Origin of the sequence: Roseovarius aquimarinus, from assembly GCF_043661195.1 — a bacterium.
In the GTDB taxonomy this organism is placed as follows: Bacteria; Pseudomonadota; Alphaproteobacteria; order Rhodobacterales; family Rhodobacteraceae; genus Roseovarius; species Roseovarius aquimarinus.
The window spans coordinates 668,611-894,892 of the sequence record NZ_JBIHMM010000001.1; the positions used below are offsets into that span (position 1 = coordinate 668,611).

Annotated in this window: 201 protein-coding genes, 2 tRNA genes and 1 other RNA gene (2 of these 204 running past the window's edge); 71 read left to right on the forward strand and 133 right to left on the reverse strand. The window is 65.9% G+C overall.

Going from position 1 to position 226,282, the window contains the following annotated elements:
- A protein-coding gene (locus ACGRVM_RS03180) for a TetR/AcrR family transcriptional regulator (protein WP_377168774.1) crosses the window boundary here: on the forward strand, positions 1–310 show its 3' portion. The gene continues 317 nt to the left of window position 1, outside the view; 310 of the gene's 627 nt are visible here — the last part of the coding sequence; its start codon lies off the left edge, out of view; the stop codon is at positions 308–310.
- Here ACGRVM_RS03180 and ACGRVM_RS03185 read toward each other — a convergent pair.
- The 4 genes from ACGRVM_RS03185 to ACGRVM_RS03200 all read right to left on the reverse strand — a co-directional run bounded on the left by ACGRVM_RS03185 (position 295) and on the right by ACGRVM_RS03200 (position 3,967).
- The gene (locus tag ACGRVM_RS03185; RefSeq protein ID WP_377168772.1) at positions 295–2,295 is read right to left on the reverse strand and encodes an acyltransferase family protein; all 2,001 of its coding nucleotides are present in this window, start codon (positions 2,293–2,295) and stop codon (positions 295–297) included. The two genes, ACGRVM_RS03180 and ACGRVM_RS03185, sit on opposite strands and share 16 nt — an antisense overlap.
- Before the next feature lie 115 nt (positions 2,296–2,410).
- Positions 2,411–2,893: a 30S ribosomal protein S9 gene (rpsI, locus tag ACGRVM_RS03190; protein ID WP_377168770.1), complete on the reverse strand. Its 483-nt coding sequence runs from the start codon at positions 2,891–2,893 to the stop codon at positions 2,411–2,413.
- Complete coding sequence (rplM, locus tag ACGRVM_RS03195) at positions 2,893–3,357, reverse strand: 50S ribosomal protein L13 (RefSeq protein WP_377168768.1); 465 nt, start codon at positions 3,355–3,357, stop codon at positions 2,893–2,895. The genes rpsI and rplM overlap by 1 nt, the downstream gene beginning before the upstream one ends.
- Before the next feature lie 178 nt (positions 3,358–3,535).
- The gene (locus tag ACGRVM_RS03200) at positions 3,536–3,967 is read right to left on the reverse strand and encodes a PaaI family thioesterase (protein WP_377170009.1); all 432 of its coding nucleotides are present in this window, start codon (positions 3,965–3,967) and stop codon (positions 3,536–3,538) included.
- A gap of 371 nt (positions 3,968–4,338) precedes the next feature.
- On the opposite strand from ACGRVM_RS03200, the gene ACGRVM_RS03205 reads away from it, so the two are divergent.
- Genes ACGRVM_RS03205 through gluQRS form a run of 3 tightly spaced genes read left to right on the forward strand, consistent with a single transcriptional unit; the run spans position 4,339 to position 7,942 of the window.
- The gene (locus ACGRVM_RS03205) at positions 4,339–5,628 is read left to right on the forward strand and encodes a cytochrome-c peroxidase (protein ID WP_377168766.1); all 1,290 of its coding nucleotides are present in this window, start codon (positions 4,339–4,341) and stop codon (positions 5,626–5,628) included.
- Between the two features lie 60 nt (positions 5,629–5,688).
- Positions 5,689–7,035: a methylenetetrahydrofolate--tRNA-(uracil(54)-C(5))-methyltransferase (FADH(2)-oxidizing) TrmFO gene (trmFO, locus tag ACGRVM_RS03210; protein ID WP_377168764.1), complete on the forward strand. Its 1,347-nt coding sequence runs from the start codon at positions 5,689–5,691 to the stop codon at positions 7,033–7,035.
- 46 nt (positions 7,036–7,081) lie between these two features.
- A complete protein-coding gene (gene gluQRS / locus ACGRVM_RS03215) occupies positions 7,082–7,942 on the forward strand; it encodes a tRNA glutamyl-Q(34) synthetase GluQRS (RefSeq protein WP_377168762.1) in 861 nt (286 codons plus the stop codon).
- A gap of 30 nt (positions 7,943–7,972) precedes the next feature.
- Here the strand turns inward: gluQRS and hisI are convergent, their stop codons facing one another.
- Complete coding sequence (gene hisI / locus ACGRVM_RS03220; protein WP_377168760.1) at positions 7,973–8,335, reverse strand: phosphoribosyl-AMP cyclohydrolase; 363 nt, start codon at positions 8,333–8,335, stop codon at positions 7,973–7,975.
- Positions 8,336–8,402: 67 nt separating this feature from the next.
- On the opposite strand from hisI, the gene ACGRVM_RS03225 reads away from it, so the two are divergent.
- On the forward strand, positions 8,403–8,843 hold the full coding sequence (locus ACGRVM_RS03225) for an iron-sulfur cluster assembly scaffold protein (RefSeq protein ID WP_377168758.1): 441 nt from the start codon (positions 8,403–8,405) through the stop codon (positions 8,841–8,843).
- A gap of 215 nt (positions 8,844–9,058) precedes the next feature.
- Here the strand turns inward: ACGRVM_RS03225 and ACGRVM_RS03230 are convergent, their stop codons facing one another.
- The 5 genes from ACGRVM_RS03230 to sciP all read right to left on the reverse strand — a co-directional run bounded on the left by ACGRVM_RS03230 (position 9,059) and on the right by sciP (position 14,903).
- Positions 9,059–9,232, reverse strand: a complete 174-nt coding sequence (locus ACGRVM_RS03230; RefSeq protein WP_377168756.1) for a hypothetical protein — start codon at positions 9,230–9,232, stop codon at positions 9,059–9,061.
- A 61-nt stretch (positions 9,233–9,293) separates the two neighbouring features.
- Entirely contained in the window at positions 9,294–11,408 is a 2,115-nt protein-coding gene (gene recG, locus ACGRVM_RS03235) for an ATP-dependent DNA helicase RecG (protein WP_377168754.1), read from the reverse strand.
- Entirely contained in the window at positions 11,405–13,654 is a 2,250-nt protein-coding gene (gene ligA, locus ACGRVM_RS03240; RefSeq protein WP_377168752.1) for an NAD-dependent DNA ligase LigA, read from the reverse strand. Before ligA ends, recG begins: the two co-directional genes overlap by 4 nt.
- A gap of 161 nt (positions 13,655–13,815) precedes the next feature.
- Positions 13,816–14,532: a response regulator transcription factor CtrA gene (ctrA, locus tag ACGRVM_RS03245; RefSeq protein WP_377168750.1), complete on the reverse strand. Its 717-nt coding sequence runs from the start codon at positions 14,530–14,532 to the stop codon at positions 13,816–13,818.
- 92 nt (positions 14,533–14,624) lie between these two features.
- Positions 14,625–14,903: a CtrA inhibitor SciP gene (gene sciP, locus ACGRVM_RS03250; RefSeq protein ID WP_377168748.1), complete on the reverse strand. Its 279-nt coding sequence runs from the start codon at positions 14,901–14,903 to the stop codon at positions 14,625–14,627.
- Between the two features lie 200 nt (positions 14,904–15,103).
- Between sciP and mnmA the strand changes: the two genes are divergently transcribed.
- The gene (gene mnmA, locus ACGRVM_RS03255) at positions 15,104–16,249 is read left to right on the forward strand and encodes a tRNA 2-thiouridine(34) synthase MnmA (RefSeq protein WP_377168746.1); all 1,146 of its coding nucleotides are present in this window, start codon (positions 15,104–15,106) and stop codon (positions 16,247–16,249) included.
- Here mnmA and lpxB read toward each other — a convergent pair.
- From lpxB to pyrH, 13 genes are all read right to left on the reverse strand, one after another.
- Positions 16,243–17,400, reverse strand: a complete 1,158-nt coding sequence (gene lpxB, locus ACGRVM_RS03260) for a lipid-A-disaccharide synthase (RefSeq protein ID WP_377168744.1) — start codon at positions 17,398–17,400, stop codon at positions 16,243–16,245. The genes mnmA and lpxB overlap by 7 nt on opposite strands.
- Positions 17,397–18,206, reverse strand: coding sequence for an LpxI family protein (locus ACGRVM_RS03265; protein ID WP_377168742.1), 810 nt, complete (start codon positions 18,204–18,206; stop codon positions 17,397–17,399). The genes lpxB and ACGRVM_RS03265 overlap by 4 nt, the downstream gene beginning before the upstream one ends.
- A gap of 5 nt (positions 18,207–18,211) precedes the next feature.
- Positions 18,212–19,006, reverse strand: a complete 795-nt coding sequence (gene lpxA, locus ACGRVM_RS03270) for an acyl-ACP--UDP-N-acetylglucosamine O-acyltransferase (RefSeq protein WP_377168740.1) — start codon at positions 19,004–19,006, stop codon at positions 18,212–18,214.
- Positions 19,003–19,467: a 3-hydroxyacyl-ACP dehydratase FabZ gene (gene fabZ / locus ACGRVM_RS03275; protein ID WP_377168738.1), complete on the reverse strand. Its 465-nt coding sequence runs from the start codon at positions 19,465–19,467 to the stop codon at positions 19,003–19,005. Before fabZ ends, lpxA begins: the two co-directional genes overlap by 4 nt.
- Before the next feature lie 93 nt (positions 19,468–19,560).
- Positions 19,561–20,211: an OmpH family outer membrane protein gene (locus ACGRVM_RS03280; protein WP_394624017.1), complete on the reverse strand. Its 651-nt coding sequence runs from the start codon at positions 20,209–20,211 to the stop codon at positions 19,561–19,563.
- Positions 20,212–20,216: 5 nt separating this feature from the next.
- A complete protein-coding gene (gene bamA, locus ACGRVM_RS03285; RefSeq protein WP_377168734.1) occupies positions 20,217–22,484 on the reverse strand; it encodes an outer membrane protein assembly factor BamA in 2,268 nt (755 codons plus the stop codon).
- 212 nt (positions 22,485–22,696) lie between these two features.
- Complete coding sequence (locus tag ACGRVM_RS03290; protein ID WP_377168732.1) at positions 22,697–22,819, reverse strand: hypothetical protein; 123 nt, start codon at positions 22,817–22,819, stop codon at positions 22,697–22,699.
- Positions 22,820–22,973: 154 nt separating this feature from the next.
- A complete protein-coding gene (gene rseP, locus ACGRVM_RS03295) occupies positions 22,974–24,320 on the reverse strand; it encodes an RIP metalloprotease RseP (protein WP_377168730.1) in 1,347 nt (448 codons plus the stop codon).
- Between the two features lie 52 nt (positions 24,321–24,372).
- A complete protein-coding gene (gene dxr / locus ACGRVM_RS03300; RefSeq protein ID WP_377168728.1) occupies positions 24,373–25,530 on the reverse strand; it encodes a 1-deoxy-D-xylulose-5-phosphate reductoisomerase in 1,158 nt (385 codons plus the stop codon).
- Complete coding sequence (locus ACGRVM_RS03305) at positions 25,527–26,306, reverse strand: phosphatidate cytidylyltransferase (RefSeq protein ID WP_377168726.1); 780 nt, start codon at positions 26,304–26,306, stop codon at positions 25,527–25,529. The genes dxr and ACGRVM_RS03305 overlap by 4 nt, the downstream gene beginning before the upstream one ends.
- Positions 26,303–27,025 carry a polyprenyl diphosphate synthase gene (gene uppS, locus ACGRVM_RS03310; RefSeq protein WP_377170007.1) on the reverse strand — a complete coding sequence of 241 codons (723 nt, stop codon included), beginning with the start codon at positions 27,023–27,025 and terminating at the stop codon, positions 26,303–26,305. The genes ACGRVM_RS03305 and uppS overlap by 4 nt, the downstream gene beginning before the upstream one ends.
- A gap of 50 nt (positions 27,026–27,075) precedes the next feature.
- Positions 27,076–27,639, reverse strand: a complete 564-nt coding sequence (gene frr, locus ACGRVM_RS03315; protein ID WP_377168724.1) for a ribosome recycling factor — start codon at positions 27,637–27,639, stop codon at positions 27,076–27,078.
- Between the two features lie 58 nt (positions 27,640–27,697).
- Complete coding sequence (gene pyrH / locus ACGRVM_RS03320; RefSeq protein ID WP_377168722.1) at positions 27,698–28,429, reverse strand: UMP kinase; 732 nt, start codon at positions 28,427–28,429, stop codon at positions 27,698–27,700.
- A gap of 125 nt (positions 28,430–28,554) precedes the next feature.
- Here pyrH and miaA point away from each other — a divergent pair, with 125 nt between their 5' ends.
- Both miaA and ACGRVM_RS03330 read left to right on the forward strand, forming a co-directional pair.
- A complete protein-coding gene (gene miaA / locus ACGRVM_RS03325; RefSeq protein WP_377168720.1) occupies positions 28,555–29,433 on the forward strand; it encodes a tRNA (adenosine(37)-N6)-dimethylallyltransferase MiaA in 879 nt (292 codons plus the stop codon).
- Positions 29,434–29,532: 99 nt separating this feature from the next.
- A complete protein-coding gene (locus tag ACGRVM_RS03330) occupies positions 29,533–30,360 on the forward strand; it encodes an AraC family transcriptional regulator (protein WP_377168718.1) in 828 nt (275 codons plus the stop codon).
- Here the strand turns inward: ACGRVM_RS03330 and ACGRVM_RS03335 are convergent.
- The gene (locus ACGRVM_RS03335) at positions 30,333–30,929 is read right to left on the reverse strand and encodes a lytic transglycosylase domain-containing protein (RefSeq protein ID WP_449619162.1); all 597 of its coding nucleotides are present in this window, start codon (positions 30,927–30,929) and stop codon (positions 30,333–30,335) included. The genes ACGRVM_RS03330 and ACGRVM_RS03335 overlap by 28 nt on opposite strands.
- 192 nt (positions 30,930–31,121) lie before the next feature.
- On the opposite strand from ACGRVM_RS03335, the gene ssb reads away from it, so the two are divergent.
- Together ssb and typA are read left to right on the forward strand one after the other, a co-directional pair.
- Positions 31,122–31,634 (forward strand): single-stranded DNA-binding protein, encoded by a 513-nt coding sequence (gene ssb, locus ACGRVM_RS03340; protein WP_377168716.1) that lies wholly within the window; start codon positions 31,122–31,124, stop codon positions 31,632–31,634.
- Between the two features lie 238 nt (positions 31,635–31,872).
- Positions 31,873–33,693 carry a translational GTPase TypA gene (gene typA, locus ACGRVM_RS03345; RefSeq protein ID WP_377168714.1) on the forward strand — a complete coding sequence of 607 codons (1,821 nt, stop codon included), beginning with the start codon at positions 31,873–31,875 and terminating at the stop codon, positions 33,691–33,693.
- A gap of 10 nt (positions 33,694–33,703) precedes the next feature.
- Here typA and ACGRVM_RS03350 read toward each other — a convergent pair whose 3' ends face one another.
- From ACGRVM_RS03350 to recA, 4 genes are all read right to left on the reverse strand, one after another.
- On the reverse strand, positions 33,704–34,258 hold the full coding sequence (locus tag ACGRVM_RS03350) for a histidine phosphatase family protein (RefSeq protein ID WP_377168712.1): 555 nt from the start codon (positions 34,256–34,258) through the stop codon (positions 33,704–33,706).
- A gap of 64 nt (positions 34,259–34,322) precedes the next feature.
- A complete protein-coding gene (locus tag ACGRVM_RS03355) occupies positions 34,323–34,610 on the reverse strand; it encodes a DUF1330 domain-containing protein (protein ID WP_377168710.1) in 288 nt (95 codons plus the stop codon).
- Between the two features lie 3 nt (positions 34,611–34,613).
- Positions 34,614–37,277: an alanine--tRNA ligase gene (alaS, locus tag ACGRVM_RS03360; RefSeq protein WP_377168708.1), complete on the reverse strand. Its 2,664-nt coding sequence runs from the start codon at positions 37,275–37,277 to the stop codon at positions 34,614–34,616.
- Positions 37,278–37,418: 141 nt separating this feature from the next.
- Positions 37,419–38,501, reverse strand: a complete 1,083-nt coding sequence (recA, locus tag ACGRVM_RS03365; protein ID WP_377168706.1) for a recombinase RecA — start codon at positions 38,499–38,501, stop codon at positions 37,419–37,421.
- Between the two features lie 193 nt (positions 38,502–38,694).
- On the opposite strand from recA, the gene ACGRVM_RS03370 reads away from it, so the two are divergent.
- Positions 38,695–39,333 (forward strand): sulfotransferase family protein, encoded by a 639-nt coding sequence (locus ACGRVM_RS03370; protein ID WP_377168704.1) that lies wholly within the window; start codon positions 38,695–38,697, stop codon positions 39,331–39,333.
- On the opposite strand, the gene ACGRVM_RS03375 is transcribed toward ACGRVM_RS03370, so the two are convergent.
- The 3 genes from ACGRVM_RS03375 to guaB form a co-directional block, all read right to left on the reverse strand.
- Complete coding sequence (locus ACGRVM_RS03375; RefSeq protein WP_377170003.1) at positions 39,297–41,546, reverse strand: ATP-binding response regulator; 2,250 nt, start codon at positions 41,544–41,546, stop codon at positions 39,297–39,299. The two genes, ACGRVM_RS03370 and ACGRVM_RS03375, sit on opposite strands and share 37 nt — an antisense overlap.
- A 216-nt stretch (positions 41,547–41,762) precedes the next feature.
- Positions 41,763–42,929 (reverse strand): RsmB/NOP family class I SAM-dependent RNA methyltransferase, encoded by a 1,167-nt coding sequence (locus tag ACGRVM_RS03380; RefSeq protein ID WP_377168702.1) that lies wholly within the window; start codon positions 42,927–42,929, stop codon positions 41,763–41,765.
- 51 nt (positions 42,930–42,980) lie between these two features.
- Positions 42,981–44,429 (reverse strand): IMP dehydrogenase, encoded by a 1,449-nt coding sequence (gene guaB, locus ACGRVM_RS03385; protein WP_377168700.1) that lies wholly within the window; start codon positions 44,427–44,429, stop codon positions 42,981–42,983.
- A gap of 164 nt (positions 44,430–44,593) precedes the next feature.
- On the opposite strand from guaB, the gene speB reads away from it, so the two are divergent.
- The 3 genes from speB (at position 44,594) to ilvN (ending at position 48,281) form a co-directional block, all read left to right on the forward strand.
- Entirely contained in the window at positions 44,594–45,550 is a 957-nt protein-coding gene (speB, locus tag ACGRVM_RS03390) for an agmatinase (protein WP_377168698.1), read from the forward strand.
- 339 nt (positions 45,551–45,889) lie between these two features.
- A complete protein-coding gene (locus ACGRVM_RS03395) occupies positions 45,890–47,644 on the forward strand; it encodes an acetolactate synthase 3 large subunit (RefSeq protein ID WP_377168696.1) in 1,755 nt (584 codons plus the stop codon).
- Between the two features lie 76 nt (positions 47,645–47,720).
- A complete protein-coding gene (gene ilvN / locus ACGRVM_RS03400) occupies positions 47,721–48,281 on the forward strand; it encodes an acetolactate synthase small subunit (RefSeq protein ID WP_377168694.1) in 561 nt (186 codons plus the stop codon).
- Positions 48,282–48,360: 79 nt separating this feature from the next.
- Here ilvN and ACGRVM_RS03405 read toward each other — a convergent pair whose 3' ends face one another.
- Complete coding sequence (locus tag ACGRVM_RS03405) at positions 48,361–48,702, reverse strand: hypothetical protein (RefSeq protein ID WP_377168692.1); 342 nt, start codon at positions 48,700–48,702, stop codon at positions 48,361–48,363.
- Between the two features lie 351 nt (positions 48,703–49,053).
- Here ACGRVM_RS03405 and ACGRVM_RS03410 point away from each other — a divergent pair, with 351 nt between their 5' ends.
- From ACGRVM_RS03410 to ACGRVM_RS03425, 4 genes are all read left to right on the forward strand, one after another.
- Complete coding sequence (locus ACGRVM_RS03410) at positions 49,054–49,881, forward strand: helix-turn-helix domain-containing protein (protein WP_377168690.1); 828 nt, start codon at positions 49,054–49,056, stop codon at positions 49,879–49,881.
- A 115-nt stretch (positions 49,882–49,996) separates the two neighbouring features.
- Positions 49,997–51,151, forward strand: a complete 1,155-nt coding sequence (locus ACGRVM_RS03415) for an aromatic ring-hydroxylating oxygenase subunit alpha (RefSeq protein WP_377168688.1) — start codon at positions 49,997–49,999, stop codon at positions 51,149–51,151.
- Positions 51,148–51,363 carry a hypothetical protein gene (locus tag ACGRVM_RS03420; RefSeq protein ID WP_377168686.1) on the forward strand — a complete coding sequence of 72 codons (216 nt, stop codon included), beginning with the start codon at positions 51,148–51,150 and terminating at the stop codon, positions 51,361–51,363. Before ACGRVM_RS03415 ends, ACGRVM_RS03420 begins: the two co-directional genes overlap by 4 nt.
- Before the next feature lie 76 nt (positions 51,364–51,439).
- Positions 51,440–51,775 (forward strand): DUF3140 domain-containing protein, encoded by a 336-nt coding sequence (locus ACGRVM_RS03425; protein ID WP_377168684.1) that lies wholly within the window; start codon positions 51,440–51,442, stop codon positions 51,773–51,775.
- 63 nt (positions 51,776–51,838) lie between these two features.
- Here ACGRVM_RS03425 and prfB read toward each other — a convergent pair whose 3' ends face one another.
- The 3 genes from prfB to ACGRVM_RS03440 all read right to left on the reverse strand — a co-directional run bounded on the left by prfB (position 51,839) and on the right by ACGRVM_RS03440 (position 56,903).
- Complete coding sequence (gene prfB / locus ACGRVM_RS03430) at positions 51,839–52,963, reverse strand: peptide chain release factor 2 (protein ID WP_377168682.1); 1,125 nt, start codon at positions 52,961–52,963, stop codon at positions 51,839–51,841.
- Positions 52,964–53,052: 89 nt separating this feature from the next.
- Entirely contained in the window at positions 53,053–55,569 is a 2,517-nt protein-coding gene (locus ACGRVM_RS03435) for a penicillin-binding protein 1A (RefSeq protein WP_377168680.1), read from the reverse strand.
- Between the two features lie 113 nt (positions 55,570–55,682).
- Entirely contained in the window at positions 55,683–56,903 is a 1,221-nt protein-coding gene (locus ACGRVM_RS03440) for an N-acetylmuramoyl-L-alanine amidase (RefSeq protein ID WP_377168678.1), read from the reverse strand.
- A 220-nt stretch (positions 56,904–57,123) separates the two neighbouring features.
- On the opposite strand from ACGRVM_RS03440, the gene ACGRVM_RS03445 reads away from it, so the two are divergent.
- Together ACGRVM_RS03445 and ACGRVM_RS03450 are read left to right on the forward strand one after the other, a co-directional pair.
- Positions 57,124–58,428: a M48 family metalloprotease gene (locus ACGRVM_RS03445; RefSeq protein ID WP_377168676.1), complete on the forward strand. Its 1,305-nt coding sequence runs from the start codon at positions 57,124–57,126 to the stop codon at positions 58,426–58,428.
- A 39-nt stretch (positions 58,429–58,467) separates the two neighbouring features.
- The gene (locus ACGRVM_RS03450) at positions 58,468–59,271 is read left to right on the forward strand and encodes a DsbA family protein (protein ID WP_377168674.1); all 804 of its coding nucleotides are present in this window, start codon (positions 58,468–58,470) and stop codon (positions 59,269–59,271) included.
- A 73-nt stretch (positions 59,272–59,344) separates the two neighbouring features.
- Here ACGRVM_RS03450 and ispG read toward each other — a convergent pair whose 3' ends face one another.
- The 3 genes from ispG to hemA form a co-directional block, all read right to left on the reverse strand.
- Positions 59,345–60,475 carry a flavodoxin-dependent (E)-4-hydroxy-3-methylbut-2-enyl-diphosphate synthase gene (ispG, locus tag ACGRVM_RS03455; RefSeq protein WP_377168672.1) on the reverse strand — a complete coding sequence of 377 codons (1,131 nt, stop codon included), beginning with the start codon at positions 60,473–60,475 and terminating at the stop codon, positions 59,345–59,347.
- A gap of 125 nt (positions 60,476–60,600) precedes the next feature.
- Positions 60,601–61,866, reverse strand: coding sequence for a helix-turn-helix domain-containing protein (locus ACGRVM_RS03460; protein ID WP_377168670.1), 1,266 nt, complete (start codon positions 61,864–61,866; stop codon positions 60,601–60,603).
- A 112-nt stretch (positions 61,867–61,978) separates the two neighbouring features.
- The gene (hemA, locus tag ACGRVM_RS03465) at positions 61,979–63,202 is read right to left on the reverse strand and encodes a 5-aminolevulinate synthase (protein WP_377170001.1); all 1,224 of its coding nucleotides are present in this window, start codon (positions 63,200–63,202) and stop codon (positions 61,979–61,981) included.
- 255 nt (positions 63,203–63,457) lie between these two features.
- Between hemA and ACGRVM_RS03470 the strand changes: the two genes are divergently transcribed.
- Positions 63,458–64,852, forward strand: a complete 1,395-nt coding sequence (locus ACGRVM_RS03470) for a M20/M25/M40 family metallo-hydrolase (RefSeq protein ID WP_377168668.1) — start codon at positions 63,458–63,460, stop codon at positions 64,850–64,852.
- Positions 64,853–64,895: 43 nt separating this feature from the next.
- Here the strand turns inward: ACGRVM_RS03470 and ACGRVM_RS03475 are convergent.
- The 11 genes from ACGRVM_RS03475 to ACGRVM_RS03525 form a co-directional block, all read right to left on the reverse strand.
- Positions 64,896–64,972, reverse strand: a tRNA-Arg gene (locus ACGRVM_RS03475).
- A 54-nt stretch (positions 64,973–65,026) separates the two neighbouring features.
- Positions 65,027–66,247 carry a cysteine desulfurase gene (locus ACGRVM_RS03480; RefSeq protein ID WP_377168666.1) on the reverse strand — a complete coding sequence of 407 codons (1,221 nt, stop codon included), beginning with the start codon at positions 66,245–66,247 and terminating at the stop codon, positions 65,027–65,029.
- A complete protein-coding gene (locus ACGRVM_RS03485) occupies positions 66,247–66,834 on the reverse strand; it encodes a Yip1 family protein (protein WP_377168664.1) in 588 nt (195 codons plus the stop codon). The genes ACGRVM_RS03480 and ACGRVM_RS03485 overlap by 1 nt, the downstream gene beginning before the upstream one ends.
- Complete coding sequence (locus ACGRVM_RS03490; protein ID WP_377168662.1) at positions 66,831–67,316, reverse strand: YIP1 family protein; 486 nt, start codon at positions 67,314–67,316, stop codon at positions 66,831–66,833. Before ACGRVM_RS03490 ends, ACGRVM_RS03485 begins: the two co-directional genes overlap by 4 nt.
- On the reverse strand, positions 67,316–68,602 hold the full coding sequence (locus ACGRVM_RS03495; protein ID WP_377168660.1) for a SufB/SufD family protein: 1,287 nt from the start codon (positions 68,600–68,602) through the stop codon (positions 67,316–67,318). The genes ACGRVM_RS03490 and ACGRVM_RS03495 overlap by 1 nt, the downstream gene beginning before the upstream one ends.
- Positions 68,602–69,357, reverse strand: coding sequence for a Fe-S cluster assembly ATPase SufC (gene sufC / locus ACGRVM_RS03500; protein WP_377168658.1), 756 nt, complete (start codon positions 69,355–69,357; stop codon positions 68,602–68,604). The genes ACGRVM_RS03495 and sufC overlap by 1 nt, the downstream gene beginning before the upstream one ends.
- Before the next feature lie 37 nt (positions 69,358–69,394).
- A complete protein-coding gene (locus tag ACGRVM_RS03505) occupies positions 69,395–69,994 on the reverse strand; it encodes a hypothetical protein (protein ID WP_394624018.1) in 600 nt (199 codons plus the stop codon).
- Positions 69,991–70,776 carry an FkbM family methyltransferase gene (locus ACGRVM_RS03510; protein ID WP_394624019.1) on the reverse strand — a complete coding sequence of 262 codons (786 nt, stop codon included), beginning with the start codon at positions 70,774–70,776 and terminating at the stop codon, positions 69,991–69,993. The genes ACGRVM_RS03505 and ACGRVM_RS03510 overlap by 4 nt, the downstream gene beginning before the upstream one ends.
- Positions 70,777–70,821: 45 nt before the next feature.
- Positions 70,822–72,372: a Fe-S cluster assembly protein SufB gene (gene sufB, locus ACGRVM_RS03515; protein ID WP_377168652.1), complete on the reverse strand. Its 1,551-nt coding sequence runs from the start codon at positions 72,370–72,372 to the stop codon at positions 70,822–70,824.
- A gap of 18 nt (positions 72,373–72,390) precedes the next feature.
- Positions 72,391–73,443 (reverse strand): cysteine desulfurase family protein, encoded by a 1,053-nt coding sequence (locus ACGRVM_RS03520; RefSeq protein WP_377168650.1) that lies wholly within the window; start codon positions 73,441–73,443, stop codon positions 72,391–72,393.
- Between the two features lie 49 nt (positions 73,444–73,492).
- Positions 73,493–73,954 (reverse strand): Fe-S cluster assembly transcriptional regulator IscR, encoded by a 462-nt coding sequence (locus tag ACGRVM_RS03525; RefSeq protein ID WP_377168648.1) that lies wholly within the window; start codon positions 73,952–73,954, stop codon positions 73,493–73,495.
- A gap of 195 nt (positions 73,955–74,149) precedes the next feature.
- On the opposite strand from ACGRVM_RS03525, the gene ACGRVM_RS03530 reads away from it, so the two are divergent.
- The 3 genes from ACGRVM_RS03530 to ACGRVM_RS03540 are packed head-to-tail and all read left to right on the forward strand — an operon-like array spanning position 74,150 to position 75,542.
- Positions 74,150–74,803: an alpha/beta hydrolase gene (locus tag ACGRVM_RS03530; protein WP_377168646.1), complete on the forward strand. Its 654-nt coding sequence runs from the start codon at positions 74,150–74,152 to the stop codon at positions 74,801–74,803.
- 3 nt (positions 74,804–74,806) lie between these two features.
- Positions 74,807–75,049, forward strand: a complete 243-nt coding sequence (locus tag ACGRVM_RS03535) for a hypothetical protein (protein WP_377168644.1) — start codon at positions 74,807–74,809, stop codon at positions 75,047–75,049.
- Positions 75,033–75,542: a GNAT family N-acetyltransferase gene (locus tag ACGRVM_RS03540; protein WP_377168642.1), complete on the forward strand. Its 510-nt coding sequence runs from the start codon at positions 75,033–75,035 to the stop codon at positions 75,540–75,542. Before ACGRVM_RS03535 ends, ACGRVM_RS03540 begins: the two co-directional genes overlap by 17 nt.
- A 35-nt stretch (positions 75,543–75,577) precedes the next feature.
- Here the strand turns inward: ACGRVM_RS03540 and nhaC are convergent, their stop codons facing one another.
- From nhaC to ACGRVM_RS03555, 3 genes are all read right to left on the reverse strand, one after another.
- Positions 75,578–77,107: a Na+/H+ antiporter NhaC gene (gene nhaC / locus ACGRVM_RS03545; protein WP_377168641.1), complete on the reverse strand. Its 1,530-nt coding sequence runs from the start codon at positions 77,105–77,107 to the stop codon at positions 75,578–75,580.
- 156 nt (positions 77,108–77,263) lie between these two features.
- The gene (mfd, locus tag ACGRVM_RS03550) at positions 77,264–80,797 is read right to left on the reverse strand and encodes a transcription-repair coupling factor (protein WP_377168638.1); all 3,534 of its coding nucleotides are present in this window, start codon (positions 80,795–80,797) and stop codon (positions 77,264–77,266) included.
- Positions 80,798–80,904: 107 nt separating this feature from the next.
- Positions 80,905–81,432, reverse strand: coding sequence for a component of SufBCD complex (locus ACGRVM_RS03555; RefSeq protein ID WP_377168636.1), 528 nt, complete (start codon positions 81,430–81,432; stop codon positions 80,905–80,907).
- Between the two features lie 183 nt (positions 81,433–81,615).
- On the opposite strand from ACGRVM_RS03555, the gene hemB reads away from it, so the two are divergent.
- Together hemB and ACGRVM_RS03565 are read left to right on the forward strand one after the other, a co-directional pair.
- Positions 81,616–82,611, forward strand: coding sequence for a porphobilinogen synthase (gene hemB, locus ACGRVM_RS03560; protein WP_377168634.1), 996 nt, complete (start codon positions 81,616–81,618; stop codon positions 82,609–82,611).
- 134 nt (positions 82,612–82,745) lie between these two features.
- Entirely contained in the window at positions 82,746–83,309 is a 564-nt protein-coding gene (locus ACGRVM_RS03565) for a lipid-binding SYLF domain-containing protein (protein WP_377168632.1), read from the forward strand.
- Positions 83,310–83,348: 39 nt separating this feature from the next.
- Here the strand turns inward: ACGRVM_RS03565 and ACGRVM_RS03570 are convergent, their stop codons facing one another.
- A complete protein-coding gene (locus tag ACGRVM_RS03570) occupies positions 83,349–83,654 on the reverse strand; it encodes an usg protein (RefSeq protein WP_377168630.1) in 306 nt (101 codons plus the stop codon).
- Between the two features lie 221 nt (positions 83,655–83,875).
- Between ACGRVM_RS03570 and gyrA the strand changes: the two genes are divergently transcribed.
- Together gyrA and ACGRVM_RS03580 are read left to right on the forward strand one after the other, a co-directional pair.
- Complete coding sequence (gene gyrA / locus ACGRVM_RS03575; protein WP_377168628.1) at positions 83,876–86,638, forward strand: DNA gyrase subunit A; 2,763 nt, start codon at positions 83,876–83,878, stop codon at positions 86,636–86,638.
- A 2-nt stretch (positions 86,639–86,640) separates the two neighbouring features.
- Positions 86,641–87,237: a hypothetical protein gene (locus ACGRVM_RS03580; protein ID WP_377168626.1), complete on the forward strand. Its 597-nt coding sequence runs from the start codon at positions 86,641–86,643 to the stop codon at positions 87,235–87,237.
- 16 nt (positions 87,238–87,253) lie between these two features.
- On the opposite strand, the gene ACGRVM_RS03585 is transcribed toward ACGRVM_RS03580, so the two are convergent.
- The 3 genes from ACGRVM_RS03585 to ACGRVM_RS03595 are packed head-to-tail and all read right to left on the reverse strand — an operon-like array spanning position 87,254 to position 90,701.
- A complete protein-coding gene (locus ACGRVM_RS03585; protein WP_377168624.1) occupies positions 87,254–88,729 on the reverse strand; it encodes a carboxypeptidase M32 in 1,476 nt (491 codons plus the stop codon).
- A gap of 1 nt (position 88,730) precedes the next feature.
- Positions 88,731–89,885: a heme A synthase gene (gene ctaA, locus ACGRVM_RS03590; RefSeq protein WP_377168622.1), complete on the reverse strand. Its 1,155-nt coding sequence runs from the start codon at positions 89,883–89,885 to the stop codon at positions 88,731–88,733.
- 60 nt (positions 89,886–89,945) lie between these two features.
- Positions 89,946–90,701 carry an RNA methyltransferase gene (locus ACGRVM_RS03595; RefSeq protein ID WP_377168620.1) on the reverse strand — a complete coding sequence of 252 codons (756 nt, stop codon included), beginning with the start codon at positions 90,699–90,701 and terminating at the stop codon, positions 89,946–89,948.
- Between the two features lie 199 nt (positions 90,702–90,900).
- Here ACGRVM_RS03595 and ACGRVM_RS03600 point away from each other — a divergent pair, with 199 nt between their 5' ends.
- A complete protein-coding gene (locus ACGRVM_RS03600; RefSeq protein WP_377168618.1) occupies positions 90,901–91,521 on the forward strand; it encodes a thiamine phosphate synthase in 621 nt (206 codons plus the stop codon).
- Here the strand turns inward: ACGRVM_RS03600 and ACGRVM_RS03605 are convergent.
- The 3 genes from ACGRVM_RS03605 to ACGRVM_RS03615 all read right to left on the reverse strand — a co-directional run bounded on the left by ACGRVM_RS03605 (position 91,518) and on the right by ACGRVM_RS03615 (position 93,471).
- Positions 91,518–92,339, reverse strand: a complete 822-nt coding sequence (locus ACGRVM_RS03605; RefSeq protein WP_377168617.1) for a lysophospholipid acyltransferase family protein — start codon at positions 92,337–92,339, stop codon at positions 91,518–91,520. The genes ACGRVM_RS03600 and ACGRVM_RS03605 overlap by 4 nt on opposite strands.
- A complete protein-coding gene (locus tag ACGRVM_RS03610) occupies positions 92,336–93,148 on the reverse strand; it encodes a GNAT family N-acetyltransferase (protein WP_377168615.1) in 813 nt (270 codons plus the stop codon). The genes ACGRVM_RS03605 and ACGRVM_RS03610 overlap by 4 nt, the downstream gene beginning before the upstream one ends.
- Before the next feature lie 137 nt (positions 93,149–93,285).
- Positions 93,286–93,471 carry a DUF3553 domain-containing protein gene (locus ACGRVM_RS03615; protein WP_377168613.1) on the reverse strand — a complete coding sequence of 62 codons (186 nt, stop codon included), beginning with the start codon at positions 93,469–93,471 and terminating at the stop codon, positions 93,286–93,288.
- A 26-nt stretch (positions 93,472–93,497) separates the two neighbouring features.
- Here ACGRVM_RS03615 and ACGRVM_RS03620 point away from each other — a divergent pair, with 26 nt between their 5' ends.
- Entirely contained in the window at positions 93,498–94,100 is a 603-nt protein-coding gene (locus ACGRVM_RS03620; protein WP_377168611.1) for a histidine phosphotransferase family protein, read from the forward strand.
- Here the strand turns inward: ACGRVM_RS03620 and ACGRVM_RS03625 are convergent.
- From ACGRVM_RS03625 to ACGRVM_RS03650, 6 genes are all read right to left on the reverse strand, one after another.
- Positions 94,097–95,362 (reverse strand): glutamate-5-semialdehyde dehydrogenase, encoded by a 1,266-nt coding sequence (locus ACGRVM_RS03625; RefSeq protein ID WP_377168609.1) that lies wholly within the window; start codon positions 95,360–95,362, stop codon positions 94,097–94,099. The genes ACGRVM_RS03620 and ACGRVM_RS03625 overlap by 4 nt on opposite strands.
- Before the next feature lie 18 nt (positions 95,363–95,380).
- Positions 95,381–96,487 carry a glutamate 5-kinase gene (gene proB / locus ACGRVM_RS03630; protein ID WP_377168607.1) on the reverse strand — a complete coding sequence of 369 codons (1,107 nt, stop codon included), beginning with the start codon at positions 96,485–96,487 and terminating at the stop codon, positions 95,381–95,383.
- Positions 96,475–97,515 (reverse strand): GTPase ObgE, encoded by a 1,041-nt coding sequence (gene obgE, locus ACGRVM_RS03635; protein ID WP_377168605.1) that lies wholly within the window; start codon positions 97,513–97,515, stop codon positions 96,475–96,477. The genes proB and obgE overlap by 13 nt, the downstream gene beginning before the upstream one ends.
- Positions 97,516–97,606: 91 nt before the next feature.
- Positions 97,607–98,167, reverse strand: a complete 561-nt coding sequence (locus ACGRVM_RS03640) for a GNAT family N-acetyltransferase (RefSeq protein WP_377168603.1) — start codon at positions 98,165–98,167, stop codon at positions 97,607–97,609.
- Between the two features lie 235 nt (positions 98,168–98,402).
- A complete protein-coding gene (gene rpmA, locus ACGRVM_RS03645; RefSeq protein WP_377168601.1) occupies positions 98,403–98,672 on the reverse strand; it encodes a 50S ribosomal protein L27 in 270 nt (89 codons plus the stop codon).
- 11 nt (positions 98,673–98,683) lie between these two features.
- Complete coding sequence (locus tag ACGRVM_RS03650) at positions 98,684–99,385, reverse strand: 50S ribosomal protein L21 (RefSeq protein ID WP_377168599.1); 702 nt, start codon at positions 99,383–99,385, stop codon at positions 98,684–98,686.
- 354 nt (positions 99,386–99,739) lie between these two features.
- Between ACGRVM_RS03650 and ACGRVM_RS03655 the strand changes: the two genes are divergently transcribed.
- From ACGRVM_RS03655 to ACGRVM_RS03665, 3 genes are all read left to right on the forward strand, one after another.
- Positions 99,740–99,829 (forward strand) — tRNA-Ser (locus tag ACGRVM_RS03655).
- Positions 99,830–100,165: 336 nt separating this feature from the next.
- A complete protein-coding gene (locus ACGRVM_RS03660; protein ID WP_377168597.1) occupies positions 100,166–100,354 on the forward strand; it encodes a hypothetical protein in 189 nt (62 codons plus the stop codon).
- A 567-nt stretch (positions 100,355–100,921) separates the two neighbouring features.
- On the forward strand, positions 100,922–102,973 hold the full coding sequence (locus tag ACGRVM_RS03665; RefSeq protein ID WP_377168595.1) for a catalase: 2,052 nt from the start codon (positions 100,922–100,924) through the stop codon (positions 102,971–102,973).
- Between the two features lie 152 nt (positions 102,974–103,125).
- Here ACGRVM_RS03665 and ACGRVM_RS03670 read toward each other — a convergent pair whose 3' ends face one another.
- The 9 genes from ACGRVM_RS03670 to ACGRVM_RS03710 are packed head-to-tail and all read right to left on the reverse strand — an operon-like array spanning position 103,126 to position 112,667.
- Positions 103,126–104,343: an MFS transporter gene (locus ACGRVM_RS03670; RefSeq protein WP_377168593.1), complete on the reverse strand. Its 1,218-nt coding sequence runs from the start codon at positions 104,341–104,343 to the stop codon at positions 103,126–103,128.
- Between the two features lie 30 nt (positions 104,344–104,373).
- Positions 104,374–105,111, reverse strand: a complete 738-nt coding sequence (locus ACGRVM_RS03675) for a cytochrome c oxidase assembly protein (protein ID WP_377168591.1) — start codon at positions 105,109–105,111, stop codon at positions 104,374–104,376.
- A gap of 15 nt (positions 105,112–105,126) precedes the next feature.
- A complete protein-coding gene (locus tag ACGRVM_RS03680) occupies positions 105,127–105,447 on the reverse strand; it encodes a hypothetical protein (protein WP_377168589.1) in 321 nt (106 codons plus the stop codon).
- A complete protein-coding gene (ctaD, locus tag ACGRVM_RS03685) occupies positions 105,444–107,939 on the reverse strand; it encodes a cytochrome c oxidase subunit I (protein ID WP_377168587.1) in 2,496 nt (831 codons plus the stop codon). The genes ACGRVM_RS03680 and ctaD overlap by 4 nt, the downstream gene beginning before the upstream one ends.
- Positions 107,936–108,871 carry a cytochrome c oxidase subunit II gene (gene coxB / locus ACGRVM_RS03690; protein ID WP_377168585.1) on the reverse strand — a complete coding sequence of 312 codons (936 nt, stop codon included), beginning with the start codon at positions 108,869–108,871 and terminating at the stop codon, positions 107,936–107,938. The genes ctaD and coxB overlap by 4 nt, the downstream gene beginning before the upstream one ends.
- Complete coding sequence (locus tag ACGRVM_RS03695) at positions 108,868–109,377, reverse strand: c-type cytochrome (RefSeq protein ID WP_377168583.1); 510 nt, start codon at positions 109,375–109,377, stop codon at positions 108,868–108,870. Before ACGRVM_RS03695 ends, coxB begins: the two co-directional genes overlap by 4 nt.
- A gap of 5 nt (positions 109,378–109,382) precedes the next feature.
- A complete protein-coding gene (locus ACGRVM_RS03700; RefSeq protein ID WP_377168581.1) occupies positions 109,383–110,168 on the reverse strand; it encodes a c-type cytochrome in 786 nt (261 codons plus the stop codon).
- Between the two features lie 12 nt (positions 110,169–110,180).
- The gene (locus tag ACGRVM_RS03705; protein ID WP_377168579.1) at positions 110,181–111,965 is read right to left on the reverse strand and encodes a GMC family oxidoreductase; all 1,785 of its coding nucleotides are present in this window, start codon (positions 111,963–111,965) and stop codon (positions 110,181–110,183) included.
- A 3-nt stretch (positions 111,966–111,968) separates the two neighbouring features.
- Positions 111,969–112,667: a gluconate 2-dehydrogenase subunit 3 family protein gene (locus ACGRVM_RS03710; protein WP_377168577.1), complete on the reverse strand. Its 699-nt coding sequence runs from the start codon at positions 112,665–112,667 to the stop codon at positions 111,969–111,971.
- A gap of 191 nt (positions 112,668–112,858) precedes the next feature.
- On the opposite strand from ACGRVM_RS03710, the gene ACGRVM_RS03715 reads away from it, so the two are divergent.
- Positions 112,859–113,746 carry a formate/nitrite transporter family protein gene (locus tag ACGRVM_RS03715; protein ID WP_377168575.1) on the forward strand — a complete coding sequence of 296 codons (888 nt, stop codon included), beginning with the start codon at positions 112,859–112,861 and terminating at the stop codon, positions 113,744–113,746.
- A 9-nt stretch (positions 113,747–113,755) separates the two neighbouring features.
- On the opposite strand, the gene ACGRVM_RS03720 is transcribed toward ACGRVM_RS03715, so the two are convergent.
- From ACGRVM_RS03720 to ACGRVM_RS03730, 3 genes are all read right to left on the reverse strand, one after another.
- Positions 113,756–114,412 (reverse strand): potassium channel family protein, encoded by a 657-nt coding sequence (locus tag ACGRVM_RS03720; protein WP_377168573.1) that lies wholly within the window; start codon positions 114,410–114,412, stop codon positions 113,756–113,758.
- A gap of 3 nt (positions 114,413–114,415) precedes the next feature.
- Positions 114,416–115,816, reverse strand: a complete 1,401-nt coding sequence (locus ACGRVM_RS03725; RefSeq protein WP_377168571.1) for a TrkH family potassium uptake protein — start codon at positions 115,814–115,816, stop codon at positions 114,416–114,418.
- A gap of 102 nt (positions 115,817–115,918) precedes the next feature.
- Complete coding sequence (locus tag ACGRVM_RS03730) at positions 115,919–117,535, reverse strand: GMC family oxidoreductase (protein ID WP_377168569.1); 1,617 nt, start codon at positions 117,533–117,535, stop codon at positions 115,919–115,921.
- A 120-nt stretch (positions 117,536–117,655) separates the two neighbouring features.
- Between ACGRVM_RS03730 and ACGRVM_RS03735 the strand changes: the two genes are divergently transcribed.
- From ACGRVM_RS03735 to ACGRVM_RS03745, 3 genes are all read left to right on the forward strand, one after another.
- A complete protein-coding gene (locus ACGRVM_RS03735; protein WP_377168567.1) occupies positions 117,656–118,294 on the forward strand; it encodes a c-type cytochrome in 639 nt (212 codons plus the stop codon).
- Positions 118,291–118,722: a hypothetical protein gene (locus ACGRVM_RS03740; RefSeq protein WP_377168565.1), complete on the forward strand. Its 432-nt coding sequence runs from the start codon at positions 118,291–118,293 to the stop codon at positions 118,720–118,722. The genes ACGRVM_RS03735 and ACGRVM_RS03740 overlap by 4 nt, the downstream gene beginning before the upstream one ends.
- A 170-nt stretch (positions 118,723–118,892) precedes the next feature.
- Positions 118,893–120,500 (forward strand): sodium:solute symporter, encoded by a 1,608-nt coding sequence (locus ACGRVM_RS03745; RefSeq protein WP_377168563.1) that lies wholly within the window; start codon positions 118,893–118,895, stop codon positions 120,498–120,500.
- A 94-nt stretch (positions 120,501–120,594) separates the two neighbouring features.
- Here ACGRVM_RS03745 and ACGRVM_RS03750 read toward each other — a convergent pair whose 3' ends face one another.
- Positions 120,595–121,377, reverse strand: coding sequence for an SDR family NAD(P)-dependent oxidoreductase (locus tag ACGRVM_RS03750; protein WP_377168561.1), 783 nt, complete (start codon positions 121,375–121,377; stop codon positions 120,595–120,597).
- Positions 121,378–121,544: 167 nt separating this feature from the next.
- On the opposite strand from ACGRVM_RS03750, the gene ACGRVM_RS03755 reads away from it, so the two are divergent.
- Positions 121,545–122,399 carry an SDR family oxidoreductase gene (locus ACGRVM_RS03755; protein ID WP_377168559.1) on the forward strand — a complete coding sequence of 285 codons (855 nt, stop codon included), beginning with the start codon at positions 121,545–121,547 and terminating at the stop codon, positions 122,397–122,399.
- Positions 122,389–123,969, forward strand: coding sequence for an alpha-amylase family glycosyl hydrolase (locus ACGRVM_RS03760; RefSeq protein ID WP_377168557.1), 1,581 nt, complete (start codon positions 122,389–122,391; stop codon positions 123,967–123,969). The genes ACGRVM_RS03755 and ACGRVM_RS03760 overlap by 11 nt, the downstream gene beginning before the upstream one ends.
- Positions 123,970–123,985: 16 nt before the next feature.
- Here ACGRVM_RS03760 and ACGRVM_RS03765 read toward each other — a convergent pair whose 3' ends face one another.
- The 14 genes from ACGRVM_RS03765 to ACGRVM_RS03830 all read right to left on the reverse strand — a co-directional run bounded on the left by ACGRVM_RS03765 (position 123,986) and on the right by ACGRVM_RS03830 (position 141,425).
- Positions 123,986–125,134 (reverse strand): mechanosensitive ion channel family protein, encoded by a 1,149-nt coding sequence (locus tag ACGRVM_RS03765; protein WP_377168555.1) that lies wholly within the window; start codon positions 125,132–125,134, stop codon positions 123,986–123,988.
- A gap of 42 nt (positions 125,135–125,176) precedes the next feature.
- Positions 125,177–126,385 (reverse strand): carbohydrate porin, encoded by a 1,209-nt coding sequence (locus ACGRVM_RS03770; protein ID WP_377168553.1) that lies wholly within the window; start codon positions 126,383–126,385, stop codon positions 125,177–125,179.
- A 417-nt stretch (positions 126,386–126,802) separates the two neighbouring features.
- Entirely contained in the window at positions 126,803–126,940 is a 138-nt protein-coding gene (locus tag ACGRVM_RS03775) for a hypothetical protein (RefSeq protein WP_377168551.1), read from the reverse strand.
- Positions 126,941–127,015: 75 nt separating this feature from the next.
- Positions 127,016–127,840: an alkaline phosphatase family protein gene (locus ACGRVM_RS03780; RefSeq protein ID WP_377168549.1), complete on the reverse strand. Its 825-nt coding sequence runs from the start codon at positions 127,838–127,840 to the stop codon at positions 127,016–127,018.
- Positions 127,833–129,857 (reverse strand): dipeptide ABC transporter ATP-binding protein, encoded by a 2,025-nt coding sequence (locus ACGRVM_RS03785; RefSeq protein ID WP_377168547.1) that lies wholly within the window; start codon positions 129,855–129,857, stop codon positions 127,833–127,835. The genes ACGRVM_RS03780 and ACGRVM_RS03785 overlap by 8 nt, the downstream gene beginning before the upstream one ends.
- An 11-nt stretch (positions 129,858–129,868) precedes the next feature.
- Positions 129,869–130,711, reverse strand: a complete 843-nt coding sequence (locus tag ACGRVM_RS03790) for an ABC transporter permease (RefSeq protein WP_377168545.1) — start codon at positions 130,709–130,711, stop codon at positions 129,869–129,871.
- A gap of 1 nt (position 130,712) precedes the next feature.
- Entirely contained in the window at positions 130,713–131,663 is a 951-nt protein-coding gene (locus ACGRVM_RS03795) for an ABC transporter permease (protein ID WP_377168542.1), read from the reverse strand.
- Between the two features lie 76 nt (positions 131,664–131,739).
- On the reverse strand, positions 131,740–133,227 hold the full coding sequence (locus ACGRVM_RS03800; RefSeq protein ID WP_377168540.1) for an ABC transporter substrate-binding protein: 1,488 nt from the start codon (positions 133,225–133,227) through the stop codon (positions 131,740–131,742).
- A 669-nt stretch (positions 133,228–133,896) separates the two neighbouring features.
- Positions 133,897–134,874 carry an ABC transporter ATP-binding protein gene (locus ACGRVM_RS03805; protein ID WP_377168538.1) on the reverse strand — a complete coding sequence of 326 codons (978 nt, stop codon included), beginning with the start codon at positions 134,872–134,874 and terminating at the stop codon, positions 133,897–133,899.
- Positions 134,874–135,857: an ABC transporter ATP-binding protein gene (locus ACGRVM_RS03810; protein WP_377168536.1), complete on the reverse strand. Its 984-nt coding sequence runs from the start codon at positions 135,855–135,857 to the stop codon at positions 134,874–134,876. The genes ACGRVM_RS03805 and ACGRVM_RS03810 overlap by 1 nt, the downstream gene beginning before the upstream one ends.
- Positions 135,854–136,726: an ABC transporter permease gene (locus ACGRVM_RS03815; protein ID WP_377168534.1), complete on the reverse strand. Its 873-nt coding sequence runs from the start codon at positions 136,724–136,726 to the stop codon at positions 135,854–135,856. Before ACGRVM_RS03815 ends, ACGRVM_RS03810 begins: the two co-directional genes overlap by 4 nt.
- Position 136,727: 1 nt before the next feature.
- Positions 136,728–137,666: an ABC transporter permease gene (locus ACGRVM_RS03820; protein WP_377168532.1), complete on the reverse strand. Its 939-nt coding sequence runs from the start codon at positions 137,664–137,666 to the stop codon at positions 136,728–136,730.
- Positions 137,667–137,747: 81 nt separating this feature from the next.
- A complete protein-coding gene (locus ACGRVM_RS03825; protein WP_377168530.1) occupies positions 137,748–139,340 on the reverse strand; it encodes an ABC transporter substrate-binding protein in 1,593 nt (530 codons plus the stop codon).
- A gap of 75 nt (positions 139,341–139,415) precedes the next feature.
- On the reverse strand, positions 139,416–141,425 hold the full coding sequence (locus tag ACGRVM_RS03830) for a CocE/NonD family hydrolase (RefSeq protein WP_377168528.1): 2,010 nt from the start codon (positions 141,423–141,425) through the stop codon (positions 139,416–139,418).
- 117 nt (positions 141,426–141,542) lie between these two features.
- Here ACGRVM_RS03830 and ACGRVM_RS03835 point away from each other — a divergent pair, with 117 nt between their 5' ends.
- The gene (locus ACGRVM_RS03835; RefSeq protein WP_377168526.1) at positions 141,543–142,352 is read left to right on the forward strand and encodes a helix-turn-helix domain-containing protein; all 810 of its coding nucleotides are present in this window, start codon (positions 141,543–141,545) and stop codon (positions 142,350–142,352) included.
- 300 nt (positions 142,353–142,652) lie between these two features.
- Here the strand turns inward: ACGRVM_RS03835 and ACGRVM_RS03840 are convergent, their stop codons facing one another.
- The 15 genes from ACGRVM_RS03840 to ACGRVM_RS03910 form a co-directional block, all read right to left on the reverse strand.
- Positions 142,653–145,823: an efflux RND transporter permease subunit gene (locus ACGRVM_RS03840; RefSeq protein ID WP_377168524.1), complete on the reverse strand. Its 3,171-nt coding sequence runs from the start codon at positions 145,821–145,823 to the stop codon at positions 142,653–142,655.
- The gene (locus tag ACGRVM_RS03845; protein ID WP_377168522.1) at positions 145,823–147,040 is read right to left on the reverse strand and encodes an efflux RND transporter periplasmic adaptor subunit; all 1,218 of its coding nucleotides are present in this window, start codon (positions 147,038–147,040) and stop codon (positions 145,823–145,825) included. Before ACGRVM_RS03845 ends, ACGRVM_RS03840 begins: the two co-directional genes overlap by 1 nt.
- Positions 147,037–148,287 carry a fasciclin domain-containing protein gene (locus tag ACGRVM_RS03850; RefSeq protein WP_377168520.1) on the reverse strand — a complete coding sequence of 417 codons (1,251 nt, stop codon included), beginning with the start codon at positions 148,285–148,287 and terminating at the stop codon, positions 147,037–147,039. The genes ACGRVM_RS03845 and ACGRVM_RS03850 overlap by 4 nt, the downstream gene beginning before the upstream one ends.
- Positions 148,288–148,603: 316 nt before the next feature.
- Positions 148,604–150,154: a trimethylamine methyltransferase family protein gene (locus tag ACGRVM_RS03855; RefSeq protein WP_377168518.1), complete on the reverse strand. Its 1,551-nt coding sequence runs from the start codon at positions 150,152–150,154 to the stop codon at positions 148,604–148,606.
- Positions 150,151–151,572 (reverse strand): MmgE/PrpD family protein, encoded by a 1,422-nt coding sequence (locus tag ACGRVM_RS03860; protein ID WP_377168516.1) that lies wholly within the window; start codon positions 151,570–151,572, stop codon positions 150,151–150,153. Before ACGRVM_RS03860 ends, ACGRVM_RS03855 begins: the two co-directional genes overlap by 4 nt.
- Positions 151,573–151,621: 49 nt before the next feature.
- Positions 151,622–152,422, reverse strand: a complete 801-nt coding sequence (locus ACGRVM_RS03865) for a crotonase/enoyl-CoA hydratase family protein (RefSeq protein ID WP_377168514.1) — start codon at positions 152,420–152,422, stop codon at positions 151,622–151,624.
- 31 nt (positions 152,423–152,453) lie between these two features.
- The gene (locus ACGRVM_RS03870; RefSeq protein WP_377168512.1) at positions 152,454–154,013 is read right to left on the reverse strand and encodes a class I adenylate-forming enzyme family protein; all 1,560 of its coding nucleotides are present in this window, start codon (positions 154,011–154,013) and stop codon (positions 152,454–152,456) included.
- Between the two features lie 12 nt (positions 154,014–154,025).
- Positions 154,026–155,216: an acyl-CoA dehydrogenase family protein gene (locus ACGRVM_RS03875; RefSeq protein ID WP_377168510.1), complete on the reverse strand. Its 1,191-nt coding sequence runs from the start codon at positions 155,214–155,216 to the stop codon at positions 154,026–154,028.
- Positions 155,217–155,229: 13 nt separating this feature from the next.
- Positions 155,230–156,105 carry a nitrilase-related carbon-nitrogen hydrolase gene (locus ACGRVM_RS03880; protein ID WP_377168508.1) on the reverse strand — a complete coding sequence of 292 codons (876 nt, stop codon included), beginning with the start codon at positions 156,103–156,105 and terminating at the stop codon, positions 155,230–155,232.
- A gap of 63 nt (positions 156,106–156,168) precedes the next feature.
- Positions 156,169–157,050, reverse strand: coding sequence for a glycine betaine ABC transporter substrate-binding protein (locus tag ACGRVM_RS03885; RefSeq protein ID WP_377168506.1), 882 nt, complete (start codon positions 157,048–157,050; stop codon positions 156,169–156,171).
- Positions 157,051–157,085: 35 nt separating this feature from the next.
- The gene (locus ACGRVM_RS03890) at positions 157,086–157,814 is read right to left on the reverse strand and encodes an ABC transporter permease (protein WP_377168504.1); all 729 of its coding nucleotides are present in this window, start codon (positions 157,812–157,814) and stop codon (positions 157,086–157,088) included.
- 10 nt (positions 157,815–157,824) lie between these two features.
- Entirely contained in the window at positions 157,825–158,961 is a 1,137-nt protein-coding gene (locus tag ACGRVM_RS03895) for an ABC transporter ATP-binding protein (RefSeq protein ID WP_377168502.1), read from the reverse strand.
- Between the two features lie 18 nt (positions 158,962–158,979).
- Complete coding sequence (locus ACGRVM_RS03900) at positions 158,980–159,612, reverse strand: ABC transporter permease (protein WP_449619163.1); 633 nt, start codon at positions 159,610–159,612, stop codon at positions 158,980–158,982.
- Between the two features lie 137 nt (positions 159,613–159,749).
- The gene (locus tag ACGRVM_RS03905) at positions 159,750–160,754 is read right to left on the reverse strand and encodes a GlxA family transcriptional regulator (protein WP_377168498.1); all 1,005 of its coding nucleotides are present in this window, start codon (positions 160,752–160,754) and stop codon (positions 159,750–159,752) included.
- Positions 160,751–161,986, reverse strand: a complete 1,236-nt coding sequence (locus ACGRVM_RS03910; protein WP_377168496.1) for an MFS transporter — start codon at positions 161,984–161,986, stop codon at positions 160,751–160,753. Before ACGRVM_RS03910 ends, ACGRVM_RS03905 begins: the two co-directional genes overlap by 4 nt.
- A 131-nt stretch (positions 161,987–162,117) precedes the next feature.
- On the opposite strand from ACGRVM_RS03910, the gene ACGRVM_RS03915 reads away from it, so the two are divergent.
- Positions 162,118–163,167 carry a zinc-dependent alcohol dehydrogenase family protein gene (locus tag ACGRVM_RS03915; protein ID WP_377168494.1) on the forward strand — a complete coding sequence of 350 codons (1,050 nt, stop codon included), beginning with the start codon at positions 162,118–162,120 and terminating at the stop codon, positions 163,165–163,167.
- Positions 163,168–163,262: 95 nt separating this feature from the next.
- On the opposite strand, the gene ACGRVM_RS03920 is transcribed toward ACGRVM_RS03915, so the two are convergent.
- The 3 genes from ACGRVM_RS03920 to ACGRVM_RS03930 form a co-directional block, all read right to left on the reverse strand.
- A complete protein-coding gene (locus ACGRVM_RS03920; RefSeq protein ID WP_377168492.1) occupies positions 163,263–164,858 on the reverse strand; it encodes an ABC transporter substrate-binding protein in 1,596 nt (531 codons plus the stop codon).
- Between the two features lie 140 nt (positions 164,859–164,998).
- Positions 164,999–166,300, reverse strand: coding sequence for an aminotransferase (locus tag ACGRVM_RS03925; protein ID WP_377168490.1), 1,302 nt, complete (start codon positions 166,298–166,300; stop codon positions 164,999–165,001).
- 5 nt (positions 166,301–166,305) lie between these two features.
- Positions 166,306–167,166 (reverse strand): carbon-nitrogen hydrolase, encoded by an 861-nt coding sequence (locus ACGRVM_RS03930; RefSeq protein ID WP_449619164.1) that lies wholly within the window; start codon positions 167,164–167,166, stop codon positions 166,306–166,308.
- Between the two features lie 101 nt (positions 167,167–167,267).
- Between ACGRVM_RS03930 and ACGRVM_RS03935 the strand changes: the two genes are divergently transcribed.
- A complete protein-coding gene (locus ACGRVM_RS03935; protein WP_377168488.1) occupies positions 167,268–168,203 on the forward strand; it encodes a LysR substrate-binding domain-containing protein in 936 nt (311 codons plus the stop codon).
- Between the two features lie 71 nt (positions 168,204–168,274).
- Here ACGRVM_RS03935 and ACGRVM_RS03940 read toward each other — a convergent pair whose 3' ends face one another.
- The 4 genes from ACGRVM_RS03940 to ACGRVM_RS03955 all read right to left on the reverse strand — a co-directional run bounded on the left by ACGRVM_RS03940 (position 168,275) and on the right by ACGRVM_RS03955 (position 182,752).
- A complete protein-coding gene (locus tag ACGRVM_RS03940; RefSeq protein WP_377168483.1) occupies positions 168,275–169,600 on the reverse strand; it encodes an HlyD family type I secretion periplasmic adaptor subunit in 1,326 nt (441 codons plus the stop codon).
- Positions 169,601–169,628: 28 nt separating this feature from the next.
- On the reverse strand, positions 169,629–171,749 hold the full coding sequence (locus tag ACGRVM_RS03945) for a cadherin-like domain-containing protein (RefSeq protein ID WP_377168481.1): 2,121 nt from the start codon (positions 171,747–171,749) through the stop codon (positions 169,629–169,631).
- Complete coding sequence (locus tag ACGRVM_RS03950; protein WP_377168479.1) at positions 171,746–173,584, reverse strand: type I secretion system permease/ATPase; 1,839 nt, start codon at positions 173,582–173,584, stop codon at positions 171,746–171,748. Before ACGRVM_RS03950 ends, ACGRVM_RS03945 begins: the two co-directional genes overlap by 4 nt.
- 93 nt (positions 173,585–173,677) lie before the next feature.
- Positions 173,678–182,752: a peroxidase family protein gene (locus tag ACGRVM_RS03955; RefSeq protein WP_377168477.1), complete on the reverse strand. Its 9,075-nt coding sequence runs from the start codon at positions 182,750–182,752 to the stop codon at positions 173,678–173,680.
- A 513-nt stretch (positions 182,753–183,265) separates the two neighbouring features.
- On the opposite strand from ACGRVM_RS03955, the gene ACGRVM_RS03960 reads away from it, so the two are divergent.
- Positions 183,266–184,507, forward strand: a complete 1,242-nt coding sequence (locus tag ACGRVM_RS03960) for a sensor histidine kinase (protein ID WP_377168475.1) — start codon at positions 183,266–183,268, stop codon at positions 184,505–184,507.
- A gap of 29 nt (positions 184,508–184,536) precedes the next feature.
- Here ACGRVM_RS03960 and ACGRVM_RS03965 read toward each other — a convergent pair whose 3' ends face one another.
- Positions 184,537–185,193: a LuxR C-terminal-related transcriptional regulator gene (locus ACGRVM_RS03965; protein WP_394624020.1), complete on the reverse strand. Its 657-nt coding sequence runs from the start codon at positions 185,191–185,193 to the stop codon at positions 184,537–184,539.
- A 597-nt stretch (positions 185,194–185,790) separates the two neighbouring features.
- Between ACGRVM_RS03965 and ACGRVM_RS03970 the strand changes: the two genes are divergently transcribed.
- From ACGRVM_RS03970 to ACGRVM_RS04010, 9 genes are all read left to right on the forward strand, one after another.
- Positions 185,791–186,177 carry a Fur family transcriptional regulator gene (locus ACGRVM_RS03970; protein ID WP_377168471.1) on the forward strand — a complete coding sequence of 129 codons (387 nt, stop codon included), beginning with the start codon at positions 185,791–185,793 and terminating at the stop codon, positions 186,175–186,177.
- Between the two features lie 99 nt (positions 186,178–186,276).
- Entirely contained in the window at positions 186,277–187,485 is a 1,209-nt protein-coding gene (locus ACGRVM_RS03975) for a GTP-binding protein (protein ID WP_377168469.1), read from the forward strand.
- The gene (locus ACGRVM_RS03980; RefSeq protein ID WP_377168467.1) at positions 187,482–188,117 is read left to right on the forward strand and encodes a DUF1826 domain-containing protein; all 636 of its coding nucleotides are present in this window, start codon (positions 187,482–187,484) and stop codon (positions 188,115–188,117) included. Before ACGRVM_RS03975 ends, ACGRVM_RS03980 begins: the two co-directional genes overlap by 4 nt.
- Positions 188,114–188,428: a DUF6525 family protein gene (locus ACGRVM_RS03985; protein WP_377168465.1), complete on the forward strand. Its 315-nt coding sequence runs from the start codon at positions 188,114–188,116 to the stop codon at positions 188,426–188,428. The genes ACGRVM_RS03980 and ACGRVM_RS03985 overlap by 4 nt, the downstream gene beginning before the upstream one ends.
- A 39-nt stretch (positions 188,429–188,467) precedes the next feature.
- Positions 188,468–189,124, forward strand: a complete 657-nt coding sequence (gene zrgA / locus ACGRVM_RS03990; protein ID WP_377168463.1) for a zinc uptake protein ZrgA — start codon at positions 188,468–188,470, stop codon at positions 189,122–189,124.
- Positions 189,125–189,126: 2 nt separating this feature from the next.
- The gene (locus tag ACGRVM_RS03995) at positions 189,127–189,822 is read left to right on the forward strand and encodes an ATP-binding cassette domain-containing protein (RefSeq protein WP_377168461.1); all 696 of its coding nucleotides are present in this window, start codon (positions 189,127–189,129) and stop codon (positions 189,820–189,822) included.
- Entirely contained in the window at positions 189,819–191,069 is a 1,251-nt protein-coding gene (locus ACGRVM_RS04000; protein ID WP_377168459.1) for an ABC transporter permease, read from the forward strand. The genes ACGRVM_RS03995 and ACGRVM_RS04000 overlap by 4 nt, the downstream gene beginning before the upstream one ends.
- On the forward strand, positions 191,066–191,581 hold the full coding sequence (locus tag ACGRVM_RS04005) for a DUF3299 domain-containing protein (protein ID WP_377168457.1): 516 nt from the start codon (positions 191,066–191,068) through the stop codon (positions 191,579–191,581). The genes ACGRVM_RS04000 and ACGRVM_RS04005 overlap by 4 nt, the downstream gene beginning before the upstream one ends.
- A gap of 107 nt (positions 191,582–191,688) precedes the next feature.
- Positions 191,689–192,105, forward strand: a complete 417-nt coding sequence (locus ACGRVM_RS04010) for an META domain-containing protein (RefSeq protein WP_377168455.1) — start codon at positions 191,689–191,691, stop codon at positions 192,103–192,105.
- On the opposite strand, the gene ACGRVM_RS04015 is transcribed toward ACGRVM_RS04010, so the two are convergent.
- Entirely contained in the window at positions 192,102–192,476 is a 375-nt protein-coding gene (locus ACGRVM_RS04015; RefSeq protein ID WP_377168453.1) for a response regulator, read from the reverse strand. The two genes, ACGRVM_RS04010 and ACGRVM_RS04015, sit on opposite strands and share 4 nt — an antisense overlap.
- A gap of 247 nt (positions 192,477–192,723) precedes the next feature.
- Here ACGRVM_RS04015 and ACGRVM_RS04020 point away from each other — a divergent pair, with 247 nt between their 5' ends.
- Positions 192,724–194,877 (forward strand): PAS domain-containing protein, encoded by a 2,154-nt coding sequence (locus ACGRVM_RS04020; RefSeq protein WP_377168451.1) that lies wholly within the window; start codon positions 192,724–192,726, stop codon positions 194,875–194,877.
- Between the two features lie 6 nt (positions 194,878–194,883).
- Here ACGRVM_RS04020 and ACGRVM_RS04025 read toward each other — a convergent pair whose 3' ends face one another.
- Positions 194,884–195,282 (reverse strand): thiol-disulfide oxidoreductase DCC family protein, encoded by a 399-nt coding sequence (locus ACGRVM_RS04025; protein WP_377168449.1) that lies wholly within the window; start codon positions 195,280–195,282, stop codon positions 194,884–194,886.
- Positions 195,279–195,812, reverse strand: coding sequence for a glutathione peroxidase (locus ACGRVM_RS04030; protein ID WP_377168447.1), 534 nt, complete (start codon positions 195,810–195,812; stop codon positions 195,279–195,281). Before ACGRVM_RS04030 ends, ACGRVM_RS04025 begins: the two co-directional genes overlap by 4 nt.
- Positions 195,813–196,020: 208 nt before the next feature.
- Here ACGRVM_RS04030 and hisD point away from each other — a divergent pair, with 208 nt between their 5' ends.
- Together hisD and ACGRVM_RS04040 are read left to right on the forward strand one after the other, a co-directional pair.
- Entirely contained in the window at positions 196,021–197,343 is a 1,323-nt protein-coding gene (hisD, locus tag ACGRVM_RS04035) for a histidinol dehydrogenase (protein ID WP_377168445.1), read from the forward strand.
- Complete coding sequence (locus ACGRVM_RS04040) at positions 197,343–198,101, forward strand: SDR family NAD(P)-dependent oxidoreductase (RefSeq protein ID WP_377168443.1); 759 nt, start codon at positions 197,343–197,345, stop codon at positions 198,099–198,101. Before hisD ends, ACGRVM_RS04040 begins: the two co-directional genes overlap by 1 nt.
- Before the next feature lie 9 nt (positions 198,102–198,110).
- Here the strand turns inward: ACGRVM_RS04040 and ACGRVM_RS04045 are convergent, their stop codons facing one another.
- The 13 genes from ACGRVM_RS04045 to ACGRVM_RS04105 form a co-directional block, all read right to left on the reverse strand.
- Positions 198,111–199,007 carry an amidohydrolase family protein gene (locus ACGRVM_RS04045; protein WP_377168441.1) on the reverse strand — a complete coding sequence of 299 codons (897 nt, stop codon included), beginning with the start codon at positions 199,005–199,007 and terminating at the stop codon, positions 198,111–198,113.
- Complete coding sequence (locus ACGRVM_RS04050; RefSeq protein ID WP_377168439.1) at positions 198,994–199,881, reverse strand: ABC transporter permease; 888 nt, start codon at positions 199,879–199,881, stop codon at positions 198,994–198,996. Before ACGRVM_RS04050 ends, ACGRVM_RS04045 begins: the two co-directional genes overlap by 14 nt.
- Positions 199,878–200,843 carry an ABC transporter permease gene (locus ACGRVM_RS04055; RefSeq protein WP_377168437.1) on the reverse strand — a complete coding sequence of 322 codons (966 nt, stop codon included), beginning with the start codon at positions 200,841–200,843 and terminating at the stop codon, positions 199,878–199,880. The genes ACGRVM_RS04050 and ACGRVM_RS04055 overlap by 4 nt, the downstream gene beginning before the upstream one ends.
- Positions 200,844–200,862: 19 nt before the next feature.
- Entirely contained in the window at positions 200,863–202,425 is a 1,563-nt protein-coding gene (locus ACGRVM_RS04060) for an ABC transporter substrate-binding protein (RefSeq protein ID WP_377168435.1), read from the reverse strand.
- 26 nt (positions 202,426–202,451) lie between these two features.
- Positions 202,452–204,134, reverse strand: a complete 1,683-nt coding sequence (locus ACGRVM_RS04065; RefSeq protein ID WP_377168433.1) for a dipeptide ABC transporter ATP-binding protein — start codon at positions 204,132–204,134, stop codon at positions 202,452–202,454.
- Entirely contained in the window at positions 204,131–205,168 is a 1,038-nt protein-coding gene (locus tag ACGRVM_RS04070) for a dipeptidase (protein ID WP_377168431.1), read from the reverse strand. The genes ACGRVM_RS04065 and ACGRVM_RS04070 overlap by 4 nt, the downstream gene beginning before the upstream one ends.
- Positions 205,165–205,890 carry an RraA family protein gene (locus ACGRVM_RS04075; protein WP_377168429.1) on the reverse strand — a complete coding sequence of 242 codons (726 nt, stop codon included), beginning with the start codon at positions 205,888–205,890 and terminating at the stop codon, positions 205,165–205,167. Before ACGRVM_RS04075 ends, ACGRVM_RS04070 begins: the two co-directional genes overlap by 4 nt.
- Positions 205,887–206,858, reverse strand: a complete 972-nt coding sequence (locus tag ACGRVM_RS04080; RefSeq protein WP_377168427.1) for an NAD(P)-dependent oxidoreductase — start codon at positions 206,856–206,858, stop codon at positions 205,887–205,889. The genes ACGRVM_RS04075 and ACGRVM_RS04080 overlap by 4 nt, the downstream gene beginning before the upstream one ends.
- A complete protein-coding gene (locus ACGRVM_RS04085; RefSeq protein WP_377168425.1) occupies positions 206,858–207,817 on the reverse strand; it encodes a LysR family transcriptional regulator in 960 nt (319 codons plus the stop codon). The genes ACGRVM_RS04080 and ACGRVM_RS04085 overlap by 1 nt, the downstream gene beginning before the upstream one ends.
- Before the next feature lie 118 nt (positions 207,818–207,935).
- On the reverse strand, positions 207,936–208,100 hold the full coding sequence (locus tag ACGRVM_RS04090) for a hypothetical protein (protein WP_377168423.1): 165 nt from the start codon (positions 208,098–208,100) through the stop codon (positions 207,936–207,938).
- Entirely contained in the window at positions 208,097–209,233 is a 1,137-nt protein-coding gene (locus ACGRVM_RS04095; RefSeq protein ID WP_377168421.1) for a YeeE/YedE family protein, read from the reverse strand. The genes ACGRVM_RS04090 and ACGRVM_RS04095 overlap by 4 nt, the downstream gene beginning before the upstream one ends.
- The gene (locus tag ACGRVM_RS04100; protein ID WP_394624021.1) at positions 209,233–210,183 is read right to left on the reverse strand and encodes a sulfurtransferase; all 951 of its coding nucleotides are present in this window, start codon (positions 210,181–210,183) and stop codon (positions 209,233–209,235) included. The genes ACGRVM_RS04095 and ACGRVM_RS04100 overlap by 1 nt, the downstream gene beginning before the upstream one ends.
- A gap of 271 nt (positions 210,184–210,454) precedes the next feature.
- A complete protein-coding gene (locus tag ACGRVM_RS04105) occupies positions 210,455–211,069 on the reverse strand; it encodes a TetR/AcrR family transcriptional regulator (RefSeq protein ID WP_377168417.1) in 615 nt (204 codons plus the stop codon).
- Between the two features lie 121 nt (positions 211,070–211,190).
- On the opposite strand from ACGRVM_RS04105, the gene ACGRVM_RS04110 reads away from it, so the two are divergent.
- Genes ACGRVM_RS04110 through ACGRVM_RS04130 form a run of 5 tightly spaced genes read left to right on the forward strand, consistent with a single transcriptional unit; the run spans position 211,191 to position 215,638 of the window.
- Entirely contained in the window at positions 211,191–212,252 is a 1,062-nt protein-coding gene (locus ACGRVM_RS04110; RefSeq protein WP_377168415.1) for an ABC transporter substrate-binding protein, read from the forward strand.
- Positions 212,252–213,100, forward strand: coding sequence for an ABC transporter permease (locus tag ACGRVM_RS04115; protein WP_377168413.1), 849 nt, complete (start codon positions 212,252–212,254; stop codon positions 213,098–213,100). The genes ACGRVM_RS04110 and ACGRVM_RS04115 overlap by 1 nt, the downstream gene beginning before the upstream one ends.
- Entirely contained in the window at positions 213,097–213,870 is a 774-nt protein-coding gene (locus tag ACGRVM_RS04120) for an ABC transporter permease (protein WP_377168411.1), read from the forward strand. The genes ACGRVM_RS04115 and ACGRVM_RS04120 overlap by 4 nt, the downstream gene beginning before the upstream one ends.
- Positions 213,867–214,910, forward strand: a complete 1,044-nt coding sequence (locus ACGRVM_RS04125) for an ABC transporter ATP-binding protein (protein WP_377168409.1) — start codon at positions 213,867–213,869, stop codon at positions 214,908–214,910. Before ACGRVM_RS04120 ends, ACGRVM_RS04125 begins: the two co-directional genes overlap by 4 nt.
- The gene (locus ACGRVM_RS04130) at positions 214,907–215,638 is read left to right on the forward strand and encodes an MBL fold metallo-hydrolase (RefSeq protein ID WP_377168407.1); all 732 of its coding nucleotides are present in this window, start codon (positions 214,907–214,909) and stop codon (positions 215,636–215,638) included. Before ACGRVM_RS04125 ends, ACGRVM_RS04130 begins: the two co-directional genes overlap by 4 nt.
- Here the strand turns inward: ACGRVM_RS04130 and cobO are convergent, their stop codons facing one another.
- Positions 215,639–216,250 carry a cob(I)yrinic acid a,c-diamide adenosyltransferase gene (cobO, locus tag ACGRVM_RS04135; RefSeq protein ID WP_377168405.1) on the reverse strand — a complete coding sequence of 204 codons (612 nt, stop codon included), beginning with the start codon at positions 216,248–216,250 and terminating at the stop codon, positions 215,639–215,641.
- Positions 216,251–216,329: 79 nt separating this feature from the next.
- A complete protein-coding gene (locus tag ACGRVM_RS04140; protein WP_377168403.1) occupies positions 216,330–217,958 on the reverse strand; it encodes an ABC transporter substrate-binding protein in 1,629 nt (542 codons plus the stop codon).
- Between the two features lie 284 nt (positions 217,959–218,242).
- Between ACGRVM_RS04140 and ACGRVM_RS04145 the strand changes: the two genes are divergently transcribed.
- The 11 genes from ACGRVM_RS04145 to ACGRVM_RS04195 all read left to right on the forward strand — a co-directional run.
- Positions 218,243–218,581, forward strand: coding sequence for a P-II family nitrogen regulator (locus ACGRVM_RS04145; protein WP_377168401.1), 339 nt, complete (start codon positions 218,243–218,245; stop codon positions 218,579–218,581).
- A gap of 50 nt (positions 218,582–218,631) precedes the next feature.
- Complete coding sequence (locus tag ACGRVM_RS04150; RefSeq protein ID WP_377168399.1) at positions 218,632–219,954, forward strand: ammonium transporter; 1,323 nt, start codon at positions 218,632–218,634, stop codon at positions 219,952–219,954.
- Between the two features lie 243 nt (positions 219,955–220,197).
- A complete protein-coding gene (locus ACGRVM_RS04155) occupies positions 220,198–221,079 on the forward strand; it encodes a PhzF family phenazine biosynthesis protein (protein ID WP_377168397.1) in 882 nt (293 codons plus the stop codon).
- Between the two features lie 140 nt (positions 221,080–221,219).
- Positions 221,220–221,570, forward strand: a transfer-messenger RNA (tmRNA) gene (ssrA, locus tag ACGRVM_RS04160).
- A gap of 230 nt (positions 221,571–221,800) precedes the next feature.
- Positions 221,801–223,048, forward strand: a complete 1,248-nt coding sequence (gene chrA / locus ACGRVM_RS04165; RefSeq protein ID WP_377168395.1) for a chromate efflux transporter — start codon at positions 221,801–221,803, stop codon at positions 223,046–223,048.
- Positions 223,049–223,121: 73 nt separating this feature from the next.
- On the forward strand, positions 223,122–223,571 hold the full coding sequence (locus ACGRVM_RS04170) for an SspB family protein (RefSeq protein WP_377168393.1): 450 nt from the start codon (positions 223,122–223,124) through the stop codon (positions 223,569–223,571).
- Positions 223,572–223,660: 89 nt separating this feature from the next.
- The gene (gene fumC, locus ACGRVM_RS04175) at positions 223,661–225,064 is read left to right on the forward strand and encodes a class II fumarate hydratase (protein WP_377168391.1); all 1,404 of its coding nucleotides are present in this window, start codon (positions 223,661–223,663) and stop codon (positions 225,062–225,064) included.
- Entirely contained in the window at positions 225,061–225,240 is a 180-nt protein-coding gene (locus tag ACGRVM_RS04180) for a DUF4169 family protein (RefSeq protein WP_377168389.1), read from the forward strand. Before fumC ends, ACGRVM_RS04180 begins: the two co-directional genes overlap by 4 nt.
- Positions 225,237–225,473, forward strand: coding sequence for a ribbon-helix-helix domain-containing protein (locus tag ACGRVM_RS04185; RefSeq protein ID WP_377168387.1), 237 nt, complete (start codon positions 225,237–225,239; stop codon positions 225,471–225,473). Before ACGRVM_RS04180 ends, ACGRVM_RS04185 begins: the two co-directional genes overlap by 4 nt.
- 76 nt (positions 225,474–225,549) lie before the next feature.
- The gene (locus tag ACGRVM_RS04190; RefSeq protein ID WP_377168385.1) at positions 225,550–225,996 is read left to right on the forward strand and encodes a GNAT family N-acetyltransferase; all 447 of its coding nucleotides are present in this window, start codon (positions 225,550–225,552) and stop codon (positions 225,994–225,996) included.
- A gap of 133 nt (positions 225,997–226,129) precedes the next feature.
- Positions 226,130–226,282, forward strand: the 5' portion of a protein-coding gene (locus ACGRVM_RS04195; RefSeq protein ID WP_377168383.1) for a protein adenylyltransferase SelO. Its footprint extends 1,272 nt past the window's final position; only the first 153 of its 1,425 coding nucleotides appear in the window; the start codon lies at positions 226,130–226,132; its stop codon lies off the right edge, out of view.

Consider the following 226,282-nt stretch of genomic DNA (forward strand, 5'->3'; position numbering starts at 1 on the left):
CATCGCCATGTTCGAGAGCGGGATTTCGGTCAACCGCACGCCCGAACTCGCCGCCGCCGCGCGCGCCGCGCGCCGCGTGCTCGAGGAGGCGGCGGCGCGGCTCTGCCAGCACATTCCCGCCGCCAAGCGCCCGCCCGCGACGATGTTCTCGGCCCATATCTGGGCGATGAGCCACGGCGTGGTCGAGCTTTTCGCGCGCGGCGCCCCCGGCAGCGCCGGCCCCTACCCACCCGAGGATCTGCTGGAATCGGGCATCGGGATCTACCTGCGCGGCCTCGGCCTCATCCCGCCCGATCAGGGCGACGCGTAGCTGCGCGCCAGCATTTCCGAAAGGCCGAGCGCTCCGGCCGGGGACAGATGGTTCGTGTCGCGGTAGAGCGACGCGCCGTCGCGGATCCACACATAGCTGTCGCCCTCGGCGAAGGGCTCGGTCAGCATCAACAGCTCCGCGCCATGCCGCTCGGCCTGCCGGCGCAGAATATCCTCGCCCTCCGCGCTCAGCGCATCATAAGCGCCGCGCGACACGAAGGTCTGCCGAAAACTCACCGCGCTTTGCTCCGCATCGAGCCCCAGAAGCATCGCCTGCTCGATCGCCGTCTGCGCCATTGCCATCTGAAGCGGCACCTCGCCCACGATCACGACACGCACGCCCGCCGCGCGGAAATACTCCAACGTGCGCTCCAGCGCCGCCTCGAAATTGGCGAGCCGCGCGGCGCGGCGCACCGTCTGCGCGCCGAAACTCTCGGTGAGCGCGTAGGTCTGCTTTTCGTCCGAATATTCGCCGCTCGCGTAGAGGCTCCAGCGTCCGACGAGATAAACGGTGCCGATCCCCCGCGCGACGACCTCTCCGGCGGCCTCCTGCATGAAATCATGACAGTCACGCGCATAGCTGCCACCCTTGGCGAGGTAGACGCCGAGAAGCGGAGGGCAGGCCCCACGCGATGCGACCTGCACGTCGACGCCATGTGCTATCGACATCTGCGCAAAGCCCGGCGTCAGCGCCCCGGCATGACTGTCCCCCAAAAGCGCGACCTGCGGCGCCTGCGCGTCCGGGCTGCCGAACACGGTGCAGAGCGCGGCATCGCTGCCGATGCCCCCGTCGATGCAGCCCGTGCTCACCGCCTGCGTCGGCGTGAGAAGCTCGCGGCGCAGATCCGCGAGGTATCCGCCCGCGCTGGGATCGAGGCGTGACGGAAAACCCTTGGTCGCATCGCCGATGAAGCCGAGTGTCGCAAGGCCCGCGATTCCCGCCGCGCTCGCCCCCAGAAGGGCGCGGCGCCCGGGCAAGAGGCTGCGGCGGCGGAAGGGCGTTTCGACATAGCGCATCGTCGCCCAGGCCAGCAGCAGCGTGACCAGCGATAGAAGCCCCATGGCCCATAAAGGCGGCTCGGTGATGCTGCGGATGCGGGCGAAGGCGAAGAGCGGCTGATGCCACAGATACGCGCTGTAGCTGATGAGACCGACCCAGACCATCGGCTTGAGGCTGAGTGCGCGCGCCGCCCATGTCCCGGCATCCGCATAGAGGATCACGAGCGCGGTGCCGATGATCGGAACCAGAGTGTAGACCGAGGGAAAGGGCGTCGCCGCCGTGTAGGCCAGAATGCTGAACGCGATCATCGCGAGGCCCAGCAGCGCCAGCGCCTCGCTGCGCATCTGGGGCCGCGCGAAAAGGATCGCGGCGCAGATCGAACCGGCCAGAAGCTCCCACAGACGCGAGAAGGTGAAGTAGAAATTCTCGCCCGGATAGGTGCGCCAACCCCATTCGGCGAGGGCCAGAGAGAGCGCCGCCAGCACAAGAAAAACCGCGAGGAACCGGCCCCGCGCGAAGGCACCGAGCGGCAGAAGGACGAGCGGAAAGAGCAGATAGAATTGCTCCTCGACCGCGAGACTCCATGTGTGCAGCAACGGGCGCAGCGCCGAGCCGACATCGTAGTAGGACGACTTCTCGAGAAAATGAAAGTTCGACGCGAAAAGCGCGGCGAAGGCGCCGCTGCGCGCATAATCCTCGAACGGGTCAGGCGCCAGCCACATCCACGCGAAGGGGATGGTGCAGACCATGACCAGAAAGAGCGCGGGCAGGATCCGCCGCGCGCGGCGCTCGTAGAAGCCGAGCAGCGAGTAGGTGCCCGCCTCGCGCTCGCCGATCAGGATGGTGGTGATGAGGTAGCCGCTGATGACGAAGAAGACATCGACGCCGACATAGCCGCCCGCGAACCCGGCGAAGCCCGCGTGAAAGAGGATGACGGGAATGACCGCGACCGCGCGCAATCCGTCGATTTCGGGCCTGTAGCGCATGTTCCAGATCGGCTCGTGTCGGACGGCCACACGAAGGCCGGCCTCTTGATACGGAAAGGGCGCGGCGGATCTCCCGCCACGCCCCTGATGGTCGGACCCCTGCTTCCGTCGCGCCTCAACGCTTGGAGAACTGGAAGCTGCGGCGGGCCTTGCGGCGGCCGTATTTCTTGCGCTCGACGACGCGGCTGTCGCGGGTCAGGAAGCCTGCCGCCTTCAGCGCACCGCGCAGCGAGGGATCGTAAAGCTGAAGCGCCTTCGAGATGCCGTGCTTGACCGCACCGGCCTGGCCCGAAAGACCGCCGCCGACGACCGTGGCCATCACGTCGAACTGATCTTCGGTGCCCGAGATCGTGAAGGGCTGGCGCAGGATCATCTGAAGCACGGGACGGGCGAAATACGCCTTCATTTCCTTGCCGTTGACGGTGACCTTGCCCGAGCCGGGCTTGATCCAGACGCGGGCGACCGCGTCCTTGCGCTTGCCGGTGGCGTAGGAGCGGCCCAGCTCGTCGCGGACGGGCTCGCGCGGAGCGGCCTCGACCGGAGCGGTGCCGGATGCGACCGCCGACAGTTCTTCGAGGGAGTTGATTTCGTCAGCCATCAGTAAGCCACCCGCGTGTTCTTGGAGTTCATGTTCTTGACGTCCAGCACCTCGGGGCTCTGGGCCTCGTGGGGATGCTCGGCGCCGGCATAGACGCGCAGATTGGTCATCTGCGTGCGGCTCAGGCGGTTGCCCGGCAGCATGCGCTTGACCGCCTGCATCACGACGCGCTCGGGATACTTGCCCTCGAGGATCTCGCCCGTGGTGCGCGACTTGATGCCGCCCGGATGGCCGGTGTGCCAGTAATTCGGCTTGTCACGCTTCTTGCCGGTCAGCTGGACCTTCTCGGCATTGATGACGATGACGTTGTCGCCCATGTCCATATGGGGAGTGAAGCTTGCCTTGTGCTTGCCGCGCAGGCGCATGGCGATAACCGAGGCGAGACGGCCCAGAACGACGCCCTCGGCGTCGATCACGATCCATTTCTTGTCGATATCCGCCGGTGTCGCTGAGAATGTCTTCATGACCGCAGAATCCTTGATGTCGTCTTGTGGGACGCAGGCCGGGCCTGCCCCTTGGTGATGGGCGGGTTATATAGAAGGCGCGTGCCGGGTCAACCGCTCATTCTCTGGATAAATCTTGCAAAAACAACAGCCTGTAAAATAGGTACTCAAATACCCCATAATCTTGCGCAGTTTCGCGTCACCCCGCGACCGCTGCGGGCGGGATGGAATAGGTCAGGCTCGCCCGCGCGACGGGCGCTTCGGATCCGTCCGAGCGGATGAGCGCGTCGCCCACCGCCAGCACCCGCCCCAGCTTCAGCAGCCGGATCTCGGCCAGAAGATCGGCGCCCGCTGCGGGCTTGCGCATGAAATCGAGGCTGCAATTCGTGGTGACCGCCAGCGCCTCGGGGCCGATCATGCTCAGAACCGCGAGATACATGCCCACATCGGCGAGCGCGAAGATCGCCGGGCCGGAAACAGTGCCTCCGGGACGCAGATGCCGCTCGGCGACCTTGAGCCGGAGCGTGAGGCGCATCGGCCCCGCCTCCTCCACCGCGAAATCCTGCGCCACCTGCGGAAACTCGCGCGCGATGAAGGCTGTCAGATCGTCGGCGCTCATCTTCTGGTGCATGCTGTCCTCCGGGCTGGTGCAGGGCCAGAGATAGGCCATCGGCGGAGGGGGCGGCAAGACGGCGATGATCGCGCGCGAGGATACCGGCCGGTCCCAATCGCTCCGTGACGGCACCTGCTTCGGCGGGTCTGCCTTCGAATGGTCACATTCATGTCCGATTCGGGCGTCGCCTCCGGCCCAGAGAGCGATGCGCCCGCCCAATGTTGACAAAGCCCGATCAGTCACGGGCAGGACATCGCAATGTTTCCCGAACTCCACCAGTCTATTTCCACATTCGTCATTTTTCTGCCTCATTCTGGCAAGTTATCCTTCCACAGGCGGGGATTCAGGAGTATCTTTCAATGAGATTTGGGGTCACCGCAGCCGCAGTCATGTCCCTCCAGGCCAGCCTCTCTCTGGCCGCCGACGTGCCCGGCGCGGTGACCCGATCTGGCTTCCCCGAGACCGAGACGCATTCCGTCCTTCTGGGCCGCGATCTTTTCTTCGATCCGATCCTGTCGGGAAATCGCAACATTTCCTGCGCGACATGCCATCATCCCGCGCTCGCCGCTGGCGATGGCATGTCGCTGTCGCTCGGCGAAGGGGGCATCGGTCTCGGCACAGCGCGCCGGATCGACCCCGCCAACGCGCCGCGCGCCCGCATCGCGCGCAATGCCCCCGCGCTCTACAATCTGGGCGCCGCCGAGTTCCGCGCGCTCTTCCATGACGGGCGCGTCGCGGCGGACCCCGCCGCGCCTTTCGGCATACGCATGCCGCCCGGCTTCGCGCTCGAGCGGCCGGTGCCCTCGCCTCTCGCCGCGCAAGCGATCCTGCCGATGACGGCCAATGACGAGATGGCGGGCCAAGGAGCCGAGAACGAGGTCTCGGCGGCGATTGCGGCGGGGCGCATCCGCGGGCAGACCGGCGCGTGGCAGCTTCTGGCGGACCGAGTGAACGCGATCCCCGCCTACCGCACGCGCTTTGACTGGATCATCGGGCGTGGCACGCCGCTGCATGTCACCGATATCGGCGCCGCACTCGCCGCTTATATCGCCTTCGACTTCCGCTCGACCGACGCGCCCTTCGATGCGGCCCTGCGCGGCGACGGCACGGCCCTCGGCGCCGAGGCGCAGGCGGGCATGGCGCTCTTCTATGGCAAGGCCGGTTGCGGCACCTGCCATAGCGGGCCCTACCTCACCGATCACGCCTTTCACGCCATCGGCGTGCCGCCGCTCGGACCCGGAAAGGGGCATGGGGAGGGATATGCCGATCACGGGCGCGCCGGTGTCACGGGCGATCCGGCGGACGCCTACAGGTTCCGCACCCCCTCGCTGCGCAACGTGACGCTGACGGCACCTTACGGGCATAACGGCGCCTTCGCCCGGCTCGAGGATATGGTGCGCCATCATCTCGACCCGCTGACCAGCCTCGCGGAATACAGCGCGGACCGCGCCCTGCTGCATGATGTCGCGCTCGAGGTGGCCGACGACGCGGCACTCATGGATTTCGACGAGATGCTGCGCCTCGCCATGGCGGTCGAGATCGAGCCCATTTCGCTCGAGGACGCCGAAATCGCGGCGATCCTCGCCTTTCTCGCCGCGCTCGAGGATCCGGGCGCGCGGAGCGGGCGGCTCGGCCTGCCCGGCGCCGTTCCCTCGGGCCTGCCGGTCGAGACGCCCTGAGCGGGATGCGCGCCGCCCTGCCCCTTTCCAAGGCGGGCGCGATGGATTATCTGCCGCCCCATGACAGAGGTTCTCAACATCGTCGGCGGCGGCATGGCCGGATCCGAAGCCGCGTGGCAGGCCGCGAATATGGGCGTGCGCGTCGTGATTCACGAGATGCGCCCCAAGGTGGCCACCTTCGCGCACCGCACCGGCGATCTGGCCGAGATGGTCTGCTCCAACTCCTTCCGCTCGGACGATGACGAGCAGAACGCGGTGGGCCTCCTTCATTGGGAAATGCGCGCGGCGAACGGCCTCATCATGCAGACCGCCGACAAGCACCGCCTGCCCGCCGGCGGCGCGCTCGCCGTGGACCGCGATCCCTTTGCGGCCAGCGTCACCGCCGCCCTGCGCGCGCATCCGAACATTACCGTCGAGGATGCCGAGATCACGGAGATTCCGAAGGACGGCCATTGGATCATCGCGACCGGCCCGCTCACCTCCGCCGGTCTGGGCGAGGCGATCGCCGCCGAGACGGGCGCCGATGCGCTCGCCTTCTTCGACGCCATCGCGCCGATCGTTCACCATGACAGCATCGACATGTCCCGCGCCTGGATGCAGTCGCGCTATGACAAGGGCGAGACCGAAGAAGAGCGCACCGCCTATCTCAACTGTCCGATGGACCGCGAGACCTATGACGCCTTCATCGACGCGCTGCTGGCCGCCGACAAGACCGAGTTTCACGAGGGCGAGACGGCGGGCTATTTCGACGGCTGCCTGCCCATCGAGGTCATGGCCGAGCGTGGCCGCGAGACGCTGCGCCACGGGCCGATGAAGCCCGTCGGCCTGACGAACCCGCACCAGCCCGATGTGAAGCCTTGGGCGGTGGTTCAGCTTCGCCGCGATAACGCACTGGGAACGCTCTACAATATCGTCGGCTTTCAGACCAAGATGAAATACGGCGCACAGGCCGAGGTGCTGCGGATGATCCCCGGCCTCGAGAACGCCCGCTTCGCGCGTCTCGGGGGCATCCATCGCAACACGTTCCTCAACTCCCCCACGCTGCTGGACGACCAAATGCGCTGGCGCCGGCATCCGCATATCCGCTTCGCCGGGCAGATCACCGGCGTCGAGGGATATGTCGAATCCGCCGCGATGGGCCTTCTGGCGGGGCGTCTCGCCGCTTCGGAAATCCTCGGCCAGCCGATGGCCAGCCCGCCGCAGGACAGCGCCATGGGCGCGCTCATCCATCACATCACCGGCGGCGCGGAGGCCAAGACCTTCCAGCCGATGAACGTGAATTTCGGTCTCTTCCGCCCGGTCGAGGGCCTCAAGGGCGGGCGGCGCGGGCGCACCGACCGCTACAAGGCCTACACAGACCGCGCCAAAGCGGCATGGCAGGACTGGCTCGCCGCCTGCCCCGCGTGATGCTTATGCGGCGCATCAGCTTCACCCCGGAACAAGCTGATTTCAAATGAGTATCGTCACGCGCTTCGCCCCGTCTCCGACCGGCCCACTGCATCTTGGTCATGCCTATTCGGCGATCCTCGCGCATGACATGGCGCGCGAGGCGCAGGGCACTTTTCTCCTGCGCATCGAAGACATCGACCAGTCCCGCAGCCGCCCCGAATGGGAGGCGCAAATCGAAGACGATCTCACGTGGCTCGGTCTCGACTGGCCGCGCCCGGTCCTGCGCCAATCCGACCGCATGGGGGCTTATACCGAGGCGCTCGAGGCACTCTGGGCGCGCGGCCTTCTCTATCCCTGCACCTGCACCCGGCGCGACATCGCCGCCGCCGCGAGCGCGCCGCAGGAAGGCGCGCCGCTGCTCGGCCCGGACGGAATCGTCTATCCCGGCACCTGTTGCGCCGCGCCGCGCAGCGGTCCGATCCCCGAGACCGCCCTGCGCCTCGACATGCGCGCGGCCGAGGCCGCGCTCGGCGCACCGCCCGTCTTCACCGAAACCGGCACGGGGCCGGAGGGCGAGACGGGCCGTATCGAAACGGATTGGCGTCATGTAGGCGAGAGGGTCGGCGATATCGTCGTCGCCCGCCCCGCGATGGGCACCTCCTATCACCTCTCGGTCGTGCTGGACGACGCCGCGCAGGGCATCACGCATGTGACGCGCGGCGCCGACCTTTTCGAGGCGACGGCGATCCACGTCATTCTCCAGCGCCTCCTCGGCCTGCCGACACCGGTCTATCACCATCACCGCCTGATCCGGGACGAGGCGGGCAAGCGGCTGGCCAAGCGCGACGATGCGCGCGCGATCTCGAAATTCCGCGCCGAGGGCGCAAGCCCCGCCGATATCGGCCGAATGCTGCACCTCGGCTAAGCCGTCATTTCCGTGAACCCGTAAGTCGCCTCAGCCCACTTCGGGCGCCATCGTCACCCGTTCCGCGCCATCCTCGACCAGCGTGTAGAAGCAGCTCCGCCGATTCGTGTGGCAGGCCGGCCCGATCTGCTCGACCTTCAGCAGAAGGCAGTCGCGGTCGCAATCGACGCGGAACTCGACCAGGGTCTGAACATGGCCCGATGTCTCGCCCTTGATCCAGAACGCCTGGCGCGAGCGCGACCAATAGGTCACGCGCCCCGTCTCGAGCGTGCGCGCGACCGCCTCGGCGTTCATCCACGCCATCATCAGGACCTCGCCTGTGCCCGCATCCTGCGCGATGGCGGGGATCAGACCGCGTGCGTCGTAGCTGAGGCTGGCGGGATCGAAGGGCATGCGGCTTTTCCTTTTGCTTCCGGGCGCGGGCGTCTTATCTAAGGCGCAGAACGCCCGAGGACCAGCCATGAACGCCAAGACCGACATGATCAAGCTCTATTCCCAGCGCATCCTCGCGCTGGCGGCGGAGATCCCGAACCATCGCCGCCTCGAGGCCCCGGGCGCCACTGTCAAGCGGCGCGCGCCGCTCTGCGGCTCGGCGATCACGGTCGATCTGACATGCGAGAACGGCGCCGTCACCGCCTTCGGGCAGGACGTGAAGGCCTGCGCGTTGGGGCAGGCGGCGGCCAGCGTCGTGGGCGGCGCGATCGTCGGATGCAGCGCGGCGCAGGTGCGCGAGGCGCGCGACGCGCTCCAGCGGATGCTGACCGAGGACGGCCCGACACCGCCCGCGCCTTTCGACGGGCTCGAAGTGTTGCGCCCGGCGCAGGATTACAAGAACCGCCACGCCTCGATCATGCTCTCGCTCGAGGCCGCGGTCGAAGCGCTCGAGACCGCCTGCGTCTGACACCACCCCCTTCGGGCAAAAAAACCGCCGCGCATCCGAATGGGATGGCGGCGGAAGGATGCGTCTTCCCATGCGGGACCCCGAGCATTCGCGGCGGACAAGGCAGGATCCGGCGAAAGGGTGACAGGCAGTGTCATTCAGGCAAGCGCCCCGCATTGGGGACAGGGGCGCCGGCCGGCTCGGGCACAGGATATCGCAGGCAGAAACGGGTCGTGTCAGAAACCCTGCACGAGGCCGGGCAGATAGAGGCACCCCATCAGGAGCACGACCAGCGAGGCCATTCCGAGCGCGTCGCCGAGCAGCGTGTCTTGCGAGCGGGCGGCGGCTGTCTTGATCTGGGCAATCATCGTGGCGTCCTCCATCTGGATCTGTTGCCACTTTGTTCTCATTTAATCCGGCACAAGTAAAGAACTTTTTAAGAACATTTGAGAACAAATTGGAACGCTCGGCCTAACCCACTGAAATCAAACGGATCGCCTGATCGCGTTCCATGAGCCACAAAAGCACCCGCGCCGCCTGCCCTCGCGAACTGGTCAGATCGGGGTCATCCGCAAGGAGCTTGCGCGCATCGCTCTGCGCCACGGCCATGAGCGCCGCCTGCCCTTCGAGATCGGCGATCCGAAAGCGCGGCAATCCTGATTGCGCGGTCCCGATCATGTCCCCCGCGCCCCGCATCTCGAGATCGACCTCCGCGATGCGAAACCCGTCCTCGGTGTCCCGCATCGTGGCAAGACGCCGCTCGCCGCTCTCGCTCAGCGGCGCCTGATACATCAGAAGGCAGGTCGAGGCCGCGCTGCCGCGCCCCACCCGCCCGCGGAGCTGGTGAAGCTGCGCAAGCCCGAAACTCTCGGCGCGCTCGATCACCATGATCGACGCATTGGGCACATCGACGCCCACCTCGATCACCGTGGTCGCCACCAGCACCGACGTCTCGCCGCGCTGGAAGGCGGCCATGGCCGCGTCCTTCTCCTCGGGCGGCATCTGGCCGTGCACGAGGCCGACGCGCCCCTCGCCCAAGGCCGCGCGCAGGGCGCGGAACCGCTCCTCGGCGCTGCTCAAATCGCTCAGCTCGCTCTCGTCGACCAGCGGGCAGACCCAATAGGCCTGCCGCCCCTCGGCGATGGCGCGGCGCAGTTTCTCGACCACCTCGCCCATGCGCGCCATGCTGACCAGCGCGGTCGCGATGGGTTTGCGCCCCGGCGGCTTTTCGTCGAGCACGCTGATATCCATGTCGCCGTATTGCGCGAGGCTGAGGCTGCGCGGGATGGGCGTTGCGGTCATTACCAGCACATCCACCGCCGCGCCCTTCCGCCCCAGCTCGAGCCGTTGGCGCACGCCGAAGCGGTGCTGCTCGTCGATGATCGCAAGGCGCAGGTCGCGGAATTCGACATCCTTCTGAAAGACCGCATGGGTGCCGACGAGGATCTGGATATCCCCCGCCGCGAGCGCGGCCAGCTTGGCGCGCCGCTCGCCCCCCTTGTCGCGGCCGGTGAGGATTTCGAGCACGACCCCCGCCGCCTCGGCCAGGGGCCGCAACCCTTCGAGATGCTGGCGCGCGAGGATTTCCGTCGGCGCCATCATAACCCCCTGCCCGCCCGCCTCGACCGCGATCAGAAGCGCGTTGAGCGCGACCAGCGTCTTGCCCGCGCCCACATCGCCTTGCAGAAGGCGGTTCATCCGCAGCTCCGCGCCCATGTCGGCGGCGATCTCGGCGATGGCGCGCGTCTGCGCGCCTGTGGGTCTATAGGGCAGCGCGGCCAGGACACGCGCCTGCAAACGTCCCGTGCCCGAGGTCACGCGCCCCTTCCCGCGCTTCAACCGGCTGCGGGCGAGCGCGAGCGTCAGCTGGTGCGCCATCAACTCGTCATAGGCGAGCCGGAGCCGCGCCGGATGCGTCGCCCCCAGATCGCCGATGGAGGTGGGCATATGTGCCGCGCGCAGCGCCTCGTGCCAGTCGGGCCATCCCTCGCGGGCCTTCTGCGCGGGATCGATCCACTCGGCAAGCTCAGGCGCCCGCTCGAGCGCGGCAAGCGCGGCCTTGCGCATCACGCCCTGCGTGAGGCCTGCGGTCAGCGGATAGACAGGCTCGAATTCCGGGATCTCGTCCGCCTCTTCGGGGGGCAGCATGTAATCGGGGTGCACCATCTGCGCCACGCCGTCGAAAAGCTCGACCTTGCCGGAGAGGATGCGCCGCGCGCCCGTCGGCAGCGCGCGATGGAGATACTCGTCATGGGCGCGGAAGAACACGATCTGAAAGCTCGTCCGCGCATCCTCGGCGGTGACGCGGTAGGCGCCGCCGCGCCGCGCGGGCGGGCGATGCTGGCCGATCAGCGCCTCGACGGTGACATGGCCCGGCAGATCGGCGCCCTGCACGGAGTCGCGGCGCCGCCGGTCGATGCCCGAATGCGGCAGGGTCAGGAGAAGATGGGCGGGTTTCTCGATGCGCAGGGCGGCCAAGAGCTTGGCCGATTTCGGCCCGACACCCGGCAGCGTCTCGATCTCCGCGAAAAGCGGGAAAAGCGCCGGGGGGCGGCCCTTCGGCAGATCGGCGCCCTCGCCGCTCATGCGCCGCCGATCAGCGCGAGCCACGCGTCCTCGTCCAGCGTCTCGACCCCGAGGCTCGCCGCCTTGTCGGCCTTCGACCCCGCACCCGGCCCAGCGACGAGAATGTCGGTCTTGGCCGAGACGCTGCCCGAGACCTTCGCGCCGAGCGCCTCGGCCCGCGCCTTGGCCTCGGCGCGCGTCATCTTCTCGAGCGTGCCAGTGAAGACAACGGTCTTGCCCGCGACGGGGCTGTTCGCAGTGTCGGGGATGGCGGCGTCCTCGATCTCGAGCTCGGCGGCGAGCCGGTCGATGCTCGCGCGCTCGGCGCTCTGACCGAAACCCGTGACGAGCGCGGCGGCCACGGTGGCGCCGATCCCGTCGATGCCGATGAGATCCTCCCAGGCGGCGCGCGCCTCGGTGCTGCACTCCTGCCATTCAGCCTCGCGCGCGGGCTTGATGCGGGCGCGGCGCCCCCCCTCGGCGGCGGCGCGGCGCTCGGCCGCCTCGGCCTCGTCGGCACGCAGATGGCAGGCGGCGGCGGGCCCGGCGGCGTCCACCGCGCGGCAAAGCGCCTCCCAACTGCCGTAATGACGCGCAAGATCGGCGGCCGCCACCTCGCCCACATGGCGGATGCCCAGGCCGAAGACGAGCCGCGCGAGCGGCACGCGGCGCGCGGCCTCGATGGCGGCGAAGAGATTGCGCGCGCTCGTCTCGCCCCAGCCGTCACGATTGGCGAGCCGCGTCAGATTGGTCTTGTCGCGCGCCTCGAGCGTGAAGATGTCGGCCGGCGTGCGGATGGGAAGCTGATCGTCGGCATGGAACATCTCGACCTGCCGCGCGCCCAGCCCCTCGATATCGAAGGCGGCGCGGCTCACGAAATGCTTGAGCTTCTCGACCGCCTGCGCGGGGCAGATCAGCCCGCCGGTGCAGCGGCGCACCGCGTCGCCCTCCTCGCGGATCGCGTCCGAGCCGCATTCGGGGCAGGTCTCGGGAAAATCGAACGGCGCCGCATCCTCGGGACGCTTCGAGAGGTCCACATCCGCGATCTTGGGGATCACGTCGCCCGCGCGATAGACCTGCACCCAGTCGCCGACACGGATGTCCTTGCCGCCGCGGATCTCGGCCCCGTCGCTGCCACGCCCGGCGATGTAATCCTCATTGTGCAGAGTCGCATTGCTGACCACGACGCCACCGACGGTCACGGGCGAGAGCTTGGCCACGGGGCTGAGCGCGCCGGTGCGGCCCACGTTGATCTCGATCGCCTCGAGCCGGGTCCAGGCCAGCTCGGCAGGGAATTTATGCGCGACGGCCCATCGCGGCGTCGTGCTGCGATAGCCGAGACGGCGCTGGAATTCGAGATCGTTCACCTTGTAGACGACCCCGTCGATGTCATAGCCGAGGCTCGCGCGCTGCTGCTCGATGCGCGCGTAATGCTCCAGCAGATCCTGGACGCCCTCGCACAGACGCGTGAGCGGGTTGGTCTCGAAGCCGAGCGCTCCGAGACGCTCGATCGCGCCCATCTGCGTGTCCGCGAGCGGCGCCGAAAGCTCGCCCCAGGCATAGGCGAAGAATGCGAGGGGCCGCGCGCGGGTGATCTCGGCGTCGAGCTGGCGCAGCGATCCGGCGGCGGCGTTGCGCGGGTTGGCGAAGCTCTTGCCGCCGGCGGCGTCCTGGCGCGCGTTCAGCGCCTCGAAATCGGCATGGCTCATATAGACCTCGCCGCGCACCTCGAGCACTTCGGGCGCGCCCTCGAGGCGCTGGGGGATACTGGCGATGGTGCGCGCATTGGCGGTCACGTTCTCGCCGATGCTGCCATCGCCGCGCGTCGCGGCCTGCACGAGCGCGCCCTTCTCGTAGCGCAGCGAGAGGCTCAGCCCGTCGATCTTCGGCTCTGCGGTATAGGCCAGCGGCGTGTCGGCGCCGAGGCCGAGATACTTGCGCACCCGCTCGTCGAACTCGGCCACCTCTTCGGCCTCGAAGGCATTGCCCAGCGACATCATCCTCTGCGCATGGGTGATCTTGCCGAATTTGCCCGAGGGCGCGGCGCCGATCATGTCGCTCGGGCTGTCGGCGCGTTTCAGCTCGGGAAAGCGCGCCTCGATCGCGGCGTTGCGGGCCTTGAGGCGGTCGTAGTCCGCATCGCTGAGCTCGGGCGCATCTTCGGAATGATACTCGAGATTGGCCCGCAGAAGGCGCTCAGCCAGCGTCTCGAGCTCCGCACGGGCCTCCTCGGCGGTCAGATCCTCGACAGCGCGCGCGTCCTGCATTCTCGCCCCCCGTAATCGACGGCCCGGGGTGCCGGGCCTCGCTCCTGCCCGTTGTGATAGGGCGCGGCGCGGCGGAGGTCCAGTGGCCTACGCCGCGCGCCGCCGCAAAGGCGGGAACGGCGCGGGAGGCAGGTGGCTCGAGCGCAAAGTCAGGCGCTGCGTCAGGCGCCGATAGCGAGACGCTTGTCGCCGATCTCGGACGGCTCGGGATCGCGCAGGACATAGCCGCGTCCCCAGACCGTCTCGATATAGCTCTCGCCGCCCGTCGCCTCGCTCAGCTTCTTGCGCAGCTTGCAGATGAAGACATCGATGATCTTGAGCTCGGGCTCGTCCATGCCGCCATAAAGATGGTTGAGGAACATCTCCTTGGTCAGCGTCGTGCCCTTGCGCAGGCTCAGAAGCTCGAGCATCTGGTATTCCTTGCCCGTCAGATGCACCGTCTTGGAGCCGACATCGACCGTCTTGGCGTCGAGATTAACGTTGATGAGGCCCGTGCGGATCACCGATTGCGAATGCCCCTTGGAGCGGCGGATGATGGCATGGATGCGCGCGACCAGTTCCTCGCGGTGAAAAGGCTTGGTCAGGTAATCGTCCGCGCCGAAGCCGAAGCCCTTGATCTTGCTGTCGGTATCGTCGGCGCCCGACAGGATCAGGATGGGCGTCTCGATCCGTGCGAGGCGCAATTGGCGCAGGACGTCATGCCCGGTCATGTCGGGCAGGCCGATATCGAGAAGGATCAGATCGTAGTCATAGAGCTTGGCCAGATCGATCCCCTCCTCGCCCATTTCGGTCGTGTAGACGTTGAGATTGGCGTGGGTCAGCATCAATTCGATGCTCTTGGACGTGGTGGGGTCGTCTTCGACCAGAAGGATACGCATTCGCTTTTCTCCGCAACAGGATCTCTTTCGTCCAATCTGACCAAAATTGGTTAACTACAAGTTACCGCAGATAAACAATAAGCGAACACAATTCAGGGTTGTCTATATTTTTTTACAGCGGTGGCTTTCAATGCTCCCTCGCCATGCTCGGAGAGCGCGCGCACCCACTCGCCGAACTCCTCTTCGCTGAGCTGGTATCGGCGGCACGCATCGGCCTGGGAGATCAGCCCGTAGAGCACTCCGCGCACCACCGCGAGCTTGCGCGAGGCGACCCAGCGCACCGTGTCGGCGGGCGGCAGATCGGCCTGCGTCATGGTGCGCCCGCAGGGAAGCGTCACGGCGCGGGGGCCATCGACTTTTTTCAGGTACATCTTCTCATCCTCACGAAATGCGAGGATCACCCTGCCCGCCGCGCCCTTAACGCCGGTTGAAACGCCTGCTCCAAAATACCGAGGATTTGCCTAAAGCGCCGGCGGTTCGCGCGCCCTGCCGCCCGCCGCGGCAAAGGCTTTTGCATATCGGCGCCCAAGCCACTATGTGGGGGTCAGATCGTCAACCGGAGGCCGCTGCCATGCCCCTCGATACCGCTCCCCACCTCAACTCGCTCGGCTTCGCCAAGCCCGAGAGCGAGACGCGCGTCGTCGTCGCCATGTCCGGCGGCGTGGACAGCTCGGTCGTGGCGGCGCAGCTCGCCGAGGAAGGCTATGACGTGGTCGGCGTGACGCTGCAGCTTTACGATCATGGCGCGGCGCTCGCCAAGAAGGGGGCCTGCTGCGCCGGGCTCGACATTCACGATGCGCGGCGCGTGGCCGAGGAAATGGGCTTTCCGCATTATGTTCTCGACTACGAGAACGTCTTCAAGGAAGCGGTGATCGACGAATTCGCCGACAGCTACCTCGCCGGCGCGACGCCCGTGCCCTGCATCCGCTGCAACGAGCGGGTGAAGTTCAAGGATCTGCTCGAGACGGCCCGCGATCTCGACGCCGACTGCATGGCGACCGGGCATTACATCCAGCGCAAGATGGGCGCTCACGGCCCCGAGCTTCACTCGGCGGCCGATGCCAATCGCGACCAGTCCTATTTCCTCTTCTCGACCACGCCCGAGCAGCTCGACTACCTGCGCTTTCCGCTCGGCCACCTGCCCTCGAAGGACGCCACCCGCGCGCTCGCCGCGAAATACGGGCTGAGCGTCGCCGACAAGCCCGACAGCCAGGACATCTGCTTCGTGCCGAACGGCAATTACGCCTCGGTGATCGAGAAGCTGCGCCCCGGCGCCGCGGAGCCGGGCGAGATCGTGGACATCGAGGGCAATGTGCTCGGCCGGCACGAGGGCGTGCTCCATTACACGGTCGGCCAGCGGCGCGGCCTTGGCATCGGCGGGCTCGAGACGCCGCTATACGTGGTGAAGCTCGACGTGGAGGCGCGGCGCGTGATCGTCGGCCCCAAGGAGATGCTGAGCACCGCGATCGTGCCGGTGCGCGAGATCAACTGGCTGGGCGATGCGGATTTCATGTTGCAGGACGAATGGCACGTCTCGGTCAAGGTGCGCTCCACCCGCGCCCCGCGCGAGGCGGTGATCCGCCCCCTCTCGGCGACGAGCGCGGAGGTGGAATTGCTCACGCCCGAGGAAGGTGTCTCGCCCGGTCAGGCCTGCGTCTTCTACGAGACGGGCGGCAGCCGCATTCTCGGTGGCGGCTGGATCTGGCGCGGCTACTGACGGCCCATTCCGGCCAGAACGGCACGCGCAGCGCGAAGGCCCGGCGCCTCGCCGCCCCGCCCCAGACGTTCCATCGTCAGATCCATCGCCGCAAGCTGCGCGCCGGGCGCCGTCAGCATCTTCTCCAGCGCCGCCGCGATCTCGGGCGGGTTGCAATGCTTGCCGTTGCATTCGGGGATCGCCCGCGTCTCGCTCACGAGATTGACGAGCGTGAGCGTGTCGATGCGCAGCATCATCGCGATGATCAGGCGGCTGATCCAGCTCACGTCATAGGCGATCACCATCGGCGTCGCGCTGGCCGCAAGCTCGAGCGAGACGGTGCCCGATGCGGCGAGCGCGCCCGTGGCTGCGCCGAAAGCGCAAGCCTTCTCAATCTTGTAATCCGCGCTCTTCATGTTCGCTGGATCGAGGATCAGAGGCTCAGCCGGCCAGTCCTTGACCACCTCGCGCAGCAGCGGTGCGACATGCGCGGTCGTCGGCACAATCAGCCGCATCTCGGGACGCTTGGCCAGCACGGGCGCGAGCGCCTTGCCGAAAATCGGCCCTAGGCGCCCCACCTCGCCCCGGCGCGAGCCGGGCAGCACCAGAAGCGCGGGTGCGTCGCCGAGACCGTGCCGCGTACGGAACGCGGCGACGTCTTCGGCACTGGCGCGCGGCTCGGAGACGACCGGATGGCCGACGAAATCGCACTCCATCCCGGCGGCCTCCATATAGGGCGGCTCGAAGGGCAGAAGGGCGAGCACATGGTCGATCACCTTCGACATCTTGGCCGCGCGTCCCGCCCGCCAGGCCCAGACCGAAGGCGCGACGTAGTGAACGGTGCGCATGTCCTTGCGCGCCTTCACGAGCCCCGCGACCCGCAGCGAGAAATCGGGGCTGTCGATGGTGATGAGCACATCGGCCCCGCTGGCGAGCGCCGCTTCGGCGGTCTCGCGGATACGGCGCTTGAGGTGGCGATATTTCGGCAGCACCTCGACGATGCCCATCACGCTCAACTCGTCCATCGGAAAAAGGCTCTCAAGCCCTTCGGCCTGCATGAGCGGGCCACCGACGCCGACGAATTCCACATCCGCGAGCTGGCGCAGCCCGGCCATAAGCGCCGCGCCGAGCCGATCGCCCGACGCTTCACCGGCGAGGATGAAGAACTTCATGCAAGCGCCTGGGAAATCAAGAAAATTCCGCGCTCCTCCGCGCGCGCCAAGGCTGCCCCGCGGTCGAGGATGACGACATGGCCCGCCGCCAGCACCAGCCCCGCGAGGCCCGCATCCGCGACGCCGTCCATCGTGGAGGGGCCGACCGTCGGCATGTCGATGCGCAGGTCTTGCCCGCGCTTCGGTGCTTTCACATAGACACCGCGCTGTCCGCGCCGAAGCGCGGCGGGCGTCTGCGCGACATAGCGCAAGAGCGCGTCGGTGCCTTGCACGGTCTCGATGCCGAGGCACTGCCCGCCCGCGACGGCGCAGCCCTGCCCGATATCGAGAGGCGAGATTTCACCGAGTATATGCGCCGCGCGCGCCGCGTCCTTCAGATCGGTCTCGGACGGCTCCGGCCCGACGCGCAGCCCCTCCTCGACCGTGAGGCCCGGCAGCAGGTCGTGCGCACCCAGAACGGCGAAGCCCTGCTCCTCGAACATGCCGATCACGAAGCGCAAGAGCGCGTCGTCCCCCTGCCCGATGGCGGCGATGAGGCCGGGCGCGAGCCGCGCCATCTCGGCATCGAAGGCCGAAGGATCAAGCGTGGGGCGCACCAGCGATCCGGCGAAAACCATGCGCGAGACGCCGGCCTCCTTCATCGCGGCGAACAGCGCGCCGATCCTCTCCAATGGGAATTCCTGCGCGCTCGCCGCAAGCTCGCTCGGCACGCCGCGCAGCGTGAAATGGAGCGCCTCGGGATGCGCGCGGGCCAGCATGACGGGCAAGGCGCCGCCGCAGGCCAGAATGGCGAGGCGCCCCGCCACGCGGCTCAGCCCTGCCCCGGCGTGAGAAAGGAGCGATCACTCGCACCCGTTACGAATTCGACGATCTGCGCGACATATTCGCTATCGGACTCGGCGCCCATGCGGCGCGCGCGCTCTTGAAACGTGCCCTCGCCCTGCGCGAGCATCTGGAAGGCGGCGCGCAGCGCGGTGATATCCGCGCGCCCGACGCCGCGCCGCTTGAGCCCGACGAGGTTCAGCCCGTCCAGCACGCCGCGCGGCGCCTGTACGAGACCGAAGGGAATGACGTCGTTCGTGACCATTGTCACGGCGCCGATGATCGCGCCGCGCCCGATGCGCACGAATTGGTGCACGCCCGAGAGGCCGCCGATGATCACGTCATCCTCGAGCACGCAATGGCCCGCCAGCGCGGCATTGTTCACCACGATCACCCGGTCGCCCACATGGACGTCATGCGCGATATGACAGCCCGCCATGAGCAGGCAATCATCGCCGATCCGGGTCAGCGCGCCGCCGCCCGCGGTGCCGGTGTTGATCGTCACATGCTCGCGGATGCGGGCACGCGCGCCGATTTCGAGCCGTGTGCGCTCGCCCTGGAACTTGAGATCCTGCGGCACCTCGCCCACGCAGGCGAAGGAATAGATCGTGGCCTTCGGGCCGATCACCGTATCGCCCGTGAGCACGACATGGCTCTTGAGAACCGAGCCTTCGCCCAGCACGACATCGGGGCCGACATGGCAGAACGGGCCGATCGTGCAGCCTGCGCCGATCTGCGCCCCCGGCTCGATCACCGCGCTCGGATGAATGGTGCTGTCGCTCATTTCGCGCCGAGATCCATCATCGCGGTGAACTCGGCCTCGCAGGCCATCTCGCCCTCAACCGTCGCCTCACCGGCAAAGCGCCAGACCTTGCCTCCCGGCTTGCCGCGCAGCGTGGTGAGGCGCATCTCGAGAACATCGCCCGGCACGACCATCCGGCGGAACTTGGCCTTCTCGATGGCCATGAAATAGACGAGCATGTCTTTGTCCTGCATCTCGAGCGCGGTGCCCACCATGACCGCCGCCGTCTGGGCCATCGCCTCGACGATGGTCACGCCCGGCATGATCGGCTTGGACGGGAAATGGCCCTGGAAATGCGGCTCGTTCATCGTGACGTTCTTGATGCCCACGGCCGACTGGTAGCCGTCGATATCGCGCACCTTGTCGATCAGCAGGAACGGGTAGCGATGCGGGATCAGCCGCTGGATCATATGAATGTCGGCGGTGGCGAGCGGCTGGGTCATCTCTGTCCTCTCAAGCGCCTCTCCGGGCGCGTCCTGTAGGGCGTCTGGGGAGTGCTTTAGCAACTTGGCCCCATCGGAGCAAGGCGCGCGCCGTTACTCGGCGGGCTTGGGCGCGGCGTCGGCGTCAGGGGTGTCCTCGGGCGCCTCGGCGCCCTCCTCGGGCGCGGCCTCCGCCCCCGGCTCCACACCCGAGCCGTCGCCGATCTGCGCGTCGATCCGCGCGACCGCGAGGCTGGTGATGTCGATCACATCGGCCCGCAAGAGCACCTGCCGGTTGTCGAGGATGATCTTGCCGCCTGTGTCGCGCATCAACTGGACGAGGATCGGCTCGGCCATCCGCATGAGCGTCAGCGGCGCCAATTCGCGTCCCCGCTCGAGATCGCGCGCGCGGCGGTCGTTTTCGGCCCGGATCGACCGCACACGCTCGTCGAAGGCATCCGCCTCGGCGCGGAAGGCTTGCGGGGTCATCGTCTTGCGCGCTTCGGTGAGCGCCTGCTCCTCGGCGCGGAGCTCCGCCTCCAGTTCGCGATTATTGGCGATCAGCGCGTCGCGCTCGGCCTGGTACTGGTCCGTCAGGCGCTGGCCCACCAGCGTCTCGGCGAAGAGCCGGTCGGGATCGAGCACGAGGATTTCGCTCTGGACAGTGCCGACATCCTGCGCGGTCATCTGCGCCAAGAGAGGCGCGCCAGTCACCGCGAAGCCCGCGCAGAACGCGGCGGCGCCCAGATGTCGCCAGCCCCGCATCCGCATCAGAAGCGCGTGACGACCGACAGATCGAAGGCCTGCGTCTTGTCGCCCGGCTCTTTCTCGAGCGCGTGCGAGAAGTTGAAGCGCAGCGGGCCGAAGGGCGACTGCCAGATGAGCGACACGCCGACCGCTTGGCGCGGCTTGAACCCGGTCGAGGCGACGGGGCCGGTCGCGCCGGCCGTGTCCACGTCCCAGAGCGCGCCAATATCGTAGAAGGCGCCGCCGGTGATGCCGTATTCCTCGGGCAGGCCGAGCGGGAATTCCGCGTCGAATTTCAAGGAGGCGAAATAGTTGCCGCCAAGCTGCTCGAGCGACTCGGTCGGGCCGATGCCGTTCGGCTCGAAGCCGCGGATGATCTGGCCCGAATACCGGTCCACCGCGCGGCTGTCCTCGCCGGAGAAGTTGAGCGCGCCGCCCTCGAGCGTGGCGCGCAGCGTCAGCTCCTCGTTGAAGACCTTGGTCTGCGCGATCGCGCGGGCCGAGGTCTTGATGTATTCCTGATCGCCGCCGAGGCCGTAGAACTCCTGCCCGAAGGCCAGCAGCACGCCCGCGTTCGGGTTGAGGCCGGTCCGGCGCGTGTCATAGGTGTACTCATAGCCCACACCGCTCGCGAACTCGTCGCCGCGCGCAACCTCGCGCGCGAGGATGCCGCTTGTGCCGGTGTAGTTGCTCATGTCCTTGTAGGCGGCGCTGTAGAGCAGCGACAGGCGCCCGTTCTCGCTGACCGGGAAGGTCAGGCTGGGGCGGAACGTGCCGAGCGTCGTGTCGTAGAACGAGAAATCGTCGGTCGTCTCGACAAGCCCGAAATCGAGGCCGAACGCCACGTCGCGGCCGAGGAATGCAGGCTCGACGAAATTGATGCGATAATTCGCCGTGTCGGAGCTGGCCGAGACCTGCGCCGACAGGCGCTGACCGCGGCCGAGGAAGTTGCGCTCGGAGAAGCCGATGGAGAAGCCGATGCCGCTGCTGGTCGAGTAGGACGCACCGAACGAGAGCGAGCCGGTGCTCTTTTCTTCGACATCGACGTCCACGACCACCTGATCGGGCGTCGAGCCTTCGCGCGCATCGACATCCGCCGTCTCGAAATAGTCGAGCGCGCGGATGCGCTCGGCGGCTTCGCGGATCTCGCGCGGATTGAAGGGATCGCCCTCCACCGTATCGAACTGGCGCCGGATCACGCGGTCGAGCGTGGTGGTGTTGCCTTCAATGTCGATCCGCTCGACGAAGATGCGCGGGCCGCGCACCAGCGCGAATTCGACGTCGAGCGTCAGCTCGCGGTCATTGCGGGTGATGCGCGGCTCGACGCGCATGAAATCGACGCCGTTGCGCACGCCGAGACGCTCCATCCGGGCGATGGAATTCTCGACCTGCGTCGGGGTGTAGATCTGGCCCGGCTTGACCCTGAGCGCGTCCTGATATTCGGCCGCATCCGCCTCAGGCAGCTCGCTCACGACGGTGATGTCGCCGAACGTGAATTGCTGGCCTTCCTCGATGTTGAAGGTCACGAAATAGGTGTCGCGCTCGCGCGCGAGCTCGGCATTGGTGCCGGTCACGCGGAAATCGACATAGCCGCGCGCGGCATAGAAATCCGCCAGAAGCTGCTTGTCGAACTCGATCCGGTCCTGGACGAAGGTGTCACGGTTGATGATCGCGCGGAAGAGACCGGCCTGCTTGCTGTCCACGACGCGGCGTAGGCGGCGGTCGGAAAAGGCGCGGTTCCCGACGAAGCTGAGACGCTGGACCTCGATCTTCTGGCCTTCGAAGATCTCGAAGACGAGATCGACGCGGTTGTCGCTGCGGCGGATGACCTTGGGAGTGACCCGCGCGGCGCTGCGCCCGCTCTGGGCGTAGGCGTCCACGATGGTGGCCGCGTCACGCTCGACCTTGGTGGGATTGTAGACCTGGCGGGACGCGCTCTCGATCTGGCCGACGAGATCCTCGTCCTTGATGCGCGTGTTGCCCTCGAAGGCGATCTTGCTGATCGTCGGATATTCGACCACGCGGATCTCGAGCGTATTGCCGCGCGGGTTGATCGACACTTCCTCGAAGAGACCGCTGCCGAGGATGCGCTGATAGGCCTCGTTGAGCTGGCCCGCCGAAATCGTCTCGCCGCGGGCGATTCCCGCGAAGTTGAGGATCGTGCCCGACTCGATGCGCTGGTTGCCTTCGATGGCGACATTGGTGAAGCGGTAGGACTGCGCGTCGGCCTTGGCCGGCATCAGAAGAAAAGTGAATGCGATCAGGGTGATGGAGGCGATACTTCCAGCCATCCGGGGTGCTGTGACCGATGCCAAAATAGCCTTTTGCACGAGGACGGTGAGGCCGCGCGGCCCGCGCAGGAAGATCGACGAATTCATGTTACCACCCAGTCAAATACCCCAGTGACAAAGTCAGTAACGGGTCGGGGGTGGCTTGTCAAAACGCCAATGCCGCCCGTTGCCGGGGCGGCGGCAGGCGGCAGAGCATCGGTGATGGGCGTGTCTTAGAGGGAGCCGAGATAGGAGGCCGCGAAAAGCGCGGCAAGGATCGCGCCCGGCATCATGAACCGGTCGAAATTCAGGGCGATGAAGGTCTCGAGACCCTTGTGGCCGATCATGTTCTGCATGTCCCGCATCCTCATTCAAACGCGCGCGGCCCAGTCTGCGAGATGCAGAAATGGCGCCGCCTTTCTTCGTTTATGTCGAAAGATTGCGGCGGAACGCGGGGCGGGATCATGGCGAAACAAAGGCATTCCGCCCGATCCGCCCTGCCCCAAATGGTCAGGGGCAGAGGATATCGTTGAAGAGCGCGAAGAGCATGAGGCCGAGGATCAGCGTGAGGCCGATGCTCATCATCACGCGCAGCGCGCCGTCGCTCGGCGGTTTGCCGGCCACCGCCTCGTAGGCGTAGAACACCAAATGGCCGCCGTCGAGAACCGGGATCGGGAAGAGGTTCAGAAGGCCCACGGCGGTGGAGAGCACCGCGATGAACCAGATGAAGTCGTCGACGCCCTGGCTCGCCATCGCGCCCGATGTCTGCGCGATGCCGATGGGCCCCGACATGTTGCAGCTGCTGATCGCGCCGGTGACCATGTGATAGAGGCCCGACAGCGACGAGGCGGCGACGCCGTAGGTGCGCTCGACCCCCGAAGAGAGCGCGTCGAGCGCGCCCATCCGCTCGGTGCCCGGCTCGAAGGCCCAGCCCCCCGCGATGCCGATGCGCCACGCGGTGGCGAAGCCGCCCTCCTGCTGCGGCTCATCCGTCCGGCGCGGCGTCAACGTCAGATCGAGCGTCTCGCCCTCGCGCCAGACATCGAGCGCAAGCGGCGCGCCGTTCGAGCCCTCGACGATCTCCTTGAGCTGCGTGAAGGACGAAATCGGCTCGCCGTTGACCGCCGTGATGACGTCTCCGGCCTCCATCCCCGCGCTGAAGGCCGCGGATTGCGGCGCGAGCGCCGTGACGATGGGCGGCAGCGGGTGCGGGCCGCGCACTGTGATCTCGCTGCCGTTCCGGCGCACGCGGTACTCCATCACCTGCGCGTCGGGCAGCGCGTCCGAGAAGGCGTCGAAACTGCCCTGCTCGTCGTAGCCCGGCACATCCGCGCCCGCGACGTTCAGGATCTCGTCGCCCGGCTGCAATTCGATCCCCTGCGCCGGAACGGGCTTCAGCGCGCCGATCTGCAAAGGGTCCGCCATCTTGCCCTGCACCATCATGACGCCGGCGAAGATCAGGATGGAGAGCACGAAATTGAAGATCGGCCCCGCCGCCACCGTCGCCGTGCGCGCCCAGAGGGGCGCGCCATGCATCGTCTGGCGCAGCCGCTCAGGCGGGGTCGCGTCCATCGCGGCGGCGTCCTTGCCGCTGGCGGCATCGGCATCACCCAGAAACTTGACGTATCCGCCGAACGGCAGCGCAGCGACCTGCCAGCGCGTGCCGTGCTTGTCCATACGCGAGAAGAGGACCGGGCCGAAGCCCAGCGAAAAGACCTCGGCTTTGATGCCCGACCAGCGCCCGACGATGTAATGGCCATATTCATGGATCGCCACGATGACCGACAGCGCCACTATGAAGGCCGCGATCATGCCGATGAAGCTGCCGAATTGCGGGATGAATGCCGTGATATCCAAGAACGATCCTGTTCTGCCGCTGAGCGAGGGCAAGGCGCATGCCGCGCGTCACTCAGGCGGCGATGAGCCTGTCTACATGTTGCCGTGTAAGGTGGTCCCAACGCGCCACGCTTTCAAGCGAGATCGGACCGCTATCGGCGCGCTTGTCCATTTCCTCGAGCGCGCGGGCGACAAGATCGCTCATCTGCGCGAATCCGGCCCGACCGGCGATGAAATGATCGAGCGCGCGCTCCTTGGCCGCGTTGAAGACCGCGCCCGCATGACCGCCCGCCGCCATGACCTGCCGTGCGAGGCCGAGCGCCGGATAGCGCGCGGGATCGGGATGCGAGAAATCGAGCCGTCCGAGCGCCGCGAGGTCGAGCCGCTCGACCGGCAGCGCCCGCCGCTCGGGCCAGTTGAGCGCATAGCCGATCGCGTGCCGCATGTCGGGCGGGCCGACATGCGCCATCATGGCCCCGTCGACGAAGCCGACCAGCGCATGCACCGTCGATTGCGGATGCACCAGCACCTCGATCTGCGCCGGCTCCAGCCCGAAGAATTCCTTGGCCTCGATGATCTCGAGCGCCTTGTTGAACATAGACGCGCTGTCGATGGTGATGCGCTGGCCCATGTCCCAATTGGGATGGCGCGAGGCCTCGGCCACGGTCACATGCGCCAGATCGCTCAGCGGACGGTCGCGGAAGGCGCCGCCCGAGGCGGTGATGACCACGCGGTCGATCGCCGAGGCATCCTCGCCCACGAGCGCCTGGAAGATCGCCGAATGCTCGCTGTCGACGGGCAGGATACGCGCGCCGTGCCGCGCGGCCGTCTCGAGCATGAGCGGCCCTGCGGCGACGAGCGATTCCTTGTTGGCGAGCGCGAGCGTCGTGCCCTGCTCGAGCGCCGCCATGCCCGGCGCAAGGCCCGCGGCGCCCACGATGGCCGACATGATCCAGTCGGCGGGCAGGCGCGCCGCCTCGATCAGCGCCGCCTCGCCCGCAGCCGCGCGCACGTCGCTTCCCGCAAGGGCGCTGCGCAGCTCGCCGAGCCGCGCGGGATCGGCCGTCACGGCGATTTCGGCGCGCATCTCTCGCGCGTCGGCGGCAAGCTGCGCGATGTTCCGCCCGCCCGTCAGCGCGACGACCTCGAACTCCCCCGGCGCCCGGCGGATCAGATCGAGAGTGTTCTGCCCGATCGAGCCGGTCGCGCCGAGAATGCTGATCCGCCTCATGCCATCCCCGGCAACAGCCCGAAGAGCCAGAGCGCCCCGGTCAGCAGCGTCGCGCCCAGCATGGCGTCGAAGCGGTCGAGCACGCCGCCATGTCCGGGAATGAGGCTCGAGCTGTCCTTGACGCCGACCCGCCGCTTGATCCAGCTCTCCCACACATCGCCCGCCTGCCCCGCGACCGACAGAACGATCGACACGAGCATGAGCTGCGCGCCGACCCCGAGGATGAATCCGAAGACGAGGCCCGTGATGCCCGCGGCAAGCCATCCGGCGACGGTGCCGCTCCATGTCTTCTTGGGGCTGATCGCCGGCCAGAATTTCGGCCCGCCAAGGGCGCGTCCCGCCATGTAGCCCGCGACATCGGTCGCGACCACGACGCAAACGACCCACAAGAGCCAGCCCATGCCCGCCTCGATGCGGATGAGCACCGCCGCGTGGCAGGCCAGCAGCGTCGCCGCCGCGAAGCTCGCGAAGAGGACGCGGCGCTCCGGGATCTGCCACGCGCCGAAGACGGCGAGCGCGATGAGGCCCGGCAATGCGATCCAGGCAGGCACGAGCCACGCCAGCGCCAGAGAGATGCCCGCGACGATGCCCATGCCCGGCGCCCAGGCGCGCCCGCCCAGCATCCGCGCAAGCTCCCAGATCATGGCGCCGCCCAGCACCCAGACCGCCACCATGAAGGGCGCGCCGCCCAGCCACAGCTCGATCAGGCCGATGGCGATCATCACGGCCGCCGAGATGAGGCGCACGTTCAGATCGCCCCAACGGTCCTTGCTCATGGCTTGGCTCCTCCGAAACGCCGGTCGCGCCCGCAATATGCCTTGACGATGCCGGCGAAGATTTCGCTCGTGAAATCGGGCCAGAGCGTATCCACGAATTCGTATTCCGCATAGGCCGATTGCCACAGCAGGAAGTTCGAGATGCGCGCCTCGCCCGATGTGCGGATCACCAGATCGGGGTCGGGCAAAACGCGCGTGTCGAGATAGCGCGCGAGCGTCTGCTCGGTCACGTCATCGGGGCTGAGCGTCCCTGCGGCGACGTCGCCCGCGAGTTCCTTGATCGCGCGGCTCACCTCGTCGCGGCTGCCGTAGTTCAGCGCGATGGTCAGGTGTATGCGTGTGTTGTGCGCGGTCAGCGCCTCCAGATTGTCCATGAGCTCGATCAGCTTGGCGTCGAGCCGCGGGCGATCCCCGATGAAGCGCACGCGCACTCCCTCGTCGCGCAGCGCGCGCGCCTCCTTGGTGATGTAGCGGCGAAAGAGGTTCATCAGCCCCGCGACCTCGGTCTGGGTGCGTTTCCAGTTCTCGGTCGAGAAGGCGAAGACGGTCAGATATTCGACGCCGAGCGCGGGGCAGGCACTGACGATCTCGCGCACGCGCCGCGCGCCGGCGTGATGGCCGAAAAGACGCGGGCGGCCACGCGCCTGCGCCCAGCGTCCGTTGCCGTCCATGATGACGGCGACATGGCGCGGCCCCGGCCCTCGGCCGTTCCCGGGCATGGCGGGCGCGGCATCGCCGCGGCCCTCTTGGCTGCCCTGACGCCCGAACATCAGACCTGCATGATCTCCGCCTGCTTGGTCTCGAGCGCCTCGTCCACGCGCCCGATATAGCGGTTGGTCAGCTCCTGCACCTCGGTCTCCCAGAATTTCTGGTCGTCCTCGGACATGCCGTCGGCCTTGGCCTTCTTGATCTGGTCCATCCCGTCGCGGCGCACGTTGCGCACGGCGACGCGGGCGTTTTCGGCATAGGTCGAGGCGACCTTGGTCAGATCGCGGCGGCGCTCCTCGTTGAGTTCGGGGATGGGCAGCATGATGATGGTGCCGTTCATCTGCGGATTGATCCCGAGACCCGACTGGCGGATGGCCTTCTCGACCTTGTTGACGAGGCCCTTGTCCCAGACGTTGATCGTGACCATGCGCGGCTCGGGCACGTTGACGGTGCCGACCTGGTTGATTGGCGTCATCTGGCCGTAGGCTTCGACCATGACCGGCTCGAGCAGCGAGGCACTGGCGCGCCCTGTGCGCAGGGACGCGAATTCGGTCCGAAGGGACGTGATGGCCCCTTCCATGCGCCTTTCCAGGTCTCCGGTGTCGATTTCGAAATCTTCGGCCATGGTGCTGTCTTCCTCTTGCAGTCGGTCAGGCGGGGCGGCGCGGCGCGCGCCTCCGGCCTCAGGCGTGAACGGTGGTGTAGGTGCCCTCGCCCGCGAGTATGCCCTTGAAGCCCCCGGGCTCGTCCAGCGAGAACACGACGATGGGCAGGTTGTTGTCGCGCGCGAGCGCGATGGCGCTCGCGTCCATCACCTTCAGGTGCTTTTGCAGCACATCGTCATAGCTGATGCGGTCATAGCGCACGGCATCCGCGTGCTTGGCCGGATCCTTGTCATAGACCCCGTCCACTTTCGTGCCCTTGAGGATCGCCTCGCAGGCCATCTCGTTGGCGCGCAGCGTCGCGGCGGTGTCGGTCGTGAAATAGGGGTTGCCCGTGCCGGCGGCGAAGATGCAGACGCGCTTCTTCTCGAGATGGCGCACGGCGCGGCGGCGGATATAGGGCTCGGCCACCTCGTCCATGCGGATGGCGCTGATGACGCGGCAGAAGACGCCCAGCTTTTCCAGCGCGCTCTGCATCGCGAGCGCGTTCATCACGGTGGCGAGCATGCCCATGTAATCCGCGGTCGTGCGCTCCATCCCCTGCGCCGAGCCTTGCAGCCCGCGAAAGATGTTGCCGCCGCCGATCACCATGCAGATCTCGACGCCGAGATCGTGCACCACCTTCACCTCTCGCGCGATGCGCTCGACCGTGGGCGGGTGCAGGCCATATGCCGTATCGCCCATCAGCGCCTCCCCCGAGATTTTCAGCATCACGCGCCGAAAGGTCGTCTTGGGGGTGTCGCTCTCGGGCATGGGAAGGCTCCGTCCTGGCTGTTTGGCTGTCTGGCGCGCAAAATGTCGCAAATGGCGGCGATGTTCAATCGCATAAAGCGCGCGGAACTCTCGCCAGAGCGGCGGCGCTGCGGTAAAGGGCGGACATGCTGCACGATCTCGACATATCGCGGGACGCCCCAGTCCTCATCGCCGGGCCGACCGCCTCGGGCAAGTCGGCGCTCGCGCTCGAGATCGCCGAGCGCTTCGGCGGCGCCATCGTCAATGCCGATTCCATGCAAGTCTTCGCCGGCTGGCGCGTTCTGACCGCGCGCCCCTCGCCCGAAGACGAGGCCCGCGCGCCGCACAGGCTCTACGGGCATGTGGCGCAAAAGGACGACTATTCCGTCGGCGCATGGCTCCGGGACGTCGCGCCGCTGCTGAATGGCGGCGCGCGCCCGATCATCGTGGGCGGCACGGGGCTTTACCTCACCGCTCTCACCGAAGGGCTGGCCGAGATCCCGCCGACCCCCGCCGAGGTCAGGGCCGAGGCCGATGCATTGCGCGAAGGCGGCGCGCTGGGTGAGATGATCGGCGCGCTCGATCCCGAGACGGCGGCGCGCGTCGATCTGCGCAACCCGAGGCGCGTGCAGCGCGCGTGGGAGGTGCAGCGCGCGACGGGCACGGGCCTCGCGCGGTGGCAGGACGCGACACCCGCTCCCCTGCTGCCCTTGGATCGATGCCATGCGCTCCTTCTCGATGCCGGGCGCGACTGGCTCAACGAGCGCATCGCGCGGCGCATGGACATGATGATCGCCACCGGCGCGCTGGACGAGGTGCGCGCCAACCTGCACCTGCCCCCCGAGCGGCAGGCCGCCAAGGCCATCGGCGCGCCCGAACTCGCGGCCTATCTGCGCGGAGAGATGCCGCTGGACAAGGCCGCCGAAGCCGCGACGATCGCCACCCGCCAATTCGCCAAGAGGCAGCGCACATGGTTCCGCGCCCGCATGAAGGAGTGGCGGCATCTCGCCTTGCCCGGAAATTAGGCCTTCAAATCGCCCGATTTACAATTAACGATCATTTGCAGCGCAGGCGGCTCGATATGCCGCTCGAACTTGCACGTTTCGATCCGGCCAGGCCCCATCATGACCGATGCCCCGCAAATCCTGACCTTCGCGCAATGGTCGCGCGGCGCGCCCTGGCGCCTCGGGCTGCCGCATAGCCAGCCGCGTCATGCGCTCATCTGGGTCACGCGCGGGCAGACGCGGGCCAATCTCGGCGGTCTGCGGCGCGGGATCGGCGCGCATAACGCCCTGGCGATCCCGGCGGGCACGCTGTTCTCGCTCGAGGTCAACCCGGCCTGTTATGGACAGGTATGCCTCATCGCGCCCGGCGGGCCGGCCCTCATGCCCGACACGCCCGAGCTTCTGCGCATCCGCGACGGCCAGAGCCAGGGCGAGTTGACCGCGCTGCTCGATGCCATGACGCGCGAGAGCAGCGCCGGGCGCCCCTTCGCGGGCGAGGCGCGCCACGCGCTCGCCATCATGGTGACGGTCTGGCTGCGGCGCGCGTTGATCGAGCAGGAGGCGCCCCCGCGCCCGACCGCGGCGCAGCGCCTGACCACGGCCTATGCCGCGCTGGTCGAACAGGATTTCGCGACCGGCCAGCCGATGGCGGCCTATGCCCGCGATCTGGGCGTGACGCCGACGCATCTGACGCGAAGCTGCAAGGCGGCTTGCGGGCTCACCGCCGCCGATCTGCTGGTGCAGCGGGTGCTGCACCGCGCGCGCGAGATGCTCGAGGACGGGGATGATGCCGTGCGCCATGTCGCGGCGCAGCTCGGCTTCGGCAGCGCGGCCTATTTCTCGCGCTTCATCGCGCATCACACGAAGCTCAGCCCTTCCGAGCTGCGCCGCCGCGCGCGCAAGGCCGTGTCCGGGGCCGATCAGCTTCCCAGGATCACGCGCACGTAATTGGTGGTTTCCTTGTAGGGCGGCACGTCGCCGTATTTTTTCACCGCGCCAGGACCCGCGTTATAGGCCGCGAGCGCCAGCCGCCACGAGCCGAATTCGCGGTACTGCATGGCGAGATAGCGCGCGCCGCCTTCGAGGTTCTGACGCGGATCATGCGGATCGACCCGCAGGATCTTCGCCGTGCCGGGCATCAGCTGCGCAAGACCGATCGCGCCCTTGTGGCTGAGCGCCGTGGGCTTCCAGCCGCTTTCCTGTTGCACGAGCCGCAAAAAGAGATCCTCGGGCACCGCATGCTTGCGCGCAGCCTCCTTGGCCATGACGAGGAACTCGCCACGGTACTTGCCGGTATAGGCCTTGACGGTACCCCATTTCGTGGGCGTCTCGATCCGGTTCGGCTGAAGCCGCACCGACGCCTTGTATTGCGAGGCCGCGCGGGTATCGAGCACGCTGGTCTGCGACGCGAAAAGGGTGCTGCGGCTTTTGGTGGAGATCGTCTGGGCCGACGCGGCGGGCGCGGCCATCTGTGCGATCGAGAAAATGGCCAGTGCCGTTCCAAGGAAAGTCTTCATGCGATCTCTCTTTGCCGTGCCGGTCGCAGATGGGTTACCCGATTCTGACGCGCAATTCCAGCCTGACGCGCATCGGGCCTCGTCCGGCGGGTGCGGGCGGCGGCCCTGCCCTCATATTTTAGGCTGGCGTTAACCCTGATCTGATGATGTAACACGGAGTCAAATTCAAAGCCCCATCAGGAGGACGCACGCATGGCCGGGTCGGTTAACAAAGTCATCATCATCGGCAATCTGGGCCGCGATCCCGAGGTGCGCACGTTCCAGAACGGCGGCAAGGTGTGCAACCTGCGCATCGCCACCTCCGAGACCTGGAAGGACAAGAACACGGGCGAGCGGCGCGAGAAGACCGAGTGGCATTCCGTCGCCATCTTCTCCGAGCCGCTGGCGCGCGTGGCCGAGCAATATCTCAAGAAGGGCTCGAAAGTGTATATCGAGGGCCAGCTCGAGACGCGCAAATGGCAGGATCAATCCGGTCAGGACCGCTATTCGACCGAAGTCGTGCTGCGGCCCTACACGTCCACGCTGACCATGCTCGACGGGCGCGGCGAAGGCGGCGGTGCCAGTGGCGGCGGCGGCTATTCCTCCGGCGGCGGTGGCGGCTATGGCGGCGACCGCGATTACGGCGGGCCGGACGATGGCGGGCGCTCGGGCGGCGGCGGCGGCGGCGCCCCCTCGCGCGATTTCGACGACGAAATCCCCTTCTGAGCCGTCCGGCCCTCGCGGCTTGACCCGATCATGACCATGGGCGCCATCACATGGCGCCCATCTCGTTAACCCCCGATCGCAGCCCGGCGCCTACGCCCTCGGGCGGCACTTGCCCCCTCCGTGAGCGATGCACGCGGCGCAAAGCCGCGCGCCGATCTTCGCCGGAACGGCTCTTTGCTCTGGTCAAATCCGCCCGCAGGCTATAGGGCGCTGAAAAAAACCCCAAGGATTGACCGAAATGGACCTTCGCAACATCGCGATCATCGCCCACGTGGACCATGGCAAGACGACGCTGGTCGACGAATTGCTCAAGCAATCGGGTGCCTTCCGGGCCAACCAGGCCGTGGACGAGCGCGCGATGGACAGCAACGATCTCGAGCGCGAGCGCGGCATCACGATCTTCGCCAAGCCGACCTCGGTCGAATGGAAGGGCAAGCGCATCAACATCGTCGACACGCCGGGCCACGCCGATTTCGGCGGCGAGGTGGAGCGCATCCTGAGCATGGTCGACGGTGTCGTCCTTCTTGTCGATGCCGCCGAGGGCCCGATGCCGCAGACGAAATTCGTGACCTCCAAGGCGCTCGCGCTCGGCCTGCGCCCCATCGTGGTGCTCAACAAGGTCGACAAGCCCGATGCGGAACCCGACCGCGCGCTCGACGAGTGCTTCGATCTCTTCGCCAGCCTCGGCGCCGATGACGACCAGCTCGATTTCCCGCACATGTATGCGAGCGGCCGCAACGGCTGGGCCGATCACGAGCTCGACGGCCCGCGCAAGGATCTGAGCGCCCTCTTCAAGCTCATCGTCGATCACGTCCCCGCGCCCAAGCAGGTCAAACGGCAGGACGAGGATTTCCGGATGCTCGCCACGACGCTCGGCGCCGACCCCTTCGTGGGCCGCCTACTGACGGGCCGCGTGGAATCGGGCAAGCTCCGGGTCGGCGCGACCGTGCAGGCGCTCAGCCGCATCGGCCAGAAGATCGAGCAGTTCCGCGTGACCCGCATCCAGGCCTTCCGCGGCCTCTCCAGCCAGGACATCGAGGAGGCGCAGGCCGGCGATATCGTCAGCCTCGCGGGCATGTCGAAGGCCACCGTCGCCGACACGATCTGCGCGCTCGCGGTGGACGAGCCGCTCGATGCGCAGCCCATCGATCCGCCCACGATCACCGTGACCTTCGGGATCAACGACAGCCCGCTCGCGGGCCGGGACGGCAAGAAGGTGCAAAGCCGCGTCATCCGCGACCGCCTGCTCAAGGAAGCCGAATCGAACGTGGCCATCAAGGTCACCGACACGCCCGGCGGCGAGGCGTTCGAGGTTGCGGGCCGCGGTGAATTGCAAATGGGCGTTCTGATCGAGAACATGCGCCGCGAGGGCTTCGAGCTCAGCATTTCGCGCCCCAAGGTGGTGATGCGCGAAGGCGAGAACGGCGAGCGGCTCGAGCCGATCGAGGAAGTCACGATCGACGTCGATGACGAATATTCCGGCGCCGTGATCGAGAAGATCACCGGCGCGCGCAAGGGCGATCTCGTCGAGATGAAGCCCGCAGGGGCCGGCAAGACGCGCATCATCGCGCATGTCCCCTCGCGCGGCCTCATCGGCTATCATGGCGAATTCCTGACCGACACGCGCGGCACCGGCGTTCTCAACCGCGTGTTCCATAGCTGGTCGCCCCATCGCGGCGTCATCCCGGGCCGCCGCGCGGGCGTTCTCATCTCGATGGAGAACGGCGAGTCGGTGGCCTACGCGCTCTGGAACCTCGAGGATCGCGGCAAGATGTTCATCGGCGCTCAGGCCAAGGTCTATACCGGCATGATTATCGGCGAGCACAGCCGCGACAACGATCTCGAGGTGAACCCGCTCAAGGGCAAGAAACTGACCAACGTGCGTGCGTCGGGCACCGACGAGGCCGTGCGCCTCACGACACCCGTCGAAATGACGCTCGAACAGGCCATCGCCTATATCGACGACGACGAGCTGGTCGAAGTGACGCCGAACGCGATCCGCCTGCGCAAGCGCCATCTCGACCCGCATGAGCGCAAGCGCGCCTCGAAAAGCGCCTGATACCGGGCTTTTATGGATCGACGAGGAAACGGCCAGCTTCGACGAGCTGGCCGTTTTCGTTCGGGAGCGTCACGACGATCTCGCCCGAGCGGGGAAAGACGCCGCTGAGCGCCGTGATGTTCACCTGATGCGTCACCAGAAGCGGGCGCGCATCCGCGGGCAGCTCGGCCAGCACCTCCCGCACCGCGCGGGCCTGCGCCTCGCGGTCGCCGCGCCCGGCGAAATGCGAGTTGAGCGCCGGCAGCGGCGTCACCTCGCCAAGATCCAGCAGGGCGGCGGTTTCGCGGCAGCGGCACCATTCGCTGGTGAAGACATGCGTCGGCACCATACCCGCCTGCCGCAGCGCCGCGCCGATCCGGCGCGCCTGCGCGCGCCCCGCTTCATCGAGATTGCGCTGCGTGCTGCAATCGCCGAGCGCGAAATTCGCGGGATCGCCGGTGCCGGGGGCGAGCGCATGGCGCATGAGCAGGACTGCTCCCGGCTGATCGAGCACCGAGGCATCCTGCGCCGACGACAGACCCGGCGCCATCGCCAGAAGCAATCCCATGATCCAGGCGCGTATCATCCGCATGTCTCCCTTTGTTTCCAAAGGCACATAGCGGCGAAACGCCCCGTGACCAGCGCCCCGGTTACTCGGAAGTCTCGACGATCAGCAACTCGCGCTCGGACGCGCCGCGCGCATGGCTCAGCGCCTCCTGATATTCGGGCGAGTGATAGCAGGCCTCCGCGGCCTCGACGCTTTCGAAACGCGCGACCACGTTGCGGGGGCGCTCCTTGCCTTCGAGCTGCACGAAGCGTCCGCCGCGCGCGATGAATGCGCCGCCATGCTTGGCGATGGCGGGTCCGGCCAGCGCGGCGTATTTGCCGTACGCCTCCTCGTCGGTGACGGTCACATGCGCGATCCAGAGTGCTGGCATGGCTTATCCTTTCAAAAGGTTGCGCACCGCGTCGATCGCGGCGTCCGAATTGGCGGCATCGGCGGCGCCCCCCTGGGCGAGGTCCGCGCGGCCGCCGCCGCCCTTGCCGCCCAGCTCGGTCACGGCGGCGCGCACCATGTCGACCGCCGAGAGGCTGCCGGTCATATCCTCGGTCACGCCCGCCGCGACGGCGGCCTTGCCGCCCGTATCCGCGATGAGAAGCACCGCGCCGCTTTCGACTTTCGCCTTGAGCTGGTCGATGAGGCCCGGCAGATCCTTGCCCGCGACCCCGCTCATTACCTGCGCGATGAGCCTTTTGCCGCCGATCTCTTCGATTTCGGCCTCGCCGCCTTTGCCCGCGCCGCCCGCCATGGCGAGATCGCGGCGCAGCTGCGCCACCTCCTGCACCAGCGCGCGGCGCTCGTCCATGAGCGCGCGCACACGCGCTTGCGCGTCCTCGGGGCGGACCTTGAGCGCGCCCGCGATCTCGGTCAGCGCCTTCGAGTGCCCGCCGAGATAGCGCAGCGCCGCGTCGCCGGTCAGCGCCTCGATCCGGCGCACGCCCGCGCTCGAGGCCGCATCGCCCAGAAGCACGAAGAGCCCGATATCGCCGGTGCCGCTGACATGCGTGCCGCCGCAAAGCTCGATCGAATACGTCGCGCCATCCGCGCCGCGCCCCGAGCCGTCCTTGCGGCCCATCGACACGACGCGCACCTCGTCGCCGTATTTCTCGCCGAAGAGCGCCTGCGCGCCCAGCTCCCGCGCCTCGTCCGGCGTCATGATCCGCGTCTGGACCGGCGCGTTCTGGCGGATATAGGCGTTCACATCGGCCTCGACGCGCGCCAGCTCGTCGGCGCTCAGCGCCTTGGTGTGGCTGAAATCGAAGCGCAGACGGTCCTCGGCGTTGAGGCTGCCGCGCTGCGCGACGTGATCGCCCAGCACCTCGCGCAGCGCCTCATGCAGAAGATGCGTCGCCGAATGGTTGGCCCGGATCGCGCTGCGGCGGTCGTGATCCACCTCGAGCTGCGCGGCGGCACCCCTCGTGATCTTGCCGCGTGTCACTTCGGCGAAATGGATGAAGACGCCGGCCACTTTCCTGGTGTCGGTGATGCGCGCCTCGCCGCCCTCGCAGCGCAGGGTGCCGCTATCGCCCACCTGACCACCGGCCTCGGCGTAGAAGGGCGTCTGGTTGAGCACGATCTGAACGGTATCGCCTTCGCCCGCGCTCTCGGCCTGCGCGCCGTCCTTGACCAGCGCGACGATCTGCGCCTCTGCGCTCTCGGTATCGTAGCCGAGGAAATCCGTCACGCCCTTCGCCTCGGCGATGTCGTACCAGACCGCCTGATCGACCGCCTCGCCCGTGCCCGCCCAGGCCGCTCGCGCCTTGGCCTTCTGCTCGGCCATGGCCGCATCGAAGCCCGCGATATCGACGCCGCGCCCCTTCTCGCGCAGCGCATCCTGCGTCAGATCGAGCGGGAAGCCGAACGTGTCGTAGAGCTTGAACGCCGTCTCGCCGGGAAGGTCCGCGCCTTCGCCCAGATCCTGAAGCGCGTCGTCGAGCAGGCCAAGACCACGGTCGAGCGTCTGCTTGAAGCGCGTCTCCTCGAGGCGGAGCATCTCCTCGATCATGCCCTGCGCGCGGCCGAGCTCGGGGAAAGCTTGCCCCATCTGCCCCACGAGCGACGGCACCAGCCGGTGCATGACCGGATCCTTCGCGCCCAGCAGATGCGCATGGCGCATCGCCCGCCGCATGATGCGGCGCAGCACATAGCCCCGCCCCTCGTTCGAGGGCATCACGCCATCGGCCATCAGGAAGGAGGTCGAGCGCAGGTGATCCGCGATCACGCGGTGATGCACGTTGCCCGGGCCGTCGGGGTCGGTCGAGGTGGCATGCGCGCTCGCCTCGATCAGCGCGCGCATGAGGTCCGTGTCGTAATTGTCGTGCTTGCCCTGAAGGAGCGCGCCGATCCGCTCGAGGCCCATCCCGGTGTCGATCGACTGCATGTCGAGATCGCGCTGCGTGCCGTCCTCGAACCGCTCGTTCTGCATGAAGACGAGGTTCCAGATCTCGATGAACCGGTCGCCGTCCTCCTCGGGGCTGCCCGGAGGGCCACCCCAGATCTCGGGGCCGTGGTCGTAGAAGATCTCGGAACACGGGCCGCACGGGCCGGTCGGGCCCATCGACCAGAAATTGTCGTCCGTCGCGATGCGGATGATACGCTCGTCCGGCAGGCCCGCGACCTTCTTCCAGATCGTCGCGGCCTCTTCGTCGGTGTGATAGACCGTGACCAGAAGCTTGGATTTGTCGATGCCGAAATCGCGGGTCAGAAGCTCCCAGGCGAAGCGGATCGCGTCGTCCTTGAAATAGTCGCCGAAGCTGAAATTCCCCATCATCTCGAAGAAGGTGTGATGGCGCGCCGTGTAGCCTACATTGTCCAGATCGTTATGCTTGCCGCCCGCGCGGACGCATTTCTGGCTGGTCGTCGCGCGCACGTAGTCGCGCTTCTCGACGCCGGTGAAGAGGTTCTTGAACTGTACCATGCCCGAATTGGTGAACATGAGCGTGGGATCGTTGCGCGGCACAAGAGGCGAGCTGTCGACGACGCGGTGATCGTTGCGGTCGAAATAGCTCAGAAAGGTCGAGCGGATATCGTTCAGCGTCGGCATGCGGGAAGCCTCTTTGCAATGGGGTGGCCCTAAGGGCCCGGCGCGCCTCTAGGTATCCGCCCGCGCGCGCCCTGTCCACCGCAAGAAAGAAGGCCCGGCGCGCTGCTGCGGCCGGGCCTTTCGCTCACATATCAAAGGGCGTCACGCCTCCATCACATCGTCGCCGCTGCCGCCATCGTCATCCGAGGCGCCCATGTCGAAGTCGAGCCCGTGCGCCGCGCGAATCTTGTCCTCGATCTCGAGCGCGATCGAGCTGTTTTCCTTGAGGAAGGTCTTGGCGTTCTCGCGGCCCTGCCCGATGCGCTCGTCGCCGTAGCTGAACCAGCTGCCGGATTTCTCGACCACGCCCGCCTTGACGCCGAGATCGAGAATCTCGCCCATCTTCGAGATGCCCTCGCCGTACATGATGTCGAATTCCACCTGCTTGAAGGGCGGCGCGACCTTGTTCTTGACGACCTTGACGCGCGTCGCGTTGCCGACCACCTCGTCGCGATCCTTGAGCGCGCCGATGCGGCGGATGTCGAGCCGGACCGAGCTGTAGAACTTGAGCGCGTTGCCGCCCGTCGTCGTCTCGGGGCTGCCGAACATGACTCCGATCTTCATGCGGATCTGGTTGATGAAGATCACGGTGCATTTCGTGCGGCTGATCGAGCCCGTCAGCTTGCGCATCGCCTGGCTCATCAGGCGGGCATGCACACCCACGCTGCTGTCGCCCATGTCGCCCTCGAGCTCGGATTTCGGCGTGAGCGCCGCGACCGAGTCGACGACGACCATGCTGACCGCGCCCGAGCGCACCAGCGTGTCCACGATCTCGAGCGCCTGCTCGCCCGTGTCGGGCTGGCTGATGAGAAGCTCATCGAGATCGACACCGAGCTTGCGGGCATATTGCGGATCGAGCGCATGCTCCGCGTCGACGAAGGCGCAAACGCCGCCCTTCTTCTGCTCTTCGGCCACGCAATGCAGCGTCAGCGTCGTCTTGCCCGAGCTTTCGGGGCCGTAGATCTCGACGATCCGGCCCTTCGGGATGCCGCCGATGCCGAGCGCGATATCGAGGCCGAGCGAGCCGGTGGAGGTCGATTCCATGTCGGTGATCGGGTTATCCCCCAGCTTCATGATCGAGCCCTTGCCGAACTGCCGTTCGATCTGGGCCAGCGCACTGTCGAGGGCCTTCTGCTTGTCCGCGCTCTTCTTGTTGTCCATGCTCAAAAGATCTGCCGTTGCCATTGCGTTCGCATCCTTATTCCACACCATGCCACTAGCGGCAATCGTTGCGTTTGTTCGCCTCTTGTTCTCGCCTTAATGCAGACAAAACGCGAACATTTCAAGCCAAATGTTCCATGCCTTCACAATCGGCGCGAAGTGTTGAAGAAAGGTTAAGGGCATTCCTGACTGCGCCCTTTTAGCCGTGAAGGGCGCCATGCTGGTCTTTTCAAAGCAGAAACTGGTCTTTCTGTCGGTCCCGAAGACCGGCACCACCGCATGGCAGGCCGCGCTCGCGGAGCATGCCTCGATGATCGTGAGCGATCCGCCCGAGCTGAAACATGCGCCGATTTTCCGCTACAACCGCTTCTTCCGGCCCGCGCTCGAGAAATTCATCGGCGAGGATCTGCATGTCATCGCCGTGATGCGCGAGCCGATCGACTGGCTGGGAAGCTGGTATCGCTATCGCCAGCGCCCGTTTCTGTCGGGCAAGCCAGTGAGCACGGAGGATATGAGCTTCGATGCCTTCGTGCGCGACTATGTCGCTGGCGCGCAGCCGCGGCACGCGAATGTCGGATCGCAGTCGAAATTCCTTGAGCCGCAGAAGAACGGCACCGCGGCGACGCATGTCTTCCGCTACGAGGATCAGCCCGCGCTCGCCGACTATCTCGAGGCGCGGCTCGGGTTCCGTGTCGAGACGGACCGCCTCAACGCCTCCCCGCGCGAGCCGCTGGCGCTCTCGCCCGAGACCGAGGCGGTTCTGCGCCGCAAATACGCGCCCGATTTCCGGCTTTACGCCAGCATCGGCCCGGATGGTTCCTACACGCCCGAACCCGTGCCCTCTCCGATCAACTGAGCGCCGCGCCGCCCCCGCGCGCCGCACTCCCCCATCTGCCGCTGCACCACCTCGGTCAGATCCGTGAGCGAGAAGGGTTTGGGCAGGAAAACCGAGTTCGGAATGCGCGCCTGCGTGTCGCCGAAATCCTCTTCCGCGTAGCCCGAGACGAAGACGACGCGGGTGCGCGGCCGGTCGATCAGCGCCTTCTGGACCCAGCTCGGCCCGTCGAGACCGGGCATGACCACGTCGGTCACGAAGACATCGACGGCGAGATTTGGATCGGACAGAAGCTCGAGCGCCTCCTCGGCGGACTCGGCCTCGAGCACGGTGAAGCCGCGCATCTGGAGCGCGCGCGAGGCGAAGGCGCGCACCGGCGCCTCGTCCTCGACCAGAAGCACGATCCCCTCGTCTGGACCCTCGTCGATGGCCGTGCGCGCCGCGGCCTCGGCGGGCCGCTCCGCCTGATCATGCGCGGGAAACATCAGGAAGAAGTTGGTGCCCTGCCCCGGCGCGCTGTCGACGAAGATGAAGCCGCCCGTCTGCTTGACGATCCCGTACGCCGTCGAAAGGCCGAGGCCCGTGCCCTCGCCTGTCTTTTTCGTGGTAAAGAAGGGCTCGAAGACCTTTTGAAGCCGCTCCGGCGGGATGCCGATGCCTTCGTCGGTCACGTCGATGCGCACCCATCTGCCCGGCGCGACGATGGCGCGGTCGCGGTGGAGGGGCGCATCGAGCGTCACGTTGCGCGTCTCGATCGTGATCTCGCCGCCCGAGGCCATCGCATCGCGCGCGTTCACCACGAGGTTCATGATGACCTGCTCGAGTTGGCGCTTGTCCGCGCGGATCGACCACAAGGTCGGATCATGCCGGAGCGAGAGCACGATTTTCTCGCCCACGAGGCGGTTGAGAAGATGCGTGAGGTCCGACATCGCGTCGCGCAGATCCATCACCTCGGGCCGCAGCGTCTGCTTGCGCGAATAGGCCAGAAGTTGGCCGACCAGCGCCGCCGCGCGGTTGGCGTTCTGCGCGATCTGCAAAAGATCGCCATAATCGGAATCGCCCTGATCGTGCCGCAGGAGGAGCAGGTCGCAATGGCCCGAGATCGCGGTGAGCAGGTTGTTGAAATCATGCGCGACGCCCCCGGCAAGCTGCCCGATCGCCTGCATCTTTTGCGACTGGACGAACTGCGCCTCGAGCGATTTGAGCTCGGTCGCGTCGCTCAGCACCGCGATGAGCTCCGTCTCGCCCTCCTGCGCCGCGCGGGCGAGCGTGACCTGAATGAAGACCTCCTCCTCGGCGCGGCGCACGCGGAGGACCTCGGAATGGACCGTGCCGCGCCCTTCGGCCGCATCCTCCAGCCAGTCGGGGATCGAGCGGCCCAGCCCCTCGAGCAGATCGGTGACCTGGCGGCCCTGCCACTCGGCGCAGCCCAGAAGCTCGGCCGCCTGCCTGTTGCAGAGCCGGATGGCGCCCGCGCGCGTCAGTTTGAGCAGCGGCACGGGCAGCTCATCGAAGAGGCTCCATGCCCCGGCGGGGCGCTCGTCCTCGGCGAGGCCCGGCATGATGAAGACCTCGCGCCGGCCCGCGATCCCCTCGAGCTCGACGACAAGGCACGGCTCCACCCCCGCTTGCGTGCTGATCCGGTTCATCCGCCCCGAGCGCAGCGGCAATTCGGTGCAGATCCGGTCGAGCGTGCGCGCCCGCTCTCCGATCAGCAGGCGCGCCGCATCGTTCATGAAAAGGATGGCGTTGTTGCGTCCGACCGTCAGCATCGGCAGCGGCACAGCGCCGCCGCGCCGGGCCGCGCCATCCGCCGATTTCTCGATCCGCCAGACCAGCATCCGGGCGCCCGCGCGGTGCACGGCGAGGCGCACATGCCCCGCCCCCGTCACGATATCCTCATGCGCCGAGCCGCGCGCGGCCGCGCGCGTCTGAAGCCGGTAGAGCAACGCGCCGGGATTCGCGATGAGCGGCTGAAGCGCGCCCGCGAGCGTCGCGTGTTCCTCGGCCGCATAGCTTCTGCGCGCCGCCTCGTTGAACGAGATCACCGCCCCATCCGGCCCCGTCACGAGGCAGGCGGCGGCATCATGGCGTATGAGATCCTCGATTGAGAGCGCCGCGCGACCGGCCCCCGCCTCGCCGAGGCGCGCGGCGGCAAGGATCCAGAGGGCCGAGCCGCCGAGGATCATCGCCACGAGGGCGAGCAGATACCGCTCACCGCCGGGCGCGACCATCCCCGCAGTCACCGCGAAGAGCAGAGCCGAGCAGAGGACGAGCCCCGCATGCGGGCGCAGGCGCGCGGCGGCGCGCCGGATGGCGCCGAAATCGGTTTCGGAAAGGGTCACGGCGGGGTCGGTCCTCGGCTGCGTCACGATCGAGTGAGAGTGAAGCACGAGGTCTTAAGCGGTGGTTAATTCTTTGCTCGAAAACACACGCAAAACGTGTAAAGTTTACGACGAACGCGCCAAATGTGCCACATAGAACCCGTCTCCCGCCTCTGAGATCGGGTATCTACGTTGAAACGCGCAGCGCCATTCGGGGTGCCGCGCCAGGAAATCATCGATCCGCGCCTCGTTCTCGGCCGCGAGAACCGAACAGGTCGCATAGACCAGCAGCCCGCCGGGCGCGACCAGCTCCGAGGCGTCATCGAGGATGCCCGATTGCATCCGCGTCAACTCGGCCAGCCGCTCGGGCGTCAGGGTCCACTTGGCCTCGGGCGTGCGCCGCCAGGTGCCGCTGCCCGAGCACGGCGCGTCGCAAAGAACCACCGAAAACGGGGAATTCGCTCGCAGATCCGATGTCTCGAGCAATGTCACCGCCGCACCGGCGCGGGCGGCGCGCGCCGGCAGATCGCGCATGCGCGCAGGATCGATGTCATGGGCGAAGACCTGCGCGTCCGAGCGCGCGGCGAGCGCCAGCGCCTTGCCGCCGCCGCCCGCGCAATAGTCGAGAACGCTCCGCGCGCCGGACAGATCGATGCCTTCCATCGCGGCCTGACCCGAGCCGTCCTGAAGCTCGACCAGACCCTCGCGAAAGGCGGCACTCTGCGCCACGCGGCGCGCACCTTCTGTGACTATTATCGCCGTCTTTGCAATAGGATGCGCCTCGGAGTGAATGTCATCCTGGGCGAGCGCCGCAATCGCCTCGTCGCGGCTGGCGCGGCGCAGGCAGGCCCTGAGCATGATGGGCGCCCGGTGGCGCAAGGCCTCGGCCGCGCCCGCCGCGTCGCCGCCGAGCGACACCTCGAATTCGGGCCATAGCCAGTCCGGCAGATCGAGCGCGTCCATGCCCTCGGGACGGGCGCCGGCGGCTTTTTCTTCGTCGCTCAGCGGCGCCGGAGCATGCCGCACGCCGGTGAAGAGCGTCTCGGGATTGATCCCCTGGGCCCGGAGCGCGCCGATCATGCGCGCGCGCCCCGTCTCGCCGCCGCCGAGGCAGGCATGCGAGCGCCAGCAGCGCAGCGCCTCGTAGACCAGATCGCGCACCGCCGCCCGATCGCCCGAGCCGGCGAAGCGCGCGCCGCGCGCCCAGCCCGTCAGAACCTTCTCGGCCGGCGCGCCCGCGCCGATCCGGTCCAGCAACTCGGCCGCAGCGGCGATGCGCGCGGCGGGCGTCATCGAATCGCCCGCGCGGCTACTTGAAGAATGACCCGCAGCACGCTGATTAAATTATCCGATCCGATAATTGGGCGACTCGCGCGTGATCTGCACGTCATGGACATGGCTCTCGCTCAGACCGGCATTCGTGATGCGCACGAATTCGCAATTCTGCCGCATCTCGTCGATCGTCGCGCAGCCGGTATAGCCCATCGCGGCGCGCAGCCCTCCGACAAGCTGATGGATGACCGTTCCGGCGGCCCCCTTGTAGGGCACCTGCCCCTCGATCCCTTCGGGCACCAGCTTGTCGCTCGCCGCGTCTTTCTGGAAATAGCGGTCGGCGCTGCCGCGCGCCATGGCGCCGAGGCTGCCCATGCCGCGATAGGCCTTGTAGGAGCGGCCCTGGAAAAGGATCATCTCGCCCGGGCTTTCATCCGTCCCGGCGATCATGCTTCCGACCATGGCGCAGGAGGCGCCCGCGGCGATGGACTTGGCGAAATCGCCCGAGAACTTGATGCCGCCATCTGCGATGATCGGCGTGTCGCCGGCGGCGGCCACGCAATCCATGATCGCGGTCAGCTGGGGCACGCCCACACCGGCGACCATGCGCGTGGTGCAGATGCTGCCGGGCCCGATCCCGACCTTGACCGAGTCGGCGCCCGCATCGATCAGCGCGCGCACAGCGTCGCCCGTCGCGACGTTGCCGGCCACGACCTGCACATCGCCCGAGATCGCCTTGGCGCGGCGCACCGCTTCGGCCACGCCGGCGGAATGGCCATGCGCGGTGTCGATCACGATCATGTCGGCGCCCGCATCGACCAGCGCCTCGGTCCGCTCGAAGCCGGCATCGCCCACAGTGGTCGCGGCGGCGACGCGCAGACGGCCCAGATGGTCCTTGCAGGCCGAGGGATTGAGGACCGCCTGCTCGGTATCCTTGAGCGTCAGAAGGCCGGTCAGCTTGCCCTTCCCGTCCGTGACGAGCAGCTTCTCGATCCGGCGCTCCTTCATCAGCGATTTGGCCTCCTCGAGATCGGCCGGCTCCTGCAGGATCGCCAGATCGTCCGACGTCATCATGACGCGCACCGGCGTGCGCTCGTCCTGCGCGAACCGCATATCGCGGTTGGTGACGATGCCCACGACGCGGCCCGCCTCGTCGATCACCGGAAAGCCGCTGACGCGGTACTGCTCCTGAAGCGCTTTTGCATCGGCGAGGGTCTGATCGGCGGTGAGGGTGATCGGGTTGTAGACGATCCCGCTCACGAAGCGCTTGACCCGGCGCACCTCGGCGGCCTGTTCGGCGATGTCGAAATTGCGGTGAATGACGCCCATGCCGCCATATTGCGCCATGCAGATCGCCATGCGGCTCTCGGTGACCGTGTCCATGGCCGAGCTCAGCAGCGGGATGTTGAGCGCGATCGAGCGGGTCACCCGCGTGCGCGTGTCGGCGGTGCTGGGCAGCACGTTGGACGCGGCGGGAAGCAGAAGGACATCATCGAAGGTCAGGGCCTCACGAATCTTCATCACGTGTCTCCATGATAGGATCGTTTGGCAACTCCCTATTTCACGGATGCCGGGCGGGCGAAAGGCAAAAGGCGGGTCTGCGGCAAAACACGGCTTGCCCGGGCGCGCGGCGCCTGTCTATCTGGCCGGGCCCGGGGAGGGGCGCGCAGGCAGGAGGCTTCGGCATGAGCGGACATGAGTATGAAACGGGGCGGCTGAACCTGCCCTTCGTCGGGATTTCGACCTTCGGCAAGCGCCCCTATGTCGCGGACTGGTCGGCGATCGACGCAGATATCGCGATCCTCGGCGCGCCCTTCGACGGCGGCACGCAGTTCCGGCCCGGCGCGCGCTTCGGCCCGCGCAGCGTGCGGGAGGCCTCGACGCTTTTCAGCTTCGGGCATGGCGGCGCCTACGATCATGAGGACGACGTGACCTATCTCGGCCCTGACATACGCATCGTCGATATCGGCGACGCCGATATCGTGCACACCGACACGGCGCAGAGCCATGCGAACATCGCCGAGGGCGTGCGCGCGATTCTCGCGGCCGGCGCGCTGCCGGTGACCATCGGAGGCGATCATTCGGTCAACATCCCCTGCATCGACGCGTTCGAGGGCCGGGGCGACATCCACATCCTCCAGATCGACGCGCATCTCGATTTCGTGGACGAGCGGCATGGCGTGCGCACTGGGCATGGCAACCCGATGCGCCGCGCCGCCGAGAAGCCCTATGTCACCGGCCTCACGCAGCTCGGCATCCGCAATGTCAGCTCGACCGCGCGGGACGGCTACGAGGCCGCGCGCGGGATGGGCTCCGATATCCTCTCGGTGCGCCAGTGCCGCGCGCTCGGCCCGGAGGCGCTTGCAGGCCGCATTCCGGCGGGCGCACGCGTTTATCTCACGCTCGATATCGACGGCTTCTGCCCCTCCATTGCGCCCGGCACCGGCACGCCGAGCCATGGAGGCTTTCTCTATTACGAGGTCCTCGAACTGCTTCAGCAGGTCGCGCGGCGCAACGAGATCGTCGGCATCGACCTGGTCGAGGTGGCGCCCGCCTATGACGCGGGCGACAGCACATCGGTGCTGGCCGCGCAGGTTCTGCTCAATCTTCTGGGCTTCATCATGCACGCCCGCCGCGGCTGATGCGCACAGGCCCGTCCTTCATCTTGGCCCAAATACTCCCGCCGGAGGCGTCCCGCGGGTGCAAAACATCCGATCCGACCTGAATCGCGCAACAAATGGAAAGAAAATCCACTCCGCACGACATTTTATCCGCTGGGCCGCTTGACCCTCCCGAGACAGGGTCATAATGTCCCCAGCGCAGCCAATAAGGAGTGGTCCGGTGGAGCCGCAGGTAGTACTTACACGGAAATTGCGCATGGGCCGGTAGCCGGGATCCCTCGGAAGACCCAATGCGCCCCCACCACTTCGGGGGCTTTTTCATGCGCGATCGCGCAATGATGTCATGAACGGAGCGATACGATGACACGTCAGATGACCGGAGCGAAAATGGTGGTTCAGGCCCTCAAGGATCAGGGCGTGGACGTCATCTTCGGCTATCCCGGCGGCGCCGTGCTGCCGATCTATGACGAGGTCTTCCAGCAGAACGGCATCCAGCACATCCTCGTGCGCCACGAACAGGGCGCGGTGCATGCCGCCGAGGGCTACGCGCGCTCGACCGGCAAGCCGGGAGTGGTGCTGGTGACATCCGGCCCCGGCGCGACCAATGCCGTGACGGGCCTCACGGACGCGCTTCTCGACAGCATTCCCATCGTCGTGCTGACCGGCCAGGTGCCGACCTTCATGATCGGCTCGGACGCCTTTCAGGAGGCCGACACGGTGGGCATCACCCGCCCCTGCACCAAGCATAACTGGCTGGTCAAGGACACCGCCAAGCTTTCGGCGGTGATCCACGAGGCCTTCCACGTCGCCACGGCGGGCCGCCCCGGCCCCGTGCTGATCGACATTCCGAAGGACGTGCAATTCGCCAGCGCCGAATATACCCCCCCGCAAAAGGTGCGCGTCAGCCACTACCAGCCGCAGGTGAAGGGCGATCTCGAGGCGATCACCGAGCTCGTGGCCGCGATGGAGACCGCCAAGCGCCCGGTCTTCTACACCGGCGGCGGGGTCATCAACTCGGGCCCGGCGGCAAGCCAGCTTCTGCGCGAGCTGGTCGATGCCACGGGCATTCCGATCACCTCGACGCTGATGGGCCTCGGCGCCTATCCCGCCTCCGGCAAATCCTGGCTCGGGATGCTGGGCATGCACGGCCTCTACGAGGCCAACATGGCGATGCATGATTGCGATCTCATGATCAATATCGGCGCGCGCTTCGACGACCGGATCACCGGAAGGCTCGACGCGTTCTCGCCCGGCTCCAAGAAGGCGCATATCGACATCGACCCGTCGTCGATCAACAAGGTGATCAAGACCGATATCCCCATCGTCGGCGACATCGCCCATGTGCTCGAGGATCTGCTCAAGGTCTGGAAATCGCGCGGCCGCAAGGTCAATTCCGAGGCGATCGCCAAATGGAACAAGCGCATCGACGAGTGGCGCAAGGTCGAGTGCCTCAGCTTCAAGCAGACCGGCCCGACCATCAAGCCGCAGCATGCGCTGGCGCGCCTCGAGGCGCTGACCAAGGGCCATGACCGCTACATCACGACCGAGGTGGGCCAGCATCAGATGTGGGCCGCGCAATATCTCGGCTTCGAGGATCCGAACCGCTGGATGACGTCGGGCGGCCTCGGCACGATGGGCTACGGCTTTCCGGCCTCCATCGGCGTGCAGATGGCGCATCGCGACGCGCTCGTCATCAATGTCGCGGGCGAGGCGAGCTGGCTGATGAACATGCAGGAGATGGGCACGGCGATCCAGTTCCGCCTGCCCGTCAAGCAGTTCATCCTCAACAATGAGCGCCTCGGCATGGTGCGCCAGTGGCAGGAGCTTCTGCATGGTGAGCGCTATTCGCACAGCTGGTCCGAGGCCCTGCCCGATTTCGTCAAGCTCGCCGAAGCCTTCGGCGCAAAGGGCATCCGCTGCGAGGATCCCGCCGATCTCGATGACGCGATCAACGAGATGATCAAGTATGACGGCCCGGTGATCTTCGACTGCCTGGTGGAGAAGCACGAGAACTGCTTCCCGATGATCCCCTCGGGCGAGCCGCACAACAAGATGCTGCTGGGCGAGGCGTCGACGAAGGATGCGATCAAGGCCGGCGGCGCGGTCCTCGTCTGAGGACCGCCCCCGACCCATCACGCAACGACACGCAGAGACCGCCTTGCCGCGCGGATCTGCCAAGGAGACAGAGGCGATGTCCGCACTGAAGATCAAGAAAGGCTCGAGCAAGCATTCGGCCTACAACCTGCGCCCGCAATTCTCTGATATCGAGGAGAGCCACACGCTCGCCGTTCTGGTCGACAACGAGGCGGGCGTGCTCGCGCGCGTCATCGGCCTGTTTTCGGGGCGCGGCTACAATATCGACAGCCTGACCGTGGCCGAGATCGACCATGAGGGGCACATGTCCCGCATCACCATCGTGACCACCGGCACGCCGCAGGTGATCGAACAGATCAAGGCGCAGCTCGGGCGCATCGTGCCCGTCCACGAGGTGCATGACCTGACCGTCGAGGGCCGCGCGGTCGAGCGCGAGCTGGCGCTGATGAAGGTCGCCAGCACCGGGGACAAGCGGGTCGAGGCGCTGCGCCTCGCCGACATCTTCCGCGCGAACGTGGTCGACTCGACGCTCGACAGCTTCACCTTCGAGATTACCGGCACCTCGGAAAAAATCGACGCCTTCGCCGACCTGATGCGCCCCCTGGGCCTCTCGGATCTCGCGCGCACCGGGATCGCGGCCCTGCCCCGCGGTAACTGAGACCGGGCCTCGCGCCGGACATGAAAAGGGCGGGCTCCGCGATGGGCCCGCCCTTTCCCGTCATTGCACCGGATCAGCGTCAGGCATAGGCGGCCAGGCGCGCCTCACTGAGGGGGATGACGTTGGCGGCGCAATCGGTGTTGGCGGCACGCGGCGGCCCGGACTTGACCACGCCGAGACGCGCACCCGCCTTTTTCAATTCGCTGGTGAGGGTCGGATGGCTGCGCTGCGAGATGAGACGCGGCGTGTCGGCCAGCCGCATGTTGCCGGAGCTTCGCAGATCGAACTCGACCAGATCGCCCGCCGTCATGGCGGCATCACCGCCCTCGGCACCACGATAAAAGGCCAGATCGCCGTGATCCTCGCACCAGATGACAGCGCGATTCTGGCGTTGATCGGTCCAAAGAACGACTCCGTACATGCAATACCCCCCAATTCACTCCGCCGGGGCCAATCATGACGCCCTCCGGCCATTCATCCGTGGCATGCGTCCCCGCTGTCGCCGCGTTCTCGCGATCATGCACGGGGCGTGCCGTATTTACCAAAATGTCGGTTTCCGTTGCGTCGGGCTATGGCGGAATCGGTCACAGCGGTGATCCATTTGTGTCACGGATTGTGAAAAGTGACGCCAATTAGCGTCAGACCCCGTGACAAGGTTGAGGGGCTGTGCTCAACTGCCATCATAACGAGTGCTTGCCGTGAAAGGATCCGTCGATGAGTGTCGACCGCCGCCATTTCCTCTTCCCCGAGCGCGGCTGAGGAGCCGCCGTCCGTGGCCCCTGCCCGGCCTCCGCGCGCGCCCGCCGCGCCCGATCCCGACCCGGCCCGCCTGCGCGCGATCTTCGGCGAGAACCTGCGGAAGCTCAGCGCCGATTACCCCTCGATCGCCGGGCTCTGCCGCGATCTGGGCATCAACCGCACCCAGTTCAATCGCTACCTCACCGCCGAGAGCTTTCCGCGCCCGGACGTGCTGCACCGCATCTGCCAGTTCTTCGGCACCGACGCGCGCATCCTGCTCGAGCCTGCGGGCAAGCTGCGCTCCGCCTCCTTCGATCTGCTGGGCCATCCGGCCGTCGCGGGCTTCTTCGGCTCCGAGCCGGTGGCCGTGCCCGAAGACCTCTTCCCGAGCGGCATCTACCGCTTCGTGCGCCGTAGCTTCGTGGACGAGACGCTCTTCGTGCGCGGCCTCGTCTATATCCACCGCGCGGACGGTTACACCTTCCTGCGCGGGGCGGAGCCTATCGACGCGCTTCGGCGTCAGGGCCTCTCGACCGCGCGGCGCGACCGCGAGTTCCGCGGCATCGTCATGCGCCAGGAAGAGGGCATCATGATCCTCGTCACGCACCGCAACTCGCTCGCCTGCTCGTTCAACTTCCTCGCGCCAGAGACCTCGTTCCAGTCCAACCTTTGGGAAGGCTACGTCACGCGCACCGTGCGCGAGAAGATCGCCGGCATCCGCGCCGCGCGCATGGTCTACGAGCATATGGGCCATAACCGCGCGGCGATCCTCGCCGCGGCGCGCGGCAGCTCGCTCGTCGGCATCGACGAGCTGCCGCCCTTCCACGCGCGGCTTCTGCGCCTCGATCAGCCCTTCCGCTGAGACGGCGCCGCACGGCTTGTCGCCTTGAGGCAAGCGAGGTCGCGAATCGTCGGTTCCCCGCCCACATGCGCGGCATACTCGCCTCGAACATGAGCTATTCGAGGAGAGCCGCGCCATGACCGTCACCGATCTCAGCTCCGTGCGCCTTCCCGTGGAGACCGCGAACGGCCTGCCGAACGCGCATTACGTCGATCCGGCGATCTTCGAGGAGGAAAAGCACGCGCTCCTTTATTCGCAATGGGCGGGCCTCGCGGTGGGCGCGGACGTGCCCGAGCCGGGAGACGCGGTGCCGCTCATGTTCCTCGGCATGCCGCTCCTTCTTCTGCGCGACAAGGACGGCGATGTGCGCGTCTTTCAGAACATCTGCCGCCATCGCGGCATGATCCTCGTCGAGGAGCCGCGCAAGATCGAGGGCGCGATCCGCTGCCCCTATCACTCGTGGTGCTATTCGACCAAGGGCGCGCTCGTCTCGACCCCGCATGTCGGCGGGCCGGGCCAGAACACCCACGCCGCGATCAAACGCAGCGAGCTCGGCCTGATCGAAGTGCGCAGCCATCTGTGGCGCGATGTCGTCTGGATCAACGTCTCGGGCGACGCGCCCGCCTTCGAGGAGGCGATGGCCCCCATCATCCACCGCTGGCGCGAATTCGACGTGCCGATCCATCACGGCGGCGCCGGCAGCCGCTTCACCCTCGAAGTGCAGACGAACTGGAAGCTCGCGGTCGAGAATTACTGCGAAAGCTATCACCTGCCTTGGGTCCATCCCGGCCTCAACAGCTACTCGCGCCTCGAGGATCATTACCATATCGAAGAGCCGGGCGCCTTCTCCGGCCAGGGCACGATGGTCTACCGCCAGCTCACCAACGAGAACGGCGAGACCTTCCCCGATTTTCCCGAAGTCGGCGCCAAGTGGAACGAGCAGGCCGAGTATACCGCCATCTATCCGAACGTCCTCTTGGGCGTGCACCGCGATCATGCCTTCGCCATCATCCTCGAGCCGCAGGGCCTCGAGCGGACGGCAGAGCATATCCACCTCTATTACGCCGAGCCGGGCATCGACGAAGGGCTGAAGGCGCGCAATGCGCAGCTCTGGAAAACCGTCTTCGAAGAGGACATCTTCGTCGTCGAGGGCATGCAGAAGGGCCGCCACGTCACCAGCTTCGACGGCGGGCGCTTCTCGCCGGTGATGGACAGCCCGACCCATTGCTTCCATGCCTGGGTCGCGGGCAAGGTGGAGACCCATCGCGGCGCGGCCAAGGCGGCGGAATGAGCACGGATCTTCACGCGCGGATGCTCTCGGCGCACGAACATGACGACCGCTCCGCGCTGATCGCGCTCTATACCGAGGCGGCGGACACGGCCAACGATCTCGACGCGTCGTGCTTCTTCCTGACCCATGCCTATGTCTTCGCGCTCGAAGCGGGCACGCCCCAGGCGCGCCAGTTGCATGGCCGCCTCCTGCGCCACGGGCGCGAGGAGTAGCGCCGCCCGCTTTGATGCAACCCGCGTGCGCCCTGCGTCGTTTCCCTCGCCAACGCAACGGCGAAGGAGCAACACCATGTCCTCATCGAAGTCCCGCGAGCAGATCTGGAGCGAATGGCGCGATCTGGTCAACATGTCGCCCAAGGAGCTTGAGGATTTCCTCGAAACCGAGGAGTCGAAATCGGTCGGCGACGACGATGGCGGCGAATCCACCGGCCATGCCTCGGGCCGGCGCATCGTGAAGATCCTGCGCACCAACAAGGACGATCTGAGCGACGATCAGTGGGACCACATGGCCAAGGTCACGGGCTATATCAAGCGGCACACGGCCCAGGGCGGTCCGGACGAGGATGCCGAGCATTCCGCCTGGCGATATTCGCTCATGAACTGGGGCCACGATCCGCTGAAATAGCGCCTCGCCCCCGCTTCATCTTGGCGGAAATACTCATGCCCCGCGCAGCCATGCCGCGGGCGGTCAGCCGTTCTTGGCGTCCGCCCGGCTCTTGCCGCTCACATCCATGGCCAGCGTCGCCGCCATGAACTGATCGAGATCGCCGTCGAGCACGCCTTTCGTGTCCGAAGTCTCGACCTGCGTGCGCAGATCCTTGACCATCTGGTAGGGTTGCAAGACGTAGGAGCGGATCTGGTTGCCCCAGCCCGCGTCGCCCTTGGCGTCATGCGCCTCGTTGATGGCGGCGTTACGGCGGTCGAGCTCGAGCTGGTAGAGCCGCGATTTGAGGGCCTTCATCGCGATATCGCGGTTCTGATGCTGCGATTTCTCGGAAGAGGTCACGACGATGCCGGTCGGATGGTGCGTGATCCGCACCGCCGAGTCGGTCGTGTTGACGTGCTGGCCGCCCGCGCCCGAGCTGCGATAGGTGTCGATGCGGATATCGGCGGGGTTCACCTCGATCTCGATATCGTCGTCGACCACCGGATAGACCCAGACCGAGCAGAAGGACGTGTGCCGCTTGGCCGCCGAATCGAAGGGGCTGATGCGCACGAGGCGATGCACCCCCGACTCGGACTTGAGCCAGCCATAGGCATTGTGCCCGCTGATCTTGTAGGCCGCCGACTTGATGCCGGCCTCGTCGCCCGATTGCTCGGATTGCAGCTCGACCGTATAGCCGCGCTTTTCGGCCCAGCGGACATACATGCGGGCCAGCATGTTGGCCCAGTCGCAGGATTCGGTGCCGCCGGCACCCGCGTTGATCTCGAGGAACGTGTCGTTCGCATCCGCCTCGCCGTTCAGGAGCGCTTCGAGTTCCTTCTCGGCGGCGCGCGTCTTGAGCGCTTTGAGCGCGGTCTCGGCCTCGGCGATGATGTCGGCGTCATTCTCGGCCTCGCCCATCTCGATCAGCTCGATATTGTCCGACAGCTCCTGCTCGATCCCGTTATGCGTCTCGAGCGCGTCGACGAGCGCCTGGCGCTCGCGCATCAGCTTCTGCGCCTTCGCGGGATCGTCCCAGAGGTTCGGATCCTCGACGCGGGCGTTGAACTCCTCCAGCCGATGCTGGGCCGTCTCCCAGCCGAGACGGTGGCGCAAAAGCTCGAGCGAGGTGCGGATCTCGTGGGTGATGTTCTGAATTTCAGCGCGCATCGAAGCCTTCCTGACTGCTTGCGTGGCTGATACCCCACGGCGCCGGGCCGGGCAAGCCGTCGCGGCCCCCCCCGGCGCAGGGACGCCCCTCAGTAAAGCCCGCCCGAACTCATCGAGCCGAATGTCGCCTTCTGGCCGACCTGCCCGGTGCCGCCGCTCGACGTGGTCACATCGCGCACGGTCTCGCTCTCGCCCTCGCGGAAGAGATCGAGATCGGTGCCCATCGCGAAGCCGCCGTCGAAGGCCAGACCGAAGATCGGATCCTCGCCGTCGCGGAAATACTCGGCCACCACGTTCGGCCCCGAGGCGCTGTCGGGAAGGCGCGCGCCGGTAAAGCGGTCGATCTTGATGAAATGCCCGCCCGGCGGCACCTCGAATTCGCCGCCGCCGTATTTCGCGGTCGCCTTGCGCATGAACTGCGTGAAGACCGGCCCGCACATGCCCGCGCCATAGGCCCCGCGCCCGAGGCTGCGCGGCTGGTCATAGCCGATATAGCAGCCTGCGACGATATTGCTGGTGAAACCGACGAACCACACGTCACGGGCGTCGTTGGTCGTGCCGGTCTTGCCCGCGACCGGGACCGACAGGTCCACATTGCCCGCCGCCGTGCCGCGCTCGACCACGCCCTTCATCATCGAGGTGAGCTGATAGGCGGTGATGCCGTCGATCACCCGCTCGCGGTTCGACACGATGCGCGGGCTGCGCCCCGGCACGATGGTGGGATCGTCGCAATCCGTGCAGACACGCTCGTCATGGCGATAGACGGTGCGCCCATAGCGGTCCTGCACGCGGTCGACCAGCGTCGGCTCGACCCGCTCGCCGCCATTGGCGAACATCGCATAGGCCGCGACCATCTGATAGACCGTCGACTCCTCCGAGCCGAGCGCATTGGCCAGGAACGGTCCCATGTCGTCATAGACGCCGAAGCGCTCGGCATAGGACGCGACGACATCCATGCCGACCTCCTGCGCGAGGCGGATCGTCATGAGGTTCCGCGACTGCTCGATCCCGGTGCGCAGCGGCGTCGGGCCATAGAACTTGTTGGACGAGTTGCGCGGCCGCCAGAGGCCTTGCGGCGTATTCACCTCGATCGGCGCATCGACCACGATGGTCGCCGGGGAATACCCGCTGTCGAGCGCGGCGGCATAGACGAAGGGCTTGAAGCTCGAGCCGGGCTGGCGCTTGGCCTGGGTCGCGCGGTTGAAAACCGAATGCTGATAGGAGAAGCCGCCCTGCATCGCGATGACGCGCCCGGTGTTGACGTCCATCGCCATGAAGCCGCCCTGCACCTGCGGCACCTGCCGCAGTGTCCAGCGGACAAACTCGCCCTCCTGCGTCATGCGGCGCACATGCACCACCTGCCCGACCTTGAAGGTTTCCTGGAAATTCTTGGGCAGCCACGCGATGTCCTCGCGCGGAATGACCTGCGGCTCGGCCTCGCTTTCCTTCAAGCCCTCGACGCCGATGCGCATCCGCTCGTCCTCGATCCCGAGGATGACCGCCGGATACCATTGCCCGTCGAGCTGGATATCGCGGGCGACATCGACCTCGGCGAGCGCCGCGCGCCACGCCTCCTCGCTCTCGAGTGCTTCGGGCGGGAGCGATTTGCCCGTCCCGCGCCAGCGGCCCAGATTGCGGTCATATTCCTCGAGCTTGTTCTGAAGCGCCAGCGCCGCCTCGACCTGCATCTCGGGGTCGATCGTCGCGCGCACGGTGAAGCCGCCCGAAAAGAATTCGCCCTCGCCGAAATCGCGGCTCAGCTGGCGGCGGATCTCGTCGGTGAAATAGTCGCGCGGCGGAAGATTGGCCGAAAAAGGCTCGAAATCGCCGTTCTGAACGCTGCGCAGGGGCTGCGCCACTTCCTCTTCGTAGACGGCATCGGTGATGTAGCCGTTCTCGTGCATCTGCCCCAGCACGTAATTGCGCCGATCGAGAAGGCGCTCGGCATTGCGCACGGGATGGAAATCGCTCGGCGCCTTGGGCATCGAGGCGAGAAAGGCCACCTCATGCGGCGCAAGCTCGCCCAGCGACTTGTTGAAATAGGTCTGCGCGGCGGCGGCGACGCCATAGCTGTTCTGCCCGAGGAAGATTTCGTTGAGGTAAAGCTCGAGGATCTTCTCCTTGGTCAGCGCCTCCTCGATCCGCGTGGCGAGGATGATCTCCTTGATCTTGCGCTCGATCTTGCGGTCGCCCGACAGAAGGAAGTTCTTGACCACCTGCTGCGGGATGGTCGAGGCGCCGCGCACGGTGCGCCCGCGCGTCTGGATGGCCTCGACGATGGCGGCCGCGATGCCGCGCGCGTCATAACCGCCGTGCGTATAGAAATTCTTGTCCTCGGCCGAGATGAACGCCTCCTTCACCAGCGCCGGGATCTCCTCGGCTGGGGTGTAGAGGCGCCGCTCGCGGCTGAACTCGTCGATGATGCGCCCCTCGCCCGAGAAGATGCGGCTGATCGTGGGCGGCGTGTAGTTGGCGAGGCTCTCGTGAGACGGAAGATCGCGTCCATAGATATAGAAAATCGCCCCGAGGCTGAGCGCGACCATCATCACCCCCATCGTGATGAGGCTGAAGATCGATCCGAAGAATGTCAGGATATGTCGAAGCACGCGCGTCCCTTCTCAGGCGGTATGACCGCTCGTATAGGCGTCCGGGTCCCTCACGTCAAAACACAAGCGCATCAGGGCTGGGCCGGTATCCGCCCATGCCGACCGGGCCGGTCTCACTGGCGCACCAGATCGGCATTCGCGGCGTCCGCGATCATCCACGCGCCGATCCCGTCCGCCACGGCCTGCGCCATGCGCGCGCGCCACTCGGGATCGGTCAGATTGCTCAGATCGCGCCCGTTCGACAGGAACCCCAGCTCGAGAAGAAGCGACGGGATATCGGGCGATTTGAGGACCGAGAAACTGGCGGTGCGGATGGGCTTAGAGTTGGTCGAAAGCCCCTCCTCCTCGAGCCCGATCAGCAGCGCGCGCGCCAGAAGGTCCGAGCGGGGCTGCGTCTCCATCCGCGCAAGGTCCATCAGCACATCGGCCACCACATCGTCCGTCCCGCTGAGGTCGAGCCCGGCCAGCAGATCCGCCCGGTCATGCCGCTCGGCCAGCGCGGCGCTGGCCGCGTCGCTCGCCTCCTCGCCCAGCTTGTAGATCGTGGCGCCCCGCGCCACGCCCTCGCCCAGCGAGTCGGCATGAAGCGACAGGAAAAGATCTGCTCCCGCCCCCTGCGCGATGGCCACGCGCCGCTCGAGCGAGACGAAGCTGTCATCCTCGCGCGTCATCACCACCTGCGTGTCCCCCCGGCGCAAAAGCGCTTCCTTCAACTCGCGCCCGAAGGCCAGCATCACGTCCTTCTCGAGAATGTCGCCCTGGCCCGCGCCCGGATCGATCCCGCCATGGCCGGGGTCGAGCACGACCACCAAAGCCCCGTCGCCGCGCGTGGGCGACAGATCGCCCACATCCGCCGGCTCGGGCAGATCCCAGCCGGGCTGATGCGGCACGCCCGCCCCCGCCGCGAAGCTCGCGGCATCGGTGCGCTCCAGCAAAAGGCGGAGCACCGCGCCGGTGCCGTCCGCGCCGCCGACCAGTCCGGCCCGCGCCAGCGCAAAGGGCTCGGCGAGTTCGAGGACCATGCGCGACCAGCCGGGGCGAAAGCCGCCGACGCGCGCCGATGTCACGAGATCGGTCTCGATCAGCTCGGGGCCGAGCGTTCCGGCCCAATCCACCTCCCGGAAGTCGACCACGATGCGCGGCGGGCCGTCGAGGCTGAAGATGCGGAAGGGCACGCCCTGGCTGAGCGCGAGCTTCACCTCGATCTGACCGCGCGTGGCGGTGATGGCGCTCGCCTCGGCGTCGAGGCGCGCCAGCGCGCCGAAATCGCTCTGTTGCGCCGCCGCGCCCATGCCACAAAGGCAAAGCGCGAGCGCGGTGATCCATGATTTCATATCCGCCCGGTCCAGCTTGCTCGGCCGGGTGTCCCGGCGCCTCGGCGGTATCCTATCACCCGCGCCGGGCCGCCTCCAGCCCATCACGATACGCGGAGCGCGGGCGGCAGGGGTTGATGCGCCGCCCGCTTTCTCCGTAAGCTTCGCCAGCACTCGCCGCCGCCGTTTCCGACCATGACAGGGGCACCCCATGCGCCAGATCCGCCTTCTTTCGGCTTCCATGACGCTTGCCCTCGCGCTGGCGCTGGTCAGCATCGCGCAGCCATCTCGCGCGCTCACGCTCTTGCGCGATCCCGATATCGAATACGCACTGGGACAACTTGCTGCGCCGATCCTCCAGGCCGCCGGTCTGAACGCGTCGCGCACGAAAATCCTCGTGATCGACGACCGAAATCTCAATGCCTTCGTCGTGGATCGCGACACGATCTTTCTGCATTCGGGCCTCATCCTTAAGATGGACACGCCCCAGATGCTGCAATCGGTGATCGCGCATGAGGCGGCGCATATCGCAAACGGGCATCTCGTGCGGCGCCCGCAAAACATGCGCAACGCGCGCACGGCGGCGGGGCTTGGCACGGCGCTCGCCGCGGCGGCGGGCGCGGTCTCGGGCAACGGCGCGGCGGCGGCGGGCATCGCGGCGGGCGCGCAGGGCACGGCGCAGCGCCTGTTCCTGTCGCATACCCGCGCCGAGGAGAGCAGCGCCGACAGCGCGGGCGTCAACTACATGGTGCGCGCGGGGCGCGATCCTTCGGGCGCGGTCGCGGTGATGAACATCTTTCGCGGACAAGAAGCGCTCTCGGCGGCGCGTCAGGATCCCTATGCGCGCACGCATCCCATGTCCGCCGACCGGGTCCGCGTGCTCGAGCGCCTGACCGCCGCCTATGCGGGCAAGATGCCGCCCTCGAACGCCGATCTTTACTGGTTCGCGCGGGCAAAGGGCAAGCTTTCGGCCTTTCAGCGCAGCCCGAAATGGACTCTGAACCGCGCGGGCGGCGAAGGCTTCGCCGATGTCGGTCACATGCAGCAGGCCGTGGCCTGGCACCGCCAGTCGAACCTCGGCAAGTCGATGGCCGCGATGGACCGCGCCATCGCCGCGCGCCCGAACGATCCCTTCTATCAGGAGCTGCGCGGGCAGATCCTGATGGAGAACCGGCAGTTCGACGCCGCGCTCAATGCCTATGCGCGGGCGGTCAATCTCGCGCCCGACCATCCGCTGATCCTCGGCTCCTACGGGCGGGCGCTCGTGGCGCAAGGGCAATACGCCAAGGCGCTGCAAGTGCTCGAGAAAGCGCGCTCGCGCGATGGGCGCGATGCGCGCGTCATGCGCGATCTGGCGGTCGCCTATGCCAAATCCGGGCAAAACGGCATGGCCTCGCTCGTCACCGCCGAGCGTTATGCGATGAGCGGGCGGCTCGAGGATGCCGAAATCCACGCGGCGCGCGCCTCGGGCCTTCTGCCGAACGGCTCGGGTGGTTGGCAACGGGCGCAGGATGTGCTTTCTGCCGCCAAGGCTGCCCGGCGCTGACCGGGCCGACATGACTTTCATCACACGGAGACAGATCCGATGAACCGCACTGCCATTCTGACCGGGATCGGCGTCATCGTCGCCGGCGCCGCCCTGACATCGATCGTCACCCGCGAAGACACGCCCCCCCCCGCGCCCGCTGCCGAAGAGGTCTCGCAGGTGCAGCCGGAGGCGACCGGCGCGATGGACGATGCCGCCTTCGGCGAGCGCGTGCGCAATTACCTCATGCAGAACCCCGAGGTGATCTTCGAGGCCGCCGCCGTGATGGAGCAGCGCCAGCAGGAATTGCAGATCGCAAACGATGCCGAGCTGATCGAGACGCACGCGGAGGCGCTCTTCAGCGACGAGAATTCATGGGTGGGCGGCAATCCCGACGGGGACGTCACCATCGTCGAGTTCATGGATTACCGCTGCGGCTATTGCCGCCGCGCCTTTCCAGAGGTCGAGGAGCTGATCGCCTCGGACGGCAATATCCGCCTCATCATCAAGGAATTCCCCATCCTCGGCGCGCAATCCGAGACGGCGGCGCGGTTCGCCATCGCGGCCAAGCAGCAACTCGGCGACGAGGCATACAAGACGGTCCATGACGCGATGATGACCTACAAGGGCGACATGGCCGTGCCCGCGTTGACATCGCTTGCCGAGGATCTCGGCCTCGATGCCGAGGCGATCGCGGCCCACATGGACGACGCATCGGTGACCGAGGTGATCGACGCCAACCGCGCGCTCGGCCGCGACATGCAGATCTCGGGCACGCCCTCCTTCATCATGCAGGACCAGATCCTGCGCGGCTATGTCCCGCTCGAGGACATGCAGAGCATCGTCGAGGATGTGCGCGGCTGATAAAGGCCCCGCCGACCAGCGAAAAGCCCCGGATGCAGCATCCGGGGCATTTTTTTGACGGCAGGTTTCGCGATCACTCGGCGGCGGCGACCTCGACCTGACCGGCCTCGATCTCGGCGGCGCGCTTCTCGACCTGCTCGACGATATGCTCGATCATCTGCTCGTTGCTCAGCTTGTGGCTCTGCTTGCCCGCGAGATAGACCATGCCGGACCCGGCGCCGCCGCCGGTGAAGCCCACATCGGTCATGAGCGCCTCGCCCGGCCCGTTCACCACGCAGCCGATGATCGAGAGGCTCATCGGCGTCTTGATGTGCTCGAGCCGCCGCTCGAGGATCTCGACCGTCTTGATGACGTCGAAGCCTTGCCGCGCGCAGCTCGGGCAGCTGATGATGTTGACGCCCCGGTGCCGCAGACCCAGCGATTTCAGGATCTCGAAGCCCATCTTGACCTCTTCGACGGGATCGGCCGAGAGGCTCACGCGGATCGTGTCGCCGATCCCGGCCCATAGCAGGTTGCCCATGCCGATGGCCGATTTGACCGTGCCGGAAATCAGGCCGCCCGCCTCGGTGATGCCGAGGTGGATCGGCGCGTCGGTGGCCTCGGCCAGTTGCTGATAGGCGGCGGCGGCCATGAAGACATCGGACGCCTTCACGCTGATCTTGAACTCGTGGAAATCGTGGTCCTGAAGGATGCGGATATGATCGAGCCCCGACTCGACCATCGCATCGGGGCACGGCTCGCCGTATTTCTCGAGCAGATGCCGCTCGAGACTGCCCGCGTTGACACCGATCCGGATCGAGCAGCCATGATCGCGCGCGGCCTGGATGACGTCGCGCACGCGGTCGGGGCTGCCGATATTGCCGGGGTTGATGCGAAGGCAGGCCGCGCCCGCCTCTGCGGCCTCGATGCCGCGCTTGTAATGAAAATGAATGTCCGCGACGATCGGAACCGGACTTTCGCGCGTGATCTCGCGCAGCGCCTTGGACGAGGCTTCGTCGGGCACCGACACGCGCACGATATCCGCCCCGGCATCCGCCGCCGCCTGGATCTGCGCGATAGTCCCGGCGACATCGGTGGTCGCCGTGTTCGTCATCGTCTGAACGGAAATCGGCGCGCCGCCCCCCACGGGCACGTTGCCGACATGGATCTGGCGGCTCTTGCGGCGCTCGATATTGCGCCAGGGGCGGATCGGGTTGAGCGACATGGAATGCGGTCCTTCCTGCGGCGGATCATGCGGCGCCGCGCCTGCGGTCACTCCACCAGATAGGACGGATGCGGCGCGGCTTCAATCATCCGTTCGCGCCGCGCGCCTCGTCTATTCCGTGGGGCCTATTCCGCGGGCTGCGGCGGCACCGGCGCCGTCAGTTCCTCGCCCAGCTCGGCGACATAGCGCTCGAGATCGGAATCCTGGCTGAGATCGGCCACTTCGAGAGAGGAGGTCAGCTCGGACGGAGCCAACGCAAGGTTCGAGGTAACTGCGCCGCGCGGGCCGGCGGGGCCGTAATGCTGGCCCGCCACCTTGAAATAGATCGCGCCCGACTCACCGATGCGCAGCGTCGGAGGCACCTCGGTGAGCGGCACGTCATAGGTGTCGCCGCCGTTCATCACGCCTTCGAAGATCACCGTGCCGTCCGCTGCGCGCACGCGCACCCAGGCGGGGCGCACGGCGACCATCTGGATACCGCTCGGCGCCTCGGCCACGACCTGCGGGCTGACGACGGAGGCGATGGCGGCGTCGATCGCGCTCGCCTCGGCGCCGGTTTGATCGCCGGGGATGGAGGGCGCCGTCGAGGCGATGGAGACGCCCGGAAGCGTGCCGCCCTGCATCGGATCGAGCGTCGAGATCGGGCCGTCCCGCGCGACGAGCACCGGCACGTCGAGCGCCTCGGGGCGGTAGAGCCGGTCGAGCGTTTCGCCCTCGGGCGCCGTCAAGCCCGCGCCGGCCACATCGCCTTGTGCCTCATCGCCGTCGAGCGCGCGCATCTGCACGCCGGCCAGCGGATCGAGGTCGGCCAGCACGTCAGGCGTGTTCTCGACCGGGGCGACCTGCACGCGCTGAACTTCGTTCAGAACGCTCCAGCCGCCATAGCCGATGGCGCCGATCAGCGCGACCAGAACCGCGACCGACCCGATGGCGCCCGGCTCGATCCGCGAAAAGATGCTTTCGCTGGCGGGAATGAAGGGCGTGCTGGGCGCGGTCAGGCGCGCATCGCCCCGCCCGATGGCGCGCGGCGTCTGCGCATCGCTGCGGCGCATGGACGATGCCGAGGGCGACATGCCATGCGCGATGGAAAAACCGCTCTCGGCGCAGAACGTCGCGAAGGCGCGGTCGGGGTCCATGCCGAGATACCGCGCATAGGAACGCACATAGCCGGGAATGAAGCCGGGCGTGTCGAAAGCATCGGGGTTCGCATTCTCGATCGCGGCGACATAGCTCGCCTTGATCCTGAGTTCACGCTCCACATCGAGAAGGGATTTGCCCATCGTGGCGCGTTCGCCGCGCATCAGATCGCCAAGCCGCAGATCGAACGAGTCGAAGCCGCGCGGCTCCGCCTCCTCAACCGCGTTCTTTCGCGAAAACCGGCGCAAAATCATGCAAACTGCCCCTCACTGCTCGAAAGCCGTGGGCCGAACGTCCCGATTCGACCCCGCTCCTTGTTTTCAGGCAAGCTAGCACACCGCAAGCTCTTTTGCACCACTAAGGGCCTCAGGCGCTCATCTCGGCGCGATTTAGCGCACAATGGCTCCAAAGATCGTCCATGGCCGAAACGAGGTGGTCCATCTCCTTCGGGCCATGCACCGGCGAGGGGGTGAAGCGCAGCCGCTCGGTGCCGCGCGGCACGGTCGGGAAATTGATGGGCTGCACATAGATGCCATGCCGCTCGAGCAGCATGTCGCTGAGTTTCTTGGTGTGCTTGGGGTCTCCCACGATCACCGGCACGATATGGCTGCCATGGTCGATCAGCGGCAGGCCCAGCCCCTTGAGGCGCAGCTTGAGGATCTTCGCCTGGGTCTGGTGGCGCTCGCGCAGCTCGGTATCGCGCTTGAGGAAGGCCACGCTCGCCGCCGCGCCGGCGGCCACGGCGGGCGCGAGCGAGGTGGTGAAGATGAAGCCCGGCGCATAGCTGCGCACGGCGTCGCACATCTTGGCCGAAGCGGCGATATAGCCGCCCATCACGCCATAGGCCTTGGCCAGCGTGCCGTTGATGATGTCGATGCGATGCGCGAGGCGGTCGCGCTCGCTCACCCCGCCGCCGCGCGGGCCGTACATGCCGACCGAGTGCACCTCGTCGATATAGGTCAGCGCGCCGAACTCGTCCGCCGCATCGCAGATCGCCTCGATCGGGCCGAAATCGCCGTCCATGGAATAGACGCTCTCGAAGGCGATCAATTTGGGCGCGGCCGGATCGTCGGCGGCCATGAGTTCGCGCAGATGCGCGACGTCATTGTGGCGAAAGACCCGCTTGGCCCCGCCGTTGCGGCGCACGCCCTCGATCATCGAGGCATGGTTCAGCGCGTCGGAATAGATGATGAGCCCCGGAAAGAGCTTCGGCAGCGTGCTCAGCGTCGCGTCATTGGCGATATAGGCCGAGGTGAAGAGAAGCGCCGCCTCCTTGCCGTGCAGATCCGACAGCTCCGCCTCGAGCCGCTTGTGATAGACCGTGGTGCCGGAAATGTTGCGCGTGCCACCCGAGCCTGCTCCCGTCGCCTCGATCGCTTCGTGCATGGCCGAGAGCACTTCGGGATGCTGGCCCATCCCAAGGTAGTCGTTGCCGCACCACACGGTGATGTCGCGCTCGGTCCCGTCGGGGCAGGTCCATTTGGCATGCGGGAACTGACCGCGCCGCCGTTCGATATCGATGAAGGTGCGATAGCGCCCTTCCTCGTGCAGACGGCCCAAGGCCTCGTCCAGCTTGGCGGTGTAATCGATGCGCTGGTCCAAGAGCGGATCCTTTCCTGGGTCTCGCCGCGCATCGCGAAAGAAGGCGGCAAGCCGCGCGACCTGCGCGGTACCTGAGATCTGAGGGTGATATAGTCCTCGGCTTTTCGTTGCAACAGGCTACAAAATGACGCGCTGCATCCCGTTGATCCATATCAATGAAACGGACCTTTTCCACCCGCCGGGTGGACAGTGCGGCGCGGGCTGGTAGGCTCGCCGCGAAACACACTGAGCGAGGCGCGCCCGATGTCCCTGAATGACGTTCTCACCCGGATCGATGCAGCCATGCCCGAGGCGACCGAGCGCCTGCTGGAGCTGCTGCGCATCCCCTCCATCTCGACCGATCCCGACTATGCCGACGCGTGTCAGCAGGCCGCCGACTGGCTCGTCGCCGATCTTCAAAGCATTGGAATCGATGCCGAAAAGCGCAAGACGCCCAAGCATCCAATGGTCGTGGGCCATGCCGGACAGGACGCGCCAGAGGGTGCGCCGCATCTTCTCTTCTACGGCCATTACGACGTGCAGCCCGTCGATCCCCTGCCGCTCTGGACGCGCGATCCTTTCGATCCCGCGGTCGAGCAGACGCCCAAGGGCGAGGTGATCCGCGGGCGCGGCACCTCGGACGACAAGGGCCAGCTCATGACCTTCGTCGAGGCCTGCCGCGCGTGGAAAGAGGTGCACGGCACCCTGCCCTGCCGCATCACCTTCTTCTTCGAGGGCGAGGAAGAATCGGGTTCGCCCTCGCTCGTGCCCTTCATGCAGGAGAACGCCGAGGAGCTGCGCGCCGATATCGCGCTGATCTGCGACACCGGGCTTTTCCAATCGAAGACCCCCGCCATCGTGACCATGCTGCGCGGCATGGTCAGCGAGGAGGTCACCATCACCGGCCCCGACAAGGACCTGCATTCGGGCTTCTTCGGCGGCATCGCGGCCAACCCGATCCGCGTGCTGGCCGGCGCGCTCGCAAGTCTGCATGACGAGACGGGCCGCGTGACCCTGCCCGGATTCTACGACGGCATCCCGGATCTTGCGCCCGAAGTGCGCGCGCAATGGGAAGGCCTCGGCTTCGATCACGCGCGCTTTCTGGGCGATGTGGGGCTGAGCCGGCCCGCGGGCGAGGACGGGCGCATGCCGCTCGAGATGATCTGGTCGCGCCCGACCGCCGAGGTGAACGGCATCTGGGGCGGCTACACGGGCAGCGGGTTCAAGACCGTCCTGCCGAGCCAGGCCAGCGCCAAGATCAGCTTCCGCCTCGTCGAGGGGCAGGACCCGGACCGCATCCGCGACGCGTTCCGCGCCCATGTGAAGGCCGCCTTGCCCGCCGATTGCTCCGCCGCGTTCACCGCCCACGGCAACAGCCGCGCGGGCATCATGGATATCTCGCACCCCGCCTTCGAGGCCGCGCGCGCGGCGCTCAGCGACGAATGGCCCGAAGACGCCGCCTATGTGGGCTGCGGCGGCTCGATCCCTATCGCGGGCCATTTCGGCGAGATCCTCGGCATGACGGCGATGCTCATCGGCTTCGGCAAGGACGACGACGCGATCCATTCGCCGAACGAGAAATACGACGTGGAAAGCTTCCACAAGGGCACGCGCAGCTGGGCACGTATCCTCGACGCGCTGTCGAAGGCCGGGGGCTGACCCCTCGGCCTGGCGCTCGGCCGGTTCGGTAGGAGGGGAAATCTGGCGCACCCAAGAGGATTCGAACCTCTGGCCTCTGCCTTCGGAGGGCAGCGCTCTATCCAGCTGAGCTATGGGTGCCTGTGGGGCCGTATACCGGCGAGGCGGCGGGCCCGCAACGAATAATTCCCGGCCTCAGGCAAAGAGATCGTGACAGAGCTCCAGCGCGTCGATCAGCGCATCGACCTCGGCCTCGGTGTTGTAGACGCCGAAAGAGGCGCGGCAGGTCGCGGCGACGCCCATATGCTCCATCAGCGGCTCGGCGCAATGCTTGCCCGCGCGCACGGCAACGCCCTTCTTGTCGAGGATGGTCGAAATGTCATGCGCATGTCCCGCGCCGTCCATCGTGAAGCTGAAGATCGCGGCCTTGTCGGGCGCCTGTCCCTGCACCTGAAGCCAGTTCAGCCCCGCCAGCCGCTCGGCCGCGTAGTCGCGGATGCGGTTCTCATGGGCGGCGATGTTCTCCATCCCGAGACCCATCATGTAGTCGAGCGCGACGCCCAGCCCGATCGTTTGCACGATCCCGGGCGTGCCCGCCTCGAATTTCATCGGCGCATCGTTGTAGGTGACGGCATCGCGCGTGACCTCGCGGATCATGTCGCCGCCGCCCATGAAGGGGCGCATCTCCGCCATGCGGTCACTGCGCACGAAGATGGCGCCCGAGCCGGACGGGCCGTAGAGCTTGTGACCGGTGATGGCGTAGAAATCGCAGCCCAGATCGTCCACATCGACGGGCATATGAACGGCGGCTTGGCTCCCGTCGACGAGCACGGCCACGCCCTTGGCACGCGCGGCCTCGCAGATCGCCTTCACGTCAACTTTCGTCCCCAAGACATTGGAAAGATGTGAGATCGCGACAAGCTTGGTCCTCGGGCCGATCGCGTCGATCACCTTTTGCGCGTCGAGCGCGCCGTTAACATCGGTCTCGACCCATTTGAGGACGGCGCCCTGCCGCTCGCGCAGGAAATGCCACGGCACGATGTTGGCGTGATGCTCCATGATGCTGAGCACCACCTCGTCGCCCGGCTCGAAGCGGGGCATGGCCCAGCCATAGGCGACCATGTTGATCCCTTCGGTCGTGCCGGAATTGAGGATGATCTGCCGCTCGTCCGTGACGTTGAGAAAGCGCGCGATGATCCCGCGCACGCCTTCGTATTTTTCGGTGGCGAGGTTGCTGAGGTAATGCAGGCCGCGATGGACATTGGCGTATTCATGCGAATAGGCGGTGTTCATCGCGTCGATCACGACCTGAGGCTTCTGCGCCGAGGCCCCGTTGTCGAGATAGACCAGCGGCTTGCCGTTCACCTCGCGCTTGAGGATCGGAAAATCCGCGCGCACGTTCTCGATATCGAGCATCACGCCCCTCCCATGACCAGCGCGCCCAGCACGCCGAGAATTGCCGACAGGCCAACGAGCATCCCCAGAAAGCCGAGGATGATGACGCCCGCCGCCTTGAACACGTTGCCGAGCCCATGCGCCTCGTCCACGAAGACGACGAGGATGACGAGACCCCAGACCGAGGCCACGAGCACGAGGATGAGGCCCGCGAGCGGCAGCGCCAGCATCAGGACCACCAACGCGATCTGTAGCACGAGCCGCAGGAATTGCATCCACGCGATCAGCGCGAGGATCTGCGGCAGTTCCGCACGGCCCCCCACCAACCGCCCCACCAACGTGAGCGTCAGCACCGTCAGCACCAGCGCGCCGATGAGAAAGATCGTGAAACCCAGCGGCGATTGCAGGAGCGCGGGCATCATCGGCGACGGCTCGCCCGGCCCCATCTGGAGGACCAGAGAATAGACCAGTCCGTTGAGCACGCCCATCAGGATCAGCGCGGTCCAGAGCCAGTCCCGCTCGAGCCCGAGGCCGATGATCCGCTGCGCCGCCTCGCGCGGGGATGTCAGCGTCTGGCGAAAAAGATCGCTTGCGAATGCCGTGTTCATGCCCTGCCCCATTCCGCCTCGCGCAGCCCCTGCACCCAGAAAAAACCGAAGGCGGCGAGCCAGAGCACGCCGACCAGTGTCAGCCCCGGCCCCGGCCCGATGAACCCGGCCACGAGGCCGTGGAGCAACACGAGCGGGCTCGCCGCGAGGAGCGCCCAGAAAAGCGCCATGCGCGCGCCGAACGCCGAGCCATGCCCGCCGAAAACCTTGGCGATCCAGTGGCTTATCTGTGCAAGGCAGTAGAAGAGCAAGGGCGCGATGAAGGCCCATGCCATGAGGGCGCCGCCGAGGAGCGGGTTCAGCTCCTGGTCGGTCAAATGCGCCTCCCGCGCGAGGCGCGGCCATTGCGCGACGAAGATCAGGATGCACGCCCCCATGAGGATCGCGAGCGCGCGGTCCTCCCGCTGGCCCATATCCAGCAGACGGCGCATCACGGCCCGAGGGCCGCGATACGTCGCCGCGATGTCGCGCGTGACCGCCATCAGCTCCGCCGACGCTCCAGCCAGCCCTCGAGCAGCGCCTTGATCTCGTCCTGAAGCGTCTCGTCCTCGATCTCGTCCACCGCTTCAGCGAGGAAGGCGAGCGTCAGAAGATCGGTCGCGATCGCCTTGGGCACGCCGCGCGCGCGCAGGTAATACATCGCGTCCTCGTCGATCGCGCCCGAGGTCGAGCCGTGCGAGCAGATCACGTCGTCGGCATAGATCTCGAGCTCGGGCTTGGCGAGGAACTGGCTGTCCTCGTCGAGCAGAAGAGACTGGCTGATCTGATAGCCATCGGTCTTCTGCGCGCCTTCCTTGACGAGGATCTTGCCCTGAAAGACGCCCGTCGCGCCGTTGCGCAGCACCTTCTTGAAGACCTGGCGGCTCTCGCAGCGCAGCGCGTCATGGGTAATGAAGACGGTGTCGTCATCGTGGAACGCGCCATCGCCCATCGAGGCGCCGGCGACATGCGCGGTCGCATCGTCGCCCAAAAGCTCGATCACGCATTCGTTGCGCGTCAGCGCACCGTTCGCGGTCATCGTGAAGGACTTGAACGCGCTTTCGGTGCCGAGCCGCGTAAAGATATGCGTGGCCGAGCGGCGCTCGTGATCGCGGCCCTGCGCGCGCACATGATGGAAACGCGCGCCGTCCCCGATATCGACCTCGAGCACGTTGTTGAACCGCGCCGCGGCCGGGCCGTTCTCCAGCAGGGTCAACTCCGCACCCGCATCGAGCTTGACCACGTGATGCAGGATCACGTCAGAGCTGTCCGAGTCGTGGCGATAGATCAGGTTGACCGGCTTCGAAGCGCGCCCCGTCACGTGGATCAGCAAACCGTCCGTTGCCGCCGCGCTGTTGAGCGCCGCGAGCGGACGCTCGACCGGCTTTTGGCCGCGCGCCTCGAGCACGCCGTAAAGATCGCGCGCCCAGTGGATATCGGCGCGGCCGGCCTCGGCCAGGCGCTCGATCTTGACGCCCTCGGCGCTCAGATTGCTGCTCGCCTCGGCATCGAAGACGCCGTCGACGAAGACGACCTTCACGCGGTCGATATCGCCATAGATCTCGCGCTCGTCCGCCGCGTGAAACGGGCTTGCCTTCGGCGCTTCGGGCTGCGTCAAGTCATCGGGGCGGGTGAACTTCCAGTATTCGTCGCGCCGCTGCGGCAGTCCCATGGCGCGCACACGCGCCAGCGCCTCCTTGCGGGCAGGTCCGCTCCAGCCGCCTTCGGGCAGCGTCAGCGCGGCCAGTCGCGCGTCGGTCGTGCTCTGTTTCGGGTTGGAAAGGGCCATTACGCCACCTCCGCCAGGATATCCGCGTAACCGTTCTTTTCGACCTCGAGCGCAAGCTCGGGGCCGCCCGTCTTGATGATGCGGCCATCCGACATGATGTGCACGACGTCGGGTTTGATATGGTCCAGCAGCCGCTGGTAATGCGTGATCACCAGAAAGCCGCGCCCCTCGCTGCGCAGCGCGTTGACGCCATCGGCGACCAGCTTCATCGCGTCAACATCGAGGCCCGAGTCGGTCTCGTCGAGGATGCACATCTTGGGCTCGAGCAACGCCATCTGAAGGATCTCGTTGCGCTTCTTCTCACCGCCGGAAAAGCCGACATTGACCGGACGCTTGAGCATTTCGGCGTCGATCTTCAATTCCTTCGCCTTCTCGCGGATCAGCTTGAGGAAGTCCGCCGCGCTGATCTCCTCCTCGCCGCGCGCCTTGCGCTGCGCGTTGAGCGCGGTGCGCATGAAGGTCATGTTGCCGACGCCGGGGATCTCGACCGGGTATTGAAACGCGAGGAAAAGACCCGCCGCCGCGCGCTCTTCGGTCTCCATGGCGAGGATGTCCTCGCCTTCGAGCGTGGCCGAGCCTTGCGTCACCTCATAGCCGTCCCGGCCCGAGAGCACATAGCTCAGCGTCGACTTGCCCGAGCCGTTCGGCCCCATGATCGCATGCACCTTGCCCGCTTCGACGGTCAGGTCCACGCCCTTGAGGATAGTCTTCTCTCCTTCTTCAAGGTCGACATGCAGGTTCTTGATCTCAAGCATCTTTTTTCCTTTCAACTCTATCCGTTCGCGAGCCCGGTCAGGGCCGCATCATCATCTTGATTATCGGCAGCAGGCGATGCGCCGGGACCGCCATCGGGGCCACCTCGAACTCGGCCATGCGGCCGATGAGACGCGGCGCGCCCAGAAACTCCTCGATCGCGTGATAGCCGGTGCGGCGCTTGTAATCGTCCACCAGCATCGTCACGGGGCGTGCGGTGCAAAAGGCCGTCGCCATCGCGCAGCCCGGCCGGAAGCGCCCATCGACCAGCACCACATCGGGCTGAGCGAAATCGTCCCGCTGCCAGACTGCGAGCGGGTATTCCGCGTAATGCCGCCAGCTGCTCTCGTCCGTAGGCCGGCCCCATTCGCCGGTCGGGCCGATATCCTGCCAGATCACGTCGATCCGCGTGCCCTCCGCCGGCGGGTTCTGGGCGAACCATCCCCGCATCATGTCGGCCCAGCCCTGATCGCTCTCGACCGAGAAGACCCGTTTGCCCGGCAACTCGGAAGCCAGCACGGTCGAGCCGCCACTGCCGTATTCGAGGATTACATCGGCCTCGTCATAGGCCGCGGCCACGCGGGCCGCCTCCTCTTCGGGCAGCGTCAATTCTGGGCGGCGGATCATGGTCTCGCTCATGCCGCACCTGCCGGGGTCAGGATGTAATTGCAGTTGCGCCGGCTGTGCCGCGCCGCGTGCGCCATCGTGTAATCCGTCTCGCTCCGCCACGCCTCGAAGGCTTGCGCGTTCTCCTCGTCCACCTCGATCAAAAGAACGGGCCGGTGCGCGGCAATCGTCTTGGCGAGGCCGGAAAGCACTTTCATTTCCATACCTTCCACGTCGATCTTGATGAGGTCCGGCGCCTCGCCTTCCAAAAGATCGTCGCCCGCATGCACCTCGAGATCGCCCTTGCCCGCGAACATCTTGGTCGCGCCCAGATTGCGGTCGTGCCGCTTCATGCCGAAGCCCTTGGCCGACCGGTCCGAGAGGCCGACACCCAAGAGATCGAGCGCAATCACGTCACTCAGCCGGTTCACGAGGACATTCGCCATCAGCGGCGCCACAGCCAAAGGGTTCGGCTCGATCACGACGATACGCGCGGCCTTCATCCGCATGGCAAAAAAGAGCGCGTGATTTCCGACATTTGCACCGATATCAATGATATGCGCGTCATTCTTGATGTAGTTCCTCAAGACAGCCAACTCTTCGGCCTCGAAAAACTCCCCTCGGCGCCACGCATTCTGAATGGGATCGCGCGCCATGTTGAGGCAGAGCGTCAGACCCATCTTGGGCGCATGGATCACCTCGAAGGGCGGGAAGGCGACGGGCCGACCGAAGGACAAGGCATCGCGCGCGGCCGAGAGATCGAAATAGCTCTCGTCCGTCCGCTCGGGCAGAGGCATGACGACATCGGCCGTCATGCCGCCCCACCGAGGCGCGATATGTCCGCCGGCCGACGCATTGGATTACCCGACCGAGCCTTCGAGCGAGATCGCCACCAGTTGCTGCGCTTCCATGGCGAACTCCATCGGCAGCGCCTGCAGCACGTCGCGGCAGAAGCCGTTGACCACGAGGGCCACCGCCTCCTCCTCGTCCATGCCGCGCTGGCGGCAATAGAACATCTGATCGTCATCGACCTTCGACGTCGTCGCCTCGTGCTCGACGCGGGACGAGTTGTTCTTGACCTCGATGTAAGGCACGGTATGCGCCCCGCACTTGTCGCCGATGAGCAGGCTGTCGCACTGGGTATAGTTGCGCGATTCCTTGGCCTTGGGATGCATGCTCACCAGACCCCGATAGGTGTTCTGTGCGCGGCCCGCGCTGATCCCCTTCGAGACAATGCGCGACTTCGTGCGCTTGCCCAGATGGATCATCTTGGTGCCGGTATCGGCCTGCTGCATGTTGTTGGCGATGGCGATCGAATAGAATTCACCCTGGCTGTCGTCGCCGCGCAGGATGCAGCTGGGATATTTCCAGGTCACGGCCGAGCCGGTCTCGACCTGCGTCCACATCACCTTGGCCCGGTCGCCCCGGCAATCGGCGCGCTTGGTGACGAAGTTGTAGATGCCGCCCTTGCCGTTCTCGTCGCCAGGATACCAGTTCTGGACCGTCGAGTATTTCACCTCGGCGTCTTCCTCGACGATGATCTCGACCACCGCCGCGTGAAGCTGGCTCTCGTCCCGCTGGGGCGCGGTGCAGCCCTCGAGATAGCTCACATAGCTGCCCTTGTCGGCGATGATGAGCGTGCGCTCGAACTGGCCGGTATTCTCGGCATTGATGCGGAAATAGGTGCTCAGCTCCATCGGGCAGCGCACGCCGGGCGGCACATAGACGAAGGAGCCGTCCGAGAAGACCGCCGAATTGAGCGTCGCATAGAAGTTGTCGTTCACCGGCACGACGCTGCCGAGGTATTTCTTGACCAGCTCGGGATGCTCGCGGATCGCCTCGGAGATCGAGCAGAAGATGACCCCCGCCTCGCGCAGCTCCTTCTGGAAGGTCGTGCCGACCGAGACCGAGTCGAAGACCGCATCGACCGCCACCTTGCGCGCCTCGGCGGGCATCTCGCCCGCGCCTTCGACACCGGCGAGGATTTCCTGCTCTTTCAGCGGGATACCCAGCTTGGAATACGTGGCAAGCAGCTTGGGATCGACCTCGTCGAGCGATTTCGGCTTCACCATCATCGACTTGGGGCGCGCATAATAATACTGCGCCTGAAAGTCGATCTCGGGATAATCGACCATCGCCCAGTTCGGCTCTTTCTTGGTGAGCCACGTCTCATAGGCGCCGAGGCGCCATTCGGTCATCCATTCCGGCTCTTCGTTCTTCTCGGAGATGAGGCGCACGATATCGGGCGTGAGGCCCTTCGGCGCGTATTCCATCTCGATATCGGTCGACCAGCCGTGCTTGTAGGCGCCGCCCACTTCGCGCACGCGGTCCACGGTCTCCTGATCGACCCCTTCCTTGGCCACGTCCTTGCGCGCCATCGTGTCGGTCGCTGCATCGTCGAGTGCGGTCATGTCGTCTCTCTCCCCGTGTCACTGCGCGCCGGATCGGGCGCGATGTCTGTCCAGATGCTTCAGCCAGGTCTCGGCGAAGCGCGTGATATCGTCTTCCGTCACATCGAGCCCCAGAGAGACCCGGATGGCCGAGGCGGCGTCGGCCTCGCCATAGCCCATCGCGCGGAGCACCGCGCTGGCGCGCACCTTGCCGCTCGAGCAAGCCGAGCCGGCCGATACCGCGAAGCCCGCAAGATCCATCGCCATCACCTGCGTCTCGCCCTTCCAGCCGGGCGTGAGCATGCAGGAGGTGTTCGGAAGCCGCTGCGAAGCTTTCCCGACAAAAATAGTCTCATTATCAGCGGCTGCAATGGTCTTTTCTAGAATGTTTCTAAGTTTCTCGACTTCGGCCCAGCGTCCCTCGGCCAGATCGCGCGCGGCGGCCTCTGCGGCGGCGCCGAAACCGGCGATGCCCACGATGTTCTCCGTGCCCGAACGGCGGCCCATTTCCTGCCCGCCGCCCTTGATCTGCGCGGGCACATCGGTGCCGCGCCGCACGACCAGCGCGCCGATGCCCTTCGGCCCGCCCAGCTTGTGCGCCGAGACAAGCGCCATCTGCGCGCCGCTCCAGTTGAAAGCGAAGGGCAGCTTGCCGAACGCCTGCGTCATGTCGCTCACGGCCAGCCCCTCGGGCAGGTTCTGCACCACGCCGGTCTCGGAATTGGCGAGTTGCAGCGCCGCGTGCTCCGGCGCGGGCACCGACACCGCGCCGTCGGGCGAGACGCCGAGCGCGCCGTCCGTCCAGGCCGCGACGGCCTCATGCTCGATCGGCGCCCCGCTCAGCGAGCGGCCCGCGCAGGCGAGCGCCGCCGCTTCTGTCGCGCCCGATGTGAAGATGATGTCGGCCCCCTCCGCCCCGAGCGCGGCGGCGACCTGCGCGCGTGCGCGCTCGATCAGCGCCTTGGCGGCGCGGCCCTCGGCATGCACGCTCGACGGATTGCCGACCACGTCCATCGCCGCGACCATCGCGTCGCGCGCCTCGGGGCGCAGCGGCGCGGTCGCGTTGTGATCGAGATAGACCCGGCCCTTCATATGGCCCTCACTTCATCCACGAGAAAAGACGTGCGCCACAGGCAGGCCATCAATCCTCGTCCACGACATTGAAAAGCGAGGGCACGGCGGGACATGGCGCGAGCGAGTTGTTGACCACATCGCTCAGCCGGGTCTGGTGCAGATAGACATAGACCTGCGCGCTCAGCCCTTCCCAGAGGCGGTTCGTCATGGATTGCGCACGGCTGCCCGATGCGCCGCCCGAGGCGCCCGCGCCCTTGTGCATCGCGTCCACCGTCTCGTCCACGGCGGCGAGGATCTCGGAGACGCGGATCTCGGAGGTGGGGCGCGACAGGCGATAACCGCCCCCCGGCCCGCGCACCGAGGTCACCAGATCCGCGCGCCGCAGCTTGACGAAAAGCTGCTCGAGATAGGGCAGCGAAATGCTCTGGCGGCGCGACACCTCGCCCAGCGTGACGAGCGTGCCTTCGGGCTGCAAGGCGATATCCGAAAGCGCGACCATCGCATAGCGTCCCTTGGTGCTGAGTTTCATGGACGTCCCCTCCCCCGGCGGGCCTCTCGAATGGATTGACCTCGGGCGCGGGCGCGCTTATCACGCTCCAAGCCCGATGGTCCGGCCCGCCGCGTCGCCGCGCGGGACCGTCAATTTAGAATTGTTCTAAGGCGCGCGATCCCCCCCGTCAACGGGGTTTGCCGCGCCCAAGGTTCTCATAGCAAGGAACGCTGCATGCCCGAGGTTATCTTTCCCGGCCCCGAAGGCCGGCTTGAAGGCCGCTATCACCCGCAGAAGGAAAAGGACGCTCCCATCGCCATCGTGCTGCATCCGCATCCGCAATTCGGCGGCACGATGAACAACAAGGTGGTCTACAACCTCCATTACGCGTTTCACCGCATGGGCTTTACCGTGTTGCGCTTCAACTTCCGCGGCGTGGGCCGCAGCCAGGGCGAATACGATCAGGGCGTGGGCGAACTCTCGGATGCGGCCTCGGCGCTCGACTATCTGCAGAGCATGAACGCCAATTCCAAGCATTGCTGGGTCGCGGGCTTCTCCTTCGGGGCATGGATCGGCATGCAGCTTCTGATGCGCCGCCCCGAGATCACCGGCTTCATCAGCGTCTCGCCCCCGGCGAACATGTACGACTTCTCGTTCCTTGCGCCCTGCCCCTCCTCGGGCCTCATCATCAACGGCGCCGCGGACCGCGTCGCGCCGCCGGCCGACACGACCGCGCTCGTCAACAAGCTGCACGATCAGCACGGCATCACCATCCAGCACGAGGAAGTCCCGGGCGCCGGCCATTTCTTCGAGGATCCGCACATGGAGCCGATGATCGAAACGGTCACCTCCTACGTCAAGCGCCGCCTGACCGAAGGGACGCGCTAGGTCATGGGCGTCGCTGAGGATCTGGCCGACCAACTGGCCATCGACGCGCTCAAGGCCGAGGAGATCACCGGCGACGACCGCATCGTCGATGATCTGGCCGCGATGATGGGCGCGACATCCCAGACCGCGGAAGAAGCGTTCCTGACCGCCGTGCGGGTGCGCCGCGCCAACACCAAGGCCCGCAAGATGCTGGCCGACCGGGTGCGCGCCTTCAAGGAAGCGCAGGGCGATGGCGCCAAGGGCTGAGGGCGACAGGATCACGCTGCGCGAGGCGACGGGCGCGGATGCGGCGGCCATCGTCGCGATGAACGCCGCCGTGGTGGACGTGACCAGCGAGATGGACGTAAGCCGCCTCGCCCATCTTCTCGAGATATGCACCCACGCCATCGTCGCCGAGAAGGCCGGCGACGCCATCGGCTTCGTTCTGGCGATGGAGCAAGGCGCGCCCTACGAGAACGCGAATTTCGCATGGTTCTCCGAGCGGCTGAACAATTTCGTCTATATCGACCGGATCGTGATCGCGCCGGAGGGCCGGGGCGCGGGTCTGGGGCGCGCGCTCTATGCGCATGTCGAAACCCTCGCGCGCCGCAACGGCCGTCTCGTCATGGCGGCCGAGATGGATATCGATCCGCCCAATACGCCATCCATGAAGTTCCACGAGGCGGCGGGTTTCGTCGAGCTGGGCCAGCGCCGCTACGACAGCGGCAAGGTCGTTTCGATGCAGATCAAGGGCTTCTAGCCCCGCGCCAAGACGGCGCGGGAAAGAAGTTTCCTCTATCGCGCCGCGGCGCTTTCTTCGTCGGCCAGCGGATCGTCATAACCATATGCGCTCAGATCCGCGATCGAGCGGTCGTTCTCGCGCCAATCCTTCTTCTCGGCGGCATCCGCCATCGGCGAGAAGAACCCGGTCCAGGCGTAGAAGATCCCGATCACCGGCGTCATCCAGCAGGCGAAGGCCAGCGGGATATAGAGCAGGTTCTCGAAATTTCCGTCGATCACGCCGAGGCCGAGCGCCGAGATGACGAAGGCGCCGCCCGCGTTCCACGGGATCAGCGGCGACATGAGCGTGCCGCCCTCTTCGGTCGCGCGGCTGAGGTTCAGCGTCGAGCGGCCCATGCCGCGATAGACGGGCGCATACATCCGCCCGGGCAGCGCGATCGAGAGGTAAGGATCGCCCGCGACGAGGTTCGTCGCCGTGGAGGTCGCGATGGCCGCCGTCTGCACGCCCGCGAAGGAATGCACCTTCGACAGGATCGCCGCGATGATCGCCTGAAGGCAGCCCGTCCGCTCGAGCGCGCCGCCGAAGCCGAGCGCGATCAGGATGAGCGAGATGGTCCACATCATCGACTGGATGCCGCCGCGATTTAGAAGGCTGTCGATCTCGGCGATCCCGGTGTCGATGGAATAGCCGCTATTGGCATAGCCGAACGTGTCATGAAGCGACGCGCCCTGCGCGATCATCGCCGTGATCGCGCCCGCGACGACCCCGGCGAAAAGCGAGGGGATCGGCGGTTTCTTCATCACGGCGAGCGCCAGCACCAGAAGCGCAGGCACCAGAAGCCAGGGCGAGATGGCGAAATACTCGTTGAGCGCATTGGTGATGCTCTCGATCCGCTCGAACGAGGCCGTGCCTTCGCCGATCAGCGCGTAGCCCGCCCAGATATAGACGCCGAGCGCGATCAGCATCGCGGGCACGGTCGTGGGCATCATGTTGCGGATATGATCGAAGAGGTTCACGCCGGTCACCGCCGGCGCGAGGTTCGTCGTGTCCGACAGGGGCGATATCTTGTCGCCGAAGAACGCGCCCGAGACGACGGCGCCCGCCGTCCAGTACATCGGGATATCGAAGCCCGCGCCGATCCCCATGAGGGCGAGGCCGACGGTGCCGACCGTGCCCCAGCTCGTGCCGAGAGAGACCGAGACGACCGCGCACATGATCATGGACGCGGCGAGGAAGATCTGCGGCGAGAGGATCAGCAGCCCGTAATAGATGAGCGTCGGCACCGTGCCCGACGCGATCCACACACCGATGATCATGCCCACGACGATCAGCACCGAAACCGAAGGCAGCGAGACGTTGATGACGCGAAAGACGCCATCCTCCATGTTGCCCCAGTCATGGCCAAGATAAAGGCCGACAAGCGCCGTGATCGCGAGGCCGATGGCGAGCGGGATATGCGGCGTGAAATCGCCGAAATAGAACAGCTGGACGCCCAGCACGGCGAGGGTCAGCACCACGGGCACGAGCGCGAGGCCGAGGGACGGCTTCTTCGGCTCGATGTCGTCGGACGAGTCGGATGGCATGGGGCGGTCTCCTTTTCGGGTGGTCCCTTCACTGCGCCCGGCATTCGCCTCTCATGACGCAGCGGCCGGCCCTCTCAACCTCCAGTGGAACACGGCGCGCGGCGCGGCGATAGGAAAAACTTTCGTTCAGGCGAAAGGCGCCACCCCGGCAAGGGCTCAACCCGTCTTGCCCGCCCCCTTCGCGCCGCCCTTTTCCGCCTCTTTCGCGGATTTGGCAGCCTTGTCGGCGCGGGCCTTGTCGGCCACCTTCTGCGCCAGATCGCGGGCGATCGAGAAAGCGCCCTTGATCTTGTCGCTCTCCTTGGCCCAGTCGCGCCGCACCACGATCTTGTTGTCCTTGATCTTGGCGAGGCCGCGCTGTTCCTTGATGAATTCGACCAGCCCCTCGGGCGATGCGAACTTGTCCTGATGAAACTGGATCGTCGCGCCCTTGGGGCCGCCGTCCAGCTTGGCGATGCCGGCCTTGCGGCACATTCCCTTGATGCGCACCACGAGGATGAGCGTGTTCACCTCCTTGGGCAGCGGGCCGAACCGGTCGATGAGCTCGGCGGCGAACCCCTCCAGCTCGACCTTCGTGTCGAGGCTGCTGAGGCGGCGATAGAGACCGAGCCGCACGTCGAGATCGGGGACATAATCCTCGGGGATGAGAACCGGCACGCCCAGATTGATCTGCGGCGCCCATTGGCCATCCGTGTCGTAAAGCCCGTCGGTCTCGCCCGCCTTGATCTTGGCGACCGCCTCTTCCAGCATCGACTGGTAGAGCTCGTAGCCCACATCGCGCATCTGGCCTGACTGCTCCTCGCCCAGAAGATTGCCCGCGCCGCGAATGTCGAGATCCTGGCTGGCCAGCGTGAAGCCCGCGCCCAGCGTGTCGAGACTGCCCAGAACGCGCAGGCGCTTTTCGGCGGCGGCGGTGAGCGGCACGCGCGGCTTGGTCGTGAGATACGCATAGGCGCGCGTCTTGGAGCGGCCGACGCGCCCCCGGATCTGGTAGAGCTGGCTCAGGCCGAACATATCGGCGCGGTGGATGATCATCGTGTTGGCGGTCGGGATATCGAGGCCCGACTCGACGATGGTCGTCGCCAGCAGCACATCATACTTGCCGTCATAAAAAGCGTTCATGCGCGTATCGAGCTCGCCCGCCGCCATCTGGCCATGGGCGATGACATAGCTGACCTCGGGAACCTCGTTGTCGAGGAAGGCCTCGATCTCGGACAGGTCCGAGATGCGCGGAACCACGAAGAAGCTCTGCCCGCCGCGATAATGCTCGCGCAAGAGCGCCTCGCGGATCGTGACGGTGTCGAACTCGCTCACATAGGTGCGGATCGACAGGCGATCGACCGGCGGCGTGCCGATGATGCTCAGATCGCGCACACCCGAAAGCGAGAGTTGCAGCGTGCGGGGAATGGGCGTCGCCGTCAGGGTCAAGACATGCACATCGCTGCGCAGCGCCTTCAGCCGCTCCTTGTGCGCGACGCCGAAACGCTGCTCCTCGTCGATGATGAGAAGGCCGAGGTTCTGGAACTTGACCGACTTCGCCAGAAGCGCGTGCGTGCCGACGACGATGTCGACCTGCCCCTTGCCCAGCCCCTCGCGCGTCGCCGCCGCATCCTTGGCCGAGACGAACCGCGACAGGGGCCGCACGTTGATGGGAAAGCCGCGGAACCGCTCGGCAAAGCTCTGGTAATGCTGACGCGCCAGGAGCGTCGTGGGCGCGATCACGGCCACCTGCATGCCCGACATGGCCGCCGCAAACGCCGCGCGCATCGCCACCTCCGTTTTGCCGAAGCCCACATCGCCGCAGATCAGGCGATCCATCGGCGTGCCCGCCTGAAGATCGGCCATCACGTCCTCGATGGCGCGCAACTGGTCGTCCGTCTCCTCATAGGGGAAGCGGGCCGAGAACTCTTCCCACGCGTGATGCTCGGGCTCCAATACAGGAGCATTGCGCAGCGCGCGCTCGGCGGCGATGCGGATGAGGCGATCCGCCATCTCGCGGATGCGCTCTTTCAGACGCGCCTTCTTGGCCTGCCATGCGCCGCCGCCCAGCTTGTCGAGCAGGCCCTCCTCATGGCCATAGCGGCTCAGCAGCTCGATATTCTCGACCGGCAGATAGAGCTTCGACGCCTCGGCGTACTCCAGGACGAGGCATTCATGCGCGGCGCCCGCCGCCGTGACCACCTCGAGGCCGAGATACCGCCCGATGCCGAAATCGACATGCACCACGAGATCGCCCGGCGTCAGGCTGTTGGCCTCGCTCAGGAAATTCTCGGCCCGACGCTTGCGCTTGGGCGCGCGGATCAGGCGATCGCCCAGAATGTCCTGCTCGGCGATGACGGTGAGGTGGCGCCCGTCCACCGGCCCCTCGAACCCCGCATCGAGCGGCCAGACCGCCAGATGCAGCCCTGACTTGCCGAGGCGCTCGGCCGAGGTGACGGAGACCGGCCCCACAAGGCCTTCATCCTCGAGTAGCCCCTCCATCCGCTCGCGCGCGCCTTCGGAATAGCTCGCGACGAGGACCGGGCCCTTTTCCATCTTCGCGTCAATATGACCCTTCAAGGCACTGAAAAGGCTAACACTCTCCTGCTGGCGCTCGGGCGCGAAATTGCGCCCGATCCGCCCGCCCGCGTCTGTGACGCCCGCGCCCGTCGCCTGCGGGAGCGCACGAAGCTGCACGGCGCGATGCGCGCCGAGCGCCGCATCCCACGCCGCTTCGTCGAGATAGAGAAGGCCCGGCTGCACCGGCTTGTAGACGCTGTCGCCGCGCCCCTTCGCGCTCATGGCGAGGCGGCGCGTCTCGTACTGGTCCTCGATGCCCTCCCAGCGCGCGACGCGCGCGGGGATGATACCGTCATCCATCAGGACAGGCGCACCCGGCATGTAGTCGAAAATCGTCTCGAGCGTGTCGTGAAAGAAGGGCAGCCAATGCTCGGCGCCTTGCGCCTTGCGCCCCGCGCTGATCGCCTCGTAGAGCGGGTCGTCCGTTCCGGCCGAGCCGAATTCGATCCGGTAATTCTGACGAAAGCGCATGATGGCCGCCTCGTCGAGAATGACCTCCGAGGCGGGGGCAAGCTCGATCATGTCGAGCTTTTCGGTCGTTCGCTGGGTCGCCGGATCAAAGCGGCGCGCGCCGTCGAGAACATCACCGAAGAGATCGAGCCGCACCGGCCCGCCATCCGCGCCGCCCGGCGGGTAGATGTCGATGATGCCGCCGCGCACCGCGTAGTCGCCCGGCTCCGTCACCGTTGGGCTTTGCGTGAAGCCCATACGCACCAGAAAGGCGCGCAAAGCGGCCTCGTCGATACGCTGGCCGACCTGCGCGGTGAAGGCTGCGCCCTCCAGAACCTTTCGCGCCGGGATGCGCTGCATGGCCGCGCTGAGCGTCGTGAGCAGAACGAAGCGCCCCGGCATGCCGTGCACCAGCCCCGCCAGCGTCGCCATGCGCGCGGCGGAAATGTCGGGATTGGGCGAGACGCGGTCGAAAGGTAGGCAGTCCCACGCGGGAAACTGCATCACCGGCATGCCCGGCTGGAAAAAGGCCAGCGCGGAGGCCATCGCCGCCATGCGCTTGTCATCGCGGGCGATATGGATCACCGGGCCCGCCGCGCGCTGCACCTCGTCCAGCAGAAGGCGCGCGTCGAATCCCTCGGGCGCGCCCGAGACGGTGATATGGCTGGGCTTTGCGGTCATTGTCTCTCGGTCGGGTCAGACGGTATCAAAGGGCATGCGGCGCGGGCGCTTCTGATGCCCCATGGGGCGCAGATAGTCCAGCCCGGCGCGGTGTCACGCGGCCGCGCTCAGATCCCCAGCGCCGAGGAGGTCATGTTCTGATACATGCCCCACATGGCGGTGACGAAGATCGAGAGCATGCCTATGATCTGCACGAGCAGGCGATGGCGGTTGAAGGCCGAGATCAGGGCGTCGCCGGTCAGGCCGTTCTCTTCGATGCGATGCGCGGTGCGCACCGACAAGAGCCATACCGCCGACATCGGCAGCAGCAGCAGGAACACCGCCTGCGCGAATTCGCGCCCGTAGAACCAGCCCAGCAGCAAGGCGCCGGACAGAAAGAAGCTGAGCAGCGCCGTGATGAGAAGCCCCGTCTCGCGCCCGATATAGAGGATGCGCCGGCTGTTGATCGCGGCAAGCTGGTTCATGTCCGCCAGGGCCTGCGCGTGCCCCTTGCGGGCGCGTGTGACCATGTCCCACGGCACGCCGAGCACGTAATGGCTGGCCGAGGACCAGAGCACAGCGAGCGCGATCCAGAACCAGAGGTTGCTGAAACTGCGCATGTCGATCAATTCGAAAACCGTTGAATACCAGTCCACGCCTGCCCCAATGTCTCGCACCGAAACTCGTCTTAACCCCTATCGCGGGAAACGAAAAGCGCCGGATTGCGGCGCCTCGGCGCATCATAGGCTTCGTGCGCCGGCCAAGCGGGCCTTGAGATGGCGCCGCATCCATGCGACGAAAGCCCGAGCCAAATACCGAGCCAGGATCCGAGCCCTCCCATGCAGCCCATCCAAGCCCCCTTCCCCGCCTCCCGCCCGCGCCGCATGCGCCGCACGCCCGGACTGCGCGCCATGGCGCAGGAGAACACGCTCTCGGTGGGCGATCTGATCTGGCCCGTCTTCGTGCGCGGCGGCGAGAACGTGACCGAGCCGGTCGCCTCCATGCCCGGCGTCAACCGCCTCAGCGTCGACCGCGTGGCCGAGGCGGCACGCGAGGCGGCGGATCTGGGCATCCCCGCGATCTGCCTCTTTCCCTATAGCGGCCCCGAAGCGCGCACCGCCGATTGCGCCGAGGCCTGGAATCCCGACAATCTGAGCAATCGCGCGACCCGCGCGATCAAGGCGGCGGTGCCCGAGATGATGGTGATGGCGGATGTGGCGCTCGATCCCTATTCGGACACGGGCCATGACGGTTTCGTGCGCGGCGGCGTCATCGTCAATGACGAGACCGTCGAGGCGCTCGTGCGCCAGGCCCTCGCGCAGGCCGAGGCGGGCGTCGATATCATCGGGCCGTCGGACATGATGGACGGGCGCATCGGCGCGATCCGCACCGCGCTCGAGGCGGCGGGCCATCAGGACACGATCCTCCTGAGCTATGCCGCCAAATTCGCCAGCGCTTTCTACGGTCCCTTCCGTGACGCGGTGGGGGCGAGCGGCGCGCTCAAGGGCGACAAGCGAAGCTATCAGATCGACCCGGCCAATTCGGACGAGGCGATGCGCATGATCGCGCGCGATCTGGCCGAGGGCGCCGATGCGGTGATGGTCAAGCCGGGCATGCCCTATCTCGACATCTGCCGGCGCGCCAAGGACACCTTCGCCGCGCCGACCTACGCCTATCAGGTCAGCGGCGAATACAGCATGATCGCCTCTGCCGCACAGAACGGCTGGATCGACGGCGAGCGCGCGATGGTCGAAAGCCTCATGGCTTTCAAGCGCGCGGGCTGCGACGGCATCCTGACGTATTTCGCCCCGGCGATGGCCCGCCTGCTGCGCTGACGCATCAAAGCTGCGCGCGGTAATTCGCCCAAGAGGCACCCGGCGCGTGACAATGCGCGGCTCCCCGCCTATAGTTTCGCCAGATCGGCTATCACAAGGCCGGCGGTATTCAGGCAACGAACAGGCATAGAGCGATGAGCATTCTCACAAGACGCGGCTTCACCTTGGGCGCGCTCGGCACGGCCGGGCTCATGACGGCGGCATGCGGCAACGGCATCGGCAGTCGCGGCCCCCAGCAGATCGACGCGCGCGTCGTGGCCACGAAGGACTATCTCTACAACCGCTATCCCGGCACGCGGAACCTCGCCGAGAAATCGACCGGCATGCTCGTCATGCCGCTCATCACCGAGGCGGGGCTGGGGCTCGGCGGCGGTTACGGGCGCGGTGCGCTTCAGATCAATGACCAGACCGTCGATTACTACTCGGCGACCAAGGGCAGCGTCGGCCTCCAGATCGGGGCGCAGCAATTCGCGCATGTGCTGTTCTTTATGACCGAGGCGGCGCTCGCCAATTTCCGCCGCTCCTCGGGATGGGCCGCCGGCGCGGATATCGAATACGTCTTCAAGGACACCGCAGAGAACTTGCGCGCCGAGACGACAACGTCGATCTCCCCCGTCATCGCGGTGGTCTTTGGCCAGGCGGGGCTCATGGCCGGCGCCTCGCTCGAAGGCATGAAATACACGCGCATCATCCCCTGATGCGTGCCGCGCCGGGGGACACCTCCCGGCGCCTCGCCCTCAATGGAGGGTGAATTCGCCCGTCACGTGGCGCCACTCGCCCGGCGAGATCATCTTGCGATGCGTGAAGCGCACCGAATGCAGCGGCCCGTCGATCTCGCGTTGCCAGAATTCGACAAAGCGGAAAAGGCGCGGATGGTCGGGCGCGATATCGTAGTCCTGCCACACGTAGCTGTTCAGCACATGCACGTAATCGGGCATTCCGTAGAAGAATTCAGCGGTGGTCAGCCCGTAGCCTTTCAGCATCATTTCGGTCTCGCTCATCGAAGCCGAAACCGGCTCGTTTCCATGGTCTGTCTTCGGCATTTTCCATGCTCCTTGCTTGCCTGACGATTCATCATGCCCCAAGGAAATTACTTTTCAATAAAAACAAGTTGTTAGCAGGCGCCGTGCATGGCTGCCAAATGGCGTGACCATGCGCCATTGCACCCCATATCCGGGCGGTGATATACCTTTTCGCACAGCATATAGTTAGACGCGACAGAGTGGGCACCGACTTGACCGATACGCCGCAACCCCCCGAAGACATGGAAGAAAACGCGCCCGAGCGCCCGGCCTATGACGGCCCGCGCGTCTCGATCGCGGACGAGATGAAGACGTCCTATCTCGATTATGCCATGTCGGTCATCGTCAGCCGCGCGATCCCCGATCTGCGCGACGGCCTGAAACCCGTGCATCGCCGCATCCTTTACGCGATGTGGGAGGGCGGCAACACGCATGACAAGCCCTATCGCAAATCGGCCCGCGCGGTGGGCGACGTGATGGGCAAGTATCACCCGCACGGCGATAGCGCGATCTATGACGCGCTGGTGCGGATGGCGCAGAATTTCTCGATGTCGCTGCCGCTTCTGGACGGTCAGGGCAATTTCGGCTCGATGGACGGCGATAACGCGGCGGCCATGCGCTACACCGAGGTGCGCATGGACAAGCCGGCGGCCTTCGTGCTGGCCGATATCGACAAGGAAACCGTCGATTTCCAGGACAATTACGACGGCAAGGACCGCGAGCCGACGGTTCTGCCCGCGCGCTTTCCCAACATGCTGGTCAACGGCGCGGGCGGCATCGCCGTCGGCATGGCGACCAATATCCCGCCGCACAACTTAGGCGAGGTGATCGACGCGACGCTGGCGCTGATCGAAAACCCGGACCTCAGCTCCGAAGACCTGATCGAGTATGTCCCCGGCCCCGATTTCCCGACGGGCGGCATCATGCTCGGCCGGTCGGGCGCGCGGAAGGCCTATCTCGAGGGGCGCGGCAGCGTCATCGTGCGGGCCAAGACCCGCGTCGAGGAGATCCGTAAGGACCGCTGGGCGATCATTATCGACGAGATCCCCTATCAGGTGAACAAGGCCACCATGATCGAGCGCATCGCCGAGGCCGCCCGCGAGAAGCGGATCGAGGGCATCGCGCATGTGCAGGACGAGTCGGACCGAAGCGGCGTGCGCGTCGTGGTCGAGCTCAAGCGCGACGCGACGGCCGAGGTCGTGCTGAACCAGCTCTTCCGCTTCACGCCCATGCAGACCTATTTCGGCTGTAACATGCTGGCCCTCAACGGCGGGCGCCCCGAGCAACTCACGCTGCGCCGGTTCCTCACCTCCTTCATCGACTTCCGCGAGGACGTCGTCGCGCGCCGCACCGCCTACGAGCTGCGCAAGGCGCGCGAGCGCAGCCATATCCTTTGCGGTTTGGCCGTCGCCGTCTCGAACGTGGACGAGGTCGTGGCCACGATCCGCGCCTCGGCGGACGCCGCCGACGCGCGCGAGCGGCTGATGACACGCCGCTGGCCGGCGAACGATATCCTCGAATACATCGCACTCATCGACGATCCGACCCACACGGCCAACGAGGACGGGACCTACAACCTCTCCGAGGCGCAGGCGCGCGCCATTCTGGAACTGCGCCTCCAGCGCCTGACGCAACTCGGCGTCAAGGAAGTGACGGACGAGCTTCAGGAACTGGCGGGCAAGATCAAGGAATATCTCGCCATTCTGGCCTCGCGCGAGCGGATCATGCAGATCATCTCGGATGAGTTGTCGGAGGTGCGCAGCCTCTTCGCCGTGCCGCGCCGGACCGAGATCGTCGACTGGTCGGGCGACATGGACGACGAGGACCTGATCGAGCGCGAGGACATGGTCGTGACCGTCACCTCGGGCGGCTATATCAAGCGCACCGCGCTGGCCGATTTCCGCGCCCAGAAGCGGGGCGGCAAGGGCCTCTCGGGCATGGCGACCAAGGACGAGGACGTGGTGACCACGCTCTTCGTGGCCAACACCCACACGCAGCTACTCTTCTTCACGACGGACGGGATGGTCTACAAGCTGAAGACCTGGCGCCTGCCGCAGGGGGGGCGCACCTCCAAGGGCAAGGCCATCGTCAACATCCTGCCCATCCCCACGGGCGTTTCCATCGCCGCGATCATGCCCGTCGACCGGGACGAGAGCGAGTGGGACGATCTGCAAGTCGTCTTCGCCACATCGGCGGGCACGGTGCGTCGCAACAAGCTCAGCGATTTCACCAATGTCCGCTCGAACGGCAAGATCGCCATGCGCTTCGAGGAGGAGAATGCCGGAATCACGCTCATCAATGCGCGGATTGCGTCCAACGATGACGATGTGATGCTGGTCACCAATTCGGGCCGCGCGATCCGCTTCCCGGCGACCGATGTGCGCGTCTTCAACAGCCGCGCGTCGCTCGGCGTGCGGGGCATCCGGCTGACCGGGGGCGATACCGTCGTGTCGATGTCGATCATCCCGCATTTCGACGCCACCGCGGACGAGCGCGCGGCCTATCTCAAGATGCGCCGCCAGATGGCCGGCCTCACCGACGAAGAGATCGAAGCCTCCGAGGATGAGGGCGACGAGAACGCCGCGATTACCCAGGAGCGCTATTCCGAAATGGCCGCCGCCGAGACGCTGATCCTGACCATCACGGCGCAGGGCGCGGGCAAGCTCAGCTCGAGCCACGACTATCCCGTACGCGGGCGCGGCGGCATGGGCGTGACGGCGATGGACAAGGCGATGCGGGGCGGCGCGCTTGTCGCCAGCTTCCCCGTCACGCTCGAGGACCAGATCATGCTTGCGACCTCCAAAGGCCAGTCGATCCGCGTGCCGGTCGATGGCATTTCCTTCCGCTCGCGCAGCGCGGGCGGGGTCAAGGTCTTCGACACCGGCAAGAACGAGGTCGTGGTCAGCGTCGCCTGGATCGCCGAGCGGAACGAGGCCGAGATCGAGGATGCCGTGATCGTCTCCGAAGACGGCCCCGCGACCGGCGGCGCCTCGGACGAGAGCTGAGAATGGGCGCTCCGCGCAACAGGGCGCGGATCGTGGCGGGAAGCGCGACGGCCGTCCTCGTGGTCGTCGCCGCGATCGCCGTCTGGCGCCATCAGACCGGCGCCGGGGGCGACGATCCAGCGACGCGGCAGGCGGTCATGGCCCGCATCGAAGGCGCGCTCGAGGCGGCGGGCACGCATTCCGCGCGCTGCGCCGAGCAGCTTCTGGCCCAGACGAGCGATGCCCCCGCCCGCCCGCTCGACGATCTCGAGACATGTGGCGAGACGGCCCGCCTTCTGGCCGAGGAGGGCTATACCGCGCTTGACGAGGCTGCGGGCATGGACGCGCGCGGCGGCGATGGCGAGGGGGACGGCATCATCGGATCGCCCGCGCGCGCGGCCTATCTAGACGCGTCGGGCGCGCTCTTCAGCGTCTACGAGATTCAGGGCGACGATTTCGACGTGATCTTCGACACGCTCCACCGCGCGCGGCTCGCGCAGACGCCGCTCGCGCAGCTCAACGCCGACGTGTCGCGCAGCCTGTCGAACAGCGCGCCCGACGTGGCGGCCGCCCAAAGCCAGCAGGCGGACGCGCGCGAGACCTACCGCCGGGGCGGCTAGGCACCCTTGGGCGCGCTCAAGCCGGGTAGAGCGCGCCGAATTTCTCTTCGAGATAGCGCATCAGCGGCGCCTCGCTCGGCGCTTCGCCGCAGGCGCGGGTGATCAGATCGCGCGGCGCGTAGAGGCCCCCGTGACGCTGCACGTTCTCGCGCAGCCACGCCATCGCGGCGCTCATGTCGCCCTTCGCAAGTTGCGCATCGAGATCGGGAACCGCGCGGCGCAGCGCCTCGGCGAGGCAACCCGCATAGACATTGCCGAGGCTGTAGGTCGGGAAATAACCGAAGAGCCCGACCGACCAATGCACGTCCTGCAGGCAGCCCTGCGAGGCGCGGGGCACCTCATAGCCGAAGTCGCGCAGGAACCGCGCGTTCCACGCCTCCTCGAGATCCTCGGGCGCGAGATCGCCCGACACCAGCGCGCGCTCTAGATCGAAGCGCATGAGAATATGAAGATTGTACTGCACCTCGTCGGCCTCGGTGCGGATATAGCCGCGATGCAGACTGTTCGCGGCGGCATAGAAGGCATCCGGCCCGTCGATGCCGAAATCCCCGAACGCGTCCCGGAGCTGGCCGTAAAGCCAGCCGGTGAAGGCGCGGCTGCGCCCCAACTGGTTCTCCACGATGCGGCTCTGGCTTTCATGGACGCCCATCGACACACCCGAACCGAGCGGCGTCAGCGCGTAATCGGGATCTATCGACTGCTCGTAGATGGCATGGCCCGCCTCGTGCATGGTCGAATAGATGCAGTTGAAGGGCTCGTCCTCGCTCGTGCGGGTGGTGATGCGCACATCGCTGCCCGACCCGGACGAGAACGGATGCACCGCGACGTCGATCCGCCCGCGCGTCATGTCATAGCCGCAGACTTCCGCGATCCGCCGCGTCAGCTCCATCTGCGCGCCGATGTCGAACCGGCCCGATACCTTGGGCGCGGGCATGCGCCCCAGCGCCGCCTCGCGCAAGGCGATGAGGCCCGGGCGCAGCGCGCCGAACATCGCGTCGAGATCGGCGGCCTTCGCGCCCGGCTCGTAATCGTCGAGCATGGCGTCGTAGATGTCGCCCCCATCAGCGAGCGCCGCACCCTCCTCGCGGCGCAGCGCAACCATTTCTGACAGCACCGGCGCGAAGGCGGCGAAATCATCGGCCTCGCGCGCCTCGGCCCAGCGGCCCTGGCTCAGCGCGGTGAAGGAGGAAATGCGCGTCGCCAGATCGCAGGGCACGCGCTGCGTGCGCTCGTAGCTGCGCCGGATATGGCGCAGCTGCGCAAGCCCGACCTCGCCCGGCTCCTCGGCCTCGGCCGCCTCGAGCCAATCGCCGATGCGCGGATCGGTGCGGCGCGCATGCAGAACCTCGCTGAGCGCGCCCGCCTCTTCCGAGCGCTGCGCCGCCGCGCCGCGCGGCATCACCGTCTCGCGATCCCAGCTCAGACGTCCGGCGATCTGCGCCAGCGCCTCGGTGCGGCGCTGGTAGGCCATCAGATCGTCGAACGCGCTCATCTCATCTTCCTCTTACCGATTGCGCCACCGGATAACCGGCGTGAAACCGCGCCCGAAGGATCAGGACCCAGAGGATGACCGCCAGGAACTGGTGCAGGATCGCCACCTCCCAGGGAGCGGCCAGCACAACCGTCACGATTCCGAGCGCAATCTGCGCGAGCAAGGCGCAGAAGGCCAGCGTGAATGCGCTCCGCGTCGCCATATTCGCGCTGCGCCGCCCACGGATCAGCGCCAGCACCGAAAAGGCCAGTAGCGCATAGCCCGTCATGCGGTGGATGAACTGAACCGTGCCGGGATTTTCAAAGAAATTGCGCCACCACGGCTCGATCACCATCATCTGCTGCGGCCAGAGCCCGCCGCCCATCAGCGGCCATTCGGTATAGCTGCGCCCGGCATCGATCCCGGCGACCAGAGCGCCGATGAGGATCTGCAGGAAGGTGAAATGCATCCAGCCCGTGCCCAGCGAGAAAAGCCGCGCCTCGCGCGCGCGCCGCGCCTGCAGGATCTCGCGTTCGGGGCGCGAGAGCAGAAGGACGTACCACGTGATGAAGCCCAAAATGACGAAGGCCAGTCCCAGATGCGTGGCGAGCCGGTAGGAGGCGACATCGACACGGTCGCCGCCGAGGCCCGAATGGACCATCCACCAGCCGACGGCGCCCTGAAGACCGCCGAGCACGCCCAGAAAGAAAAGGCGCTTGGTCCAGCCAGCCGGGATCTGCCGCGCGACGAGGAAGCCGAAAAAGCCGAACGCCCAGACAAGGCCGATGACCCGGCCGAGCTGCCGATGACCCCATTCCCACCAGTAGATCACCTTGAAATCCTCGAGGCTCATCCAGCTGTTCTGGACCTGGAATTCCGGGATCTGCTTGTAGAGGTCGAACTCCGCCTCCCAATCGGCGGCATTGAGGGGCGGGATCGCTCCGGTCAGCGGACGCCATTCGGTGATCGACAGGCCGCTATCGGTGAGCCGCGTGAGCCCGCCCACGGCGATCATCACCACAACGAGCGCGAAGAGCACCATCAGCCATATGCGGATGCCCCGGCGCGCACCGCGCCGGCCCGCGTCGATCATGCCGCCTTTCGGCTCCGCACGGGGTGCGCCCGCCTCGGGCTTGCCTGTCTCGACATCCTGAAAAATGCTTCGCTTTTCAGCCATTTCCGGCGCTCCTTGCCAAATTCCACGCGTGGCGCAGGGTAGTGCGCGCCCCCTGCCCCTTCAAGCGCCGCCACCGCCGCGATCCTTCCAGCGGACCATCTGCCGCAGGATACCGTGCAGAAGGCGCGTGTCGGCCTGCGTCAGGGGCATCCGGCTCCAGAAATTGCGCAGGGTCTGGCGCATGTTCGCGGCCTTGTGCTCGGGAAAGAAAAAGCCCGCCTCCTCCATGCGCTCCTCGTAATGCACGGCCAGCGCCTCCATCTCGGCCTGGCTCGCCCAACCCGTATTGTGCATGTGAACGCGCCCCTCGGGCACCTCGGCCGCGGCGCGGCGCCATTCATACGCGGTCAAGAGCACGCATTGCGCGAGGTTGAGGCTGGGAAAGTCGGGATTGACCGGCACGGTGATGATCGCGTTGGCGCGCACCACGTCCTCGTTCTCGAGGCCCGCGCGCTCGGGGCCGAAAAGGACGGCCACCTTCTGGCCCTCGGCGATGCGGCGCACCGCGTCCTGCATCGCGCCTTCGGGGCTCAGAACGGGCTTCGTCAGCTCGCGCCCGCGCGCCGTCGTGGCATAGACATAGTGCCGGTCGGCCAACGCCTCGGGCAGATCGGCGGCGAGCTGCGCCTCGTCGAGAAGCCGCCCCGCCCCGCTCGCCATCGCGCGGGCCGCCGGGTTGGGCCAGCCGTCGCGCGGCGCCACGATGCGCATCCGGTCGAGGCCGAAATTCCACATCGCCCGCGCCGCCGCGCCGATATTCTCGCCCATCTGCGGGCGCACCAGCACGAAACTGGGCTGGGGGGTGTCTGTGGGCATAGCGGACCTTTCGCCAAAGCGGGATCTGCGCCGCTGATACCGCCCCGTCTTCGGCTTGGAAAGGGCCAAGCGGAGCGCATCCGGGCTTCATCTTGGTCCAAATACTCCCGCGCGAAGCGCGGCCGCCCTCAGCCACCAGTGGCGCCCCCCGAACGGCTGCGTTATACGGCTCGCCAAGAAGAGACCGAGGAGCGCCCGAATGAGCGACCAAGAGCAGCCGCAGATCTACCTCATCACCCCGCCCGAGTTCGAGCTGAGCCAGTTCGCGCCCCGCCTCGCGGCGGTGCTCGACGCGCATGACATCGCCTGCCTGCGCCTCGCGCTCGCCACCACGAGCGAGGAGCGCATCGCACGCGCCGCCGATGCCATCCGCGAGATCGCCCATGCGCGCGACGTGGCGGTGGTCGTCCAAAGCCATATCGGCCTTGCCGAGCGGCTCGGCCTCGACGGGGTGCACCTCACCGATGGCGCGCGCTCGGTGCGCAAGGCGCGCAAGGCCCTCGGAGCGGATGCGATCGTCGGCGCCTTCTGCGCCCAGTCGCGCCACGAGGGGATGAGCGCGGGCGAGGCCGGCGCCGATTACGTCGCCTTCGGGCCGGTGGGCGCGAGCGGTCTCGGCGACGGCGCGCAGGCCGAGCCGGAGCTCTTCCAATGGTGGTCCGAGATGATCGAGATCCCCGTCGTGGCCGAGGGCGCTTTGGATGCCGCGCAAATCGGCGCGCTGGCGCCCGTCACCGATTTCTTCGGCATCGGCGACGAGATCTGGTCCGGGGACGATCCCGCCGGGGCGCTCGGCGCACTCATCCGCGCGATGGGCTAGCGGCCGGGCATGCCCGAGCGAACGAGGCGCTCGGCCTCCTCGGCGAGCGCCTTGCGGCCCGCATGGTCCGACACTTTCAGCGGCGGATGGTAGCGCAGATGCGCGGCACCGCCGCGCGGCGCCGCCAGCACGGCGGCGAAATGCGGGGCGAATTCCATGTCGCCGAACCAGCCGTAGAAGGCCGCATCCCGGCCGTCGGGCGGGGCGTAGCGGACCGTCACGGGCTGGATGTAGGCCCGCTCGCGCAGGCCCGGCGCGAAGAACGCCTCGAAAAGCGTCGCCTTGAAGCGCAGCACGCGCAGCCCGTCCGTCGAGGTGCCCTCAGGAAAGAAGAGGAGCGGATGACCCGCGTTCAGCCGCGCCTCGAGCGCTTCGGTCTGCGCGCGCGCCTCGCGCGCCTCGCGCCGGATGAAGAGCGTGCCCGCCGCGCGGGCCAGAAACCCGATCACGGGCCAGCCGGCCACCTCGGATTTCGAGATGAAGAAAACCTGCTGCGCCGCGTTCAGCACGAAGATGTCGAGCCAGGACGCATGATTGCCCACCACCGCGCCGGGGCGCTCCATGGGCTGCCCCTCGATGCGCAGGCGGATGCCCATGATGGCGAGGCAGGCCCGAAAGAAGGCCTGCACGATATAGGGCGAGAGCGGGCGCGCAGCGCCGCAGAATACCCGCTCGACACCTCTCAGGCCGAGCTGGAGCGGCAGAAGCACCGCCAGAACGCAGACGAGGAGCGGAAGGCGCAGCCAGAGACGCGCGCGACCTGCCCAGCCGGGTGCGGGCACGGGCGGCGCGCTGCGGGGCCAATCCGGCAGGCTCACCCGCGCGGCCCCGCATAGAGCGCGCGGCGGCTCGCGCAGAGGCGGGCCGTGTCCATCACCAGAAAGACATCCACCGTATTGAACGCATGGTCGATGAAGGCGCCATCGCCGACATGGCCGCCGAGGCGCAGATAGGCCTTGATGAGCGGCGGCATCCGCACCATCGCGGCGCGCCGGTCGATCGCACCTTCGGCGATCAGGTCCATCGGCTCGTGCACGCGCGCGCGGGCGCGCAGCTCGGGCGGCGCGAGATGGCGATGATGAAGGAGCGACAAGGGCTCTGCCAGCGCCGCAGTATCAGTGCCGTGAAAGCTCGCCACGCCGAAGAGCACGTCGATCCCGTGCTCCTCCACATAGCCGGCAAGCCCTTGCCAGAGCTGGAAAAGAGCCTCGCCGCCGCGATAGCGCGCATCGACGCAGGAGCGCCCGAGCTCCGCGAGCCGCCGCCCCGAGGCGCGCAGGGCTCCGAGGTCGTACTCGTCCTCCGAATAGAACTGGCCCGCGCGCGCCGCGCCGCATTCGCGCAGGAGGCGGTAGACACCCACGACCTGGTCGGCCTCCTTACCCGGCAGGGCGCGGTCGATCAGGATCAGATGGTCGCAATGGTCGTCGAAGCGGTCGATCTCGCGCCGCGCGGCATGATCGACGAGCGGCCCGTCGCCGCCAAGCTCCTCGACGAAGACGCGGTAGCGCAGCCGCTGGGCCGCCCTGAGCGTCGCCGCGTCCGAGGCCAGCCGCAATTGGAAATCCGGAGCCTTGCCCCGCTCCGGCCCGGCTCCCGGCGAGAATTTGGACGGAACTTCGGTCATGACCCCTCTTGGCACTTCTGTCGCCGGTTCTAGGGGCAGCGCGGCGCGATGGCAATATCGCCGCCTGCGCGCACACACCTATAGGTTGCAAGGTGCGGGAAACCGATTCATGATCGCGTTTAACGCTTTGGTAACCATCATCTGGGATCAAAGACGGGCAGCAGCGCCACGCGGCTCGTGTCGATCACCACCTTGCCCGCATCGGGGAAATTCACAGTGACCCTCTCGCCCACCACCGATTGCACCTGCCCCACGCCCCAATCGGGCTGGCCCGGCGCCTCGACCCGCATGCCCGGCTCCAGAAATGCCGCTGATCCCGTCATATGCCCGCCCGTGTGAAAGACCCTTCATGTCACAGCCTAACCTCGATCTGAGCGCGCTGATAGGCTCGCGTATCTGCCATGACCTCATCAGCCCGGTCGGCGCCATCGCAAACGGGCTGGAGCTTCTGGGCCTCGCGGGAGTGCCCGACGGGCCGGAGATGTCGCTCGTGGCCGATAGCGCCGCGCATGCCTCGGCCCGGCTGCGCTTCTTCCGCATCGCCTTCGGCCTCTCCTCCGAGGGTCAGGGCCTGCCTTCGGGCGAGCTTGCGGAGGTCTTGTCCGGCCTCTATCGCGGCAAGATCGCCTGCGAATGGGACATCGCGGAGCCGCTGCCGCGCAGGCTCGCGCAGGCGAGCTTCCTCGGCATCCTCTGCGCGGAGCAGGCGATACCGCATGGCGGCACGCTGCGCGTCTCGGGGGGCGCCGGGCGCGTGCGCATCACCGCGACCGGCGCGCGCCTGACCTTACTGCCCGAGCATTGGGCGTGGCTCGGCGCGGCGCAGGATGCTGGCCATCTGGTCCACCTGCCCGCCGCACAGGTGCAATTCGCGCTCCTGCCCGCGCTTCTGGCCGAACTGGGCCGCACGCCCGAGATCGACTGCGGCGACGCGCTGTCGCTCGCCTTCTAGCCGCGCACCGCGCCGTCGCCCTCGACGAGGTATTTGAAGCTGGTCAATTGCGCGACGCTGACCGGCCCGCGCGCATGCAGCTTGCCCGTCGCGATCCCGATCTCGGCGCCCATGCCGAATTCGCCACCATCGGCGAATTGCGTCGAGGCGTTGTGCATCAGGATCGCGCTGTCGACCTGAGAGAAGAAGGTCTGCACCGCCGCCGGATCCTCGCTGACGATGCAATCGGTATGGTGCGAGCCGTATTCCTCGATATGCCCGATGGCGAGACCGAGATCGCCCACCACGCGTGCGGCGATGATGCTGTCGAGAAACTCCCGGCCCCAGTCCTCCTCGGTCGCGGGCACGGTGCCCTCGATCGCGCTCAGCGCCTCGTCGGCGCGCACCTCGACGCCCGCCTCGATCAGCGCGCGCACCAGATCGTTGCCGAGCCCGCCCAGAAGATCGCGGTGGATCAGCAGGCATTCCGCGGCGCCGCAGATGCCGGTGCGGCGGGTCTTGGAATTCATCACGACGCGCATCGCCCGCTCGGGATCGGCGGAGGCATCGACATAGATGTGAACGATCCCCTCGAGATGGGCGAAGACCGGCACCCGCGCCTCGCGCTGGACGAGACCGACGAGATCCTTGCCGCCGCGCGGCACGATCACGTCGATGCTGCCCGTCATGGTCAGCATTTCCTGCACCGCCGCGCGGTCGCGCGTCGGAACGAGCTGGATCGCCTCCTCGGGCAGGCCGGCTTCGCGCAGGCCCTGCTTGAGGCAGGCATGGATGGCGCGGGAGCTGTGATAGCTCTCCGAGCCGCCGCGCAGGATGCAGGCATTGCCGGCCTTGAGGCAGAGCGCGCCCGCATCCGCCGTCACGTTGGGGCGCGATTCGTAGATCACGCCTATGACGCCGATGGGCGTGCGCACGCGGCGGATGTGGATGCCGCTCGGCTGGCTCCATTCGTCCATCACGTCGCCCACGGGATCGGCCAGATCCGCCACGGCGCGCAGCCCGTCCGCGATGCCGCGGATGCGCCCCTCGTCCAGCATCAGCCGATCGAGCATCGCATCGCTCAGCCCTTTCTCGCGGGCGGCGGCCATGTCCTTGCCATTCGCCTCGATGATCGCGGTGCGCCGCGCCCAGACCGCATCGGCGGCGCCGCGCAGCGCCATGTCCTTGCGGTCCGCCTCGGTCACGGCCAGCTCCGTCGCGGCGGCGCGCGCGCAGGCGCCGATGCGGGCCATGAGGTCGGGAATATCTTCGGTCTCGGGCATGCTCGGCTCCTTGGGGCGTCAGAACGCCATGTCGTCGCGGTGAATCAGTGCGGCGCGCGCAGGATAGCCCAGAACGGCCTCGATGCCATCCGAGCGCAGCCCGGTGATCCGGCCCGCGTCCTCGGCCGCGTAGCGCACGAGGCCGAGCCCGAGAACGCGGCCGGTATCGTCAAGGATTTCAACGGCATCGCCGCGCTGAAAACTCCCCGCGACAGCGGTGACCCCGGCGGGCAGAAGGCTGCCGCCGCGCGCGATGGCGCGCGCGGCGCCTGCATCGACGATCAGCCTGCCCTTCGGCTTCATCGCGCCGATCCAGGCCTTGCGGCGCTGCTGCGGCGTGCCCTGCGCGGTGAACCATGTGGCATTCGCCCCCGCCTCGAGCGCCGCGAGCGGGCCGAGCACGTCGCCTTGCGTGATCGCCATGTCGCAGCCCGCCGCCATCGCGGCGCGCGCGGCCATCAGCTTGGTCTTCATGCCGCCTTTGGAGAGGCCCGAAACCGGATCGCCCGCCATCGCCTCGATCTCGGGCGTGATCGCGTCGATCACGTCGAAACGGCGCGCGGCGGGATCGAGGCCGGGATTGCCCGAATAGAAGCCATCCACGTCGCTCAGAAGGACAAGCTGATCCGCGCCCGCCGTCACCGCCACCTGCGCGGCGAGCCGGTCATTGTCGCCATAGCGGATCTCGTCCGTGGCGACGGTGTCGTTCTCGTTGACGATGGGCACCGCGCCGAGGCGCAAGAGCTGCTCGAGCGTCGCGCGCGTGTTGAGATAGCGGCGGCGGTCGGCGCTGTCCTCGAGCGTCGTGAGCACCTGCGCCGCGATCAGCCCGCGCGCGGCGAGCGCCGCCTCATAGGCGCCCGCAAGGCGGATCTGCCCCACCGCGGCGGCGGCCTGGCTCTGCTCGAGCGTGAGCGGACCTGCCGGCAGCTTCAGCGTGCCCCGCCCGAGCGCGATGGCGCCCGAGGAGACCAGCACCACGTCCGTTCCGCGCGCGCGCAGCCGCGCCACGTCATCGCAAAGCCCCTCGAGCCAGCCGGAACGCAGCGCGCCACTGCCACGCTCGACCAGGAGGGCCGAGCCGATCTTGACGACGAGGCGCCGCGCCGCGCTCAGGGTTGCCACGGCTCGGGCTCTTCGGCATCTGCCGCGCGGTGGCGCAGCCGGTCCTCGTCGATCTCGGCGCGCAAGGCGCGCAGCACCTCCGTCACCCCGTCGCCCGCGACGCCCGACATGGTCATGACCGGGCCGCCCGACGCCTCCTCGAGCGCGGCTTTCGCCTCGGCCAGGGCCTCCTCGTCGAGCGCGTCGATCTTGTTGAGCACGGTCAGGCGCGGCTTTTCGGCCAAGGGGCCTTCATAGGCTTCGATCTCGGTGATGATGGTCCGGTAGTCGTCGGCCACGGTCTGCGACGTGCAGTCCACGAGGTGCAGCAGGATCGCGCAGCGCTCGACATGGCCGAGGAACAAATCGCCAAGCCCCCTGCCCTCGCTCGCCCCGTCGATGAGGCCCGGAATGTCGGCAACGACGAACTCCACGTTATCGACGCCCACGACGCCCAGATTGGGGTGCAGCGTGGTGAAGGGATAATCGGCGATCTTGGGCCGTGCGTTCGAGGTGGCGGCGAGGAACGTGGATTTGCCCGCGTTCGGCAGGCCCAGAAGCCCGACATCCGCAATGAGCTTGAGCCGCAGCCAGATCGTGCGCTCGACGCCCTCCTGACCGGGATTGGCACGGCGCGGCGCCTGGTTGGTGGAGGATTTGAAATGCAGGTTGCCCCAGCCGCCATTGCCGCCGCGCGCCAGCTCGACCCGCTGGCCGAGCTCGGTCATGTCGGCGATGACCGTCTCCTGATCCTCATCCAGGATCTCGGTGCCGACGGGCACGCGCAGCACGATATCCTCGCCATCCTTGCCGGTGCGCTGGCGCCCCATGCCGGGCTGGCCGGAGCGGGCGAAGAAATGCTGCTGATAACGAAAGTCGATGAGCGTGTTCAGCCCGTCCACCGCCTCGGCATAGACCGAGCCGCCATCGCCGCCGTCCCCGCCATCGGGGCCGCCGTATTCAATGAACTTCTCGCGGCGGAAGCTGACGCAGCCGCCCCCGCCGCCGCCCGAGCGGATGTAGACCTTGGCGAGATCCAGAAATTTCATGGCATCGCTCCTCGTCGCGTGGCGTGGCAGATGCGCGCCACGGGGCGTCATGGCGCCCTGCGGCACTCCATACGCAAAGGCTGCGCCCGCCTCAATCGAGTTTTCGGCTGTAGGTCCAGGTCGGCACGGTGACACCGCGGGCGATGCAGAAGGATTCCGCATCGCCGAGATAGGTGAAGCCGCAATTCGTCAGCACCCGTGCGGAGGCGGGATTGCCCTGCTGGACGGTCGCGAAAATCGTGCGGCAGGCTTGCGGGTTGGCCGCGACCAGCGCCGAGACCGCCGCCGAAGCGACACCCGCGTTCCAGAAGACCGGCGCGACCCAGTAGCCGATCTCGGACTGGCCCACATCGAGCCGCGTGAGGCTGATGACGCCCATGACCTCGCCCATGCCCGCGCGTGTGCCGTCGATCGCCCAGGCATCCTCTGTGCGGCCCTCGGCCATGCAGCGGGCGATGAACGCCTCGGTGGTGCCGGGCGGCAGCGGGTGCGGGATCGAGGACGTCGCCTCGGCCACGCGCAGATCGCCGGTGTAGAGCGAGATCAGCCCCGCATCCGAAGGGCGCACGGGACGCAGATCGTAGCGCCCGGCGAGAATGCCCGGCTGAAGATCGTAGGGAGGATGATCGGGCTGCGCGATGGTCACTGTCATGCCCCTTTCCAGAAGCGGTTGCCGAGGGGCGGAAGGTCGACACCGGCCCGCCCGGAACGTCCGCGCAGGCCCACGCCGGATGCCGCGATCCTTACCTACGGACGATTAACAAGTTTTCAACGTGGCCCCGCCGAAATCCGCCGGGCGGGTCCGGGCAATGCGTCGGGCTCGAAAGACAAAAAGGACCGGCGACCTGCGCCGATCCTTCATGCGATGACCCGAAAGGGTACGATCCTTATTCGGCGGCGTCCGACATGGGCGTCACGGAAATGAACTTGCGCCCCTTGAGGCCGGTATGGAACTTCACATGGCCTTCGACGGTCGCGAAGATGGTGTGGTCCTTGCCGAGGCCGACGCCGGTGCCCGGCCACATCTTGGTGCCGCGCTGGCGCATGATGATGTTGCCCGGAACGACGGCTTCGCCGCCGTATTTCTTGACGCCAAGGCGACGGCCCGCGCTGTCGCGACCGTTACGGGATGAACCGCCTGCTTTCTTGTGTGCCATTTGGTCTCTCCTTAACCTTTGGTCAGTTCTTTGGCCTGCTCGATCCAGCCCTCACGCTCGATCCGGCCCTTGAACGACAGTTTCTCGTCCATCTCGGCGACATCCGCCTCGGTCCATGCGGCGATCTGCGCGAAGCTGGTCACACCCGCCTCGTGCAGCTTCTTCTCGAGCGCGGGACCGACGCCCGACAGCTGCTTGAGATCGTCGCCACCCTTGGCGGCGGCCTTCTTCGGAGCGGCCTTCTTCTCGGCCGATTTCTCGTCCGCCTGGCCTTCGCTGACGCGCTTCTTCATCTCGGCCTGCTGCGTCTTGTTCTTGGCGTATTGCCCGTCCGAGACGACCTTGGCTCCGGTGACCGAACCCGCGCCGATCGCGGCCTTGACGCCCGACTTGTCGGCGCCCTTGTCGAGAATGTCGGTCACGCGCAGAAGCGTCAGCTGCTGGCGGTGGCCCTTGGTGCGCTGCGAGCCGTGCTTGCGGCGGCGCTTGACGAAATGGATGACCTTCTCGCCCTTGATCTGGTCGATGACCTCGGCCTGAACGCAGGCGCCGTCGATCAGCGGCGCGCCGACCACGGGCGTGTCGCCGCCCAGCATGAGAATCTCGTTGAACTGGACCTTCTCGCCGGCATCGGCTGCCAGCTTCTCGACACGCAGCATGTCGCCGGACTGGACCCGGTACTGCTTGCCGCCGGTTTTGAGAACCGCAAACATCTGTCTTTCCTTCACTTTTCCGCGTCCGCCGGTCCCCAATCGGGTGTTCACGGCCTCATGGCCACCTTGGACAGCGCGCCTCGTCGGCGTCATAGAATACTGCCCCATGCAGAGCTCGCCCCTGCCGGGATGGGGGCTTATCGGGCGATGCGGCCTCCAAGTCAAGCAGGTTTTGCCGCCGTTCCGGCGCTCGCGCCGCCTCTCGGCGAGCCTCTGCCCAAGCCGCCCCCGCGCCGCAGTTCGGGCCGGCAGCGCAATGCCGAAATCCCGGCGCGAGGATTTTGCGCCAAAATCCCCGATACCCCCTTGCGAGCCCGCGCGATCCATTCTAGGACGCGCTCACCAGACCCCCGCGGAGAGGTGCCGGAGTGGTCGAACGGGGCGGTCTCGAAAACCGTTGACCCTTCACGGGGTCCCAGGGTTCGAATCCCTGTCTCTCCGCCATTAAGCCTTGTTTTCGCCAGATTAAACTAGGTTTAAGCCATTTTACTCGCCATAAACCCCACCGAGATGGAATTCGTTTGCTCCCCGCTGATTTGGCGTTACAGCACGCTTGTTGCTGTCGCCCTATTTTGGAAAGACCTGGTTCAGCCACCGCTCGGCGGAATTATTTGGACCACACGGTGTCAATCCTTGCCGCGAAGTCGTTGACCAATCTCAACCAAAAGATTGAGATGCTAGCTTAAGCAAACAGGGCGAACATTAATATCGCCCATCCAAGTAACGTCGATGCCAGCGGCGCTACGGCTGTAGCGCTGTCAATCGCGAAAAAGGTGTTGATTGAGGTTGACCTTCGGCGCCGCGCCCGGGCGCGCGGCTGATGAGGGCGCGCGTCGCATCAGGCTGCGCGGACAATGGTTCGGGGACGGCTTCACGGTCGAGAATCCGCCCTTCGATCTGCCGCGCCATGAATACGTCTTCCTTCGGGACGATCAGCTGAACCGCGCGCCGGGCAAGCTTGCGCTGTAATTCGGGCCTGGACGGATGACTTCAACGAAACACGCCCGCTTTCGGCACTTGGCTATCGGAAGCACAAGGCATTCGTCGAACATCTCACCATCGCAAACAACACCCGCGCTGCGCCATCTGAAAACTCCGCACGGATGTCGGCCGCTCGACCTGCGCCAACAGAGGTATCAACCTATTGGGCTCCGATTCCGGCTGGATGAAAGTTTAGTGGAAGGTCAATTGCTACGCACTCTTGCTAGATCACTCGTGCCACCCTTGACTGTCGAGTTATGCCCAACAGCGCCTGAGTGTTGGGATGGGCGCCGATATGGAGCGCCGAAGCGAAAGCAAATTCCCCCTGCCCATTTCTAACCTTATCTTCCGGCAACCAATCTGCAGTCCGGCCCGAGAAACGTATCATAGCCGGCGCCGCATTGATCTCATCTTGGGAGACCCAAGACTTCAATCCCAGAATTTGCGAATAGGTTCCTTTGCGTCTCATCGCTCCTCGCCTCCCCCCTGCTCCGGGAACAAAGCTCTCGGCGCCGGGTTCAAGAAATCTCATGGCATCAAACCGGAGGCTTCGACATGACCGACGAGACACTCGACAAGGGCGGCGCGCCGCGACAGCAGACGACCGACCGCAACCGCACGATGACCACGGCGCAGGGCGGGCCGATCGCGGACGACCAGAATTCGCTGACGGCCGGGCCGCGCGGGCCGGTGCTTCTGGAAGATCACGTGATGCGCGAGAAGATCTTTCATTTCGACCACGAGCGCATCCCCGAGCGGGTCGTTCACGCGCGCGGCTACGGCGTGCATGGCCATTTCGAGCTGACCGAGGCGATCCCGGAACTGAGCTGCGCCGACATCTTCCAGCGCGTCGGAGAAAAGACCCCGACCTTCACGCGCTTTTCGACCGTCGCGGGAAACAAGGGCTCCGCCGATCTCGCGCGGGACGTGCGCGGCTTCGCTACGAAATTCTACACGCGGGAAGGCAACTGGGATCTGGTTGGCAACAATATCCCGGTCTTCTTCATCCAGGACGCGATCAAGTTTCCCGATCTCATCCATTCGGTCAAGGAAGCGCCCGATCGCGGCTTTCCGCAGGCGCAATCGGCGCATGACAATTTCTGGGACTTCATCTCGCTCTCGCCCGAGGCGATCCACATGACGCTCTGGCAGATGTCCGACCGCACCATCCCGCGCTCCTTGCGCTTCATGGAAGGCTTCGGCGTCCATACCTTCCGGCTCGTCAATGCCGAGGGAAAATCGCATTACGTCAAATTCCACTGGAAGCCGAAGCAGGGCCTGCAATCGGTGGTGTGGAACGAGGCGCTCAAGATCAATGGCGCGGATCCCGATTTCCATCGCCGCGACATGTGGGACGCCATCGACGCCGGTGATTTCCCGCAATGGGACCTGGGCATCCAGGTCTTCGACGACGCATTCGCCGACGCATTCGAGTTCGACATTCTCGACGCCACCAAGCTCATTCCCGAAGAGCAGGTTCCGGTGCGCATCATCGGCACGCTGACGCTCGACGCCAATGTCGAGAATTTCTTCGCCGAGACCGAGCAGGTCGCCTTCTGCACGCAGAACATCGTGCGCGGGATCGACCACACGAACGACCCGCTCCTTCAGGGTCGCAACTTCTCCTATCTCGACACGCAGCTGAAACGGCTCGGCGGGCCCAATTTCACGCATATCCCGGTCAATGCGCCGAAATGCCCGGTGCATAACTTTCAGCAGGACGGCCATATGGCGATGCGCAATCCCAAGGGCCGCGCCAATTACGAGCCGAACAGCTGGGGCGAGGATGGCGGCCCGCGCGAGAACCCCGAGCTGGGCTTCCAAAGCTATCCCGAGCAGGTGGATGGCATCAAGCAGCGCACCCGGTCCGAGACCTTCGCGGATCATTACAGCCAAGCGCGCCAGTTCTGGATCAGCCAGACCGAAATCGAGCAGGATCACATCATCGCCGGCTACACGTTCGAGCTGTCGAAATGCGAGCATGAAAAGATCCGCCTGCGGATGCTCTCGCATCTGCGGAACGTTCACAAGGATCTGGCCAAGGGCGTGGCCGATGGCCTCGGTGTGACCGAGCTGCCCGAAGCCGCGACGCCGGCCCGCGCGCCGATCACCGATCTGCCGCCTTCGGACGCGCTCAGCATCCTCAAGAACGGGCCGAAGAGTTTCGCGGGCCGCAAGCTGGGGCTCTTCATCAGCGATGGCGCGGATGCGGATCTCGTCTCGGCGCTCGAAAAGGCCTTCGAGGCCGAGGGCGCTATGGTCGCCATCGTCGCGCCACGGATCGGGGGCGCGACCCTCTCGGATGGCAGCGTGAAGGCCGCGGACGAGAAGATCGACGGCGGCCCGTCCGTCCTTTTCGACGCGGTGGCCCTCGTCTTTTCTCAGGAGGGCGGCGAGGCGCTGTCCGCGAACAAGCCCGCGATGGATTTCGTCAGCGACGCCTACGCGCATGCCAAGGTCATCGGCTGGACCGATGCGGCGCAGCCCTTGATGAAGGCCGTGGGCGCCAGCCCCGACGCCGGCATGGCGAAGCTGTCCGAAGAGGGCGCGGGCGATTTCGTCACGCTTTGCCGCAAGCTGCGCCATTGGGAGCGCACACTGGGCTAGAGCGGCCCGGCGCAATGTGATGGTGGGCCCGAGCGAGACATAACCTCGCTCGGGCCCTGTCTATTTGGTCTTCGCATGAGGCGCTCAGGACATGCGGCACCGCATCGGCGGCTAAACGAAAGCCCCCCGCTCGATGGCATCGCGGCGCCCCGTCACTGGCCGCTCAGTTCGCCCTCCACCGGGTTGGGGGTCAGCGGGCGGGTCGCGTGGCGCTCGCGGGTTTCGGGATCATCGCGGATCATCACTCGCAGAAGGCCCCAGAGGGCGATCGCGCCTTGCAGCACCGCCAGCCCCAACGGCAGGCCGCGCGGGCCGAGCATGTCCATCAGCGCCCCCACGAACATCGGGCCGAGCGCGGCGCCGATCCCCTGCATCAGGACCAGTCCGCCCGTCACGGCGAGCAGCGCCGACCCCGGCGCGCGGTCATGGACATGCGCGACCGCGATCGCCTGCGCCGGCAGGATGATCGCGCCGATGGCGAAGCCGAGTATCAGCAGCAGAGTGGCCGGGGGCGCCGGAAAGGGGATCGTGGCGAGCATGAGCACCGCGCCCGCCGTGCCGAGCGCGATGCCCAATCCGCGGCGGCTCATCCGGTCCGACAGCCAGCCGAGCGGGAATTGCAGGATGAGGCCGCCGATCGTGAAGAACGCGACGAGAGCCGCGATGCGCGCCTGCGAAAAGCCGAGCTCCTGCGCGAAAAGCGGCGCGAGGCCGTAGAAGGTGCCGATGGACGCGCCGACGAGCGCGGCGGTGAGCGCGCCATAGGGCGAAAGGGCCCAGAGCCTGCGCAGCGACGCGGCCTCCTGCCCCTCCGCGGTCGCCGGAGCGTCGACCTTGGCCAGGGATATGGGCACGAGCGCCAGAGACATGACGATGGAGACGAGCACGAAGAGCGTGAACGTCGCCGGATCGCCGAGGTTCAGCATGAATTGCCCCGCGGCGCCCGCCGCCATCCCCGCCATGCCGTAGATCGCCAGCAACCGGCCCCGCTGCGCCGACGCAACCGAGGCGTTCAGCCAGCTCTCGGTGACGATGATGAGCCCGGCGAAGGCGAAGCCGGTCAGGCTCCGCACGGCGATCCAGACCCAGGGGTCGATGAAGGCCAGATGCATCAGCGCCGCCGCCGACGCGAGAGAAGCCAGCGCCGCGAATGTGCGGATATGGCCGACACGGTCGATCAGGCGCGGCGCGATGAGCGAGCCGATGCTCATCCCTGCGAAGAAACCGGACATGATGAGGCCCGTCGCCGTGCCGCCGAACCCCTCGATCCCGGCGCGCACGGCCAGCAAGGTGCCTTGCAGCCCGTTGCTCATCTGCATGAGCGCGAAACCCAGGAGGAGGGTCGTCAGGGTCAGGATGGAGGCGCGCATCTCGCTCCGCTCCGGTCGGTGCAGGTCATCTCACGTCTTTCCTTCGATCCGGGTCATGGCCGGCTCGCCGCCGCGAAGGACCGAGCGGACGAGCAAGGCGACGACGGCGAGCATGAGTGCGCCGCCCGCCGACCACATGACCGCGCCGGCCAGTTGCTGGTCCGCAAGCGCGCTGATGCCGTAGGGCGCCACTGTCAGCTGGTGCCAGCCGTGCCAGACCGCCGTGCTAAAGACCAACAGCGCGGAGAGGAGCGACATCTGGGCCGCGGTCAGCGCAAGGCCGAAAAGCGCCTGCTGGGGCTGCGAGGCATGGACCCTGAAGATCGCGGACCAGAGCACCCATGCCGCTCCCAGAAGGGACAGGTGCATGGCCCAGTAGATGAGGTCGGACCCGAGCGTCGCGGCATAGGGCAGCGGCGCATGCCAGCCCCAGAAAAGCAGCCAGAAGCCGATCGCCGCCGGCATCACCATCCGCACAGGCGCGGGAGCCGCAAGCGCGAGCAAGGGCGCCGCGACAAGTGTCAGAAGGACGTGCTGCGCGACCCGGGCCGAGAAGAGAGCCATCGATGCCGCGCAGAGGGGCGAGACGAACAAGAGCGCCACCAGCACCCAGCCCGCGACGGCCGCGCGCGGCGCGCGGGCCTTCCAGACCAAGACGAGCGCGAAGGCGGCCAGTCCCGCCATCAAGAGCGGATCGAAGAGCCACCGGCCCCAGAGGTCCGCCGGCGCGGGCGGCGTGCCGCAAAAGGGAATGTATGCGTCTTCCATTCCAGTCTCCTTTTCTCAGTTGCACCCGCCGAGCAGCAGCACCGGCGACGCGCTGAAGAGGATCGCCACGATCGAGATCACGGTGGTCCAGCGGGCAGCGATATGAAACTCGGTGTGATCCCCGCGAAAGAGCGACCATCCCGCCACGACCAGCGCGGCGACCGTGGCGAGCGCGATGGCGATGACCGCTCCCGAATAGCCCGTCACCGCACGCTCGCCGCAGGCTGCCGATAGGGCCGCGTAGACGAATATGAAATGCAGCGTCCAGGCCAGCGTCGGGCGCGCGATGCCCCAGATCAGCGGCGCGAGTTCGGCGGTTCTCGTTTTCTCGATCATGCGAAGACCCCCAGTTGCGGTGCGATCAGCACGATGGCGGCGGCCAGCAGCATGAGCGCCGTGACGAGCGCATAGGGCGCGCGGTTGACCTCCGGCACGCGCTGGCCGGGTCCGATGAGCCCCATCGCCTTGCGCAAGGCGAGAAAGAGGCTCCAATAGACCAGCACGAAAAGCTGAATGGCGATGAAGCCCGCAATCACCCACAGCGTCGCGCCCAAGGCGGAGCCATGCGGCAGCACCGGCTGAAGCGCCATCCAGAGCGCGCCGCCCGCCGCGATACCCAAGAGTGCGATCGCGAGATCATAGATAAGCTGCCCCCGGGCGCGGGCGAGATAGGCCGGCGCCGTCAACGCCAGCCCGCAGATCAGGGCCAGGACGGTCCAGAGCGCATCGGGATCGCCGGCAGTGCGGGTGAAGTCGGGCTTCACGTTCCACAGATACATGACGCCGAACAGGATCGACGCGAAGAGGGCGACCATGATCAGAAGGGTTCCGATGACAGCGATGTAGGTGTGCCCCAGACGCGACGCGATATCGACGGGCAATGTCCCCTCGCCGCCGGTCTCGACCGTCTGGCCAGTCTCCGAGGGCTCCCATGCCCAGGCGGCGAACCCGATCAGCGTGGCCCCGAGCGCGGCCGCCGCCGCGATGTAGAGGCTCGCCAGCAGGCAGATGGTCGTGACGGCGATGCAGAAGGCCGTGACGAGCGGGATCCATGTCGGCGTGGGCAGGCGCACGATCTGCAAGGGCTCGCCGGTGACCGGATGGCAGCCGACCGTCTCGCGCCGCCCGTGGGGCGCATCCCGAAGCATGCCGTCGATCTCGTGGGCGGCGTTCTTCAGAAGGTCGGGCTGATCCCAGAGCGGCTCGCGCGACTGCACGCGCGGGATGGCGTGGAAATTGTGGCCCGGCGCGATCGGCGGATAGAGCCATTCGAGCGTACCCGCCTTCCACGGATCGCGCGGCGCGACCGGCCCGCGCCAGCGATGGGTGATGAAATCCCATACGAAGATCAGCACGCCCGCCGCGAGGATGTACGAGCCGATGCTCGACAGCATGTTGAGCCGGTCCCAGCCCAGCCCCTCGGGATAGGTCGCGATGCGCCGCGGCATGCCGCGCAGGCCGGTGATGTGCATCAGGAAGAACGTGATGTGAAACCCCGAGAACATCAGCCAGAAGGCCCATTTCCCCAGCCGTTCCGACATCATCCGCCCGGTGAAATGCGGCGTCCAGTAATAGAACGCGGCGAAGAGCGGGAAGACCATGCCGCCGATCAGCACGTAATGCAGATGCGCCACGACGAAATAGCTGTCATGCGCCTGCCAGTTGAACGGCACCGAGGCCAGCATGACGCCGGTCAGACCGCCCAGAACGAAGATGAAGAGAAAGCCGAGGATGAAGAGCATCGGCACCGTCAGCCTCGGCCGCGCGAGAGACAGCGTAAGGATGAAGCAGAAGATCTGCACGCCGGTCGGGATCGTCACCACTGTCGAGGCCGCCGAGAAGAGCGAGAGCGAGATGACTGGAAGGCCGGTCGTGAACATGTGGTGCGCCCAGAGCCCGAAGCTGATGAAGCCCATCGTCACGACCGCCGCCACGGCGAAGCCGTAGCCGAAAAGGGGCTTGCCCACGAAGGTGGGCAATATCGTGGCCACCATGCCTGCCGCGGGCAGGAATATGATGTAGACCTCGGGATGGCCGAAAAGCCAGAAGAGGTGCTGCCACAAGAGCGGATCGCCCCCCATCGCCGGATCGAAGAACGGAAGGCCGATCACCCTTTCGATCTCGAGCAGGATCGAGCCGACGATCAGAGGCGGAAATCCGACCGCGATCATGAAGGCGGTCACGAGCATGTACCAGCCGAAGATCGGCATCTTGGCCAGCGACATGCCCGGCGCGCGGGTGCAGAGGATCGCGGCGATGATCTCGACCGCCGCCGTGACGCTCGCGATCTCGGCGAAGGTGATGCCGATCAGCCAGAAATCGGCCGAAAGGCCCGGTGTGTATTCCTTGGTGGAGAGCGGCGTGTACATGAACCACCCGCCGTCCGGTGCCGCGTCGAACAGAAAGGACGCCAGAACGATCAGCCCGCCGAAGAGATAGCACCAATAACCGAAGGCGCCGAGCCGAGGAAAGACGAGATCTCGCGCGCCGAGCATGAGCGGCAGAAGATAGACCGCGAACCCCTCGAGAATGGGGATCGCGAAGAGGAACATCATCAGCGTGCCGTGCATGGTGAAGACCTGATTATAGGTCTCGGCATCGAGAAACGTGTTGTCGGGCACGATGAGCTGCGTGCGCACCAGGAGCGCGAGGAAGCCCGCGATCAGGAAAAAGATCAGCCCCGTCACGATGAAGCGCTGGCCGACGACGCGGTGCGAGACCGAGGAAAGCTTGCGCCAACCCTTGGGCGTCGCCCACGCCCGTTCGTAGATCGGCAGATCGTCGAGCACGGGGCCTTGCGCCGGGGTATTCGCTGCCGTGTCGGTCATTTCAGGCTCGCCAGATAATGGGCCACCGCCCGAAGATCAGGGCCGCTGAGATGATTGTAGGACGGCATGTTCGCGCCCGGTTTCATGTCCTGCACATCGGCGATCCAGCCCGCCAGATTGCCGACATTCATGCGCCACATCCCCGCGCCCAGCGCGGCCCGCGCCCCGATGCGCGTGAGATCGGGACCGACGCGCGCGCCCTCCGCGACGCCGCGGATCGCATGGCAGGCGGCGCAGCCTTCCTCGAGAAAGACGTTCCGCCCGCGCGCGAGTTGCAATGTGTCGGCATCGCGCGCCTCGCCCGCGAGCCTTTCGGCGAAGGCATCAAACGCCTCCCGCTCGACGACCTCCACCTCGAAGGCCATCAGAGGATGGGACAGACCGCAGAATTCGGCGCATTGGCCTCGGAAGCGGCCGGTGCGCGTGGCACGCACGGTCAGTTCATTGATGCGCCCCGGGATCATGTCCATCTTGCCGCTGATGGACGGCACCCAGAAGGAATGAATCACGTCATCGGATTTCAGGCGGAAGGTCACGGGCGTGTCGACCGGCAGCACGATTTCGTTCGCATCCCGCAGCGCTCGGCCGTCCGGATCGTAGACGACATCCCACCAGTACTGGTATCCCGTCACCTCGATCACGAGCGCGTCGCGCTCGACCTTGCCGATGGAGGCGAGCGTAAAGGTGGAGCCGACCACAAGCGCGGTGAGCGCGATCACCGGCAGTGCGAAACCGCCCGTCCAGAGCCACCACACATGTCCCGGCCGCTCGCGCCGCCAGGCGAGCCAGACAAGGCCCATCACGCCGAGAAAGATCACCGTGGCCGCCGCCGTCATGGCGAGGGTCAGCACGAGCGTGCTGTCCGCGCCCGCACCGGCGGGGATGAGCGTCGTCTGGCTGTCGAACTGGCCGAGGGTGCTCCGCTCGCTCATTCATCCCCTCCGAGCGTGTAGAGATAGGCGGTCATGTCCATCGCTTCGGCTTCGGTCACGCCCAGATCCGGCATCGCGGTATCCTGGGAGAAATAGGGCGGATCGATCAGCCAGCGCGTCAGCTCGCCCGGCGCGTTCGTGAGAATTCCGGCGATATAGGCCCGCTCGGCGAGGCCGGCGAGGGACGGGCCGACCGTCCCATGCGCACCCGGCACTCCGGGGATGCGATGACAGGCGCCGCAGCCATGATCGCGCATCAGATCGCGGCCCCGCGCGGCATCGCCGCCCGCGACATCGAGGCGCATCGCCCGCCAGTCGGGCATGTCGGCGACCGGATCGCTCGCGTACCAGGCCGCGACATGATCGCTGCCCTGACCCAGCCAGCCGAGCGCGCGCCCGATTGGGTCCGACGCGGGCGAGGCCAAGGCCCATGCCGAGACGAGTGCGCTCGCAGCGGCGATCGCGCCAGCCAAGATCGACACGCGGATGATGCTCCGTGCCGTCATGCGCGTCAGTCCTCGGTGGTCAGCGGATTATGAACCCGGTTGTAGAATTCGCTGACGGCTTCCATATCCTCGCGGCTCATCTTGCGGGCGATGCTGCTCATGACGTTGAGCGCGTCGTTGTCGCGCACGCCTTCCCTCCAGAGTTCGAGCTGATAGACCATGTAATTGGCGTATTGGCCGGCGAGATACGGCACCGAGGGCGGATTGCCCGTGCCTTGCGGGCCGTGGCAGTTGACGCAGGCCGGAATGCCCTTCTCGGCCGAGCCGACGGCGGCCAGTTGCCCGCCCCATTGAAGCTCTGCCTGATCGGCGGCGCCGAGCGGCTTGGGGATCGGGGCGCGAACGACAGCGTAATAGGCGGCGACGGCCTCGCGCTCGTGCTCGGTCAGGCGCTGCGCGATGCCGGTCATCACCTCGTTCGGACGCGCGCCCGATGCGTAGTCGTTCAGTTGCTTGTAGGTGTACCATGCCGCCTGCCCGGTGAGCCGCGGAAACGCGCCCGAGCCATCCCCTGCTCCCTGCCCCCCGTGGCAGGTAATGCAGGCCATGCCGGAGCCGCCGTTCTCGGCCCCGCCCATCGCAACGAGGCGCCCCAGTTCCAACAGATCGTCATCCGGCGCCTCGTCCACGGTCGCTGCGAAGAGCACCCTGTCGTCATCCAGCCGCGCCTCGAGTTCGCGCGGCTCGCTCGTCAGGGTGCCTTGGGCGTTGAGAATGATCGGCACCGATACGGCGGCGGCGATCGTGCCCATGGCGGCGATGCGCAGCAGATTGAGATTGGCACTGGTCATGTCTCTGCTCCTTCAGGCGTCCATCAGCGGGCGGGGGTTGCCCAGATAATCGTTCTTGAGATGCTCGAGCGTCCAATAGGCCAGCCCCATCAGCGGGCCGGTCGGGTTGTAGCCGAGGTTCTGCGGGAAGAGGCAGGCGCCGAAGACGAAGACGTTGTGATGGTCCCACATCTGGCCATAGCGGTTGACCACGCTCGTCCGGGGATCCGTGCCCATCACGGCGCCGCCCACGTTATGCGTCGTCTGGTAGGGAACGATGGAATAGTCCTTGCCGCTCTCGGCGAGGTTCGTCGCGCTGACGCTGGTGACATGGTCCATGTTCTGCGCGATCTCGACCGCGCGGTCCGTCACGTATTGCGACATCTTCCGATCGTTTTCGGGAAAGTTGAACGTCATGCGCAACAGCGGGCGGCCATAGCCGTCCGTCCATGTCGGATCGAGATCGAGGAAATTGTCCGGCGTCGAGACGCTCGAGCCGTGGATGACCATATCGGCATGGTGGAGGTAGTTCTCGCGCACCGCGCGCTTCCACTCGGCGCCCCAGCTCGGCGTGCCGTCCGGCACCGGCTGATAGCCGATCGGGCGGCCGTGATACTGCTTGCAGGCGATATAGCCGCCCCCCACGAAACCGAGCTCGGCGTGATCGAAATTGTCGCCGTTGTAGTCGTCGACGACCACCCCGAGCGCCCCCGCGCCCATGAAAGGGTTCGTGACCGTGTCCTTGTCGAGAAACGCGTCCACGGCGGCGATGGTCTGATAAGAGTAATTTCGGCCGACCGTGCCCAGTCCGGTGTCGGGATCGTAGGGCTGACCGAGGCCGCTGACGAGCATCAGATGCACGTTCCAGAGAGCGTAGGCATTCATGCAGACGATATCGGCGGGCTGGAATATCTCGCGCCCATCGGCGTCGATATAGGTGACGCCCGTGGCCGTCTGTCCGTCCTTCGATTTCTCGACACGCAGCACGGTGGACTTGAAGCGGATCTCGAAATTCTCGTGCTCCTTGATGCGGTCGTAGACGCAGATGATGGGATCGGCCTTGGCGAAGTAGCCGCACCCGAAACGCTCGCAAAACCCGCAATAGGTGCAGGGATGAAGCTGCGCGCCGTAGGGGTTCTCGTAAGCCTCGGTGACGTTCGCGGAGGGAAACGGGAAAGGGTGCAGGCCCATCCGTTCCGCGGCCTGTCCGAAAAGCGTGCTGCTGATCGGCTGCTTCATCGGCGGGTTCGGATACTCGTTCCGCCGCGGGCCCTCGAAGACGTTGCCGCCCGCACGCCGCTCGCCGCCGAGATTGCCTGCCGTGCCCGCGGCGCCGCAGATCTTCTCGAAGAAGTCGAGATGCGGCTCCAGCTCGTCGTAGCTGACGCCCCAATCCTGAATGGTCAGATCGTCCGGGATGAAATCCTGGCCGTAACGCTCCTCGTAATGGGAGCGCATGTTGAGATCCGAGGGAAGCGGGCGCCAGAGCTGCCCGTTCCAGTGAATGCCCGCGCCGCCGAGCCCCTCGCCCGGCAGGAAAGAGCCGAGGCGCCGCATCGGCAGGGCGCGCTGATCGCGGTGGTTGCGGAAGGTCAGGGTGTTCTCGCGCACATCCATCATGTGCGAATAGCGCTGCGCGTATTTCAGCTCGTCATGCTCTTCCGGCGCACCGAAGCTGGTGGCGTCGTGGCGATGCTCTCCCCGCTCGAGGATCACGCATTTGCGGCCCGCATGCGCCAACTCGTAAGCCGCGGTGAGGCCGGTCCAGCCGCCGCCGATGATGACCACATCCGTCTTGGGAAGCGTCTTGTCCGGCATGGGTCAGGGCTCCTTCCTGATCGGGGCGGCGGGCAGATCGCCATTGCCGCCGGGCGCGTGATTGATGCCCATGGGAGGCTGCGGATAACGCCGGTTATGCTTGTTTACGAAGGAGGTGTAATAGGCATGGGCGCCGGGAAATCCGACCATCTTCCAGCCCGCGTAATCGGCATTTCCGCCATAGATCGGATCGGCGAAATACCCCTGATTGGTGAGCGTCCAAACCTCGTCGAAAAACGCCTTGGAAGGCGCGTCTCCGAGGTCCATCTCGCCTTCCGACATCGCGGTCACGATTTCGTCCCGGCGCGGCTGCTCCATCAACGCGAAGCCGCTCTCGGCACGCTCGAGGCCCGCAAGCCCGGCCCGGATCAGCTCGGACGGAAGAAGGGGAAGCTGGTAGCCCTGCTCGGGCGTGCCGTCGAAGAACGGCCCCTTCATGTAAAGCCCGTGGCCGCGCCCGTAGGGACCGACCATCTGAAGATCGATGAAATCGACCACCCCGGCCTCGCTCGCGCTTGGATAGTCGTCGGCGGGGATCAAGGTGTCGCACAGAACGGCCAGAAGCCGGGCTTCGGTCTCGGTCAGGAATGAGAAAGGTTTGCCGTCCAGCGAGGCGAAGGCATGCCTCGGCGCCGAGAGGGCCGCGCCCGCGGATGCGGCAAGGCCCAGAAGGACGGCTCGGCGTGAGAAAGGATAGTGCATCGAAAGTCCCGCAGCTTGCTCCTCTTCCGAAAACAAACCGAAGACGGTCCGATCGGTTCCAGCGCGAGGCGAACCGGACAGAGAAAACAGGGCGGACCCCTTTCTATCAAAGGGGTTCTGTGCCAGATTTTTTCGCGGAGGGGCTGTGTCCGATTGTGGCCCACAGCCTATGCGAGCGATGGGTACGAGCCATGAGCGAAGATGACGAGACATCCCCGAGCGAGGAGCGCGCGCATCAACGCGAGCGGCGCGAGAAGACCCGCACGGAGACCGAGCAGTCCCTGACCGGCTCCGAGCGCGATGCCGTGACGCAGAACTCGCGGCTCTCCGCGCTCACGGTCTATTCGATCATCCTGCGCGACGGCCTCGAGGAGCTGGACCGGCCCACGTCATCGCTCTGGTGGTCGGGCGTGGCCGCCGGGATCGGCATATCGTCCTCGGTGCTGGTCGAGTCCATTCTGCGCAAGCATCTGGGATCCGGGCATCCTCATCTCACCTTGCTCGGCAGTCTCGGCTATACGTTCGGCTTCGTTCTTGTGATCCTGTCGCGTCTCCAGCTTTTCACCGAGAACACGATCACCGTGGTTCTGCCCCTGCTGACGAAGCCCGGCTTCGACCGGCTGTCGCGCACGGCGCGTCTTTGGGGCATCGTCTTCACGGCCAACCTGATCGGAACATTCTTCACCGCGCTTCTCGCGGTGCATGCCGGTTTCCTGCCCGAGGGCGTGCTGCAGGCGACGCTGGAGATATCGCGCCACCTGACGGAACTCTCGCCGGCGGAGTCGCTCCTGCGCGGTATCCCCGCGGGGTTCTTCATCGCGGCGATCGTGTGGATGCTGCCATCCGCCAAAGGCTCGTCGGTGCTTGTGATCGTGATGTTCACATGGTTGATCGCCGCCGGGGAATTCACCCATGTGATCGCCGGATCGAACGAGATCTTCACGCTTGTCCTGGTCGGCGAAGTCGGCTTTTTCGAGGCGCTTGCGCTCTATATCGCGCCGGTTCTGATCGGGAACATCCTCGGGGGAACCGGGCTTTTCGCGATGCTCGCCTATGGCCAGATCCGAAACGAGATGTAGCCGGACCGCTCATTCCTCCTGCGCGCCGAAGATCTCTCGCAGCGCGTCGCCCGTATCCTCGCCCGCCGCGACGAGCAGCCGGTCGCCCGATCGGAACTCCTCCTCGGCGCTCAGGATCGGGGGGGTATCCTCCCGCTCGATCGCCACGGCACGGGCACCGGGCGGCAGGTCGAGATCGCCCATCGTGCGCCCCTCGAGATCCGTCGGCACCTTGTACATACCGAAATGCACATCCTCGATGATCCCGAGCTGCGACCAGACGCGCCCGGAGCTCTCGAGCGAGCGGACGATGGAAGACGCAACCGTGGTATGCGGCGTCACCACATCGTCGAAGCCCAGCTCCTCGCAGACATTGAGAAGCTGCGCCTGCACGATCTGAAGCACGACCCGCTCGAACCCGATGGAGCGGCCGACCACAGCGGCGAGGATGTTCACATCGTCATGATTGGTCATCACCATCAGCGCATCGGCGCCGTCCCCGAACGCGTCGCGCAAGGTTTGCGGGAGCGTTCCGTCCCCTTCGATGAACCCGCAATCGAGCCGGTCTGAAATTTCGTCCAGCCGCTCGCGCGAGCGATCCACGATCACGACGTCATGCCCGTCGTCGAGCAATCGGCCGACGACGGCAACACCGAGGCGCGAGGCGCCGATCACGATGATCCGCATGGGTCAGGTCCTCCTTATCCAGGTTTGGGGCGTGCACAGGACGATCAGCGCGATGAATTCGAGCCGTCCCAGCAGCATCGCCACGATCAACGTGGCCTTGAGATGGGCCGCGAGGCCCGGCGCGCTCACACCCTGGCTGAGGCCAACGGTCGAGAGCGCCGAGACGACCTCGAAAAGCCCGTCGAGCGGGGCGATGCCGGAGACGAGAAAGACGATCCAGCAGAGCATCATCGTGGCGAGATACGTCACGAGAAGCGCGGCGACCCCGATCAGGCGGTCGGCGGTGACCTTATCGGCCCCGTCCCGAAGATAGGTCACTGCACTCGCGGGCACGCGCACGCGCAGGATGCTGAGGCGGAAGATCTGAAAAAGAACGAGAAGACGCGTCACCTTGATGCCCCCCGCCGTCGATCCGACATCGCCGCCTATGAGCATCGCCACCAGAAGGAGCGGCAGAAGCGAGACATGGCTCGAGATCTCGTTGGTCGAAAATCCGGCGGTGGTGAAGCCGCTCAGGAAGTTGAGCGCCCCGGCATAAAGCTCCGCGCCGCCCGGACGGTTCACCGCGAAATCGACGGCTACGAAGAGCGCAACTCCGGCCGCCATCAGGCCGAGTGTGGCAAGGGCGTGCGAATTGCGCAGGGCGCTGCGCGGGCCGTCCCGCCACAGGCGAATGTAGAACAGAAGCGTGATGGCGGTCGCGGCGCAGATCCCTATCACGACCCCCTGCGCGAGCGGCGAGTAGCTCGCCAGGCTGTCCGCGCGGGGCGTGAAGCCGCCCGTCGAGACCGCAGCGAGGGCGATGCTGACCGCCTCCCACCAGTTCGGCAGAAGAAGCAGGCACAGGAGAACAGCGATCAGCGTGAGCGCGACATAGGACCAGAGCGCCTGACGGGCCTGAACCTTGATCGATGCGAGATTGTCCCGGGCTGTCATCTGGCTCTGGCTCATCGAAAGCGAGGCGCCCGCGCTGCTGTCGAGGATCGCAAGCCCCGCGAAGGCGATGGCGAAGCCGCCGCACCACTGGATCCAGCCGCGCATGAGATGGGCGACGATCGGCCAGCTTTCGGCCTCTGTGGCGACGCTCAGGCCGGTGGAGGTGACGCCCGAGACCGCTTCGAACACGGCGTCCAGCGGGCTCATTCCAAGGACCACGAAGGGCGGCGCGACGAGCAGGCTCGCGATGACAAAGATCAGCGCGAAGACCGCGAACGCCTCGACCCGGCGCAGATCCTCGGGGAAGGTCACACCCCGGAAACCGAGCATCAGAGCGCCGAGGACCAGCGTCTGCGGTGCCAGCGAAAGGGCGAACACCCACTCCTTGTAGATGCCCCCGACGAGCATCGGCGGCGCCACGATCAGCAGAAGCACGCCCGACTGGTTGCAGAGCGCCCGCGCCACCACATGCGGGCGGGCACGGTGCGCGGTCGCTGCAGAAAGCCCGCTCAAGAGCCGGGGCCGCCGTGGCCCGGCGCCGCGGAGAGACTGCGCGGACCGACCACGAGATCAGCCTTTCAGATCGGCGACGACACTGTCGCCTACACGCAGCGCGAGCGCCGCGATGGTCAAGGTCGAGTTCACGCAGGCGCCGGACGCGAAGACCGAGGAGCTGGCGATGTAGAGGTTGGGATGATCATGTGTGCGGCATACCGCGTCGACGACCGAGTCCTTCGGATCGTCCCCCATGATCGTGCCGCCCATGATGTGATTGTTGGGACGGAACCCTTCCGAGCCGTCCTCCACGCTGACGAGCGTCGCGTCGAGCTTCTCCACGATATCGCGGAAGATATCGGCCGTGTGCTTCGCGCTCTCGCGCACATAATCGTCGATGCTGTAATGAATGCTCGGCCTCGGCAGGCCGAGCGGGTCCATCTTGTCAACGCTGAGTGTCAGGCGGTTTTCGGGGTCGGGAAGCTGTTCGTGGAAATTCGCGATCGAGCAGCGGCGCGCGGCGCGCTCGCGCACAGTGCGGGCCAGATCTTCGCCGGTCAGCCCCTCCTCGATCGCTTCCGCCGCAACACCGCCGACCGCCGAGCCGTTCCACAGGTGCAGCTTCTTGGCCGCCATCCGGCGCCGGTGATCGCCATCGCGGAACTTGAGGATCGACGTGTTCTCTTGCGGCCCCCTGCCCGGCCAGACCGGCCTCGGCATGTCGAAGACCACCTGCGTGCCGGGGTGGTCCATGAGGTTCCGCCCCACCTGGTCCGAGCTGTTGCCGAGCCCGTTCGGAGCGCCCTCCTGCGCCGACAGCAGCATGAGGCGCGGGATCTCGATTCCGTTCGCGGCGAGCACGAAGCTTTGCGCCCGCACACGCCATTCCGAGCGATCGGGTTTCATGAACCGGACCGCTTCGATCCGGCCGTCGGGTCCGCGTTCGACGAAATGCGCGACCGCCTCCGTGATGACCTGCGCGCCCTGTCGCTCGGCCTTCTCGACCGCGATATTGCCCGAATATTGCGCGCCGATGGGACAGATCGGCATGCAATTGTTGTTGCCGCAGCATGGCGGTCTTCCGTCATAGACTTCGCGGTTGCGGGCCACCGGCTCGGTCCGCATCTGGTAGCCATGCGGGTTGAGCCGCTCGGCGATGAACTGGTCCATGAAGCTGAGCGGGATGCCCTCCATCGGGTAAGGCGCGCTGCGGGGCGCGATTTCATCGGCAGGCTCGCCCGCCACTCCCATGAGCGTCTCGGCCTCGAGGTAATGCGCCTCGAGATCGTCATAGCCCAGCGGCCAGTCACGCCCGACGCCGTAGAGTCCCTTCAGCTTGAAATCGTTGGGAAGAAAGCGCCATGTCGCGGCGGCCCAGTGCCATGTCGTGCCGCCGACGCCGCGAATGAATTGCTGATGATAAGGCGCCGGGCCTGTCTGGATCAGGTAATTGCCCCAGTCGGTCGGGTTCGGCACCGGGGCGTGTTCGGGCATGGGATAGGGCGCCATGAAATCGGTGCGGGCCGAGTTCCGCCACTTCTCCACCAAGGCGCCGCGCTCAAGTCTCGGGCCGGATTCCAAAATGAGGACCTTGAGGCCCGCCGCCGACACCTTGTCGGCCACCATCCCCCCGGCGATCCCGGCTCCGACGATCACGACGTCCGGCTCGAAATCAACTTCAGCGACCGCCATGGCCAAGTCCCTCCCGCTGTTTTCGCTGAAGGAAGAACAACGGTACCGAAGCCCGGTTCCAAGAAATGTGGAACGCCTTCTTAGGTGCTGCGTTGATCGGCAACAGACGGAGTTTGGATCATGCCCTTCAAACGCTGGCGACGCCCTGCCGCACTCGCGATATTTCTGGCCCTCGCAACCGGCCCTGCCTTTTCGCAATCCGACAACATTCTGCTTGATTGCACGTCCTGTCACAGCCTCTCGAGCGAGGCGTCCCCCGCCTATCCGGTGCTGAACGGCCAGCCCGTCCTCTACCTGATCGAGCAGCTTGACGCATATCGCACCGGCAACCGCGCGCACCAGCAGATGCAGCGATCCGCCTTGGCGCTGCGCGAGGGCGGAGCACCGGCGATGGCGCGCATGTATGCCGACGCACCGGCGCCCGAGCTGACCTTGATGGGCGACCGCCCGGAGTTCGAGACGGCGATGAAGCTGGACGCGGAGGGTGCTTGGGAGCGTGGAATTCCGCCCTGTAGCTCCTGTCACGTCTCGCCCACCGCCGAGAGGACCAACATCGATCCGGGCGCGCACGCATCGCCCCGCATCCATGGCCAGAGCGAAGCCTATCTCGCCGGCATCTTGCGCGCCTATGCCAGCGGAGAGCGCGAGACGGGCGGGCTGAGGCGCATGCAGGCCTATGCGGAGCGTCTGACCGACGAAGAGATCGCGGCGCTCGCCTCCTACCTCGCCGCTTTCAAGCCAGTGGAGCAGAACCAATGACCATCACCCCCTCCCCTGAAGTCACGCGTCGCAGGATCATCCTGACCGCCGGCGCCCTCGCCTTCACCGTGTCCGCCCTGCCCGGCGAGCTGACCGCCGAAGCGCCCGTCAGCGTCCAGAACCGGCTGGCCGACCTCGCGGGCGTCGATGCGCTGCCGCGCGACTTGCTCCGGAACCTGACCGCCGCATTGGACGATACGGACCGCCGCTTGCTCGAACGCGACGAGAAGCTTCCTGCTGACCTTGAAGAGCGTGTGCTGAAGGGGCTTTATTCGGGCGTTCTGCCCGGCAAGACCGATCAGGACGCGGATACGCGGATCGCGTTTTCCAGCGCCCTCAAATGGGCTGCGGTGGACCGCACGAACAACGTCATCAGCTATTGCGGAGGCGTGCCGCATTTCTGGGCGACGCCGCCCGGCGCCACCTGAAACGGCGCGGGTGCAAAACTGAAACGCGAGAAGCGCGTCCCACCGGCAGCGCTCTGACGAAACGTGCCTCATCCAATTGTTTTCAAACGATCTCATCCGGTACAAGCGGAACCGCTCCGATAATTTCGCGTTGGCCTCACGATCTGTAACAGTGACGTGAGGAGGTTGCGGTGGAAGAAGCCAATTTCTCTTTGAGCTGGATCGATTACGCGATCGTGCTGCTCTATTTCGTCGGTGTCATCGCGCATGGCATCTACATCTCTCGCAAGAACAAGGGATCGGACTCGGACGGCTATTTCCTCGCCGGTCGCACCATCCCTTGGTATCTCATCGGCTTCTCGCTCTTCGCCTCCAACATGTCCGGCTCGAGCTTCGTCGGGCTGATGGGCGGCGCCTATGACAACGGCGTCGTGATCTTCAACTACGAGTGGACCGCCGCATTCGTCCTCATCATCTTCGCGATCTTTATCCTGCCATCCTATCTGCGGGCCAAGGTCTCGACGGTGCCCGAATATCTCGAAGTGCGTTACGACGTCCGCTCCCGCCGCGCGTTCTCGCTTTTCACGATCCTCGCGATCATGTTCATCGACACGGCAGGCGCGCTCTATGCCGGCGGCCTCGTGATCTCGAACGTGACCGAATATCTCAATCTCTGGACGGCGGTCGCGGTGCTGGCGCTGGTCGCCGGGATCTACACCATTCTCGGCGGACTCTCGGCGGTCGTGGTGACGGATACCGTTCAGGCCATTTTGCTCATCGTCGGCGCGGCGGCGATCTTCTGGATCGGGCTCGATCAGGTCGGCGGATGGCAGGAGCTTTTCACGGATATCGACGACGAGAAGACGCATCTTATCCTGCCCGCCTCGGACGATTTCCTGCCGTGGACGGGCCTTTGGGGCGTGATCCTGCTGGGCTTCTACTACTGGACGATCAACCAGTTCGTCGTGCAGCGCACGCTCGGCGCAAAGACCCTGCGCGAAGGGCAGATCGGCGCGATCTTCGCGGGCTTTCTCAAGATCCCGAACCTCTTTCTCATGATCCTGCCCGGCCTCATCGCGCTCAAGCTCTACCCGGATCTGTCCACCCCCGACCTCGCCTTTCCGACACTCGCTTTCGAGCTGATGCCCATCGGTCTGCGCGGCCTCATCATGGCGGCCCTGATCGCGGCGATCATGTCGTCGCTCGACTCGGCGCTCAATTCGGCGGGAACGCTCGTGACGCTCGATTTCGTCAAGCCGTTCAAGCCTGATCTGGAGGAGGAGACCTACGTCAAGATCGGCAAGGTCGTCACCGGGGTCTGCATGGTGATCGGCGCGATCTACGCTCCCATGATCGCGGGCTTCGAGTCGCTCTTCTCCTACTTCCAATCGTCGCTCTCCTACATCATTCCGCCCATCGTGGTGGTCTATGTGCTGGGCCTTTTCATTCCCTGGCTGAACGGAAACGGCGCGTTCTGGACAATCCTCTTCGGTCTGGTCGTCGGCATTCCCATCTTCATCGCCAAGGAGGTCTTCGACGTCTGGGCGAATATGGGCCTGCCCGAGATCCACTACACGATCATGTCGACGATCATGATGTTCATCGCCATCGGCCTCCATGTCGGGATTTCCGCAGCGACGCGCGCGCCCGACAAGGAGGGCATCGACAAGCTGATCTGGAGCGGAAAGGAAGCCAGGGAGGAGCTGCTCCAACTCGACAGTCCGATCTGGCTCGACCGGACGCTCCTGTCGATCCTGCTCATCATCTGCATGGGCGGCATGATCTGGTGGTTCTGGTAGGATTGCACCGTCGGCCCGCCGCCGACATCGCGTGTCGGCGGCGGGCTGCCCAAGCGGCGCCCGCTCGGTGTTTAACTCCAAGGGCTATACCGGCTCAGACATCCACCGAGCCGACGGAGCCGCCGTCCACGCGCCAGTTCGCGCCCGTCACGAAGGACGCCAGTTCACTGCACAAGAATGCGATGACGGGCGCGACCTCGGAGGGCCGCCCGCGCCGTCCAATGGCGAGATAGGGGCGCTTCTCTTCCAGAAAGCTACGCACGGCTTCGTCCACGCTCACGCCCATCTCGCCTGCGCGCTTTTCCATCATGCCGTCGGTCATGGGCGTCTCGATGAAGGCGGGCGCGACGCAATTGACGAGCACGCCCTTGCCCGAATGCTCCATCGAGAGGCTCTTGGCGAAGCTCAGGAGCGCGGCCTTGGAACTGTTGTAGACGGTTTCCTCGGGATAGGGCTGCGCGGCGTTCTCGGATGTGACGAAGACGATCCTGCCCCAGCCGCGCGAGGTCATGCCGGGGCCGATACGGCGCACGAGCCGGACGGCCGACAGGAAATCTATGTCGAGCGCGTGGCGCCAGTCGTCTTCGGACATGGTCATCGGATCACCCTTGGCGCCGGTCACGCCCGCCAGATGCAGCAGGATGTCGAAATCACTGCCAGCTTCTTCGAGAAGCGTGTCGATCCCCTCGAGCGAGGACAGATCGGCCGCGATGGCCGTCGCGCCGAGCGGCGCGGCCAGCTCGCGCAAGGGCTGCGCGTCCTTGTCCGTTAGCGTGAGCCGCGCGCCCGCCTCGTGCAGGCGCCTCGCGCTCTCGCGGCCTATGCCGCCCGCCGCGCCCGTGATGAGGACCGTTCTGCCTTCGATACCCAAGTCCATTCGCGATCTCCCCTTCCGCCTCGTCCTCGTGCTGATAACGAACGAGATGAACCGCCGCGGGCGCGCCGAAGTTCCGAGCGGCCTTGGCGCGGCCAAGCGCGGAACCGCGCGCCGCCGCGCGATGTTTACGACGCAGACCGAACCAACCCCAAACACAGGAGCGCAACATGAGCATCAAAACGCATAGTTCTGACGGGGCGCAGCCCCGCATGCCCGCGGACGAATACAAGATGGATCCGGCACCCGACTACATGCCGCGCCATCCGGGCGTCGGTAAGCTCGACGGCAAAGTCGCGTTCATCACCGGAGGCGACAGCGGCATCGGCCGGGCGGTCGCGGTCCTCTTCGCGCGCGAGGGCGCCAAGGTCGCGATCGCCTATCTGCGCGAGGACTGCGACGCCGAGGAGACGAAGCGCCTCGTCGAGGAAGAAGGCAGCGAGGCGATCCTGATTTCCGGCGATCTGGGGCAGAAGGACCACGCCGAGGACGCGATCGCGCGAACGCGCGACGCCTTCGGCCAGCTCGACATCGTCATCAACAACGCCGCGCAGCAATGGCTCGACGAAGGCGCGACGGATCTGAGCGAAGAAACGCTGCGCCGGACGATGGACAGCAATGTGATGGCCTATTTCTTCGTGACCCAGGCGGCGCTGCCGCATCTGAGCGAGGGCGCGGTCATCGTGAACACCTCGTCGATCAACGCGTTCAAGGGCAATGCGGGGCTCGTGGCCTATTCCACCACGCGCGGCGCATCACTCGCCTTCTCGCGGTCGATGGCGCAGACGCTGGCCGAAAAGGGCATCCGCGTGAACACGGTCGCGCCCGGGCCGGTCTGGACGCCGTTCATTCCCGGCACGATGCCCGAAGACATGCTCGAGGATTTCGGCAAGGACGTGCCGATGGGCCGCCCCGGCCAGCCTTGGGAGATCGCCACCGCGTTCCTCTTCTTCGCCTCGAGCGATGGCAGCTATTATTCGGGCCAGACGCTCCACCCCAATGGCGGTGTGATCGTTGGCGGTTGAGGCGTGGCCGCGCTGCCCGGTCATCTACGAGATCTATCCGCGCTCCTTCATGGACACGACCGGATCGGGCGCGGGTGATCTGAAGGGCATTCTCGAAAGACTGGATCACGTCATCGATCTGGGCGTCGATGCGATCTGGATCGCCCCGTTCTACCCGTCGCCCCTTGTGGACGGCGGGTATGACGTGGCCGACCACAGCGGCGTCAGCCCGCAGATGGGCGATCTCGATGATGTGAGGCGCATCATCGAGGCCGCCCACAAAGCCGGTCTGCGCGTCATGACGGACCAAGTGCTGAACCACACCAGCGACCGCAATCCTTGGTTCGAATGGTCCGCCAACCGCGAGGAAGGGTATGAGGACTGGTACGTCTGGCGCGACGCCAAGCCCGACGGCACGCCGCCCAACAACTGGATGAGCTATTTTGGTCCGCCCGCGTGGACATGGGACCACCGGCGCGAGCAGTATTACTGGCACCAGTTCCTGTCCTCCCAACCGAACCTCAATCTGCGCAACCCCAAGGTTCAGGACGCTTTGAAAGCCCAGATGCGGTTCTGGCGTAATCTGGGCATCGACGGCTTCCGCATGGACGCGATCTCGGCCTATCTCTGCGACGAGAGCTTCGCCGACAATCCGGTCGCCGCGCCCGATGTGGCCGCACGCGTCGCAGGCCCGTCCTTCAGCCCCTATTCCCGGCAGGATCACAAATACGACCTTCTGCCGGGGGATGGCGCCCGCTTTTGCGAGAATGTGCGGGCATGGGCCGGAAAGGACGCCTATCTGCTCGGTGAGATCAATGTGGGCAACAACGCGGTGCAGGTCGCGAACACGTTCACCGAGCCGGGGCGGCTCGATACCTCCTACACGATCGACTTCGCCGAGCGCGGCTTCACGCCCGATGTCATAGCCGATGTCCTGAGGTCGATGGCGCATACCGAACCGGGGCATGGCGGACGCGTCACGATGTGGCTTTCGTCGCACGATCAGGCCCGCCACGTCAGCGCGCATGGCGACGGCTCCGCGCATGACGCGAAGTTTCTCGCGCTCGCCTGCGGATGCCTGCCCGGCCCTTGGCTGATCTATCAGGGCGAGGAGCTGGGCCTGCCGCAGCCCGATCTGAGCCGCGACGAGACGACGGATCCGTTCGATCTGCGTTTCTGGCCGGACGGCCCCGGCCGCGAGGGCCCGCGCGTGCCGATGCCCTGGACCGAGGACGAGGGCACCCACGGTTTCACGACCGGCACGCCTTGGCTTCCGATGCGCTGGCACCGAGGGTCCTCTGTTGCGGCGCAATCGAAAAGTCCTGTCTCCGTGCTCGCCTTCTACAAGTCGCTTCTTCGGCTTCGGCGGAAGCATCGGTTTCCCGATGGCAGGATCGAGGCGGTCGAAGTCGAGGGGGATTTGCTCTCTCTGGTGACGTCCTGCGAAAGCGGGCGGTTCCTGGCGCGCATGAATTTCGCCCAAGAGGGGCGCGCGACAAAGCCCGCTGATGGCTCGTTGTTGCTCGCATCGGCCGATGCTGTGTCGGGCGATCATCTGCCCGCGCGCTCGGCGGGCCTCTGGCACCTGTAGGCGGCCCGGCGGACCATCACTGCCCCGCGCCGCCGCGCTCCACATCCTCCTGCCTGGCGCTTTCCCGATCCGGCGTATCCTTCATGCGGAACTCGCCGCGCGTTCTGGGCAGGGCTTCGGGATGCTCGCGTTGCAGCCACTCGACCATCTTCTCGCGCACGTCGCAGCGCAGATCCCAGACCATCGGCGACGTGCGGGCCGTCATGAGCGCGCGGATCGTGATCGTCTCGGGTCCGGTCTCCACGACCTGAAGGTTCGAGACTTCCTTGTCCCAAAGCTCGCTTTGGCCGAGAAACTCGTCGAGCTTCTCGCGCATCGCCTTGACGGGCGCGGTATAGTCCAGATCCCAGGTGACCGCGCCGATGACCTGCGCGCTCTCGCGGGTCCAGTTCTGGAACGGTTTCTCGATGAAGTACGACAAAGGCACGACGAGGCGCCGCCGGTCCCAGATGCGGACGATGACGTAGGTCGCGAATATTTCCTCGATCCAGCCCCACTCGCCTTCGATGATGACGACATCCTCGAGCCGGATCGGCTGGGTTATGGCGATCTGGATGCCGGCGATCAGATTGGCGAGGACCGGGCGCGCGGCGAGGCCGAGGATGAGGCCCGCCGCACCCGCCGACGCGAAGAGGCTGACCCCGTATTCCTGAACGCCCTCGAATGTCAGGAGCACCGCACCCGCTGTCACCAGGCCGATGATGATGTTCGCCGCGCGCTTCATCACCCTCAGCTGCGTCACGAACTTGCGCGCGCGGAGGTTGTCGTCGGTATCCATCCGGTAATGGCGGGCCGAGCGTTCGGCGAAATGATTGGTGAGCACGATCAGCATCCAGCCGATGAGCGTGATCAGCAGAACCAGCGCCGCATGCTCGACCACGTCCTGAACGCGCCCGCCGAGGTCGAGGCGCGGCAGCCCGATTAGAAGCGCCGCGAGGATGAAACCGAGCCGCAGCGGGCGCCGCGCCCGCTCGAGCAGGGAGCGCGTCATGGAGAAACGCCCACCGACCCGCGTCAGCAGGAACCGGAAGAAGAGCGTATGCGCCAGAAGCCCCGCCGCGACGATGAGCGCCAGAACGAGGCTCACCTGAAGAAGCTCGGGCAAGCCGGCCAGCCACTCGGCGAGCCGCGAGAGCGTCGGGATATCGGCGGGATCGAAATTCAAGGCTTACCTCTTTCGTCTGGGGAAGCGGACCGGCGCGGCGGATCACCAGAAATGCTCGACCTGAAAGCCGAAATTGAACCCGTCCGTGCCGGAGACGCCGGGCGCGATGCCCGCCGCTTCGGCATCGTCGTCCCACTGCGCATAGGTCGCGTAGGCGCGGTAGCTGGGCCGATCGAAGAATTTCGGCCCTTCGCGCCATTCGAGGGCAGCGGTCACCTTGGCCAGCGTCCGCCCGTCGCCCGTCCGGGGCACGACATGATCGAGACCCGTCTCGAGAGCGAAATAGGTCTTCGACTGCCCGAGCCGCCAGATCTGGCGCGCGCCGAGCGAATACCAGTTGCGGTCGTCCGACTGCCATTCCGCGATGCCCGTCGCCATGACCGCGTAGCTGTCCCACGCGTTCCAAAGATACGAGCCGACCGCGCGCACCGAGCGATCGCCGTCCCGCGCGCCGGGATCGGAAGCGAAGGACAGATCGCGTCCCGCGCCCCAGCCGTATTGCAGCGCCGCCATCAGCGTCTCTCCGCGCCGGGTTTCATGATTGACCTGCATGGTCGCCATGCCGCCGCCATCATTGGCAAGGCCGCTCTCGTCGGGAAAGCGCAGATCGAGGCCGAGCGTCATGTCCGTTTTCTCGGCCAGCGATATTTCCTCGAGCCGCGCATCGAGCCGCATGTAGGGTGAGCCGTCGAGCGCATCGCCGATATTGCCGGCCGACTCGAAGAAATAGGCCAGCGACCCCTTGGCGAAGCCGAGATCGACGCCAGTGACGCCCAACCCCATGCCGGTCGCGTCCCAATAGTAGAAGTCGTTGATGTGGATATCCTGGCGCTTGTAGAACCGGTGTCCGGCCCAGACCTCCGCCCCCGACCATGGCCCTTCCTCGCTCAACCGCGATACGCCGATCCACGCCTCTTCGCCGAAGAAGTCGAAATCGTCATAGTCGTTGATCGGCGTGCCGAGAACGCTGCCGCGCAGCGTCAGCGTCGTCTTGAGGCCATCGCCATCCTCACCGAAGGTGAGCCGCCCGCCAAGCTCGCCGTAGATCTCGCATTCATTGCCGAGCCGGTATTTCGCGCGCGCTCCGGGAAGCTGGAAACAGGTCTGCCTCCCCCCGTCATCCCCCCACCCGACACCGGCCCGAAGATATCCGAAACTCTCGAAACTCAGGCCATTGGACTTGGATGACTTTTCCTCGGCATGGGCCGCAGTGGCGATCAGAACAAGTGACGCGGCAAATGGCAGGCGCACGGCATTTCCTCCGGTAGACTAGGGACTCCTCACTATTTCGTGAGAACGCGCGAGGGGAGGTTGTTGTTCCGGAAAGTGCTCGGGACAGCCTCGCCCGGCGTTCGGCGGCGTTCGCTGGACTTAGTTGGAAAGGCAGTCACCCGGGTGGGCGGCGAGGGAGGGATCCGCTCGGAGACATTCACGATGGTCGGCGATGTTTGCATCGAACACCGCGTATCACGATCATCTGAAAGCATGCTTAATAATGGGCGCCAATAAGTTGCGTGGGACAAGTGCTAATAGGAACTCGAGGTACGCGGACAAGGACGAGATGCAGCCACTCAATTTGCCAGATAAACGTGTGTATATTCACCAGTTGACACGCCCGACGTCCGCTAAGCCCGTGCCGATCCATCTTGGCCCGCACGGCATGCCGCTTCACGTCAGGCGGCAGTAGTTTTTCGACGCAAGGTCCTTTGGTACCGCATTGTCCAACATCGCCTCCGCCAGCATCCGCTTCAGCCAGTTGTTCTCGCCCTCAACAACCCTGAGCTTGTCGGCTTCCGACTGCTTCACGTCGCCGAAGCTTGTCTTGTACTTAATGGGATGGATGGGCCCGCTTCCAACCACGCCGTCGTCTGACCGGCAGCCTTACAGGAAGGCGGGCCGCATTTCGGATGCGGGCGCGACGCCCAAGCGGTTCAGTATCGTGGCCGCGAGCCCGAGCTGGCTGAGCAGCTCGCCCGCATCGGGGCCCGACGCGGCGCCGAAATAATAGAATGGCACCTCGCGCATGATCGGCTCCATGCCGCCGTGATGCCGCTCGGCGTTCATGCCGTGATCGGCGGTCACCATCACCTCGTAGCCCAGCTCGAGCCAGGTCGGGATCGCGCGCGAGAGCGCGTTGTCGATCATCCAGACCTGATAGCGATACTGCGCGCTATCGCCGCCATAGGTATGACCCAGCGTATCGGCCGAGCAACTGTGCAGCAGCAGATAATCAGGCGCGTGCCGCTCGGCGAGGAGCGTCACCTGCGCGCAAAGATCGATCTCGGCGGGTGCGACGGCGTTGATCGCGCCATAGCCCTCCATCGAGTAGAAACGGGCATGCTGGATATCGGTATCCGTGTCGTGATGCTCGATTGATCTTAGCCGGTCCCACGGGCGGTCAACATAAAGGCGGTGATAATATTCCTGCGCTACTGCCGCGGTGACTTTGCCCGCAGCCCGCGAGAGGGAAAAGACATTGGGCCGCTCAGAGGCGCGCATGCTCTCGTTCGAGGTGATGCCGTGCTCGTGGGGCCAAAGCCCGGTATGCATGGTCTCATACATCGGCCCCGAGAGCGAGGGCGTCGCGGTCTGCATCTTCCAGCGGCGCGCGCGACCCAGCTCGACCGCGCCTTCGAGATAACCACATTGCGTGACAGCGGCGTCATAGCCGGTGCCGTCCATGATGACGAGAATGACTTTAGGCATTGATGGCGTCCTCAGGTTCGCCAAGGGCGGCCAGCTCGGCCTGCCCCAGATGGCAGTGGATGTAATGCCCGTCGCCGATCTGGCGGGCAGGCGGTGTGTCTGTGTCGCACAGCGGGCCGATGCGATGCGCGCAGCGCCGTTGAAAAGGGCAGCCCGTCGCGGGCGGCGCGCGTTCGGTGCGATCGTCTGCCAGAAGCCGCGGGGCGGCGTTCGGATCAGTGCTGAGCACCGCCCCCATGAGCGTGCTCGTGTAGGGGTGATAGGGCGGCGCATAGACTGCCGCGGCGGGCCCGATCTCGCAGATGCGGCCTTGATACAGCACGGCCACACGGTCGGACACGGCCCGCACCACGGCGAGATCGTGACTGACGAAGATATAGGAGCTGCCATTCTCGGCCTGAAGCCGGGTCAACAGCGCCAGCGCCGCCGCCTGCACCGACACATCGAGCGCCGAGGTCACCTCGTCGCAAAGCGTCACGTCCGGGTTCGCGGCAAAGGCGCGGGCCACGCCGATACGCTGCTTCTCGCCGCCCGAAAGCTGGCCGGGAAAGCGATCAAGATGGGCGGCGGGAAGCCGCACCTGCGCGAGAAGTTGTTCAGCTTCGACGCGGGCGGCGCGGCGACCGAGGCCGCCGTAAAGCCGCAAGGGGGCAGACAGGATCTCGGCAATCGTCTGCCGGGGGTTGAGCGCTCCGTCGGCATTTTGAAAGATCATCTGCACGCGGCGCAAGGTATCGCGGCTGCGCCTGCGAGGCGGCTGGCCCAGATCTGCCCCAGTGCCTAGTTGGATCGTGCCCCTTTCGGGTGGCGTGAGACCGGAAATGGCGCGCAGGATGGTCGACTTTCCGGACCCGCTTTCGCCGACAAGGCCCAGTGTCTCTCCCTTTTGCAACGACAGGCTGACGCGCTCGACCGTGGCGGGCGGCTCGGCGCGCGCCAATGCGCGGACCAGCCAGCTCGGGCGGCGATAGCTGATCGCCACATCCTCGAGGACCAGCGCCTTGTCGCCGCTTACATGCTGCATCCGCCGCTGCGCCGGACGCTTCGGCGTTTCCGTTTCTGCGAAATGGCAGCGCGCAGATGTGGCGCCGACGCGGCGCGGCGCGGGCGCTGTACCGCGGCAGATGTCGGCCACCTGCGGGCAGCGATCCGCGAAGGCGCAGCCGGTAATCGGTGCGCCCACGCGCGGCGGCACGCCCGGCATCGACGCGGGAATGGCCGGATCATCCAGACGCGGGATCGAGGCGATGAGGCCCGCCGTATAGGGATGGCGGGGCGCGCGCAGCACCTCCGCCGTCGGCCCGTCCTCGACGATCTGGCCGGCATACATGACCGCGACCCGGTCCGCGACGCGCGCGATCACGCCGAGATCATGGCTGACATAGACCATGGCGACACCCATCTCGCGCGCGAGCTTGCGCAAGAATTCGAGGATATGCGCCTGCGTCGTGACATCGAGGCCCGTGGTGGGCTCGTCCAGCAGAAGCGCCTTGGCATTGCCCGCGAGCGCCATCGCGACGGCGGCACGCTGCTGCTGGCCGCCCGAAAGCTCATGCGGGTAACGTTCCGCGATGTCTTCGGGCGATGGCAGGCGAACCTTGGCCAGTAGCTCGATCACGCGGGCATGGCGCGCGGCGCGGTTCAGATTTGTGTGCAGAACCAGTGCCTCGTCAATCTGCTGACCGATGCGCAAGGTGGGCGTCAGCGCTTGCCCCGCGCTTTGCGGGATAAGCGCGATGGAGGAGCCGCGCAGCGCCGCGCGCCGATCCTCCGGTAACGCGAACATATCATGCCCGTCGAAGAACGCGGACCCGGAAAAAACGCCGAGACCCGGCCGCAGATAGCCCATCATGGCGAGCGCGACGGTCGACTTGCCCGAACCGCTTTCACCGACGATGCCGAGCGTTTCGCCGGGGCGCAGCTCCAGCGATATCCCTTGCAGAATGGGCGCGGCACGGCCATCCGGGGCGCGGTATCCCAGTTCGAGCCCGTCGAGCGTGATAAGTGCAGGCTGCATTGCGGTCCTCCTCACACGGCCATGGCACTGGCGCGGTCGAGGCCAAGCGCCTTGCCCACGGCATCCGCCAGAAGGTTGATCCCGATGATGAGCGAACTGAGCGCGGCGCAGGGCCAGAACACCGCCCAAGGCGCGGTCGCCAGCAACCCGCGCTCCTGCGCCACCATCAGGCCCCAGTCAGGCGTGGGCGGCGTGGCGCCGAAGCCGAGGAACGACAGCGACGAGAACGCAAGCAACATCCAACTCCAGCGCATCGCGCCCTCCACAAGCAGGATGTCCGCGAGGTTCGGAAACATCTCGCGGGTGAGGATCGGCCATAGCGCCTCGCCGCGGGCCTTGGCGGCGGTGATGAAATCCCGCGCGGCCACCTGCATGGCGGCACCGCGCACCACCCGCAGCACCGCCATGCCGTAGAAGAAACCGAGGGTCGGAATAATGGTCACCGGCCCAGCCCCGCCAATCGAGATGATGAGCAGCAAAAAGAGCAGCCACGGCATCGACAGGAAGGCATCGACGATGCGCATCGCGACCTCGTCGATGCGCCCGCCGACAGTGCCGAAGAATATGCCCAGAAAGCCCCCCAAAAGCGTGGCCAGCACTGCCCCGCAAAACGTGATGACGAGAGCCAGTCGCCCGCCGTAAAGCACGCGCGAGAACACATCACGGCCCAGAGCGTCGTTGCCCATCCAATGCGTCGTTGAAGGCGCCAGCAGGATCGCATCCGCATTCTGTGCCGTAGGATCGAAGGGCGCAAATAGGGGCGCCAGGATTGCGATGCCCAGATGAAAGGCGGTGAGAGCGAGGCCGATGGCGCCCGAGGGGCGCGCGGCGACGGTGCGCAGGAGGTCCAGCATTTCAGTGCCCCCGCCTGCGCAGCCGCGGATCAAGCGCGAGCGCCGCCAGATCGGCCAGAAGGTTCACCGCGATGTAGATGACCGAGAAGATCAGCGCGATGGCCTGCACCAGCGGCAGATCGCGGTCGTGAATGGCCTCGATCATCAGCGATCCAAGGCCGGGATAATTGAAGACCTTCTCGACCACGACGACGCCGGCGAGCAGCCATGCGACCGTCAACGCAATGACGTTCAGCGCGGGGATCATCGCGTTCGGCACCACATGCCGCCGGATGATCTGGCGCTCGGGCACACCCTTGAGGCGGGCCATCTGCACGTAGTCCGAGGCCATCACGTCGATCACCGACGCGCGCACCATGCGCATCGTATGTGCGATCAGCACCATAGACAGGACCATGACAGGCAGCACGATGACGGGCAGCATATCGATGATCGTCATGCCGGGGCGCATTATAGTGACGGCGGGAAACCATTGCAGGGTGACGGCGAAAACATAGATCAGCCCTGTTGCGGTCACGAATTCGGGGATCGTCATGGCCAGCATGGAGACCCCCGAGAGTGTGAGATCGAGCGGCTTGTCGCGCCGCACGCCCGCCTTGATCCCGAGGAAGATCGCGAAGGGAATGGCCAGAAGGGCCGCCAGCCCGCCAAGAAGCGCGGTATTCCCCATCCGTTCGGCGAGCAACGTGTTGATGGGCTTGCGCTTTTTCAGCGAGTATCCGAAATCGCCCTGGGCCGCACCAACGATCCAGTCCCCGTAGCGCGCAAGCGCGGGCCGGTTCAGGCCCTGCTCTTCGATGCAGCGCTCGAGCCGCGGGCCCTGGGCGAAGCGTTGCAGAAAGGACGTGCAGACATTTCCGGGTAGCGCCTCGACGGCGGCAAACATGATGAGCGACACGAAGCCGATGGTGAAGGCGGCAAAGCCGAAGCGGCGCAAGATCAGCGCGAACATGGCGGGTCTTTCGAGAATTCAGGGACTGCCCCCCCTGTGAAGGGGGGCAGCGTTGATCAGCTGAGCGGCCGTGAGGTCATTCGGCCTTGGTCACATTCTCGTAACGGATCGAGAAATCCTCGACCGCTTCGATGCCCGACAGCTTCGACGAGAAGGCGCGCACGGTGTTCAGGTGAACAGGAATGAAGCTTCCGCCCTCTTCGAAGAGGGTTTTCTGCAATTCGCCGTAGAGGGCCTTGCGCTCGGCAAAGTCGAGCTCCTCACGGGCCGCATCGAGTGCGGCATCGAACGCCGGGTCGTTCCACGCACTTTCATTCCATGCAGCGCCCGACCGGAACGCCTCGTTCAGGATCTGATCGGCGGGGCGCTGTGACCAGCCCGTCGCAAAAAAGGGCTCTTTCATCCACACATCGCTCCAGAAGCCATCGGCAGGTGCCTGCACCAGCTCGACGGTGATGCCGGCATCGGCCGCCTGGTTCTGCAAGACCTCGGCCATGCGCACTGCGCCTTCCGAGATGTCCGACACGAACAGCTCGACCGTCAGGCCATCGGGATACCCCGCCTCGGCCAGCAGGGCCTTGGCCCCTTCGATGTCGCGGGGGCAGTCGATTTCGGTCCGGTATTGATCGCCCGACCAGACCGGGTGGTCACAGGTCGTCACGTATCCGCCGGGTCCATAGACCAGCTTGCCCAGACTGTCGCGATCTACCGAGATGCGCAGTGCTTTGCGCACGCGTGCGTCGTCGAAGGGTGCGACGGTGGTGTTCATGATCATGCCCACCCAGCGGCCAGTTGCGACCTCCTGAACGGTGAAATCGGGATTGTTCTCGAAAAGCGGCTTCTGCTCGGCCGAAAGGGCATAGATGAAATCGATCTGTCCTGCCTGAAGCGCGGCGACGCGGGCCGCCTGATCCGCGATCGCGATCAGCTCCAGGGTTTCGGCACCCGGACGGCCGCCATAGTAGTCGTCGAAACGCTCCAGCGTGGTGGTGCCGAGCGCGTCCAGCGCCGCCAGCTTGTAAGGGCCCGTGCCAACGCCGCTTTCGCAAAGTGCATCCAGATCATTACCACAGGTTTCCGCGTCCAGCATGCGGATGCGGTAATCCATCACCAGAAGCGGAAAATCGGCATGCGCCTGCTTGAGCACGACCTTGGCGGTCGTCTCATCAACGACCTCGACGCGCTCAACGATCTCCATCACACCCTTCGTGGGGCTGTCGATGGCTTCGGATTGCGTGCGCATCAGGGAGAAGACGACATCTTCGGCGCTGAATGCGTTGCCGTTGTGGAAGGTGACATCGGGGCGCAGCTTGAACGTCCATTCCTTGGCATCCGGCGTGGCCTCCCAGGACAGGGCGAGGTCTGGCGACGGGCGCCCGTCTTCACCCTGGCGGACCAGGCGGGAATAAATGTTCTGGTTGGCTTCGTAGAAACGCTGCGGCGAAATCGGGTCAAGCGATTCCGAGCCGCCGAATCCCAGCTCATGCGGAATGCGGATGGTTTCGGCGGAAACGCCGGTGGCGGCAAGCGCGACCGCTGCCGACAAGAAGAACGATTTCTTCATGATTTATCCCCTTCGGGCCGATGCCCGGTCGATTGATGCAGGCGACATTGCCTGGCCACCTTCTTGCGGTTTTGTGCAACAGCTTCATGACGCCCTGAAAGGTTTTGGACGGCTTGCTGCAGGCTCCGAAGGGAAGCGTTAATTTCTTGTATGCGGTTGTTCATCCTTTGCTGAAGAAGCAGACGCCGACCGAGTTCGCCCGAAGGCTACGTTACACCCCGACGGGCTTCGCTGGAGCTCCGCATTGGCTCCACTCAGCCGGTCTTCATTGCGACCTCACAAGCTGAAAAAACAGAAACGCAATCTACTCCTGAACGGCCCGGATCAGGTGGCAAGGTCGAATCGATGCTGGTTGTTCGGCTGGGCCCGCTCCTTAGCCTCTTGATTTGCATCACGCTTGACCATTTGGCGACGAAATTGAGCGTGACCGTGATGCTGATACTTCCCATGCTCAGGCACATGCTGACGCGGTATCGGCGGATCGCGCCTTATCGGACGCTCTTTCGGACCGCGCAGGGGAAAGTATCGAAATTCAGCGCGCCGCTCGCTCTCGCCGCCGAGCGCGGAGCGACTTGAGCACGGTGAGGCCGCCCCAATGTCTCTTTGTTCAAAACACATGGGCGAACCTTTTTCGAAATTACGAACGGATCACTCATCGACTGAATAGTCTTACTTTCCGCAGATCGGAAAATGGCAGGTGAACTCATGCCCGCCTGTGTGTGCTTCGCACCGGGGCGCGTTTTGCTTGCAGAGGGTCTTTGCGCGCGGGCAGCGTGTGTGGAACTCGCAGCCTGCAGGACGATTGCGCGGACTGGGCATCTCCCCCGGCAGTGTGATGCGCGTGCGGGCAGCGTCTGGATCGGGTTCCGGATTGGCCGACAGAAGCGCCTCGGTGTAAGGGTGACACGGCGCTCGAAATATACGCTCGGTCGGCCCAACCTCGACGAAGCGGCCCAGATACATGATGGCCATCCGATCGGTGATGTGGCGCACGACATTGAGGTTGTGGGTGATGACGAGAATGGCGATACCCAGCCTACCCTGCATCTCGGCCAGAAGGTTGAGAACCTCGGCCTGAACCGACATGTCGAGTCCCGCTGTCGGCTCGTCCGCGATGATGAGGCGCGGATCTAGCGCGAGGGCGCGTGCCACGCCCACTCGGCGCGCCTGCCCGCCCGAGAGCTGGTGCGGGAACCGACCAGCGAAGTGCTCCGGCAAACCAACCATCTCGAGAAGGCGCTTGGCCTCAGCGTTCATATCGGCCTGCTTGCCATGGATGCGCAGCGGCTCGGTCACGAGGCTGCCCACGGTCAGCCGCGGCGAAAGCGAGCCGGTGGGATCTTGCCACATCATCGCGATTTCGCGCCGGAGCCGCGTATAGTCCGCGGCGCTGGCGTCGGTGATGTCGCGTCCGTCGAAACGGATGCGGCCCGCATCCGCCCGTTTCAGCCCCATCAGCGTGCGCGCCACAGTCGATTTGCCAGACCCGCTCTCACCCACCAGCCCCAGCGTCTGCCCCGCCTCGATGGCGAAGCTTACGCCAGCCACCGCATCGAATTCGCGCGGCTGGCGCGTCAGCGCGGCGCGCATCCGGCCCATGGCGGGATAGCGGATCACGAGATCCTCGACTTCGAGCAATGCGCTCATCAACGGCCCTCCGCATCGAGGAGGTGACAGGCAGCGCGATGTCGCGGGCCCGAGGCCTCGTAGCTGCGCGGATGCTCGCCGCGGCAGCGCTCCCAGGCATGCGGGCAGCGCGGCGCGAAGATGCAGCCTCGCGGCACATCCACGAGATCAGGCAGCGTGCCGGGAATGGTCGGAAGCTGCCGGGTCGCCACTTCGATCCGCGCGGGATCGCATTCGAGCAGCGCCTGCGTGTAGGGATGCGCGGGATTGTGAAAGACATCCCTTACGCTGCCGCGTTCGACCACCTCGCCCGCGTACATGACGGTCACGTCATCGCAGAGCTCGGCGACGGTGCCCAGGTGGTGCGACACGAAGACGATGGCGCAACCCATCTCCTGCTGCAATTCTCGCAGAAGCTCGATGATCTGCACTTCGAGCGTGGCATCGAGTGCGGTCGTCGGTTCGTCCGCGATAAGAAGGTCTGGCTTGGTCAGGAGCGCCATGGCGATACAGACCCGCTGGCGCATCCCGCCCGAGAACTGGTGCGGGTAAGAGCCAAGCTGCGCCGCGGCATCCGGGATGCCCACCCGCTCGAGCATCTGCGCGGCGCGGGCGCGCTTCTCGGATTTGGTGCCAGGGTCGCGATACTGAATATCGAGCATCTGTCGGCCGATGGTAATGACCGGGTTCAGCGCGGTCATCGGATCCTGAAAAATCATCGAGACACGCTGACCGCGCATGTCGCGCAGCTCGCGCGCGCTCATCTTCGAAACATCCACGCCATCCAAGAGGATGGCTCCACCCACGATATCGCCATTTCCGGCGACAAGGCCCGCGAGGCTGTAGGCCAGCGTGGATTTGCCGCAACCGCTCTCGCCCACCAGCCCCATGATGCGGCCCTTCGGCACTTCGAGATCGATACCGCGCAGCGCCCGCAGCCGACCGCGCGGCGTGCCGAACTCGATCGAAAGGTTCTGCACTTCCAGCAGCACGTCCGAACTCATGGATCGCGCCTCAGCTTGGGATCGAAGATGTCGCGCAGCGCCTCGCCCAGGAAGGTGAAGCCGAGCGTCACGAGGATGATCGGCGCGGAGCCTGCGATGACCGGCCAAGGCGAGTTGCGGATGAAGTTATAGCCGTCATTGAGGATCGTGCCCCAGGAGGGCGCGGGCGGGCGCACACCCATGCCGAGAAAGCTCAGACCCGCCTCTGTAGCGATGACCATGGGCACATCCATCGAGGCGAGGATCAGGAGGGGGCCGAGAACGTTGGGCAGCACATGAACGCCGAGGATACGCAAGGTGCTGGCGCCCATGGCTTTCTCGGCCAGGATGAACTCGGCATTGCGCAGTGCCATGGTCTGAGTGCGCACGATCCGCGCATAAATCGGGATCGAGGTGATCGCGACCACGAGGATCACCGTGTAAAGGGACGGGCCGATCAGCGTGACCACCGCGAGGCCGAAGACGATCACCGGGAACGAGCGGATCGCGTCGAAGACCAGCAGCAGGATGTTGTCGAGCCATTTCGGCCCATACCCTGCGATAAGGCCGAGCGCGAGGCCGATCGTCATAGCCGCGCCCAGCGTGGCGACGGCAACCAACATGGCGATTCGTCCGCCCGCAATGACGCGGCTCAGCAAGTCGCGGCCCAGATGATCGGTGCCCAGCCAATGCGCCGCCGAGGGCGGACCCATGCGCGGGCCGACCATGATCTGGTTGGGATCATAGGGCGCGAGCCACGGCGCGAAAATGGCCGTGCCGACGATGATCAGGACGAGGATCGCTCCCATCAATCCCATCGGGTTCTGCGCAAGCTGACCCGCATAGATGCGCAGCGCCGAGGGCTGCTTGTAGGCGGCACTATCGCTCATGTCACATGCCCTCGCGCTGACGTGGATCGAGCCACGCGATAATGAGATCCGAGATCAGCGTCGCCAGCACGATGATCGCCGTGGTAATGAGAACGGCGCCCAGGACGATCGGATAGTTGCGCTCATTCACCGCAGAGACGATGAGCGCACCGATGCCGGGCCGGGCGAAGATCACCTCGACGAAAACCGCAGCCGAAAATAGATGCGCGACCCCTGCCCCGATCAGCGTGACGGCGGGCAGCACCGCGATGCGGAGCACGTAGGCGCGGGTGATGCTCCGCTCGGTCAGGCCGAAAGCGCGTGCCATGCGCACATGGTTCTCACCCATGACCTCAAGCATCGAGGCGCGCACGATACGGGCGATGTAGCCCACCCAAGAGACGCCCACCGCGAAGGCGGGCAGAATGAGATGGATCACCTGATCGCCAAACCCTTCGCCCGCGCCGATGGCCGGCAGCCAGCCCAGCCAGACGGCGAAGATGAGCACGCCGTAGAGCGCCATGACAAAGGACGGGATTGAAATCGTGCCGACCGAGAGAACACCGGTTATACGGTCGATCCAGCTGTTGCGGCGGATCGAAGAATAGGCGCCCAGAGGGATGCCGATCGCCGCGGCCCAGAGGATCGACACCGAAATGAGCGCCAGCGTGTAGGGCAGCGCCTCCATCACGATGGTCGTCACACTCCGCCCAGTGAAGACATCGACGCCCATATCGCCGCGCATGAGGTTGCCGAAAAACGTCGCCATCTGAATGGCGAAGGGCCGGTCGAGCCCCATGGCGGCGCGTGTCTGCTCGATCAGCTCGGGCGTCGCGCGCGGACCGAGGATCATCACTGCCGGATCGCCAGGAACGAGGTGCAGCATCACGTTCAGAAGTGTCATGGCCACGACGATGATGAGCACCGATAACAGCAGTCTCTGGATCGCATAGATCGCCATCGGCTCGCGGTCTCCTCATCGGGGGCGGGACAGAAAGGGGCCCGGCCCTGTCTCAGGGGCCGGGCGCAGATGTCTTCAGGCTCAGGCGGGCTTGAAGCCGAGATAGAGAGGCCGCGCATCGGGGCGCAGCGCAGGTTCGACATCATCGCGGAACATCACCGGGCTGCCCTCATGGGTCAGGAAACGGTAGGCGCCCGACTCTTCCATCATGTCCTGCATCTGCCGATACATCTCGGCGCGCTTCTCGGTGTCCTGCTCGCTCAGCGCGGCTTCGTGCAGCTTGTCGAATTCCGGGTTCGAGAAACGCTCCCAGTTCCAAATTCCGACCTGCTCGGTCGTGAACCATGAGGTCGCGTAGAACGGGTCCGGCAGCATCGAGAAACGGTTGATGACGAGCTGCATGTCCTTCCAGCGATCCCCCTCGCTCTCCATGCCCAAGGTCCAGAAAGAACCCGAATCCTGCACGTTGACTTGCACTTGGATACCGATCTGGCCCAACTGCGCCTGGATGACTTCGGCGATGGTTTTCCATGTGGTCGCATTGAGCGTATCGATCGTGATGGGCTGCGACGGCGCTCCGCCCGCCTTCTCCAGATACTCGCGCGCCTTTTCAAGATCGCCATCGGGCGGCACAATGGATTGCTCGCGGTGCCCGGTGAGGCCCGGCGCGATGAGGCCGGTCGAAGGTGCGGCCTCACCAAAATAGGCGGCGTCCATGATCTGCGGTACGTTGATCGCATACTGGATCGCCTTGCGCAGGTTCTCGTCCTTCAGAACCTCATTCTCGAGGTTCATACCCACCCAGACATAGTAAAGCGACGGATACTCTTCGATCGTCGTATTCGCCGGCGGATTGGACTTGTAGTTGGCGAGGCTCGAGAGCGTGACTTGGGTATAATCGAGATCGCCCGCCTCGTAGGCGCGCTCTGCCACCTTCTCGTCATCCATTGGAATGATGCGGATCTCGTCATAGCCGGGCTTCAGGTCACCCGAATACTCGGGGTTGCGCACCATCTTGACGTATTGGTTCGGCTTCCACTCCTCTAGGATGTAGGGGCCGGAGAAGGCGGGCGGCTCCATACCGAAATCGCTGCCGTCGCCGGTCGCTTCCATCACCGCTTTTTTGGACACGATGTGGCCGACACCATAAGGAATGGTGATGGTCCAAAGCGGCTGAAACGCCTTCTCCAACACGATGGTGCCTGCATATTTGTCTTCGGGGTCCAACTCGACCGATTGCAGCGGACCCCAATCGCCCTTTACGGGGCTGTCGTGCTCCAAGACGCGCTCGAACGAGAATTTGACGTCCTCGGCCGTCATCTCGCCATAGCCGCCCGAAAACATGATGCCGGGCTTCAGTTTGAAGCGGATATGCGTATCGTCGATCTGCTCGAGCTCCTCGGCGGCTTCAAGCTCGATCTCCCATTCGCGACCGGGCTTGTAGCGCGCCAGCTTGGAGTAGATGCAGTTCATCACATCGACATTATAGCCGTTCTGGTAGAACCCTGGGTCGAGCTTGTCGATATCGGCATATGAAAACGCACGCAGAACGCCGCCCGACTGCGCATAGAGCGCGCTTGAAAGCGGCATGGTACCCGCCGCGAGACCAGCCGCCGCCGCGCCCTGCAAAAAGCCGCGCCGGCCCAGTGTGATCGTGTGAATCGTCTTGGTCATGTCATTATCCTCCTTGGGTTTCGCGGTGCGCCTCACTGTGCGCCCGTCGTTCATTCGGTCACTCGGTTGCGCGTCCTAGACATGGTCGCGCGCAATGCTTTCATCCCACTTTTGTTCATGGACCAGTGTGTCACCCTCCCAGGCGCGCAGATGAGCGCGGACCTGCCAATGGGTACGGGTCGTCGTTACATGCGTTTCGGTCTCGGAGCGTGTGAGCCAGTCCCCGCGCTCCAAGCTATGGTGCCAGATGATATGGGCGGTCGGGGCATGATCGTCGGCGCTGGCCAACTCGTAGGTCTCGACACACTTTGTGCTGACGGTGAGATCATTGTCCTTGATGCGGAACCTGCCATCATCATCGGTGATCGTCACACGCGCTCCGCCATTTTCGAGCCGCTCAATCTTCCAATCGAAACCGCCTTTTTGCAGCGTCTCGGTGTCGAGAGGCGCCGCAGCGACCGGCGTTCCCAGATCGCGCAATTCCCCGTCGGCGCCTTTACGCTCCGGCAAGGTCAAGAGGCAGTTCGCCAGATCGAGTGTGAGGACAGCGGCCTCGGGCGCGGGCCATGCCATCGGGAAATAGGTGTTCGAGAGAGCGAGGCGCAGCTTGTGCCCCTTCCGCAGAGTCTGGGCCACGTGTTTCAGCGGAACGCGCGCGGTGTAGATCTGGCCGGGAACGAGTTCCTCGGGGCGCTCGTGGCTGTCGCGATGCGTCAGGTTCAGCATGCCATAGCTGATGCGCGTTGCGCTGCCGTCGGGAGCGACATCCACCAGCCGTGCAGCGATCAGTGCCGCAGGCTTGTCGCAGGTAAACGTGAGGTCGAGAGCCGCATCGCCCGCGATCTCGACATCCGCGTCCAGGGGAGCGGTCTCGAATGTGACGCTCGCGTCGTCATCCGGGCCCTGATCGATCGGCTGATCGCCGTGATTGGCGTAGGAGCACCATTTGCCAGCTTGCAGGCCCACTGTCGCAGGCGTCGAGACATGCACCGTCCCCTCTCCTGCCTCGCCGCGCGCCAGCGTGCCATCCTTGGCGAGCGACCATGCCACGCGGCTCACATTCGGCGAGGGCCAGGACGGCTCGGTCACCCAGCGGCCCTCGCGCGTGTCGTAGCTGCCTTGAGGCGCGGCATGATCTTGCATGAAAAGCCGGATTTGCGGCTCGTCCATGATCCCGGTCTCCCGGCCCTTCAACCAGTGATCCCACCAACGCAATTCCTCGGACAACCAATCTATCGCTGGACCCGGCGCGCCGATATGCGGATATTTATGCGCCCACGGACCGACCAATGCCTTCCTCGGGCAATCGAGATTCTCCATCAGGCGAAAAACCGTGCGGGGATAGCCGTCAGCCCAACCCGAGGCAGCATAGACCGGCACCTGAACGGCCGAGTAATCCTCGCAGATCGAGCCGTGTTTCCAGAATGCATCGCGCCTCTGATGCTCGAGCCAGTTCTTGATCCAGAGGCCGCTGCCCTTGAGCCGGTCCAGCCACATCTCGCGCCAGCGCCCGCCTACATGGCGCGGATCGGGCGCGACGGTGTTGTAGCAGAACATCGTCGCGGCCCAGCTGATCTGCTCGCAGAGCATCGTGCCGCCCATGTAATGGATATCGTCCGCATAGCGATCGTCGGTCGAGCAGAGGGTGACCACCGCCTTGAGCGCCGGTGGCTGGAGCGCCGCTATCTGCAATCCGTTGAACCCGCCCCAAGAGATGCCGACAATGCCGACACCGCCATCGCACCATCGCTGCTCGGCGAGCCACGCAATGACATCACACCCGTCCTGCAACTCCGAAGCGGTGTATTCGTCCTTCATCACCCCTTCGGACTCGCCACAGCCGCGAATGTCTACGCGAACATAAGCGTAGCCCTGCCCGGCGATGTAAGGCGCGCGCATGATATCGCGCGCCAAGGTGCCATCATTCTTCCGATAGGGCAGATATTCGAGGATCGCGGGCACCGGGACTTCTTCGGCATCCTCGGGGAGCCAGATCCGCGCAGCCAGACGCGTGCCGTCCGGCATCGTGATTTCGGTATGCTTGATCTCGCGGACGGGGCGCGGGAATTCGGTGACGATCTTCATGGTGGACCATCTCGCTTCTTGCACTTCGATAAAGATTAAACGTCCGTTTCTCTCATCCGGCAATTTCGCAATACTGTGGCTCTTGACACTTTTTGTGCGTCAGTGTGCGATAGTTTGATGAGCGACGATCCCTTTCCGATAAATCTTGGCTTTGCTTGCAGCCTCTTGCCTTCGATCGCCGAGGTCTGTCGCCGCGTCGGCATCAATCGGCAGCAATTCAACAAGTATCTTGCAGGCTCCGTACGCCCCTCGCGGCACAACATGCGGCGTATTTGTGACTTCTTCGGGGTCACCGAATCCGAGCTTTTGATGGACCACGCCCGATTTGCGGGCCTGATCTCCTTGCGCAAGCCCTCGCACCGCCCCGCTGCACCGCCGCAATACCTGGATGCTCTGGAAAAGTTGCACCGCCTATCAGGCGAGATGGCGCGTTATACTGGCTGGTACTTTCGCTACTTCTATACCTTCGGCTATCCGGGCCGCATTACCCGCTCGCTCGGCGTCATCACGGAAAAGGATGGCCGCTACCTGTGGAAGAACATCGAAATAGGCGTCGATCCCGAACAGGTGCGAGCGCGCTTCGTCGGAAAGTACGAGGGCTTCGCGTTTCATCTCGGGCACCGCATTCATATCGTCGAGCACGATGTCCTTGGCTCCAGTTCCATCACACAAATGATGCTCTACCCATCCTACGCGCCCCGCCCCGGCCATCTGCGGGGCGTGCAAACGGGCGGCTCGATGCGGCGCGGCCGCAAACCCGCCGCCTCTGCGGTGGTGTTGGATTATCTGGGCGAGCATATCGACGCGCGCCGTGCTCTCGCCCGTTGCGGCCTGTTCGAACCGAGCCAGATAGATCATTGGATCAAACGCCTCATCGAGAACCGGATCGCTCCGGACGAATGGGTCTTTGAAATCGACGAGATCTAGTTCCGTGGTGTCCGCGCATCTTCGCAGCGACATGACTGTTCGCTATTTGATGCAGCAAGACAACGTGTAAGAAAGTAGCAGGCGTGTCCAAGTTGTATTGACTTGTTTCAAGACATGCGATGATCAAGGAACGCGTCATCACGGACCGATCCAGAACAACATCTCAGAGCGCAGTGGCATTGTAGAATTTAACCTGCGGCCGTCAAAATGGAAGCTGCGGCGACTGACGCAAAAGATCGGGTTCGGGTGCTGAGCTTGCGCCGATAAGCGCCAATAAATTGGCCGCTAGGAAAAATTGCCTCAGCTCCGGGACGAGACCTCGTGCCGCCCGCCCCCGGTCCGGCCGGTCACATGGGCGCGGGCGGTGGCGTAGAGGGCGGCATAGGCGGGGACGAGCACCATCTGGAGGATCGATACGAAGAGCACCCCGGCGCCGAGGCTGACGGCGGTCGGGATGAGGAATTGCGCCTGGACCGACGTTTCCAGAACGAGCGGCGTGATGCCCAGAAAGGTCGTCAATGTGGTCAGCATGATCGGCCGGAACCGGCTGAGCGTCGCCTCGACGATCGCCTCTTCGGAGGGCTGGCCCTCGGCCTCGCGCTCCTGGATGAAATCGACGATCAGAAGGCTGTCGTTGACGATGACCCCGGCCAGTCCGACGATGCCGAACATCGACAGAAGCGTGAGGTCGATCCCGAGGATCGCATGCCCCGCCACCGCACCGAGCGCGCCGAAGGGAATGACCAGCAGAACGATGGCGGGCCGCGCGTAGCTGCCGAAGGCAAGCGCGAGGATTGCGTAGATCGCGAAAAGCGCGAGACCGAAATTGAAGGCGAGCGCGCCTGAAAAGCGGCCCTGCTCCTCTTGCTCGCCGCCGGCGGACACCTCGAGATCGGGGTAATCCTCGGTCAGTTCTGGCACGATGTTCTCCATCAACCATGCCGTCTGCGCGCCGCCGGTCGTGATCGCGTTGTCCACATCCGCCGTGAGCGTCGTGATCGTGCGGCCGTCCACCCGCGTGATCGTTGACGGCGCGCGCTCGAACGAAAGATCGGCGAGCACGGTGAGGGGCAGCAGGCCGTCTTCCTCTCCCGCGCGGGTCACGGGGATCTTGAGGGCCAGGAGGTCGGCGACGGAATCGCGCTGCTCGGGCACGAGGCGCAGGCGCACATCGACTTCCTCGCGGTCGCGCGCGAATTGATCGACCCGCGTGCCGAAGAAGGCCGCGCGCACGGTGCGCGCGATGTCAGAGGCCGTCACGCCGAAGGTCTGCGCGGCGGGGAGCGGGTCGATCGCGATCTCGCGCGCCGCGCTGAACCGGTCGTCGCGGATATCCTCGACCCCTTCGCGCCCGGACAGCGCCTCGCTCAAGCGGCGCACGGCGGCATCGCGCGTGGCTTCCTCCTCGGCCGTGACCTCGAGCACGATGGCGGCTCCGACACCGATGACCGAGGAGGAAAAAAGCACCTCGCGCGCGCCCGGGATCTCGCCCACGGCGTCGCGCCAGGCGTCGCGGAAGGCCTGGGCCGAGACCTCGCGCGTGTCGGCATCGGCGAGCTTGACCTCTATGCTGGCGGTCGCGCCGCCTTGCGTGTCGCCTTCGCCGCCCGGACCGCCCCCGCCGGTCGCGAAGCCCACCGTGATGGCGGTGCCTTGCACGAGGTCCGGAGCGCCCAGCTCTTCCGCAGCGCTCTGCGCGGCGGCGACGAAGCGCTCGGCCCGCGCGAGGGTCTCATCCTGGCTGGTGCCTTCGGGAAAGCGCAGCTCGGACGTGACGAAATTGCCTTCGATCTGCGGAAAGAACGTGAACTTGACCACGCCGCCCGCGATCAGCGATATGCCCGCCAGCGCGAAGGCCGCGCAGGTCGCCAATGCGAACACCGGATGGCGCACCGAGCCGGTGACGAGCCGACGCACCGGCCCCTCGCGGAAGCTCTTGAACCGGCGATCGACGAAACGCCGCGCCGCCTCGGTCGCACGGCGGGGCGAGTAACGGCGCGGATCGCTGAGCGAGATGTGCCGCAGATGGGTCGGCAGGATCAGGAAACTCTCGATGAGCGAAACCGTGAGCACGTAGATCACGACCGCCGCCACCGGCGAGATGAAGGAGCCCGAGGAGCCCGGCAGGAAGAGGAGCGGCACGAAGGCGAAGATCGTCGTTGTCACCGAAAAGAAGATCGGCCGCCAGACCCTGAGCGTGCCCTCGCGGGCCGCCGTCTCGCCGTCGCCCGTCTCTTCCATCCGCGCAAAGACCTTCTCGCCGACGACGATGGCGTCATCGACCACGATCCCGAGTGCGAGGATGAAGCCGAAAAGCGAGAGCTGGTTGATCGTCGGGCCGAAAAGGAGCATCGGCGCGAAAGCCCCGATGAAGGACACCGCGACGCCGACCGCGACCCATGCGGCGATGCGCAGATCGAGGAAAAGCGTCAGCAGCAGGAGGATCAGCGCCGCCCCGATCAGGCCGTTCTTGACCAGAAGGTCGATCCGCCCTTGCAGGACCTCGCCCTGATTGCGCCAGACGGTCGCTTCGATGCCGTCTGGCAATGTCGGGCGCAGATCCGTCTCGAGATAGTTCAGCACGGTATCGGTGATGGCCGGGACCTGCTCGGAGCCCGCGCGATTGATCGACACATAGACCGCCGGATCGCCCGAGAGGGTCGAGCGCACCGCCGTTTCCGCCAGCCCATCGGTGATTTCGGCGATCGCCCCCAAAGGCACCGTCGCGCCGTTATCGCCGGTGAAGAGCACGATATCGCGGTATTGATCGGCGGTGTCCGCCTCGGCCTGCGTGCGGATCTGAAGATCGGTCAGGCCCGTGTCGATCTGCCCGCCCGTCAGGTCGAGCGATTGGGCCGAGATGAGATCCCCCATCTCGACGAGGCCCAGACCGTAGGATTCAAGGGTCTCGCGCGTGACCTCGATATCGATCTGGTCGATCGGCGCGCCCGAGATCGACACCTGGCTGATGCCGCCCAGATCCGTCAGCTCGCCCCGCACCCGCTCGGCCAGTTCCTTGAGCGACGCGAGCGGCACCGGGCCGTGCAGCGCGATCTGAACGGCAAGCTCGTCGGGCTCCACCTTGGCGATGCGGGGCGTCTCGGCGCCTTCGGGCAGCGTGCCGATGCGCGCCACCTCGGTCTCGATATCGTTCTCGACATCGTCGATATCGGCGCTGCGCGTCAACTCGGCGCTGACCGTTCCCAGCCCGCGCGACGCGGTGGAGGTCAACTCGCGCACCCCTTCGAGGCCCTGGAGCTGCTCCTCGATGGGGGTGAGAACGGCATCGGCGATCTCGGACGGACTGGCGCCGGGATAGACGACCGTCACAGTGACCCTGCCCACCGCGATCTCGGGAAAGGTGCGCACGGTCACGTTGAAGAGCGCGGCCACCCCCGCCGCGACCAGCGACAGCATCAGAAGATTGGCGGCCACGCGGCTGCGCAGGAACCAGCGGATCAGCCCGGCCATCAGCTACCGTCCCCGGCGGCGCCCTCGCGCTCGATACGCACCTCCTGGCCATCGACGGCGCCGGGCAGATCGCTGAGCATAACCCGCGTTCCGGCAGCAAGCTCCGCGCCGCCGATCAGGACGCGGTCCTCGGCGCGTTGGAGCACGGTGACCTGACGCCGCGCGAGCCGCCCCTCCTCGATCGTCCAGAGCGTGCCGCGCCCCTTGACCGCTTCGGGCGGCACGGCCAAAACGCCGCGATCCTCGACATCGACGGGAAGTTCGAGCGCGACGAGCTCGTCCACGCGGAGGGGCCGCGCCCGGTCTTCCCCATCCTCGAACGGGGTCGCTACCCTCACGATGAGACCGACGGTGCGGGTCTCGGGCGCGATGTCGCCATCCACGCGCACAACCTCTCCAGTGGCCAGCACCGCGTCCGGCACGGCAGGATCGCGCAGGATGACGCGCCCCCCGATCGCGCGCTCCGCTTCTCCGAGCACTCGAAGATCGGGCGGGGTCAGCCCCAACTCGATTTCAGCCGCCTCCGCCGAGACGAGCGTGCCGAGAGACGCACCGGCCTGCACGAGCGCGCCTTCAGCCGCCGATTCTTCCGTTACAAGCGCCGCGAACGGCGCCGTGATCGTCGCATCCTCGAGCTGCTCGCGCGCTTGAGTCAAAGTAGCGCGGGCAGCGGTCAGATCGGCCTCCGCCGTCGCGACGGCAACGATGGCTTGCTGCAAGACGGCTTCGGCCGCGAAATCCTTTTCCTCCAGCTCCTCCTGCCGATCCCGCTCGATCCGCGCCTCGGCGAGCGCGGCCTCGGACTGCGCCACAGCCGCCTCGGCGCTCGCGATATCGGCCTCGATCCGCGTCGTCTCGAGCCGGATCAGAAGCGCGCCTTCCTCGATGAAATTCCCGACTTCGAAATCGCTTCCGACGTCGGCGATTCGCCCCCCGATCTCGGCGGCGACCGTGAGGGTCGCCTCGGGGCGCACGAACCCGGTCTGGCGGATCGTGAGCGTCTCGGCTGGCTCCGCGATGGCGCTGCGAGCGAGCGGCGGAGGCGGCGGCGGCTTCGCCGCACGCTCCTCGGGCCGGGTCATGACCCAGAGAACGGCGATCCCGAGCGCGAGCACGATAACGCCGCCCACAACCCACGGCCAGCGCCGCGCCTGCCGCGTTTCTGTCTCGTCGCTCTCGTGTTTCTTCGCGGTCCCCTCGCCCGCCGCGTCGCTCATTCCGCGCCCTCGGAGCGATCATCGCCGGCGCGGTTTTGAAGCATGACGGCTCCGTCCAGCGGATCGACGGACACCGCGCGGATATTGACCCGCTGCGTTTCGGGATCGCCCAATCCGAAAAGACCGTCGTCTGTCTCGACCACGAGCGTCTCGATCCGTGCTCCGTCCAGCGTCACGAGCAAATCGCTCACGACACCCAATTGAGAGCCGTCCGCGCGCCGCACCGGCTTGCCGATCAGTTCGGCGACGGAGACCGTATCGCCCGTCAGTTCGAGCGCCGGGGCGTTGTGCGAGGGCGACTGCAGCGCGGTGGTGTCCGCGCCCTCGGTTTTCCGCTCCGGTGTTTCGGGCCTGTTATCTTGCTCGGGCGCGTCTTGCTGGGGCAAGGTCACGATTTCGGGCGCATTCTCGGTGGTGTTCTCCAAGGTCACAGGCTCTGCCAGATCACTTTGCGAAGCATTTTCTTCAGGCACTACATCTCCGGCCGCCCTATCGCCGTCACGCGCTGCCGCGTACGTCTGGCTCGCAGCATCGACCGCCTCGGTCGGCGTTTTTTCGAGGTCCGGGCTGGCGCCGTCATCGACCGAAGCGATATCTTTTACGAAATCCTCGTCGTCCTGCGCGCTCTTCGCGCGCCTCTCTTCGTCACCAGCCGTCTGCTTGCCGATGCCAGCGTCGGCCATATCGAACTCGGGCGGCAACAGCACCCGGTCGATGGCGTGGATGACGGCGTTCTCGCCCGCCGCGATGTCCCCGGCCCTGATCCGCGCCTCGTTCGAGGCGCGTGCCGCAATGAGCGGATCAAGTGTTTCGGCGTCATCTGGCGGCGCGATCTGCAAGGTCAGCGCGCCCGCCGTGTAGGTCGCGACCAAACGATCGCCCGAGAGGGTCCGCATTTCCACTGGAAGATCCTGAGAGGCGTGAGGACCGCCGGGCACGACATGGAGCGAGAGAATTCGGCGGATCGCCTCGGCATTCCACGGCTCGCCGAAGCCATCGGCAACGGCCTGAGGCAGACGCTCGAAGGCTTCGTCGGTCGGAGCGAAAAACGTCACGGGACCGCTTTCGAGATCGCCTCCAAAACCGGCTGCGCTCATCGCAGAAGAGACGGTATCGAACCGCTCATCGTCGGCGAGCTGCTCGCCGAGGCGCTCACTTTGCGCGGCGCTCGAGATGGATACCAATACGGCGAGAGGCACGCAAAAGAGAGCGTAAGTCTTGATCCATCCCAAGGCTTGTGCGGGCATGCTGAATCTCCGGGGGTCTGTCCGTTTCTGCGATGAGCAGGCCGTAAATCAGGCCCGCCGATACCGGACAACGCAAACACAACGCGGTTGGATGCAAATTACTTACGAATTTTCTGTACGCCCTGCATGAGGTGGGGCGTGGTAACGCTAGACGGGCGGAAGCAACGTTCCACCCGCCTGAGTTTTCTACATACCCTGCGTCTGACCAACGCCGAGCTTCGACTTCATGAGCGTAGCATAGAGGGAGAGCCGCCGATCTAACTCGGCGGCGCGTCGTGCTTTCCCCGTGCAGCAAAGCGGCGCGGCGCCTGCTTCCTTACGGCTCGCCGGAGCCGATTTCTTCCTTGCGCTTGGCGATATAGGCGTCGAGTTCCTCGCGGATCGCGGCATCCATCGGCGGCTGCTCGTATTCGTCGAGGGCGGTCTGCCAGATTTCGGTCGCGCGCATCGTCGCGTCCTTGGCGCCGGCCAGCTCCCAGTTCTCGTGGTTCGCCCAGTTCGAGACGAGCGGCTGGTAGAAGGCCGTCTCGTAGCGCTCCATCGTGTGCGGCGAGCCGAAGAAATGACCGCCCGTGGGCACTTCCTTCATCGCCTCGAAGGCCAGCTCGCCCTCGTTCACTTCGATCGGCTCGAGGAAGGCCATCTTGTGCTGGAGCATCTCCACATCGAGCACGAGTTTCTCGAAGGAGGCGCAGAGCCCGCCCTCGAGCCAACCCGCCGCGTGATAATGCAGGTTCGCATGACCCAGCATACAGGCCCAGAGTGCCATCTCGGTCTCGTAGGCCGCCTGCGCATCGGCGGCGTTCGACGCGTTGGTGGGCGAGGCGCGGTAGGGCACGCCGTAGCGGCGCGCGAGCTGACCGCTCGCGATATTGGCCTTGGCGTTTTCGGGCGTGCCGAAGGCGGGCGCGCCCGAGCGCATGTCCACGTTCGACGTGTAGGAGCCGTAGAAGACCGGCGCGCCCTTGCGGGCGAGCTGCGTGAGCGCGATGCCGAAGAGGGCCTCGGCATTCTGCTGCGTGAGGCCCGCCGCCAGCGTCACGGGCGTCATCGCGCCCATCAGCGTGAAGGGCGTGACGGCCACGGCCTGGCCGCTGCTCGACATGGCGATCAGGCCCTCGGCCATCTCGCCGTCGAAGCGGCGGGGCGAATTGACCGAGATGATCGTCGTCACGCCCGGATCCTCGGCCATCTGCTCGAGCGTCATGCCCCGCGAGATCGCCATCATGCGGATGCCGTCCATCGCCCTGCCCTTGCCGATGGAGGTGGTGTGAAAGCACAGATCCGACAGCGTGAGGTTGGCGTTGTAGGTGTCTAGATGGCGGCTGTTGGCCGGAAGCTCCATCGGCGCGCAGACCTGGTTGCCGATGATGTGGATCGCGTTGAAATGATGCGCGAGCCGGGTGAAATTCTCGAAATCCGGCAGGTTGCCCGAGCGGCGGCCGTTGATGCGGTCATGCACGGAGGGCGGACCGGCTACCATGCCGAAGGCCATGTGATCGCCGCCGAAAACCAACCGCTTGGCCGGGTTGCGGGAGGTCAGCGTGAACTCGCTCGGCGCGGTGCTGATGAGCTCGGCCAGGAGCGCGCGGTCGATGCGCACGACGCCGGTGGCCTCATCGACATCGGCGCCCGCCGCGCGGAAAAGCGCGCGCGCCTCGGCGCTCATCAGCTCGATCCCGAGCTCCTCGAGCACGCGCATGGACGCGTCGTGGATGGCCTCGACCTGATCGTCCGAGAGGATCTTCATCGCCGGATAGGGGTTGCGCGGCTGGCGCCAGGGCATCTGGGGGATGCGGTTTGCGTTCACCTCGCGGTCGCGGGGCGAGGCTCCGCTGCGGCGGCGTTTTCTGGCGGTGATGGTCATGCTTCTCTCTCCAGTTCAATTTCGTCCGCGCCGCCTTGCGCGGGATGGCGCGCGGCGTGGTTCGTAATCGTGTCCCTGCCCGCGGTTCCGGGAGCATCGAGCGGCGCGAGGATCAGATCGCCGAGCCGCGTCCAGGGAGTGTTTTCGATCGTGTCGACCGCAGCCTCTATCGCGCCCGCGCGGGAGGCGCCGAGAAGCGGGCCGGCCCAGCCGTGGAATTTCGCCCTCAGATCGGCATCGGCGATGGGCGCTTCCGGGTCGCCCGGCGCTTCGGTGGGCGGCGAGACGAGGCGGCGCCCGTCCCGCAGAACGAGCGTCACATGCGCGATCCGGCGCGCGGGGAAGGCGGCGTTATATTCAGGCGCTTCAATCACGATCATGCCTTGCGACAGGCGCAGGATCTCGGGATCGGCGAAGGCGCTGGCCGAGACCTCGTCGGGGCCGACCGTGCCGCGCACCATCGCGGCGGCCGCCGGGAAGGAGGTGGAGTATTGCGCCTCCTCCGTGCTCGAGGGGCTGCGGGCCGCGAGGCGGTGCGATTCGTGGAACGTGGCGATCTCGATCCGCTCGACATCGGGCGAGGTAAGCCCGTGCTCCGCGCGCAGATCGAGGATGGCGCGCACGGCGGACTGCGCCCAGCGGCAGATCGGCCAGGGCTTGAAATACTGCTCGGAGATGCGCCAATTGCTGCCCAGATCGGCCCAGAGATCGGCGACGTCCGCACCCTCGGCGGTGATGGCGGGCGCGCCGGTGAAGCCGTCCGCCGCAAGATAGGCCGCCGAGACCCCGGTCATCGCGCCCCAGCCCGAGCCGTCCTTGAGCATGGTCGGATGGTCGATGCAGCGCATCATCTGGCTGCGGGGCCCGTGATATTCCGCGATGCCGATGGCATGCCGCGTCCGCCCAGCATCGAGGCGCAGCGCCCGCGCGCCGAGCGCGGCGCAGGCCAGCGCCACCCAGGCGCCCGAGGTGTGATAATCGGGCGCCGTGCGGTGCAGCGCGATGCCCGCCCGCGTGCCGATCTCGTAGCCCAGAGCGAGCGCGGTCAGAAACGCGTCGCCGCGCGTCTCGCCCTCGGCCTCGCTCAGCGCCAGCAGCGCGGGAAGCACGCCGCAGCCGACATGGCCCTTGGTCAGCTTGTGCCCATCATGCCCGTCGAGCGCATCGATGGTCATGCCGCCCGCGAGGGCGGCGCCGGCGGGGCTGACGATACGCCCGTCGAAGAGCATGCGCGCGCCGCGCGCGCCCGCACCGAACTGCATCGCCGCGTGATCGCGGATGATGCGCGAGAGATCCGTCGTCGCGCCGCCCGCGGCCACGCCGACCAGATCGAGCAGCCAGCGCCGCGCATGGCGGCGCACATCCTGCGGCAAGTCGCCGTGGCGCGTGTCGTGCAGAAAATCGATGATCATGCTCATGCGCCGCGCGCTCCCTTGCGGCCCTCGGGCCGCGTCCCATTGTCAAACATCATCGCCCCGTGAATTTCGGCGCGCGCTTTTCCAGCAGCGCGTCGACCGCCTCGGCGTGATCCTCGGTCTGGTGACACGCGCCCTGATAGGCGGCGGCCAACTCCAGCAGGCCGTCGAAGCGCGAGACCAGCCCCTCGCGCAGAAGCCGCTTGGCCATGCGAAGCTGGCGCGGCGGATTGACGGCGATCCGCTCGGCCAGCGCCTCAGCCTCGTCCATCAGCGCCTCGGGCGCGACGGTCTTCGACACGAGGCCCCACGCCTCGGCGGTCTGGGCATCCACCGGCTCGGCGGTGAAGGTCATTTCGGCGGCGCGGCTCAGCCCGATCTGGCGCGGCAGGAGCCATGCGCCGCCATCGCCCGAAATCAGCCCGACGCGCACGAAATTCTCGGCGAAGGTGGCCGCGGTGGAGGCGATGCGGATATCGCACATGCAGGTCACGTCGCAGCCCGCGCCATAGGCGGGCCCGTTCACGGCGGCGATCAGCGGCACCTCGCATTCCCAGATCGCCTTGGCCACGCGCTGGATGCCCGCGCGGTAGCCGTCCTTGGCATCGACCGCGTCGCCGCCGAAGATCGAGACCTTTTCCTTCATGTGCTTGAGATTGCCGCCCGAGGAGAACGCCTTGCCCGCGCCGGTCAGGATGGCGCAGCGCACCGACTGGTCCTCGTTGATGCGCGCCATGGCGGCGACGATGGCATCGCACAGATCGCGGTCCGTCAGCGCATTCCGCGTGTCGGGCATGTTGAAGGTGAGCGTCACGACATGGCCGCGCTGGTCGAAAAGAAGCTTGTCCGTCATGGGTCCGTCCATTCTGCGATGCGTCCGGGGGTCAGGCCCCGGCGGCCGCGTTCACATGGCGCGCCAGAAGCTCGCGCTTGAGCACCTTGCCGCTGGGGTTGGTGGGCAGCTCGCCCAGGAATTCGTAGCGCTTGGGGCGCTTGTAGGGCGCGAGATCGTCGCTGGTCTTGCAGAACGCATCGAGATCCTCGGCCGTCAGGTTCGGATCCGTGGCGACGATATAGGCCGCGACGATCTGGCCCCATTTCTCGTCCGGCAGGCCCAGCACGGCCGCCTCCTGAATGCCGGGATGCTTGTAGAGCAGCTCCTCGACCTCGCGAGGATAGATGTTCTCGCCGCCCGAGACGATCATGTCGTCCGCGCGCCCGTGGAAATAGAAGAACCCCTCCTCGTCGCGCGAGAAGAGATCGCCCGAATAGACCCAGCCCGCGCGCAGCTTGCGCGTCGTCTCGAACGGGTTGTTCCAATAGCCCGTCATGGCCTGCGGGCCGCGCACGATGAGCTGGCCGATCTCGCCCACGGGCACGATGTCACCCGGGGCCGCATCCGGCCTGCGGTCGATCACGCGGCATTCCGAAATCAGCGTCGGCTTGCCGCAGGAGCCGAGTTTCCGCAGCGCGTCGCGCGGATGCAGCACCAGCGCCAGTGACGCCTCGGTCATGCCATAGCCGTTGTAGATGCCGGGGCAGAAATCGGAAATCACGCGCTCCATCACCGAGGACGCGATGGCCGCGCCGCCGGTCGTGATGAGACGCAGCGAGCTTGTGTCGATCTTCGGAAATTCCGGGTGGAGCAGCATCTCCTGGATCTGCGTTGGCACCGCGAAAAGCGTCGTGATCTTTTCGGACATGATGGTCTGAAGCGTCTCGAGCGCATTGTAGCGGCCCATGACCACATTCGTTCCGCCGACCATCACATGCGGCATGAAATAGGCCTGCATCCCGCCCACATGGTAGAGCGGCGCGATGTGGAGCGCGTTGTCGCGGTGGTTGAGCCCGTATTCCATCACGCAGTTCATCGCGATCGCGATGTCGTTGGCATGGGAATGCACGACGCCCTTGGGCCGGCCCGTGGTGCCCGAGGTATAGACCAGCGCCGAGACGTCGCTGCCCGACGGTATCGGGCGTGTCAGATCGCGGTCCTCGGTCTCTTCGGCCAGCCGGTCGAACTGGCTGTGGCCCTCGGGCACCGCGCTGGCGTCATAGGAACAGCTGATGAAATCATGGACCGAGCGCACCTCGGCCTCGATCTTGAGCGCGTTCTCGGTCAGGTGGCGGCCATAGACGAGAACACGCGTGCCGCTGTCCTTGATGATATAGGCCGCCTCGCCCGGGCTGAGCCGGTAGTTGAGCGGCACCGCAACCGCGCCGAGGATCTGGCAGGCGAAATAGGTGGTGACGGAATTCTCGGAGGTCGAGACGTAGAAGGCCACGCGGTCGCCCGCGCGCACGCCCATGTCCGAGAGCGCCTGCGCGAAGCGGCGCACGCGGCCATACCATTCGGTATAGGTCCAGCGGCGCTCCCCGAAGACGAGGGCGGTGTGGTCGGGGTAACGCTCGACCGAGGCTTCGAGAATGCGGGCGATATGCATGGAAGTGCGTCCTCAGAGGTTCGGCTTGAGCGTCGGCATCTCGCGCGCCGCGATGAGGTATTTCGCCATTTCCGACGAGCCGCCCACGATGGGCAGCGCGCGCGCATCGCGGTAGATCTGCTCGGCCCGGCCGTATTGCCGCGTCACGCCGTCCCCGCCGAGGATCTGCACCGTGCGGTCCGAGCAGAAGACGGCGGTCTCGGAGGCCACGAGCTTGCACTGGCCGGCCTCGCGCATGAGATCTTTGCCGTCGAGGCCCGAGTCGTACATCTTGGCCGCGCGGTAGGTAAGCAGTTCCGCCGCGTCGATACGCCAGCTCATTTCCGCGATCATGTCCCAGATCAGCTGTTTCTGGCCCAGCTTCTGCCCGAAGGAGACGCGGCTCTGGGCGTGATCGCGCGCGATGTCGAAGGCCGAGCGCGCGACGCCGAGGCCCGAGCCGCCGAGGATCACGCGCTCGAAGTTGAAGGCGCTCAGCATGATGCGAAAGCCACTGTTTTCCTCGCCCAGAAGGTTTTCCTCTGGCACGCGGACATTGTCGAACGTCACCTCGCCGACCACGCAGCCGCGCCGACCCATGAAATCATAGGTGCGCGGAAAGGAGATACCGGGCGTCGTGGCGGGCACGGCGATGGCCGTCATCCCCTTCTGCGGCGCGACGTCCGGATCGCTGATACCCCAAACGATATAGACATCCGACTTCGTCGCGTTCGAGATGTAGCGCTTGAACCCGTCGATCACCCATTCGCGCGTCTGCTGGTCGAAGCGCACCCGCGTCTCCATCCCCGCGCTGTCCGAGCCGACATTGGGCTCCGTCATGCAGATCGAGCCGATGGCATCTCCTTCGAGAATGGGCGTGAGATAGCGCTCGCGGATTTCGGGGCGCGCGAAGGCATGAAGCGGAAAGGCGCAGGAGAGCGCGGTCGCGATGGTCGTCTCGAAGGCGTAATTCAGATAGGCCGCTTCTTCGGAGAGCATCGCGGCATGGGTGAGGCCCGGCTTCGAAAGGTTGCCCGCGTAGAGATCGGAGAACATGAGCTTCATGTAGCCCGCCTGCCCCAGCGCGCGCACGACGCGCTTGACCGCTTCCCAATCCTGATCGCGCTCGATGGCATCGGCCACCGGCGCCAGTTCGCGGGCCAGAAAATCCCTGATCTCGGACCGAAAACTCCGGTCCTCGTCCGTCATGAAGAAATCGCGCATGGCCTCGCTCCTGTCATCCGTCGCGGCGTATGAAATCGGGCACGCCGAGTGTTTCGAGAAGGCGCCCGGTCTCGCGGTGAACGAGGCTGATGTTGCTGTCGCGCACCGTGGGGAGCAGATGCCGCGCGCGGCGGACCTGCCCGAAATCGAGATCGGCATGGATCAGCTCTTCGCCCGTTCCGGCGACGGCCACCTCCTTGCCGAAGGCATCGACGAGCCGCGAGCCGCCCCAGAAGGTCAGGCCGCGCTCGGTGCCGGTGCGGTTCGCCATGATCGCGGGCGCGCCGTACATCATCGCGTAGAAGCGCATCGTCAGCGCCCAGCCGCCGGGATTGTCGAAATCGACGCCCACGGCCTCGACGCCCGAGCTGACGGGGCAAACGAGGCAGGTGGCGCCGTGGAGGAAGGCCAGATGCACGAGGGCCGGGTTCCACAGATCGGCGCAGATCAGCAGCCCCGCCTTCCAATGCGCGCCCATCTCGAACGTGTCGACGAAGCGGCCGGTGGCGTAATGCTTGCCTTCTTCCAGCATGCCGTAGCTGGGGATATTCACCTTGCGGTGAAGAAACTCGATGCCGCCGTTTCGCAGCACGGCGCAGCTGTTGTAGAATTGCGCGGCGGGACCTTCCTCGATGAAGCCGACGATGGTCACCATCTGGCCCGAGGCTTCGGCGAGGCGCCGCAGCCGCGCATCGTCGCGCAGCATCGCGGTGTCGAGAAGCGTCTCGCAGCCATGGTGCCCGGTCAGCGACAATTCGGGCATCACCAGCAGATCGAGGCCCTTGGCGCGCCCTTGCGCGATCCAGTCGAGATGGGTCTCGATATTGGCGTCTACATCGCCGATGGCGCTGGCGAATTGCGCAACGCCGGTCTTGAGAATCTTGGACACGGGTAAAAGGCCCTTCGGGCTGGTTGGGCCGGGGCGCCGGCTAGGGCGCCCCGGCGGGGTCGTTTACATCATGCCCGCTTCCGCGAGGAATTCAGCCGCGACATTCTCGACCGAGACGCGCTCGACATCGACGCGCGCGTTGAGGCGCGCCATGGTCTCGTCGTCCAGCTTGGACGACATGTTGTTCAGCAGATCGCCGATTTCGGGATGCGCTTCGAGGATCTCGTCGCGCACGACGGGCGCCAGAGCGTAGGCCGGGAAATAGCCCTTGTCGTCCTGAAGCGTCACGAAGTCGAATGCCGGAATGCGGCCGTCGGTCGCGAAGACGAGGCCCACTTCGACGTCGCCGTTCTTGAGCGCTTCATAGACGAGGCCCGAATCCATGCGGCTCACCTGATCGCGGCTCAGCTCGAAACCATAGGTTTCCTGAAGCGGCTTGAGACCATCGGGACGGGCGTACCATTCGGCGTTCGACGCGAGCGTCAGATCGTTCTCGCCGTTGATGCGGGCCGCGAGGTCCGAAAGCGTCTTGATGCCGAGCTCTTCTGCCTGCGCCTTGCGCATGGCCAGCGCGTAGGTGTTGTTCGCCGCCGATGCGTCGAGCCAGACGATGCCCTTCTCGGCGTCGAGTTCCTTGACGCGCGCATAGGTGTCATCGGCGTTCAGCTTCTCTTCGACCTTGTTGTAGGTGATGAGCGAGGTGCCGGTGTATTCCCAGTAAACGTCGATCTGGCCGTTCTCCATGGCCTGACGGACAGCCGCCGAGCCCATGCCGCCGCGGTTGTCCGCTTCGAAGCCGTTGGCCTCGAGCAGTTGCACGGTCATCGAGGTCAGCAGCTGCTGCTCGGTGAAGTTCTTGCCGCCGACGACGATTTCGTCCGCCTGCGCCGCGCCGGCAAGCAGCAGCGCGCCAGCGAAAGCGGATTTCGCGAAGTTGGAAAACATGTGGTAGGTCCTTCCTGTGAGTGATGCGCCTTGTCTCAGCGCAGTGGGTTGACGCCTTTGGGGATCAGCCAGAGCTGTGCCTGGCCGATCAGAAAATCGACCAGAACGGCCAGCGCCGCGGTCGGGACGGCCCCGGCCAGAAGCATGCCGGTGTCCATCAGGTCGATACCTGTGAAAATGAGCTCGCCGAGACCGCCGCCGCCGATCAGGAAGGCCAGCGGCGTCGTGCCGACATTGATCGCCAGCGCGGTGCGGATGCCCGAGAAGATGACGAAGAGCGCGTTGGGCAGCTCGATATTGAAAAGGATCTGCGCCGAGGTCATGCCCATGCCGTGCGCCGCTTCCTTGAGATGCGCGGGCACGGCCAGAAGACCGGCATAGGTATTGCGCACGATCGGCAGGAGCGACGCGACGAACAGCCCGAAGAAGGCCGGGGCGAAGCCGATGCCCAGAAGCGTCATCGACAGGGCGATCACTGCGAGCGTCGGGATGGTCGTGCCGATGTTGAAGACCTGCATGATCGTCTCGGCGGCCTTCGCCATCGACGGGCGCGAGAGCCAGACGCCGATGGGCACGCCCACGCAGATCGCCGCCCCGCCCGAGGCCAGCACCAGAATGATGTGCTGTTCGGTCAGATAGACGATGTCTTCCCAGTAATAGGCCATCTGCTCGATCAGGCCGGACACCCCGATGAGAATGCCGAGGCCGATCAGGGCCCAGGGCCAGATGCGGCCAGTGCGGGAGGCGAGCGTGGGCTTGTTCATCGCGGCACCCTCAGGTCATGGCCTGCGCGACATCGGCGCGATAGGTCTCGCCCAGCGCGCCGGTCACAGCGGGCTGCGTGACGACGCCGACGAAGCGGCCCGCATCGTCGACCGCGGTGAGCCACATGATGTCATGCGCGAACATCTCGGAGACGACGGCGCGCAGATCGGCGCGGAAGGGCACGACGGCGGGCAGCGGCTTGGCCAGATCGCCCACATTGCCGCGCGCCCCCTCGAGCATGTCGGCGGTGACGTAGCCCAAGGGCTTGTGGTCGCTGTCGATCACCACGGCGACGCGGGCGATGCTCTGCTGGACCGCCGACAGGACATCCTTGGCCTTGCTGTGGCGCGAGACGGTCGGCGCGTTCGGGTCGGCCACTTCCTCCACGCTGACGAGGCGCAGGCGCTTGAGCGTGCGGTCCGCGCCGACGAAATCCGCGACGAAGGCGTTGACGGGATGGGCCAGAACGGTGTCGGGGCTGTCGTATTGCTCGATCATGCCCTCGCGGAAAATGGCAATCTTGTCGCCCATCTTGACCGCCTCGTCGATGTCGTGGCTGACGAACATGATCGTCTTCTTGATCTCGGCCTGCATCTTGAGGAATTCGTCCTGGATGACCTCGCGGTTGATCGGGTCGATCGCGCCGAACGGCTCGTCCATCAGCATGACGGGCGGGTCCGCCGCGAGGGCGCGGATCACGCCCACGCGCTGCTGCTGGCCGCCCGAAAGCTCCTTGGGAAACCGCTTCATGAAGAGGTTCGCATCGAGCCCGACGAGATCGAGCAATTCCTTCGCGCGGCTCGTCGCCTTGGCCCGGTCCCAGCCCAGAAGCTTGGGCACGACGCAGATGTTCTCCTCGATCGTCATATTCGGGAAAAGGCCGATCTGCTGGATCACGTAGCCGATATTGCGGCGCAGCTGCACGTCGTTGAGCTTGGACGTGTCCTCGCCGTCGATGAAGATCTTGCCCGAAGTGGGCGACACGAGGCGGTTGATCATCTTGAGCGCCGTCGTCTTGCCGCAGCCCGACGGGCCGAGCAACACGCAGATCTCGCCCTCGGGCACTTCCATGTCCACGTCGCGCGCCGCCACGACCTGCCCGTTCGGGGTATCGAAGATCTTGGTCAGTTTTTCGAGTCGGATCATTCTGGCTTCTCCCTGGCGTTACCGCGTCAGACCGGCTGGCGTCAGCTTTTTCTGAAGATAAAGAAGCGCGTAGTCAGCGATGATGGCGAGTGCCGAGACCGCGACGGCCCCGGCGATGAGCTGGCGCGGGTCGGTCTGGCTGATCCCGCGGGAAATGAGGACGCCGAGACCGCCCGCGCCGATATAGGCGGCGATGGCTGCGACGCCGATATTCATGACGACCGCCGTGCGCACACCCGCCATGATGACCGGAATGGCCAGCGGGATCTCGACCTGGCGCAGCCGCTGCATCGGGGTCATGCCCATGCCGCGCGCCGATTCGCGCAAGGCCGGGTCCACATTCGTGATGGCGGTGTAGGTGTTGCGGATGATCGGAAGCTGCGAATAGAGCAGGATCGCGATGACGGCGGGCAGCCAGCCGATCCCTTGCCCGATCAGCGACAGCACCGGGATCATGAGGCCGAAAAGCGCGATGGACGGCACGGTGACGATGATCGACGCGATATAGAGGATCGTATCCGCCGCCTTGCGGTTCTGCGTGATCGCGATGCCGATGGGCACGCCCGTCAGAATCGCGAGACCCACGGCAACGGCGACGATCGAGATATGCTCGACACCCAGCGCGGCGATCGTGCCGGCATTATTGTACATGAAAACCAACGTTTCCAAGCCGCGCTCCTCCTGCCGCATCTGGAACATGCACACCGCGGCACACAGTCGCGGCGCATCCGGAAACCGTATACGGCGAAACCGCAAAGCCTGTTATACCGAACCGTCATTTTTTGGCATCAATCCGACGAGATTGTCGGCGCCGTGCCCGCGCGTACCTTCATGGGCGACTTTCCACACCACGCCTTGAAGGCGCGCCCGAAATGGCCCTGGCTGGAAAACCCCATCGATTCCGCGATCTCCTCGAGCGTGCTCGTCGTGGTCACGAGGCTGCGATAGGCGGCCTGAAGACGCAGATCCATGTAGAAGGCCGAAGGCGACTTTTGCAACGCCGAGCGAAACAGGCGTTCGAACTGACGCTCGGACAGGCCCACGATATCGGCGAGCCGCGCGATCCTGACCGGCCTCGCGAGATTCTCCTCCATCAGCCGAATCGCGTTCTCGAGGCGCGCGTCCGTCAGCCGGTAGCGCCATTGCACATTGTTGCGCTGCGCCTCGCCCGAGGGGCGGACCGGCCCATGCAGGAACTGCTCCGAGACCTGCGCCGCGATCTGGCGGCCCTGACGATCGCCGATGATGTCGAGCATCATGTCCATCGAGGCCGTGCCGCCCGCCGCCGTATGGAGGCCGTCGTCGATCCGGTAGAGATCGGCGCTGACCCTCAAATCGGGGAACTGGTTGGTCAGCCGCTCGATGGTCTCCCAGTGGACCGTGACGTTGCGCGTGCCGATGACATCGGCCTGCGCCAGAAGAAGGGTGCCGTTGCTCACCGCGCCGAGCATCCGGCCATAGCCGCGCAAGGCCCGCAGATGCCGCTCGAGCGGCTTGCTGCGATACTGCTCGAGCCCGAGGCTGGCGACGACGATGGTCAGATCCGCCTCGGGCGCGTCGCCGAGATCGAAAGCGGCCTGAACATCGAGCCCGTTGCTCGCCTCGACGGGGCCTTTGCGCGCGGCGATCACCCGCCACTCGTAGCAGGTCTGGCCCATCAGCCGGTTGACCGAGCGCAGAGGCTCGATCGCCGAGCTGAGCGCGAGCATCGAATAGCCGGGCACGAGGATGTAGGACACCCTCAGCGGCACCTGCGCCGCGATGGGCGCGGCCTCGGGACTGCGCCGGGTCATCCGCGCGCCTCGTCTTCGCGCATGGTCTCGGCCGAAAGGTAGCCCGTCTGCAACTGGCCGAAATTGCCTACCGCCTGCACCTGCCCCGTCTCCGCCGGCGCGTCCTTGCGCCCGCGCCGGACCACCGCGACCAGCGCCGTCGCAGCGAACAGAACGCCGAGGCAGAGCATCAGGCCGCTCGGGCCGAACCAGTCGATCGAGGCCGGGCCGGTGAAGACGCCGACGAGGATGCCCGCGTTCATCGTGAACGCCATCGCGCCCCCCGCCGAGGCTACCTGGCTGCGGCGCATCTGGTCGTTGGCATGCGCGAGGCAGACCGAATAGATCGGAACGCAGCCGACCGCCATCAACGACAGGCGCAGCAAGAGCGCCTCCTCCCCCGATTGCACGAGGCTGACGATCACGGCGCCAAGCCCGATGAGCGAGAGGCCGATCACGGCGAGGCGGCGGTCGATCCGATCGGCGATGTAGCCCACCGGATATTGCACCGCCGCCCCCGCGAGCGTCAGCGCCACGGTGAGGCCCGCCACCTGCGCGCGCCCCATCCCGAGGCCGATGCCGTAAAGCGGTGCGGCGGCGAAAAGGCATCCGAGGGCGGCCCCGCTCAGCGCCGCGCCGCTGATCGCCATCGGCGAGATCCGCGCGAGGCGCACGACCGGCATGCGCTCGGGCACCTCGTATTCGGGCGCCCGCCCCGCCGTCAGCAGAAGCGGGACGACCGAAAGCGAGATAAGGATCGACACCGTGCCGAAGAGCACCGTGACCGTCGCGCCCGGCACGCCGATCAGCGCCGCGCCCATCGCCTGCCCGCCCGATTGCGCGATGAAGTAGATCGACAGGATCTGTGCGCGCTGATGGTTCTCGGCCTTGGCGTTCAGCCAGCTTTCGGTGATGACGTAAAGCCCCGGAAAGCAGAAGCCCGCCAGCACCCGCATCGCGGTCCAGCTATAGGGATCGTCGGTCAGCAGGTGGATGATGGCCGAGATCGAGCAGATCGAGGCCAGCGCCGCGAAGGCGCGCACATGGCCCGACTGCGCGATGAGGCCCGGCGCCATCAGCGTGCCCAGAAGCGCGCCCGCAGGATAGCCCGCCTGCATCACGCCGATCACTGTGGCGGAGAACCCAAGCTCGGCCCCGCGGATGGTCAGCAGGGTCATCATAAGCCCGTTCGCCACCATGAGCATCAAGATGCCCGCGAAAAGCGCCCAGTTATCCAGAACCGCCCGTTTCATAGCGCGCCTTTAGCACAGGGGCGCGGGCGGTCAACGGCGGTTCGCGACCGGGAGTGTCGCATTGGGCCGCGCGCGCAGGGGGCGCAGCCGCTTAGCTGGCCCGGATGAGATGACCAGCCAGGGAGGCCCCAATGAAAGCCGCGATACTTCACCGGATAGGCGGCCCCGTCGCGGTCGAATCCGTGCCCGATCCTGACTGCCCGCATGACGGCGCCATCGTGGGCGTGCGGGCCTGCGGCGTCTGCCGCTCGGATCATCACAGCTGGACGGGGGCGGACCCCGATCTCGTGCTGCCGCATGTCATGGGCCATGAATTCGCCGGCGTGATCGAGGAGGTCGGGCCGGACTGCAAATCGTTCCGCGTGGGCGAGCGGGTGACGGCGCCCTTCATCCTCGGCTGCGGGCATTGCCCCGATTGCGCGGCGGGCCAGCCGACGATCTGCGACAGCCAGCGCCTTGTCGGCTTCACGCAATGGGGCGCCTTCGCCGAGCGCGTGGCGGTGCAGGCCGCAGATTTCAACCTCGTCCGGCTTCCCGATAGCGTGGGCTTCGCCGAGGCGGCGGGGATGGGCTGCCGCGTGACCACCGCATGGCGCGGGCTGGGCGACCGCGCGGCGCTCCGGGCGGGCGAATGGCTCGCCGTGCATGGCTGCGGCGGTGTGGGGCTTTCGGCGATCATGCTGGGCGGCGCGCTCTCGGCGCGGATCGTGGCGATTGATGTCTCGGCGGACGCGCTCGAGAAGGCGCGGCAGATGGGCGCGCATGCCTGCATCGACGCCTCCGGCACCCCGGACGTGGCCGAGGCGGTGCGCGAGATCACCGGCGGCGGCGCGCATGTGTCCGTGGACGCTCTCGGCATCGGCGCGACTTTCGAGAATTCCCTGCGCTCCCTGCGCAAGCTGGGCCGCCATGTGCAGATCGGCATGCCGGTCGGCGCGCATCGCACGGTGCCCCTGCCCCTTCTCGATCTCGTCTATGCGCGGCAATTGTCGATCCACGGCATGCGCGGGCTGGGCGCGGCGGAGTTCGTCACACTCCTCGACATGATCGACGCGGGCGCGCTCGATCTGGGGGCGCTGGTGACCGAGCGCATCGCCCTGTCGCAAGTGGGCCATGCGCTCGGGCTCATGGACAGCGGCCAGCCCGCCGGGATCACGGTGATCGACGATTTCGCCCATTAGGGCCGGCCTTTCCGGGCAAGCGTGCGGCGCATCCGCGCGCGGTCATCGCCTTGCGGCGCACCGGAGACTGCCGGGCGCCGCAAGGCACTCGTGGATCAGGCGAACCACCACCGCTCGGCCGAGCGCGCGCCGTCGAGCTGCCAGTTGCCGCCGATCTTCTCTGAATGCATGACGTTCGTCCCGCGCGCCTGAACGCGGTTGAGGAAGAAGGGCACGATGGTGCCGCCATCGTCCCGGCAAAGGCGCATCATCTCGCCGTACATCTCGGTGCGCTTGGCATCGTCGAGCTCGGCCTTGGCGCTGTCGAGAAGGCTGTTGAACCGCTCGTTCTCCCACTTGCTCTCGTTCCAGGCCGCGCCGCTCTTGTAGGCGATCGAGAACATGATCTGCGGGGTCGGGCGCGCGCCCCAGGCGGCGACGCAGAACGGGTTCTTGAGCCAGACTTCGGACCAGTAATTGTCCGCCGGCCGGCGATCCACCTTCATGTCGATGCCCGCCTTCTTGGCCGAGGCCTGGAACAGCGTGGCCATGTCGACCGCGCCCGGGAAGGTCGCGTCACTGGTCGCCAGCGTGACCGAGAGGTTCTCCATGCCCGCCTGTTTGAGGTGAAAGCGCGACTTTTCCGGATCGAAAGTGTTGCGGTCCTGCGCGGTGAAATAGGGCATCGACGGGCCGATCGGGTGATCGTTGCCGAAGACGGCCGCGCCGCCCATCACCTTGTCGATGATGTCGTCCCGGTCGATCGCGTGCTTGAGCGCGAGGCGCACGTCCACATTGTCGAAGGGCGCGACATTGGTGTGCATCGGGATGGTGACGTGCCCGGCGCTCGGGACGTTGTCGATGAGCACCTTGTCGTTGCGCTGAAGGAATTTGAGCGTGTTCGCCGCGATCTGGCTGTCCGCGTCGATCTCGCCGGTCAGAAGCGCGTTGGTGCGCGCGTTGCCGTCATTGATGACGAGGAATGTCACCTTGTCGAAATGCGCGCGGCCTTCCTTGAAGTAGTTGGGGTTGCGGCTCATCTCGATGCGCACGCCCGGCTCGAAGGACTCGAGCACATAGCCCCCAGTGCCGATGCCCGAGATATCGACATTGCCATCCGCGTCCGAGGGCAGGATGACGAAGTGATAATCGGTCAGCACATAGGGCAGGTCGGCATTGCCTTCGGACAGATCGAAGCGCACCTGATGCTCGGTCTCGGCGGTGATCGAGGTCACGCCGTCGAGAAGCGGCTTGGCGGCGGATTGCGAATCCTCCTTGAGGTGATACTTGAGCGAGGCGACCACATCCTCCGCCGTCAGCGGCTTGCCGTTGTGGAACTCGACGCCCTTGCGGATATTGAAGACCCAGCTTGTCGCATCGTCCGATGCGTCCCAGCTTTCGGCCAGCTCGGGGATGATAGAGTCGTCGGCGTCGATCTCGACCAGGAAGTTGAAGATCGTGTGGTTGAGCTGGATCATGCAGACGCCGTTCGTCGTGCGCGGATCGAGCGAGTCGTTCGTATTGCCCTCGTGGATACCCACGCGGTAATGCCCGCCCTTCTTGGGCGTCTCGGCATGGGCCCTGCCCGCGCCGATCAGCCCGGCCGAGGCGGCCAGAAGGCCCGCCCCCGCCATGCCGCCCATCACCGCGCGCCGCGACGGACCCGTCCTGGTGGCGGCTTCGGTCTTCTGTCTCGTCATATCCTTGGTCATGTCCTTCTCTCCTCTGTCGGTGAATGCGTTATCGCGTGGTGCGCCGTGCCTTGGTGGCATCTTTCTGCGGGGCCGCTCCCTCGCGGGGGCGGCCCCTCGGCCTTGCGCCCGGCCGATCTTATCGCGCCTGTGCGCTTGCGTCAGGCGGTGGTCGCCAGTGTCGCGGCCTCCTCGACGCTGGCGGCGAGAACGCCCATGAGCGTGTCGATGTCGTCTTTCGTGACCGTGTAGGGCGGCGAAATGGCGACGACCGGGCCGATCCGGCGAAAGAAGACGCCCCGCCGCTCGGCGGCGGCCATGACGGCGATCGCATCCGCCTCGGTCTCCATCTCGGCGGCGGCGAGCATGCCGGCGCGGCGCGTCTGGAGCACGCCCGGCATCTCGCCGATGGGGCCGAGCGCGCGACCGATGCGCGCGCCGAGCGCGTTCACATGCGCGGGCAGGTCCATCTCCTCGTAGATATCGAGCGTCTCGAGCGCGACGGCGGCCCCGACCGGGTGCCCGCCATAGGTCACGCCATGGCCGAACGTGCCCATGCCATGCGCGGCATCGGCGATCACGTCCTGCACGCGCGAGGTCATGGCGACGGCGGACATCGGGAAATAGGCGGCGGTGAGCTGCTTGGCGATGGTCATGAGATCGGGCTCGATCCCCCAGGTCTCGCAGCCGAACCAGTTGCCGGTCCGCCCGAAGCCGGTGATGATCTCGTCCGCGATCAGCAGGATGTCATGCCGCGCCAGAACCTCCTGCACGCCCTGCCAATAGCCTTCGGGCGGCAGGATCACCCCGCCCGAGCCCATCGCGGGCTCGCCGATGAAGGCGCCGATCGTGTCGGGCCCCTCGCGCCGGATCGTCTCGTCCAGCTCGCGCGCCATGCGCTTCGAGAAATCGAGCTCGTTCTCGCCCGGATGCGCGTCGCGCAGGTAATGCGGGCGCCCCACGCGCACCACCATGTCGAGCGGAACGTCGAAGCCGTCATGGCAATAGCTCATGCCGGTCAGCGCGGCGGCCATCTGCCCCGAGCCGTGATAGCCGCCTTCGCGCGCGATGATGCGCTTCTTGCCGTGCTTGCCGCGCGCGTTCTGATAATAGCGCACGATCTTCACCGCCGTTTCGACCGCTTCCGAGCCGGAGGCCGCGAAAAAGACATGCGACAGATCGCCGGGCAGGCGCGCCGCGAGCCGCTTGGCCAGACGGTCGGTCACCTCGCAGGTGCGCCCCATGAAACTATGGTAATAGGCGAGCTTCTGCATCTGCGCCTCGGCGGCGCGGATGAGGCGCGGGTGGTTGAAGCCGAGCGACGCGCACCAGAGGCCGGAGACCGCATCGAGGAACGTGTTGCCCTCGGTATCGGTCACACGGACATTGTCGCCGCGCGCCATGCTGCGCGGCGCTTCGGTTTCGGCCACGCGGGGATCGGTGAAGGGATAGAGCTGTGCCATAAGTCTCAACCTCCCGACGGCGAGGTGCCGTCCAGCGTCAGAAGCGGGCCGTAGAGGTCGGGCCGCCGGTCGCGGAAGAGACCCCAATGCGCGCGCAGCTCCGCGATCTCCTCGAGATCGAATTCCTGCGCGACGAAGGTCTCGGATGTCTTGTCGGCGCGCTGGAGCACGTCGCCGCGCGGGCCGGCGATGAAGGCCTGTCCGAAATAGGTGACCTCGCCCAGCGTGCCCTTCTCGGTGCCGATCCGGTTCGAGCAGACGAGGGGCATGATGTTGGCCGCCGCGTGGCCGCGCATCACCGTCTCCCAATGATCGTGGCAATCGGACCCGATGGCCGACGGGAAGAACAGGATCTCCGCGCCCCTGAGGGCCATGATCCGCGCCGTCTCGGGGAACCACTGGTCCCAGCAGACGCCCGCACCGATGGTGCCATAGGCGGTCTTGAAGGTGCGGAACCCGGTATCGCCGACGTTGGAATAGACCTTCTCGTAGCAGCCCGGCAGGCCGAGCGGGATATGCGACTTTCGGTAATGCCCCTTCACGCTGCCATCGGCGTCGATGATGACGTTCGTGTTGAAATAGGCGTTGTTGGCCTTCTCGAAGATGTTGACGGGCAGCACGACCGACAATTCCTTGGCGAGCTTTTGCATGGTGCTCACGGTCGGGCCGTCCAGCGGCTCGGCCAGCTTGAACGGCTCGGGACCCATTTCCATGAACTGGAATTCATGCATGGAAAAGACTTCCTGAAGCAGCACGATCTGCGCGCCCGCCTTGGCGGCGCTGCGCACAAGCGCCCCGGCCCTCTCCATGTTGTCGTCGTAATTCTTGGAGCAGGCCATCTGCGTGGCCGCGACCGTTACCTTCATCTTTATCTCTCCTGCTGGGGCACCTGCGCCGAATTCAGCGTTGTTGAATGCATGAAGCCGTGTCAAATTCGAATTTTTCGTCCCTTGCAGGAAAAAACGGAATGGCTCGATCCTTGCCCAATCTCAACGCGCTGCGCGTCTTCGAAGCGGCGGCGCGGCACGAGAGTTTCACCAAGGCCGCCAGCGAGCTGAGCGTGACGCAATCGGCGGTGAGCAAGCAGGTCGCCGCGCTCGAAGAGCATTTCGGGCAGCGCCTCTTCGACCGCCAGCACCGCAGGATCACGCTCACCCCGTTCGGGCGCGAAGTGTTCAAGGCCGCTGATATCGGCATTGCCACCCTGCGCGAGCGGCTCGGCCTTGTCGGCACGCGGCGCGCGCTTCAGGTCCGGCTGGTGGCGGATGCCGATTTCGTGGCGCTCTGGCTTTTCCCGCGCCTGCCCGGCTTCGAGCGCGCCTATCCGGAAATCCGCGTGTCGATCGAAACGCGCATCAGCATGGACACACCGCCCGGCGAGAGTTTCGATTTCGCGGTGATCTGGGGGCGCGGCGCGTGGCGCAACTGCCGCTTCCGGCCCTTGATGACCAATGCGGTCTTCCCCGTCTGCGCTCCGGATTTCTTCGACGCGCTCGGGCGCCCGCCCAGCCTTCGCGATGTGCGCGACGACATCCTGATCCACGACCGCTCGACCTTCTGGTGGTCTGCCTTCGGCGCCGCCGCTGGCGCGCGCGACTTCGATCCCGAGGCGGGCCGGATCTACAACCAGACGGCACTCTGCCTCGAAGCCGCCGCGCGCGGCGACGGGCTGACCGTGGGGGACGAGGTGACCACGGCGGACCACTTGCGGGATGGCAGGCTCATATGCCCCTTCCCCGAACGCCTGCCCTCGCCAGATGCCTATTTCCTGGTCAGCCCCGCTGGCGATGTCTGGAGCGACGAAGCGCAGGCCTTCGAAAGCTGGCTACGGGCCGAAGCCGCGGCGCATGAGCGTTGGTGGCGGAAGTTCTGGGCGCCGCAAGGCAGCCAGAGCGGCGGTTGAAGGGCTGACAGGCATCTCCGCCTATTTCAGCGGCTCCAAAGTCAGTTTCAACTAACCCAGTCTCGCCCCCGTCATTCCTCCCGGAAGGCCCGCTGGAACTGGTCGATCAGGGGGCGGGCGAAATAGGCGGCGGCGGTTTGCTCCTGTGTTGCGAGATAGATCTCCGCCGGCATGCCGGGCATCAGGTCAAGGCCATCGAGCCGCGCCATCTCCTCCGCCGTCAGAAAGACGTGCCCGATATAGAAGGGCTCGCCGGTCGTCGGCGAGATCGTGGTCGCGGGAGATATGTGCGAGATCGTGCCGACCACTTCGGGCGTCGTGCGGTGGTTGAAAGACGAGAAGCGCACGCGCGCGGGTTGGCCGAGATAGACCTGGTCGATGGCGGTTGTCGGAAGCTGGACTTCGATCCGCAATTCCGCCGATGAGGGTACGATCGTCGCCAAGACCTCGGCAGGGGTGATCACGCCGCCTTCGGTGAAGACCGACAGTTCGTTGACGCGGCCCGAGATTGGTGCCCGGATCTCGGTGCGTGAGATCCTGTCCTGCACGGCCGCGAAACGGTCGGAGAGTTCGAGAATCCGCGCCTCGATGACGGCGAGTTCGCGCTGCGCCTCGGTACGGGCAACTTCGTCGATGGCCAGAATGCGCATACCTATCTCGCTGATGCGCGAGCGCGAGCGGGCGATGTTCGCGTCGATCTCTCCCAGCTTCCCGCGAAACTGCACCAATTCCCTTTCGGCATCCTCGACGCGCAGCGCTTCGACCAAGCCCTTGTCATACAGGCCGATGATGCGCTCGAGGCTCTTCTCGACCAGCGCGGTCTCGTCGGTGAGCGCGGCGCGCTGCGCGATCAGGGCCGCGATTTCATCGTTGACCTGTGCGATCCCAAGATCGAGCTGTTCACGCTGGTTCAGGCGATTGGCGATATTGCCGGCATGAAGCCGAGCCTCGCCCGCGATCAGTTCCGCATGTTTGGGATCGGCCGTCAGAAGACGCTCGGGAAAGCGCACTTCGGTCGCGCCATCGCGATCCGCGACCAGGCGTGCACGTCGAGCTTCGGCTTCGTCGAGCTGCGCCGCGAGGATCGACAGTTCTGCACGCGACTGCGCGTCATCGAGGCGAAAAAGGATCTGGCCGAAGGAGACTTCATCGCCCTCGCGCACATTGATCGTCTCGACGATGCCGCCGTCGCGATGCTGAACCTGCTTGAGATTCTGATCCACCTTGACCGTGCCCATCGCGATCACGGCGCCCGTCAGATTGGCGGTGAAGGCCCATGCCCCGACGCCGCCCAGAAGGGCGATGACCAGCGTGGCCCCGAGAAAAACCCGTCCGCCGAGACGGTCATACGCGGCTTTGCGCTTGGGCGCGGACTTGGCCGATACGGATTTGGTCATGATCTACGTCCTTTCTTGATGGGCATGGTCACGCATGCTCGACGACAAACAGATGCTCGCCATCGAGCATGACCTCGAGATCGACAACCTTGTCGCGGTCGAAATCCACTTCGATCGCGGTGCGCCGATAGGTTTCGGTCCAGTCGAAATGAAAACTCAGGCGCGGCTCGTCGGCGCCGACGCTGTCGGCGTAATCCTCGAGGCCGTCCTCTATGCGATCCTCGATCGTTTTCTGGGCTTTGCGGATATGGTATCTCGACGATCCCATGCTGATCCAGATCTCATCATCCGAGTCGTAATCGGTGATCTGATAGATCGATCGGATGATATCGACGGTATCGCCCTGCACGAAACTGTAGAGGTCAGCGCCGCCGTTTCCCGTCAACGTGGCCTGTCCCGCGGCCGCATGAAAGACATCATTCCGCGCAGTTGCGGTGTAATGCTCGAACGCATCGAAGCTGTCCTCGCCGACGCTTTCGCCCGAGGCGATGCCGCTGACCAGATCGAGAATCACGGCTTCCGTCGCCGCCGAGTAGTCGAGCCGGTCGTGACCGTCGCCACCGCTGAACCGGTCGGCCACGGCGTCGTCATCGGCGATGACCAGGTCGTCACCAGCACCGCCGAGCACGACATCGCTCCCGCTGCCGCCGGTCAGGACGTCCGCATCCGCACCGCCATCAAGATGGTCGTCGCCCGCATCTCCCGAGAGCACATCGGCCCCCTCGCCACCATGGAGCGCGTCATTGCCTTCGTTCCCGAAGACGATATCACGCCCTGCACCGCCGAAAGCGGTGTCATCGCCCATGCCGCCGGTGAGCACATCGGCGCCATCCCCACCGTAGAGATGGTCGTCGCCGTCGTCTCCGGCGAGGATGTCCGCGCCCGCGCCGCCATGGACGGTGTCGTTCCCGTTGCCGCCGCTGATCGTGTCGTCGCCCATGCCGCCGAAGGCCGCGTCGTCACCTGCATCGCCATGGATCTCGTCATCGCCGGCATCGCCGTACAGGCTGTCCTGTCCGGCTCCACCAGAGATCCAGTCATCTCCTGCGCCGCCGACGATCAGGTCATTCCCCTCGCCTCCGAAGAGGGTGTCATTCCCGTCCCCACCGGCGATATTGTCGTCACCGTCATGGCCGAACATGCGGTCCCTGCCGCCGAGGCCGGCCAGATTGTCATCGCCCGCCTGCCCGTCGATCATGTCCCGTCCATGCGTTCCGACCAGCAGATCATCATCCTGCGAGCCGACGAAGACATTCTCTACCACGTTCAGATAAGCGCTTTGCGCGATCTCGAATTGGCCATCGGACACGGTGTAATCGATCCGCACCTCGCCGAGAAAATCAGTATCCGCGATATAGCGCCAGCCATCTCCGCGCATTGCGATGTCACCCGATGTGGCCGAAACCACCTCGACCGTCAGCGGATCGTCATCGGCATCGGCCGTCTGCGACAGGAAGAAGGAGAGGGCAAAGCCCACGGCTGCGCCGCTGCCGACATCGGCCAGATAGACCGGCCCCTTGTTGCGCGGCGCACGTCCACGCGGCTCTTCGGCCGGATCGTCCGGCTCCTCGTTGTCCTCCTCGGGCTTAAACGGGTCGCCCGCGGATCCTGCCGAGCCGCCACCTGATCCGGCCTGCGCGCCGCCCAAAGATGGCGCGGCGGCGTCCGAGACGATTGCAGCTGCGCTGAAGCGGGCGAATGGCGGCAGAACCGTGTTGGCCGAGTCGCGCGGCAGGCCGGAATCGATCGAGAAAATCGAGGGCGCACCGTAGTAGAGTGCCTCGAACGGGGTCGGGAAGATCGAGAGGCCCGGAGCGTTCGCCTGGGCAGGCTCGGCCGCGCCCGTGCCGGTGCTACCATTGGTGGGCTTATCCTCGTCATCCTCGCCATCGGGGACCGAGAATGCGGTCTTGCGCAGGCCGGGCTCATCGGCTTCGTCCTGCGGCGCGCTTTGCTGTTCCTCCTCGGCGGCCGGCTCCTCTTCCGGCTCGGGCCAGAGGAAGGACCGCATGTAGAGGCCGAGCGCAACCAGCCCTACGAACCAGCCGGAGAAGAGCTTGGCGCTGCTCGGCTCCGTTTGCCGCAGACCCAGCGGATCGTCCGGATCGTTGCGCGCGCCGTCGGAACGGGTTCCCTTGACATCGATCATGACCGGCCCTCCCTCACCGCGGCGCGCTTCATTTCAGCCGGCGCTGCGGCGGCGGTCGCCTGCGCGGCAATCGGATTCTTGAGCCGAAGCGGATCGACCGGCGCGGCCTCGGGTTTACGGGCCGGCGGCGAGGCGCCGTCCTGCTTGCGCACCGGACGCGGATTGAGGATGTCCTCGCGCGGGCCGAAGGCTGACAACTTGCCACCCTGGATCACACCAATCAGGTCGCAGGACTGAAGCGCGGAGGGGCGATGCGCGATGAGAACCACGATGCCCCCGCGCGCCTTGACACCCTCGATCGCGGCGGTCAGCGCCGCTTCGCCCTCGGGATCGAGATGGGCGTTCGGCTCGTCCAGCACCACAAGGAACGGATTTCCGTAAAGCGCCCGCGCAAGGCCGAGACGCTGGCGCTGACCACCCGAAACCGAAGTGCCCATCGGCCCGAGATAGGTGCGGTAGCCGTCGGGCAGGCGCACGATCATTTCGTGCACCATCGCCGCCTGCGCCGCCGCGACCACGGCCTGCGCTTCGGGGGCATCCGCGAGGCGGGCGATGTTCTCTTCGACCGTCGCGTCGAGGAGGGCCACGTCCTGCGGCATATAGCCGATATGGGCTCCACGGCTGTCGTCGCTCCATTGCCCCAACTCGGCGCCATCCAGCCGGACCGAGCCGCGCAAAACCGGCCAGATCCCGGTCAGCGCGCGCGCCAGGGTCGTCTTGCCGCCACCGCTCGGGCCGATGATGCCGATGGCTTGTCCGGCCTTCGCCTCGAAGGTGATATCGCTCAGGAGTACCCTGCCCGTCGCCGGGGCCGAGACCGTAACACCCTCGACCCGCAGGGATGCCTTGGGGTCGGGCAGCGCCATCGGCTTCGGCTGGTTCTCGAGAACTTCGACGGTGTTGCGCAGACGCTTCCACGCGGCGCGCGCCGCCTCCATATTCTTGGCGTTGCCGATGGCCATGTCGATTGGCGCCATGGCGCGTGCAGCGGCGATGGTTGCAGCGATGATCGCCCCCGCCGAAAGCTGTCCGATGATCGTCAGATAAGCGGCGAGCCCCAGGATCGACGATTGCAGGAGCATCCGCAGAACCCGCGAAATTGCGCTGTAGGTACCCGAGATATCGCTGGTGCGCGTCTGAAGCTCCAGATGCCGGTCGTTCGAGGCGGCAAATCGCGCGACCGCGCGCGAGGCAAAACCCATGGCCTTGAGGACTTCGGCGTTGCGCGCATTCGAATCCGCGATCGCGTTGCGCTCGATGGTGGAGGCCATCGTCGCGCTGCTCCAGTTGCGGGTGCGCAGTTCGGTGATGACGGCCAGGGACGTCAGCGTGAAGGCCCCGGCGATCGTCAGCGCGCCCAATGTCGGATGCAGGAAATAGACGAAGGCAAGGAAGATCGGCATCCAAGGCAGATCGAAAAGGGCGATCGGCCCTTGCGAGCCGCAAAATCCGCGCAAGGTATCCACGTCCCGCCCCCGTTCGAGCGCCTCGGACGTGGAATAGCCAAGGCGCGGCATGTCGACGACGAGCTGATGCGCCACAGGCGCAAGGCGCCGGTCGAGACGCGCACCGACCCGCACGAGGATCTGCGTGCGGATGATGTCGAAGACGCCCTGAAACATGTAGAGGCCGATGGCCAGTGCCGAAATCGCCAGCAGCGTTGGAATGCTGCCGCTGACGAGGGCCCGGTCGTAGATTTGCAGCATGTAGAAAGAGCCAGTCAGCGCGAGGATGTTGATGACTCCCGACAGGAGCAGCAAAAACACAGCCAGCCCCTTGACGCTGCCCAATATCTTCATGGCAGCGCCGTTCGATTTCTTGTCCCGTTGTCCCATGTTCAGCTCCCCCAAGCTTCACTTCGTTCCCGACCCGAAAGTCTTCCCGGGCTGATCTTGCGTCAGCCCGGAAAATCGATTGCCGTGCTCCGATCAGAGCTGGAAATCGTCTTGTGTGAGATCGTGATGGCCGCGGATCGTGATGCTGAAATCCGCCGCGCCGTCGTCGCTGACGCTGCCGGTGATCAGCGTGGTGTCACCGCCCTCGCCACTCTGATGGCTCACCAGTAGCTGTCCGCTTCCGGTGAAGGCGTCCGAGATCAGCGTGAAGCTGCCGTTCCCCGCGCCTTGGCCGTTGGCATCGATCTGCGACAGGTCGATCTTGTCTCCGGCTTGGAAGGATCCGATGGTATCGCCATCGGCGTCGGCCGCAGACAGGAAGCGATAGGTGTCGTTGCCGCTTCCGCCATCCAGCATGTTGTGAGCATTGCTGGCGGTGATGTCATCGTCTCCGGCGCCGCCGATGAAGTTCTCGATGCTCCACAGAGCGTCCGTGCCGGATGCCGCGCTGGTGGCCATGCCGCGCGCCGCGCCGCCGCCGCCAAGATCCACGGTGATGTCCTCGATGATACGCGACATGTCGAGCGTGTCGTTACCCATGCCGCCCGAGAGATCATCGCCGTAATAGGCGTCGTTGCCATCTCCGGAGGTCGCTGCGAAGACATCGTCGCCCGCGCCGCCGACGACCAGATCATCTCCGGCGCCGCCTTCGATGAAATCATCGCCGCCTTCGCCGAAGAGCCGGTCGCTTCCGGCATCCCCGAAGACCATGTCGCGGCCGCCTCCGGCGAGGATGTTGTCGTCGCCATCCGCGCCGAAGATCATGTCACGACCGCCCAGCGCCAGAATATTGTCCGCTTCGGCCGTTCCGAAGAGCGTATCGCGACCCGCCGAACCGAGGATGGAGCCACCTGCCGCAAGCGGCGGGCTGGTGCTTTCGTTGCCGGAACCGGTGTCAGAGCCGGCGTCGCCACCATCGGCCTCGCCACCGTCTCCGGCGCCGGTGTCGCCACCGGTATCGCCGCCACCATCACCGTCGTCGGCGCCCTCGCCGTCTTCGGCACCGGCGTCGTCGTCGGCTCCGATGTCGTCGTCGGCGCCGTCATTTCCGTCTTCCCCGGCAACTTCGTCTTCGGCATCGAAGATGTCATTGTCGAGATCGGTCAGGCTGGTTGTCCGGGCGACGATCTCCGCGAATGTCGTGTCTTCACCGAAATCCTGATAGAAGTCGAAATTCTCGAAGCGGTCGATGTAGTAGAACCGGTCTCCCTCCTGAAGGCGGTCCAGTTGCTCGTGGAGCACGACCCAGAAGGTCTGGCCGACCATACCGCCATTGATGTGCTTCTCTCCAAGTCCGCCCGTCCAGACATCGACCCGGTCGATCCCCGCGACAATCATGGCGCCATCCGCACCGGGATGCAGCGTAATGTCCGGATTGGCGGCCACGAAGGCGTCGATCTCGGCCTGATCCTCGAGAACGAGGTCCGGATAGGCCTCCATCAACTGGGCCATCAGAGCGTCGCTGACGTCGTTGCGCGCCTGATAATCCGCCCAGCTGCTGTAGGGCGAAAGACCGCCCGCCATCGCCACGGCCTGCGCGACGTAGGGGTTGGTCGAGGCCGCGAGCCCTGCCCGAACCTGGTTCATGGTGCCAAGGCCCACATCCCAGCTACGCGCGACGTTGAACGCGAAAAGATCGGCGTTGATACGCACCAGATCCGAGCGGACCGCATCCACCACCTTGAGATCGACCTCTTCGGCCTGCTGCACCGCCGTGCCACCGATGATCGAGGCGACGCCATGCTGTGCATAACCCGGCGCCGGGACATATCCCTGCGGGAGCGGTCCGGTAAAGACATCGGGGTCGTTGGACGGGTTGAGGAAGGCATCGAAGAGCGGCACTTCGGTGACCGTGCCATCCGCCGCCTTGACCTGAAGCGTCTCGCCGATCAGCGAATGACCGAAGCGATAGGCCGCAGCGGCGAATTCATGGCTGATGCTGGCGTCGACTTCGGGATTGTAGCCGTCCCAGCCGTGATTGTCGAAGCCGCCATCGGCGCTGCGCAGGCCGCCCAGCAACTTGTCGGCGAACTCCTGGAACACGACGCGTTGGTAATCGCTCTCGTTGAGCATCTTGGCGGCCTGGAAAATTTCCTCGGCGCTGCCTTCGAAGCCTTGCGCGATCAGGTTCTCGACGTGGAAGTTGTGATTGCGCGCCCAGACCGTGTGGACCGCCGTCAGAGCGAAGTTCTCGTTCGCGCGCCCATCACCCGCCACGCGGTGATCGAGCAAGTCGATATAGGGGTTCGTATCGAGCAGAAGCGGTTGCCCCGACCCGAGGAAATCGCTTGCCAGATCCGCGACCAGGGTGCTGTCGATGGCGCCCGTGGCGTCGTCCACGAGGCCCGGAAGCAGCTCCTGAAGCGTCGCCGCGCCACCCGGAAGGCCGGCATCCTCGAAGATGGTCTCGGCCTCCCAATGATGCAGGATCAGATCGCGCAGTGTCGGCAGCAGGGCGAAAGCCGGATCCGAGGGATCTGCCTCACCCCCGAGAAGCCGCATCCCCGAACCTTGCGCCCCGTCGCTTTCGCGCAGGAACTGGCCGACCAGCTCATGGCTGCCATAGGCCTGGTTCTGATCCACGAAGGGAGAGGTCATGTTGCGGTGCTGCGGCACGCCATCGGCGTCGACAGATGCAACCTCGCCCCGCGTCAGATCGGCAGGATTATCCGAGGTCGGGCTGCGCTCCGCACCCGGACCGCCGATGTCGATCTTTCCGAAGGCCGCGTTCTTGGGCAAGAAGTCGAGGCCGTGGTCGAAGTACTGACCGAATGCCATGAAGAGCGTGCTCGCGTTCATTGCATTCTTTGCGACGGTCTCGTCCTGAGCGCCCAGGATGTTGGACAACGTGCGCGGATCCAGCCCGTCGAAGATCGGGTTGACCTTCCGGTTGCCGTTCTCGTCCGCTTCCCCGTACCGCGCCTCCGTCAGACGGATGAAGGGCTGATCGGCTGTGCCGTAGAGCGGATTGGCCTCGTTGTTGCCCTCGCCGCTCAGACTGCGGACGCCTGCCGCGCCTTCGCTGTCGTCGTCGTCGTCAAATGCAGGGCTTCCGTTCACGAGGTTCTTCAGCGCAGCCAGATCGCTATCGGTGAGCGTGAAGGCCCCGGACGGCGTGTCATCGTCGAGGATCGCCGGCATCCCGCTGCTACCGTCGAAGGTGACGCTGGCACCCCCGCGACTGACGGTCACCATGCCGCTTGCCCCGGTCGTGACCACCGGATCGCCCGAGCCGGGCAGATCGATCACGTCCTGCGGGCGCAGCGCGCCGACGATCGTGTCGTTGCCGCCCTCGCCGCGGAAGACGATGCGATGCGCCGAGGTGAGGGCCGAAATATCGACCGTGTCGTCCCCCGAGGTACCATTGATGGTGATGGTGCTGAAATTCAGGCTGGTCGGGTTGAAGTCACCGACGATGTTGACAGTGTCGCCTCCAACCGGACCGCCGTCCGGCGTTCCGTTTCCGTTATTGGCAGAGACAGCAAGCGTATCGACGATGATCTCCTCGATGTTGTCGAGCTCGGCCACAATGGTCGTGGTCGTGCCGACAGTGCGGGTGACAACAATCTCGGTCGTCGCCTGGATGACCGTCCCGAGGCTTGCGGCGAGGCCCGCATTCTGCCCTCCGGACATCGCATAGATCGTGAAGCTTTCGGCCTCCGCGGTGCCCTCCAACCGATAGGTGTCGGTCCCTCCACCGCCGTCCACCATGTCACGACCGTCGGTCGAGCCCTGGACGATTGTGTCTGCCCCGCCACCCGCGAGGATCAGATCGTTATCCGCACCGCCGTTCAGGATGTCGGCGCCACCGCCGCCATCTAGCTGGTCGAACCCGGCACCGCCGTTCAGCACATCGCTGCCGCCTTGACCGATCAGGATGTCGTCGCCGCCATTTCCGTTGAGGGTGTCGTTGCCGCCACCAAAGATTAAGAACGGGCTGACGCCTGTGAGCACGTCGTTGCCGTCGCCGCCGTTCAGGCTGTTATTCGTTCCGAAAGTGCCATTCAGCGTCACGCCGGTATTTTCGGTCACGGCCAGCGTCGGCGCGGAGATGACCGTCTCCAATGTGCCGCCACCATCGACAAAGCTGACTTCGACCCGAAGTTGCCGACCGATTTCGCTGATGTCACCTAACAACTGCTGAATGAGGTTGGGATCGTTCGGCGTGAAGGTGGCTTCGGTGGCGCCCGGAATGTCAGTCCAAACTGCACCGTCGAGATACTGCCACTGGTAATTGAACGCTCCCAGCCCGTTCACATCGGCGATACCGCTCGTGTCGACGGTCAGAAGCTGGCCCTCGACCGGCGAGACCATGCCATCCGTCGGTGTCGGATCATTGATGACCGGCATGCCCGTTGCAGGCTGGGGAGTGAGGATGTCACCATCCGCGAACCGCAGCACTTCAATGTTGTAAAGCGTATCAACCCCGTCATCGATCAGGACGTCCGGATTGTTGCCGAAGCCCGTATGTTCAACCTGCAACACCCCATTTCCGAGGTCCGTGATCGTGTACTGATCGCGGTCATCGTTGAAGACGGCGATATCAACATCGTCGCCCATCCCCGCATCGAGGATTTCCCGCTGGATATGCATCTGGCCCGGCACGATGTCGCGCGACACCAGCAGCTCGAAGAGGCTTTTTCCGACCCATGCGGGATCGACGCCATCCTCGGCGGTGAAGATATGCTTGAGGCTGTCGACGGTCGCGATCTCGTTCTCGGCGGTGTTTTCCGCGGCCGCGTCATTCGTGATGCGGATGCGCACGTTCAGCCAGCGGTCACCATCGAGGATGTCGTCGCCGCCGTTGCCGGTCATCAGGTCGGACCCCGCGCCGCCGAGAATGATGTTTCCGCTTTCCCAGAACTCCTGACCGTCCGCGATCGAGACAAGCTCGGACAGACCCTCGATGCGGTCGATACCGGCCTGATCGAGCCCGTCATTGGCGAATTCGGCCTCGGCCCCCTCGCCCGTGCCGGGCGCCACGCGGTCGTCGCCGATCAACGTGTCGTTCTTCTCCCAGCCGGACAGCGCCTCGACCTTGTCGAAGCGGTTGCGCAGGATATCCTGCTCGTCCGTGGTGAAGATCTTGATGCGCATATCGGCATAAGCGTCGTTCTGCATGCCTTTGAACGATACCCAGTCGAAGCCGAACATGCCTTCGTTGCGCATCACGCTGGCGCCCTGAACCATGATGTCATCGCCGGATTCAGCGTCGAAATCATGCTCGTCCGAGCCGGCGAACATGACGTCGTGCCCTTTGATCTTGCTGTTGAAGAAAAGCTCGGAATTGTCGCCCGCGCTGGTATCGAAACCCGGCCCGGCCTCGATCCAGTCGTTGCCCTCGTTGCCCAGCAGGAAGTCGGCACCGTCGCCGCCGAGGATGAAGTCGTCCCCCTCGCCGCCGAACACGTCGGAGGCGTCGGCGCCGAGGAACACGACGTCCTTGCCACGACCCCCCATCACGACGTCGAAGCCGTTGGCGGTCGAGATCACGTCGTCGCCATCTTCGCCCTTGAGGAAGTCACCCTCGTCGCCGGCATCGAGAATGATGTCGTTGCCGCCGCCGCCATTGACCAGATCGACGCCATAGCCGGATTCGATGTAGTCGTCGCCGTCGTCGCCCCAGATGCCGTCATCGCCGTCGCTGGTGATGATCGTGTCGCTGCCGCTGGTGCCGCCGACGACGACATGCTCACCGCCGGAGAAGCGCAGGTAGTTGGTCTCGACCTCGCTGGTGGTCGGATCGTCGCGCACGACCTTGCCCATGCCCAGCGCCTCGAGCAGCGGATCATTGCCTTCCGGGTCGGGGATCAACTGATTGGCCTGATTGATCTCGAGCACGTAGTCGTAGAGCGCAAAGCTGTCCACGCCGATGTGATGACTGATGATGTCGTCGAACGTGCCCCGGATGCCGTCCGGACCGGGGTCCGAGAGGCTCGTGTTGGCCAGAAGCATCTTGGAGAACGAGTTCTCCTCGAGTTCGTTGAGGAAGTTCTGGCCTTGCGTCCTGCTGAGATAGTAGAAGCGGTCGCCGTCTTGAAGCGCCTCCATCTGCGCCTCGAAGATCGCCGTGAAGGTCGATCCGAGCATGCCGCCGAAGGGCATGATGCGCTCGGATAGGCCGCCGACCCAGAGGTCGATGTCATTGAGGCCGTTCGTTTCGGCACTCCAGCCGTTGCGGCCCAGAAGGAAGTCGAAACGCTCCTGGTCCGAGACGGCGCCGCCGCCGAACACCAGATCGAAAGCCGCATCGCGCTTGGCGACCAGTGTGTCCGCCGCAAGAATGCTGGCATGGGTGCCATAGGCGGCGATCAGGTTGACCACGGTCATCGGCGTCTTGAGGCTCGAGGCCAGATCGACCCAGTTGTCATAGGGCTTCAGCCATGCCGAGCCGGTCTGCTGGAAAAGCTGCGCACGCGTGTCGTTGAAGGTGGGGATGCCGGTCTCGCGGCCCCGTGCGATATTGATCGCGGCAAGGTCGAGCGGCAGGCCCAGAAGATTGTTGCGCAAGGACGAGACAACGAATTCGTCGATCTGGCTGCCTCGTTCCGTCGTCATGCCCAATACCACAGCCGCCGCCGCCTCATCGGCGGTCATCGTGCTGTCATTGTCGAAGGCGATAGGATTGAGGAAGGCCGCTATCAGGCCCATGTCGTCGTTCGTCACCGCACCCGTGGCCGGATCGATCATCACGCGCGGCATGTTGTCCGTCAGCATCGAGTGGCCGAAGCGGTATACCACGTTGGCGAACTCGGCGAAGATCGAGGCGTCGATATCTGTCACCGCGTTGAAAACGAACGGGTCGATATTCGGGTGGATCTTGCGCCCGAATTCTTCAAAGACGAGGTGCTGATACTGCATCTCGGTCGCGAAGCGGCCGGCCTGGAAGAGGCGCTCGCCATCCCAGACAACAGCGGAAGGATCGGTCGGGACGGGATCGCCCGCCGGGATATCCACGAGAAGCCACTCGTTGATGAAGTCGATATCGCCCGACTCGAGCACCGTCTTCTTGTGAGCCTCCACCTGCCGGTTGTGCTCGGAGTGGAAGATGTGGTGAACGGCCGTCAGGCCGATATTCTCGTTGCCGCGCCCGTCACCTGTGATGAAATGACGGTCCAGCATTTCGTTGTCATAGGTGCCCGCCGTGCTGACGCTGTCTGACAGGCCCACGGCGCTGTCGTCATCGGCGGTCTTCAGCCCGCCGGTCTGACCGTCGAAGGGATTGGCCGAATTCGCGATGTCATCGAGGAACGCGTGGCCGATGCGCACTGCGCCCGCCGCAAAGGTGTTGACCGGCGCGGCCAGATCGCCTTCGACCACTTCGTCATCGGCGGTGTTCGGGACGCCGTCCGGCCCGAGGCCCACGACGATCTGCGGCAGACCGTTCGGGCCGGCGATGAATTGGCCGTATTGATCGGTGCGCAGCAGCGGGATGTTCAGGACATCCCCATCCGTGAGCTCGATCCCGAGCATGTCGCGCGCCTGTGCCTTGATCTCGGCCCATGTCGGCAGGCCGCCATTGGCGCCGTCCAGCAAATGCCCGGTCGAGACCGGATTGCCGCTCGCATCGAAAGCATATTCGCGCAGGAAGACCTGATGCGATGCATGCGAGGTGTATGTCTGGTTCTGATCGACGAAAGGCGTGGTCGTGTTCTCGCCCTCGTGCTGCGTGTCGTCCGCCGTACCGAGGATGCCGTCCGGCCCCGGTCCCTCGACGGGGGTCGAGCGGGTGACGGCCATGAAACGCAGATGTGTCGACAGATCGTCGCCCAGCGCCTGACCGGTCAGGGGGTCGATACCATCATTGACCCCGTTGGGCCCCATGACGAGCGGATCGTCCGGCTGGAGCGGAATGTAGACGGTGCCGTTCCCGCCCTTGGTGATCAGATCGAGGCCGTGATCGAAGAACTGGCCGAAGAACGTCATCCATGCGTTGAACGGCGCCGAGATGCCGTCATCGGGCGCGATGTTCGGCAAGGAGGCCATGTCGATATTGTCGATCTCGATCTTGTTGCCGGTTTGAACGCTCAGCGAGACGTTATCCACCAGAACCTGTGAGCCGCCGCTCTGCTGCACCTCGATGCGCAGCGTCTGGCCGTCCAGCCCCGCCGGGATCGGTCCGGTCTCCAGCGTCATGTCGGCCCAGCCGCCATCGGCGGGTGTAGGAAGTGCAGTCGTCGAAATGACCGTGGTCACGCCGCCCGGGCCGACCGCGACAAGACGGGCCGTGCCTCCGGTCCAGGTCTGATCGGTTCGGTCCCCGACACTGAGGCCAAGGCTGTAGCTCGCCCCTGCTGTCAGCGTGCCGCCATCCTGGGCCAGTGTCGCACCGCCTGTCAGCCAGGCGACGTTCGGCCCCGGATGCCCTGCCCCGTCATTCACGGTGTCGGCAGGCGCGAAAACGCCGCCGATGCCGCCGGTAATCGTCCAGCCTGTCGGCGCCTCCGTCGAGTAATTGCCAAGTGCGCTCGTGACGACACCGGGCTCTCCGGCAGCCATGGACTGGGCTTCGAAACTCGAATTCACCACCGCCTGAACGCTGGCACCCTCGCCCGGGCGCACCGGGATCGCATCTTCGCCGTAGCGCTCGTGGAAAGCCGCCAGCGCGGCGTCGTTCGCGAACCACGCCTCGACGGCGGCCGGGTTGTCGATGCTCTGGTCATTCACGAGGTTCGAGATGATCCGCGGGTCGGCATCGGCGACGTTTCCGGTATGCCCGCCATTGACCGTAGGAGCCGATGGCGTGCCGATCACGCCGTAATCGGTGTTGGTGACAGCCGGGCCGCCCGGAGGTCCGAAGGGCATCACGTCGCCATCGCCGTCATTCCGGAAATCCGGATCGAGCATGCGCGGCATCGGCGTATCCGCCGCGCCCCACTTCTCCTGTCCGGGAATGAGGTTGTTATAGGTTCCGTCGACGGTCCGCAGACCGTTGGGGACCAACGGGCTGGAGATGGCGAGAACCGCACCGGGCGTGCCTTCGGGGACGACATTGCCATCTGCGTCCACGTAGATTTCAGTGAGCGGCGTGCCGTTGGCATGGGCTTCGCTGATCTTGATCTGACGCAGAATGAACTCGAGGTCGGCGACGTTGAGTTTGACAGCCATGACAATTCTCCCCTGATGACCCAAGCGATGAAATCGCGGGCGCTAGCTGAATTTTGTTATTGATTTCAAACGCTCCCAGTCATGCACGGCAGCGCGCATGAGTTGCGGAACGGTATTTCCCCAGTATTGAGGATCATTCTTTCACCTGGCCCGGCGCCGCGCTACGGGCGGAAGTCCCGTGCGGATTCGACACCAAAGTACGGGGTATTTTCCGACTATCGGCCCCACTCCGCATCAGACCTTGGTCCGATGCACTCCGGGCAGCTGCGAGCGGCTCGACACGATTTTTCTTAACGTTTGTTAATTTTGTGTAGAATATCACACGAGTGACGCAGGGGCAGGATCTGATACGCACGCAACCCAGAGGCGAGCGTCGATCTGGGAGGGGGTTTGGTGGCAAGCACGAATCACGCGCGTGGCGAAACAGACGATTCGAGTGCAGCGCCGAATCGCTCGTTCGTTGCAAGGCCCTGTCCTCTGGCCGCGGCTTTCACCTGCGCAGTCATCCTCGTGATGATCGGGCTGGGTGTCTTCATCACCAACAAATACCGATCGCTGCAACTTCATTCACACGGCCAGATAGGCAGCGTCTACATCGCGAACTTGCTGGCGCCCTACGCCGTCACCATACAGCAAGACACACCGATCACCGCCGCGGGCATGCAAGAAGCGTTTCGCAACCTGACCGACAACAACTCGTCGATCATGCTTCGGATCTGGAATCTGGACGGCTCGCTCTTCTTCTCGACATTTCCCGAGGACACGGCCGCCGAGCATCAGGACGATGATCTGCGCGCCGCGCTCGAAGGGCGCTTCGTCGCCAAGTTGGAGCGAGAGGGGCCGCAAAAGCCGGATTTCCCCATGACCTACCCCTATTTCGAGGTTTACGCCCCGATCTATGATCCTGCGACGGGGGAGATGGTCGCCGCGGGAGAGGTCTATCAGGATGCGACCGAGATCTTGCAGGACCGGGCCTTCGTGGAGCGTATGATCTGGGCCGCGTTGGCTTTCGTGACCCTGTGCGTTCTGGCGATGCTGGCCCTCAGCTTCAGCCAGAGCGCACAGTTGCAGGATCGTCTTGCCGCAGAACGCCGTATGCGCAAGCAGAACACGGCGCTGCGCCGGGCTGCGGATCAGGCGCGCCTCGACGCTGCGCAGGCGAACGAGCAGGTGCTCAACCTCATCGGCGCCGAATTGCATGACGGCCCGGTCCAGTTGCTCGGGTTGATCTCCTTGCTGGAAGGCAGCGACAGGAAGACCGAATTGGCGGACGGAACCACGCTGCGCGGCCTGATAGACCAGGTCATGACAGAGCTGCGCGCCATGTCAGCCGGATTGATCCTGCCGGAGCTCGACGAACTCGATTCGACCGGCGTGGTCGGACTGGCTGTCCATCGGCACAAGGCGCTGACCGGTCAGGCAGTGGATCTGGAAACGGAGGGGCCTGCCGTCTCGCTCGATGCGCCGCGCCGGATCTGCCTCTACCGCGTGGTTCAGGAGGGCCTCACCAATGCGATGCGGCACGGCGGTGACAAAACCCCGAAAGTCGTGATCACCTCGCAGGAGACGCGTCTCGTCATCTCCATTCACAACGGCGCCTCCAGCGACGTCCAAGAGACGCCGAGGCCGGCCGCATGGCGGCTCGGCCTGAACGGAATGCGGCGCCGCCTCGACGCGTTCGGCGGCGAACTGGTTCTTGAGAATGGCGGCGAGACAGCGATGTTGCGCGTGACCCTGCCCATTGGGCCAGCCTGACGGTCACGCGCTGCGCTGGCCGCGCGCCTTCACTCCGTGTCGAGCGTTCCGTTATTGGCCAATTCCTGCGCGGCCAGAACGGCTTCGACACGGTTTCGCACATCGAGCTTCTGCATCAGAACCGTCATGTAATGCTTCACGGTCTTTTCGCTCAGCGACAGGGACTTCGCGATTTCCTTGTTCGTACAACCTTGCAGCAGGAAGCGCAGAACGTCTTCCTCGCGTCGGCTGAACCGAACCGTGGGCGTCGTCCGCGCCTTCGCATTCACCTGAAGCCCCGCAACGACATTCGCGGCCACGCGCGGCGAAAGATAGGTCTCGCCTTTGTGCACCCGGCGTATCGCATCCGTAAGCTCGTCCAGAGTGCTGCCCTTAAGGACGTAGCCCAGCACGCCGGCCTCCAAGGTCGCGATCGCCGTATCGATGCTGCTGGAGGCCGTGAAGGCGATCAGTTTGGTATGCGTGTACTCGTTCGCGACGGTCGCGATCGCCTCGAGAACATGGCCGGGCATATTCAGGTCGATCACCAGGATCTGAGGCTTCATCGTCTTGGCGATGTCGATCACGTCCTGAGCAGTCGAGCCGACGCCAACGACCTGAAAATTCTCGCTCGGCGAAAAGAGCTGACACACGCCAGACAAGAGGATCGGATGATCGTCTACGAATGCAATTGTCAAAGGCTCCATAGAGACGCCTTTACTTTTTTGGGCATACCAGAGAGCCCGCTGATCACAAAACGGAGGTCGATGGATGTCGCAATTAGGTAGAAAACTGAAAATACCACTAAACCCTTGGCGGATCAATGCCGACGATAATCTGTCGCCTTGACAAGAGGATGACGTCCTTTTGGCCAAATCCTGGCGGCGTCTATCCTGCGAAACAATACGGCAGTCGCGCAGCACGTCGGCCCTGCCGATTGCGTAGCGATCCGCGCGTTCTGAGTCGCGAATGGATGACCTTTGTGAGAAAGGATTTCCGCTCGCAAATCGGGCTGCCTTCAACAGCGAAACATTGCTACTTTGTCCTCCTTTACAGAACAATCCTTAGGTGGCGCATCGGACGAAGCTTGACGCCACCGCCCATTCCTTTTGCTTCTCAAGTTCAATTTCCCTCGCGAGACAGACATCGCCATCGTTGAACGTCATCTCACGGCACTGATCCAAGAGCCCGTCTACGAAACTGGTTCGATTTTGTCGCAGACGTATCCCGGTCGAAATCCAGTTGCAGAAGCATATGTTATAAGATAACAAAACCTGAACTGAGGGTGAATCGGGGGATTTCTCATGCGCAAGCAAGGCAGTCAGCGGCAGGCCGAGGTGCTCGAGGTGCTGCAAGGCAATGCCCGGCCGATGACGGCTTACGAGATACTGGACAAGCTCAAGGACAGCGAAGCGGGGCTCGCGCCTCCGACGGTCTATCGGGCGCTTTCGGCGCTGACCGAGGAGGGGCGCGCGCATCGGCTCGAGTCGCTGAACGCCTTCGTGCCGTGCCAATGCGCGCATGTCGATCACGCTCCGGTTCTGGCGATCTGCGACGATTGCGGCGTGGTCGAGGAATATGCCGATCAAGATGTGATGAACCGGCTTACCGCCCTCGCCCGCTCGACCGGCTTTCGCGCGGCGCGCCATGTGGTCGAGGTTCACGGCACCTGCCGAGCCTGCGCGGCCTGATCCTCCGAAGGGGGCAGCGGCCTGACGAAGCGGGCACGCACTCGCCTCACCCCGCACCTTGGCGACACCCCAATTCAAACCGACCCAGGAGGTCCCGACATGACCGACACCCGCCTTCCCGTGACCGTGCTCTCCGGCTTTCTCGGCGCCGGCAAGACGACGCTTCTCAACCGCGTGCTCAACAATCGCGAGGGCCGCCGCGTCGCGGTGATCGTCAACGACATGTCCGAGGTCAATATCGACGCGGATCTGGTGCGCGCCGACACCGAGCTGTCGCGCACCGACGAGACGCTGGTCGAGATGTCGAACGGCTGCATCTGCTGCACCCTGCGCGACGATCTTCTTGCCGAGGTGCGGCGCCTCGCCGGTGAGGGGCGCTTCGATTACCTGCTGATCGAGTCGACCGGCATCTCCGAGCCGCTGCCCGTCGCCGCCACATTCGATTTCCGGGATGCAGAGGGCGAGAGCCTGTCGGACGTGGCCCGTCTCGACACGATGGTGACAGTGGTGGACGCGGTGAACCTTCTCGAGGATTACTCGAGCCACGATTTCCTGAGCGATCGCGGCGAGACCCTTGGCGAGGAGGACGAGCGCACGCTGGTGAACCTTCGGGTCGAGCAGATCGAATTCGCGGATGTCGTCATTCTCAACAAGGTGGACGATGCCGGGCCCGAGCGGACCGATGCCGCGCGCAAGATCATCCGCAGCCTCAACGCCGATGCCCGGATCATCGAGACGAACCACTCGAAGGTCGATGCCGAAGCCGTTCTAGACACAGGACTTTTCGATTTCGACAAGGCGCATGAGCACCCGATGTGGGCCAAGGAACTCTACGGGTTCGCCGATCACGTGCCCGAAACCGAGGAATACGGCGTGGCGAGCTACGTCTACCGCGCCCGCCGCCCGTTCGAGCCGGAGCGCATTCTCGAGGTGCTGAACGGCAGCCTGCCCGGCGTGATCCGCGCCAAAGGCCATTTCTGGATCGCCACCCGGCCCGAATGGGTGGCCGAATTCTCGATGGCGGGCGCGCTGTCGTCGATCAAGCCGCTCGGGACATGGTGGGCCTCGGTGCCGCAGGACCGCTGGCCCGATCACGAGGGCGCGCGGGCTTACATGTCGGCGCATTGGGCCGAGCCGTGGGGCGACCGGCGCCAGGAGATCGTCTTCATCGGCTCCGGGATCGACTGGAAGTCGCTGAGGACCCGGCTCGATGCGTGCCTCGTGCCAGAGCATCTGGCCCAAGGCCCGGACAGCCTTCCCGACATGCCCGACCCCTTCCCGATCTGGCGGCGCGCGGAGGCGGCATGACCCTTGTCCGCGACAGGGCCCTGAGCGCCGCGCGCGGCGTCACCGTCGCGCAGGGGCGCGGCGGGCTCGAGGCGATCGGGGCCGAAAGCTGCGCCGCCGCGATTTGGCAGCGCGATCTGCCGCCCGGCTTCGCGGACTGGATCGGCGCGCTCGCGCCAAAAGAGCTTCCGTCGGGACGCGTGATCCTGCGCCCCGGCGATGCGGCGGCGGTGCTCACCGAGTTGAGCGACGCGGTGGGCCTGCCGGACGGGCCGGAGCGCGCGTTCCTGCTGACCGATATCGCCGCGCTCTGCGAGACGTTCGCCGGTATCATGAAGGCGCGCTGGATCCGGCTTCGGCTCCAGCCCGTCAGCACGAATTCCTGCCGCAAGTTCCATCGCGACGCCGTGACCGCGCGGCTCGTCTGCACCTATCGCGGGACGGGCACGCAATACGGCACGGCCTTGGGCGGCGGCGATCCGCAGCGCGTCTTCACCGTGCCGACCGGCGCGCCGATCATGCTGCGCGGCACGCTCTGGCAGGAGATGCCGCATTCGGGCCTGCTGCACCGCTCGCCCCCCATCGAGGGCTCGGGCGAGACGCGGCTGTTATGCGTGATCGACCCGGTGGACGATCCCGAGGACGACCTGTGAGACGAAATCTCGGCGCCACATCGCTGCGGCGACGCAGACGGCACGGCTCGCCGATGGATGTCTACGACACGCTTCCCTCGCCCCTGCGCCGCTGGATGTCCGAAGCCGCCCTGCCCTGGTCGCCCGAATCCTGTCGGCGGATATGGGTCCGCCTGCGCGCGGAAGGCGCGCCGGTCGAGGAGGTTCTGGGAACGCTCGCCCGCGTGGAGGCAAAATGCCTCGAGCGCGATACGGCGGCGCAACCGCGCATCGAGGCCGTGGGCGATCTTGGCCGCCATACGCGAGGTGCGGCATCCGCGCGGTTGCAATGATGAGAGGCAGACCATCAAATGAAGGAAGAGGGAATCGCAATGAAAATTTCTTACGTCGCGTTTGCGGCCGTCATCGCCGCATCGGCCGCCAAGGCCGAAGAGGCACGCCAGATGGACGCGCATGTCCATGGCGTGAGCAGTCTTGAACTGGCGCTCGAGGCGGGCGCGCTCGAGATCAACCTGACCTCGCCCGGCGCCGATATCGTCGGTTTCGAGTATGCCGCCGCAACGGAGGCGGAGAAGGACGCGGTCGACGCGGCGATCCGCATCTTCGCCGCGCCCGAGAATGTGCTCGCCCTGCCCGAAGCCGCCGGATGCCGCCTCACCGAGGTGCTCGCCCATCTCCACGCGGGCGACGCGCACGGCCACGCGCATGAGGACGAGCACGAGCATGAGCATGAGCACGGCGAGGAGCACGAGCATGCCGAGGGCGATGACCACGATCATGGCGACGAGCACGAACACGCCGAGGGCGAAAAGCACGACCACGCAGAGCATGCGGAGGGCGCCGTGCACAGCGAGTTTCATGCGCGCTACAGCTTCGACTGCGCGCATCCCGAGGAGCTGACCTCGCTCGGCCTGCCCTTCTTCGAGCGCTTCGAGAACGCGCAGGAGATCGAGGCGCAATTCGTCACCGAAGCCGGTGCCGGTGCGGCGGAGATCGGCCGGGACGCTGCCGAGCTCTCGCTGAACTGAGCATGAGCGCGCCCGCCCTCGCCCTCACGGATGTCGCGTTCGCGTGGCCGGGGCGGGGCGGGTTCTCCCTGTCTTGCCCGTCCTTCGAAATGGCGGCGGGCGAAAGCGTGCTTTTGCTGGGCGCGAGCGGATCGGGCAAATCGACGCTTCTGTCGCTCATCTGCGGGATCGTCGCGGCGGAGCGCGGGCGTGTGATGGTCGGCGGCACGGATCTTACCCGGCAGCGCGCCGGCGCGCGCGACCGGTTCCGCGCCGAGAATATCGGCGTCATCTTTCAGCAGTTCAACCTGCTTCCCTATGCCAGCGTGGCCGACAACATCCTTCTGCCGCTCCGCTTCGCCCCCGCGCGGCGCGCCCGCGCCGAAGATGCGCGCGCCGAGGCTGCGCGCCTGTGCACCGCGCTCGGCCTGCCGGAGGGCGTGCTGGGCGCCCGCGCCGAACGGCTCAGCGTCGGCCAGCAGCAACGCGTAGCGGTCGCGCGCGCCCTGATCGGCGCGCCGCCCCTCATCGTCGCGGACGAGCCGACCTCGGCGCTCGATGCGGCGACGCAGGACAGCTTTCTCGGTCTCCTGTTCGAGCAGAGCGGCAAGGCCCGCTCCTCGCTCCTGATGGTCAGCCATGACGAGCGGCTCGCCGCCCGGTTCGACCGCACCGTCCGGCTCGAAGAGATCGTCTCGGTCCGGCAGGAGGCGGCATGATCCTGCGCCTCGCCATCGGCTCGCTTCTGGCGCGCGCGCTGACCGTCGGCATGACGGTCCTCGCCGTCGCGCTCTCGGTCGGGCTCTTTCTCGGGGTCGAGAAGCTGCGCACCGGCGCGCGGGCCAGTTTCGCCGACACGATTTCGGGCACCGACCTCATCGTCGGCGCGCGCTCCGGCTCGGTCCAGCTTCTGCTCTATTCGGTTTTCCGCATCGGCAACGCGACGAACAACGTGAGCTATGAAAGCTATCTCGATATCGCCGCGCGCCCGGAGGTGGACTGGATCGTGCCCATCTCGCTCGGGGACAGCCATCGGCAGTTCCGCGTCATGGGCACGACCCCGGGCTTTTTCGAGCATTACAAGTATCGCGGCGGCAGATCGCTCGAGATCGCCGAGGGGCATGGGCTGGAAGATCTCTACGACGCGGTGATCGGCGCCGATGTGGCCGCGACGCTCGGCTATGCGCCGGGCGATCCGATCATCGTCTCGCACGGGATCGCCTCCTTCACCGATCATGACGATCAGCCCTTCCGCATCGCCGGGATCGTCGCCAAGACCGGCACGCCCGTCGACCGCACGGTCATCGTCGGGATGGAGGCGATCGAGGCCATCCATGTCGATTGGCGCTCGGGCGCGCGCACGTCGCAGCAGACGACGCCCGTGGAGGTGATCCGGCAGATGGACCTGACGCCCAAGGCGATCACCGGCGCGCTGGTCGGCGTTCAGTCCAAGCTTCAGATCTTCGGCCTTCAGCGCTGGATCAACGAATATCCCGAAGAGCCGTTGCTGGCCATCCTGCCCGGCGTCGCGCTGGCCGAGCTGTGGCAGATCGTGGGCGTGGCCGAAACCGCGCTGATCGGCGTGTCGGGGATGGTCGTCGTCACCGCGCTTCTGGGGATGGTGGCGATGATCTTCTCGAGCCTGAACGAGCGCCGCCGCGAGATGGCGATCTGGCGCGCGATGGGCGCGCGGCCCGCCACCATCCTCGGCCTTCTCGTGCTCGAGGCCATGCTGATGGCCGCCGCCGGGGCCGCGCTGGGGCTTGGGCTCCTCTATCTCGGCCTCGTCGCGGCGCAGCCCCTTGTCGATGCGGCCTACGGTATATGGCTTCCGATCGAGCCGCCGAGCGCGCGGGAGATATGGGTACTGCTGGCCGTGGTCGGCGCCGCCGCGCTCGCCAGCCTTCTTCCGGCAATTAGGGCCTACCGCCTGTCGCTCGCAGATGGCATGATGGTGCGCATATGACAGCCATGCCTCGCCTCACCCGCCGCCATCTTCTCCTCGCCGCTGGCGCGGGCGCCCTGCTGCCCCGCGCCGCCATCGCCGCGAGCTACCGCGAGGTCACATGGTACGATCTCATCCCGCCGGGCGTGCCGATGGGCCAGATCATCGGCGAGGGCGTGATGGACGAGGCGCGCGATTTCTGGAACCCGGTCTTCGACGAGAACGGCTCCAAGCTCAATCCGGAGCTCGACGGCGCGCGCATCAAGATGCCGGGCTTCGTCATCCCGTTCGACACCACCTCCGAGGGCGTGACGAGCTTCGTTCTGGTGCCGTTCGTGGGCGCCTGCATCCATGTGCCGCCGCCCCCGCCCAATCAGCTCGTCTTCGTGACCACAGAGAAACCGTGGCCCTCGACGAGCCTCTGGGACCCCGTCTGGGTCTCAGGCACCATGAGCGCGACACCGAAATCGACCCAGCTCGCCGATATCGGCTACCAGATGACGGCGGAAGTGATCGAGCTCTACGTCTATTGAGCGCACCGTCCGGCGGCTTGTCATGCTATGGCCGACGCGCATCTTCGAGGCTTCACCCCGATGCCGCGAGAGGCTAGGAAGCGATGACAATCTGAAGGACCACCGCCATGACACGCCTTGCATCCCTCCTCTGCGCCGCGCTCTGCGGCCTTGCCCCCGCCGCCGCCCTCGCCTGCGAGGCGCATCTTGCGGGCACGACATGGCGCATCGTCAGCCTTCAGGGCGATGCGCTCGACGCTACGGAAGACCGCGTTCCGGAATTGGTGCTGACAGAGGACTCGCCGATGCGCTATGCGGCGACGGTCGGATGCAACCGCATCGTCGGCGGTGTCGAGGCGGACGGATCGGCGCTCGGCTTCGGGATGGGCGCGGCGACGCGCATGGCCTGCCCCGGCCCGCTCGAGGCGCAGGAGAAAATGCTCATCGCAACGCTCGCCGAGGTGCGCGGCTACCAGATGGAGGATGGCGATCTTCTCCTGCTGAACGCCCCCGGCGAGGTGATCGCCCGGCTCACCGCGCGCTAGGCTCCGCCCAGCCCGCCCCCGGCGATCCGCGCAAGGGCGTTCAGCAGCTCTTCGGACCTGTAGGGCTTGGGCAGGAAGAGCGCGCCCGGCGGCAACGCGTCGGCGGTCACGGCCTGCCGGCCCGATGTGACGATGATGCCGAGCGTCGGCAGATCGCGCCGAAGCGCATGGGCGAGCGCCACCCCGTCGAGCGCACCCGGCATTTCCACATCGGTGACGAGGATATCGGGCGCTTCGCCCGCAAGGCGCAACGCGTCGTCGCCCGAGCGCGCCTCGATCACCCGCAGGCCCGCCCCGGCGATCATCTGCGCCGCATCGAGCCGGATCAAGGCCTCGTCCTCCGCCAGAAGGACGGTCAGCCTTCTCGTCATCGCGCTGCCTGTCACGTTGCCCTGGCCCCTCGCCGCGCGGATGAAGGCCGGATGGGCCCGGTCTCGAGCGATGGGCGGCAGGCTCTCGGTCTTGCGCAGTGCAGAAAAATGGTGTCACATACAACGATAAGCTGAACGCTCCGGCCGTGTCGAGCGCCGACATTCCGGTGACGTGGGACAATGACGCTCTATTACACGCAGCCGAATTCGGCGCCGACCGATCGCATTTCGTTAGAAAGGCACCATCATGGATGCGTGGACCCTTCGCGACGAGGCCAGCGACGCGCCGGTCATTCCGGGCGCGGGCAGTTACGAATGGCGGGTCGCCGAGGATCTCTGGCACCTGTCGGACGAGTGCCGACGCCTTCTGGGCGCGGCGGCGCATGAAGACGGCCCCTTTCGCCATGTCCATGCAGAGGACCGGGTCCGCGTCGAGGCGCATGTCGCCAGCCTGATCGAAGCCGGGACGGATTACGCGCTGACCTACCGCATTCTTTGCACTGACGGAGCGGTGAGGCGCCTGCATGACCGCGGCGTCATCACCCGCGACGCGGAGGGGCGCGCGGTCGCGTTTCGGGGAATTGCGGTCGATCTCACCGAGACCGGACCGCGCATCGAGGCCCCGGCGCCCGCCGAGCCCGCGCTGTCGCTCGGCGCGCTCACGCAGCTCGTCGGTCGGGCCTCGGGCCTCGGGATCTACGAGCTCGACCTGGCGAGCGGCGCGGCCAAATGGTCGGCCGAGCTCTCGCGTATCATCGGGCGGGCCGAGGAGCCGAGCGCCGGCTCGATGGAACTGGCGCTCCGGACGGTGCATCCCGAGGACCGCGACCGCGTGCGCGGGCAGATGCAGGCCGCCCTCTCGCGGCTCGGCCCCTACGAGTTGGAGTACCGTCTGCGGATCACCGACGGCACGGTGCGCTGGATGCGCGACAAGGGCGAGGTGCAGGCCGATGAAGACGGCGAGGCGGGCCGCCCCGCCCGCGCCATCGGCGTGCTGATCGACGTGACCGAGGAGCGCACGGCCCAGAACGCGCTGGCCTCCTCGACGGCGCTGCTGGAGGCGCTCTTCACCAATGCGCCGGTCGGCATCGGGGCGTGGGACACGCAGTTCAGATACGTGAGGGTCAACCGGAAACTCGCTGAAATCAATGGAATTTCTGCCGATGAGCATATCGGCAAGACTCCGGCGGAGCTTCTGCCCGGCATCGACGAGATCGAGCGGCTCTATGTCGGCTGGCGCCGCATCCTGCGCACCCACAAGCCGTGGCTCGGGGTCGAAATCTCCGGCAGCACACCGGCCGAGCCGGACGATCCGAAACACTGGCGGGCGCATTTCTTTCCCATCGAGACGCATGGCGAGGTGACGGGCATCGCCGCCTCGGTCGAGGACGTGACCGCGCAGCGCCGCGCCGAGCGCGCCCTGCGCGAGAACGCAGTTCACATGCGCCGCATTCTCGACGGGAATATCGGCTTCGTCGGCATTCTCGAGCCGGACGGCACGCTGGTCGAGGCGAACGCGACCGCGCTTGAGGCGGCGGGCATCGCGCGCTCGGACGTCGTGGGGCGCAAGTTCTGGGACGCGCATTGGTGGAGCTACGACAGCGCCGTGGCCGACCGGCTCAAGGAGGCCGTCGTGCTTGCCGCCTCAGGCGAGGTCGTGCGTTATGACGCCACGGTGATGATGCGGGAGGGCCAGACGATCACGATCGACTTCCAGCTCTCCCCTGTGCGCGACGATGCGGGCAATATAGTCAACCTCATCCCCTCGGGTTTCGATGTGACCGAGCGCAACGAGGCGCTGGCGCATGCGCGCATGCTCATGGAAGAGATCAACCACCGCTCCAAGAACATGCTGGCGCTGGTCCAAGCCATCGCGCGGCACACCGTGCGCGCCAGCCCCGAGGATTTCATGTCGAAATTCTCGGACCGGATCGCGGCGCTGGCGCGCGGTCAGGATCTGCTGGTCCATTCGAACTGGAACCGCGTCGATCTGGGGCGTCTGATCGCCTCGCAGCTCGACTATTTCAAGGATTCCATCGGCGAGCGGATCACGCTCGACGGCCCGGACGTGGCGATCACGGCCGAGGCGGCGCAGAGCCTTGCGATGGTGCTGCACGAGCTGGCCACCAACGCCGGCAAATACGGCGCGCTGAGCGGCACCGAGGGCCGCGTGTCGATCACATGGCAGGTCGAGGAAATCGCGGGTGCCCCGGCATTGTCGCTCACCTGGCGCGAGACGGGCGGGCCGAGCATCACCGAACCCGAGCGACAGGGGTTCGGATCGGTCCTGATGCGCACGATGATCGACGCGGCCTTCGCCACGGAACCCGAGACGGTCTATCACCCCGAGGGGCTCGAATGGCGGCTCGTGCGCGGCACGGGCGGCATCGCGGAGGCGTGACGCGCCTCAGGTCTTACGGCGCCGCGCCTGAATCTGTGTGAAGGTCTTCACGATGGCGGGCCGCAGCTTCAGAAAGCCGCGATAGGTCAGCTCGAGCATCGGCAGAACGCCTGGAACCCGCGCCAGCTTGCCGGCCCATTTCCATCCCGGGATCTGCCGCCAGAGCAGCGCGAAAGCCGCCGCGCCCGAGGCAAGCCGCCCAGCGCCGTCGGCCACATGAAACCGCGCGCGCGCCTCCTCCGGGGCAAGTCCTTCGGGCAGGTTCGCACCCTCCTTCGAGACATCGACGAGCGTCAGCCGCCCCTCCCTGTCGCGGCGCGTGTAATGCGCAAGTTCTGCCCGGCAGAGCGGGCAAGCGCCATCATAATAGACGGTTACGCCATCACTGTCTGCTGCCCCGCTCATTCTAACAGCGCGTCGATCGCGCGTGTCATGGTACCCGAGAGCGGCTCGATCTGCGCGCCGAAGGTGCCCGCCACATCGCCATCGGGGCCGATCAGAACCTTATTGAAATTCCAGCGCGGCTCGAACCCGGCCTCCTGTCTGAGCGAGACATAGAAAGGATGCGCCTCCGCGCCGGTCACGGCCGTGATCGTCGTCATCGGCATGTCGATGCCATATTCCAGCTCGCAAAATTCCTTGACCTCAGCGTCGCTCGACAGCTCCTGCCGGAAGTCGTTGGACGGCACGGCGAGCACCACGAGACCCGCCGCGCGGTAGCGGTCGTAAAGGTCCTGAAGCCCCCGGTACTGATCGGTGAAGCCGCAGCGTGAGGCCGTGTTGACCACCAGGACGGGCTGGCCGCGCCAGTCCGACAGCGCCAGATCGCCCCCGTCGATCGAGGCGAAACGCGCATCGAGATCGAGCGCGGCTGCCATCCCCGCGGGGAGCACGCCGAAGCCGAGCCAGAGCAGAAAGGCGAAATGTTTGAGCATCGGACTGCCTCCTTCTTGGGGGAATTACGCGCCTCCGCGCGTCCCGGATCACTCGCGCGGTGCGCTCCTGAAACGGGGCGCAGTGATGCACGCTGCGCATCAATCCCTGCCCTCTTTGCCATTCCGCCCCGGTGCCGGCCCTGTTAGCCTGCCTGCAAAAGGCGGCACCGCAAGGTCCGCGCGCAGACCTGTCAGGAAAGGACACGCCATGGCGATCACCTATCTCAAGCGCGGCAAATCCGAGGCGGACCGTGCCGAGGACGACAGCAAGGTGCGTGGCATCGTCGAGGCGACCCTTGCCGATATCGAAAAGCGCGGCGACGCCGCCATCCGCGAGCTGAGCGAGAAATTCGACGGCTACGCGCCCGAAACCTTCCGCCTCACCCCGTCCGAGATCGAGGCCGCGATGCAGAAGGTCACGGCACAGGAGATGGAGGACATCACATTCGCGCAAAAGCAGATCCGCGGCTTCGCCGAGGCGCAGCGCGCGTCGATGACCGATATCGAGGTCGAAACGTTGCCCGGCGTCATTCTGGGGCACAAGAACATCCCGGTCCAATCGGTCGGCTGCTATGTGCCGGGCGGCAAGTTTCCCATGGTCGCTTCGGCGCATATGTCGGTGCTGACGGCCTCGGTCGCGGGCGTGCCGCGCATCGTCTCGGCCGCGCCGCCCGTCAAGGGCGCGCCCCATCCCGCCATCGTCGCGGCGCAGCATCTGGGCGGCGCGCATGAAATCTACGTGCTGGGCGGCATGCAGGCCGTGGGCGCGATGGCGCTGGGGACCCAGACGATCGATCCGGTCCACATGCTGGTCGGGCCGGGCAACGCCTTCGTGGCCGAGGCCAAGCGCCAGCTTTACGGGCGCGTCGGGATCGACCTTTTCGCCGGCCCGACCGAGACGATGGTGATCGCCGACGACACCGTGGACGCCGAGCTTTGCGCCACGGATCTTCTGGGCCAGGCCGAGCATGGCTACAACTCGCCCGCCGTTATGGTCACGAACTCGCGCAAGCTGGCCGAGGCGACGCTGGCCGAGATCGACCGCCTGCTCGCAATCCTGCCCACCGCCGAGACGGCCAGCGTCTCGTGGCGCGATTACGGCGAGATGATCGTCTGCGACACCTACGAGGAGATGCTCGACGTCGCCAACGACATCGCCTCCGAGCATGTGCAGGTCATGACCGACCGCGACGACTGGTTTCTCGAGCATATGCACAGCTACGGCGCGCTCTTTCTCGGGCCGCGCACCAATGTGGCCAATGGCGACAAGGTGATCGGCACGAACCACACGCTGCCGACGAAAAAGGCGGGGCGCTATACCGGCGGTCTCTGGGTGGGCAAGTTCCTGAAAACCCACAGCTATCAGAAGGTCACGAGCGACGCGGCGGCAGCGAGCATCGGCGCCTATGGCTCAAGGCTTTGCATGCTCGAGGGCTTCGTCGGCCATGCGGAGCAATGCAATGTCCGCGTGCGCCGCTATGGCGGCCTCAACGTGCCTTACGGCGAGGGCGCGCCGGTGGTGAAAAGCTGATGGACCTGCCCCGCACCCCGTCGATGCGCCTCGAGGGCAAGCGCGCGCTCGTCACCGGCGCGTCGCGCGGCATCGGGTTCGCGCTCGCCGCCGCTTTGGCCGAGGCGGGCGCGCATGTGACGCTCGCCGCGCGCGGCGCGGAGGCGCTGAGCGAAGCCGCCGAGACGCTGCGCCGCGCGGGCTACGGGGCCGATGCGCTGGCGCTCGACATCACCGATATCGGCGCGATGCGCGAAGCGGTGGACGGGTTGGACGCGCTCGACATCGTGGTCAATTCCGCCGGCCTCGCGCGGCATTCACCCGCAAGCGAGACGACGCCCGAGGATTACGACGCCGTCATGGCCGTCAACCTGCGCGCCGCCTATTTCCTGAGCCAGGCCGCTGCGCGCAAGATGCAAGGGCGCGGCGGCGCGATCCTGCACGTCTCGTCCCAGATGGGCCATGTCGGCGGGATCGACCGCGCGGTCTATTGCGCGACGAAGCACGGGCTGGAAGGCATGACCAAGGCGATGGCGATGGAATTCGGGCCGCAAAATGTGCGCATCAACACGCTCTGCCCCACCTTCATCCGCACGCCCCTGACCGAGCCGACCTTCGCGGACCCCGAAAAGCGCGCCTGGATCGAGAGCAAGATCAAGCTGGGCCGCGTGGCCGAGGTGACGGACCTCATGGGGCCTGCCGTCTTCCTCTGCTCGGACGCGGCGGCGATGATCACCGGCACGCATCTGCTGGTCGATGGCGGCTGGACGGCGGGCTAAAACGGCGGGCTAGACCCTGTAGAACCGCCGCGCGTTGCCGCCGAGGATCTGCGGCAGATCCTCCGCCGCCGCCACCTCCGCGATCAGATCGAGCGCGGCGCGGTAGTCGAGATGCAGCTTGTCCACCGGGAAATTGCTGCCGAACATTGTGCGCGGCGCGCCGAAGAGGCGGATGATCTCGGCCGTCATATCCTGCGCGCCCTGCCCCATGTCGTCACCGAAATACATCGCATACCCCGAGAGTTTGACATGGACATGCGGCAACGCCGCCAGCGCCTCCATCCCCCGCTGCCAGACCGCCAGCCCCTTCGCGCTCGGGTCATGCGGGCTGCCGAGATGATCGACGACCACCGGCACGTCCGGATGAGCGGCGAGAAGGTCCGCGGCGGCCTCCATCTGCTCGGGATAAAGTTGCAGATCGAAGCTGAGACCGCGTTCGCCGAGGGCCGCGAAGCCCGCGCGCCACGCGGCATCGCCAAGATACGCGCGCGGCGCAAAACTGATTTCGGGCCGGTCCTCCAGCCGCGCGATGATCTGGCGGACACCCCGGAAATTCGGGAAGGCCATGTGACGGTCCAGCAGCGCGCCCAGCCCCGGCGCCGCCAGATCGGCGAAGCCGACGATGGCGATGGGAAAGCCGCTCGCATCGCTGATCCGCTGGACGAAGCGCGTCTCGGCCACCGGGTCGGGCAACGCATTGTCCACCTGCACATGAACCGAGCCCGTCAGGCGGTCCGGCGCGGCCTCGGCCATGAATTCGGGCAAAAGGTAGTCCCGCCGGATCGGGGCCGGATCGCCGAATTGCCGCCGCCCGGGCTTCTTCAGCCAGACCCAGCCGACGCCCTCCGGGTCCGTGTCCGGCGCCCAGAGGTGGTGATGCGCGTCGATGATCTCAGGCAAAGCCATGGCGCGGCCCCGATGCGTCGCGCAGGCGGTCGCCGACGAGATTGATCGAGAAAATGAGGATCAGGAGCGCGCAGCCCGGCAGGAGCGAAATCCACCACTCGCCGTTCAAGAGGTAGGAGAACCCGTTCGAGACGAGCCGCCCGAGGCTCGGCTCGGTGATGGGCAGACCGACCCCGAGGAAGGACAGCGTCGCCTCGAGCGTGATCGCATGGGCGAATTCGATGGTCGCGACGACCGAGAGTGGCCCCATGCAGTTGGGCAGGATATGGCGCAAGAGCAGCCGCGCGCTGGAATAGCCCATGAGCCGCCCGGCCTGAACGTATTCCTTGTGCCGCTCACTGAGGACCGAGGCGCGCACGGTGCGCGCGAAATAGACCCATTGCACCGTCACGAGCGCGATGATCGTGTTTTCAACCGCGCGGCCAAGGATCGCCAGCAGCACCAGCGCCACGAGGATCGCCGGGATCGAGAGCTGGATATCGACGACGCGCATCACGATGCGGTCGGTCCAGCCGCCATAGAAGCCGGCCAGAAGGCCGAGCGCGGTGCCGATCACGAAGGCGAAGAAGCCGGAGACGGCGGCCACCATCAGGCTGATGCGCAAACCATAAAGGATCGCGCTGTAGAGATCGCGCCCCTGATCGTCGGTGCCGAGCGGCGGCGCGCTGCCCGAGAACGACGCCTCGCTCGGCGCGAGGCGCGCATCGAGGATCGAGAAGGTCGAGAGATCGTAGGGATCGTGGATCGCCAGCCACGGCGCGAAGATCGCGGCGAGGATCAGCAGGATGAGAACGATCAGGCCGATGGTCGCCAGCGGCGCGCCTTGGACGAAACGGCGCATCGGCGCCCAGCGGGGAAGCGTTGCAGTGCTCATTTCAACTGTGCCCTCGGGTCGAGCCATCCATAGACGATGTCCACGATGAGGTTGATGGCGATGAAAAGGATCGAGGTGACCAGCATGTAGGCCACGATCAATGGGCGATCGAGCTGGTTGATCGCGTTGATGATGAGCCGCCCCATGCCCGGCCAGGCGAAGATCGACTCGGTGACGACGGCGAAGGCGATGAGGATGCCGAATTGCAGACCGATCATCGTGACGATCGGGATCGAGATGTATTTCAGCACATGCAGCCGCACCACCCTGCCCCGGCTGAAGCCCTGCGCACGGGCGAAGCGCACGAAATCGAGGCTCATCGCCTCGCGCATGCCCGACCGCGTCAGCCGGATCAGGAAGGCCATCGGAAAGATCGAAAGGTTCAGCGCGGGCATCAGGACATGGCTCCACCCGTCTGCGGTGAAAAGGCTCGAGCGCATTCCGAGAAAGCTGCCCACCTCGCCGCGCCCGCCCGAGGGCAGCCAGCCCAGCCAGACGGCGAAGACCATGATGAGGAGAAGCCCCACAAGGAAGGTCGGCAGCGAGAAGCCCATAATGGAGCCGGTGACGATTCCGCGGTCGAGCATCGTGCCGGGGTTCATGCCCGCGATGAGGCCAAGGGGAATGCCGATGAGAATGGCGAACATCATCGCGACGGCAGCGAGTTCCAGCGTGGCCGGGAGCCGCTCGAAGATCACCTCGATTGCGGGCTCGCGGAAATAGAACGAAACACCCAGATCGCCGCGCAGCGCGTTGCCCAGAAAGGCCAGGTATTGCTCGGGCAAGGAGCGGTCGAGCCCGAGCTGCGCGCGCAGGGCGGCCTCGGCGGCGGGGCCTGCGTCGGAGGACAAGAGCAGGTTCACCGGGTCCCCGATGGCGTAGATGCCGACGAAGACCAGCAGCGAGACGAGCGCGAGCGCGACCAGTGCCTCGATCAGACGTTTGATGAGATATCCGGTCATGCCCGCGCCCGTCCTCGTCTTATTTGGTGATGTTGTGGGCGCGGAACGCCTCGTCGGGCATGGTGGAATAGCCCATGTCCCCGCGCAGCGCGACGATCACGTTCTGCGCATGAAGCGGGATCAGCGCGTGCTGGTCCATGAACATGCGCGTGGCCTTGGCAAGCTCGGTGTCGCGGGCGTCCAGATCCATCAATTGCTCGGCCATCTTCAGCTGCTCGTCCCCTTCGGGATAGCTGAAGCCGCCATTCCACGAGCCGAAGCCCGCATCCGCATCCTTGGTCACCAGCACCGAGCGCAGCATCGAGCCGCTATTGCCCTGCGCGTTGCCCCAGCCCAGCATGAAGAAGGGGAACTCGCCCGCGCGCATCCGTTCGAAATAGACGGATTTGGGCATGGTATCGACGGTGAGGTCGATCCCCACCGCGCCCAGCATCTGCCCCACCGCCTGACAGATCTTGGCGTCGTTGACATAGCGGTCATTGGGGCAGCCCAGCGTCATGGCGAAGCCGTCCTCGTAGCCCGCCTCGGCCAAGAGGGCCTTGGCGCGCTCGGGGTCGTACTCGACCGGGCCGAGCGTGTCGTCGGTGCCCATGAAGCCCGAAGGCACGGGCTGGTTGATGGGCGTCGCGAGCCCTTCCATGATCCGCTCGATGATGAGCGGCTGGTTGACCGCGAGCGAAATCGCCTCGCGCACCTTGACGTCTCGCAGCGGGTTCGTCTCGAGCGGGCTGCCGTCCTTGGCGGTCAGCATCGGCGCCTGCTCGGGCACGGTGTTGAACTGAAGGAAGATCGTGCGCGCCGAGGGGCCGCTGACGATGGAGATGTCGGCATTGTCCTTGAGCCGTGCCACGTCGAGCGGCGGCACGCCGTCGATGATGTCCACATCGCCCGCCAGAAGCGCCGCGACGCGTGCGGAATCGTCCGGCATCTCGCGCATCGTCACCTCGTCCGCCGCGGGCGCGCCGTCCCAGTAATCGGGATTGGCCTTGAGGCGCAGCGCCTGACCGCGATCCCAGCCGACGAACTGGTAGGGGCCGGTGCCGATAGCCGCTTCACCGCTGTTGAACATGTCGGTCGTCACATCCTCGGGCAGCTCGTCCGAGATGACGAAGGCGGTGTAGAGCAGCGTCAGAAGGTCCGGCGTCGGCACCTTGGTGTGCAGGCGGATGAGATGCGGGCTGAGCACCTCGACCTCCTCGATGGCCGACATCTTCTCGGCGTTGAGCCCGTCCGAGCCGGGCACGTTCGGCAGACGCTCGAGCGTGGCGATCACGTCCTTCGCGTCGAAATCGCTGCCGTCATGGAATTTGACGCCCTCGCGCAGCTTCATCTCCCATGTGGTGTCGTCGATCACGGTCCATTCGGTGATGAGCGCCGGGGACGGCTGAAGATCCGCGTTTGACAGGATCAGCGGGTCGTAGATATGGCGGTAATAGGCCTCGTCCGAGCCGAGCGCGCCCAGCTGCGGGTCCATCGAGGACGGGCTGACCGAGATGCCGACGACGGTCTCGGCGGCCAGAGGTGCGGCCAGTGCGGTCGCGGCGAGCGCGGTGCTGGCCAGAAGGGTTGATAGGCGTGTCATTGGTCTTCTCCCTGTTTTGGTGGTCGTTACGGTTGAACCTCCGCCGGCGCCTCCCGCGCCAGCGTCGCGCCGGGCGCGAATTTCGGCGATGTGGCCAGCAAATGCTGCGTATAGGCATGCTGCGGACGCTCGAATATCTCCTCGGCCGGGCCGATCTCGCGGATCTGGCCTCGCTGCATCACGGCGATCCGGTCGCAGAGCTGGCGCACCACGGCGAGATCGTGGCTCACGAACAGAAGCGTGAGGTTGAGGCGGCGGCGCAGATCGCTCAGAAGGTCCAGAACCTGCGCCTGCACCGAGACGTCCAGCGCCGAGGTCGGCTCGTCGCAGATCAGAAAATCGGGATCGAGCACGAGCGCGCGCGCGATGGAGATGCGCTGGCGCTGGCCGCCCGAGAATTCATGCGGGTATTTCGCGCCATCGGCCTCGGTAAGGCCCACCAGTTCGAGCGCGCTGACCGCGCGGTCCCGCGCCTCCGCGCGGCCCCTCGCCTTGCCGGTCACCATCTGCGGCTCGATGAGCGCCGCCAGCACGCGTTGGCGCGGGTTGAGCGAGGCGAAGGGATCCTGAAAGACCATCTGCATCTGCAGTACGCCCGCGCGCATCGCGGGCGTCACGGCCAGCTTCGTGATGTCGCGCCCCTCATAGGTCACGCGCCCGCTCGTGATGGGCTGAAGGCCGCAGATCACCCGCGCCAGCGTGGACTTGCCCGATCCGCTCTCGCCCACGATCCCGAGGCTTTCGCCGCGCTGGATATCGAGGCTGACATCCGAGAGCGCATGCACCTCGCGCCGCGCGGCGGCGCGCAGGCGGCGCGGGCCTTCGAAGACGACGCTCACAGTCTCGACCGTGGCGATGGCCCCGTCGCCCGCCGCCACGTCGCCGCGCGCGAAGCGCTCCATCCGCTGGTCCGAGCGCGGCACCGAGGCGATGAGCGCCCGGGTATAGCTTTCCTGCGGCGCGAAGAGCACATCGGCCTTCGGGCCGGCCTCGACGACGCGGCCATGCTGCATCACCACGACGCGGTCCGCGATCTCGGCGACCACGGCCATGTCATGCGTGATCAGCAGCACGCCGATCTGCCGCTCACGCGCCAGCCGCTCGATCACTTGCAGGACTTCGGACTGCACCGACACGTCGAGCGCGGTGGTCGGCTCGTCCGCGATCAAAAGGTCGGGTTCGCCTGAGATGGCGATGGCGATCACGATGCGCTGGCGCTGCCCGCCCGACAGCTGGTGCGGGTATTGGCGTAGCCGCGTTTCCGGCTCGGGGATGGCGACCTGGGTCAAAAGATCGATCGCCTTGGCGCGCGCCGCCGCCTTGCCGATCTGGGCGGCGTGCATGATCGCCGGGATCATCTGCTGCCCGATGGTCAGCACCGGGTTGAGCGACGAGAGCGGATCCTGGAAGATCGCACCGATGCGGCGCCCGCGCAGGGCCTGCATCCGCGTCTCGGGCAACGCGGCGAGGTCGATGCCATCGAGCGTGATCGTCCCCGCCTCGATCCGTCCCGGCGCGTCGATGAGGCGCATGACGGCTGCGGCGATGGAGGATTTGCCCGCCCCGCTCTCGCCCACCACGCTGACGATCTCGCCCCGCGCGACGCTGAGACTGGCCTCGCGCACGGCCATATGATCCGCCACGCCGTGCAGCGCGTCGCCCGGAAAGCGGATGCTGAGCCCCGCGATATCCAGGAGTGGCTGACTCATCTCCAGACCTGCTCGCACACGCGGGCGAAATTCTCGCCCAGAACGCCGCGCACATCCTCGTCCGACCAGCCGGCGGCAAGCATGAGGTCGATCAGCTCGAGCACCTGCTCGGGCTGGGCGAAGCCGCCCCGGCGGCGCTGCACCGGCGGGCTTTCGGGCCACATGTGTGGGAATTTCTCCACCCAGTCCCAGAAGCCGCCCACATCGAGCACGAAGTCGAGGCCGAGGCCCAGATGCCGCGCGCCGACCAGCTGGGCCATGTAGTCGAGATGCTTGAAGATCGATTGCGAGGACGCCTTGGGATCATCGAGAAACTCGCCGAGGCCGTTGACGCCGATCACCCCGCCGGTCGCCGCGCATTTCACGATCTGCTCGTCGCGGATGTTGCGGTAATGCGGGACGACGCCATAGGCGTTGCAATGCGAGAAGATGAAGGGCGACGTCGCCACGTCCATCGCATCCATCGTGGTGGCGACGCCCGAATGCGTGCCGTCGACGAGCATGCCGACGCGGTTCATCTCCTCCACCACGGCGACGCCCCAGTTGGACAGCCCGCTGTCGTTGCGCTCCGAGCAGCCGTCGCCCACGCGGTTGCGCGAGTTGTAGGCCAGAAGCGCGTGGCGCACGCCAAGCTCGTAGAAAAGGCCGACCATGCCCAGATCGTCGTCGAAATGCTTGGTTTCCTGTAGGTTGTAGATCAGCCCCAGCTTGCCCGCCGCCTTGGCCGCGCGGATATCCGCGACGCTCCGGCAACGCACCATCGTCTCGCTGCGGGCCTCGATCGCGCGCCCCACGCGGGCGAAATGGGCGATGGTCTCGGCAAGGTTCTTCTCCGGACCCATCACCGTGAGCGAGATGAGATCGACGCCCGCCGCCGCGAAACGCGGCAGGATGCGGTCCGTCTCGACATAGTCGGGCGTCCACGGCAGCGTCATGTCCCAGACCAGCGCCTCGTCCAGCATCGCCAGCGCCTCGGGCGTCGCGGCGGCGCGCACCTCTTCCAGCTTCATGCTCTCGTTATAGCGATCGCTCATTCCGCCGCCTCCTCGCCTTGTGTCTTTCCCGTGATGAGCGCGCGCAGCGCCGCCATGTCCATATGCTCGGCCTGCGCAAGCTCGAGAAGCGGGCGCTCGCGCGCCTGCACGGCGCGCGCGGCCTCTTCGAGCCGGCCGACGGCGCTTTCGGGGATCACCACCGCGCCGTGCCGGTCGGCGTGAATGATCTGCCCGTCCTCGACCTGCATGCCGAAGACCGTGGCGCCCGCGCCGTAATCGACCCAATGCACATGCGCATGGCTGGGCGCGACCTTTCCGGCGAGGATCAGGAAACGCGGATCGAGATCCTCGAGATCGCGCACCACGCCGTTCGTCACCGCCCCGAGCGCGCCGAGCGCGCGGTGGAGCGCCGAATGCACCTCGCCCCAGAAGGCGCCTATGGGATCGGCATCCGTGTCCTCGATCACCAGAACGGTGGGCAGATCGCAGGCGGCGACATATTCGTAATAGCCGATCTTGAGCGCGTTGTTTTCGGCCTCCTTGCGCCCGTGCGGCGCGCGGCCCGCGATGCGCGCGGTCTTGGCCCGTCCGCAGATCGCGCGCGCGCCATCGGGCAGCCGCAGATGACCCGGCGCCGCGACCATGCTTTGCGCGGTATAGCCTTCGAGCCGCGTCGCGGGCTCGATGCGCTCGAGCGCGTTGCAGATCGTGGGCGTGTCGAACCGCGCCAGCGCCGCGAGATGGTCTTGTGTCACGGTCATCGGATTTCCTTGTGATTGGCGATGAGGCGCGCATCGAGCGTGCCGTCCAGCGCGGCCAGCGCGTTCTCGGCGGTGATGCGCGCCATGCGAAGGCCCGTCTCGACGGTGAGCGCGGCGGAATGCGGGCTGGCGAGGATGTAGGGGCTGGCGAAGAGCGGATTTTCGGGCTGTGGCGGCTCGACCGCGAAGACATCGAGTCCCGCGCCGCCCAGTCTGCCGCCCCGATCCGGCAGCGCCTCAAGAAGCGCCGCCTCGTCGATCAGCTCGCCCCGCGCGGTGTTGACGAGAAACGCCCCCGACTTCATCGCCGCCAGCCGCTCGGCATTCATCAGCCCGTCCGTCTCGGGCGTCAGCGGGCAGTGGAGCGAGACGATATCCGCGCGCCCCAGCGCCGCCATCAGATCTGCCTCGCGCGCGATCCCGAGATCGGCCAGCGCGGCGGCGTCCGCCACCGGATCGAAGGCCGCGACCTCCATCCCGAAGGCCTGCGCCAGCCGCGCCACGCGCCCGCCGATGCGGCCCACGCCGATCAGCAGCAGGCGCTTGCCCGCCACCTCATGCGTCGGCCAGTCGGGATCGTTGATATAGCCGCCCGCGCGCGCGCGGGCATCGTAGTGCATCACGCGCCGCGAGAGCGCCAGCATCAGCATGAGCGCATGCTCGGCCACCGATCCCGCATTGGCGTCACCCACCGTGGCGACGGGAATGCCGCGCGCCGAGAGCGACGCCATCGGCAGGTTGTCGAGGCCGACGCCATGTTTCGAAACGGCGCGCAGCGCCCGCGCTTTCTCAAGCATTTCAATTGTTAGGGGCGTATTCTTGATGCAGATGACGTCGATATCCGCGATCACGTCGAGGATCGCCTCGGGCGTCGGCGCGTCGATGCGGATCAGCTCGACGTCGCTCCGCGCGGTCAGAAGCGACAGCCCCGCCTCGTGCAGCGGCTTGAGGATGAGAACCTTGGCCATCACGCTCCGCCCGTGCGCGGTGCGGCGGCGAGCGGCGTCACATTGCTCTCGCGATAGCGCCCGCCCGGCCAGCGGCGCACGTAGTCGCAGGCGAGCGCGGCGAAACGGTCGGTCACCGGATCGACGCCCGCCTGCCATGCCATGTCGGTCTGAAGGCTCGCGCCCGCATCCGTGATGGGGCGCAGGACGATCCCGCTGCGCGCCGCGTTCTCGACGCATTCGGGATAGAGCGTGATGCCGATGCCCGAGGCGACAAGGCCCATGACGACCGATGTATCCGGCCCCTCGGCCACGATATCGGGAAAGGCGCCGACCGTCGCATAGACGCGTCGCAATTCGTTGCGATAGACCTGCCAGCGGCTGCGGTCACCCACGACCAGTGGCTCGCGCACCGTCTCGGCCAGGGTGAGCGCGCCGCGCCGCGCGAGCGGATGCGTTTCGGCCATCACCGCGACGAGGCTTTCGCGCCAGACGCAGGCGACCTCGAATCGCGCGTCGCTCACCGGGCCGATCCCGAAGGCGACGTCGATCTCTCCTGCCGCGAGCCGCGCCATCTGCGTTTCGGTGCCGGAGCGGACCATCGACACATGCACGTCCGGCACAGCGCTACGGAAAGCCTGCACGATCTGCGGCAGCGGGCCGGAAATGGCGAAGTCGTTATAGCCGATGCGGATTTCGCCCACGGCGCCCTCCTCGGCGCGGCGCGCGCGCGTCAGGGCGGTGTCGAGCTGTGCGATGACCTTGGGCGCCTCCCGCTTGAGCGCGGCGCCCGCGCCGGTCAGGCGCACCTGACGCGTCGTGCGCTCGAAGAGCTTCATGCCGATGCGCGCCTCGATCCCCCCCATGCGGCGGCTGAGCGCGGATTGATCGATGTTGAGCCGCTCCGCCGCGCGGGTGAAGCTCAGATCCTCGGCCACGATCAGGAACGTGCTGAGATCACCGATGTCGATATTGGCCACGATACGCCCTCCCGGTTGCGCCGGGGGACATCCGAGTCCCCCGCCGCATCCTAGACGCTAGCGCCAAGATAATTGCGCGAAAATGGCAAAGTAAGCCTAGATTGATGCGCTCAGCGCATCAATCAGGCAGGTCTCCGCAGAAGCCCCCCGAGGGCGCCTGCCCCGATCCCAGCGCCAGGAGCGGCGGCGCGGCATAGGGGTTGGGCGGGCTCGCGGCCAGATCGAGCGCGACGACGCCGAAGGCGAGGCCGAGCGCGGCAAGGGCGACGATGCGGCGGCTCATGAGCGTGCCTCCAGTCCCAGAGCGGGCCGCAGATGCACCCCGAGCCAGGAGCCGGCGAAGGCGGCGGCGAACCAGACCCAGCCATGCAGACTGCCCGTCGAGATGCCCGAGAAGAACGCGCCCACATTGCAGCCGAAGGCGAGCCGCGAGGAATAGCCCAGAAGCAGACCCGCGACGATCGTGGCCAGCCACGCCCGCGCCGGAAGGCTGGGCAGCGGCGCGGCAAAACCGCCCGCGCGCCAGCTCACGACGAGGAAGGCGCCCGCGATCAGCCCGAAATCGGTAAGCGAGGTATAGTCCGTCAGCACGCTCGAGGCGACGCGCTCGGCATTGCCGGGGGCCGACCAGAAGGCCGACCCGCTCAGATCCGCGCCGAAACCGGCCGCGCCCTTGGCGACCCAGAGGCCGAGGCCATAGACCACGCCCCACGGCTGGCCCGCGACCAAGAGGTTGCCGATGGCGAAGAGGGCCAGAAGCAGCGCCGCGATGATCAAACGGCGCGGCAGCGCCCGCGTGCCGGGCGCCGCGCGCCAGAGCAGGAAGGCCGCGACCACGGCGAGGCCCGCGAGCGTGATGGCCAGCCCGCTCGGGCCGCGCAGGACCATGACGGGCAAGGTGCCGAGCTCGGTCCACCAGATGAGGTGATAGGCGCCCAGAAAGCTGCCGATGGCGAAGAACGGCAGCGCGACGAGCCCCACCGGATTGCCGCTGCCGGCATTGACGAGCGTGCCCGACCCACAGCCCAGCACCACCTGCATCGCCGCCCCGAAGACGAAGGCGCCCCCGATCATGGCAAAGCCGATGGGCGCTTCGGCCCCGACGATCTCGCCGCCGCTCCCCGCGAGGATCGGAAGCGCCACGATGGCGACGATGCCGATGGCCAGAAGCTGCGCGAGAATGCCCGCCGGCTCGCGCCGCAGGATCATCGCGCGCCACGGTCCGGCAAAGCCGAAGCGCAGCCCCTCGAGCGTCATGCCGAGCCCGAGGCCGATGGCGAGCATCAGCCCGAAGCGCGCCCCCGCCAGCGCCGCGACCGCCGCCACCAGCAAGGCGGCGAGCACGATCAGCCCCGCGCGGGGCAAAAGGCGCCCCCGGCCGGAGCCGGAAGCGCCATCATCCGCAAGCGCGCTCATCAGTTGCCCGTGACCTGATTGATCAGGTTCTGGAAGAGACCCGGAACATTCGCCATCTCGTTATCGGTCTTGGAATAGCCGACCATGCTGTCCGCATAGAGCTTGACGTTGTCGAGACCGGCGATCTCGGACATGGCGAACCAGTCGGTCGCGGCCCAGTGTCCGGTGTTGCAGAAGGACACGATGGGGCGATCGGACGCGAGGCCCAGACGCTCCGAGATGCTGCGCGCGGTCTCGGGGTCGACGGTGCGGGTGCCGTCCTTGAAGAATTCGCTATGCGTCAGGTTCTGCGCGCCCGGAAGGGTTCCGGGACGCTCGGCCGCACCATGGCTCTGCTTGCCTTCGAAAAAGCTCGCGGGGCGCGCATCGACCAGCGTGGCCTCGCTCTCGCCCTTGACGACGGCGGCGACGTCATCGGTCGTGGCCAGCCACTTGTCGGTCCATGCGATATCGATTTCGGACGGGGTCGGCGTGCTGCCTTCGGTCGAGGTGGGCAAGCTTTCGGCCTCCCATGCCGTCATGCCGCCATCGACGATGGCGAGCTGCGTGAGGCCCGAGGATTTCAGCGTCCAGTAAACGCGCGCGGCGGCGCCGAAATCGGTGTCGGTATCGCCTTCATGCACGATGGCGAGGGGGCGGTCCATCGTCACGCCGAGGCCGCGCAGCGTCGCCTCGAGCTGATCCTCTGGGATCACCTGGCCGGGATTGTCGGCGGGGCCGCGGAACTGCGCATAGGGCGCGGAGACGGCGCCGGGGATGTGGCCCTCGGCATAGGCATCGCCCCGGATGTCGAGAACGAGCGGCGCATCTGCCTCGAGCTTCTCGCTCAGCGCCTCGGGCGCGATCAGCGGGCCGAAGGTGTTCTGCGCGAACGCGGGAGAAACGAGGCTGGCAAGCGCCAGCGCGGCGGGGAAGAGAATCTTCATGACGTCACCTCGTGGTTGGAACATGGCGCTCATGTCGTTCGGAAGAGCCCTTTTGGCAAGGCTCGGCCCCCGTTACGCGCGCGCGCGGGGCGGGCGAGCGTTTCGCTTTGCCTTGGTCACATTATACGGATCTCGGGAAGATCGTGGCGTTAAGTGGAACTTTATTCCACTAACTTAGCGCCAAGCAGAACAGAAACCTTATTGGCGTTCAAAAAAGGGCGGCCGCGCCGCCTGCCCCAATGCGACCACGATCCCCGTGACGCGTGATCTTCGCCGCCCGTCGCGGCAGGAGGCACTAGGATGCGATCAGGGCGGCGAGCGGGGCGATCTGGCGCGCGACCTCGGCCTTGAGCTGGTCCAGCGTCATCGGCTCGGTCTTGACGAATTCCATGAACATCGCGTTGAGATTGTTGAACATCACTTCTCCCAGCGCCTGCGCGTCGAGATGGGCGGCGACCTCGCCGCGTTCCTGAAGCCGCGCGATGAGCGCCACCACCTGCGCCGAGAGCGCGCGGTCCAGCTCCGAAAACCGTACGCCGTTCGGCGTATGGGGCGCCTCGACCGAGAGCGCGAAGGCGGTGCGCCACATCTCCTTGCTCAGATATTCCTGCGAGTGATCGTAGTAGCTGCCGATCAGCGCCATCAGCGCGGTCTCGACGCCGGCGGGCGGGTCCGCGACGATCCCCTCTCCCGCCGCCAGCACCTCCTTGACCTCCATCGCGACGGTGGCGAAGAGGATATCCCCCTTGGAGCCGTAATAATTATAGACCGTCCCGGGCGAGACCTCGGCCAGTTCGGCCATGTCCTCGATCCGCGCCGCGCGGTAGCCGTCGGCGCGGAAAAGCTGGATCGCGGCGCTCAGGATGCGCCGGTTCCGATCCGCCTTCTGCCTTTCGCGCAATCCCGACATCCGCTCTCCCCTGGCTCGCCTGCACCCCTTAATTTAGTGTTGACTTTAAAAATGAAGCAACTCATTTTTTCTTCAAGAGGCGCAAAGCCCGCCCCGACAAACCCAACAAGGAGAGACCGAAATGACCCATTCCCCCCTGCGCCGCGCCCTCATGGGCACCGCTGCCACGCTGGCCCTGCCGGCCTCGGCGATGGCCGCCGAAGATCTCAACGCGCTCGTCTGGTGCGATCACACCGACCCCGCGCTGATCCAGCCCTTCGAGGAAAAGCACGGTATCCGCGTGAACCTGCGCGAATACGAGGGTACCGCGACCGCGCTCGCCCTTTTGGAGCAGTCGCGGCCGGGCGACTGGGACGTTCTGGTGATCGATGGCATCGACGTGCCCCGCGCGGTCGAGGCCGGCCTCATGGCCGAGCTTCCGGCGGATGAGTTGCCCACCGCCGATTTCTTTCCGGGCGTCGCCATGGAAGATCAGGTCACGATGGACGGCAAGACCTACGCCGTGACCGAGAAATTCGGCTACAACACCATTTCCTTCAACTCCGAGAAGGTCGATCCGGCGGACATGCAGGATCTGAGCACCGTCTGGAGCGACAAGTACAAGGACCGCATCGCGGTTTATGACTACTACCTGCCCGTCATGGGCCTTGCCGCCATCGCGAACGGCAAGGAGACGGCGAGCCTGACCGCGGAAGACCTGCCCGCGCTCAAGGACACGCTCTTCGCCATGAAAGAGAACGCCCGATCGGTCGGCGAGGTCGTGGCGAGCCAGACCGCGCTCGCCACCGGCGAGGTCGATATCGTCGTGGGCGGCGGCGAATGGCTGACCGCGGTTCTGGCCGAGGAGCAGCCCGAGCTGACATGGACCATTCCCGATCAGGGCGCCGTGCGCTGGTCGCAATCCATCGGCGTGCTGGAGACGAGCGAGAACAAGGACATGGCCATCGAGTTCGTGAAATACATCACCAGCCCCGAAGGTCAGGCGCGGCTCGCCACCTCCTCCTGTTTCTGGGGCATGCCCGCCAATCGGAAGGCGGGCGAGCATCTGACGGACGAGCAGAAGGCGATCCTGCGCTGGGACGAGCAGGACGACTATCTCGCGCGTTCGCAGCTCTATCCGGCGCCCGATGCCGAGCTTGACGGCCAGATGCAGGATGTCTGGCTGGAAATGCTCCAGCACTGATGGCACGTTCCGAGACGATACGCGGCTGGGGCTTCGTCGCCCCGGCCCTGCTCTGGACGATAGCGTTTTTCGTCGTCCCCTTCGGCGTGATGGCGGCGATGAGCCTTGCCACGCTGGAGGGGCGCGAGCTGATCTGGGGCTTCAGCTTCCAAAATTACGCGCGGCTCTTCGGGCAAAGCTATCTTCTGCGCGCGATCATGGTCTCGCTCGAGATCACGCTCACGGTCACAATCGTCTCGGTCCTTCTCGCCTATCCGCTGGCATGGATCATCGCCTACCGCGTTCCCGAAAGGTGGCAGCGGCTCGCGCTCCTGCTGGCGATCCTGCCTTTCTGGACCTCCTACGTGGTGCGCTCCTACGCCTGGCTGCTGGTGCTGTCGCGCGAGGGGGTCATCAACCAGACGCTGCTCGGCCTCGGCGTCATCGCCGAGCCGCTGACGCTGGCCTCGACGCGCCTCGCCACGGTCACCGGCTTCGTGCATTTCTTCGTCATGCTGCTGACGCTGACGATCTACGCCAATCTCGTGCAGCTGCCGCCGAACTATCGCCGCGCCGCCGTCGATCTCGGCGCAAGCAGCTGGCAGGCCTTTCGCCATGTCATCCTGCCGCTGACCCTGCCCGGCATCATGACCGGCGCCTTCCTGACATTCGTCCTTTGCATCGGCGACTACATCACGCCGCAGATCCTGGGCGGCAACAACGAGCTGACCGGGCCGCAGATCATCATGGTGCAACTGGGGCGCGGGGCGAATTTCCCGCTGGCGGCCGCCATGTCCATCGTGCTCATGGGCCTCGTGACGCTGGCCTATCTGGGCGCCGCCCGCTGGCTGAGGATCGACCGGCTATGAGACGCGTCCTCCCCTGGGCCTATATGGCGCTGGCCTATGGCTTCATCTTCCTGCCGGTGGTGACGCTCGTCCTCTTCTCCTTTCAGGACGGCCGCCTGCCGGTCCCGCCCTTCAACGGGCCGACGCTGAAATGGTATGCGGATGTGCTGGGCGACAATCGCCTGATGCCCGCGCTCGGCAATTCGTTGCTGGTCGGCGCGGGATCGGCGGCGCTGAGCTGCATCCTCGGCTTTCTTGCCGCCTACGGCCTCGCGCGCCACATCCTGCCGGGCAGCGCCCTAATGCGCGGCCTGCTGATCGCGCCGATGACGGTCAGCTATCTCATCATCGGCCTCGGACTCTTGATCGTCTTCAACAATTACGGACCCGGCCCGTCGCTCTATGCCGCCGCCGTGGGCCATGTCGTCATCAACCTGCCGCTGGCCTTCGCCATCATCTATGCCTCGATGGGCGCGCAGCAGGAGAATGCCGAGCGCGCGGCGCGCGATCTGGGCGCCTCCGAATGGCGCGTTCTGGCGCTGGTGACGGTTCCGATGCTGGCGCCCTCGATCCTCGCGTCCTTCTTTCTCTGCCTCACGCTCAGCTGGGACGAATTCATCATCGCCTTCCTCATGACGCGCTTCGACGTGACGCTCCCGGTCGAGATCTGGAGCCTGCTGCGCTCCGGCCTCTCGCCGCGCACCAATGCCATCGGGTCCATCGTCTTTCTCGTCTCGGTCGCGCTGGTGATCGGCCTCGAACTCTTCATCTTCGGAAGGAAACGCCGTTGACCGCCTCCATCGCCATCCAAGCCGTCAGCCACGACTTCGGCACCTTCCGCGCGCTCGAAAACATCGATCTCGACATCGAGGCGGGCGAATACATCGTGCTGCTCGGCCCGTCGGGCTGCGGCAAGACCACGCTTTTGTCGACGCTGGGCGGCTTCATCAATCCGACGCGCGGCACGGTCCTGATCGGCGGGCGCGACATGACGCATGTGCCCCCGGCCAAGCGTCCGACGACCACCATGTTCCAGGATTACGCGCTCTTCCCGCATATGAGCCTGCGCGACAACGTAGGTTTCGGCCCGCGCATGGCAGGCGTGGGGAAGGCCCGGCGCGACGCAAAGGCGCTCGAATTGCTGGATCTCGTGGGGCTGAAGGATGCCGCCGCGAAGCGGCCTCATGCCCTCTCGGGCGGGCAACGCCAGCGCGTCGCCCTCGCCCGCAGCCTCGCCGTCGATCCGGACGTTCTGTTGCTCGACGAGCCCTTGGGCGCACTCGATCTCAAGCTGCGCCGCGCCATGCAGGACGAGCTGAAGCAGATACAGCGCAAGGTCGGCACGACCTTTGTGCATGTCACACACGATCAGGAGGAAGCGATGGCCATCGCCGACCGCATCGTCGTGATGAACGGCGGGCGGATCGAGGATTGCGGCCCGCCCGACCGGATCTATCGCCGCCCCGGATCGCTTTTCGCCGCGGGCTTCATGGGCGAGATGAACCGCATTCCGGGCACGCGCAGCGGCGACATGATCGAAACGCCCATCGGCGCCCTGCCCGCGCCCGAAGCCGCGCCGGAAGGCCCGCTCACGCTCTGCCTGCGCCCCGAGCAGATCGGCACCGGCAAGGGGCCGTGGGACATGGGCGCGGCGCGCATCACCGATGCCGCCTTTTTCGGCACGCATTTCCTCTGCCACCTCGCGCCCGAGGCCGCGCCCGATATGGACCTGATTGCGCATCTGCCGCCGGGTGCCCGCCCCGAGAGGGGCAGTATCGTGCGGCTTTCGGCGGACCCCGCCGATCTCAGCATTTTCGAGGCCGAGGCATGAAACGCGCGCGCCCCGAGGACTGGTACCGCGTCGAGAAGCGCAGCCATGACGTCACCTATATCTGCGAGCCCCATATCGAGGAATTCTACCGCTGCAACATGTGGCACATCCGGGGACGCGAGCGGGACATGCTGGTCGATAGCGGCATGGGCGTCGTCAGCTTGCGAGACTGGGTTCCCCTCGTCACCGAGCGCGACCTGACCGCCGTGGCCAGCCACACGCATTTTGACCATATCGGCTGCCATCACGAATTTCCGGATCGCTGCGTGCACGAGGCCGAGGCGCATATCCTCGCGGATCCCACCAACGCGGCGACGCTGGCCGATCCCTATGTCACCGACGAGATCTTCACCCGGCTGCCGCCCCTGCCCTACAGCTCCGAAACCTACCGGCTGAAACGCGCACCCGCGACGCGGCTTCTGGCCGACGGCGACATGATCGATCTGGGCGACCGAGCCTTCGAGGTGATCCACACGCCCGGCCATTCACCGGGCGGCATCGCGCTTTGGGAGGCCGCGACCGGCATCCTCTTTTCAGGCGATATCGTCTATGACGGCCCGCTGATCGAGGATACCTACCACGCCGATGCCGAGGATTATCACCGCTCGATGGTGCGCCTATACGACCTGCCGGTCGAGATCGTCCATGGCGGGCATTTCCCGAGCTACGGACGCGCGCGCCACCGGCAAATCATCAAGGACTGGCTCGACGCGCGCGAGCGCGGCTGACTACATCTCGACGCCGTTCTGGGCCTTGACCCCGTCGCGGAATGGATGCTTGACCAGTTTCATCTCGCTCACGAGATCGGCGGCCTCGATCAGCTCGGGCTTGGCGCTGCGGCCGGTGAGGCAGACATGCGTCATCGCGGGCTTCTGCGTGAGCAGGAAATCCACCACCTCGTCGATATCGAGATAATCGTAGCGCAGCGCGATGTTGATCTCATCGAGCAGCACGAACCGGATCTCGGGATCGAGGATCTGCTCCTTCGCGATCTTCCAGCCGTTCTGCGCGGCGGCGATATCGGCCTCGCGGTCCTGCGTCTCCCAGGTGAAGCCCTCGCCCGAGACGAAGAAGCGGCATTCATCCGCGAACCGCTCGCGCAGGAGCGTCTTTTCGCCCGTGACCCAAGTGCCCTTGATGAACTGGACGACGGCGCAGGGCATCCCATGCCCGATGCAGCGCATGATCATGCCGAAGCCCGAGGACGACTTGCCCTTCCCGTCGCCAGTATGGACAATGATCAGGCCCTTCTCCTCGGTCTTGTGCTTCATCAGCGCGTCGCGCTGCGCCTTGATGCGCTTCATCTTCTCATTGTGCAGCGCGTTGATGTCGTCGGTCATCGGGGCCTTCCCTTTGGCAAAATTCGGCCCGCCAGAGGTGTCACCTCGGGCGGGCCGCGTCAATCGCATCGGGCCGGTATCAGGCGAACCACCAGCGGTGATAGCCGCGTGCGCCATCGAGCTCCCAGACGGCGGCGATATCGTCGTCATGCATGACGTTGTCGCGCCGCGCCGAGGTGCGGTTGCGGAAGAAGGGCACGATGGTTCCGCCGTCGTCGCGGCAAAGCATCTGCATCTCGGCATACATCTCCGAGCGCAGCGCATCGTCTGTCTCGGACTTGGCCTTGAGCAGAAGCTCGTTGAAGCGCTCGTTCTCCCAATGGCTCTCGTTCCAGTCGGCCCCGGCCTTGTAGGCGAGCGAGAACATCACGTCCGGCGTGGGGCGCGCGGCCCAGGACACGACGCAGAACGGCTTCTTCAGCCAGACATTCGACCAATAGCCGTCCACCGGCTCCTGATTGACCTTGATGTCGAGCCCCGCGGGCCGCGCCTGCTCGGCGAAGAGCGAGCACATGTTCGTCGCGCCCGAGAGGATCGCGTCATTGACGGAAATCTCAACCGAAAGAGTGTCATGCCCGGCCTTCTTGAGGTGGAACCGCGCCTTGTCGAGGTCCTGCTCGCGCTGCGGCAGATCGGCGTGATAGGGCATGGTCGGGCCGATGGGATGATCGTTGCCCACGATGCCGCGCCCGAAGAGGATCTTGTCCACGATCTCCTGACGCCCGATGGCGTGCTTGAGCGCGAGGCGCACGTTCACGTCGTCGAAGGGGGCCACGTCGCAGAACATCGGCATGGTGATATGCGTGCCCGAGGGCACATCGTCGAGAATAACGCCCGGCGCCTGCGCGAGGCGGTCGGCGGTCTTGAGGTCGATATCCGTCACCGCGTCCACGTCGCCCGTCACGATGGCGGCCTGCCGCGCGTTCGGATCGTTGAGCACGGTCATCTTGACCTCGTCGAACCACGCGCCCTCATCCGCGCGGTGCCAGCCATCATGGCGCACGAAATCGCAGCGAATGCCGGGCGAGAATTCGGTCACTTTGTAGGGGCCGCAGCCGATGCCGTTCTCCCATTCGATCCCGCCATCCGGCTTCGCGGGCTGGATTGTCAGATGATAGTCCGAAACGAGATAGGGCAGATCGGCATTGCCGGCCTCGAGCTCGAAGACCACGGCATGATCGCCGTCCGCGCGCACGTTGGTGATGCCGGCCATGAGCGGCTTGGCCGCCGAGGCGGAATCTTCGGCGAGGTGATACATCATCGAGGCCACGACATCGGCCGAGGTCACCTTGCGCCCGTCATGAAAGGTCGCGTTCGTCGCCAGCTCGAAGCGCCATTCGCTCGCGTCGTCCTTCGTCGCCTCCCAAGAGGTCGCGAGGTCGGGGCCGAGATCGTTGGTGTTGGTGATTTCCGTGAGATACGCGCGCGCGACATGGCTCGCGTGGATCATCAGGATGCTCTCGGTCGTCGCGGGATCCCAGCCGTCGGTCGAGCTGCCGTCATGGACGCCCACGCGAAACACGCCGCCGCGCTTCGGCGCGGCGCGCGCGGGCCTGGCCCAGCCCATCGGCAGCGCGGCGCCCAAGGATGCGGCAGCGCCCCCGGCGAGAATGCTGCGGCGGCTCGGACCTTCTGCGCTGCGGGCGCCTTCGGGTGCGCGGGCGCGCGCGGGATGCAGGCGCGTCTCGGAGATGCTGGGCTTTTTCATGGGTCTGTCCTTTCGGCCTCGGTCAGTCGGTTTTCATGTCGAAAGACCAGCTAGCGCCGGAGCGCGGCCTGTCCAGAAAGCCGCGCCGCCGGCGCGCTCGAGACCGGACCTGCCTAAATTTTAAGCAGCGAAGGCGCGCCGCCTAAATTTTAGGCATCTCCTGCGAAAACGGGCGGCGATCCGCCGCCCGCGTCTTACGCCGCAGCGCAGAAAACGGCAGCGTCAGGCCATCCGCCGACCCGCGGCAAGTCGGGGCACGGCACAGAAAAGGGAGAGGAGACGAGGTGAAACTCATCATAGCGACCATCAAACCGTTCAAGCTGGACGAGGTGCGCGAGGCGCTCACCGCCATCGGCGTGCGCGGCATGATGGTGACCGAGACAAAGGGCTTCGGCGCACAGTCGGGCCATACCGAAATCTATCGCGGTGCGGAATACGCCGTGAATTACGTGCCCAAGATCAAGCTGGAGATCGCGGTGGCCTCGTCGATGGCCGAACAGGTCTGCGACACGATCATCCAGACCGCGCGCACCGGCAAGATCGGCGACGGCAAAATCTTCGTGCTGGATCTGGCGCATGTCGCGCGGGTGCGCACCGGCGAGACGGGCGAGGACGCGCTGTGACGCGCGCCGCATCGCCTGACACTTACACTACAAAGGACGGGACACACACCATGTCATTCACGACCAAACTGGGCGTCGCCGCAGCGCTGATCGCCCTGCCCCAGATGGGCCTCGCGCAGGATGCGGCCGCCGCGCCGAGCTTCGATGAGATCGGCCCCTACATCATGACGACCCTGCTCTTCTGCATGGCCGGCTTTCTGGTCTTCTTCATGGCCGCCGGCTTCGCCATGCTGGAGGGCGGCCTCGTGCGTTCCAAGAACGTCACGATGCAGATGACCAAGAACATCGCGCTCTATTCCATCGCCGCGATCATTTATTGGCTCATGGGCTTCAACCTCATGTATCCGGGCGAGTTCAACGGCTATGTCGGCAGCTTCTTCTCGCCGACCGTGCTCGATCCGGTCGGCGTCGCCGCGGCGGATGCGGCGCTCGACTATGCCTCGATCGGCTCGGATTTCTTCTTCCAGCTCGTCTTCGTCGCCGCGACCGCGTCGATCGTGTCGGGCGCGCTGGCCGAGCGGATCAAGCTCTGGCCCTTCCTGATCTTCGTCATCGTCCTCACCGGCGTTATGTATCCGATCTCGGGCTCCTGGCAGTGGGGCGGCGGCTGGCTTTCGGAGATGGGCTTCTCGGACTTCGCCGGCTCGACGGTCGTGCACTCCGTGGGCGGCTGGGCCGCGTTGGCCGGTGCCATCGTGCTGGGTCCGCGCCTCGGCAAATACGCCAAGGACGGCAAGGTGCACCCGATGCCCGGCTCGAACCTCGCACTCGCCACTCTGGGCACGTTCATCCTGTGGCTCGGCTGGTTCGGCTTCAACGGCGGCTCCCAGCTCGCCATGGGTACGGTGGGCGATGTCTCGGATGTCAGCCGCATCTTCGCCAACACCAACATGGCCGCGGCGGCCGGTGCCGTCACCGCGCTGATCCTCAGCCAGGTGATGTACAAGAAGCCCGACCTCACGATGGTGCTGAACGGCGCGCTGGCCGGCCTAGTGTCGATCACCGCCGAGCCTCTGGCGCCCTCGCTCTTCGGCGCGCTCTGGATCGGTGCCGTGGGCGGCGTGATCGTCGTGCTGACCGTGCCGATGCTCGACAAGCTCAAGATCGACGACGTGGTCGGCGCCATCCCGGTGCACCTCTTCGCCGGTATCTGGGGCACCATCGCGGTCGTCTTCTACAATGGCGACGCGAGCCTCGTGACGCAGATCGTGGGCATCCTCGCCTATGGTGTCTTCACCTTCGTTGCCAGCCTCATAGTGTGGTTCATCCTCAAGGCGGTCCTCGGCATCCGCGTCAGCGAGGAGGACGAAATCCGCGGCCTCGACATGGCCGAGCTCGGAATGGAAGCCTACCCGGAGTTCTCGAAGGGCTGAGCTTCGATGCCACGTTCGCGAAAATGAAAGCGCCCGGCAGGTTCTGCCGGGCGTTTTTGCATGAAGGTTTTGAGCGGTTGCAAAGCTTGGATGCCGGCTGTCGGTAAATGACCCATGCAGCGAAAGTCTGTTCCTAGCCCAATGTGACGGATGCTGCGCGTTGCAGGAACGACCGGTAAGCGTTAGGTCGGTCAGGATCATGTTCTTGACGCCACCAGAGATAATCGGAGAAATCTCCTGTCAATGACCCAATTGGATGTCCGCCTCTATGCCGCATTCGCGGCTGCTCCTTTTGGAGGAAATATCGGCGCAGTCGTGTACGAAGATGAGCCGCTCTCGGCGGAGGTTCGTCAAAACATTGCCGCTGAATTAGCTGCACCCACGACAGGCTTTGTCGCCCCGGACGGCAATGGCTCGTTCCATGTGCATTTTCATTCCAGTCGCTGCGAAATGGATATGTGCGGCCATGTCGTCGTCGCGATCTGGTCGGCGATGCTGAAAGATGGGCGCATCTCTCCAGGAGAGTACGACCTGCATACCAAGGCTGGAACGATACCTGTTGAGGTTGGGCGTGATGGGACGATCTGGATGTCCCAACCGCTCCCCCGATATGATCTGAATGAGGTGCGTCTGGAAGAGATTGCACCGCTGCTCGGATTGCAAACAAACGCAATATCGAATGTTTCTTCGTCATCCACAGCCCTCAGACATCTTTTTGTCGAGGTATCCGATGTCAACGCGCTGGCGGCTTTGTGCCCAAAGGATGAAGCACTGCGGATGTTGAGCACATCAAATGGAATAGACACTATTGGTGTATGGTGTTGGCAGGGAAACGAAGCGGGAAAAGCGAAAATCCGTTTGCGCGATCTATGCCACGGGGTGGGCGACCCGGAGGAGGCCGCAAGTGGTACGACAAACGCAGCCTTGGCTTGCCACCTCTACCGGTCAGGCCGGATCAAGGCAGATTCCCGCGGTGAGCTTTGCATGATGGGCGAACAGGGATTTGAAATGGGTCGCCCGAGTAAAGTGGAGACGATATTGAACGAGGACGATCGAGGTTTGACCCGCGTTCGTGTTGGGGGCAAAGCCCAAGAAAGAATGCATGGTCGCTACTTAATCGCCTAATAGATCAATATGTTGACCAAGCCTTTCGAACAATGGTGAAGCAGACGTTGAGGAAAACGCTCCTAACGTCCGCAAAGTCCCGCACAGCGGACTGGCGCCACGCTTGCCCAGCAAAAAAATTCACGCCCACCCGCTCTCCACAGGTTTGCAAATCCCGCGCGCCCGCCTATATTCGTGGTGTTCCTTCGGGGACTATGGACATAAACGCGCTCGTAATAAGCGGATCGGACCCGGGGGCGGTACCCGGCGACTCCACCAACAACCCTTCGTTTGAGGGCGGATCGGGGTCGAAACAGGATCGACGAACGTCTAAAGGGGTAGCTTTGTCTCGGCGGGGTGCCACCGTATCGGCCCGAACAGTACAATTGCAAACGACAATCGTGCTCCGGTTGCTCTGGCCGCGTAAGCGGTTCGAGGAATCGAAACCTAAGTCCTTGCGCCTAGCAGCGTAAGGCGGGGTTCGCAGGCACCTGGCAACAGAAGCCTGCACTTTCATCCATTCGCATCAGCTTACCCTGTCCACGCCGACCCGCCGGCGCGCGTGCCGTTCGCAAGCGAACGACACCCGGGCAACAGAAGGCTGCACTTCCCTCCTCATTGCCAATATCCTCCCACACCGGCCGCATTTCGTCTGGGCTTGTCATGCGCGTTTCGCAATAGTCGGGCATGGGCAGGCCAGAGGCGCCGCCAAATACGCGCCGCGTGCGGCACAAGGGACGAGATGAGCATCCAGACCCGCGACTTCCTTCGCGTCTTCGCGCGCATCGGCCTTCTGTCCTTCGGCGGGCCGGCGGCGCAGATCGCTCTGATGCAATCCGAGCTGGTCGAGAAGCGCGGCTGGCTGGAGCAGCGGCAGTTTCTCGGCGCGCTCAGCTTCTGCATGCTGCTGCCCGGCCCCGAGGCGATGCAGCTTGCGACCTATGCGGGCTGGCGCCTGCGCGGCACCTGGGGCGGCATCGCGGCGGGGCTTCTCTTCGTGCTCCCGGGCGCGGCGGCCATTCTCGCGCTGGCGCTCGCTTATGCGCAATTCGGGGACGTGCCGCTCGTCGCCGCGCTCTTTACCGGCATCAAGGCGGCGGTGCTCGTCATCGTGGTGCAGGCGCTCTGGCGGCTCGGCGCGCGCGCGCTCGAGGGGCGCGCGCAGATCGCGCTGGCGGTGCTGGCCTTCGCCGCGATCTACATGGCCGCCCTGCCCTTTCCCGCCGTGATCGCCGCCGCCGCGCTCTGGGGTGCATGGTCCGCGCGGGGCAAAGCGCCCAAAGCCGCCGCCCCGCCCCTTCCGGGCCAGACGGCGCGCACGCTGCGCAGCATCGCCATCTGGGGCGCGCTCTGGGCCGCGCCGGTCATCGCGGTGCATGCGGCGAACGCGGAGTTCCTCGCCGATATCGCGACGTTCTTCAGCAAGCTCGCCGTCGTCACCTTCGGCGGCGCCTATGCGGTGCTGGCCTACATGACGCAGACCGTCACGCAGACGCATGGCTGGATCACACCCGAGCAGATGATCGACGCGCTCGGACTGGCCGAGACGACGCCCGGCCCGCTCATCCTCGTCACGCAATTCGTCGCGATGCTGGCGGGCTTCGGCCAGGGCGGCGCGGGCATGGCGCTGACGGCGGGGGCGCTGACGCTCTGGGTCACCTTCATCCCCTGTTTTCTCTGGATCTTCGCCGGCGCCCCTTATCTCGAGCGTATTCTCGCCCAGCCGCGTCTGCGCGGTGCGCTCGGCGCCATCTCGGCGGCGGTCGTGGGCGTGATCGCCAATCTCTCGCTCTGGTTCGGGCTGCATGTGCTCTTCGCACGGGTCGAGACGGGCCCGCTCGGCGCCTATCCGGCGCTCTCGACGCTCGATCCGCGCGCCGCCGCGCTGACCGCGCTCGCCGCGATCCTGCTCGTCTGGCTGCGCCTTCCGATGCTTGCAGCGCTCGGGCTGATGGCACTGGCAGGCGGGCTCGTGCAGGGCATCGGCTGAGGCGCGCGCGGCCCCTTTCCCTTTCCTCCGAATCCCGTATTGTGAGGCCATGACGACAGACGGAGGCCCGGGCATGTCCCGCACGATCGAATACGGCAACCTGATGCACCGGGCCATGCGCGGCCTGATCCAGGAGGTTCTGGAGGATGTGCAGGAAAACGGCCTGCCCGGCGCGCATCATTTCTTCATCACCTTCGACACGAACCATCCCGACGCCGCCCTCGCCGACTGGCTCAAGCAGCGATATCCGAACGAGATGACCGTGGTCATGCAGCATTGGTACGACAATCTGGAGGTGGGCGACGAGGGCTTCGGCATCACGCTCAATTTCGGCGACGCGCCCGAAAATCTCTATGTGCCCTATGACGCGATCCAGACCTTCGTCGATCCCTCCGTCGAATTTGGCCTGCGCTTCGAGACCCAGCCCAAGGACGGCGAGGACGAGGACAGCGACGAGGACGAGGACGACACGCCTCCCCATTCCGGCGATATCGTGAGCCTCGACAGCTTCCGCAAGCACTGAGGGCGGCGCGCGCGGCGGCGCTCCGCGGGGCGTTGAACTTTTCGCCGCACTCGCTAAGACGGGGGCGAACCTGACGAAGGAGCGCCCGCATGAGCCGGACCGAGACCACCACCCGCACCGAAACCGACAGCTTCGGCCCTCTCGAGGTGCCGTCCGAGAAGTACTGGGGCGCCCAGACCCAGCGCTCGATCCTCAATTTCCCCATCGGCTGGGAGCGTCAGCCCGTCGCCATCGTGCGCGCGCTCGGCGTCATCAAGAAAGCCTGCGCGCAGGCCAACAAGCAGAGCGGCAAGCTCGACGAGGCGCGCGCCGATGCGATCATCGAGGCCGCCTCCGAGGTGATTTCGGGCGATCTCGACGACAACTTCCCGCTTGTCGTCTGGCAGACCGGCTCGGGCACGCAATCGAACATGAACGCCAACGAGGTGATCGCCAACCGCGCGATCGAGATCATGGGCGGCGTGATCGGCTCGAAGGATCCGGTGCATCCCAACGACCATGTGAACATGGGCCAGTCCTCGAACGACACCTTCCCGACCGCGATGCACATCGCCGCCGCGATGACGGCGCATGGCGTGACGCTGCCGGGGCTGGAGAAGCTTCAGGACGCGCTCGAGGCCAAGGCGCAGAAATGGGCGCATATCATCAAGATCGGGCGCACCCATACGCAGGACGCGACGCCGCTGACGCTCGGCCAGGAATTCTCGGGCTACACGCATCAGGTCGCGATGGGGATCGAGCGCATCCATTCGGCGCTCGAGCGCATCTACGAGCTGGCACAGGGCGGCACGGCGGTCGGCACCGGACTCAACACCTCCAAGGGCTGGGCCGAGAGCGTCGCGGCCAACATGGCCGAGATCACCGGATTGCCCTTCGTCACCGCCCCCAACAAGTTCGAGGCGCTGGCCGCGCATGACGCGATGGTCGAGATCTCGGGCGCGCTGCGCGTCGTCGCGGGCTCGCTCTTCAAGATCGCCAACGACATCCGCTTCCTCGGCTCCGGCCCCCGCTGCGGCCTGGGCGAGCTTATCCTGCCGGAGAACGAGCCGGGCAGCTCGATCATGCCGGGCAAGGTGAACCCCACGCAATGCGAGGCGCTGACGCAGGTCTGCGCGCATGTCATGGGCAACGACGCCGCCGTCGGCTTCGCCGGCAGCCAGGGCCATTTCGAGCTCAACGTCTACAAGCCGATGATGGCCTATAACGTGCTGCAATCCATGCAGCTTCTGGGCGACGCGGCCTCGGCCTTCACCGACAATCTGGTGGACGGACTCGAGGCGGATGAGACGCGCATCGACAAACTGATGCGCGAGTCGCTCATGCTCGTCACCGCGCTCGCGCCCGAGATCGGCTATGACAACGCCACCAAGGTCGCCAAGACGGCGCACAAGAACGGCACGACGCTCAAGGAGGAGGCGATCGCCCTCGGCTTCGTCGACGAGGAGACGTTCGACCGCGTCGTGCGCCCCGAGAACATGGTCGGGCCGAAGTGACGGACAAGCCGATCAATCTCGGCCGCGCGCGCAAGGAGCGCGCGCGGCGCGCGGCCAAGGAGAAGGCGGACGAGAACGCCGTCCGCTTCGGCCGCACGAAGGCGCAGAAGGAGGCGGAGCACGCCGAAGCCGCGCGCGCCAAGGCCCGGCTCGACGGGCATGAGCGCGACACGTGAGCCTGCGCCCGGTCAAGCATTCGCTCACCCTGCGCGGCCACCGCACCTCGGTCACGCTCGAGCCGGAATTCTGGGACGCCTTCCGCGCCATCGCCGCCGAGAGCGGGCTGCCCATCAACACGCTCGCCGCCCGCATCGACGAGGCGCGCGGCACCGAGATGGGCCTCGCCTCGGCCATGCGCCTTCATGTTCTGCGCCATTACCGCAGGGCGGCGGAAAAAGGCCGCGACTGAGGCACACGGATTTACAGCGCCGCGGCGGCGGGGCATTCTCGCGCGCATTGCCCCGATTGAAAGGCCCCATGGCCCCATGACCGCCCTCACCCTCGCCAAGTCCGGCGACATGGACCGCGTCCTGCCGCTCATCGCTGCCTTCCATGCCGAGGCGGGCATCACGCTCGACGAGGCGGCGCGCCGCGCGGCGGTCGAGCCCTTGCTCGACGGCTCGCCGCATGGGGCGATCTATATCGCAGGCCCGGTGCGCGCGCCCATCGGTTATGCCGCGATCAGCTTCGGCTGGTCGCTGGAATATGGCGGGCTCGACGGGATTCTCGACGAGATCTATATCCGGCCCGGCGTTCGCGGGCGCGGCATCGGCACCGAGATCCTCTCGGCCCTGCCCCGCGCGCTCGGCGGTGCCGGGCTGCGCACCCTCCATCTCGAGGTCGCACGCGGCGACGACAAGACGCGCGCCTTCTATGAGAAGATGCATTTCGAGGGGCGCGACGGCTATATCCTCATGTCCCGGCGTCTATGAACGCCCGAAGCGCGCGCGGGACAAGGGCAAGCGCGCGCGCCCACAGCTTCATCTTGGCGAAAATACTCAAGGCCGGGCGGTGCGATCGCGCGGATGCATTGGCGTAGGCGCGCGCGGCGCCTATATGAGGCGCATGACCAGAACAGCCTTTCCCTTCGACAATACCTATGCGCGCCTGCCCGCCACGTTCTTCAGCGCGCAGCCGCCACAGCCCGTCGCCGCGCCCGCGCTCATCGCGGTGAACGCGCCGCTGGCCGAGGAGCTGGGCCTCGCGCTCGGAGAGGCC

Excerpts from the sequence above, each read along its gene's own strand:
- gluQRS (WP_377168762.1), top strand. The coding sequence starts at position 7,082 with ATGAGTATCGTCACGCGCTTCGCCCCGTCTCCGACCGGCCCACTGCAT.
- ACGRVM_RS03305 (WP_377168726.1), bottom strand. The coding sequence starts at position 26,306 with ATGAGCAAGGACCGTTGGGGCGATCTGAACGTGCGCCTCATCTCGGCG.
- ACGRVM_RS03870 (WP_377168512.1), bottom strand. The coding sequence starts at position 154,013 with ATGCATATCGCCCGCATTCTCGAAGCCTCGGTCGAGCGTTACCCCGAC.
- rpmA (WP_377168601.1), bottom strand. The coding sequence starts at position 98,672 with ATGGCACACAAGAAAGCAGGCGGTTCATCCCGTAACGGTCGCGACAGC.
- ctrA (WP_377168750.1), bottom strand. The coding sequence starts at position 14,532 with ATGCGTATCCTTCTGGTCGAAGACGACCCCACCACGTCCAAGAGCATC.
- ACGRVM_RS04070 (WP_377168431.1), bottom strand. The coding sequence starts at position 205,168 with ATGAGCGATCGCTATAACGAGAGCATGAAGCTGGAAGAGGTGCGCGCC.
- ACGRVM_RS03895 (WP_377168502.1), bottom strand. The coding sequence starts at position 158,961 with ATGATCCGACTCGAAAAACTGACCAAGATCTTCGATACCCCGAACGGG.
- ACGRVM_RS04045 (WP_377168441.1), bottom strand. The coding sequence starts at position 199,007 with ATGGCTTTGCCTGAGATCATCGACGCGCATCACCACCTCTGGGCGCCG.
- miaA (WP_377168720.1), top strand. The coding sequence starts at position 28,555 with ATGCTGCACGATCTCGACATATCGCGGGACGCCCCAGTCCTCATCGCC.
- ACGRVM_RS03280 (WP_394624017.1), bottom strand. The coding sequence starts at position 20,211 with ATGCGGGGCTGGCGACATCTGGGCGCCGCCGCGTTCTGCGCGGGCTTC.
- ACGRVM_RS03535 (WP_377168644.1), top strand. The coding sequence starts at position 74,807 with ATGGGCGTCGCTGAGGATCTGGCCGACCAACTGGCCATCGACGCGCTC.
- ACGRVM_RS03380 (WP_377168702.1), bottom strand. The coding sequence starts at position 42,929 with ATGACGCCCGCCGCGCGCATCGCCGCTGCGGCCGAGTTGCTGGACCGG.
- ACGRVM_RS04090 (WP_377168423.1), bottom strand. The coding sequence starts at position 208,100 with ATGAGCCGCCGCATCGTCGCCCTTGCCGCGCTCGGCCTCGCCTTCGGC.
- ACGRVM_RS03525 (WP_377168648.1), bottom strand. The coding sequence starts at position 73,954 with ATGAAACTCAGCACCAAGGGACGCTATGCGATGGTCGCGCTTTCGGAT.
- ACGRVM_RS03460 (WP_377168670.1), bottom strand. The coding sequence starts at position 61,866 with ATGATTTTGCGCCGGTTTTCGCGAAAGAACGCGGTTGAGGAGGCGGAG.
- ACGRVM_RS03600 (WP_377168618.1), top strand. The coding sequence starts at position 90,901 with ATGAGCGACCAAGAGCAGCCGCAGATCTACCTCATCACCCCGCCCGAG.
- ACGRVM_RS03230 (WP_377168756.1), bottom strand. The coding sequence starts at position 9,232 with ATGAGAACAAAGTGGCAACAGATCCAGATGGAGGACGCCACGATGATT.
- ACGRVM_RS03975 (WP_377168469.1), top strand. The coding sequence starts at position 186,277 with ATGACCGACACCCGCCTTCCCGTGACCGTGCTCTCCGGCTTTCTCGGC.
- typA (WP_377168714.1), top strand. The coding sequence starts at position 31,873 with ATGGACCTTCGCAACATCGCGATCATCGCCCACGTGGACCATGGCAAG.
- ACGRVM_RS04155 (WP_377168397.1), top strand. The coding sequence starts at position 220,198 with ATGACCCAATTGGATGTCCGCCTCTATGCCGCATTCGCGGCTGCTCCT.
- ACGRVM_RS04065 (WP_377168433.1), bottom strand. The coding sequence starts at position 204,134 with ATGAGTCAGCCACTCCTGGATATCGCGGGGCTCAGCATCCGCTTTCCG.
- bamA (WP_377168734.1), bottom strand. The coding sequence starts at position 22,484 with ATGGCTGGAAGTATCGCCTCCATCACCCTGATCGCATTCACTTTTCTT.
- ACGRVM_RS03825 (WP_377168530.1), bottom strand. The coding sequence starts at position 139,340 with ATGACCAAGACGATTCACACGATCACACTGGGCCGGCGCGGCTTTTTG.
- pyrH (WP_377168722.1), bottom strand. The coding sequence starts at position 28,429 with ATGCCCGAGAGCGACACCCCCAAGACGACCTTTCGGCGCGTGATGCTG.
- ACGRVM_RS03860 (WP_377168516.1), bottom strand. The coding sequence starts at position 151,572 with ATGAGCATGATCATCGATTTTCTGCACGACACGCGCCACGGCGACTTG.
- ACGRVM_RS04015 (WP_377168453.1), bottom strand. The coding sequence starts at position 192,476 with ATGACGAGAAGGCTGACCGTCCTTCTGGCGGAGGACGAGGCCTTGATC.
- ACGRVM_RS03820 (WP_377168532.1), bottom strand. The coding sequence starts at position 137,666 with ATGGCGATCTATGCGATCCAGAGACTGCTGTTATCGGTGCTCATCATC.
- ACGRVM_RS03965 (WP_394624020.1), bottom strand. The coding sequence starts at position 185,193 with ATGGAGCCTTTGACAATTGCATTCGTAGACGATCATCCGATCCTCTTG.
- ACGRVM_RS03780 (WP_377168549.1), bottom strand. The coding sequence starts at position 127,840 with ATGCCTAAAGTCATTCTCGTCATCATGGACGGCACCGGCTATGACGCC.
- sufC (WP_377168658.1), bottom strand. The coding sequence starts at position 69,357 with ATGCTTGAGATCAAGAACCTGCATGTCGACCTTGAAGAAGGAGAGAAG.
- ACGRVM_RS03490 (WP_377168662.1), bottom strand. The coding sequence starts at position 67,316 with ATGGCGGTCACGCGCGACATCGCGGCGACGTATCGCGGCCCTCGGGCC.
- frr (WP_377168724.1), bottom strand. The coding sequence starts at position 27,639 with ATGGCCGAAGATTTCGAAATCGACACCGGAGACCTGGAAAGGCGCATG.
- ACGRVM_RS03920 (WP_377168492.1), bottom strand. The coding sequence starts at position 164,858 with ATGACCAAGGATATGACGAGACAGAAGACCGAAGCCGCCACCAGGACG.
- ACGRVM_RS03485 (WP_377168664.1), bottom strand. The coding sequence starts at position 66,834 with ATGAACACGGCATTCGCAAGCGATCTTTTTCGCCAGACGCTGACATCC.
- ACGRVM_RS03610 (WP_377168615.1), bottom strand. The coding sequence starts at position 93,148 with ATGACCGAAGTTCCGTCCAAATTCTCGCCGGGAGCCGGGCCGGAGCGG.
- alaS (WP_377168708.1), bottom strand. The coding sequence starts at position 37,277 with ATGCCGACGCTGAACGATATCCGCTCGACCTTTCTGAGCTATTTCGAC.
- ACGRVM_RS04080 (WP_377168427.1), bottom strand. The coding sequence starts at position 206,858 with ATGGCCAAGGTTCTCATCCTCAAGCCGCTGCACGAGGCGGGGCTGTCG.
- ACGRVM_RS03715 (WP_377168575.1), top strand. The coding sequence starts at position 112,859 with ATGAGCGAAGATGACGAGACATCCCCGAGCGAGGAGCGCGCGCATCAA.
- ACGRVM_RS03910 (WP_377168496.1), bottom strand. The coding sequence starts at position 161,986 with ATGAAACGGGCGGTTCTGGATAACTGGGCGCTTTTCGCGGGCATCTTG.
- sciP (WP_377168748.1), bottom strand. The coding sequence starts at position 14,903 with ATGTACCTGAAAAAAGTCGATGGCCCCCGCGCCGTGACGCTTCCCTGC.
- lpxB (WP_377168744.1), bottom strand. The coding sequence starts at position 17,400 with ATGAAGTTCTTCATCCTCGCCGGTGAAGCGTCGGGCGATCGGCTCGGC.
- ACGRVM_RS04040 (WP_377168443.1), top strand. The coding sequence starts at position 197,343 with ATGGACCTGCCCCGCACCCCGTCGATGCGCCTCGAGGGCAAGCGCGCG.
- ACGRVM_RS03890 (WP_377168504.1), bottom strand. The coding sequence starts at position 157,814 with ATGAACAAGCCCACGCTCGCCTCCCGCACTGGCCGCATCTGGCCCTGG.
- ACGRVM_RS03495 (WP_377168660.1), bottom strand. The coding sequence starts at position 68,602 with ATGGCCCTTTCCAACCCGAAACAGAGCACGACCGACGCGCGACTGGCC.
- ACGRVM_RS04055 (WP_377168437.1), bottom strand. The coding sequence starts at position 200,843 with ATGACCGGATATCTCATCAAACGTCTGATCGAGGCACTGGTCGCGCTC.
- ACGRVM_RS03530 (WP_377168646.1), top strand. The coding sequence starts at position 74,150 with ATGCCCGAGGTTATCTTTCCCGGCCCCGAAGGCCGGCTTGAAGGCCGC.
- ACGRVM_RS03930 (WP_449619164.1), bottom strand. The coding sequence starts at position 167,166 with ATGAAGGTAACGGTCGCGGCCACGCAGATGGCCTGCTCCAAGAATTAC.
- ACGRVM_RS04005 (WP_377168457.1), top strand. The coding sequence starts at position 191,066 with ATGACAGCCATGCCTCGCCTCACCCGCCGCCATCTTCTCCTCGCCGCT.
- ACGRVM_RS03810 (WP_377168536.1), bottom strand. The coding sequence starts at position 135,857 with ATGAGTTCGGACGTGCTGCTGGAAGTGCAGAACCTTTCGATCGAGTTC.
- ACGRVM_RS03720 (WP_377168573.1), bottom strand. The coding sequence starts at position 114,412 with ATGCGGATCATCGTGATCGGCGCCTCGCGCCTCGGTGTTGCCGTCGTC.
- ACGRVM_RS04130 (WP_377168407.1), top strand. The coding sequence starts at position 214,907 with ATGAAACGCGCGCGCCCCGAGGACTGGTACCGCGTCGAGAAGCGCAGC.
- ACGRVM_RS03625 (WP_377168609.1), bottom strand. The coding sequence starts at position 95,362 with ATGCCCGAGACCGAAGATATTCCCGACCTCATGGCCCGCATCGGCGCC.
- ACGRVM_RS03935 (WP_377168488.1), top strand. The coding sequence starts at position 167,268 with ATGGCTCGATCCTTGCCCAATCTCAACGCGCTGCGCGTCTTCGAAGCG.
- ACGRVM_RS03415 (WP_377168688.1), top strand. The coding sequence starts at position 49,997 with ATGACCGTCACCGATCTCAGCTCCGTGCGCCTTCCCGTGGAGACCGCG.
- fabZ (WP_377168738.1), bottom strand. The coding sequence starts at position 19,467 with ATGACCCAGCCGCTCGCCACCGCCGACATTCATATGATCCAGCGGCTG.
- ACGRVM_RS03205 (WP_377168766.1), top strand. The coding sequence starts at position 4,339 with ATGTCCCTCCAGGCCAGCCTCTCTCTGGCCGCCGACGTGCCCGGCGCG.
- ACGRVM_RS03420 (WP_377168686.1), top strand. The coding sequence starts at position 51,148 with ATGAGCACGGATCTTCACGCGCGGATGCTCTCGGCGCACGAACATGAC.
- ACGRVM_RS03565 (WP_377168632.1), top strand. The coding sequence starts at position 82,746 with ATGAGCATTCTCACAAGACGCGGCTTCACCTTGGGCGCGCTCGGCACG.
- ACGRVM_RS03290 (WP_377168732.1), bottom strand. The coding sequence starts at position 22,819 with ATGCAGAACATGATCGGCCACAAGGGTCTCGAGACCTTCATCGCCCTG.
- ACGRVM_RS03785 (WP_377168547.1), bottom strand. The coding sequence starts at position 129,857 with ATGCAGCCTGCACTTATCACGCTCGACGGGCTCGAACTGGGATACCGC.
- obgE (WP_377168605.1), bottom strand. The coding sequence starts at position 97,515 with ATGAAATTTCTGGATCTCGCCAAGGTCTACATCCGCTCGGGCGGCGGC.
- ACGRVM_RS03905 (WP_377168498.1), bottom strand. The coding sequence starts at position 160,754 with ATGACCCGGCGCAGTCCCGAGGCCGCGCCCATCGCGGCGCAGGTGCCG.
- ACGRVM_RS03855 (WP_377168518.1), bottom strand. The coding sequence starts at position 150,154 with ATGACCATCACCGCCAGAAAACGCCGCCGCAGCGGAGCCTCGCCCCGC.
- ACGRVM_RS03505 (WP_394624018.1), bottom strand. The coding sequence starts at position 69,994 with ATGAGCGAGACCATGATCCGCCGCCCAGAATTGACGCTGCCCGAAGAG.
- ssb (WP_377168716.1), top strand. The coding sequence starts at position 31,122 with ATGGCCGGGTCGGTTAACAAAGTCATCATCATCGGCAATCTGGGCCGC.
- ACGRVM_RS03470 (WP_377168668.1), top strand. The coding sequence starts at position 63,458 with ATGTCCCTGAATGACGTTCTCACCCGGATCGATGCAGCCATGCCCGAG.
- speB (WP_377168698.1), top strand. The coding sequence starts at position 44,594 with ATGAGCGGACATGAGTATGAAACGGGGCGGCTGAACCTGCCCTTCGTC.
- ACGRVM_RS03330 (WP_377168718.1), top strand. The coding sequence starts at position 29,533 with ATGACCGATGCCCCGCAAATCCTGACCTTCGCGCAATGGTCGCGCGGC.
- ACGRVM_RS03875 (WP_377168510.1), bottom strand. The coding sequence starts at position 155,216 with ATGCGCGATTTCTTCATGACGGACGAGGACCGGAGTTTTCGGTCCGAG.
- ligA (WP_377168752.1), bottom strand. The coding sequence starts at position 13,654 with ATGCAGGACGCGCGCGCTGTCGAGGATCTGACCGCCGAGGAGGCCCGT.
- mfd (WP_377168638.1), bottom strand. The coding sequence starts at position 80,797 with ATGACCGCAAAGCCCAGCCATATCACCGTCTCGGGCGCGCCCGAGGGA.
- ACGRVM_RS03585 (WP_377168624.1), bottom strand. The coding sequence starts at position 88,729 with ATGAGCGCGTTCGACGATCTGATGGCCTACCAGCGCCGCACCGAGGCG.
- ACGRVM_RS04120 (WP_377168411.1), top strand. The coding sequence starts at position 213,097 with ATGAGACGCGTCCTCCCCTGGGCCTATATGGCGCTGGCCTATGGCTTC.
- ACGRVM_RS04170 (WP_377168393.1), top strand. The coding sequence starts at position 223,122 with ATGTCCCGCACGATCGAATACGGCAACCTGATGCACCGGGCCATGCGC.
- ACGRVM_RS03995 (WP_377168461.1), top strand. The coding sequence starts at position 189,127 with ATGAGCGCGCCCGCCCTCGCCCTCACGGATGTCGCGTTCGCGTGGCCG.
- uppS (WP_377170007.1), bottom strand. The coding sequence starts at position 27,025 with ATGCCCGGGAACGGCCGAGGGCCGGGGCCGCGCCATGTCGCCGTCATC.
- ACGRVM_RS03425 (WP_377168684.1), top strand. The coding sequence starts at position 51,440 with ATGTCCTCATCGAAGTCCCGCGAGCAGATCTGGAGCGAATGGCGCGAT.
- ACGRVM_RS04010 (WP_377168455.1), top strand. The coding sequence starts at position 191,689 with ATGACACGCCTTGCATCCCTCCTCTGCGCCGCGCTCTGCGGCCTTGCC.
- cobO (WP_377168405.1), bottom strand. The coding sequence starts at position 216,250 with ATGACCGACGACATCAACGCGCTGCACAATGAGAAGATGAAGCGCATC.
- ACGRVM_RS03350 (WP_377168712.1), bottom strand. The coding sequence starts at position 34,258 with ATGATACGCGCCTGGATCATGGGATTGCTTCTGGCGATGGCGCCGGGT.
- mnmA (WP_377168746.1), top strand. The coding sequence starts at position 15,104 with ATGCCCCTCGATACCGCTCCCCACCTCAACTCGCTCGGCTTCGCCAAG.
- ctaA (WP_377168622.1), bottom strand. The coding sequence starts at position 89,885 with ATGGCTGAAAAGCGAAGCATTTTTCAGGATGTCGAGACAGGCAAGCCC.
- recG (WP_377168754.1), bottom strand. The coding sequence starts at position 11,408 with ATGAGCGGCGAGGGCGCCGATCTGCCGAAGGGCCGCCCCCCGGCGCTT.
- ACGRVM_RS03375 (WP_377170003.1), bottom strand. The coding sequence starts at position 41,546 with ATGGTCGCGCCCGGCGGTGAGCGGTATCTGCTCGCCCTCGTGGCGATG.
- ACGRVM_RS03730 (WP_377168569.1), bottom strand. The coding sequence starts at position 117,535 with ATGGCGGTCGCTGAAGTTGATTTCGAGCCGGACGTCGTGATCGTCGGA.
- ACGRVM_RS03395 (WP_377168696.1), top strand. The coding sequence starts at position 45,890 with ATGACACGTCAGATGACCGGAGCGAAAATGGTGGTTCAGGCCCTCAAG.
- ACGRVM_RS04020 (WP_377168451.1), top strand. The coding sequence starts at position 192,724 with ATGGATGCGTGGACCCTTCGCGACGAGGCCAGCGACGCGCCGGTCATT.
- fumC (WP_377168391.1), top strand. The coding sequence starts at position 223,661 with ATGAGCCGGACCGAGACCACCACCCGCACCGAAACCGACAGCTTCGGC.
- ACGRVM_RS03450 (WP_377168674.1), top strand. The coding sequence starts at position 58,468 with ATGAACCGCACTGCCATTCTGACCGGGATCGGCGTCATCGTCGCCGGC.
- ACGRVM_RS03595 (WP_377168620.1), bottom strand. The coding sequence starts at position 90,701 with ATGCCCACAGACACCCCCCAGCCCAGTTTCGTGCTGGTGCGCCCGCAG.
- ACGRVM_RS04100 (WP_394624021.1), bottom strand. The coding sequence starts at position 210,183 with ATGTTCCAACCACGAGGTGACGTCATGAAGATTCTCTTCCCCGCCGCG.
- ACGRVM_RS03885 (WP_377168506.1), bottom strand. The coding sequence starts at position 157,050 with ATGTTTTCCAACTTCGCGAAATCCGCTTTCGCTGGCGCGCTGCTGCTT.
- ACGRVM_RS03755 (WP_377168559.1), top strand. The coding sequence starts at position 121,545 with ATGAGCATCAAAACGCATAGTTCTGACGGGGCGCAGCCCCGCATGCCC.
- ACGRVM_RS03970 (WP_377168471.1), top strand. The coding sequence starts at position 185,791 with ATGCGCAAGCAAGGCAGTCAGCGGCAGGCCGAGGTGCTCGAGGTGCTG.
- ACGRVM_RS03750 (WP_377168561.1), bottom strand. The coding sequence starts at position 121,377 with ATGGACTTGGGTATCGAAGGCAGAACGGTCCTCATCACGGGCGCGGCG.
- ACGRVM_RS04060 (WP_377168435.1), bottom strand. The coding sequence starts at position 202,425 with ATGACACGCCTATCAACCCTTCTGGCCAGCACCGCGCTCGCCGCGACC.
- ACGRVM_RS03225 (WP_377168758.1), top strand. The coding sequence starts at position 8,403 with ATGAACGCCAAGACCGACATGATCAAGCTCTATTCCCAGCGCATCCTC.
- ctaD (WP_377168587.1), bottom strand. The coding sequence starts at position 107,939 with ATGACCGACACGGCAGCGAATACCCCGGCGCAAGGCCCCGTGCTCGAC.
- ACGRVM_RS03615 (WP_377168613.1), bottom strand. The coding sequence starts at position 93,471 with ATGACGGGATCAGCGGCATTTCTGGAGCCGGGCATGCGGGTCGAGGCG.
- ACGRVM_RS03355 (WP_377168710.1), bottom strand. The coding sequence starts at position 34,610 with ATGCCAGCACTCTGGATCGCGCATGTGACCGTCACCGACGAGGAGGCG.
- ACGRVM_RS03185 (WP_377168772.1), bottom strand. The coding sequence starts at position 2,295 with ATGCGCTACAGGCCCGAAATCGACGGATTGCGCGCGGTCGCGGTCATT.
- ACGRVM_RS04025 (WP_377168449.1), bottom strand. The coding sequence starts at position 195,282 with ATGAGCGGGGCAGCAGACAGTGATGGCGTAACCGTCTATTATGATGGC.
- ACGRVM_RS03700 (WP_377168581.1), bottom strand. The coding sequence starts at position 110,168 with ATGACCAGTGCCAATCTCAATCTGCTGCGCATCGCCGCCATGGGCACG.
- ACGRVM_RS03915 (WP_377168494.1), top strand. The coding sequence starts at position 162,118 with ATGAAAGCCGCGATACTTCACCGGATAGGCGGCCCCGTCGCGGTCGAA.
- ACGRVM_RS03705 (WP_377168579.1), bottom strand. The coding sequence starts at position 111,965 with ATGCCGGACAAGACGCTTCCCAAGACGGATGTGGTCATCATCGGCGGC.
- ACGRVM_RS04075 (WP_377168429.1), bottom strand. The coding sequence starts at position 205,890 with ATGACCGTGACACAAGACCATCTCGCGGCGCTGGCGCGGTTCGACACG.
- ACGRVM_RS04150 (WP_377168399.1), top strand. The coding sequence starts at position 218,632 with ATGTCATTCACGACCAAACTGGGCGTCGCCGCAGCGCTGATCGCCCTG.
- rpsI (WP_377168770.1), bottom strand. The coding sequence starts at position 2,893 with ATGGCTGACGAAATCAACTCCCTCGAAGAACTGTCGGCGGTCGCATCC.
- hemB (WP_377168634.1), top strand. The coding sequence starts at position 81,616 with ATGCAGCCCATCCAAGCCCCCTTCCCCGCCTCCCGCCCGCGCCGCATG.
- ACGRVM_RS03670 (WP_377168593.1), bottom strand. The coding sequence starts at position 104,343 with ATGCGCGCCTCCATCCTGACCCTGACGACCCTCCTCCTGGGTTTCGCG.
- ACGRVM_RS03335 (WP_449619162.1), bottom strand. The coding sequence starts at position 30,929 with ATGAAGACTTTCCTTGGAACGGCACTGGCCATTTTCTCGATCGCACAG.
- prfB (WP_377168682.1), bottom strand. The coding sequence starts at position 52,963 with ATGCGCGCTGAAATTCAGAACATCACCCACGAGATCCGCACCTCGCTC.
- ACGRVM_RS04115 (WP_377168413.1), top strand. The coding sequence starts at position 212,252 with ATGGCACGTTCCGAGACGATACGCGGCTGGGGCTTCGTCGCCCCGGCC.
- zrgA (WP_377168463.1), top strand. The coding sequence starts at position 188,468 with ATGAAAATTTCTTACGTCGCGTTTGCGGCCGTCATCGCCGCATCGGCC.
- hisD (WP_377168445.1), top strand. The coding sequence starts at position 196,021 with ATGGCGATCACCTATCTCAAGCGCGGCAAATCCGAGGCGGACCGTGCC.
- ACGRVM_RS03945 (WP_377168481.1), bottom strand. The coding sequence starts at position 171,749 with ATGATCGATGTCAAGGGAACCCGTTCCGACGGCGCGCGCAACGATCCG.
- ACGRVM_RS03735 (WP_377168567.1), top strand. The coding sequence starts at position 117,656 with ATGCCCTTCAAACGCTGGCGACGCCCTGCCGCACTCGCGATATTTCTG.
- nhaC (WP_377168641.1), bottom strand. The coding sequence starts at position 77,107 with ATGCCATCCGACTCGTCCGACGACATCGAGCCGAAGAAGCCGTCCCTC.
- ACGRVM_RS04000 (WP_377168459.1), top strand. The coding sequence starts at position 189,819 with ATGATCCTGCGCCTCGCCATCGGCTCGCTTCTGGCGCGCGCGCTGACC.
- ACGRVM_RS03510 (WP_394624019.1), bottom strand. The coding sequence starts at position 70,776 with ATGACGGCCGATGTCGTCATGCCTCTGCCCGAGCGGACGGACGAGAGC.
- ACGRVM_RS03405 (WP_377168692.1), bottom strand. The coding sequence starts at position 48,702 with ATGTACGGAGTCGTTCTTTGGACCGATCAACGCCAGAATCGCGCTGTC.
- coxB (WP_377168585.1), bottom strand. The coding sequence starts at position 108,871 with ATGAGCGAGCGGAGCACCCTCGGCCAGTTCGACAGCCAGACGACGCTC.
- ACGRVM_RS03925 (WP_377168490.1), bottom strand. The coding sequence starts at position 166,300 with ATGGCACAGCTCTATCCCTTCACCGATCCCCGCGTGGCCGAAACCGAA.
- ACGRVM_RS03900 (WP_449619163.1), bottom strand. The coding sequence starts at position 159,612 with ATGTACAATAATGCCGGCACGATCGCCGCGCTGGGTGTCGAGCATATC.
- ACGRVM_RS03570 (WP_377168630.1), bottom strand. The coding sequence starts at position 83,654 with ATGCCGAAGACAGACCATGGAAACGAGCCGGTTTCGGCTTCGATGAGC.
- dxr (WP_377168728.1), bottom strand. The coding sequence starts at position 25,530 with ATGAGGCGGATCAGCATTCTCGGCGCGACCGGCTCGATCGGGCAGAAC.
- ilvN (WP_377168694.1), top strand. The coding sequence starts at position 47,721 with ATGTCCGCACTGAAGATCAAGAAAGGCTCGAGCAAGCATTCGGCCTAC.
- ACGRVM_RS03480 (WP_377168666.1), bottom strand. The coding sequence starts at position 66,247 with ATGCTCGATATCGAGAACGTGCGCGCGGATTTTCCGATCCTCAAGCGC.
- ACGRVM_RS03620 (WP_377168611.1), top strand. The coding sequence starts at position 93,498 with ATGTCACAGCCTAACCTCGATCTGAGCGCGCTGATAGGCTCGCGTATC.
- ACGRVM_RS03640 (WP_377168603.1), bottom strand. The coding sequence starts at position 98,167 with ATGACAGTGACCATCGCGCAGCCCGATCATCCTCCCTACGATCTTCAG.
- ACGRVM_RS03850 (WP_377168520.1), bottom strand. The coding sequence starts at position 148,287 with ATGCCCGCACAAGCCTTGGGATGGATCAAGACTTACGCTCTCTTTTGC.
- ACGRVM_RS03540 (WP_377168642.1), top strand. The coding sequence starts at position 75,033 with ATGGCGCCAAGGGCTGAGGGCGACAGGATCACGCTGCGCGAGGCGACG.
- ACGRVM_RS03835 (WP_377168526.1), top strand. The coding sequence starts at position 141,543 with ATGAGCGACGATCCCTTTCCGATAAATCTTGGCTTTGCTTGCAGCCTC.
- ACGRVM_RS04095 (WP_377168421.1), bottom strand. The coding sequence starts at position 209,233 with ATGAGCGCGCTTGCGGATGATGGCGCTTCCGGCTCCGGCCGGGGGCGC.
- lpxA (WP_377168740.1), bottom strand. The coding sequence starts at position 19,006 with ATGAGCGACAGCACCATTCATCCGAGCGCGGTGATCGAGCCGGGGGCG.
- ACGRVM_RS04110 (WP_377168415.1), top strand. The coding sequence starts at position 211,191 with ATGACCCATTCCCCCCTGCGCCGCGCCCTCATGGGCACCGCTGCCACG.
- ACGRVM_RS03665 (WP_377168595.1), top strand. The coding sequence starts at position 100,922 with ATGACCGACGAGACACTCGACAAGGGCGGCGCGCCGCGACAGCAGACG.
- sufB (WP_377168652.1), bottom strand. The coding sequence starts at position 72,372 with ATGACCGCACTCGACGATGCAGCGACCGACACGATGGCGCGCAAGGAC.
- ACGRVM_RS03960 (WP_377168475.1), top strand. The coding sequence starts at position 183,266 with ATGATCGGGCTGGGTGTCTTCATCACCAACAAATACCGATCGCTGCAA.
- ACGRVM_RS03805 (WP_377168538.1), bottom strand. The coding sequence starts at position 134,874 with ATGAGCGCATTGCTCGAAGTCGAGGATCTCGTGATCCGCTATCCCGCC.
- chrA (WP_377168395.1), top strand. The coding sequence starts at position 221,801 with ATGAGCATCCAGACCCGCGACTTCCTTCGCGTCTTCGCGCGCATCGGC.
- ACGRVM_RS03680 (WP_377168589.1), bottom strand. The coding sequence starts at position 105,447 with ATGATCGAGAAAACGAGAACCGCCGAACTCGCGCCGCTGATCTGGGGC.
- ACGRVM_RS03795 (WP_377168542.1), bottom strand. The coding sequence starts at position 131,663 with ATGTTCGCGCTGATCTTGCGCCGCTTCGGCTTTGCCGCCTTCACCATC.
- ACGRVM_RS03940 (WP_377168483.1), bottom strand. The coding sequence starts at position 169,600 with ATGACCAAATCCGTATCGGCCAAGTCCGCGCCCAAGCGCAAAGCCGCG.
- ACGRVM_RS04190 (WP_377168385.1), top strand. The coding sequence starts at position 225,550 with ATGACCGCCCTCACCCTCGCCAAGTCCGGCGACATGGACCGCGTCCTG.
- ACGRVM_RS03790 (WP_377168545.1), bottom strand. The coding sequence starts at position 130,711 with ATGCTGGACCTCCTGCGCACCGTCGCCGCGCGCCCCTCGGGCGCCATC.
- rplM (WP_377168768.1), bottom strand. The coding sequence starts at position 3,357 with ATGAAGACATTCTCAGCGACACCGGCGGATATCGACAAGAAATGGATC.
- hisI (WP_377168760.1), bottom strand. The coding sequence starts at position 8,335 with ATGCCCTTCGATCCCGCCAGCCTCAGCTACGACGCACGCGGTCTGATC.
- ACGRVM_RS03980 (WP_377168467.1), top strand. The coding sequence starts at position 187,482 with ATGACCCTTGTCCGCGACAGGGCCCTGAGCGCCGCGCGCGGCGTCACC.
- guaB (WP_377168700.1), bottom strand. The coding sequence starts at position 44,429 with ATGAAGATTCGTGAGGCCCTGACCTTCGATGATGTCCTTCTGCTTCCC.
- ACGRVM_RS03695 (WP_377168583.1), bottom strand. The coding sequence starts at position 109,377 with ATGACGGCACGGAGCATCATCCGCGTGTCGATCTTGGCTGGCGCGATC.
- ACGRVM_RS03950 (WP_377168479.1), bottom strand. The coding sequence starts at position 173,584 with ATGGGACAACGGGACAAGAAATCGAACGGCGCTGCCATGAAGATATTG.
- ACGRVM_RS04105 (WP_377168417.1), bottom strand. The coding sequence starts at position 211,069 with ATGTCGGGATTGCGCGAAAGGCAGAAGGCGGATCGGAACCGGCGCATC.
- ACGRVM_RS03740 (WP_377168565.1), top strand. The coding sequence starts at position 118,291 with ATGACCATCACCCCCTCCCCTGAAGTCACGCGTCGCAGGATCATCCTG.
- ACGRVM_RS03675 (WP_377168591.1), bottom strand. The coding sequence starts at position 105,111 with ATGGAAGACGCATACATTCCCTTTTGCGGCACGCCGCCCGCGCCGGCG.
- ispG (WP_377168672.1), bottom strand. The coding sequence starts at position 60,475 with ATGTCGCTCAACCCGATCCGCCCCTGGCGCAATATCGAGCGCCGCAAG.
- ACGRVM_RS03440 (WP_377168678.1), bottom strand. The coding sequence starts at position 56,903 with ATGAAATCATGGATCACCGCGCTCGCGCTTTGCCTTTGTGGCATGGGC.
- ACGRVM_RS03580 (WP_377168626.1), top strand. The coding sequence starts at position 86,641 with ATGGGCGCTCCGCGCAACAGGGCGCGGATCGTGGCGGGAAGCGCGACG.
- ACGRVM_RS03200 (WP_377170009.1), bottom strand. The coding sequence starts at position 3,967 with ATGCACCAGAAGATGAGCGCCGACGATCTGACAGCCTTCATCGCGCGC.
- trmFO (WP_377168764.1), top strand. The coding sequence starts at position 5,689 with ATGACAGAGGTTCTCAACATCGTCGGCGGCGGCATGGCCGGATCCGAA.
- ACGRVM_RS04140 (WP_377168403.1), bottom strand. The coding sequence starts at position 217,958 with ATGAAAAAGCCCAGCATCTCCGAGACGCGCCTGCATCCCGCGCGCGCC.
- ACGRVM_RS03830 (WP_377168528.1), bottom strand. The coding sequence starts at position 141,425 with ATGAAGATCGTCACCGAATTCCCGCGCCCCGTCCGCGAGATCAAGCAT.
- ACGRVM_RS03955 (WP_377168477.1), bottom strand. The coding sequence starts at position 182,752 with ATGGCTGTCAAACTCAACGTCGCCGACCTCGAGTTCATTCTGCGTCAG.
- ACGRVM_RS04030 (WP_377168447.1), bottom strand. The coding sequence starts at position 195,812 with ATGCTCAAACATTTCGCCTTTCTGCTCTGGCTCGGCTTCGGCGTGCTC.
- ACGRVM_RS03520 (WP_377168650.1), bottom strand. The coding sequence starts at position 73,443 with ATGAAGGGCCGGGTCTATCTCGATCACAACGCGACCGCGCCGCTGCGC.
- gyrA (WP_377168628.1), top strand. The coding sequence starts at position 83,876 with ATGGAAGAAAACGCGCCCGAGCGCCCGGCCTATGACGGCCCGCGCGTC.
- ACGRVM_RS03650 (WP_377168599.1), bottom strand. The coding sequence starts at position 99,385 with ATGTTTGCGGTTCTCAAAACCGGCGGCAAGCAGTACCGGGTCCAGTCC.
- recA (WP_377168706.1), bottom strand. The coding sequence starts at position 38,501 with ATGGCAACGGCAGATCTTTTGAGCATGGACAACAAGAAGAGCGCGGAC.
- ACGRVM_RS03845 (WP_377168522.1), bottom strand. The coding sequence starts at position 147,040 with ATGAGCGACGCGGCGGGCGAGGGGACCGCGAAGAAACACGAGAGCGAC.
- ACGRVM_RS03840 (WP_377168524.1), bottom strand. The coding sequence starts at position 145,823 with ATGGCCGGGCTGATCCGCTGGTTCCTGCGCAGCCGCGTGGCCGCCAAT.
- ACGRVM_RS03865 (WP_377168514.1), bottom strand. The coding sequence starts at position 152,422 with ATGACGGACAAGCTTCTTTTCGACCAGCGCGGCCATGTCGTGACGCTC.
- ACGRVM_RS03710 (WP_377168577.1), bottom strand. The coding sequence starts at position 112,667 with ATGCACTATCCTTTCTCACGCCGAGCCGTCCTTCTGGGCCTTGCCGCA.
- ACGRVM_RS03800 (WP_377168540.1), bottom strand. The coding sequence starts at position 133,227 with ATGAAGAAATCGTTCTTCTTGTCGGCAGCGGTCGCGCTTGCCGCCACC.
- ACGRVM_RS03370 (WP_377168704.1), top strand. The coding sequence starts at position 38,695 with ATGCTGGTCTTTTCAAAGCAGAAACTGGTCTTTCTGTCGGTCCCGAAG.
- ACGRVM_RS03815 (WP_377168534.1), bottom strand. The coding sequence starts at position 136,726 with ATGAGCGATAGTGCCGCCTACAAGCAGCCCTCGGCGCTGCGCATCTAT.
- ACGRVM_RS03445 (WP_377168676.1), top strand. The coding sequence starts at position 57,124 with ATGACGCTTGCCCTCGCGCTGGCGCTGGTCAGCATCGCGCAGCCATCT.
- ACGRVM_RS04050 (WP_377168439.1), bottom strand. The coding sequence starts at position 199,881 with ATGAGCACTGCAACGCTTCCCCGCTGGGCGCCGATGCGCCGTTTCGTC.